Annotated in this window: 228 protein-coding genes and 1 pseudogene (2 of these 229 running past the window's edge); 52 read left to right on the plus strand and 177 right to left on the minus strand. The window is 43.9% G+C overall.

The features are described 5' to 3' along the window. Together DFO72_RS14050 and DFO72_RS30410 are read right to left on the minus strand one after the other, a co-directional pair. Nucleotides 1-223: the start of a YwqG family protein gene (locus tag DFO72_RS14050; protein WP_113882511.1), read on the minus strand. It extends 584 nt beyond the left edge of the window; the window shows 223 of its 807 coding nt (coding positions 1-223); it begins with the start codon at nt 221-223; its stop codon lies beyond the left edge, outside the window. A gap of 303 nt (nt 224-526) precedes the next feature. Beyond that, complete coding sequence (locus DFO72_RS30410) at nt 527-1,456, minus strand: methyl-accepting chemotaxis protein (RefSeq protein ID WP_113882290.1); 930 nt, start codon at nt 1,454-1,456, stop codon at nt 527-529. 285 nt (nt 1,457-1,741) lie between these two features. Between DFO72_RS30410 and DFO72_RS14060 the strand changes: the two genes are divergently transcribed. Next, nucleotides 1,742-3,268, plus strand: coding sequence for an alpha/beta hydrolase (locus DFO72_RS14060; RefSeq protein WP_113882512.1), 1,527 nt, complete (start codon nt 1,742-1,744; stop codon nt 3,266-3,268). Nucleotides 3,269-3,750: 482 nt separating this feature from the next. On the opposite strand, the gene DFO72_RS14065 is transcribed toward DFO72_RS14060, so the two are convergent. Then, nucleotides 3,751-4,962: an MFS transporter gene (locus DFO72_RS14065; RefSeq protein WP_113882291.1), complete on the minus strand. Its 1,212-nt coding sequence runs from the start codon at nt 4,960-4,962 to the stop codon at nt 3,751-3,753. A 267-nt stretch (nt 4,963-5,229) separates the two neighbouring features. On the opposite strand from DFO72_RS14065, the gene DFO72_RS14070 reads away from it, so the two are divergent. Next, on the plus strand, nt 5,230-6,849 hold the full coding sequence (locus DFO72_RS14070) for an SWIM zinc finger family protein (protein WP_113882292.1): 1,620 nt from the start codon (nt 5,230-5,232) through the stop codon (nt 6,847-6,849). Next, a complete protein-coding gene (locus DFO72_RS14075; RefSeq protein WP_113882293.1) occupies nt 6,842-9,661 on the plus strand; it encodes a DEAD/DEAH box helicase in 2,820 nt (939 codons plus the stop codon). Before DFO72_RS14070 ends, DFO72_RS14075 begins: the two co-directional genes overlap by 8 nt. A 7-nt stretch (nt 9,662-9,668) precedes the next feature. Here the strand turns inward: DFO72_RS14075 and DFO72_RS14080 are convergent, their stop codons facing one another. The 3 genes from DFO72_RS14080 to ssb form a co-directional block, all read right to left on the minus strand. Beyond that, the gene (locus DFO72_RS14080) at nt 9,669-10,055 is read right to left on the minus strand and encodes a hypothetical protein (RefSeq protein WP_113882294.1); all 387 of its coding nucleotides are present in this window, start codon (nt 10,053-10,055) and stop codon (nt 9,669-9,671) included. A 239-nt stretch (nt 10,056-10,294) separates the two neighbouring features. Continuing rightward, entirely contained in the window at nt 10,295-10,477 is a 183-nt protein-coding gene (locus DFO72_RS14085; protein ID WP_243856176.1) for a hypothetical protein, read from the minus strand. A 5-nt stretch (nt 10,478-10,482) separates the two neighbouring features. Next, a complete protein-coding gene (ssb, locus tag DFO72_RS14090; protein WP_113882296.1) occupies nt 10,483-10,851 on the minus strand; it encodes a single-stranded DNA-binding protein in 369 nt (122 codons plus the stop codon). A gap of 269 nt (nt 10,852-11,120) precedes the next feature. Between ssb and DFO72_RS14095 the strand changes: the two genes are divergently transcribed. Further along, nucleotides 11,121-11,579 (plus strand): YwpF family protein, encoded by a 459-nt coding sequence (locus tag DFO72_RS14095; protein ID WP_113882297.1) that lies wholly within the window; start codon nt 11,121-11,123, stop codon nt 11,577-11,579. Nucleotides 11,580-11,629: 50 nt separating this feature from the next. On the opposite strand, the gene DFO72_RS14100 is transcribed toward DFO72_RS14095, so the two are convergent. From DFO72_RS14100 to spoIIID, 8 genes are all read right to left on the minus strand, one after another. Further along, nucleotides 11,630-11,956 carry a hypothetical protein gene (locus DFO72_RS14100; RefSeq protein WP_243856168.1) on the minus strand — a complete coding sequence of 109 codons (327 nt, stop codon included), beginning with the start codon at nt 11,954-11,956 and terminating at the stop codon, nt 11,630-11,632. Between the two features lie 119 nt (nt 11,957-12,075). Further along, nucleotides 12,076-12,504 carry a 3-hydroxyacyl-ACP dehydratase FabZ gene (fabZ, locus tag DFO72_RS14105; protein ID WP_009332168.1) on the minus strand — a complete coding sequence of 143 codons (429 nt, stop codon included), beginning with the start codon at nt 12,502-12,504 and terminating at the stop codon, nt 12,076-12,078. Nucleotides 12,505-12,556: 52 nt separating this feature from the next. Continuing rightward, entirely contained in the window at nt 12,557-12,787 is a 231-nt protein-coding gene (locus DFO72_RS14110) for a hypothetical protein (protein WP_134177258.1), read from the minus strand. Nucleotides 12,788-12,805: 18 nt separating this feature from the next. Then, entirely contained in the window at nt 12,806-13,075 is a 270-nt protein-coding gene (locus tag DFO72_RS14115; protein ID WP_113882300.1) for a DNA-directed RNA polymerase subunit beta, read from the minus strand. A 17-nt stretch (nt 13,076-13,092) separates the two neighbouring features. Next, nucleotides 13,093-13,920, minus strand: a complete 828-nt coding sequence (locus DFO72_RS14120) for a flagellar hook-basal body protein (protein WP_113882301.1) — start codon at nt 13,918-13,920, stop codon at nt 13,093-13,095. Nucleotides 13,921-13,954: 34 nt separating this feature from the next. Then, a complete protein-coding gene (locus DFO72_RS14125; RefSeq protein WP_113882302.1) occupies nt 13,955-14,794 on the minus strand; it encodes a flagellar hook-basal body protein in 840 nt (279 codons plus the stop codon). A gap of 329 nt (nt 14,795-15,123) precedes the next feature. Beyond that, nucleotides 15,124-16,125: a rod shape-determining protein gene (locus DFO72_RS14130; RefSeq protein ID WP_113882303.1), complete on the minus strand. Its 1,002-nt coding sequence runs from the start codon at nt 16,123-16,125 to the stop codon at nt 15,124-15,126. A gap of 520 nt (nt 16,126-16,645) precedes the next feature. Then, nucleotides 16,646-16,918, minus strand: a complete 273-nt coding sequence (gene spoIIID, locus DFO72_RS14135) for a sporulation transcriptional regulator SpoIIID (protein ID WP_009332173.1) — start codon at nt 16,916-16,918, stop codon at nt 16,646-16,648. Nucleotides 16,919-17,611: 693 nt separating this feature from the next. Between spoIIID and DFO72_RS14140 the strand changes: the two genes are divergently transcribed. Further along, nucleotides 17,612-18,250: a LysM peptidoglycan-binding domain-containing protein gene (locus DFO72_RS14140; protein ID WP_113882304.1), complete on the plus strand. Its 639-nt coding sequence runs from the start codon at nt 17,612-17,614 to the stop codon at nt 18,248-18,250. An 82-nt stretch (nt 18,251-18,332) separates the two neighbouring features. Here DFO72_RS14140 and DFO72_RS14145 read toward each other — a convergent pair whose 3' ends face one another. From DFO72_RS14145 to DFO72_RS14175, 7 genes are all read right to left on the minus strand, one after another. After that, entirely contained in the window at nt 18,333-18,995 is a 663-nt protein-coding gene (locus tag DFO72_RS14145; protein ID WP_113882305.1) for a 3'-5' exonuclease, read from the minus strand. Nucleotides 18,996-19,013: 18 nt separating this feature from the next. After that, nucleotides 19,014-20,924 (minus strand): DUF294 nucleotidyltransferase-like domain-containing protein, encoded by a 1,911-nt coding sequence (locus DFO72_RS14150; protein WP_113882306.1) that lies wholly within the window; start codon nt 20,922-20,924, stop codon nt 19,014-19,016. Next, nucleotides 20,905-22,575 carry a sodium:solute symporter family protein gene (locus DFO72_RS14155; protein WP_113882307.1) on the minus strand — a complete coding sequence of 557 codons (1,671 nt, stop codon included), beginning with the start codon at nt 22,573-22,575 and terminating at the stop codon, nt 20,905-20,907. The genes DFO72_RS14150 and DFO72_RS14155 overlap by 20 nt, the downstream gene beginning before the upstream one ends. Before the next feature lie 93 nt (nt 22,576-22,668). Next, on the minus strand, nt 22,669-22,971 hold the full coding sequence (locus DFO72_RS14160) for a DUF4212 domain-containing protein (protein WP_019380636.1): 303 nt from the start codon (nt 22,969-22,971) through the stop codon (nt 22,669-22,671). A gap of 146 nt (nt 22,972-23,117) precedes the next feature. Continuing rightward, nucleotides 23,118-23,300 carry a hypothetical protein gene (locus DFO72_RS14165; protein WP_113882308.1) on the minus strand — a complete coding sequence of 61 codons (183 nt, stop codon included), beginning with the start codon at nt 23,298-23,300 and terminating at the stop codon, nt 23,118-23,120. Between the two features lie 312 nt (nt 23,301-23,612). Continuing rightward, a complete protein-coding gene (locus DFO72_RS14170) occupies nt 23,613-24,218 on the minus strand; it encodes a pyroglutamyl-peptidase I (protein WP_113882309.1) in 606 nt (201 codons plus the stop codon). Between the two features lie 229 nt (nt 24,219-24,447). Further along, on the minus strand, nt 24,448-25,413 hold the full coding sequence (locus DFO72_RS14175; protein WP_113882310.1) for a M23 family metallopeptidase: 966 nt from the start codon (nt 25,411-25,413) through the stop codon (nt 24,448-24,450). Nucleotides 25,414-25,556: 143 nt separating this feature from the next. Between DFO72_RS14175 and DFO72_RS14180 the strand changes: the two genes are divergently transcribed. After that, nucleotides 25,557-25,976 (plus strand): VanZ family protein, encoded by a 420-nt coding sequence (locus tag DFO72_RS14180; protein ID WP_113882311.1) that lies wholly within the window; start codon nt 25,557-25,559, stop codon nt 25,974-25,976. Nucleotides 25,977-26,008: 32 nt separating this feature from the next. Here the strand turns inward: DFO72_RS14180 and spoIID are convergent, their stop codons facing one another. Continuing rightward, nucleotides 26,009-27,040 carry a stage II sporulation protein D gene (gene spoIID, locus DFO72_RS14185; protein ID WP_113882312.1) on the minus strand — a complete coding sequence of 344 codons (1,032 nt, stop codon included), beginning with the start codon at nt 27,038-27,040 and terminating at the stop codon, nt 26,009-26,011. 105 nt (nt 27,041-27,145) lie between these two features. Continuing rightward, complete coding sequence (locus DFO72_RS14190; protein WP_113882313.1) at nt 27,146-28,003, minus strand: LysR family transcriptional regulator; 858 nt, start codon at nt 28,001-28,003, stop codon at nt 27,146-27,148. 123 nt (nt 28,004-28,126) lie between these two features. Between DFO72_RS14190 and tcuA the strand changes: the two genes are divergently transcribed. Beyond that, nucleotides 28,127-29,626: an FAD-dependent tricarballylate dehydrogenase TcuA gene (tcuA, locus tag DFO72_RS14195; protein ID WP_113882314.1), complete on the plus strand. Its 1,500-nt coding sequence runs from the start codon at nt 28,127-28,129 to the stop codon at nt 29,624-29,626. A gap of 75 nt (nt 29,627-29,701) precedes the next feature. Here the strand turns inward: tcuA and DFO72_RS14200 are convergent, their stop codons facing one another. The 20 genes from DFO72_RS14200 to DFO72_RS14295 form a co-directional block, all read right to left on the minus strand. Further along, nucleotides 29,702-31,069 carry an SLC13 family permease gene (locus tag DFO72_RS14200; RefSeq protein ID WP_113882315.1) on the minus strand — a complete coding sequence of 456 codons (1,368 nt, stop codon included), beginning with the start codon at nt 31,067-31,069 and terminating at the stop codon, nt 29,702-29,704. A gap of 66 nt (nt 31,070-31,135) precedes the next feature. After that, on the minus strand, nt 31,136-32,641 hold the full coding sequence (locus DFO72_RS14205) for a tripartite tricarboxylate transporter permease (RefSeq protein WP_113882316.1): 1,506 nt from the start codon (nt 32,639-32,641) through the stop codon (nt 31,136-31,138). 21 nt (nt 32,642-32,662) lie between these two features. Beyond that, nucleotides 32,663-33,112, minus strand: a complete 450-nt coding sequence (locus DFO72_RS14210) for a tripartite tricarboxylate transporter TctB family protein (protein ID WP_113882317.1) — start codon at nt 33,110-33,112, stop codon at nt 32,663-32,665. A gap of 12 nt (nt 33,113-33,124) precedes the next feature. Next, the gene (locus DFO72_RS14215) at nt 33,125-34,102 is read right to left on the minus strand and encodes a tripartite tricarboxylate transporter substrate binding protein (protein WP_113882318.1); all 978 of its coding nucleotides are present in this window, start codon (nt 34,100-34,102) and stop codon (nt 33,125-33,127) included. A 180-nt stretch (nt 34,103-34,282) separates the two neighbouring features. Beyond that, on the minus strand, nt 34,283-34,969 hold the full coding sequence (locus DFO72_RS14220; protein ID WP_113882319.1) for a response regulator: 687 nt from the start codon (nt 34,967-34,969) through the stop codon (nt 34,283-34,285). A gap of 22 nt (nt 34,970-34,991) precedes the next feature. Next, nucleotides 34,992-36,578: a sensor histidine kinase gene (locus DFO72_RS14225; RefSeq protein WP_113882320.1), complete on the minus strand. Its 1,587-nt coding sequence runs from the start codon at nt 36,576-36,578 to the stop codon at nt 34,992-34,994. A 219-nt stretch (nt 36,579-36,797) separates the two neighbouring features. Beyond that, nucleotides 36,798-38,108: a UDP-N-acetylglucosamine 1-carboxyvinyltransferase gene (gene murA, locus DFO72_RS14230; RefSeq protein ID WP_113882321.1), complete on the minus strand. Its 1,311-nt coding sequence runs from the start codon at nt 38,106-38,108 to the stop codon at nt 36,798-36,800. Between the two features lie 33 nt (nt 38,109-38,141). Beyond that, on the minus strand, nt 38,142-38,885 hold the full coding sequence (locus tag DFO72_RS14235) for a YwmB family TATA-box binding protein (protein ID WP_113882322.1): 744 nt from the start codon (nt 38,883-38,885) through the stop codon (nt 38,142-38,144). 429 nt (nt 38,886-39,314) lie between these two features. Beyond that, nucleotides 39,315-39,566, minus strand: a complete 252-nt coding sequence (locus tag DFO72_RS14240) for a DUF1146 family protein (RefSeq protein WP_113882323.1) — start codon at nt 39,564-39,566, stop codon at nt 39,315-39,317. A 450-nt stretch (nt 39,567-40,016) separates the two neighbouring features. After that, nucleotides 40,017-41,531 (minus strand): NADH-quinone oxidoreductase subunit NuoN, encoded by a 1,515-nt coding sequence (nuoN, locus tag DFO72_RS14245; protein ID WP_113882324.1) that lies wholly within the window; start codon nt 41,529-41,531, stop codon nt 40,017-40,019. A 6-nt stretch (nt 41,532-41,537) separates the two neighbouring features. Continuing rightward, nucleotides 41,538-43,055 carry an NADH-quinone oxidoreductase subunit M gene (locus DFO72_RS14250; RefSeq protein ID WP_113882325.1) on the minus strand — a complete coding sequence of 506 codons (1,518 nt, stop codon included), beginning with the start codon at nt 43,053-43,055 and terminating at the stop codon, nt 41,538-41,540. Next, a complete protein-coding gene (gene nuoL, locus DFO72_RS14255; protein ID WP_113882326.1) occupies nt 43,052-44,920 on the minus strand; it encodes an NADH-quinone oxidoreductase subunit L in 1,869 nt (622 codons plus the stop codon). The genes DFO72_RS14250 and nuoL overlap by 4 nt, the downstream gene beginning before the upstream one ends. Before the next feature lie 147 nt (nt 44,921-45,067). Further along, the gene (gene nuoK / locus DFO72_RS14260) at nt 45,068-45,382 is read right to left on the minus strand and encodes an NADH-quinone oxidoreductase subunit NuoK (protein WP_009332198.1); all 315 of its coding nucleotides are present in this window, start codon (nt 45,380-45,382) and stop codon (nt 45,068-45,070) included. Continuing rightward, entirely contained in the window at nt 45,379-45,900 is a 522-nt protein-coding gene (locus DFO72_RS14265; RefSeq protein ID WP_113882327.1) for an NADH-quinone oxidoreductase subunit J, read from the minus strand. Before DFO72_RS14265 ends, nuoK begins: the two co-directional genes overlap by 4 nt. Continuing rightward, complete coding sequence (gene nuoI / locus DFO72_RS14270; protein ID WP_009332200.1) at nt 45,897-46,316, minus strand: NADH-quinone oxidoreductase subunit NuoI; 420 nt, start codon at nt 46,314-46,316, stop codon at nt 45,897-45,899. Before nuoI ends, DFO72_RS14265 begins: the two co-directional genes overlap by 4 nt. Before the next feature lie 246 nt (nt 46,317-46,562). Then, complete coding sequence (gene nuoH, locus DFO72_RS14275; protein ID WP_113882328.1) at nt 46,563-47,570, minus strand: NADH-quinone oxidoreductase subunit NuoH; 1,008 nt, start codon at nt 47,568-47,570, stop codon at nt 46,563-46,565. Then, on the minus strand, nt 47,570-48,670 hold the full coding sequence (locus DFO72_RS14280) for an NADH-quinone oxidoreductase subunit D (protein WP_113882329.1): 1,101 nt from the start codon (nt 48,668-48,670) through the stop codon (nt 47,570-47,572). Before DFO72_RS14280 ends, nuoH begins: the two co-directional genes overlap by 1 nt. 3 nt (nt 48,671-48,673) lie before the next feature. Beyond that, a complete protein-coding gene (locus DFO72_RS14285; protein ID WP_134177260.1) occupies nt 48,674-49,933 on the minus strand; it encodes an NADH-quinone oxidoreductase subunit C in 1,260 nt (419 codons plus the stop codon). Between the two features lie 3 nt (nt 49,934-49,936). After that, nucleotides 49,937-50,449: a NuoB/complex I 20 kDa subunit family protein gene (locus DFO72_RS14290; RefSeq protein ID WP_035327895.1), complete on the minus strand. Its 513-nt coding sequence runs from the start codon at nt 50,447-50,449 to the stop codon at nt 49,937-49,939. Continuing rightward, complete coding sequence (locus DFO72_RS14295) at nt 50,440-50,814, minus strand: NADH-quinone oxidoreductase subunit A (RefSeq protein ID WP_113882330.1); 375 nt, start codon at nt 50,812-50,814, stop codon at nt 50,440-50,442. The genes DFO72_RS14290 and DFO72_RS14295 overlap by 10 nt, the downstream gene beginning before the upstream one ends. Nucleotides 50,815-51,438: 624 nt before the next feature. Between DFO72_RS14295 and DFO72_RS14300 the strand changes: the two genes are divergently transcribed. Then, complete coding sequence (locus DFO72_RS14300; protein ID WP_113882331.1) at nt 51,439-52,155, plus strand: LysM peptidoglycan-binding and 3D domain-containing protein; 717 nt, start codon at nt 51,439-51,441, stop codon at nt 52,153-52,155. Nucleotides 52,156-52,201: 46 nt separating this feature from the next. On the opposite strand, the gene DFO72_RS14305 is transcribed toward DFO72_RS14300, so the two are convergent. Continuing rightward, nucleotides 52,202-52,447, minus strand: a complete 246-nt coding sequence (locus DFO72_RS14305) for a hypothetical protein (protein ID WP_113882332.1) — start codon at nt 52,445-52,447, stop codon at nt 52,202-52,204. 449 nt (nt 52,448-52,896) lie between these two features. Here DFO72_RS14305 and DFO72_RS14310 point away from each other — a divergent pair, with 449 nt between their 5' ends. Then, complete coding sequence (locus DFO72_RS14310; RefSeq protein ID WP_009332207.1) at nt 52,897-53,085, plus strand: hypothetical protein; 189 nt, start codon at nt 52,897-52,899, stop codon at nt 53,083-53,085. Nucleotides 53,086-53,241: 156 nt separating this feature from the next. Here DFO72_RS14310 and ftsZ read toward each other — a convergent pair whose 3' ends face one another. The 31 genes from ftsZ to prfA form a co-directional block, all read right to left on the minus strand. Next, on the minus strand, nt 53,242-54,399 hold the full coding sequence (ftsZ, locus tag DFO72_RS14315) for a cell division protein FtsZ (protein WP_113882333.1): 1,158 nt from the start codon (nt 54,397-54,399) through the stop codon (nt 53,242-53,244). Nucleotides 54,400-54,608: 209 nt separating this feature from the next. After that, nucleotides 54,609-55,016, minus strand: a complete 408-nt coding sequence (locus DFO72_RS14320; RefSeq protein WP_035327916.1) for a F0F1 ATP synthase subunit epsilon — start codon at nt 55,014-55,016, stop codon at nt 54,609-54,611. Between the two features lie 22 nt (nt 55,017-55,038). Continuing rightward, on the minus strand, nt 55,039-56,460 hold the full coding sequence (atpD, locus tag DFO72_RS14325) for a F0F1 ATP synthase subunit beta (protein WP_113882334.1): 1,422 nt from the start codon (nt 56,458-56,460) through the stop codon (nt 55,039-55,041). Between the two features lie 70 nt (nt 56,461-56,530). Next, entirely contained in the window at nt 56,531-57,388 is an 858-nt protein-coding gene (locus tag DFO72_RS14330; protein WP_009332212.1) for a F0F1 ATP synthase subunit gamma, read from the minus strand. A gap of 89 nt (nt 57,389-57,477) precedes the next feature. After that, nucleotides 57,478-58,986, minus strand: coding sequence for a F0F1 ATP synthase subunit alpha (atpA, locus tag DFO72_RS14335; RefSeq protein ID WP_113882335.1), 1,509 nt, complete (start codon nt 58,984-58,986; stop codon nt 57,478-57,480). A 24-nt stretch (nt 58,987-59,010) separates the two neighbouring features. Next, nucleotides 59,011-59,547 (minus strand): F0F1 ATP synthase subunit delta, encoded by a 537-nt coding sequence (locus DFO72_RS14340; RefSeq protein ID WP_113882336.1) that lies wholly within the window; start codon nt 59,545-59,547, stop codon nt 59,011-59,013. Then, complete coding sequence (locus DFO72_RS14345; protein ID WP_113882337.1) at nt 59,544-60,065, minus strand: F0F1 ATP synthase subunit B; 522 nt, start codon at nt 60,063-60,065, stop codon at nt 59,544-59,546. Before DFO72_RS14345 ends, DFO72_RS14340 begins: the two co-directional genes overlap by 4 nt. 148 nt (nt 60,066-60,213) lie before the next feature. After that, on the minus strand, nt 60,214-60,426 hold the full coding sequence (gene atpE, locus DFO72_RS14350) for a F0F1 ATP synthase subunit C (protein ID WP_009332220.1): 213 nt from the start codon (nt 60,424-60,426) through the stop codon (nt 60,214-60,216). 75 nt (nt 60,427-60,501) lie between these two features. After that, nucleotides 60,502-61,215, minus strand: a complete 714-nt coding sequence (atpB, locus tag DFO72_RS14355; RefSeq protein WP_113882338.1) for a F0F1 ATP synthase subunit A — start codon at nt 61,213-61,215, stop codon at nt 60,502-60,504. Nucleotides 61,216-61,236: 21 nt separating this feature from the next. Next, nucleotides 61,237-61,611, minus strand: coding sequence for an ATP synthase subunit I (locus DFO72_RS14360; RefSeq protein WP_113882339.1), 375 nt, complete (start codon nt 61,609-61,611; stop codon nt 61,237-61,239). Between the two features lie 5 nt (nt 61,612-61,616). Beyond that, nucleotides 61,617-61,838 carry an AtpZ/AtpI family protein gene (locus DFO72_RS14365; protein WP_009332225.1) on the minus strand — a complete coding sequence of 74 codons (222 nt, stop codon included), beginning with the start codon at nt 61,836-61,838 and terminating at the stop codon, nt 61,617-61,619. Between the two features lie 302 nt (nt 61,839-62,140). After that, nucleotides 62,141-64,408: a S8 family serine peptidase gene (locus tag DFO72_RS14370; protein ID WP_113882340.1), complete on the minus strand. Its 2,268-nt coding sequence runs from the start codon at nt 64,406-64,408 to the stop codon at nt 62,141-62,143. A gap of 78 nt (nt 64,409-64,486) precedes the next feature. After that, nucleotides 64,487-65,776: a serine hydrolase gene (locus DFO72_RS14375; RefSeq protein ID WP_243856170.1), complete on the minus strand. Its 1,290-nt coding sequence runs from the start codon at nt 65,774-65,776 to the stop codon at nt 64,487-64,489. Between the two features lie 172 nt (nt 65,777-65,948). Then, the gene (locus tag DFO72_RS14380) at nt 65,949-66,188 is read right to left on the minus strand and encodes a hypothetical protein (RefSeq protein WP_113882341.1); all 240 of its coding nucleotides are present in this window, start codon (nt 66,186-66,188) and stop codon (nt 65,949-65,951) included. A gap of 88 nt (nt 66,189-66,276) precedes the next feature. Then, nucleotides 66,277-66,873: a hypothetical protein gene (locus tag DFO72_RS14385; RefSeq protein ID WP_113882342.1), complete on the minus strand. Its 597-nt coding sequence runs from the start codon at nt 66,871-66,873 to the stop codon at nt 66,277-66,279. A 494-nt stretch (nt 66,874-67,367) separates the two neighbouring features. Next, nucleotides 67,368-68,519 (minus strand): non-hydrolyzing UDP-N-acetylglucosamine 2-epimerase, encoded by a 1,152-nt coding sequence (gene wecB / locus DFO72_RS14390; protein WP_113882343.1) that lies wholly within the window; start codon nt 68,517-68,519, stop codon nt 67,368-67,370. Nucleotides 68,520-68,582: 63 nt separating this feature from the next. After that, on the minus strand, nt 68,583-69,212 hold the full coding sequence (gene upp / locus DFO72_RS14395; protein WP_113882344.1) for a uracil phosphoribosyltransferase: 630 nt from the start codon (nt 69,210-69,212) through the stop codon (nt 68,583-68,585). A gap of 156 nt (nt 69,213-69,368) precedes the next feature. Next, nucleotides 69,369-70,610, minus strand: coding sequence for a serine hydroxymethyltransferase (gene glyA / locus DFO72_RS14400; RefSeq protein ID WP_113882345.1), 1,242 nt, complete (start codon nt 70,608-70,610; stop codon nt 69,369-69,371). A 176-nt stretch (nt 70,611-70,786) separates the two neighbouring features. Further along, the gene (locus DFO72_RS14405) at nt 70,787-71,782 is read right to left on the minus strand and encodes an anti-sigma factor (protein ID WP_113882346.1); all 996 of its coding nucleotides are present in this window, start codon (nt 71,780-71,782) and stop codon (nt 70,787-70,789) included. Continuing rightward, nucleotides 71,775-72,308: a sigma-70 family RNA polymerase sigma factor gene (locus DFO72_RS14410; RefSeq protein ID WP_113882347.1), complete on the minus strand. Its 534-nt coding sequence runs from the start codon at nt 72,306-72,308 to the stop codon at nt 71,775-71,777. The genes DFO72_RS14405 and DFO72_RS14410 overlap by 8 nt, the downstream gene beginning before the upstream one ends. Before the next feature lie 349 nt (nt 72,309-72,657). Next, nucleotides 72,658-73,224, minus strand: coding sequence for a TIGR01440 family protein (locus tag DFO72_RS14415; RefSeq protein WP_113882348.1), 567 nt, complete (start codon nt 73,222-73,224; stop codon nt 72,658-72,660). Between the two features lie 22 nt (nt 73,225-73,246). Further along, nucleotides 73,247-73,687: a ribose 5-phosphate isomerase B gene (rpiB, locus tag DFO72_RS14420; RefSeq protein WP_009332252.1), complete on the minus strand. Its 441-nt coding sequence runs from the start codon at nt 73,685-73,687 to the stop codon at nt 73,247-73,249. A 102-nt stretch (nt 73,688-73,789) separates the two neighbouring features. Continuing rightward, on the minus strand, nt 73,790-75,085 hold the full coding sequence (locus DFO72_RS14425; RefSeq protein WP_113882349.1) for a methyl-accepting chemotaxis protein: 1,296 nt from the start codon (nt 75,083-75,085) through the stop codon (nt 73,790-73,792). A 16-nt stretch (nt 75,086-75,101) separates the two neighbouring features. Then, nucleotides 75,102-75,542, minus strand: a complete 441-nt coding sequence (locus tag DFO72_RS14430) for a low molecular weight protein arginine phosphatase (RefSeq protein ID WP_113882350.1) — start codon at nt 75,540-75,542, stop codon at nt 75,102-75,104. A 189-nt stretch (nt 75,543-75,731) separates the two neighbouring features. After that, nucleotides 75,732-76,283, minus strand: coding sequence for a manganese efflux pump MntP (locus tag DFO72_RS14435; protein ID WP_113882351.1), 552 nt, complete (start codon nt 76,281-76,283; stop codon nt 75,732-75,734). Nucleotides 76,284-76,394: 111 nt separating this feature from the next. Continuing rightward, nucleotides 76,395-77,438 (minus strand): L-threonylcarbamoyladenylate synthase, encoded by a 1,044-nt coding sequence (locus tag DFO72_RS14440; protein ID WP_113882352.1) that lies wholly within the window; start codon nt 77,436-77,438, stop codon nt 76,395-76,397. 176 nt (nt 77,439-77,614) lie between these two features. After that, nucleotides 77,615-78,061: a hypothetical protein gene (locus DFO72_RS14445; protein WP_113882353.1), complete on the minus strand. Its 447-nt coding sequence runs from the start codon at nt 78,059-78,061 to the stop codon at nt 77,615-77,617. Nucleotides 78,062-78,331: 270 nt separating this feature from the next. After that, the gene (locus DFO72_RS14450) at nt 78,332-78,712 is read right to left on the minus strand and encodes a KGG domain-containing protein (protein WP_113882354.1); all 381 of its coding nucleotides are present in this window, start codon (nt 78,710-78,712) and stop codon (nt 78,332-78,334) included. 171 nt (nt 78,713-78,883) lie between these two features. Beyond that, on the minus strand, nt 78,884-79,558 hold the full coding sequence (gene spoIIR, locus DFO72_RS14455; protein WP_243856177.1) for a stage II sporulation protein R: 675 nt from the start codon (nt 79,556-79,558) through the stop codon (nt 78,884-78,886). Nucleotides 79,559-79,695: 137 nt separating this feature from the next. Further along, a complete protein-coding gene (prmC, locus tag DFO72_RS14460) occupies nt 79,696-80,550 on the minus strand; it encodes a peptide chain release factor N(5)-glutamine methyltransferase (RefSeq protein ID WP_113882356.1) in 855 nt (284 codons plus the stop codon). 7 nt (nt 80,551-80,557) lie between these two features. After that, nucleotides 80,558-81,631: a peptide chain release factor 1 gene (gene prfA, locus DFO72_RS14465; protein WP_113882357.1), complete on the minus strand. Its 1,074-nt coding sequence runs from the start codon at nt 81,629-81,631 to the stop codon at nt 80,558-80,560. 217 nt (nt 81,632-81,848) lie between these two features. Between prfA and DFO72_RS14470 the strand changes: the two genes are divergently transcribed. Next, on the plus strand, nt 81,849-82,502 hold the full coding sequence (locus DFO72_RS14470; RefSeq protein ID WP_113882358.1) for a GntR family transcriptional regulator: 654 nt from the start codon (nt 81,849-81,851) through the stop codon (nt 82,500-82,502). An 11-nt stretch (nt 82,503-82,513) separates the two neighbouring features. Then, nucleotides 82,514-83,476 (plus strand): DMT family transporter, encoded by a 963-nt coding sequence (locus DFO72_RS14475; protein WP_113882359.1) that lies wholly within the window; start codon nt 82,514-82,516, stop codon nt 83,474-83,476. Between the two features lie 29 nt (nt 83,477-83,505). On the opposite strand, the gene DFO72_RS14480 is transcribed toward DFO72_RS14475, so the two are convergent. From DFO72_RS14480 to DFO72_RS14520, 9 genes are all read right to left on the minus strand, one after another. Further along, on the minus strand, nt 83,506-83,946 hold the full coding sequence (locus tag DFO72_RS14480; protein WP_113882360.1) for a hypothetical protein: 441 nt from the start codon (nt 83,944-83,946) through the stop codon (nt 83,506-83,508). 252 nt (nt 83,947-84,198) lie between these two features. Next, nucleotides 84,199-84,819 carry a thymidine kinase gene (locus tag DFO72_RS14485; protein WP_009332277.1) on the minus strand — a complete coding sequence of 207 codons (621 nt, stop codon included), beginning with the start codon at nt 84,817-84,819 and terminating at the stop codon, nt 84,199-84,201. A 206-nt stretch (nt 84,820-85,025) separates the two neighbouring features. Beyond that, the gene (gene rpmE / locus DFO72_RS14490) at nt 85,026-85,238 is read right to left on the minus strand and encodes a 50S ribosomal protein L31 (RefSeq protein WP_009332279.1); all 213 of its coding nucleotides are present in this window, start codon (nt 85,236-85,238) and stop codon (nt 85,026-85,028) included. A 161-nt stretch (nt 85,239-85,399) separates the two neighbouring features. Further along, nucleotides 85,400-86,668 (minus strand): transcription termination factor Rho, encoded by a 1,269-nt coding sequence (gene rho, locus DFO72_RS14495; RefSeq protein ID WP_113882361.1) that lies wholly within the window; start codon nt 86,666-86,668, stop codon nt 85,400-85,402. Between the two features lie 407 nt (nt 86,669-87,075). Then, nucleotides 87,076-88,038, minus strand: a complete 963-nt coding sequence (glpX, locus tag DFO72_RS14500) for a class II fructose-bisphosphatase (protein WP_009332282.1) — start codon at nt 88,036-88,038, stop codon at nt 87,076-87,078. A gap of 166 nt (nt 88,039-88,204) precedes the next feature. After that, nucleotides 88,205-89,491 (minus strand): UDP-N-acetylglucosamine 1-carboxyvinyltransferase, encoded by a 1,287-nt coding sequence (locus DFO72_RS14505; RefSeq protein WP_113882362.1) that lies wholly within the window; start codon nt 89,489-89,491, stop codon nt 88,205-88,207. Nucleotides 89,492-89,960: 469 nt separating this feature from the next. Then, nucleotides 89,961-90,605 carry a fructose-6-phosphate aldolase gene (fsa, locus tag DFO72_RS14510; protein WP_061794013.1) on the minus strand — a complete coding sequence of 215 codons (645 nt, stop codon included), beginning with the start codon at nt 90,603-90,605 and terminating at the stop codon, nt 89,961-89,963. A gap of 191 nt (nt 90,606-90,796) precedes the next feature. Then, nucleotides 90,797-91,654: a class II fructose-bisphosphate aldolase gene (locus tag DFO72_RS14515; RefSeq protein WP_113882363.1), complete on the minus strand. Its 858-nt coding sequence runs from the start codon at nt 91,652-91,654 to the stop codon at nt 90,797-90,799. Between the two features lie 254 nt (nt 91,655-91,908). After that, the gene (locus DFO72_RS14520) at nt 91,909-92,286 is read right to left on the minus strand and encodes a response regulator (protein ID WP_175502221.1); all 378 of its coding nucleotides are present in this window, start codon (nt 92,284-92,286) and stop codon (nt 91,909-91,911) included. Between the two features lie 217 nt (nt 92,287-92,503). Between DFO72_RS14520 and DFO72_RS14525 the strand changes: the two genes are divergently transcribed. Beyond that, entirely contained in the window at nt 92,504-93,025 is a 522-nt protein-coding gene (locus tag DFO72_RS14525; protein ID WP_113882364.1) for a DUF2529 domain-containing protein, read from the plus strand. A 44-nt stretch (nt 93,026-93,069) separates the two neighbouring features. Here the strand turns inward: DFO72_RS14525 and hxlA are convergent, their stop codons facing one another. The 22 genes from hxlA to DFO72_RS14635 all read right to left on the minus strand — a co-directional run bounded on the left by hxlA (nt 93,070) and on the right by DFO72_RS14635 (nt 118,659). Further along, on the minus strand, nt 93,070-93,696 hold the full coding sequence (hxlA, locus tag DFO72_RS14530; RefSeq protein WP_113882365.1) for a 3-hexulose-6-phosphate synthase: 627 nt from the start codon (nt 93,694-93,696) through the stop codon (nt 93,070-93,072). Between the two features lie 79 nt (nt 93,697-93,775). Next, nucleotides 93,776-94,615 (minus strand): SDR family oxidoreductase, encoded by an 840-nt coding sequence (locus DFO72_RS14535; RefSeq protein WP_113882366.1) that lies wholly within the window; start codon nt 94,613-94,615, stop codon nt 93,776-93,778. 11 nt (nt 94,616-94,626) lie between these two features. After that, on the minus strand, nt 94,627-95,688 hold the full coding sequence (gene uxuA, locus DFO72_RS14540) for a mannonate dehydratase (protein WP_113882367.1): 1,062 nt from the start codon (nt 95,686-95,688) through the stop codon (nt 94,627-94,629). Then, nucleotides 95,685-96,320 carry a bifunctional 2-keto-4-hydroxyglutarate aldolase/2-keto-3-deoxy-6-phosphogluconate aldolase gene (locus DFO72_RS14545; RefSeq protein WP_113882368.1) on the minus strand — a complete coding sequence of 212 codons (636 nt, stop codon included), beginning with the start codon at nt 96,318-96,320 and terminating at the stop codon, nt 95,685-95,687. Before DFO72_RS14545 ends, uxuA begins: the two co-directional genes overlap by 4 nt. An 11-nt stretch (nt 96,321-96,331) precedes the next feature. After that, nucleotides 96,332-97,351, minus strand: a complete 1,020-nt coding sequence (locus DFO72_RS14550) for a zinc-binding alcohol dehydrogenase family protein (protein ID WP_113882369.1) — start codon at nt 97,349-97,351, stop codon at nt 96,332-96,334. Nucleotides 97,352-97,362: 11 nt separating this feature from the next. Next, nucleotides 97,363-98,637, minus strand: coding sequence for a TRAP transporter large permease (locus tag DFO72_RS14555; RefSeq protein ID WP_113882370.1), 1,275 nt, complete (start codon nt 98,635-98,637; stop codon nt 97,363-97,365). Next, the gene (locus DFO72_RS14560) at nt 98,634-99,128 is read right to left on the minus strand and encodes a TRAP transporter small permease (RefSeq protein ID WP_113882371.1); all 495 of its coding nucleotides are present in this window, start codon (nt 99,126-99,128) and stop codon (nt 98,634-98,636) included. The genes DFO72_RS14555 and DFO72_RS14560 overlap by 4 nt, the downstream gene beginning before the upstream one ends. 78 nt (nt 99,129-99,206) lie before the next feature. Next, a complete protein-coding gene (locus tag DFO72_RS14565) occupies nt 99,207-100,211 on the minus strand; it encodes a TRAP transporter substrate-binding protein (RefSeq protein WP_113882372.1) in 1,005 nt (334 codons plus the stop codon). A 26-nt stretch (nt 100,212-100,237) separates the two neighbouring features. After that, complete coding sequence (gene allD, locus DFO72_RS14570; RefSeq protein ID WP_113882373.1) at nt 100,238-101,248, minus strand: ureidoglycolate dehydrogenase; 1,011 nt, start codon at nt 101,246-101,248, stop codon at nt 100,238-100,240. A 10-nt stretch (nt 101,249-101,258) separates the two neighbouring features. Further along, nucleotides 101,259-101,804, minus strand: coding sequence for a 6-phospho-3-hexuloisomerase (gene hxlB / locus DFO72_RS14575; RefSeq protein WP_113882374.1), 546 nt, complete (start codon nt 101,802-101,804; stop codon nt 101,259-101,261). A gap of 10 nt (nt 101,805-101,814) precedes the next feature. Then, nucleotides 101,815-102,771: a sugar kinase gene (locus tag DFO72_RS14580; RefSeq protein WP_113882375.1), complete on the minus strand. Its 957-nt coding sequence runs from the start codon at nt 102,769-102,771 to the stop codon at nt 101,815-101,817. A gap of 20 nt (nt 102,772-102,791) precedes the next feature. Then, nucleotides 102,792-103,796 (minus strand): LacI family DNA-binding transcriptional regulator, encoded by a 1,005-nt coding sequence (locus DFO72_RS14585; protein WP_113882376.1) that lies wholly within the window; start codon nt 103,794-103,796, stop codon nt 102,792-102,794. Nucleotides 103,797-103,980: 184 nt separating this feature from the next. Next, nucleotides 103,981-105,588 carry a CTP synthase gene (locus tag DFO72_RS14590; protein ID WP_113882377.1) on the minus strand — a complete coding sequence of 536 codons (1,608 nt, stop codon included), beginning with the start codon at nt 105,586-105,588 and terminating at the stop codon, nt 103,981-103,983. Between the two features lie 272 nt (nt 105,589-105,860). Continuing rightward, a complete protein-coding gene (rpoE, locus tag DFO72_RS14595; RefSeq protein ID WP_113882378.1) occupies nt 105,861-106,448 on the minus strand; it encodes a DNA-directed RNA polymerase subunit delta in 588 nt (195 codons plus the stop codon). Nucleotides 106,449-106,929: 481 nt separating this feature from the next. Further along, nucleotides 106,930-107,106: a hypothetical protein gene (locus DFO72_RS29495; protein ID WP_166672489.1), complete on the minus strand. Its 177-nt coding sequence runs from the start codon at nt 107,104-107,106 to the stop codon at nt 106,930-106,932. A 148-nt stretch (nt 107,107-107,254) separates the two neighbouring features. Further along, nucleotides 107,255-110,521, minus strand: a complete 3,267-nt coding sequence (icmF, locus tag DFO72_RS14605; protein WP_113882380.1) for a fused isobutyryl-CoA mutase/GTPase IcmF — start codon at nt 110,519-110,521, stop codon at nt 107,255-107,257. Between the two features lie 59 nt (nt 110,522-110,580). Continuing rightward, complete coding sequence (locus DFO72_RS14610; RefSeq protein ID WP_113882381.1) at nt 110,581-111,225, minus strand: TetR/AcrR family transcriptional regulator; 645 nt, start codon at nt 111,223-111,225, stop codon at nt 110,581-110,583. A gap of 319 nt (nt 111,226-111,544) precedes the next feature. Next, nucleotides 111,545-112,684, minus strand: coding sequence for an acyl-CoA dehydrogenase (locus DFO72_RS14615; protein ID WP_113882382.1), 1,140 nt, complete (start codon nt 112,682-112,684; stop codon nt 111,545-111,547). A 63-nt stretch (nt 112,685-112,747) separates the two neighbouring features. Then, complete coding sequence (locus tag DFO72_RS14620) at nt 112,748-113,878, minus strand: acyl-CoA dehydrogenase (protein WP_113882383.1); 1,131 nt, start codon at nt 113,876-113,878, stop codon at nt 112,748-112,750. Between the two features lie 52 nt (nt 113,879-113,930). Beyond that, entirely contained in the window at nt 113,931-114,782 is an 852-nt protein-coding gene (locus DFO72_RS14625) for a 3-hydroxybutyryl-CoA dehydrogenase (protein ID WP_113882384.1), read from the minus strand. 249 nt (nt 114,783-115,031) lie between these two features. After that, a complete protein-coding gene (locus tag DFO72_RS14630) occupies nt 115,032-116,219 on the minus strand; it encodes an acetyl-CoA C-acetyltransferase (protein WP_113882385.1) in 1,188 nt (395 codons plus the stop codon). 328 nt (nt 116,220-116,547) lie between these two features. Beyond that, the gene (locus DFO72_RS14635) at nt 116,548-118,659 is read right to left on the minus strand and encodes a heterodisulfide reductase-related iron-sulfur binding cluster (RefSeq protein ID WP_113882386.1); all 2,112 of its coding nucleotides are present in this window, start codon (nt 118,657-118,659) and stop codon (nt 116,548-116,550) included. Between the two features lie 277 nt (nt 118,660-118,936). Between DFO72_RS14635 and cls the strand changes: the two genes are divergently transcribed. Together cls and uvsE are read left to right on the plus strand one after the other, a co-directional pair. Then, on the plus strand, nt 118,937-120,118 hold the full coding sequence (gene cls, locus DFO72_RS14640) for a cardiolipin synthase (protein ID WP_113882514.1): 1,182 nt from the start codon (nt 118,937-118,939) through the stop codon (nt 120,116-120,118). A gap of 30 nt (nt 120,119-120,148) precedes the next feature. Continuing rightward, complete coding sequence (gene uvsE / locus DFO72_RS14645) at nt 120,149-121,105, plus strand: UV DNA damage repair endonuclease UvsE (RefSeq protein ID WP_113882387.1); 957 nt, start codon at nt 120,149-120,151, stop codon at nt 121,103-121,105. 28 nt (nt 121,106-121,133) lie between these two features. Here uvsE and DFO72_RS14650 read toward each other — a convergent pair whose 3' ends face one another. From DFO72_RS14650 to speE, 8 genes are all read right to left on the minus strand, one after another. After that, nucleotides 121,134-121,682, minus strand: coding sequence for a cysteine dioxygenase (locus DFO72_RS14650; protein WP_113882388.1), 549 nt, complete (start codon nt 121,680-121,682; stop codon nt 121,134-121,136). Nucleotides 121,683-121,707: 25 nt separating this feature from the next. Next, nucleotides 121,708-122,610: a DMT family transporter gene (locus DFO72_RS14655; RefSeq protein ID WP_113882515.1), complete on the minus strand. Its 903-nt coding sequence runs from the start codon at nt 122,608-122,610 to the stop codon at nt 121,708-121,710. 371 nt (nt 122,611-122,981) lie between these two features. Then, nucleotides 122,982-123,161 carry a XapX domain-containing protein gene (locus DFO72_RS14660; RefSeq protein ID WP_113882389.1) on the minus strand — a complete coding sequence of 60 codons (180 nt, stop codon included), beginning with the start codon at nt 123,159-123,161 and terminating at the stop codon, nt 122,982-122,984. Between the two features lie 117 nt (nt 123,162-123,278). Next, nucleotides 123,279-124,946, minus strand: a complete 1,668-nt coding sequence (argS, locus tag DFO72_RS14665; RefSeq protein ID WP_113882390.1) for an arginine--tRNA ligase — start codon at nt 124,944-124,946, stop codon at nt 123,279-123,281. Next, nucleotides 124,933-125,385: a DUF1934 domain-containing protein gene (locus DFO72_RS14670; RefSeq protein ID WP_166672490.1), complete on the minus strand. Its 453-nt coding sequence runs from the start codon at nt 125,383-125,385 to the stop codon at nt 124,933-124,935. The genes argS and DFO72_RS14670 overlap by 14 nt, the downstream gene beginning before the upstream one ends. A gap of 327 nt (nt 125,386-125,712) precedes the next feature. Continuing rightward, nucleotides 125,713-125,907 (minus strand): DUF4177 domain-containing protein, encoded by a 195-nt coding sequence (locus DFO72_RS14675; protein ID WP_113882391.1) that lies wholly within the window; start codon nt 125,905-125,907, stop codon nt 125,713-125,715. A gap of 235 nt (nt 125,908-126,142) precedes the next feature. Further along, on the minus strand, nt 126,143-127,021 hold the full coding sequence (gene speB, locus DFO72_RS14680) for an agmatinase (RefSeq protein ID WP_113882517.1): 879 nt from the start codon (nt 127,019-127,021) through the stop codon (nt 126,143-126,145). Nucleotides 127,022-127,081: 60 nt separating this feature from the next. Further along, nucleotides 127,082-127,909, minus strand: coding sequence for a spermidine synthase (gene speE, locus DFO72_RS14685; protein ID WP_113882392.1), 828 nt, complete (start codon nt 127,907-127,909; stop codon nt 127,082-127,084). 415 nt (nt 127,910-128,324) lie between these two features. Between speE and DFO72_RS14690 the strand changes: the two genes are divergently transcribed. Further along, nucleotides 128,325-130,394 (plus strand): transglycosylase domain-containing protein, encoded by a 2,070-nt coding sequence (locus DFO72_RS14690; RefSeq protein WP_113882518.1) that lies wholly within the window; start codon nt 128,325-128,327, stop codon nt 130,392-130,394. A 424-nt stretch (nt 130,395-130,818) separates the two neighbouring features. On the opposite strand, the gene DFO72_RS14695 is transcribed toward DFO72_RS14690, so the two are convergent. After that, entirely contained in the window at nt 130,819-131,331 is a 513-nt protein-coding gene (locus DFO72_RS14695) for a YwhD family protein (protein ID WP_113882393.1), read from the minus strand. A 37-nt stretch (nt 131,332-131,368) separates the two neighbouring features. Continuing rightward, nucleotides 131,369-132,028 carry a site-2 protease family protein gene (locus DFO72_RS14700; protein ID WP_113882394.1) on the minus strand — a complete coding sequence of 220 codons (660 nt, stop codon included), beginning with the start codon at nt 132,026-132,028 and terminating at the stop codon, nt 131,369-131,371. Nucleotides 132,029-132,208: 180 nt separating this feature from the next. Between DFO72_RS14700 and DFO72_RS14705 the strand changes: the two genes are divergently transcribed. Continuing rightward, complete coding sequence (locus tag DFO72_RS14705; protein WP_009332324.1) at nt 132,209-132,394, plus strand: 2-hydroxymuconate tautomerase; 186 nt, start codon at nt 132,209-132,211, stop codon at nt 132,392-132,394. Between the two features lie 146 nt (nt 132,395-132,540). Here DFO72_RS14705 and DFO72_RS14710 read toward each other — a convergent pair whose 3' ends face one another. The 3 genes from DFO72_RS14710 to DFO72_RS14720 all read right to left on the minus strand — a co-directional run bounded on the left by DFO72_RS14710 (nt 132,541) and on the right by DFO72_RS14720 (nt 134,918). Further along, nucleotides 132,541-133,050 carry a YwgA family protein gene (locus tag DFO72_RS14710; protein ID WP_113882395.1) on the minus strand — a complete coding sequence of 170 codons (510 nt, stop codon included), beginning with the start codon at nt 133,048-133,050 and terminating at the stop codon, nt 132,541-132,543. A gap of 58 nt (nt 133,051-133,108) precedes the next feature. After that, the gene (locus tag DFO72_RS14715; RefSeq protein WP_113882396.1) at nt 133,109-134,410 is read right to left on the minus strand and encodes an HD domain-containing protein; all 1,302 of its coding nucleotides are present in this window, start codon (nt 134,408-134,410) and stop codon (nt 133,109-133,111) included. Between the two features lie 283 nt (nt 134,411-134,693). After that, the gene (locus DFO72_RS14720; RefSeq protein WP_113882397.1) at nt 134,694-134,918 is read right to left on the minus strand and encodes a DUF1450 domain-containing protein; all 225 of its coding nucleotides are present in this window, start codon (nt 134,916-134,918) and stop codon (nt 134,694-134,696) included. 381 nt (nt 134,919-135,299) lie between these two features. Here DFO72_RS14720 and DFO72_RS14725 point away from each other — a divergent pair, with 381 nt between their 5' ends. After that, nucleotides 135,300-136,052, plus strand: coding sequence for an RsfA family transcriptional regulator (locus DFO72_RS14725; RefSeq protein ID WP_113882398.1), 753 nt, complete (start codon nt 135,300-135,302; stop codon nt 136,050-136,052). A 149-nt stretch (nt 136,053-136,201) separates the two neighbouring features. Here DFO72_RS14725 and DFO72_RS14730 read toward each other — a convergent pair whose 3' ends face one another. Both DFO72_RS14730 and pta read right to left on the minus strand, forming a co-directional pair. Then, nucleotides 136,202-137,044 carry a lipoate--protein ligase family protein gene (locus DFO72_RS14730; protein ID WP_113882399.1) on the minus strand — a complete coding sequence of 281 codons (843 nt, stop codon included), beginning with the start codon at nt 137,042-137,044 and terminating at the stop codon, nt 136,202-136,204. 227 nt (nt 137,045-137,271) lie between these two features. Further along, nucleotides 137,272-138,249, minus strand: coding sequence for a phosphate acetyltransferase (pta, locus tag DFO72_RS14735; RefSeq protein ID WP_113882400.1), 978 nt, complete (start codon nt 138,247-138,249; stop codon nt 137,272-137,274). Nucleotides 138,250-138,632: 383 nt separating this feature from the next. Here pta and hemQ point away from each other — a divergent pair, with 383 nt between their 5' ends. Both hemQ and gerQ read left to right on the plus strand, forming a co-directional pair. Further along, nucleotides 138,633-139,376, plus strand: a complete 744-nt coding sequence (gene hemQ / locus DFO72_RS14740) for a hydrogen peroxide-dependent heme synthase (RefSeq protein ID WP_113882401.1) — start codon at nt 138,633-138,635, stop codon at nt 139,374-139,376. Nucleotides 139,377-139,556: 180 nt separating this feature from the next. Continuing rightward, nucleotides 139,557-140,063 carry a spore coat protein GerQ gene (gene gerQ, locus DFO72_RS14745; RefSeq protein ID WP_113882402.1) on the plus strand — a complete coding sequence of 169 codons (507 nt, stop codon included), beginning with the start codon at nt 139,557-139,559 and terminating at the stop codon, nt 140,061-140,063. 233 nt (nt 140,064-140,296) lie between these two features. Here the strand turns inward: gerQ and DFO72_RS14750 are convergent, their stop codons facing one another. The 3 genes from DFO72_RS14750 to DFO72_RS14765 all read right to left on the minus strand — a co-directional run bounded on the left by DFO72_RS14750 (nt 140,297) and on the right by DFO72_RS14765 (nt 142,065). Next, on the minus strand, nt 140,297-140,668 hold the full coding sequence (locus tag DFO72_RS14750; protein ID WP_113882403.1) for a DUF423 domain-containing protein: 372 nt from the start codon (nt 140,666-140,668) through the stop codon (nt 140,297-140,299). A 26-nt stretch (nt 140,669-140,694) separates the two neighbouring features. Next, complete coding sequence (locus DFO72_RS14755; RefSeq protein WP_113882404.1) at nt 140,695-140,970, minus strand: YwdI family protein; 276 nt, start codon at nt 140,968-140,970, stop codon at nt 140,695-140,697. Between the two features lie 417 nt (nt 140,971-141,387). Further along, nucleotides 141,388-142,065, minus strand: coding sequence for a uracil-DNA glycosylase (locus tag DFO72_RS14765; protein WP_113882406.1), 678 nt, complete (start codon nt 142,063-142,065; stop codon nt 141,388-141,390). Nucleotides 142,066-142,248: 183 nt separating this feature from the next. Between DFO72_RS14765 and DFO72_RS14770 the strand changes: the two genes are divergently transcribed. Then, nucleotides 142,249-142,578 carry a general stress protein gene (locus DFO72_RS14770; protein ID WP_113882407.1) on the plus strand — a complete coding sequence of 110 codons (330 nt, stop codon included), beginning with the start codon at nt 142,249-142,251 and terminating at the stop codon, nt 142,576-142,578. A gap of 42 nt (nt 142,579-142,620) precedes the next feature. Here DFO72_RS14770 and DFO72_RS14775 read toward each other — a convergent pair whose 3' ends face one another. The 5 genes from DFO72_RS14775 to mobA form a co-directional block, all read right to left on the minus strand. After that, on the minus strand, nt 142,621-143,019 hold the full coding sequence (locus tag DFO72_RS14775; protein WP_113882408.1) for a hypothetical protein: 399 nt from the start codon (nt 143,017-143,019) through the stop codon (nt 142,621-142,623). 184 nt (nt 143,020-143,203) lie between these two features. Next, entirely contained in the window at nt 143,204-144,223 is a 1,020-nt protein-coding gene (locus DFO72_RS14780; RefSeq protein WP_113882409.1) for a thiazole biosynthesis adenylyltransferase ThiF, read from the minus strand. 28 nt (nt 144,224-144,251) lie between these two features. Then, nucleotides 144,252-144,482 (minus strand): molybdopterin converting factor subunit 1, encoded by a 231-nt coding sequence (moaD, locus tag DFO72_RS14785; RefSeq protein WP_113882410.1) that lies wholly within the window; start codon nt 144,480-144,482, stop codon nt 144,252-144,254. Further along, nucleotides 144,475-144,939, minus strand: coding sequence for a molybdenum cofactor biosynthesis protein MoaE (locus DFO72_RS14790; protein ID WP_071158255.1), 465 nt, complete (start codon nt 144,937-144,939; stop codon nt 144,475-144,477). The genes moaD and DFO72_RS14790 overlap by 8 nt, the downstream gene beginning before the upstream one ends. Before the next feature lie 62 nt (nt 144,940-145,001). After that, nucleotides 145,002-145,604, minus strand: coding sequence for a molybdenum cofactor guanylyltransferase (mobA, locus tag DFO72_RS14795; RefSeq protein ID WP_113882411.1), 603 nt, complete (start codon nt 145,602-145,604; stop codon nt 145,002-145,004). A gap of 365 nt (nt 145,605-145,969) precedes the next feature. Between mobA and pdxK the strand changes: the two genes are divergently transcribed. The 4 genes from pdxK to DFO72_RS14815 all read left to right on the plus strand — a co-directional run bounded on the left by pdxK (nt 145,970) and on the right by DFO72_RS14815 (nt 151,576). Further along, nucleotides 145,970-146,797 carry a pyridoxine/pyridoxal/pyridoxamine kinase gene (gene pdxK, locus DFO72_RS14800; protein WP_113882412.1) on the plus strand — a complete coding sequence of 276 codons (828 nt, stop codon included), beginning with the start codon at nt 145,970-145,972 and terminating at the stop codon, nt 146,795-146,797. 216 nt (nt 146,798-147,013) lie between these two features. Next, a complete protein-coding gene (locus tag DFO72_RS14805; protein WP_009332344.1) occupies nt 147,014-147,361 on the plus strand; it encodes a YojF family protein in 348 nt (115 codons plus the stop codon). Nucleotides 147,362-147,404: 43 nt separating this feature from the next. After that, nucleotides 147,405-148,070, plus strand: coding sequence for a bacillithiol biosynthesis deacetylase BshB2 (gene bshB2, locus DFO72_RS14810; protein ID WP_166672498.1), 666 nt, complete (start codon nt 147,405-147,407; stop codon nt 148,068-148,070). Between the two features lie 209 nt (nt 148,071-148,279). Then, complete coding sequence (locus DFO72_RS14815) at nt 148,280-151,576, plus strand: alpha-amylase family glycosyl hydrolase (protein ID WP_113882414.1); 3,297 nt, start codon at nt 148,280-148,282, stop codon at nt 151,574-151,576. Between the two features lie 146 nt (nt 151,577-151,722). On the opposite strand, the gene DFO72_RS14820 is transcribed toward DFO72_RS14815, so the two are convergent. Together DFO72_RS14820 and DFO72_RS14825 are read right to left on the minus strand one after the other, a co-directional pair. After that, nucleotides 151,723-152,157: an SRPBCC family protein gene (locus DFO72_RS14820; RefSeq protein ID WP_113882415.1), complete on the minus strand. Its 435-nt coding sequence runs from the start codon at nt 152,155-152,157 to the stop codon at nt 151,723-151,725. 232 nt (nt 152,158-152,389) lie between these two features. Then, nucleotides 152,390-153,112 (minus strand): Crp/Fnr family transcriptional regulator, encoded by a 723-nt coding sequence (locus tag DFO72_RS14825; RefSeq protein WP_113882416.1) that lies wholly within the window; start codon nt 153,110-153,112, stop codon nt 152,390-152,392. 206 nt (nt 153,113-153,318) lie between these two features. On the opposite strand from DFO72_RS14825, the gene DFO72_RS14830 reads away from it, so the two are divergent. The 3 genes from DFO72_RS14830 (at nt 153,319) to DFO72_RS14840 (ending at nt 155,788) form a co-directional block, all read left to right on the plus strand. After that, nucleotides 153,319-154,038, plus strand: coding sequence for an ABC transporter ATP-binding protein (locus DFO72_RS14830; protein ID WP_113882417.1), 720 nt, complete (start codon nt 153,319-153,321; stop codon nt 154,036-154,038). A gap of 2 nt (nt 154,039-154,040) precedes the next feature. After that, nucleotides 154,041-155,069 (plus strand): ABC transporter permease, encoded by a 1,029-nt coding sequence (locus tag DFO72_RS14835; RefSeq protein ID WP_113882418.1) that lies wholly within the window; start codon nt 154,041-154,043, stop codon nt 155,067-155,069. Nucleotides 155,070-155,137: 68 nt separating this feature from the next. Then, the gene (locus DFO72_RS14840) at nt 155,138-155,788 is read left to right on the plus strand and encodes a TetR/AcrR family transcriptional regulator (protein WP_113882419.1); all 651 of its coding nucleotides are present in this window, start codon (nt 155,138-155,140) and stop codon (nt 155,786-155,788) included. Nucleotides 155,789-155,812: 24 nt separating this feature from the next. On the opposite strand, the gene DFO72_RS14845 is transcribed toward DFO72_RS14840, so the two are convergent. The 4 genes from DFO72_RS14845 to DFO72_RS14860 form a co-directional block, all read right to left on the minus strand. After that, the gene (locus tag DFO72_RS14845; protein WP_113882420.1) at nt 155,813-156,898 is read right to left on the minus strand and encodes a PQQ-dependent sugar dehydrogenase; all 1,086 of its coding nucleotides are present in this window, start codon (nt 156,896-156,898) and stop codon (nt 155,813-155,815) included. 24 nt (nt 156,899-156,922) lie between these two features. Then, a complete protein-coding gene (locus tag DFO72_RS14850) occupies nt 156,923-157,780 on the minus strand; it encodes an HAD family hydrolase (RefSeq protein WP_113882421.1) in 858 nt (285 codons plus the stop codon). Nucleotides 157,781-158,047: 267 nt separating this feature from the next. After that, complete coding sequence (locus DFO72_RS14855) at nt 158,048-158,710, minus strand: DNA alkylation repair protein (protein ID WP_113882519.1); 663 nt, start codon at nt 158,708-158,710, stop codon at nt 158,048-158,050. 203 nt (nt 158,711-158,913) lie between these two features. Next, entirely contained in the window at nt 158,914-159,402 is a 489-nt protein-coding gene (locus DFO72_RS14860) for a GNAT family N-acetyltransferase (RefSeq protein ID WP_113882422.1), read from the minus strand. 141 nt (nt 159,403-159,543) lie between these two features. On the opposite strand from DFO72_RS14860, the gene DFO72_RS14865 reads away from it, so the two are divergent. Continuing rightward, nucleotides 159,544-160,863, plus strand: coding sequence for a short-chain fatty acid transporter (locus DFO72_RS14865; RefSeq protein ID WP_113882423.1), 1,320 nt, complete (start codon nt 159,544-159,546; stop codon nt 160,861-160,863). 219 nt (nt 160,864-161,082) lie between these two features. Here the strand turns inward: DFO72_RS14865 and DFO72_RS14870 are convergent, their stop codons facing one another. From DFO72_RS14870 to DFO72_RS14885, 4 genes are all read right to left on the minus strand, one after another. Beyond that, entirely contained in the window at nt 161,083-161,277 is a 195-nt protein-coding gene (locus tag DFO72_RS14870) for a hypothetical protein (protein ID WP_113882424.1), read from the minus strand. Between the two features lie 80 nt (nt 161,278-161,357). After that, the gene (locus DFO72_RS14875) at nt 161,358-162,365 is read right to left on the minus strand and encodes an ABC transporter ATP-binding protein (protein ID WP_113882425.1); all 1,008 of its coding nucleotides are present in this window, start codon (nt 162,363-162,365) and stop codon (nt 161,358-161,360) included. Between the two features lie 21 nt (nt 162,366-162,386). After that, a complete protein-coding gene (locus DFO72_RS14880) occupies nt 162,387-163,193 on the minus strand; it encodes an ABC transporter permease (RefSeq protein ID WP_113882426.1) in 807 nt (268 codons plus the stop codon). Nucleotides 163,194-163,196: 3 nt separating this feature from the next. Then, complete coding sequence (locus DFO72_RS14885; RefSeq protein ID WP_113882427.1) at nt 163,197-164,000, minus strand: ABC transporter permease; 804 nt, start codon at nt 163,998-164,000, stop codon at nt 163,197-163,199. A gap of 184 nt (nt 164,001-164,184) precedes the next feature. Between DFO72_RS14885 and DFO72_RS14890 the strand changes: the two genes are divergently transcribed. Then, nucleotides 164,185-165,549, plus strand: coding sequence for a YjiH family protein (locus tag DFO72_RS14890; RefSeq protein ID WP_113882428.1), 1,365 nt, complete (start codon nt 164,185-164,187; stop codon nt 165,547-165,549). A gap of 145 nt (nt 165,550-165,694) precedes the next feature. On the opposite strand, the gene DFO72_RS14895 is transcribed toward DFO72_RS14890, so the two are convergent. The 8 genes from DFO72_RS14895 to DFO72_RS14930 form a co-directional block, all read right to left on the minus strand. Continuing rightward, on the minus strand, nt 165,695-166,156 hold the full coding sequence (locus tag DFO72_RS14895) for a hypothetical protein (RefSeq protein WP_113882429.1): 462 nt from the start codon (nt 166,154-166,156) through the stop codon (nt 165,695-165,697). A 17-nt stretch (nt 166,157-166,173) separates the two neighbouring features. Further along, nucleotides 166,174-167,283: a PRK06851 family protein gene (locus DFO72_RS14900; protein ID WP_113882430.1), complete on the minus strand. Its 1,110-nt coding sequence runs from the start codon at nt 167,281-167,283 to the stop codon at nt 166,174-166,176. 273 nt (nt 167,284-167,556) lie between these two features. After that, entirely contained in the window at nt 167,557-168,033 is a 477-nt protein-coding gene (ybaK, locus tag DFO72_RS14905; RefSeq protein ID WP_113882432.1) for a Cys-tRNA(Pro) deacylase, read from the minus strand. Nucleotides 168,034-168,144: 111 nt separating this feature from the next. Beyond that, nucleotides 168,145-169,806 carry a glycoside hydrolase family 13 protein gene (locus DFO72_RS14910; RefSeq protein WP_113882433.1) on the minus strand — a complete coding sequence of 554 codons (1,662 nt, stop codon included), beginning with the start codon at nt 169,804-169,806 and terminating at the stop codon, nt 168,145-168,147. A 223-nt stretch (nt 169,807-170,029) separates the two neighbouring features. Beyond that, nucleotides 170,030-170,491, minus strand: coding sequence for a hypothetical protein (locus DFO72_RS14915; protein ID WP_243856171.1), 462 nt, complete (start codon nt 170,489-170,491; stop codon nt 170,030-170,032). 99 nt (nt 170,492-170,590) lie between these two features. Continuing rightward, a complete protein-coding gene (locus tag DFO72_RS14920; protein WP_113882435.1) occupies nt 170,591-171,493 on the minus strand; it encodes an NAD(P)/FAD-dependent oxidoreductase in 903 nt (300 codons plus the stop codon). A 109-nt stretch (nt 171,494-171,602) separates the two neighbouring features. Further along, on the minus strand, nt 171,603-172,205 hold the full coding sequence (locus DFO72_RS14925; RefSeq protein ID WP_113882436.1) for a hypothetical protein: 603 nt from the start codon (nt 172,203-172,205) through the stop codon (nt 171,603-171,605). 11 nt (nt 172,206-172,216) lie between these two features. Next, on the minus strand, nt 172,217-173,401 hold the full coding sequence (locus DFO72_RS14930) for a ParM/StbA family protein (RefSeq protein ID WP_113882520.1): 1,185 nt from the start codon (nt 173,399-173,401) through the stop codon (nt 172,217-172,219). A 467-nt stretch (nt 173,402-173,868) separates the two neighbouring features. Between DFO72_RS14930 and DFO72_RS14935 the strand changes: the two genes are divergently transcribed. Further along, nucleotides 173,869-175,137: a GGDEF domain-containing protein gene (locus DFO72_RS14935; RefSeq protein WP_113882437.1), complete on the plus strand. Its 1,269-nt coding sequence runs from the start codon at nt 173,869-173,871 to the stop codon at nt 175,135-175,137. Between the two features lie 235 nt (nt 175,138-175,372). Further along, entirely contained in the window at nt 175,373-176,866 is a 1,494-nt protein-coding gene (locus tag DFO72_RS14940; RefSeq protein ID WP_113882438.1) for a peptide MFS transporter, read from the plus strand. Nucleotides 176,867-177,025: 159 nt separating this feature from the next. Here DFO72_RS14940 and DFO72_RS14945 read toward each other — a convergent pair whose 3' ends face one another. The 6 genes from DFO72_RS14945 to DFO72_RS14970 all read right to left on the minus strand — a co-directional run bounded on the left by DFO72_RS14945 (nt 177,026) and on the right by DFO72_RS14970 (nt 182,572). Then, a complete protein-coding gene (locus tag DFO72_RS14945) occupies nt 177,026-177,526 on the minus strand; it encodes a cupin domain-containing protein (protein WP_113882439.1) in 501 nt (166 codons plus the stop codon). Between the two features lie 23 nt (nt 177,527-177,549). After that, complete coding sequence (ypfJ, locus tag DFO72_RS14950; protein WP_113882440.1) at nt 177,550-178,395, minus strand: KPN_02809 family neutral zinc metallopeptidase; 846 nt, start codon at nt 178,393-178,395, stop codon at nt 177,550-177,552. 127 nt (nt 178,396-178,522) lie between these two features. Continuing rightward, a complete protein-coding gene (locus DFO72_RS14955) occupies nt 178,523-179,641 on the minus strand; it encodes an NAD(P)/FAD-dependent oxidoreductase (protein ID WP_113882441.1) in 1,119 nt (372 codons plus the stop codon). A 345-nt stretch (nt 179,642-179,986) separates the two neighbouring features. Next, nucleotides 179,987-180,178, minus strand: coding sequence for a hypothetical protein (locus DFO72_RS14960; RefSeq protein WP_113882442.1), 192 nt, complete (start codon nt 180,176-180,178; stop codon nt 179,987-179,989). A 68-nt stretch (nt 180,179-180,246) separates the two neighbouring features. Next, nucleotides 180,247-181,224, minus strand: a complete 978-nt coding sequence (locus tag DFO72_RS14965) for an ornithine cyclodeaminase family protein (RefSeq protein ID WP_113882443.1) — start codon at nt 181,222-181,224, stop codon at nt 180,247-180,249. A gap of 13 nt (nt 181,225-181,237) precedes the next feature. Beyond that, a complete protein-coding gene (locus DFO72_RS14970) occupies nt 181,238-182,572 on the minus strand; it encodes an MFS transporter (RefSeq protein ID WP_113882444.1) in 1,335 nt (444 codons plus the stop codon). Between the two features lie 198 nt (nt 182,573-182,770). On the opposite strand from DFO72_RS14970, the gene DFO72_RS14975 reads away from it, so the two are divergent. Beyond that, nucleotides 182,771-183,943, plus strand: a complete 1,173-nt coding sequence (locus tag DFO72_RS14975; protein WP_113882445.1) for an MFS transporter — start codon at nt 182,771-182,773, stop codon at nt 183,941-183,943. A gap of 35 nt (nt 183,944-183,978) precedes the next feature. Here DFO72_RS14975 and DFO72_RS14980 read toward each other — a convergent pair whose 3' ends face one another. Then, nucleotides 183,979-184,575: a class I SAM-dependent methyltransferase gene (locus DFO72_RS14980; RefSeq protein WP_113882446.1), complete on the minus strand. Its 597-nt coding sequence runs from the start codon at nt 184,573-184,575 to the stop codon at nt 183,979-183,981. A 252-nt stretch (nt 184,576-184,827) separates the two neighbouring features. Between DFO72_RS14980 and DFO72_RS14985 the strand changes: the two genes are divergently transcribed. Both DFO72_RS14985 and DFO72_RS14990 read left to right on the plus strand, forming a co-directional pair. Continuing rightward, nucleotides 184,828-184,998: a thioredoxin gene (locus DFO72_RS14985; RefSeq protein ID WP_243856172.1), complete on the plus strand. Its 171-nt coding sequence runs from the start codon at nt 184,828-184,830 to the stop codon at nt 184,996-184,998. A gap of 452 nt (nt 184,999-185,450) precedes the next feature. Then, nucleotides 185,451-189,191, plus strand: a complete 3,741-nt coding sequence (locus DFO72_RS14990; protein ID WP_243856173.1) for a S8 family serine peptidase — start codon at nt 185,451-185,453, stop codon at nt 189,189-189,191. A gap of 180 nt (nt 189,192-189,371) precedes the next feature. On the opposite strand, the gene DFO72_RS14995 is transcribed toward DFO72_RS14990, so the two are convergent. Next, nucleotides 189,372-191,066: a methyl-accepting chemotaxis protein gene (locus DFO72_RS14995; protein ID WP_113882449.1), complete on the minus strand. Its 1,695-nt coding sequence runs from the start codon at nt 191,064-191,066 to the stop codon at nt 189,372-189,374. 182 nt (nt 191,067-191,248) lie between these two features. Between DFO72_RS14995 and DFO72_RS15000 the strand changes: the two genes are divergently transcribed. Then, complete coding sequence (locus DFO72_RS15000) at nt 191,249-191,734, plus strand: hypothetical protein (RefSeq protein ID WP_113882450.1); 486 nt, start codon at nt 191,249-191,251, stop codon at nt 191,732-191,734. Nucleotides 191,735-191,779: 45 nt separating this feature from the next. On the opposite strand, the gene DFO72_RS29500 is transcribed toward DFO72_RS15000, so the two are convergent. After that, the gene (locus DFO72_RS29500) at nt 191,780-191,929 is read right to left on the minus strand and encodes a hypothetical protein (RefSeq protein WP_166672491.1); all 150 of its coding nucleotides are present in this window, start codon (nt 191,927-191,929) and stop codon (nt 191,780-191,782) included. Between the two features lie 166 nt (nt 191,930-192,095). Between DFO72_RS29500 and DFO72_RS15005 the strand changes: the two genes are divergently transcribed. From DFO72_RS15005 to DFO72_RS15035, 7 genes are all read left to right on the plus strand, one after another. Beyond that, the gene (locus tag DFO72_RS15005) at nt 192,096-192,800 is read left to right on the plus strand and encodes a DUF421 domain-containing protein (protein ID WP_113882451.1); all 705 of its coding nucleotides are present in this window, start codon (nt 192,096-192,098) and stop codon (nt 192,798-192,800) included. 17 nt (nt 192,801-192,817) lie between these two features. Beyond that, the gene (locus DFO72_RS15010; protein WP_166672492.1) at nt 192,818-193,810 is read left to right on the plus strand and encodes a DUF3231 family protein; all 993 of its coding nucleotides are present in this window, start codon (nt 192,818-192,820) and stop codon (nt 193,808-193,810) included. A gap of 94 nt (nt 193,811-193,904) precedes the next feature. Continuing rightward, on the plus strand, nt 193,905-194,717 hold the full coding sequence (locus DFO72_RS15015; RefSeq protein WP_113882453.1) for a hypothetical protein: 813 nt from the start codon (nt 193,905-193,907) through the stop codon (nt 194,715-194,717). A gap of 193 nt (nt 194,718-194,910) precedes the next feature. Next, nucleotides 194,911-195,396: a sigma-70 family RNA polymerase sigma factor gene (locus DFO72_RS15020; RefSeq protein WP_113882454.1), complete on the plus strand. Its 486-nt coding sequence runs from the start codon at nt 194,911-194,913 to the stop codon at nt 195,394-195,396. Between the two features lie 287 nt (nt 195,397-195,683). After that, on the plus strand, nt 195,684-195,902 hold the full coding sequence (locus tag DFO72_RS15025) for a DUF1659 domain-containing protein (protein ID WP_113882455.1): 219 nt from the start codon (nt 195,684-195,686) through the stop codon (nt 195,900-195,902). A 37-nt stretch (nt 195,903-195,939) separates the two neighbouring features. Further along, a complete protein-coding gene (locus DFO72_RS15030; RefSeq protein WP_113882456.1) occupies nt 195,940-196,158 on the plus strand; it encodes a DUF2922 domain-containing protein in 219 nt (72 codons plus the stop codon). A 69-nt stretch (nt 196,159-196,227) separates the two neighbouring features. After that, nucleotides 196,228-196,365, plus strand: coding sequence for a YvrJ family protein (locus DFO72_RS15035; RefSeq protein WP_113882457.1), 138 nt, complete (start codon nt 196,228-196,230; stop codon nt 196,363-196,365). A gap of 165 nt (nt 196,366-196,530) precedes the next feature. Here DFO72_RS15035 and DFO72_RS15040 read toward each other — a convergent pair whose 3' ends face one another. From DFO72_RS15040 to DFO72_RS15090, 11 genes are all read right to left on the minus strand, one after another. Further along, nucleotides 196,531-197,403, minus strand: a complete 873-nt coding sequence (locus tag DFO72_RS15040; RefSeq protein WP_113882458.1) for an AraC family transcriptional regulator — start codon at nt 197,401-197,403, stop codon at nt 196,531-196,533. A gap of 84 nt (nt 197,404-197,487) precedes the next feature. Beyond that, on the minus strand, nt 197,488-197,937 hold the full coding sequence (locus tag DFO72_RS15045) for a helix-turn-helix domain-containing protein (protein WP_113882459.1): 450 nt from the start codon (nt 197,935-197,937) through the stop codon (nt 197,488-197,490). A gap of 173 nt (nt 197,938-198,110) precedes the next feature. Then, on the minus strand, nt 198,111-199,859 hold the full coding sequence (locus DFO72_RS15050) for an FTR1 family iron permease (RefSeq protein ID WP_113882460.1): 1,749 nt from the start codon (nt 199,857-199,859) through the stop codon (nt 198,111-198,113). Between the two features lie 12 nt (nt 199,860-199,871). After that, entirely contained in the window at nt 199,872-201,143 is a 1,272-nt protein-coding gene (gene efeB, locus DFO72_RS15055) for an iron uptake transporter deferrochelatase/peroxidase subunit (protein WP_113882461.1), read from the minus strand. 5 nt (nt 201,144-201,148) lie between these two features. Continuing rightward, nucleotides 201,149-202,009 carry an iron uptake system protein EfeO gene (efeO, locus tag DFO72_RS15060; protein WP_395858173.1) on the minus strand — a complete coding sequence of 287 codons (861 nt, stop codon included), beginning with the start codon at nt 202,007-202,009 and terminating at the stop codon, nt 201,149-201,151. 187 nt (nt 202,010-202,196) lie between these two features. Beyond that, on the minus strand, nt 202,197-203,708 hold the full coding sequence (locus DFO72_RS15065; protein WP_113882462.1) for a malate:quinone oxidoreductase: 1,512 nt from the start codon (nt 203,706-203,708) through the stop codon (nt 202,197-202,199). 274 nt (nt 203,709-203,982) lie between these two features. Then, complete coding sequence (locus DFO72_RS15070; protein WP_113882463.1) at nt 203,983-204,924, minus strand: aminoimidazole riboside kinase; 942 nt, start codon at nt 204,922-204,924, stop codon at nt 203,983-203,985. Between the two features lie 20 nt (nt 204,925-204,944). Further along, the gene (locus DFO72_RS15075; RefSeq protein WP_113882464.1) at nt 204,945-206,384 is read right to left on the minus strand and encodes a glycoside hydrolase family 32 protein; all 1,440 of its coding nucleotides are present in this window, start codon (nt 206,382-206,384) and stop codon (nt 204,945-204,947) included. Nucleotides 206,385-206,414: 30 nt separating this feature from the next. Further along, nucleotides 206,415-207,824, minus strand: a complete 1,410-nt coding sequence (locus DFO72_RS15080) for a sucrose-specific PTS transporter subunit IIBC (protein ID WP_113882465.1) — start codon at nt 207,822-207,824, stop codon at nt 206,415-206,417. Nucleotides 207,825-207,972: 148 nt separating this feature from the next. After that, the gene (locus tag DFO72_RS15085) at nt 207,973-208,962 is read right to left on the minus strand and encodes a LacI family DNA-binding transcriptional regulator (RefSeq protein ID WP_113882466.1); all 990 of its coding nucleotides are present in this window, start codon (nt 208,960-208,962) and stop codon (nt 207,973-207,975) included. A gap of 95 nt (nt 208,963-209,057) precedes the next feature. After that, nucleotides 209,058-209,969 carry a hypothetical protein gene (locus tag DFO72_RS15090; protein WP_113882522.1) on the minus strand — a complete coding sequence of 304 codons (912 nt, stop codon included), beginning with the start codon at nt 209,967-209,969 and terminating at the stop codon, nt 209,058-209,060. A gap of 417 nt (nt 209,970-210,386) precedes the next feature. Between DFO72_RS15090 and DFO72_RS29995 the strand changes: the two genes are divergently transcribed. The 5 genes from DFO72_RS29995 to gnd all read left to right on the plus strand — a co-directional run bounded on the left by DFO72_RS29995 (nt 210,387) and on the right by gnd (nt 216,258). Continuing rightward, the gene (locus DFO72_RS29995; RefSeq protein WP_243856174.1) at nt 210,387-210,776 is read left to right on the plus strand and encodes a nuclease-related domain-containing protein; all 390 of its coding nucleotides are present in this window, start codon (nt 210,387-210,389) and stop codon (nt 210,774-210,776) included. A gap of 371 nt (nt 210,777-211,147) precedes the next feature. Further along, nucleotides 211,148-211,879: a GntR family transcriptional regulator gene (locus DFO72_RS15100; protein ID WP_113882467.1), complete on the plus strand. Its 732-nt coding sequence runs from the start codon at nt 211,148-211,150 to the stop codon at nt 211,877-211,879. Next, nucleotides 211,872-213,413, plus strand: coding sequence for a gluconokinase (gene gntK, locus DFO72_RS15105; RefSeq protein ID WP_113882468.1), 1,542 nt, complete (start codon nt 211,872-211,874; stop codon nt 213,411-213,413). Before DFO72_RS15100 ends, gntK begins: the two co-directional genes overlap by 8 nt. A gap of 15 nt (nt 213,414-213,428) precedes the next feature. Further along, the gene (locus DFO72_RS15110) at nt 213,429-214,775 is read left to right on the plus strand and encodes a GntP family permease (protein ID WP_113882469.1); all 1,347 of its coding nucleotides are present in this window, start codon (nt 213,429-213,431) and stop codon (nt 214,773-214,775) included. A 76-nt stretch (nt 214,776-214,851) separates the two neighbouring features. After that, nucleotides 214,852-216,258, plus strand: coding sequence for a decarboxylating NADP(+)-dependent phosphogluconate dehydrogenase (gene gnd / locus DFO72_RS15115; protein WP_113882470.1), 1,407 nt, complete (start codon nt 214,852-214,854; stop codon nt 216,256-216,258). An 81-nt stretch (nt 216,259-216,339) separates the two neighbouring features. On the opposite strand, the gene aspA is transcribed toward gnd, so the two are convergent. Beyond that, nucleotides 216,340-217,770 carry an aspartate ammonia-lyase gene (gene aspA / locus DFO72_RS15120; RefSeq protein WP_113882471.1) on the minus strand — a complete coding sequence of 477 codons (1,431 nt, stop codon included), beginning with the start codon at nt 217,768-217,770 and terminating at the stop codon, nt 216,340-216,342. Nucleotides 217,771-218,139: 369 nt separating this feature from the next. Between aspA and DFO72_RS15125 the strand changes: the two genes are divergently transcribed. Next, nucleotides 218,140-219,333 carry a DUF418 domain-containing protein gene (locus DFO72_RS15125; RefSeq protein ID WP_113882472.1) on the plus strand — a complete coding sequence of 398 codons (1,194 nt, stop codon included), beginning with the start codon at nt 218,140-218,142 and terminating at the stop codon, nt 219,331-219,333. Between the two features lie 194 nt (nt 219,334-219,527). On the opposite strand, the gene DFO72_RS15135 is transcribed toward DFO72_RS15125, so the two are convergent. The 3 genes from DFO72_RS15135 to yeiL all read right to left on the minus strand — a co-directional run bounded on the left by DFO72_RS15135 (nt 219,528) and on the right by yeiL (nt 223,397). Beyond that, on the minus strand, nt 219,528-221,099 hold the full coding sequence (locus tag DFO72_RS15135; protein WP_113882473.1) for an L-lactate permease: 1,572 nt from the start codon (nt 221,097-221,099) through the stop codon (nt 219,528-219,530). 35 nt (nt 221,100-221,134) lie between these two features. Beyond that, a complete protein-coding gene (locus tag DFO72_RS15140) occupies nt 221,135-222,064 on the minus strand; it encodes an L-lactate dehydrogenase (RefSeq protein WP_113882474.1) in 930 nt (309 codons plus the stop codon). Nucleotides 222,065-222,719: 655 nt separating this feature from the next. After that, a complete protein-coding gene (yeiL, locus tag DFO72_RS15145; protein ID WP_113882475.1) occupies nt 222,720-223,397 on the minus strand; it encodes a transcriptional regulator YeiL in 678 nt (225 codons plus the stop codon). An 80-nt stretch (nt 223,398-223,477) separates the two neighbouring features. On the opposite strand from yeiL, the gene DFO72_RS15150 reads away from it, so the two are divergent. Continuing rightward, on the plus strand, nt 223,478-224,656 hold the full coding sequence (locus tag DFO72_RS15150; protein ID WP_113882476.1) for an MFS transporter: 1,179 nt from the start codon (nt 223,478-223,480) through the stop codon (nt 224,654-224,656). An 80-nt stretch (nt 224,657-224,736) separates the two neighbouring features. Here DFO72_RS15150 and DFO72_RS15155 read toward each other — a convergent pair whose 3' ends face one another. The 5 genes from DFO72_RS15155 to DFO72_RS30000 form a co-directional block, all read right to left on the minus strand. Then, nucleotides 224,737-225,906: an FtsW/RodA/SpoVE family cell cycle protein gene (locus tag DFO72_RS15155; protein ID WP_113882477.1), complete on the minus strand. Its 1,170-nt coding sequence runs from the start codon at nt 225,904-225,906 to the stop codon at nt 224,737-224,739. A gap of 28 nt (nt 225,907-225,934) precedes the next feature. After that, nucleotides 225,935-226,906, minus strand: coding sequence for an LCP family protein (locus DFO72_RS15160; protein ID WP_113882478.1), 972 nt, complete (start codon nt 226,904-226,906; stop codon nt 225,935-225,937). A 36-nt stretch (nt 226,907-226,942) separates the two neighbouring features. Then, nucleotides 226,943-227,578, minus strand: a complete 636-nt coding sequence (locus DFO72_RS15165; RefSeq protein ID WP_166672493.1) for a helix-turn-helix domain-containing protein — start codon at nt 227,576-227,578, stop codon at nt 226,943-226,945. Between the two features lie 129 nt (nt 227,579-227,707). Next, nucleotides 227,708-227,860, minus strand: coding sequence for a hypothetical protein (locus DFO72_RS29505; RefSeq protein ID WP_166672494.1), 153 nt, complete (start codon nt 227,858-227,860; stop codon nt 227,708-227,710). Between the two features lie 242 nt (nt 227,861-228,102). After that, the gene (locus DFO72_RS30000; protein WP_347876534.1) at nt 228,103-228,219 is read right to left on the minus strand and encodes a hypothetical protein; all 117 of its coding nucleotides are present in this window, start codon (nt 228,217-228,219) and stop codon (nt 228,103-228,105) included. Nucleotides 228,220-228,390: 171 nt separating this feature from the next. Here DFO72_RS30000 and DFO72_RS15175 point away from each other — a divergent pair. Then, nucleotides 228,391-228,862: pseudogene (locus DFO72_RS15175) on the plus strand (SRPBCC family protein). Nucleotides 228,863-228,924: 62 nt separating this feature from the next. Here the strand turns inward: DFO72_RS15175 and DFO72_RS15180 are convergent. After that, complete coding sequence (locus DFO72_RS15180) at nt 228,925-229,887, minus strand: helix-turn-helix transcriptional regulator (protein WP_113882481.1); 963 nt, start codon at nt 229,885-229,887, stop codon at nt 228,925-228,927. A gap of 110 nt (nt 229,888-229,997) precedes the next feature. Between DFO72_RS15180 and DFO72_RS15185 the strand changes: the two genes are divergently transcribed. Continuing rightward, nucleotides 229,998-230,477, plus strand: coding sequence for a GyrI-like domain-containing protein (locus tag DFO72_RS15185; RefSeq protein ID WP_113882482.1), 480 nt, complete (start codon nt 229,998-230,000; stop codon nt 230,475-230,477). A gap of 20 nt (nt 230,478-230,497) precedes the next feature. Continuing rightward, nucleotides 230,498-230,686: the 5' portion of a phage tail protein gene (locus DFO72_RS15190; RefSeq protein ID WP_113882483.1), read on the plus strand. It continues 276 nt past the right edge of the window; the window shows 189 of its 465 coding nt (coding positions 1-189); it begins with the start codon at nt 230,498-230,500; its stop codon lies off the right edge, out of view.

The following is a 230,686-nucleotide window of genomic DNA, read 5'->3' on the forward strand; positions in this document are numbered from 1 at the left end:
CTTTTTCAAAATTGATTTGCGCAAATAGATTCATATAATTTCCCTGCTCATCCTTTGGATGTTCGCTCGTTTTTGGAAGGTAGGGCTTTCCTCCGAACTTGCTTTCAAAAAGTGTGGTCTCCCCTCTTTCTGCATGTATGCTGACAAACGGTTTAGCTGTTTTTTCTAATTCACTCCGATATTTTTCAAATTCCTTAGGCAGCTTTAAAGTTTGATTTCCCATGCTATTTTCCTCCCGTTTCTCTTTATCGATAAATTCGTCCAAAAATACGGCTATGTATTGCTCTAAATCCGTTGTTATTTCTTGTGAGATTGATCCAGAAGCTCCCCGAACAATTTGCTTCCAGGGATTTTTTTCAATACTAAGAATCTGAGCCTTTAACTCTGAAGTGAATGTCTTATGGAGATATTTCATAAAATTATCTCCTCTCTCCAAAAATAAACAGGATATATGTAAATTCGCCAGCCTCATTCATTCTTCCTATCTGCAGAAAAAAAGAGCTGCTATAAAGCAGCCCGCATTTTTCTATAAAATACTCTTAAAACCCTTCGCCTGTTCATCCAGCTTTATTGCAGCTTCCCCGATATCTTTAAATGCGGATACAGCCTGCTCATTAAGAACCTGGTTTTCAGTTATGCCTGACTGTGATTGCAGAGTTGCGTCACTAATTTTGTTGATTTCATCTGATATTCCTTCGATGTGGGCATTGACTTCCTGGATGGAGTCCTGCACCCGGTTTGCGAGCTTTCGCACTTCTCCGGCAACGACGTTGAAGCCTCTGCCATGTTCGCCGGCACGTGCTGCTTCAATAGCTGCATTTAAGGCCAGGAGGTTCGTTTGGGCCGCTATTTCACGGATTGTTTTTACGATGCTGCCGATGGATTGTGCCTGTGATTTAAGAGAATGGAGGATTTCCAGGTTTCCTTTGGACTCGTGAACGAGCCTGGCTATTGCCTGAGCTGCCTCTTCGCTTCTTTCAATTCCAGCTTTTGCTTTTTCACTAAGGGCTTCTGACATTGCCTGAAGCTGGAATGCTACCTGCGCTGTATTCGTTTCCCTTTCTGTAATATCCGTAGCAACCTTTACAACACCTTCTACTCTGCCATCATTCCCAAATACCGGTGTGTATGTCGCCTCGAGCCAGATAAGATCTCCTTGCTTGGTCACACGCTGAATCTTTTCCTGAAAGCTTTTGCCATTGCGCAGATTACTCCAAAGCTCCTGATATTCCCTGCTGGCGGCAAATTCAGGGGTGCAAAATTGCTTATGCATCATATTTGGCATTTCTTCTGCCCGATATTTGACAGTGCGGGCAAAATTCTCATTTGCCCACAGCACTTTCCCGTTCCCATCAAATTCAATCATGGCCAGAGAATTTTCAATTGCAGCCAAGACAGCTTCTTTTTCAAGAACCTGTGTGCTTTTAAAATGACTCGGCTTATAAGTTGTAAGCATGCTCTTCCTCTTTTCAAAAAAAGTTTGTCAGAACAAATCCCTACAAGAAGACTGATCCCATGTAAGTGCTGGCCGGTTGCGCTACTAGCTTGAATTCTCATTGCTTCCAACCTGTTCCGCATATAAGACTATAGTACTAGCAGCGGTCATGCATCACAATTTTCAATGCGCGGCCTACTTTTTATACTGAAAATTCAAATAAATTAATCACTAAGACCCATGATTCCCATAATTAGTAAAAGTAGAATAGAACTGTAAGAGATTTTGCAGAAGGGATGGATTTATCTGAAAAATAAGCTAATCGCATTATTACTGGCATCTGCTTTAAGCTTTTCACTTGCTCCTGAAAGAAGTTTTGCCGAGCAAACCTATGCGGAAAACCAGGCTATAATACCCGGTGCGCATACAGTAACTGAACAATACTTTGACGGTGTGGACAACAACTGGATGACCACCAAGAATCCCCGCCAATATCAGCAGGCGACCCTTTACGGCAACATTGGTCTTGCCCCTTATCTTTGGGGAAATGCCGCGGAAGGAACTGGATGGCATCAAATGTACAAGCCTTCTTCTGTCACGGGAACACAGGTAAATGGTATTTTTGAAGATGCCCAGTTTGTCATAAGGGTTCCGGATCATTGGAATGGCCGGCTTGTTGTTTCGGGAATCCCGGCTACACGAAATGAAACTTCAACCGACCTGCTTTTCAGCGATTATGTCCTGGAAAAAGGATATGCTTTTGCAGCAATTGATAAAGGCACCCAGGGTGAGGCTGATACTGCTGATCCATTTGCAAAAGTAAAGAATGCCTTAGCCGATGAGGATGATAGTGTTGCAGAATGGCATCAGCGGTTCCGGCAGGTTACGAAAGCCGCACAGCAGTACTTAGTTAGCCACTATTCCGAAGGGCTGATTGATCCGGCTGACTCTTCCGACCCGGCGAGCGATTTAGTATCGTCAGAGCATAAGATTCCTACATATGCAATGGGAATTTCCAATGGCGGATACGTCGTTCGTTATGCACTTGAAAATGATCATCCGGAGAAAACTGGTGAACCTCGGCTTTTTGATGGAGGAGTCGATTGGGAAGGCGTGTTATGGACAGAGAAAAAGCCTAATTTAATCAGTTCGCTGACCACCGTTGTGAATCATGCGGAGGAAGCTTTGTATGGAAGCGGCAAAATACAGCAGAAAGCGATGAAAGAGCTTTACAAAGCAGGATTGCCTAAAGGATCGGAAAAGTTGTGGGCCTATCATGATCAGGTATATTGGTTTATCTCCCTGAATATCTATCGGGACCACTTTGATCCGGAAGCCCCAGGCCGTACTCAATGGAGCAATTACCTGAACTTTGTTAATGGCGTGAGAGACCGATCCTATGATTCTATCTTTGAAGATTATAAGTATGTGACCCGTCCAAAAGAAGTGAAAGAAAATATTAAGGAAGTGGCCAATACTGGAGATATAGATGTGCCGCTCATCTCTTTCACCGGTTCCCTTGATTCGCTGATATTCCCTGATATTCATGCAAAGGGATATCAAAAGCTTGTCCAGAAAGCCGGAAAGCAGGATCTGCACCGAATGTATACCATTGAAAACGGCAACCATGTTGACAGCCTTGTCTGGAACAGCTCCACCGATCCTGATAAAGAACTTCAGCCTTTGCTGCCTTACGCTCACCAGTCATTCGACTTGCTTGTCGACTGGGTGGAAAACGGAAATGCTGCTCCTGAGAGCCAAACGGTCAATGATCCGGAGAACCCGGTTAAGGTTATTGATCTGAAAACAGGGCAGGAACGGGATCCCCGTTAGGTTGAGGCAGGAGTGTTGGTCTGCAGTCTTAAAGGCGGCTATCCGCAAGTAAAAATTTCTATCCGCAAGTAAATTGTCGTCATAAGCACAGAAAAAATTTTATCCGCAAGTTAATTGAGGCTATCCGCACATAAACTGATTTTAGTGATCATGAAAGCATCCCAGTGCTGTTTTTATGGAAAAAATATGCCCCAATCGTTATGGATTGGGGCTTTTAGACTTCCTATTAATTGTTTTTTAGTAAATGAGCGGATAAATTGTTGATAAATCTACCATTCGGACTTCAATAAGGAAACTTCTGCTCTGCACAAAGCTGACAAGAGTTCGGACTCCAACTGGATTATTCCTACTCGCACTGTCCGAAGGTGACACAGGTTCGGACTCCAACTGACTAATTTCTACCCGACTTATCCCAAGATGACACGGATTCGGTCTCCAATTAAAAAATTCCCGCTCAGCCTGTCCGAAGCTCCTCTATTATATCAGCGATGCACCTTCCTGCTCCCCGCCATCAGCCACACCACAACAGGAAGCAGACCAAAGGAAACCACCGTAATCCCCGTCCAGCCCCCAGTCTGCCATACCAGGCCGGCGAGTGTTCCTCCGGTTGCGACTCCAAGGTAATAGCTTACGAGATAGATGCTCGAGGCACCGGCTTTGTGATGGGCAGCGCGCTCATTTACAATAGCCGCCATCAGTGAATGCGCCACAAAGAATCCCAGACAGGTCAGGCATAGACCTATTACAATTACTGATAAAGAGTGAACATTGGTAAGCAGGGTCCCTCCTATTAAAATGATTGTTCCAACCGAGACCAGTGTAGTTTGCCTAAAATGTGCAGACAGTCTTCCGCCCAGGATGGAGCCAACTATACCGAAGCTGTACGCCAGGTAGGTAAAAGAAATATTTTTTACAGAAAGATGAAAAGGGTCCTGTTCGAGGTAAAAAGGCAGGTACGTCCATACTCCTGTAAACGAGAACTGGAGGAGGATTCCCATCGCGAACGCAGGGAAAAGTTCCGTGTTTTTCAGATGTGAGCCCATACCTGATAAGTCTTTTTGAACAGATATTTTACTGGGCTTAAAATAATGAGATTTTGGCAGAGCCATAAAATAAATGATGAATAACAGAATGGAGAACCCCAATAGGAAGTAAACAGAAGTCTGCCAGCTGGCCATATCAGCAATATACCCGACGAAGATGCGGCCGGCCATTCCGCCAATGGCATTGGCTGCAATATACATGGTGATGCCGAGACTGACGCTTCTAGAATCCAATTCCTCGCCCAAATATGCGATGGCAGCGGCAGGCAGCCCCGCTATACAAATCCCCTGAAGGAAACGCAGTACCAGAAACGTTTCAAAATTAGGCGCAACGGGCAATAGCACTAGCGGAATAATAGTGCAGACAAGCGTAATATTCATTATCGAAACCCGCCCGATTCGATCAGATAGAAACCCGAAGAATAACAATCCGAAAATCATAGAAACCACAGCAGCAGACAGTGATAAACCGGCTGTTGCCGATGTGATGTCAAATGCTTTCACGAGCAGCGGCATAATCGGCTGCACAAAGTATAAATTAGCAAATACTAAAATGGATGCACTCGTCATCGCAATCATAATTTTTTTGAAGCCGGCATCATGCAGCGAATATTTATCAGGTTCCTGTTGTTTTGCATTTACAGCAGTCATGTTCCCACCCAGTTCCTTTAAAGCATTAAATCCATCATACCATTTTATTTCAAAGGAATCGAAAATTCCGACAATGTTTTTCCCACACGATTCCCATTAAGAACTTCCCTCAACTATATTTGAAACAGCTCGCACCTTCATTCCAACTGCCCTAAATGTTATAATATAGGAATGTACTTTGGAACGTGGGGACTGGCTGGTTGTCCCCTACGGAACGCTGGGACAAGGAACCTGTTCCTTTGTCCCACCAAACAAGGGGGTTGAAGGATGATTCCGGAGCGGTTTTTGGAGCCTTTAGAGTTTGCAGCGAATGAGCTGAAGGGATTGCTGCGGGCTGAGAATGAGGAAGATGCGCGCCTGGTGCAGAAGGGGCTGATGCTTTTTCGGCAGGGGCTTGTGTATCAGCTTCGCTTTGAAGATGATAAGGTTTTGGCAACGGTCCAGGATGTGACTCCCGCAAAGGTTGAACTTAATCTTGAGTTCATTCATTTGAGCGAGTGTTCCTGTCCGGCTGAAGGTTTTTGCCGCCATCAGACTGCTGTATTTCTGCAGCTTCTCTCTAAAGCCAGGAGTGTGTCCATGTGGATTGAAGAGTGGAGAAAGCCGATAAAGGAAAAGCAGACAGCCAAGAATTGGGGGCTTCAAAGAGCGAAGGATCTTTTGAAATCCTCCGGTCAGCTGAAGACGGGTTATGACGGCTGGGTTGCCGGATTCGAGGAAAGCTTTACCGAGCTGCTGGAAAAACAAGGAGAGCCTCGTCCCTATGTACTCCCTGAGCTTTTCCATGTTTATCTGCGCCGCATGAAAGCGGGAGCACCGGTTGAACAGGAATGGAAGCTGCTGTATCTGCTTATCGGCTATGTCTTTTCTTTTAAAAAGCTGATGGCGCTAAGCAAGAAGTACGGCCATGGCGAAGAGTTGATTGACCGTTATTACCGCCATCTCTATCAGTCCCTGATGGAAGATTCCGTTGAGATAATGAACAAACTGTCGGTGCACTCTCTTCCCTTCGCTTTCGATCAATATATTGAAAAGCTGAAAGATGATTCCGCCGGGCTGATCACCGGTTCTTTTGGCTTGGATTATGAGCGGGCCCATTTATACCGGCTGTTATGGACACATTTTTTCAAAAAGAAAGAATGGCGTGAAGCGGAGATCCAGAAGCTGGAATCCTTCATCAAAGAGGAATCGCCTATTCTTCCGTCTGTGGCAGGCTATGTGCACCTTCATATCCTTGAACGCAATGATGAACAGGCACTCAGTGTTTTAAATGTGCCAAATCACTTAATGACTCCTTACATGCTTTACTGGATCGATTATTTTTCGGCCAATAAGGACTGGAACCGGATGGGTCCTTATGCAGAAGCATTTATCCATAAATTACGCGATTATTTGAAACAATCTGATGACTATTATGCCTGCATGGATTTTACCAGGATGGCCATCAAGGCTATTTCTCCTTATTGCCTGGAATGCAGCAAAATGGATTTATACGAGAAAGCATTGATGGAAACTCTGCCGTACAGCTACAGCGACTATGAATACCTGCTTTTTGAAAAAGGCGAATTCATAAAATGGGCAGATCTGCAGGCGTTTATTGGCTTTGATATTGAATCTTTAGGCAAGGACCGGATCAGGGAAATCAGCAAAATGGAACCCTCCATCCTCCTGCCTCTCTATCATCAGGCCATCACTGCCCATATCAATATGAAAAACAGGGATCATTACCGCGAGGCTGTAAGGAAAATGAAAAAGCTTCGCACACTGTACAACAAGCTGAAACGCCAGGAAGACTGGCAGCTTTTTCTTGAATTGCTTCTTGAAAAAACGAAACGTCTCCGCGCCTTTCAGGAAGAATGCAAAAGGGGTAAGCTAATCGATGCTTAAAACGAGATTTCTCCATGTGAAAGTGAAACCAATAAACAATGACCGCTACCTGATTTTTGCCGTCAACGAAGAAGGCCGCCTCCTGTCTCCAAAAGAATGGATGCCGCTTCTTTTTAACCATCACAGAGAAAGTTTTTTTGGAACCATGCTTGATGCTGTTGATGTGGACGGGATTAAAGGGATCTCTGTAAGCGGCTGGCAGCTCGTTACCCTGTTTGCGGCTGAGCAGTTCAACCGTTTGATTGATTGGAGCTGGGATGAAACTGCCGAAATTCTGCTGGCTTCCTCTCATGCACTTTACGATTCGATCGTGGAAAAAGAATGGATGCCGGATTTTGCCGCCTGGGAACAGGATCAATTCCGCTGGGCACTGCCGGAAAGCGTGGTTGCCGAATTCGGCACAAACTTTTGGGACCAGACTGTAGAAGGCTCTCCTGTCAGGGAGTTTATCGGAGATTTATTTCACCGCTCCCTTGATGGATATATGAATCAGAATCAGGAAGCGAAAGCGCAGTTCGGTGAAAAGCTTGAAGCATTGCGGAGTGAGCACCTCTCACCAAGGGATCTTGCTGCTTATTTTGATGAAGAAAGCTGGCAGGAATGGATCGGGGTCAAAGCAAATGAAGCTCCTTTTTCGATTGGACTTAAGCTGGAAGAGCCCGGGGATATTGATTCCAGCTGGGATCTGGCGATTTTCCTCCGCGGAAAACATAATTCTGATGTCTTTGTTGACTTAAAGGACTATTCGAATTATCCCCACGACTGGCATGATTTTGAAGATTCTATTGACAAAGAGATCGAACGCTGGCTTGAGCTATTCCCATGGCTTGAAGGCAAGCCTGGGATGATCTCCACTTCACTGACTGAAGATGAAGCCTGGACTTTTCTCACTGAAGCGAGCGAAACCCTGCTTGCACTTGGCGTGGAAATCCTCCTTCCTTCGTGGTGGCAGGCTATGAAAAACGCAAGCCTAAAGGTCAAAGCGAAAGTGAAGGGAACCGGCAGCCACCGTCCTTCGTTTGTCGGCCTGCAGTCCATGCTTGATTATGATTGGCGCTTCAGCATGAACGGCGTCGATTTAACCGAGGATGAATTCCGGGGCATGGTTGAGGAAAAAAGACGGCTTGTCTACATTCGCGGCCGCTGGATCAAGCTGGATCCCCATTTTGTCCGCCATATTCAGGATTTAATGAAGAAAGCGGAAAAAGAAGGATTGCATGTCCGCGACCTGATAGAACAGGAGCTTATGGCTGACGAGAGCACGCAGGAAGACGAGCTGGATAATCCTAAGGCTTTTGCCCGCATTCAGATTGAGCTTAACCGCCAGTGGAAACAGATGGTGAAGCAGCTGCGCGATATCAAAAGTCTTCCGCTTGAAGAGGTCCCTGCAAGCTTCAAGGGTGATCTCCGCCCTTATCAGAAGCTCGGCATGAGCTGGCTGCTGTTTCTTCGCCGATATGGCTTTGGCGCCATTCTGGCAGATGATATGGGGCTTGGAAAAACGATTCAGCTGATCTCTTATCTTTTAAAGGTAAAGAAAGACGAAGACAGCGGCCCATCACTTATCGTCTGCCCTACATCTGTCCTCGGCAACTGGCAGAAGGAAATCGAGCGCTTTGCACCTGGCATGAGCGTTTATCTCCATTACGGTTCAAACCGCCTGAAGGGCGAAAGCTTTTCTGAAAAAGTAATGGAGTCTGATATTGTGCTGACCTCCTATGGATTAACCCATATGGATCTGGAGGATTTTGATACCATCGAGTGGAGCTCCATTTCGATTGATGAAGCCCAAAATATTAAAAATGCCCAGACAAAGCAATCGCGGGCTGTCCGAAAGTTAAAGGGCAAGCACCATATTGCCCTCACCGGCACGCCCATGGAAAATCGGCTAACCGAGCTCTGGTCCATTTTTGACTTTACCAACCACGGCTATCTCGGCAGTCTCGGGCAGTTTCAGAAGCGCTATGTACTGCCGATTGAGAAGGATGATGACAAGGATAAAGTCAGGCAGCTGCAGGCATATATCCGTCCCTTCCTGCTCCGCCGCACGAAGAAGGATGAGGATGTGGCCCTAAACCTGCCTGATAAGCTTGAGCAGAAGGAATATTGTCCTCTTACTGCTGAGCAGGCTTCACTATACGAGCAGCTTGTCCAGGATACATTCGCACAGATCGAAAAGCTGTCCGGGTTTGAGCGCAAAGGTCTGATTCTGCAGTTATTAAGCCGATTAAAGCAGCTGTGCAACCATCCGGCCCTTTATTTAAAAGAGGAAAAGCCTAAGAATGCCCTTGAACGTTCTGTAAAGCTTGAAAAATTAAGCGAGCTTGTCGGTGCTGTACATGAGCAGGGAGAAAGATGCCTGATTTTTACCCAGTATATTGAAATGGGGAACATGATCGCCCGCTTGCTGAAAAAACAATTCGGATTCGATGTGCCGTTTTTAAACGGCAGCGTGCCAAAACAGGAACGGGATCATATGATCAGCCGTTTTCAAAATCACGAATTCCCGGTTTTCCTGCTGTCGCTTAAAGCTGGCGGAACCGGTTTGAATCTGACGGCAGCAAACCATGTCATCCATTATGACCGCTGGTGGAATCCCGCCGTCGAAAACCAGGCAACCGACCGCGCATACCGGATTGGGCAAAAGCGCTTTGTTCATGTCCATAAAATGATTGCCACTGGGACACTCGAAGAGAAGATTGATGCCATGCTCGAAAAAAAGCAGTCCCTTAATGATCAAATTATTACGAGCGAGAATTGGATTACCGAGCTTTCAACAGATGAGCTGAGAGATCTGGTTCACCTGACATAAATTTTGTTCAGTCTTCAAGTCCTTGATATGCATAAAGGCTTGAAGGCTTTTTTTTTATTTTCGCATATTCAGGCTTGTTAGGCTTTTGCGTCAGAAAAGTTACTTTGCTGCCTTCTTTTATAATAAAACAGGATAGCAGCTGGTATGTAGGGCTCTTGTCCCCGGCGTTTATTGCCACCTGGCCGAATAAGAAGTTGAATTTGTAGTGAAGAAACATTTCCTTATCGTTGAATGTGAGTGAAGTATGGCTTCTAAGAGGAATTCTATGATAGGATTTACTACTCTGTAGCTGGATAAGCTGAAGTGCATCAAAGAAGCTTGGCTGATGATTGGTGTTTAATCTTTTATTTGCTGTTTGAAAATACAGGTACCCGGTTTCATCTCCTTTATCCACTAAATTGCACCTCCTCTTTATTATTTTCAAAAAATATATTCGACACATTCCGTGAAAATCCTCCCTGATTCTTAATGCCTAAATGCAATATTTATTTTTCACAAACAGCTTTATCACCATTTAAAGTTAGAAATAACCCGGCACACGAGTACCGGGTTTCAAATTTAGGGGAAGTACTGGGGATATGATTGATTCTCTATAGGGAAGGAAAATATGTGGACAGCTGATTGGGGGAGCCGTCAGTTCATGATGGTTAATCGTCCAGGTTTCTCCCGGGCTCCATTTTGCATAGCAGTTTCACGAATGAAGGATTCAAGCTGGAGAACCCGTTTATTCAGGTCATCGACTCTTTGGTTCGATTTACCGAGCATCTTTATGAGGCTTTCGAGCATATACTCCAATGCCTTTTCTCTTTCAGACACTTCCTTCAAAATGGCAGTTCCTCCTTGGTCACGGTCACCGGGAATTCCTCTGTCTTCTTCCGGTCAAGAAAGCGGACCGATTCCGCTACCACCTCTGTTACATAAATGCGTTTCTTTTCCTGATTATCATAATGCCTCGTCTGAATTCTCCCGGTTATCCCAATCAAGGTGCCCTTCCGGCAATACTGGGATGTATTTTCCGCCGTTTTCTTCCATAAGGTACACTGTACAAAATCCGCATCGATATCACCCTTCTGGCTGCGGTATTGGCGGCTTACTGCCAGCGTCACATTTGTCACAGGAATTCCTTCCTGTGTCCGTTTCAGCTCAGGATCCCTTGTCAGTCTTCCAACCAGGGTCACTTGATTAATCATAGGTTTTCATCTCCTCTCTTTGATATTTTCATCATATCCGGAACCTCTTCACTGTGTAAAAAAGACAAAAAGTGTTTTTTGCAGTGCTTTTTCAGCAAAAACACCCTAAAAATTCATTTCTCAGCCCTGTTTCTGCAAAAAACGGCCCCTAAAATCAAAATTTCAGCATTTATAAAAAGAAAATTCGACAAACCCTCAAATTCGCTTTCCGTTTGGCCTGTGTTATAATTTTTTTTATAGACAACTTATTTTAGAGATGGAGGTAAGCCATGAAAACATTTAAACTTGTTTCTCTGCAATTGGTGGAAGAAAATGGCCTGATTGATATTCAACTGGATGATGGATTGATTATCAATAAAGAAGACGAGAAGAGCACCTGGCTCCTGGAGGCATTTATTGATAAATCCTATCTTGAGTACTTCAAAAAGCGCGCTGATGACAAGGACGAGCTGACCATCCAAGTTGTTATTACGAAAAAAGAAAACGATCCAGCCGCATTCCAAACTAAAATTACCTCTATCAGTGAACTGGAAAACCATATCAGCATCCTTTTTGAAGGGTCACTCAAAAGAACGAAAAATGATTATGCCGAACTGCTGCTTAAGGACCTCTTGGACAAGGGCTTTATTGGAGACAGCCTGCTTGATGAATTCAAAGTTAAGATGCAAGGCAAGCCGCGCCTGGCTGCTGCAAAAAAGAAAAATAAAGAAACTCCCGCTCAATCATGACGGGAGTTTTTCTTTAGAAAAGGACAGGTTCACCCCTGTCCTTGCCTTTTTTACTTATCTTTATTATCTTTATCCTGCATATCCAGTTTATCTTCAACAGCATCTTCACCCGGCTCGTTGTTGTCTTCCATCATGTCGCCGTCATCATCTGTGTTGATGTCGTTGTCGTCCGTGTTTTCATTCAGATCATTCGTCATATCGCCGTTGTCACCGTTCATATTGCCATCATTTACATCGCCGTTATCTTCAGTGATTGTATCATCTTCCGGCGGCGGCTCCTGATTATCTGTGGCACAGCCTGCTAGAAGCATGGCAGAAAGAACGGATCCTCCGATAAGTGTTAAAAGCTTTTTATTCATCGTAAAAGCCCCTTTCATAAGGTTGTATTGTTGACCTGCTGCATTGGTCTTCCTTTATATTTCCCAAAAACCTAAACAACTTGCATATTTTTTTACAGAAAAAATCCCGTACGCTCGGTACGGGATTTCTCTTATCGTTACCTTTCTATTGCAAACATAATTTCAGCTTCCATTGCCACTTCGCCCTCTACAGTCGCAACGGCTTTTCCTTTTCCGATTCCTCTGCGGACGGAGAGCAGTTCGACTTCCATGATGAGTGTATCGCCCGGACGCACCTGGCGTTTCCAGCGGCATTTCTCCACACCGGCAAAAAAGGCAAGTTTACCTTTATATTCATCCAGTGACAGCAGGGCAACAGCACCTGTCTGTGCACAGGCCTCAAGCGTCAGGCATCCTGGAAAGACATTGTAATTTGGGAAATGTCCATTAAACACTTCCTCGTTGGCACTTACATTCTTTTTGCCGACGGCTCTTTTTCCAGGTTCAAGCTCTTCAATGGAATCCACAAACAGAAATGGGTATCGGTGAGGGATTATTTCTTTAATTTCTTCGACATTCAACTTCATATGTATCGCTCCCCTGCAGTATTTAGTACCAGATACTAATAATAGCTTATATTTATTTTACTAAAAAATTGCCCGGACGCAAAGCGGAAAGAACAAAAGCGGAAGCGCCTTGATCAGCTCCTACAGGCATAAGACGAATCATACAGGAAATTCTGATTTCTGGAATGATTTGGCTTATGACCCGAGGGGTGGCGCTGGAGCTGGATCCAGATAATTTTTCATCAAAGTTATTCTCATCGTTATATATTACAAATTCCAAGACAGCAAAAAAGAAGGGCATCATCACCCTCCTCTTCATTTTCTATTCTTTTTCAATTAATTCCACAATATGCATCCAGGTGGATTTTGTAAAAATATCTTTTACTTCCCCGCCGCCGATGACTCCATACCCGACCGCGGCTCCTGCCGTAACGCTCAGGAAAATTAAAAGCACGACAATAATAATCCGAAGCCAGATCGGAATGAGGCGAATGCGAACCCGCCCTTTACGCGGTGATTCTTCTTTGCTGTGTTCTTTTTTCAGTTGTTCACGCGTCTTGACTGCTTCTTGATTACTGTTGTTTACTGACATTTTATTTCCCCTTTTACCTAACGTATTCCGTTGATCAGCCCCATCATTTGATCAGCCATGGAGACAGATCTTGACTGAAACTGATATGCCCTCTGCAGGTTGATCAAATCTGTCATTTCCTTGGACATATCCACATTGGATTGTTCAAGGGAACCCTGGGCCATACCTATCTGGCCGCGGAGCGCACCGTTCAGCTCTGTATAGATCCCCTCGCCGTCAACTCCATCAGGAAGACCGAGAAGATTATCCCCTTTTTGCTCCAGGAACTGAGGCTTGTTAATCAGAACTATTCCAAGATTGAATTCCTGGATGGCACCATTGGCTGCTTCTGCCAAAAAGCTGCCTGTTTCGGTCACTTTAAAATTTTTAGCTTGTCCATTCATTATAATCGAATTATTATTTTCATCAAGAACAGGAAGTCCGTCACCAGTCACAAGCATGATCTCATTATCTGAAACCGGTGTTAAATAAAAGGCGCCCGATCTGGTAAAACGCACAGCTGCCCCCTCTTCGGTCTGCTCCAGCACACGGAAATACTGCCCTTCTTTTGTGAAGGCAAGATCAAGCGGCCGTTCGGTTGCCTTTAAGGCACCCTGCTTCATGACAATTTGGGACTGCGCGAGCTTTGCTCCTACTCCTTGCCTGATGCCTGCAGGTGTCAGTCTCGCTGTCTCCGCATTCGGATTCCGCTGATTATGGAACTGCTGAAAAAGCAAATCGGTAAAATTGGCTTCTCTTCTTTTATAGCCCGCTGTATCAATGTTGGCTACATTATGACTGACAATATCCATCTGCTTCTGCAGCTGGGCCAGAGTATTCGTTGCCGTGATCATGGTTCTATTCATTGTTCTTCCCCCTTAGCGGGTCTGCCGCAGGACATTAGCCGATCCGTCCGATTTCATTTGCGGCTTTCTCCATACTGCGGTCATAAGCCTGCAGGACCTTTTGGTTTGCTTCAAAAGAGCGATAGGCGGTCATCATATCAGTCATCGTCCGGGAAGCATCTACATTGGAACGCTCCAAATAGCCCTGCTGCAGCTTGAATTGGACATTCTGTGCATTATAGGCATTCTCAAGGACACTTTCTTCTGTCACTGCAAACAGTCCGTCACCCTCTTTACGCAGGCTTTCAGGGTTTTGTGCATACATAATGCCCAATCTCGCTGTTTCACCCGCTTCACCTGTTATCACACCATCTTCACTCACTGTAAAGCGGTCATTGGAGAGCTGAATCCGTTCACCCGCATCATCCAGAATATATAATCCGCTCGCTGTCGTTAAATAACCTCCGCCATCAATGGTAAAGTTTCCATTCCTTGTATAGCGCGGCTCGCCATCAATACCTGCTGCTGTATAAAAGACAGATCCTCTTAAGCCAGTATCCGGATTAACAGGCAGATTAAGATCAAGCAAGGCCAGGTCCGTATTCAGGCCTGTTTCCTTCACATCTCCCTGCATGAAGGATGGCAGCGTCTCCTGCATATAGACCCCTGTATTCAGGCTGCCCACTTCCTGATTAAAAGGAAGATTAAGGCCTTTCTCGGTCGGAACTGTCTGCTGGCCCATGCGATGCAAAAGCATCTCAGGAAAAGCCCTCAAGCTCGTCTGATCTGCTTTAAAGCCGGGCGTATTGGCATTCGCCATATTATTCGTCAGCACTTCTGTTCTCCGCTGCTGCGCAAGCATCCCGGAAGCAGCTGTGTAGAAACCTCTAAACATCTTTAATCACCTCTAAATTGCAATTCCGAACATCTATTTACCTCTATTATAAGAAACTTTCCGACAATAAACATTAAAAATCTGAAGAATTAAGTCAGATTTTGAAAAAAGCTGTACCTTTTTTTAATCGGCTGGAATAGGAGAAAGTTTACTAAAGATATTCACTTATTGATATCGGTCAGATTTCATTTTTATCGTTCACATTTTTTATATATCGGCCAATTTAGAATTTTATCGGTGAATTTCTAAATTTTTCGGTCACTTCGCTCAATAACAGCATTTGAGCTGCTCCCAAAAGAAAAACCCGCCAAAAGGCGGGTTCCTCACTATTATACAAGCTTCTTCTTTGGAAGCTTATCAATATTATCAAGCATGATACCTGTTCCAACGGCTACGCAGTCCATCGGGTTTTCTGCAATTAAAACAGGGACTTTCAGCTCTTCAGCCAGAAGCTGGTCGATTCCGTGAAGAAGGGCCCCCCCGCCTGTTAAAATAACCCCGCGATCGATGATGTCTGCAGACAGTTCAGGCGGTGTGCGTTCAAGCACGCTTTTGGCAGCCTGTACGATGATTTCAACGGATTCTGCCAGAGCACCCTGAACTTCTTCAGAGCGTACGGTAATCGTTCTTGGCAGACCCGAAACCATGTCACGGCCGCGGATTTCCATTTCCTCGCTTTTGCCGCCAGGGAATACGGTCCCGATTGATACTTTAATATTTTCCGCAGTTCTTTCGCCGATTAAAAGCTTGTACTCTTTTTTGATATATTGAAGAATTTCGTTGTCAAATTTATCTCCGGCCATCTTAATGGAAGAAGACGTTACAATGTCTCCCATTGATAAAACTGCCACATCTGTTGTACCCCCGCCGATATCGACAACCATGTTTCCGCTCGGCTGAAAGATATCCATGCCTGCTCCAATTGCAGCAACTTTTGGTTCTTCTTCAAGATATATTTTTTTGCCGCCGCTTTTTTCAGCAGCTTCCCTAATCGCCTTCTGCTCAACACCTGTTACATTTGTCGGGCAGCAGATTAAAATGCGCGGCTTTGATAAGAAGCCTTTAACATTCAGTTTGTTGATAAAGTGCTTCAGCATCGCTTCTGTCACATCAAAGTCGGCAATAACCCCGTCTTTTAGCGGACGGATTGCCACAATGTTCCCTGGTGTGCGTCCGACCATGCGTCGCGCCTCTTCCCCTACGGCCAGTACTTTGTTTGTATTTTTATCAATTGCCACTACAGATGGTTCATTCAGCACAATTCCGCGTCCTTTAACGTGGATTAGCACGTTGGCAGTTCCTAAATCAATCCCAATATCCCTAGCAAACATTTTTCTTTTTCCTCCTTGCAAAATGGCCAGCTTCTGTCCGCACCTTTGAAGGCTCTCTCTATTTAGGCATTCTTAAAGCGAACTTCGCTTATAAATTTTTAGTTAGATGTTCAAGTCATTATTCGCAATTGCAGTTTAAGCCACGCAAAAAAATCAGTTCTTTTAAAAAGAAATGATTTTGCCCGGCGTCTCTTTAGGAGTCCTAGTCTTTACGAACCAAGTTCTATCCTAATTTTATATTTTAACACATTCCTTGTGAAAGCAGTAACATTTTGACAGATTTTGTGAGACTTTTTGAGGGTTTTTGTCGAAATGAGGAAATTGATGCAGGCGACTTAGGAAGGGGCTTAAATCCATATAGCAAAGCCTTGGATCAGGCCATGGAAACAGCTTATGATCTTTTAGCCCCCGGAGCCGCATGAAGGTTCATCATGTAACAGCAAAAGAAAAATTGCCATGATACAGCTAAAAACGGCAGTCTTTAGCCTTTGACGCCTTTATCAGCGCCTTTTGAATCTTTTCATTTAACTGGCTCTTCTTCCATTTCTTCTTTTTTGTATTTCATTTTTGTGGCTTCACCGCCGCGCAGATGACGGATCGATTTATGATAATCCAGGATTTCCTTTACTTCGTTTGCCAGTTCAGGATTGATTTCAGGTAGTCTTTCCGTCAAGTCTTTATGGACTGTACTTTTGGATACGCCAAACTCCTTCGCGATTACGCGAACCGTTTTTTTCGTCTCCACGATATACTTTCCAATCTTGATAGTTCTCTCTTTGATGTAATCGTGCACACCACTCGCCCTCCCCGATTTGGATGTGAGAAGTGTGAAATGAGACTCGCTTTCTGTCTGGTTTTTAACTGTATTCCGCATGGATTCCTGATTAAATGAACTTAATCGTGCATGCGCCTGAAAGGCTTGCTTTCAGCTTGCGATAATTAAACATGTCCTCAACATATTCATTAGTTTTAGTAAAACGATCCCTCACCTCATACATTCTCTTTGTAAGGTTTGTAACAGTTTATTAGCTTGGGTGAGGTAATATGCACGAAAAACTCAATAGGGACAAGGTTTTGTGTAAATTTTTTGAAAATAGGACATCTGGAGGTCAAAAATTAGAAATGTTTTCAAAAAATTCTTTGGGGTATTTAAAAAATAAGAAGCCTAAAGTCCAGTGATAACTTTCCTAATTTCAAATGCTCAAATGATAAAATCCGGGACTTTCCCCGCAGTTTCGACAAAATCCTTCATTGCGGGGTCTTTCATTTTAAAGTGCATAAACAATTTCTTTAGAATCAGATAAATGCATAAATCTAGTAACTATAGAGCGGATTGAACTATATACATTTTCGGAAACAAGGGAAAAGAGCCAGGAACTCCTCCCTATTGTGAACCGGATATTTATACCGTACTATTTTTCTCGGAAAACAATTCATTTAATTGGTTTTAGAACCACTATATTCCAATGGATAGGATGAACATAGTATGCAAACACGCAAGGAAAGGATTCTAAACGATAAAAGAAAGAAGATAAAAGCAAGAGGAATGGCAGCAGCCAGCACTGTATTCGCTGCAGTAATTGCATCAGCCGGTTTCAGCGCGTCATCAAAAGAAGCTCAGGCATTGACAGGCACCTACAAAGTGAAGCAGGGAGATACTTTATATAAAATCTCCAGGGAACATGATATGACTGTTAAAGAATTGAAAGCGGTTAACCACCTTAAGTCTGACACGATCCATCCAGGGCAAACACTGGAGGTTCGGACGGAGCGTCATACAGAAGAACCGTTCAATAATGAGACAGCTGTATATACCGTGGTGCCGGGCGATACACTATGGGGAATCGCAAAGCGCTACCGTATGAATGTCAATGAACTGAAAAGATTGAACAAGTTAAAAAGTGATATGGTACTCATTAATCAGAAATTGACCATTAAAGGGGATATCTCCAAAATAAAAGCAGTCATCACTGGTGCGGCAGACAACTTTACGGTGGAATTTAAAAACGGGGATGATTATTTCACATTGAAGGTACCCTATGGAACTGCACAGACCTATCAAAAAATGTCAGGAAAAAAAGTCCTGGTGGTTTATAAAGACGAAGCACTAATCAATATACAGTAAAGGTATGGAAAGCCGCATTCCCCGGCTTTCCATAGGTTTAATTACATCACCCATCCGCTCACCAACATTCCAACCACAGTCATTAAAATAGGGATCTCGTTTGACTGTCGGTTGCTTTAATCAATTCCCCCCAGGTTTTATGGCCCCTTTGCTGAAACTGAAAGAGCAGTTCAACAAATAGGTATGCGGTAGTTAAAGCATCCCCTTCTGCACTATGGCGGTCATATATGCGGGTGCCGAATGCCTTGGCATATCTCTCAAGGTCGCGCATATCATAGGACGGGGCGATAAAGCCAATCAAATCCAGCGTGTCAATAGTAAGGAAATTTTTTAAAGCAAGCTTTTCGCGCTTAAATTCACTCTTGATAGCAAGTGCATCAAAGCCTACATAATGGCCAACCAGGCATACAGCTTTCCTTGATTCAACATAATCAAAAAAGCTTTGAATGGCTTCCAATGCCTGCGGGGCATCTTTGACCAGCTCATTGGAAATAGAGGTTAATTCTTTTATTTCCCGAGAAATTTGTCGTTTTGGGTTAACAAATGTCTGAAAAAGGTCCTCTTCCTGCACTTGAAATCCTTTTACCGGGACGGCACCAATCTCAATGATCCGGTCTGCAGCAGATACTTGAAATCCTGTTGTTTCAGTATCAAATATAATAAAACTCAGGTCTTCAAGCGGAGTGGATAACGGAATATTTTCATACGTTAAGGAACATGTCACATTTTTTCTGAGAAAAAACATACCAGCATCCTTTCAGATCTATAGAGAGAATCTTGCGATTGCCTGGCTCTGCAGCTCCCTTAATGTCTTTAAGCTAAGAATCAATTCTTCTTTTTCGCGGGCAGACATCCTTGTAAATGAGATAACAGAAGAGAGTGAGACACCTGTTTTCTCCTGCTGCCAGCGCTGGGTGACATACAATGTCATAATAGTGCTTACTGCTTCCTTTAAATCGTGTGCAAACTCCTTAGGTAATACCTTCTTCTCCTGCAGGAAATCTATTTTTTCCAATGGTGTGCCTGATAGTTTTCCATGTATAAGTGACAGGATCTGCAGACTATGGTGATAGGGAAATAGAATTTCTTTTTTCATATCGATGTTCTTTCTATGCAGCTTGAATAAGGATCGGATCGGCTGATCCAGGGTAGGTATGGCATGTTCCTTTTCCAGCTGTGCCAGCCGGAATAAAAAAATTCTGGACCGCTTAATCTGTTCAGCGGACAGCGCTTCAAATTTCGTATGCAGCCCTTCACTCCCCGCAATCAGCCGATAGGAGAAGAAGTTCTGCGCTAATAATAAATGGTCATTTGTTGAATGGAGCATCCATGTTCGCAGCCTCTCTTCCCATACTGTCAGTGATCCGCGCCATTTCTGTTCACTGCACATCATGAGCCCTTTGCAGCGTGCATAGCCAGCTGCTTCCATATTAGAGGTGATTCTTTTTCCCAGCTCTTCAAAAAATGCCGAGGCTTCTTCTGAATGACTCTCATAAACAAGGAAATGATCCTGATCTGTGAGCATGAACTGTTCTCCACGGCCGCTTGAGCCCATTTGATAGAAAACAAATTCGCATGGCTGCCGCAAACCTCTTTCTCTCAGTTCAGAAATAGATAGAGCTATAATCCTTGCTGCCAGACGATCGTATAGCTTTGTAATGATTTCAAGCATTTTTAATATTGGAACACGATCTCTTATTAAAGAATCAATAATGTCATAGATGCCGGTTTTGATTTGCGGAAGACTGTCCCGGTCGGCTTTTTCAATTTTTTGAACAGTCTTCATCACATTCTCGTTTTTCCTTCTCAGCAAATCTGATAGCGTCACAATCCCTACCACGTTAGTATTTTCCTTGACAGGCAGGTGTTTGACGCCCTTATACAGAATCAGTGAAAGGGCGTCATAGTAATACGCAAACCTTGATATGGTGACTGGATTCTCTGTCATAATGGTTCTTGCCTGAGCAGATAAATCAGCACCTGCAGCAGCTACCCGTTCCACTATGTCTCTTTCCGTAATAATCCCTAACAAGCAATCATTCTCTGCAACGAGGACCGAACTTATTTTCCTATTATGCATTAATTTAGCGGCCTCCTGAATGGATGCGGCCGGACTGACTGCAGCCGCCTCATTGCTCATGACATCCTGAACCCTGATCATGATTGCATCATTTTCTCCATAATCTGTTGCGAGCTTTACCTGTTCGGCAAGAGATGCGTAAACATCTTTCAATCTGATGGCTACCTGCGTCAGCATGTAATCATGAACAGCAGGGTCATCCCATCTTTTTCTCACCACTTCAAACGGAATGAACATCGCCCTTACCTCGCTTGAGGCTTTGACTTCGACCATTGACTCTGTATCGATCTGTTTGGAAACTCCCAGGAAATCGGCGAGGCTGGAAAAACCAATCAATTCCCCTGCCTGAACCACTTCAAGCACTTCTTCCCGTCCATTGTGTTCATTTTTTACCAATACCTCAGAAAGACCTTCTAAAAGGAGAAGAAGCCCTTCACGCGGTTTATCTTTTTTCAGGATAATGTCATTTTTCCCATAGCGGCGGACTTCACACAAAGATAGAAGTGAAAGGGCCGTGTCAGATTCCACCCCATGAAAAAAGGGGTGAAACCGCACAGCCTCCAAATGGTATAGGTTATACAGATTTTGATCCATCATCGTTCATCCATACTTCACCATCTTTATAGACCATTTGCTCCGGATAGCGAAGATCCATAACCTCCTCCTGAATTTTTTGCGAAGGGGCAGCTGTCATAAGAGAAACAATGATATTAGCTGCAAATGCAGCAGCGGCACCAAACACACCAGCACCTGTATCAATGATACCCAGGATGGTAAAGCCCCCATATTTGGCTGTAAAGATATAAGCCAAAGTTACACCTAATCCGACCAGCAAGCCGGCAATAACCCCCTGCGAGTTTGAACGCTTCCACCAGACACCCAGAACAAGCGCAGGGAAGAATGTTCCTGTCGCGAGTGCGAATGCCCAGGCAACAATTTGTGTAATCGCTCCTGGAGGGTTAAGTGCGATAAGGCCTGCCAAAAGAGTGGCGATTACAATGGACCAGCGGGCAACAGAAAGACGTGTCTTTTCAGTTGAGTTGGGTTTTAGCACCCGGTAAAAAATATCGTGGGCAAAAGCGGAAGATATCGCAATCATCAAACCGCCGGCTGTTGATAATGCAGCAGCCATTGCCCCAGCCGCCACAAGACCGATGACAAACAGGCCAAGATTGGCAATTTCAGGTGTCGCCATAACGACAATATCGTTCGAGATAATGAGTTCATTCCACTGCAGTACGCCATCACCATTGCCATCAGCTACTTGCAGCTTGCCTGTATCAACCCATGTCTTCGTCCAGGCAGGCAGTTCCGTAATTTTGCTGCCGGCAACCTGTGTCATTAAAATGAAACGGGAGAATGCGGCGTATGCAGGTGCAGACAGATAAAGCAAGCCGATGAACAGCAAAGCCCATGCTCCAGACCAGCGGGCGGCCTTCATCGTTGATACCGTATAGAAACGGACAATTACATGCGGAAGACCGGCTGTACCAGCCATCAGTGTAAACATAAGGGCCAGGAACTGCCACTTTGTTCCGTTTGTAAATGGTGCAAAATATTCAGAGATTCCAAGCTCCCGGTCGAGTTCACCCATTTTACCGACAAGCTCTCCATAAGAAAGCCATGGAGCCGGGTTTCCTGTAATTTGAAGGGACATGAAAACGACTGGAATGATATATGCGATAATCAAAATGACATACTGAGCAACCTGGGTCCAAGTAATCCCCTTCATGCCCCCAAATGCAGCATAAAAGGCAATAAGAACGACACCGATCATGGTTCCAAGCTTCGCATCAATTTCAAACAGGCGGCCAATAACCACTCCTGAACCGGAAAGCTGGCCAATCGAATAGGTAAAGCTGATGATAATTGTACAAAGAGCTGCAATCACACGGGCTGTGTGGCTGTCAAACCGGTCACCGATGAATTCAGGAACCGTGTAGCGGCCGTATTTCCGCAGCTGTGGTGCCAACAGGAAGGTTAAGAGCAGATATCCGCCCGTCCAGCCCATAATATAGGCAAGACCGTCATAGCCCAGGAGCATGATCGTTCCCGCCATCCCGATAAAGGAAGCGGCACTCATCCAGTCGGCGCCTATCGCCATTCCATTAAAGACTGGCGGCACCCCGCGTCCGGCAACATAGAACTCCGACGTTTCCTTTGCCTTATTATAAATGGCTATTCCAATATACAAAGCAAATGTAGCTAAAATAATGGATAATGAGACCAAAAATTGTGTATCCAAAGACATCCCCCTTTATTACGTACAGATTTATATGACACCCCTTTTATCTCTATCTATTGCGGCAGCTTAAACATCTGCTCATTATTTCATTAATTAATGATCAAGAACTTTCCCTGAGCTGATCTGTTCATTTTTGTTTTCATCAATTCCATATTTCCTGTCAATGGCATCCCCCATTTTGGCATTAACGAACAGCAGAATGATAAAGGTCAGTACAGCTCCCTGTGCGCCCATAAAGTAATGGAATGGAAATCCGTTAATCGAAATATCGCTTAATGGTTCTGCAAAAAAGACCACGCCAAAAGAGGCAAGAAATCCAATAGCAAAATAAATGATCATATTCCGAGTCTTTTCACGGAAATAACTGTCTGCTACTTTTTTATCAATTTTTTTCAAAACTCCACCCCCGGTAAAAATGATAAATGCATCACTCTTGATTCTGATTAACAGACTTTATTGTCAGGAATCACCCCTTTATTGGTTATCTGCAGCTGAACCGCTGCTATTTCACCGGATCCGTTATCCGGACCCGAACAAAACCATTACCTTAAACTGAAAATAAATTTGACTGTATCCATGAAAGGTGCGGGAACAAGAATGATTTGAACGAGGAAATAAGCAAAGATTGAGAGAAATGGAACTGCAAGGAATATTGGCCTTTTCTTTCTTAAAGCTAGAAAAAGGCAGATTCCTGTAATGATCATCATAGACACTAACGTAAGCAATTTGGTTTCCTCCTTTTCAGAAAGCGCTATCATTTTTTGCCGCTTTCCGCTTTAAGTTTCAAAATAGGCATCCGAGTTTATTTTCTGACTTCATTTAATTTTAAGAAAATTCATACTTCATTATGTACAAAAATCATTTCCAGGTCAAGTACATGCTGGAAATATATTAAATTTTTTTAAAGGAACCAGCTGCTCCCCTTGATACTTAAAGGTTTTTGTCCGAAAGCATGGATGACGGAGGCTTTAGGACATTAGAGGAAAACACTATAGTGATAATAAAAACTTCACAAAAAAAAGAGCCTGTCCGGCTCCTTAATCCAATTCTTTGATGATAAGAGTAATTGCCTCCAGCAAATCTGGATCAGACCAGCTTGCCATGCTTTTTTTGCTGGCAGCTGCCAGCTCATGGGAAGCAGGAATATGCACAAAACCCGCTGGTACTTCAATGTTTGAGGATCTTAGCAAATGAAGCACGGAATACATTACGTTATTGCATAGATAGGTCCCAGCTGAGTTCGAGATGGCAGAAGGATATCCCGCTTCTTTAAGCCTATTAACCATTCGGCGGATTGGAAGAGTTGAAAAATAGCCATCGGGACCATTTTCCTCTATCAGTTTGTCTTCAGGGGCGACACCGCTATTATCCGGCTCCCCGTCCTGGCAATTGATTGCGATTCTTTCAGGTGTGATGGCTGCGCGGCCAGCAGCCAGCCCAAGAGAAATTACTGCATCCGGTTTTTTCTCCATTACTTCCTCTGCTATTTTCTTAGGTGCGAGATTAAAATCCACCGGCAAAAGGTGCCCCATAATTTCATAGTTTCCAACAGCTTTGCCATCCAATGCATTCACAATCTTTTCTGTCGGATTGATTGGAAAATCAAGAAAAGGTTCAAATCCGGTTAATAGAAGCTTCTTCATATTTTCTCCCCCCTGTATAACTCTTCGCTTTCCGAAATATTATACAGGATAATGGCAGAATTGTCGAAAAAATGTTAAGTCGACAAAAATCGGGTGGTACCTGTCAAAAGAAAAGCGGAAGCGCCATTGCCCACCTTCGACACCTCGAGGGGTAGGCTGCTTGCGCTAACTTCAGGATTCATACATTCTGTCAAAAAAAGAGCCCGCCATTTCGGCAGACTCCCTATCATTATGCGTCAGTTGATTCAGTTGCAGTGTCTTCTTCAACTTGGTCGTCAGTTTGACCTTCGTCTTCAGAAGCTCCGGCTGGATCTTCTTCTGTATCAGCAGACTCGTCTTCTTCCGTATTTCCGGTATTTTCATCTGCAGATTCTTCAGCAGAACCTTCGTCTTCTGATTTGCCAGACTCTTCAGCTGACTTGTCCTCAGAAGGAGCAGCTTCTTCGTTTCCTTCAGTTGCACCGCTGTTTTCTTCAGCATTAGCTTTGTCAGTTGTGTCTAACTCCTGTAAAGAGCTAAGCGGCTTATTGAAGTAATCAAGTGGATTGACCGGCATTCCGTCTTTACGGATTTCAAAGTGTACGTGTACGCCTGCTTCTTCATTAAACAAGCTTTCTCCTGCCTTCGCAAGGGCGTCACCTTGTTCTACCTGGTCGCCAACCTTAACATTCATCTCTGTAACAGATTGATATTGTGTTACAATTCCTTTGTCATGCTCCACTTCAATGACATTGCCCAACAGTGAATCTTCTTCTACCTTAGTTACTTTTCCGCTTAATGCAGCAAGGACATCAAAAGTTTCTCCATCCTTTACAGCAATATCAATACCTGTGTTCGGATGGTATGTGTTATTGTAAAATACTAGAGCAGCTTCCTGTTCTTCAGCCTTGCCGTCATAATCATAGAATTGTTTTTGAATGACAGCTGAGTCTGGATCTTTGACAGGCATTACGAAGTTTTCCATTGCGCGGTTAACTTCCAATGCTGGCTCGTCGTACTTTTTGCCGGTAATATCAGTGGCTTCGTAATCGTAGCTGTCAGTGTCTGTAGCGTTGTCGCTTGTTTGATACCAAAGAACACCGGTTAGAATGATTGCTGCACTTGCAATGTAGATAGCTGGGAATGCCCACCGCTTCTTCATAAAGCGTTTAAAGCTGGAATCTTGAGAAGATCGTTTCTTTTCTTCCTCTCTCATTTATCATCACCTCAGCAATCAGTCTGAACAGATTGAGAGGATTATATACATTTCTCAAAAAAAATTTTTTGTGCTTATTTTTCGACAAAAGTTTTCGGATTATGCATGTTTTGAGTAAAAATTTTAAAAGGAGTTACTGATAGATGGTTAAATGGATAATACGGGTGCTGCCTTTCCTATATATGGCGCTTATTTGGGTCCTGTCCAGCATGCCGGCAGATGCAGTGGTGGAGCTGCCGGATCTGGCAGTGGACCGTTTTATAAAAGAATCTATGCATCTGATTGAGTTTGGTATTTTGTATGTTCTTTTTGTTTTGGCTGCTTTAACAGTATTTAAGCTAACGCCGGGAGTAAATATCTTATTGGCCGTATTGGCTTGCTTTTACGGGATTCTCGATGAAATTCATCAATCGTTTATACCTTACCGGTCTGCTGCTTTGATTGACGCTGTCAAGGATATTACCGGTGTGCTGGTGTGCTGGTATTTGATCAGCCGGGCTCTTTTTTATGGGAAGTTTAAAAAGCTTGGTAAGTTTCTTGGTTTTTTTAATAAAGCAAATTGAAAGAGCTGATTCAATGAACCAGCTCTTTTCGCTTATTTCTTAGCTGTGACCTTCGTCAGCAACTGATCGGAAGCGGCAATTTCTACGCCTTTATAATAATGGGCAACGATTTCTTTGTAGTTCTTTCCTTCGGCTGCCATGCCGTTTGCGCCGTATTGGCTCATGCCGACCCCATGGCCGTAGCCTTGGGTATTGATGATGATATTGTCTCCTTTGCGTTCCCAGGTAAAGTCTGTTGATTTTAGTCCCAGTTTCTCTCGAATGTCTTTACCGCTGACGACTTTTCCGTTAATATCCACTTTTGAGACCCGCTGGCCGGCCGTGCGCTCGGTCACGTTTCCGATCGTGCTATCATTAGGAAGCTTCACACCCAATTTCCTTTCAAAATCCTGAACGGTGAATACCTCTCTGCCGTTAAACTTGGGAGACTGGAGGTCCCATTTGCTTTCTACACTTTTTAAGTAGGGAACAGAATTTGGCCAGATGGCTTCGGAGTTTTCCGTAAAGCCATTGCTTGTTGAAAAAAAGGAAGCTGTAATCGGTGAGCCGTCGAAAGTGAGAATCTGTCCTTGCGTTTCGGTAACGGCTTCTCTTACCTTTTCGATTTTCCACTTATAATCTTGTTTCCATTGCTGCCTCAGTTCCTCATCATTTTTATATACCTGATGGGTTACTGTATCGTAAACCAATGCTCCCTCAGGAAGTTCTACGCTATCTCTATTCATTAACTGCTTTACAATGAATGTCCTTGCTGCCAATGCCTGAGCCTTCAATGCCTCTTCTTCAAACTCTGCAGGCATTTCCGATGCTACTACTCCGACGATATACTCTTCAAGCGGAACCGTCTCCAGCTTTTTCTGTGCAAGGCGGTAGACCCCTACCTCTATGGCTGGCCCTTGGGGAATTTCTGCCGCCGTCTCTGTTTTCGTCTCAGTCTTAAGCTCCTCGCCAAGCTTCCCGCTGACTTTTCCTTCTGTAAAGGGAATCACAAGCAGGGCTGGAACGATAAGCGTGATGGCAAACAACAATGCGGCTAGTACGATGAAAGGTTTGAATTTTGTCATGTTTTAGGCCTCCATAGCAAATAAATAATTCGAACTCATTTCATGTTTATGGCCATGGACAAGCTATTATGACAACTTAATGAACCGGAATGCCATTTATCCAATTTATGCTTTACTGCCGCGGATAAATTCGATAAAAGCTTTTGAGACGGAGAGATCCAGTGAACTTTCATTAAATACAAGCCATGTTTTGCGGTAAAGCTTTTCACCCTTGAAGCTCAATTCCCATGTGTTTAGATCCGTGCAGCCTTTAAGGCAAATCTCCGGCAGGATTCCATAACCCAGCCCATTCAGAACCATTTCACGGCATGTATCGATAATATCTACTTCCATTGTAATAGCAGGAGGGAGGTCGAAGTTTTCCTTCCACCAAAGATCGATAATACTTTTTAAGGATGGATCGGTGTTATAATCTATTCTCGGCAGATATGGAAGCTGTTCTAATTCGATTTTTTCGTTTGAAGCAAGGAAGATTCTCTCTTCATCTATTAAAATTTTTGGCCCCTTCCAATCGTAAGGGTCCCGGACGATGCCAATATTCGCTTCTTCTTTATGAACCATTTGGATTACCTCATAGCTGAAGCCGGTTTTTAACTTCAGGTCTACCTGTGGATATTGAATTAGAAATGCAGCCAGTATTTCAGGCAATCTATATCTGGCATATGTTTGCGAGACTCCAAGCCTTAATGCTCCTCTTACCTCACCCTCCATGCTGCTGAGAAAATCCTTCGCTTCCCTTAGCTGATGAACCATCCTATTGGCATATTCCACTAAATATTCCCCTTCTGATGTAAAATCCACTCCTCTCTTTCTTCGTGATAGGATTTTTACAGCAAATTCTTTTTCCAGCTGTTGAATCCTGTACGTTAATGAAGGCTGCGAGATATATAACTTTTCTGCTGCTTTCGTAATATTCCGTTCTTTATGGATTGTCTGAAGTATGAGCCAATCTTTTTCGTCCATTTCTGCCTCCACTGAAATAGAATTTTTTTATCATTAATAATAAAATATTGATATTTTATTTATTTTACCATTCCCCCTACAATAAAGTTATAAATAGTAAAAATTCGTCGGGGGGAACTTAAAATGGCTAAATACGATGTAGTAGTGGTGGGAGCCGGCAATGCGGCTCTATGCGCAGCAATTTCGGCAAAAGAGAATGGTGCAAGCGTCCTGGTCCTTGAAAAAGGTCCTGAACATAAGCGCGGAGGCAATTCTTATTTTACAGATGGGGCCATCCGTTTTGCTTATAACGATTTAAGCGATATCAGAAGAATCATGCCCTCATTGACAGATGAAGAAGCCGGTAAAATTGTTATGCCGGAGTACAGTGATTCTGACTATTATAATGATTTAATGAGGGTGACTGAAGGCCAGAGCCATACGGAGCTGGCAAATCAGCTTGTTTCTAAGTCTTACGAGACAATCGTTTGGATGAAGGAGCAGGGTGTCGAATTTGAACTGAATTATGATAATCAATCATTTAAAAAGGATGACAAAGTTCACTTCTGGGGCGGCCTTCCTGTTAAAACTAAGGAAAAAGGAATTGGCTTAATGAAGGCACTTTTCCAGCGCGCCAAGGAAGCAGGGATTGATATATGGTATGAGGCCCAGGCAACAAAGCTATTAACGGAAGACAGCAGAATAACCGGCGCAGTCGTTCAGCAAAAAGAAAAAGAACTTACCGTGGAAGCAACCAGCGTTGTGCTTGCCTGCGGAAGCTTTGAAGCCAATAAAGAAATGCGCTCCAGGAATTTAGGACCTGAGTGGGAAGCTGCTGCTGTCCGGGGCACAGAATTCAATACAGGTGACGGAATCAATATGGCGATTGAGGCTGGAGCCGAAACATTTGGTGAATGGTCAGGATGCCACTCCATTGGTACAGACTATAATGTTCCAAAGGCCGGTGATTTCACAAAGCCAGGCGATATCTTTAAGAAGCATTCATACCCGCTTGGAATCATGTTAAATAAAGAGGGGTACCGATTTGTGGATGAAGGGGCTGATTTCAGGAACTATACCTATGCGAAATATGGACGGGAAATTTTAAAACAGCCTGGACATGTTGCTTACCAGATCTTTGATAGCCAAGTGAGACCTCTTCTGCGCAAAGAATATAATCTGGAAGAAGCAACTGTTTTTCAAGCAGACACACTCGAGGAATTAGTGGAACAGCTCCCTGTTGAAAAAGAACAGTTTTTAAAAACCATTCACGAATATAATGATGCTGTTCAAGATGGTGATTATAATCCGTCTGTCAAAGATGGAAAATCAACATCCGGCATCACTCCTGAAAAAACGAACTGGGCACTGCGGGCTGAGAAAGGACCCTTCTATGCCTTTCCGGTTACATGTGGAATTACGTTTGCCTTTGGCGGATTACATGTGAACACCGATGGAGAAGTACTAAATAAAGAACAGATCCCAATTCCAGGGCTTTTTGCAGCAGGAGAGATGGTCGGCGGAATCTTTTATAAAAACTATCCAGGCGGATCAGGCTTAATGTCCGGTGCCGTCTATGGTAAAGTCGCTGGAACTCAAGCCGCATCATTCGCAGTGAATCAATCCAGAGCTTCAATTAAATAACTATAATGGCGTGCTCAGTTAAATGTGCACGCCATTTTTTCTTCAAAACAGAAAAAAGAGGCAGTCGTAAGCCCCTCATCCCTGCCAATAAAATGCGAACGCTCCTAAAATAACCCCGATCCAAATCAAGAAAGAAACAGCACCCGCTTTAAGCAAATCTCTCTCACTAAAATGGCCATATGAATAACTGATTAAATGGACAGGCGATTGTGTGATAAAGAAAAAGCCTGGAATACCTGCTAAAAGCACGGCCTTCACCAGGTTCAGGGCCGGAAAGCCGCTTAATACATCCCCCAGTGAAATCACTAAAGGGAGCATGATGGCCAGGAAACCTAAGACATTCACAAACATGATTCTCATCAATGAAGTTAATAGAATTAGGATCAAAACAGTCATAAATGGAGTCTTCAGGGCAAGGATTTGGGTAAGATACTTTACCAACAAATCGATTGTGCCTGTACTTAACAGCATTCCTGAGACCATGAGCGTAGAAGCAAAAAACAGAACGATATCCCAATTAATCGATTTTCTTGCCCGCTCCCATTCCCAGACTCCGATCCCCGGGAATATGGTCAGACAAGCGCCCAAAAGTCCAATAAGAGGAATTGAGTATCCATGTATACTTTGCGTGATCCAAAGAGCAAGTGTAACGCCCATAATCGCAAGCATTTTCTTTTCTCTTGCACTTATTTTTCCCAGTTCACTGATTTTGGCTTCAAGCAGATACAGCAAATGCTCTTTATTAATTTTCTCCGGCGGAAACATGATGATGAATGCCAGACCGAGCAGCACGGCAAAAATAGCGATTGGCACTCCAAAAGTAAGAGTCCATTGCAGATAATCAATATGATAGCCACTATCGGACAAAAGACTGTAAGCATAGATCGTTGAACTTGCTCCTGTAGCAACAAAAGCACCCGTAATCGGGATCAGATAGGTAATGCCGATGAACAAGGATTTCGCCAGATTGCTTGATTCGTCCATCGACTTTAAGCTTCTGATCAGACTATCAAATACGGAGGAAATAAGGCTCGCTTTGCCAACATTGGACGGTACTAGGACCAATAAAATAAAGACAAGGAAAAACGAGATGAAGACAAGCACCTTGCCCGCACCGCGGGACCCTTTCAAAATTATTAAGGAAAGCCTGTCGGCTAAGCCGGTATCGATAAAGGCTCTTGAGATGATAAATGTAGAAACCAGCAGCCAGACAACATCAGAACTAATATATGCCAGCACCTCTTCATAAGTAAAAAAATGAAAGGAAAACATCAGCATGACTAATAGTGAGCTGTAGGCCAGGGGAAATACGTTTCCGACCCATAATAGCTGGATAATCACAAGCGCGATGAGCGACTGTACTTTTATATCCCATTGCATCGGGAGGATAAAAAAGAAAAGATACAGCGCGATTGCTATAATCATTAGAAGTTTCTTATTCATAATGTTTCTCCTTCGGCGTAAACAGAAAAATCCACCATTATTCTGGTGGACTTTCCTGGATCCATATTAAGCAGAGATAGCTTCTTTATCATTATTTCTGCTTTTCTTCTTGAACTTATTGATCACAATTGGATAGAACAAAGAAAGTACAGTCAGCACGATCAGTGTAATCGATATTCCAGAAGAAAAGAATATACTAAAGCTGCCGTTAGATGAAGTCAGGGCCATCCGGAAATTCTGCTCCATATCCCCGCCCACAATAATTGCCAGCACCAGCGGGGCAATTGGGAAGTCCATTATTTTCATGAAAAGTCCAATCACGCCAAAAAGAAGCAGAAGGAAATAATCAGCGGTGCTATAGCTGAGTGTGTATGTGCCTATAAACGCCAGCATGATGATAAGCGGATATAGAACTTTAGCTGGTGTATCCAGGATTTTCACCAATAAGCCGACAAGGAGAACATTGATGATGACGAGTGCGATATTTCCAATAAACATGCTGTTGATAAGGGCCCATACAATTCCAGGATCATTTTCAAAAAGCAAGGGGCCTGGTCTCACGCCCAGCATGATGAGAGCTCCGAGCATGACCGCTGTCGTGCCTGAACCCGGAATTCCCATAGTCAAAAGCGGAATCATGGCCCCAACAGAAGCAGCGTTATTGGATGATTCCGGAGCTGCAAGTCCCTCAACAGCACCTTCACCAAACTCCTCAGGTTTCTTTGATAGCTGCTTCTCGGAGGAGTAACTCATCATGGAAGCAATTGAACCTCCCGCCCCAGGCAGGACACCAACGATAAACCCTAATGGAGCACTGCGAAGTATCGGCCACTTCGACCTTTTCCATTGTTCCTTGGTAAACCAGATTCTGCCAACCTTCTTCTTTTCCTTTTTTACTTTATCAATCGTTAAAAAGTTATAAAAAACTTCTCCCACTGCATAAACACCGATAATAACAATGAGGAATTCAATGCCTTCACTTAAATGGGGAATATCCATTGTAAAACGGTGCACACCCGTCTGGGGGTCAATTCCAATGGTACTGATCAGAAGACCCAGCGCCATCGCGATGAAGCCTTTCACCATTTTACCGATTGAAAGTGATACAATCGCCGATAATGTTAAAAGCATTAATAGGAAATATTCTGATGGGCCAAATTTTAAAGCGAAGTTTGCCAGCGGCTTTGCCAAAAAGATAAAACCAAAAACTGCCAATACACCGCCGATAAAGGAAGCCACTGCGGAAATGGCCATTGCCTCTCCTGCCTGTCCCTTTTGAGCCATCGGATATCCGTCAAAGGTGGCCGCGATTGCAGATCCATCTCCCGGTGTATTGAGGAGAATCGAACTTCTTGACCCGCCATACATGGCACCATAATAGATGGCAGCCATTAAAATAATCGCGCTTGTCGGATCCATCCCAAAGGTAATCGGGATTAAAACCGCAACAGCTGTTGCTGGCCCCAAGCCTGGGAGCATTCCGACAATCGTGCCTAAAAACCCGCCAATGACAACCCAAAAGATATTCATTGGCTGTAAAACGATCTGGAACCCTTGCAAGAAAGCATCCATGCTAACTTCTCACCTCCATATTTATGGTAAACTCACACCCAATAATTCACTAAAGCCGTACCAGGTTATGAACGAAAATGAAACCGTGACAATGATATTAGCCTTCCACTTCTTCCATCCATTCACATAGAAGAGCAGACACCCTAGGAAAATAATGGTAGAAACCAAAAATCCAAAAGGTTCGAAAATAAAAGCGTAAATCACTCCGAGGGCGATGGTCACTGCAATTAATTTCAATGTCCTCCCCTCAAAAAGCCCCTGGATTTTCCCATTATGTTCATGCAGGGTTTTTAATTCGTTAAAGAGATAGATGATGCTAAGCACCAGCATGAAAATACTTAATCCTATAGGAAAATATAAAGGTCCGTTTGGGTTTCCGAGATTTGCCTTTGGAATGGCGAATGAGCTGATTAAAAAGACACCGGCGATGATGATCATTAACAAAGGCATTCCTATTTTTACGGCTTTCATCCCATCGCTCCCTTACTTAACCAATCCAGAATCATTTACCAGATCTTTGTATAACTTCTCCTGTTCATCAAAAAACTCTTTGGTTTCTTCACTATTTTGATAGAAGTCATCCCAGTCATTATTCTCAAGCAGCTTCTTCCATTCATCCGTTTTAACCATTTCCGTTAACTTCTCATCCCAATATTTGATTTCTTCTTCAGTCATGTCAGGCGGGCCCATAATTCCTCTCCAGTGAGGAAAGACCATATCTATTCCTTCTTCCTGGAGTGTAGGCACATCTTCGAGCTCTTCCAATGTCTTATCAGAGGATACAGTCAAGATTCTAAGCTTTCCAGCCAAATGCTGATCCTTAACCTCCGATAACGATGTGGTTACAGCATCCACATGGTTCCCCATCAAAGCGGTAACCACATCTCCCCCGCCTCCATCATAAACAAGGAAATTCAAGTCTGTCGGGGTAATTCCCTTCATGTCAGCAACCTGCACAAAGGCCAGATGATCATCATTTCCTAATCCAGGGCCAACTCCGATTTTAATAGACTTTGGATCCTTCTTGATCTGGTCCATTAAGTCATTGATGGATTTATATGGAGAATCAACCGATACGGCAATTGCCTGCCATTCGGTAGCCAGAGTTGCTAACGGAGTAAAGTCTTTGTGTGTCAGCTTGCTTTGTCCCAGCAGATTATTCGTCAGGAGCAAGCTCGAATTTACTGCAAGGTTATGAGAATCTTTGCTGTGAAGGTAGTTCCAGCCCACCTCACCGCCGCCTCCCGGCTTATTAATGACATTTACATTGCTTTTGACAAGTTTGTTATCTTTTAAGATTTTCTGTACGGATCGGGCAGTCAAGTCCCATCCGCCACCCGGAGATGCAGGGGCTACAATCTCAATGTTCTTCGAAGGGTAATCTGCACTGTTAGATGCTTGACCTGATGAACATGCCGACAGCAATAATACAGATAATATTAATATTCCAAGTTTTTTCATGATATCCACTCCTTTTTAGTTACTTATTCTGAATTTATAATAAATTCTAAACACTATAGTGTAAACGTTTTCAAAAAATTGTCCATATAAACCTTTATATGCATTTTGTTCATTATGTTCATATGTTCATTGGTTCACATATTTATAGAAAAGAAAAAGCCCTGATCATTCGGACCTTCCCTATCCTTCCTTTATGTAATAATTCCGTTCTGGCCTTCCTACAATTCCATACTCCTGCTCCACATAGGCTTTATTGGCACTTACCAAATATTCCAGATACCTTCTGGCCGTAGTCCTGGATGCACCCATTTTTTCGCCAACTTTGTCAGCGGACATGCCTTTCTTTTCTTTCTTTAGTATTTGGCTTACTTTGTTTAAGGTAAGGTAGTCAATTCCCGCAGGCAAATCAGGTTTATCTTCTTTCACCTTGCGGCCTCCAAATAAACGGTCAATGGCATCCTGATTCACTTCCGCTAATGAATCCAGAATCTGCTTGTCATGCCTATATTTCTCAAGTGTTCCGACAAATGTCTCCATTGTTACCGGCTTAATCAAATAGTTATGGACGCCAAACATTAGGGCTTTTTTCAAATATTCTTTTTCTCTGGCAGCTGATATCAAAATAACATCCAGCGTGGGGAACTTTTCACGGATTTCCAGCAGCAAGTCTGTTCCCAATTTATCCGGCATATATATGTCCAGCAGCAGCAAATCCACTTGATGGACGTTCAATAAATCCATGGTTTCCCTAGCATTTAAGGCCTTCCCGGCTAACTTCATACCCCTAACCCTTGATAAAAATTCTTCATGGATTTGCGCAATCCGGAAATCATCCTCAGCAATTACAACATTGATTACCCCACTCAAATTCCCCCTTTATAAGAGATTATCATTTTGGCAAGTAGACAGTGAACACCGTGCCATTTTCTTCATTACTGTCAAATTCAATCATTCCGCCTAATGACCGTGCTTCATCGTTTACATTCCCAAGACCATATCCTCTATGTTTTCCCTTAGAAGAAAAACCAATTTGAAAAATAAATGGCTTGTCCTCATCCTTAATCCCCTTGCCATTGTCATTGATTTCAAAAATTATGTCATTTCCGATATCTGTCACAAAGAAATGAACCATCTTTTCTTCTTTTTCTGCAACGGCATCAAATGCATTATTAATGAGATTTCCCAAAATAATGATCAGGGAAGATAGCTTGAATTTTTCCGGAAGGCATTCCAGCGAGCTTTCTGGATCAATAACAAAATTTACTTTCTTTTCCGACGCCTGCGCCATTTTCCCTAATAGAATAGCCTGGACTTTTTCATCCTGAATTTTCGATAGTAATAAATCTTCCTCAATCGAATGGATATGGGCCTCATTTTTAATAAACTCAATCGCTTCCTCCTTCTTATTCAGCTGAAGAAGACCGAGAACGGCATAAAGCTTATTGGTGAATTCATGAGCTTGAGCTCTCAGGTCATCGGAATACTGCCTAACCTCTGATAGGGCATCAATCATGTGCTTGATTTCTGTCCGATCACGGAAGCTTCCGACCATCCCTTTCTTTTGTTCTTTTTCAATAATTGGCTCAGTGCTGACGATCATAATTTTATCTTTGTATTGTATTTCAACATTCATTTGCTTTTCATTGTTTAAAAGGAATTTTAACATTTCTGAGGAACCAATTACTTCAGTTAAGGGCCGCCCTTCTGCCTGTGCCTCAATATCCAGCATATGCTGTGCAGACGAGTTCATCATGGTGATAACTCCTTGTTCATCCACAGCAATGATTCCCTCTCGCACCGATTGCAGGATTGCATTTCTTTCTCTGAACAAAGCGGCAATTTCATATGGCTCCAGATTGAGGGTATCTTTGCGAATGCTGTTGGCCAAAAGAAAGCTTCCAAAAATCCCTATGATTAAGATCAATACGGAGGCCTTTAGAATCTTAGCGATGTCATCCCAAATAGAAAGATATATCGCATTCATTTCATATAAAACAACCACTGTACCCTCGACTTTTTTATATGGTCCGTAATCCACCATAACTGGGGCAATCGCTTTAAGCACCTTTCTGCCGTTTTCCGTTGTTTGGAGCACGTAATAGCTCCCATAAGTAAGCGCTTTATCGGCATTGTCATTATTCAGCATTTTATATAAACCCTGTTCATCTGTTGAAGCAATCAGCCTCCCATCACGGCCCTGAAAAAATACAGTCATGGGCTTGGATTGATATTTAATCTGGTCCATCAATATATTGATATTTTCATGTTCGCCGCCATGCCGAAAGAAATCTTGAAGGGCAGGCATATAAGACAGGGTCTTGGCCGTTTCCAAGGAAATATCCCTCGCCTTTACCACATCATCAGCCTGCTTCATATAAATAAATAAGCCTGATAAAGACGTGATGATAAATATAATCAGCATGAGGACCAATCCCAGAATTTTCACCTTCAATGAAACCTTTAGGAATTTTTTCATGATATCTTCATTAGCTGTTCACTATATCCCATCTTTTTCTTTTATATTAGTATAAATATTCATAATTATCCATGAATCCTTCTTACTAGTCGGCCAAAATTAAAAACCGCAGAATCGATTTGTCAGTCCTCTGACAGCTCGATTCTGCGGTTTCAGCTTGAAATGCGCGCAAGGCGACTATTTTGACGACTTACAGGTGGCCGCCTTGATTGGCATTACTTATGCGTTCATGTCAGAAACAATGCTGTTATTAACAGGTGCTTCTTCCACTTCTGTCACACGTTCGATATCTGCACCCAGTGCAGCAAGCTTTTCGTGGAAATTCACGTATCCGCGGTCAAGATGCTTCAGCTCTGTTACCCGTGTTACGCCATCTGCCACCAATCCAGTCAGGATCAACGCAGCGGCTGCACGAAGATCTGTAGCAGCTACTTCTGCACCCTGCAGATTGCTTGGTCCGTTCATAATGACAGAACGGCCTTCAATTTTAATATCAGCGTTCATGCGGCGGAATTCCTCCACATGCATAAATCGGTTTTCGAATACAGTTTCCGTGATCACACTTGTACCCTGAGCGTGAAGCAATAGGGCCATCATCTGTGATTGCATGTCTGTCGGGAAGCCAGGGTGAGGCATTGTTTTAATATCAGCTGCCTTCAATTTATCTGGACCCAATACACGGATTCCTTCAGCTTCTTCGATGAAGGTAACACCCATTTCTTCCATCTTGGCGATCAAAGAAGCGGAATGCTCAGGAACAGCACCCTTTACAAGAACGTCTCCGCCTGTAATGGCAGCTGCTACCATGAATGTACCTGCTTCAATGCGGTCAGGAATGATGTTGTGCTCTGCACCAAACAGTACGTCCACACCTTCAATGCGGATCGTGCCAGTTCCTGCCCCTTTAACCTTTGCACCCATTTTATTCAGGAAGTTAGCTAAGTCAACAATTTCCGGTTCCTTTGCCACGTTTTCCAAAATCGTTGTGCCTTTGGCTAATGTTGCAGCCATCATAATGTTTTCCGTAGCACCAACACTAGGGAAATCGAGATATATTTTTGCTCCATGCAAGCGGCCATCTGGTGCTTCCGCTTCAATAAAGCCATTACCAACCTTTACTTTCGCACCCATCGCTTCAAAGCCTTTTAAATGCTGATCGATCGGGCGGGAACCGATTGCGCAGCCCCCTGGCAATGCCACACGGGCACGGCCATTTCTTGCTAATAAAGATCCCATGACTAAAACTGAAGCACGCATTTTGCGTACATATTCAAAAGGTGCTTCTACCTTCAACTCTCGAGATGCATTTACTGTTACTGTATTATTTTCAAACTCCACTTCGGCGTTTAAATAGCGTAATACTTCATTAATAGTATATACATCGGAGAGTGTTGGGACATCACGAATTACGCTTTTGCCATCACTTGCTAACAGTGTTGCGGCGATAACCGGTAAGACAGCGTTTTTTGCTCCTTCTACTTTGACAGTACCGCTTAACCTTTTCCCGCCGCGGACGATGATTTTATCCAAAGTGTATTCCCCTCCGCGTCCAATTTCTCTATATTAATATTCAATCGTTATGATGGGTGTGCCAATAACTATGTTTGTCTTGGCGCCCATTCCTTGTGTCCGTAATCCAAGCTGCATGTTCATTTTATTGCCATTTGTCTCAATGGATTCACCAAAAAGCGGTGAATTTGCTGATGCTGAAATAAATTGGTCTTCTTTTAGTGCTTCTATTTCTGTTGCGTTAAAAGCTGCAAGCAATTGAGTTGCAGTATCAGGCAAAGACTTATTCATCTTATCATTGAATTCACCCTGGATACAAGAGAAAATTGTGGCATTTCCTCGAAAAATGTCAGAAATCTTACTATTCAGTTCTGCAGCCAGTTCGCTCTGTTCTTTCTTCCACCCCTGACCCTTGGCCTCATAAATCACATACGTCTGAACTTGACCATTTGTGGGGGTCGATAAGACTTTTACTGCTTCTGACTGAGTATCTGTTTTCATAATAATTGCTTGTGCTTCCCAAGACTTTTCTGATCTTTTAAAGCTCCATTCCCAATCAGGATATTTCGCCTGCAATTCATTGGTGAATGCTTTCACTTCCTGAAGGGTTTGAAGGTTTTCCATTTTTTCTCTCGCATGCAAAGTCCAATTCTTGATTAAAATATTCTCGCCCTGTAAAACCGAGGCCATCGTTAACAGGTCAAGCTCCCCTTTGGCTACAGTCGTCTTATTCCCAATGTTTATCATCATGAAACCAATAATGGCAATAATGGATAATGTCATGAATAAATTTTTCATCTGTAAACTCCTCCCCTTAGTACCATTGTTACCAAGGATAGAGAGAGCATACTTGGGAATTGTCGTCACTTTTTGACAAACTGAAAAGGCAGCAAAATCACTGTTACCTCGATGCTATTCCTGCCCTTTTTTGCATACCTTGAAAAACATTTCACAAACTAGTATGTATGCAGGAAAACAAGCAATAAAAAGATTTTACTCAATAATTATCAAATTGAAAACATGTATGAAGACCTATATTTATAAGAAAAGCGGAAGTGCCTTGCCCATCCCCGACAAGCATAAGACAAGCCTCACGGGAAGGCGTTCTTTGCCTTGCTGGGAGGATTGGCTTATGACCTCGAGGGGATAGGTACTGGAGCTAGACAGTTATCAAAGTTCCAAGAAATAGCTCTAGATATTATAAATATAGCCATCAAAATGCAGCACCTAAAGAAAGGTAATGTTCTGCAGAATAAGCGGCAGCTGCTGGGACCATAGAAGATAATCGAGAAAGAAATTGCTTACGGCTGATCCAATCACAATGGAAAGCAGAATATACAGTACTCTTGCCTGAAAAACATGATTCGGACGCAATAACGTTTCGAACCGCAGTGCCTGAAGCGCCCACCAGGCCAGCGCAATAAACACCAGATGAGACATAATGCTGATAAGTGCCTGTTGCCCAAATCCTGATACCATCTTCTTCCCTCCCTTAAAAATTAGCCACGTCGCTTACCTGTTTTGTACGCTACAATACCATTTGACGTTTATCTTACCAGGTAAGTTTCATAACTGGATATTTTTTGAAAATTAAGTTTCTTTCTTTTTCGCAGTTTGTATGTCCATTATATCGAATTGTCGAAAAAACACGAAGTATAAACAGGGGCAAACAAAAAGAAGGGGAAAATTCCCCCTCCCTATTAATACCCCTTTTTAGCTTTAGCATTTTAAAACTCCCATTTTAAAAAGCGATTTCACTTAAAAATTCTGTCCGCTGATTTCAGCACGGGACAATTGCTCTCCGCGAATCAGCACCGCACGAAGAATATACGGATGCATTTTCGAGGAGCAAGCGCCAACAGCGAAGATCAACTCAGTGGCTAAACTTATATTTGGTTAGAAAACAACAAATTACTTTATGAAACATGCTTATTGAAAGAAATCAGTAAACTGGTTGAAATTGCCCTGCAGGAAGTCAAACGCGATATTCGGTGCAACTCCAAACAGGATTGTTGCTGCCAGGCTGATGCCGATAACAGCTGTTAATGCAGCTGGGATCTTAACCTTCCCTGTATCACCTGCTGGCCTGAAAAACATTTGCACCATTACACCGAAGTAATAGAAGTATGAAACAACTGTTGTTGCAATCATAATCGATACTAATACATAATGTCCTTCACTCGGCACTAATGCACCCATAAAGATATTCAATTTGCCTATAAAACCTGCTGTTCCCGGAATTCCTGCAAGCGAGAGCAGGAAGATGGCCATGGCAATGGCCAGGAACGGCGCGCGGCGATATAGGCCGGCAAATTGGCTGATATCTTCAGAGCCCGATTTATGTGTTACATGCTGGATGATGGCAAAAGCACCCAGGTTCATGAATAAGTAGGCTCCCAGATAGAACCAGAGTGTATCAAACATGAATAGTGACATGCTCGCAATGACGACCAGCAGATAACCAGCCTGCGCGATACTGGAATAGGCAAACAAACGCTTGATATTCCGCTGTCTTAACGCAATCAAGTTCCCAATAATCATCGTGGCTCCTGCCAGGAAGGCCACGTAATCCTGGAGAGCGAGAATCATCGGCAGCCCCTGGGCATCACCGGATGGTGCATTGGCAAAGATTGAGAACAGGATGCGGATCATAATGATGAATCCGGCTGTTTTAGAAACTACACTTAGAAAAGCTGTTACAGGTGTAGGTGCTCCCTGGTACACATCAGGCGCCCACATATGGAACGGTGCTGCTGCCAATTTGAAGGATAGCCCCACCACAATCATAAAGAACGCAAGGCCAAGGAGGTAAATATGCTGCTCGTTATAGACGGATGTCAAAAATCCGGCCATTTCCTTTAAGTTCGTAGTTCCCGTTAAACCATATACATAACTCATTCCAAACAAAGTGATCGCTGTGGCGATACTGCCATTTATCACATATTTCATGGCAGATTCATTTGAATGAAGATTTCTTTTTCTCATGCCTGCAAGAATATAGGACGAGATGGAAAGAAGCTCAAGTCCCACAAACAGGGTAATTAAGTCTCCACTTGAAGACATGATCATCGCTCCAAGCAATGCAGCCATGAATAGATAGAAAAATTCCCCCCTAAATTCTTCCAATCCTTCATTTGGCTCATAGCCCGTGGCAATCAGCAGTACCATTGCCGATCCGATCAAAAGCAGCAGCTTAAAAGCTTTTGCAAATGAATCAAGCCTGAATGTATCAAGCAAAATGGATTCCGGGCCGTGTCCGATAAGGCCCAGTAAGGAAACAAGTGCTGCCAGAACTCCGGCAAAGCCAACCCAGCCGAGAATTTTCCGGCTTTGTGATTTCGGCATAAACAAATCCATTAGTGAAAGAGCGGTCGCAACACCAAGGATGATGAACTCCGGCGTCATAATGCCCCATTCATATGATAATAATGTTTCGAGATCCATCCTTCATCACCCTCCTATCCCCAGCATGATCGTTTCAAGTGTTGATGTCAGCGGTTCGCTCAGTACACTTGGATAAACACCAATCAGGACAATTAAGCCGACTAAGACCAGGACAGGCACAAACTCAAACTTCCTCATATCCGTTACGCCGGCAAAGTCTCTAAGCGCTTTGCCGTATGTGATGCCCAGTACCGCGCGAAGCAGGTAAACAGCTGTCATAATAATTCCGATCGCACCGACTGCAGCAAGAATCGGCATTTCTTTAAAAAGGCCAAGGAAGGCCATAAATTCACTTACAAACCCTGACATGCCAGGCAGGCCAAGTGAGGCCATAGCCCCTGCAAGCAGGAAGCCTGCTGTAATCGGCATCCCTTTTGCCAAACCGCCGAGATTTTGAATATTGGATGTTTGAACGCGTTCATAAAAAACACTGACAAGGAAGAATAAAAGTGCTGCGATTAAGCCGTGAGAAACAACCTGGAAAATCGCCCCCTGGATTCCTGCCTCATTTAATGCGCCTAACCCGATTAAAACGATTCCCATGTGGGAAATAGAGGAGTAGGCCAGCACCATTTTAAAATCGGTCTGAACAAACGCCAGAAATGCTCCGTACAGTAAATTCACGACTCCGAGCACAGCCAGCCATACAGCAAGGCTTTGGAATTGCTCAGGAAATATTCCCATGCCGAAGCGGATTAAACCGAATGCCCCTATTTTCAAAAGCACTCCTGCGTGCAGCATGACGATTGATGGCGGAGCTTGTACGTGAACCTTTACCATCCAGCTATGCAGCGGGAATATAGGAAGCTTCACACCAAATGCAATTAAAAGCGCAATCAGCAGGCCCATTTTCATATTTTCAGAGATTGGCGCAACCAGCTGCGGATTATCCGCGTTCATTGCAGCCATCAAAGCATCAATATTAGCTGTGCCAGTTCGGGCAAACAGCACCATAATGACAATCAGCAGAACAGCAGATCCAAGTCCGTTATAGATCAGGAAGCTGTATGCTGCATTTTCCTTTTCAAAGTAACCCCATTTCCCGATCAGGAAGAAGGTCGGAATCAAGGTGATTTCAAAGAAAATAAAGAAGAGAATCAGGTTTTCAGCCGCAAATACACCAAGCATGCCGACTTCAAGCAGCAGGAACAGCATGAAGTAGCCCTTCCATTCTTTTTTAATATGAATAGAGGCAATAGCCGCCAGTGTAGAAATCACGGCTGTGAGCACAACCATGATTAATGAAAATCCATCCAGGCCCAGTTCATAATCAATGGAAAAAAGGTTGCCCATCTGGCCGGAATCTCCAAACTGAATCCAGCTGACTTTTTCATTAAGCTGTTCCAGGCCTGCACCTGCCCGGTATTGAAAATAGGCTATCAGTGCCAATACCAGTGCCGGAATGGTAGCCAAAAACCCAACGGTCTTGATCAATGATTCCTGTGTTTTTGGCAGGAATGATAATACTAAAATACCAAGGAGCGGGGAGAAAACTAAAATGGATAGAAAATAAGTTAAGTTCATTTTAAGTACCCCCCTGTAAACGCATAGATGACAACTAAAATAGCAAGCCCGACGAAAGCCACTGTTCCGTATGTCTGAATCTGGCCATTTTGAAATTTAGAACCCAGTCTTCCGAGCGAAGACGTGATTCCAGTCACGCTCTTCACAAGCCCTTCAACCAGGAACACTTCCAGGAAGCGCAGGAATGAGCTAATGAATTTCGCACCATTCACCACTGTCAGCGAATAAAATTCATCAATATAATATTTATTGTACAGAACGTTGTATGAAAGCGGCATTCTGCTTGTAAGCCAGTCGCGGGCAAGCGAACGTTTGCCGTACATTAGCCATGCAAGGAAAATTCCAAGCAGGGATACAGCAGTGGCGACAATCATTATCCATGCAGGTCCCTCAATATGGCCATGGCCCAATGCATGGTTATCTTCCACGAGCCAATCACCAAGAAACGTACCAAACCATGGCGTATTCACATATCCAGCCACTACAGCCAGCACCCCTAGGACCACCATTGGCAGCGTCATCACACTAGGCGACTCGTGAACATTTTTCATATCGGTTCTTGCTTCACCAGCGAAAACCATAAAAAACAGACGGAACATATAAAATGCCGTAAAGAATGCCGCAATCACCGCCAGCCAGAATAGCACTGTATTCCCATGCGCCCAGGCAGCAATTAAAATTTCATCTTTACTGAAGAATCCTGAAAATAATGGAACCCCGCTGATCGCCAGTGTCCCAATCAGGAATAGAGGGCCAGTTACGCGCAGCTTTTTCCATAATCCGCCCATATGTTCAATATTCTGTGTATGAACCGCGTGAATGACACTTCCGGCTGCAAGAAACAGCAAGGCCTTGAAAAAGGCATGTGTCATTAAATGGAATACACCGGCTACATATCCGGCAGAACCCAGTGCCAGCATCATATAGCCAAGCTGGCTGACGGTTGAATAAGCGAGCACCCGTTTAATATCCTTTTGGACCAGGCCGATGCTTGCCGCAAAAATGGCTGTGAACGCCCCAATTACAGCAACTGTCATCAATGCTGTTTCACTTGCTGTAAACAGCGGGAACAGAGCTGCCACTAAATACACACCTGCCGCTACCATTGTCGCAGCATGGATTAATGCGGATACCGGCGTCGGTCCTTCCATTGCGTCCGGAAGCCAGGTATGCAGCGGGAACTGGCCCGATTTACCAACAGCCCCTACAAAAATAAGAATGGCTGTTAACGTAATCATTGTGCTCGAAATAGCACCAGCTTCAACAGCTGCAAAAATTTCATCATACTCGAAGCTGCCAGCCTGCCAGAATAATAGAATCATTCCGATCAAAAGGCCGACGTCTCCAATACGGGTCATGATAAATGCTTTTTTAGCAGCAGCCTTTGCTTCCTCTTTGTAAAAATAGAAACCGATCAGCAGGAAGGAACCAAGTCCGACAAGCTCCCAGAAGAAGTACGTCTGAAGCAGATTAGGCGAGATGACAAGGCCCAGCATGGCAAATGTAAATAACCCTAAATATGCATAGAAAACAGGGAAGCGGTCATCACCCTGCATATAGCCTTTCGAATACGTATGTACCAGGAAACTGACAAGTGATACAATCACCAGCATCAGTGCATTTAACTGATTAACTTCAAAACCCGCTGTTAACTGAACATCCCCTATAGTCAGCCAAACGCCTTCTGCTTTAAAAGTTGGTGCCGAAAACCGGTCAAATAGCACCAATATTGAATAGACAAGCGATGCCAGGGTAAACAGAATTCCTATATAAGCACTCGCTTCTTTTAGCCGTTTGCCGAATAAAATAAGGAACAAAAACGATAAAAGCGGGAAAAGCGGTATGATCCATGCATTCTCCATCATTATCACAATCCCCTTTTTTGAACACGCCATAATGCTTGGCGTGTCAGATTGGGACCTTTTTTTCAGGTCCATAAAGGCGGCGCCATTTATGGCAGCCTTCACTACTCTCTATTCTCAGCCAGTCCGGCTGCATTTTTCAAGGTCTCTTTAGTGTTTCATTGCATCCATTTCATCAATGTTAACGCTCTTTTTATTACGGTACAGGGCAATTAATATCGCCAGGCCAACTGCTGCTTCTGCTGCTGCAACTGTGATTGTAAACAAAGCAAATATCTGACCTGTTATGGATGGCATAATGCCGTATTTGCTGAATGCCACCAGATTAATATTGACCGCATTCAGCATCAGTTCGATCGAGATCAGGACAATTACGGTATTGCGCTTTGTCAAGGCACCATACAGCCCGATGCAGAAGAGAATTAAAGCCAATGCCAGGTAGGCTTGAACGGGAACTGTACTCATTCCTTTTCCGCCTCCTTCTCATCATCCTTTTTGGCCAAAACAATAGAACCAATTAAAGCGACCAATAATAGAACAGATGTTACTTCAAATGGAATGATGAATTTTGAGTAAAGCTCAATTCCGATTTGCTCTGTATTATTGACATGAAGGTCATTCGGCGCTGCCGGCAAATCGAGGTTGTATATCCCGATGTACACTGCGAAAGCAAAGCCAAGCACACCCAGGAATAATAACAGCTTTCGCCAGCGGCCTGTTTTCGGCTCGCTTGTATCATTATGGCGGGTCAGCATGATTCCGAACAGCATGATGATGGTGATGGCACCAGAGTAAATTAAGATCTGAACTGCAGCCAGGAATTCAGCTGAAAGCAGCACGTAAATACCGGCAATGCTTACAAATGTAAATACCAGAGCGACAACCATATGCACGACTTTGGTTAAGTTTAATAAAAGCACGCCGCCGATGACCGCAACTAAAGCTAGAGACATAAACGCTAAAAACTCACCTGATAACGTCATGCTTTATTCACCTTCCGTATATTTTCATCATTTTCATCAAGCCATTCAAGGTTTTTAAACAGCTCATCCCGGCTATATTCCGCCAGTTCAAAATTATTGGTCATGATAATCGCTTCGGTTGGGCAGACCTCTGTGCACAAGTCGCAAAGGATGCAAATTTCGAAATTGATATCATAGGTATCAATGATTTTTCCCTTTTTGGCCGGGTCCGGATGCTTTTTGCCTGTCAGCTGGATACAATCGGTTGGACAAATATTTGCACACTGATTGCACACGATGCATTTTTCAGGATAAAACTTTTGAATTCCCCTGAACCGGTCCGGTAGAGGAAGCGGTTCATTCGGATAGTCATAGGTTACCTTTTTGCGTGTCAGGTTTTTTAGGGTATACGATAATCCTTTCGCTAAACCAAGCATGTTTTTTCACCCCTTGTTAAGAAATGCGTAAAGCGCGCGCTTATCGGCGACAAGCATAAGACGAGCCGATGGCGCCTGGAGCTGGACAATTTTAGAAATGCGGAAGTGCCTTGCCCACCCCCGACACCTCGAGGGGGCAGGCGCTCCTCCTAAAAGCTAACGCTTTTAGTCCTGCGATGAGGATGCTCTCGAACCGTTCCTTGTGGAGCTGGACAGTTCCCGAAGTTTTATGATGCCGGTTCTCAATTAAAATATATTCAGCCATTCTTTCAGCAAAGCTGTTAAGAAGATATTCGCAAGCGCTACCGGCAGCAGAACCTTCCAGCCAAATTCCATGAGCTGGTCTGCACGAAGGCGCGGGAATGTGACACGAAACCAAACCAGGATAAAGATTACAGCCGTAAACTTAAGCGCAAACCAAACGGCACCTGGAATGAAATCCAGGAATGGAAGCGGCAGCCACCCGCCAAGGAATAATACGGTTGTCAACGAAGCCATTGCAAAGAAATATACATATTCCGCAAGCATGAAGAACGCCCAGCGGAAGCCGGAATATTCAACATGGAAACCTGCGACCAGCTCTGATTCCGCTTCAGGCAAGTCAAATGGAACACGGTTCAGCTCTGCTGTCGAAGCAATCAGGAATACGGTGAAAGCAATTGGCTGCCAAATGATGAACCAGCCATTTTTTTGCGCTTCTACGATCTCATTGAGGTTTAAGCTGCCTGTTAAAAGGATAATGCCTAATACAGACATAACGAGCGGAATCTCATAAGAAATCATCTGGGCCGCAGCACGCATCCCTCCAAGCAGGGCATATTTATTATTGGAAGCCCATGCTCCGGTGACAATACCGACTGTTGTCAGCCCGGAAATGGCAATGTAATACAGCAATCCAACTCCAATATCAGCAAACTGAAGTTTATCTGTAAAAGGAATCGTTGCCAGCACCATGAATGCCGGTGCAAACGCAATGACCGGTGCAAGAATGAACAGCGGCCTGTCTGCAAGTTTAGGAATGGTGTCTTCTTTTAATAAAAGCTTCAATACATCAGCAACGGTCTGAAGCAGCCCCCAGCGTCCGCCGACCTGATTCGGGCCATGGCGCAGCTGCATAAACCCCATGACTTTACGTTCTGCCAGGATGGCGTAAGTAACAAATCCCAAAACGACTAAAAGCAAAACGGTGGCAAGCAAGAAGAAAATACCGAAATTAAGCAGACCTGCTTCGGAATAAAGAAGTTCTTCTACCATTATCCGTCCACCTCCCCAAGGACAATATCAATTGCCCCTAAAATAGCAATCAAGTTCGCAATGTTTTCGCCTTCAAGCAATTTTGGGAGAATTTGAAGATTATAGAATGATGGCCTCCGGAATTTTAACCGGTATGGCTCTTTCTTTCCATCACTCGCAATATAGCAGCCGATCTCTCCCCGCGGAGACTCGATTCTTACAAACGCTTCCCCTTTCGGCGCTTTAATGATTTTTGGCACTTTTGCCAGAATATCGCCTTCTGAAGGGAATTGTTCAACAGCCTGTTCAAGGATCTTTAATGATTCTTCAATTTCCTTCATGCGCACATGATAGCGGGCCCATGCGTCCCCTCCGTCCTGCACGGCAACATCGAAATCGAAGCGGTCATAGATGGAATATGGCTCATCTTTCCGGAGGTCCCATTTCACGCCTGTGCAGCGAAGATTTGCACCGCTGAGCGAGTAGTTTAAAGCTTCCTCTTTCGTATACTTTCCTACCCCTTTGACACGGTTCATGAAAATTTCATTTCCTGTTACAAGCTGATGATAGCCTTTCAGCTGTTCACGCATATAGGGAACAAACTCTCTTACTTTATCAATCCAGCCTTCAGGAGCATCCCATTTTACACCGCCGACACGCATATAGTTAAACGTTAAGCGGCCCCCGGATATCTCATTCAGCATATTGATAATCATTTCACGTTCTCTGAAAGCATACAGGAATGGGCTTGTCGCTCCAATATCCAGCAAATAGGTACCCCACCATACGAGATGACTGGCAATCCGGCCAAGTTCCATGGTAATTACCCGCAGATATTCGGCCCGATCCGGAATTTTAAGATCCATCATCGTTTCAACGGCATGGACAAGGATATAGTTATTCGTCATGGCGGCAAGATAATCCATTCTGTCTGTATAAGGAATAATTTGCGTATACTGCAGGTCTTCAGCCAATTTCTCCGTTCCACGGTGCAGATAGCCGATGACCGGTTTCGCCTCTTTGATGATCTCACCATCAATTTTCAGAACAAGGCGGAAAACACCGTGCGTACTTGGATGCTGAGGTCCAACATTCAAAAGCATTTCTTCGGTTCGCAGCACTGGTTACACCTCCACATCGTACGGTTCATAGTCTTTGCGCAGCGGATGCCCGATCCAGTCTTCCCCAAGCATAATCCGATATAAATTAGGGTGGCCCTTAAACTGAATGCCCAGCAAATCATATGTTTCACATTCCGGCCAATCCGCTCCCGCCCATAACGGCTGCAGAGAATCGATTTCCGGCTTATCACGGTCAATTTTAACCTTAAGCGCAACAGATTGGCGCTTTTTGTATGAGTATAAGTGTGCATACACTTCCATATGCGTCTCAAAATCAGTGCCATGAAGTTCTGATAGATAATCAAAACCAAGCTGTTCATTATATTTCAGAAATTCTGCTAATTTAAAATATGATTCAGCCTTGGCAACCAAAGTCGGCACATCCTTGGAAAGGTCATTAATATAGTACTCTTCAAGAACGTCAGCACCAAGATTCTCTTCAATTACCTTCACATATTTATCAAGATAAGGCTGATTAACGGATGGCGCTTTTTCTGCAGCTGGTTCGGTGTCTGCCTTGCTTCCGGCAGCTTTTGCCTTTGCGGCTGCAGCTGCGGCGGCCTTTGCTTTTGCGGCTGCGATTGCCTTGGCCTTTTCATCATCTCCAGACCCGCCAGCTTTACCTGAAGCAGCTAATTTTGCTTTTGCGGCGGCTTTCGCCTTTGCGGCTGCAATGGCTTTTGCTTTTTCGTCATCCCCGCCAGCTTGTTTTGCTTGAGCAGCGGCTTTCGCCTTAGCTGCTGCGGCGGCCTTTGCCTTCGCGGCTGCGGCGGCTTTTTGCTTGGCAATGTCCATATCTTCTGCAGGTGATTCTTCCTTCGCTTCGCCCTGCTCTTTCGCCTTCATTTTAGCCAGTGCTGCAGCCTTTGCCTTCGCGGCTGCGGCGGCTTTTTGCTTGGCAATGTCCATATCTTCTGCAGGTGATTCTTCCTTCGCTTCGCTCTGCTCTTTCGCTTTCATCTTTGCTAGTGCTGCAGCCTTTGCCTTCGCGGCTGCGGCGGCTTTTTGCTTGGCAATGTCCATATCTTCTGCAGGTGATTCTTCCTTCGCTTCGTTCTGCTCTTTCGCTTTCATCTTTGCTAGTGCTGCAGCCTTTGCCTTCGCGGCTGCGGCAGCTTTTTGCTTGGCAATGTCCATATCTTCTGCAGGTGATTCTTCCTTCGCTTCGCCCTGCTCTTTCGCCTTCATTTTAGCCAGTGCTGCAGCCTTCGCTTTAGCTGCCGCTTCTTTTTTCAGCTGTTCAAGATCTTTTTCTCCGCTCATAGGTTAGATCACCTTCTTTCCAGTCTTAGCCTCATAACGGATTTTTTCTTTTAGCTTATTAATTCCATAAATCAATGCTGCCGGGTTCGGCGGGCATCCTGGTATGTATACATCAACAGGGACAATCTGGTCGACCCCTTTTACAACTGAATAAGATTTAACATATGGCCCTCCCGCTGTTGCACAGGAACCCATTGCAATTACCCATTTTGGTTCAGGCATCTGATCGTAAAGACGGCGGACAATTGGCGCCATTTTCTTTGTTACTGTACCTGAAACAATCATGACATCAGACTGACGGGGAGATGTACGGAAAAAAGATCCGAAACGGTCCAAATCGTAATGCGATGAACCAACACCCATCATTTCAATGGCACAACAAGCAAGCCCGAAGGTCATTGGCCACAATGAATTACTCCGCGCCCACGCTTTAATCTGTTCCAAAGTTGCCATAAACACATTACGCTGCAGTTCTTCCATTTCTTCTGGTGTAATATTATCCAGCTTTAAATCCATTTCAGCACCTTCTTTTTCCATGCATAAACAAGACCAATTACTAGCATAAATACAAAAATCAGCATCTCAATCAATGCAAAAATACCAAGTTTCTCATAGGCCACAGCCCATGGATACAAAAATACCGTCTCTACATCAAAAATGACAAACATCAGGGCAAAAATATAATAGCGGACATTGAACTGCACCCTCGAATCATGGAATGGCTCAATCCCGCTCTCATATGTGGTATACTTCGTATCATATGGCTTATAGGGCCGCAAAAGCTTTCCCAAAAACAAAGCCACCACAGGCAGTATAACTCCCAGGCACAAAAACACAAAAACTATCAAATAGTTATTCTGATATAAATTCCAAAGCTCCATGCCCATCCCCTCCAATGCTGAAAATTTTCACAACATTTAAACATGTAACCGTAACCATTATACACCCTACTCCCCCATGTGTCGACACAACCTCAGACTATTATTGGAAATTCTATCTATGCCCAAAATCGGATACCAGAAAGAGAATTTCCATACGCAGTTCCCAGCTGGTTTAACACCTTCTCCAGATTATATGAGCTTGCCCCCAGTCAATATCCATTAATTCTTCTTTTATATTCTTCTACCATTAAAAGTTAAACTTCCTGCTTTGTCAGTGAGATATCTAACACCTTAAAAGGGTTTTTCATTTTAAGCCTAAGTTTTTTGTATTCATGGTTCCTTGAGTTTTTCGGTCATTTCCCGTTCTACCAGAATACAGCACTGACATATTGGAATATAAACTACTTACAAAAGTTTCTATTTAAACCATCTTAAGGATTAAATGTATCAAATATGACTATTTCTGATGCTTTTTATTCATCTATTATGAACATTATTATAGTTTGCCAATTCTTCGTTAATTTCCTGAAATGTGCGTAATTAAACTATAACTCCCCTGTTCTTTTTCTCAGAATTTTCTGTGCTAGCATAGAAATTGTCAACCAAGCTATTAGGAGGCTTAATATGAAAAAGTATTTTTATTATCTGCTCGCAGCTATAACCATCTGGAGTACAGCAGGTGCGAGCGCATATGCAGAAGAAGTAACTGTAAACAAAGGGGATACCCTGTGGTCCATAGCACAAAAACATGAAGTATCCGTTCAGGATATTAAAAATTGGAATGGTCTAACCGGGGATTTGATTCATCCAAATGATAAACTCGATGTTTCACCTGAAGAAATATACATAGTAAAATCCGGAGATACTCTATGGAATATTGCCAAAACATACGGTATAAATGTACATAATCTCAAAAAATGGAATCAGCTGAACTCAGACGTTATTAATCCTGGTTTAGAGCTTATCATCTATAAAAATGGCTCTGTGAAGGAAACAAAATCTAAAACAGTTGTAAAAGCCGCTAACACAGAACAGCCTGCAGCTGAAGCAGGCAAAAGTCTGACTGTCACTGCAACTGCCTATACAGCCAGCTGTGAAGGATGCATCGGCATTACTAAAACAGGAGTAAATCTTATTGATAACCCTGATGCAAAAGTTATTGCGGTGGATCCGGACGTAATTCCTTTGGGTTCTAAAGTATTTGTAGATGGATATGGCTATGCTACTGCCGAGGATATTGGCGGGGGAATTAAAGGAAATGAAATTGATGTGTTTATTCCTGCCACACCAGATGCCATGCAATGGGGAAGAAAAGAGGTAAAAGTTACGATTCTGAATTAAATGCTATTAACGAAGAGGTCTCTCACACAGGGACCTCTTAATTATGTTATTCATTATATGGCAGCTTTTTAACCAAGTATGTTTCAGACACCCGGCAAAATGCTTTTAATAGATTTTGCATACATTTTATCCGAATCGCTTCGTCAAATAAAAATACATTAAAAATCTCCGCTTCAAGCATGATGAATATTTTCATGGTTGCATCATCCTTATTGCTTATATGATTATGTGTAAAATAGCTGATTAACTCTCTTTCATAATATTCTATCGTTCCAAATAATACAGTCGACAAGGATATCACCCCCTGGTTTTCTTAAACCTTGTCTTTTATAAAAAACAAAATATATAATTTTCAATGTCGCTACCTGTCTAGCTCCAAAAGGAACGCTTCGACAGCATCATCATCGCGGAACTAAAATTAGGAGGAGCGCCTGCCCCCTCGAAGTCAAAGCTTGTCTAGCTGCGGCTCCCAGGGGCTAGGGGTCATGCAGAAGTTGCCACAGGACGTGGCCGTTCCCAGTCTGCGTTCCTTCGTGGGCAAGGCGCTTGTGCTTTTCTTAGCACATGTTGATAATATATGATTCTATTCTACGGGTTTCAACAAAATCTGACACATTTAACAAAATAGTTAAATTAGTTAAAAAGACCATTTGTTTTTAATATAAATGAAACATGGCTGTTTCCTATGAAATTATATTTTGTGATAAAGTTATCTTAAGAGCTAAATTAGGAGAAATACATATGACTAAAAACAACTGCCCAGTTATTCAAAAATTCGATGAGCTCGTTAAAAAAAGCAATGAGCTAAAAAAAGAACTAGACGTCACTCCTTTTGAAGATAAACAAAAGTTCATGAGCCTTCTCAAAAAGCTTATGACCGTGCATAAGAATTTGGATCAGTTAACCCTATATGACCAGACAAAGTATTGAAATAATACAAGGACAGGCTATGCCTGTCCTTTCTTCATGTATAAAATCTGGATTGTGGCTATCAGCCACTCACCCACCAACATATCAACCATTAATTCTATTCGATTAAGTTCACCTAAAAACAGGCTGCCATCAAAAGGCAGCCTGTTTTTAGTATTAGCGTCTTCTTCGGTTTCTAAGGAACGCCGGGGTATCAAGTGACTCTTCTTGCGGGTCAGCATGCACCCGGTAATCTTCCTGAACCGGTTCCCGATGTTCTCTAGCCGGCCGGCGATTGCTTGGTTCTTCTGCATACTGATATGTATGAACATATTCTCTTTCTGCTGTTGGTCTTGAACTAGGTTTGGCACGTAATTCCTCTTGCTCATTAAAGCCGGTCGCAATAACCGTAACAAGTATTTCTTCCTTTAGGGAATCATTAATGACCGAGCCAAAAATCATATTCACTTCCTCATCAGAAGCGGAGGCGACGATGTCTGCAGCCTCTTGCACTTCATATAAGCTGATATTAGCACCGCCTGTAATATTCATGATGACGCCGCGGGCTCCATTAATGGACGTTTCTAATAAAGGACTTGATATTGCTTTACGGGCTGCTTCAGCCGCGCGGTCTTCCCCAGTAGCAATTCCAATCCCCATCAATGCTGTTCCTTTATGGGACATAACTGTTTTAACATCGGCAAAATCGAGATTGATTAAACCAGGAACGGCAATCAAGTCAGAAATGCCCTGAACACCCTGGCGGAGGACATTGTCTGCTTCCATAAACGCTTCAAGCATAGGTGTTTTCTTATCAATAATCTCTAATAAGCGATCATTTGGAATAATAATTAGCGTATCGACTGCTTTTTTCATTGCCTCAATGCCTGCATCTGCATTGGCTGCACGCTTGCGGCCTTCGAACTTGAAGGGGCGGGTTACCACACCAATTGTCAGAGCGCCTACTTCACGGGCAATACGTGCAATGGCAGGAGCAGCACCAGTTCCAGTTCCGCCGCCCATTCCGGCAGTAACGAATACCATGTCAGCACCCTTCAATACTTCACGAAGCTGACTTTCACTTTCTTCAGCCGCCTTCCTGCCTACATCAGGATTTGCCCCTGCTCCCAGGCCCCTCGTTAAGGTAGCACCGATTTGCATGGTTACTTCTGCCTTTGATTGATTTAGAGCTTGTCCATCTGTATTAACAGCAATAAACTCTACTCCCTCAACTCCATGTTCAATCATCCTGTTTACAGCGTTGTTTCCCCCGCCTCCGACTCCGATGACTTTGATCGTAGCATATTGGTCTATATTTGTATCAAACTCCAGCATTGCGGCTCCTCCTTTAGTTCAAATAGAATTGCATGATTGCTTTAAAAAAGAGAGTAACCCTTTAAAGGTTTACTCTCTTCTATTGTAAAGGCCTATATGAAAGAATTCGAGTGATATATCTATTTTTTGGGGCAATTTTCTTAAAATTCCTGTGGTAAATATTACTATAAAAAACACCCCCAGCTTAGCCAGGGGTGCTGATGTTTTTATTAGAACTTTCTTTCCGAAACTTCGATCCGATTGATTGCACGCTGAAGTGCAAGCTCTGCACGGCGAAAATCAATGTTTTCACGCTTCTGCTCATTCAAGCGCTGTTCAGCACGCTGTTTCGCACGAACGGCACGCTCTACATCAATCTCATCTGCCTGCTCAGCAGATTGCGCTAAAATCGTTACCTGCTCCGGACGAACTTCCAGGAATCCGCCGCTTACTGCGACGAAATCAGTTTTTCCGCCGTTTTTTAAACGAACGGCTCCAATTTGTAACGGTGCAACCATTGGAATGTGTCCAGGTAAAATTCCAAGCTCACCGCTTTGAGCTTTTGTGCTTACCATTTCCACATCTGATTCATACACCGGGCCATCGGGAGTAACAACACTGACTTTAATCGTCTTCATTTTTTACCCTCCTGGTCCAGAATTAGACCTCTACGCCCATTTTCTTAGCACTCTCGATAACTTCTTCGATTCGGCCGACAAGTCGGAATGCATCTTCTGGCAGGTGGTCATACTTTCCTTCAAGAATATCTTTGAAGCCTTTAACTGTTTCTTTAACCGGTACGTATGATCCTGGCTGGCCAGTAAACTGCTCAGCAACGTGGAAGTTTTGTGACAAGAAGAACTGGATACGGCGTGCACGTGCTACGATTAGCTTATCTTCATCAGAAAGCTCGTCCATACCAAGAATCGCGATGATATCCTGAAGTTCTCTGTAACGCTGTAATGTCTGCTGCACCTGGCGTGCAACTGAGTAGTGCTCTTCGCCAACGATTTCCGGTGACAATGCACGGGAAGTGGAAGCGAGCGGATCCACCGCTGGGTAGATACCCATCTCAGAAAGCTTACGCTCAAGGTTAGTTGTTGCATCTAAGTGGGCGAAAGTTGTAGCCGGAGCCGGATCCGTATAGTCATCGGCCGGTACGTAAATCGCCTGGATGGAGGTAACAGAACCTACGTTAGTAGATGTGATACGTTCCTGTAATTTACCCATTTCAGTAGCTAGTGTCGGCTGGTAACCAACGGCAGATGGCATACGGCCTAATAGGGCTGATACCTCTGAACCTGCCTGTGTGAAACGGAAGATGTTATCCATGAAGAAAAGAACGTCCTGTCCCTGGTCATCACGGAAGAATTCTGCCATTGTCAAACCAGTCAGGGCAACACGCATACGCGCTCCTGGCGGCTCGTTCATCTGACCGAATACCATCGCTGTTTTCTTGATAACGCCTGAATCTGTCATTTCATGATAAAGGTCATTACCTTCACGAGTACGCTCACCTACACCGGCAAATACGGAAATACCGCCGTGCTCCTGAGCGATGTTATTGATCAATTCCTGGATTAATACGGTTTTACCTACACCGGCACCACCGAATAGACCGATCTTACCACCTTTAATGTATGGAGCAAGAAGGTCTACTACCTTAATTCCAGTTTCAAGAATTTCTACTTCAGTAGAAAGCTGCTCAAACTTAGGAGCCTCTCTGTGGATAGAATCACGACGGGCATCTGCAGGGATTGCAGGATCTAAGTCGATTGATTCACCAAGTACGTTGAATACACGTCCAAGTGTTAGATCACCTACTGGTACAGAGATTGAAGCACCCGTGTCAACAACTTCACTTCCGCGCTGTAAGCCGTCAGTAGAAGACATTGCAATGGTACGGACTGTATCATCACCTAAATGAAGGGCAACTTCAAGGGTTAAGTTGATGTCAACTTCAGATTCGTTACGCGCTGGATTTGTAACAGTCAATGCATTATAGATCTCAGGTAGCTGGCCGCTTTCGAACTTTACGTCAACAACCGGACCCATAACTTGAAGAACGCGTCCTTTGTTCATCTTTTTCCCTCCGTTCATTTTACATAATGGAGAGCAGGCAACAACTCACCTGCTAACTCCGCTTTTCGTTTTATTCTAACGCGGCTGCTCCGCCGACGATTTCGGTAATTTCCTGCGTGATGGCTGCCTGACGTGCACGGTTGTAGCTTAAGCTTAATGAATTGATAAGATCTTTAGCATTATCCGTTGCATTCTGCATCGCTGTCATCCTTGCAGCATGCTCACTTGCCTTACTGTCTAATAGCGCACCGTAGATTAAGCTCTCAGCGTATTGAGGCAGCAATACTTTTAAAATTTCTTCAGCGGAAGGTTCAAACTCATATGATGTAAGCTTTTTAGAGCTGGAGATATCCGTAAGCGGAAGAAGCTTCTTCTCTGTTACATCCTGTTGAATCGCGCTGACATAATGGCTGTAGTACATATATAATTCATCAAATGTCTCATCAGCAAACATGCCAACTGTTTTGCTGGCAATATCTTTGATTTCAGCAAATGCTGGCTGGTCTGCAACCGCAACGATATCCAGAATGACGTTCATATTGCGTTTTTTGAAAAAGTCGCGGCCAACACGTCCGATCGCAATGATTGCATACTCATCCGGTGATTTATGGCGCTTTTGAATTGTCTGGTAGACATTTCGCAATACGTTACTGTTATAAGCTCCCGCAAGTCCGCGGTCAGACGTGATTACAAGATAACCAGTTTTCTTGACAGGGCGGCTGGTCAGCATTGGATGTGATACATCTTTGCTTCCCAAAGCGATGGATGCCGTAACTTCCTGGATTTTCTCCATGTAAGGCACGAATGACTTTGCATTCATTTCTGCCTTATTCATTTTCGCAGCTGATACCATCTGCATTGCTTTTGTAATTTGACTCGTTTTCTTCGTAGAAGTAATACGATTTTTTATATCGCGTAATGATGCCACAGGTTCTCACCACCCTTATACAAGTTTGTCAGAACCGAACTAAGATGCCAGGGTGGGAACCAAATATCCCACCTTAAAGGCAATCTTCATTATTCGGATACTGCGAAAGTTTTCTTAAAGTCGTTAATCGCAGATGCCATATCGTCATCAGAAGGAAGTTCTTTAGTAGCCACGATATGGTCTAACAAATCTTTGCGGTTATGGTCTAACCATGAAAGGAATTCAGATTCGAAACGACGAATATCCTGTACAGGAATGTCATCTAAGAAGCCGCGAGTTAGAGCGTAAAGGATTGCAACCTGCTTCTCAACTTTTAACGGCTTGTTAAGATCCTGCTTTAGAACCTCTACTGTACGGGCACCACGGTTAAGTTTAGCCTGTGTTGCTTTATCAAGATCAGAACCGAACTGGGCAAATGATTCAAGTTCACGGTATGAAGCAAGGTCAAGACGCAGTGTACCTGCAACCTTTTTCATTGCTTTGATCTGTGCAGATCCACCTACACGTGATACAGAAAGACCTGCGTTGATCGCCGGACGTACACCGGAGAAGAATAGGTCTGACTGAAGGAAAATTTGTCCGTCAGTGATTGAGATAACGTTTGTTGGAATATAAGCAGAAACGTCGCCTGCTTGTGTTTCGATAAATGGAAGCGCAGTGATTGAACCTGCACCTTTCGCATCGCTTAGCTTCGCAGCGCGCTCAAGCAAGCGGCTGTGCAAGTAGAATACGTCCCCTGGATATGCTTCACGGCCTGGAGGACGGCGCAATAGCAATGAAAGCTCACGGTAAGCAGAAGCTTGCTTTGTTAAGTCATCATACACAACAAGAACGTGCTTGCCGTTGTACATGAACTCTTCACCCATTGTTACACCAGCGTAAGGAGCTAAGTATAGCATTGGAGCAGGCTGTGATGCAGATGCTGTTACAACGATCGTGTAATCTAGGGCACCTTGCTTACGAAGTGTCTCTACTGCATTACGAACAGTAGATTCTTTTTGTCCGATTGCCACATAGATACATACCATATCCTGATCTTTTTGGTTCAGGATAGTATCAATTGCAACGGATGTTTTACCCGTTTGACGGTCACCGATGATTAACTCACGCTGTCCGCGTCCGATTGGCACAAGCGCGTCAATCGCCTTGATCCCTGTCTGAAGCGGCTCGTGTACAGATTTACGATCCATAACACCTGGTGCCGGGCTTTCAATTGGACGTGATTTTGTTGTGTTGATTGGTCCCATTCCATCTACTGGCTGTCCAAGAGGGTTTACTACGCGGCCGATCAGTTCTTCACCAACCGGTACCTCCATGATGCGGCCCGTACGGCGTACTTCATCGCCTTCACGGATTTCTGTAAATGGTCCTAAAATAATAATACCGACGTTGTTTTCTTCAAGGTTTTGTGCCATACCCATAACGCCGTTTGAAAATTCAACAAGTTCTCCAGCCATGACATTGTCGAGGCCATGAGCACGAGCGATACCGTCACCAACAGAGATAACCGTACCTACATCACTCACTTGAATTTCCGACTGATAGTTTTCGATTTGCTTTTTTATCAGCGCACTGATTTCTTCAGCATTGATGCTCATGAGTTTCACCCCTATCTACGAATCTTAGCCTAATAATTGACGTTCAAGACGCTCAAGCTTCCCGCGCAAGCTGCCGTCGAAAATCCGGTTTCCGATTCGAAGCTTGATGCCGCCGAGCAAGTTAGTATCAACTATATTGTCAATACGAAGTGATTTTTTTCCAACCTTAGCTGCAAATGACACAGATAATGCTTCCTTCTCTGCATCGGTCAGCGGACGAACAGTGTATACTTTTGCATCCGCAATCCCTTTTTTATCATTCGCAAGGCTTATAAAATGATCTGCCACATCAGAGATATGATCTTCACGGTGGCGTTCAATTAATATCATTAACGTATTTAGTACAAACGTGTTCACAGATGCAAATGCGTCTTTTAAAATCTCTTTTTTCTTCTCAATTGAAAGCTTTGGAGATTTCAATACAGACTTTAAATCTGAGTTATTAGTTACTACTTCTTTCACTGCACGAAGCTCTTCTTCCATTTGGTCAAGAAGCTGGTGTTCATTCGCAAGCTGGAAAAGAGCCAACGCGTAGCGCTTTGCTACTGTGGAGCCCGTCATCGCTTTTCTCCTGCCTCTTGAATGTATTCATTGATCAGCTTTTCTTGATCAGCTGCGCTTAATTCCTTCTCAATAACCTTGGAAGCAATTAGGACAGACAATGAAGCGACCTGCTCGCGGATAGCGGCAACCGCCTGTTCTTTCTGCTGCCCGATTTCAAGCTTAGCAGATTCCTTAATGCGTTCAGACTCAGTGCGGGCAGCCGCAATGATCTCCTCACGCTGCACGTCGCCTTGTTTCTTCGCATTTTCGATAAGGCCCTGTGCTTCTGTACGTGCTTCTTTTAAAAGATTTCTTTGCTCTTCTAAAAGTTTTTTTGCTTCTGTACGGCTTTCTTCTGCCGCTTGGATTTCACTGGCAATGTGCTCTTCACGCTGCTGCATAATGCCCATTAAAGGACCCCACGCGAATTTTTTCAGCAATGCCAACAAGATGATGAACATGATCAGCTGGTACAAAATGTCCCCGCCGTTAAAACCGCCGCCTGCAGCGCCTAAAACTAGACTGTTTGTTAACACCCTCGATTCACTCCCTTCAAGAGTTGTTCCACTTATGAAACGGAGTCATATGCATGATTCCGATTTAGTTTTACGGTAAAAAACATAAAGGAATGGCGAAGGTTCATGGAATGATCTTCGCCATTTAGAACGATTGGTACAGTATTAATTAACCGCCGATAACCATGAACGCGATAACAACGCCAATGATCGGAACAGCCTCTACTAACGCAACCCCGATGAACATTGTAGTTTGAAGCATACCGCGAGCTTCTGGCTGGCGAGCCATACCTTCAACTGTTTTTGATACGATAAGACCGTTACCGATACCGGCACCTAGTGCTGCTAAACCGATTGCAATTGCTGCTGCTAAAAGACCCATTATTGAGTTCCTCCTTAAATTGTATGAAAATTTATTTGTTTAAAATGTTTTGTCCATGAAATGAACAGGTATATATTAATGGTCATGGCTCACTTTGTGTGCCATATAAACCATTGTTAACATACAGAAAATGAATGCCTGGATAGATCCGACAAAGATTGAGAATCCTTGCCATACAAGTGTCGGCAGGATTGCCGCAAGCATTCCGCCTACACCGGCGTGAGCCAGTCCTCCGACAAGCAATGTCAGCAGGATTTCACCTGCATAGATATTACCGTAAAGACGAAGTCCCAACGTCAGAGTGTTTGCAAACTCTTCAATGATTTTCAATGGGAACAAGAAAGGCATTGGCCTGATAAAATCACGGCCGTATTCTCCTACTCCTTTAAGCTTTACGCCATAATAATGCGAAAGCCCAACAACCATTGCCGCTAATGTTAATGTGATAACAGGATCGGCTGTCGGCGATTTCCACCATAAAGTGTGATCATAAGTGATTGCGAACGGAAGTCCGAGCATGTTTGAAACAAAGATATACATGATCAGGGTTAATCCAAGAATATGGAATCTTCCGCCTGTCTTCCAGTCCATCGTGCTGTTAATGATATTCTTAACAAAATCCATAATCCATTCGAAGAAATTTTGCATCCCCGTTGGTTTCATGGCCAATCGACGGGTTGAAAGCAAAGCAATAATGAAAACAACAGCACTTGCCACTGTAATCATCAGTACATTTGATAAGTTAAAATTCAATCCTAAAAAGTCCACTATAGGAGCTTCATGATGCAATAGTGTTCACCTCTCTTCCCGCTATTTACGTAATTGAAAAGATTGAAGAAAATAATCTATCATAATGACAATATAGGATGTCATTAATCCAAATACCACACTGATCAGATGCAGCTTATCGGGATATTCCAGAGCGATCATCACAGCAAAAACTGCTGTAGCCATTCTGGATACCGTTCCAAGTGAACGCACCTTCTCGCCTCTCTCGACTGCCTCTCCAAACTGCAGCGCCTTTCGTGAAATCAGCCACAAATTGAACAGGCTTAAGCTTGTACCAAAGATCAAGCCCAGAAAAATAGATTGATAAGGTGTAAACCCCCAGCCGAGAACGTATGCAGACAACAAAAGGAATATGTATTTTCGCTGTCTTTGAAAAGTTACTTTGATTTCCGGCATGATGTTTATTCTCCTGTGAAGAAATGTTGGATTAAGCGAAGCATGGCGTAAATCCCGGCGCCCAGTCCAATGAACAAGCCGACCAATAGGAATAACGGCTCTGTTCCTGCCTTGCTGTCAAGCCACCTTCCGGCGAAAATGCCAATGAGCGTGGAACCTACTAACTGAGAAAGAATGGCGGACATTAAGGCCATCGCCTTAAATGGGTTGCGGTCTTTTTGACGCATAAAAACGCATCCTCCCTTAAGAGAATGGTAAGTGGGTTTTGAGGCCATAATTAATCACATTAACATCATGCAGAAGTGGGAAATATGTCTGCACAAATATTTTGAAAACCCTATCATCTTTTACCCTTTGTAAGCATACAATAGGGCTTTGTCAATGTCAATGCGTTTGGAGTGAAAAAGTTCACAAACAAAAAGGTAAAAATATGGTATGTTCACATATTTATCACATTTAATTTTCGGATATCTATTGAAAAAGGAGCGAGTTTCTGCATCGCTCCTGAAAACGCTTTATTTTGGCATGATCACTTACTTCGAGTGGTCCGATTGTTTGCAGAAGGATCCGGGTCCCCAAGCTGCCCATCCGGCCTCACAAAGAGATAGGTTTCAATCCAATCTTCCTTGCCTGCTTTTTTGGCAAATACCTTTGCAAGGTACAGCCCAGGCCCAGGAAGCTTATCTGCAGGAATTTCCTGCAGCAGCTGTCCCTTGCCTGCATTTCTTTTCCAATCCAGAAACCCCATGAAGCGGAGGCTTTCCGAATCAAACATGGCAATTCCGAACTCTTCTGCACCGCCAGGGAGATACACTTCATAGCGGTACGTGCCCGGCTTATCTCCCTTACCCAGTCCGAACCCCATCACCCTTGGATAATCCGGCTCTTCAAGCACATAAAGATAGGGAATTCTAATGCTTTCGGCACCAGCCTTCATCAGCAGGTACCCATCATGGATTTTTTTCTTTAAAAGAGTAGGATCTGCCGACATTTTGATTTCCACCTTTTTCTTATCACCGGGGTTTAGTTGAAACGCCATAGGTATTTCCCAATTGATGCCCTGTTCCTTATATGGTGCAGAAAAGGAATAGGTCTGCGTTTTCTCACTTATATTTTCAATCGTAATAAAACTGCTGTGTTCATGCAGCCTGTCCGCGATCTGAAATTTCCCAAACTGCAGAGATGCCGGGAGGACAAGTGTTTCTGCTCTCAGTGCTTTATCAAGCTGAATTCTGCCTGCTCCCTGCTCATAAGTTCTATATGTTTCTCCATCTGTATTCCTAAGAAGCTTAGCGGTATTCATAAGTGCAGCCTTAATCTGTTCAGGCCCCCATTCGGGATGAGCCTGTTTCAAGATGGCACAGGCCCCTGCGACATGCGGAGCGGCCATGCTTGTCCCCTGCAGCGGGAGGTAACCGCCAGGAATGGTACTATTTATGGCGACTCCGGGTGCCACAACATCCGGTTTGATTTCCCATGTAGATGTAACCGGACCGCGGGAACTGAAGTCAGCCAGGATGTCCCTTTCTTCTATTATATTTGTCCGGGCAAGGTGTCTTCCTTCATTAATATCTCTCTTGAGCTCCTCTCCTTCTTCCTTTGATAACGCCGCTGCCGGAATTGGAACACCACTGTCCAGATTGCCAAAAAACCTGCCTTGCGTATTATTAAAAATAATGATTCCCTCTGCTCCTGCTTCCATTGCATGGACTGCCTTATCAGTAAACGTTAGTTCACCTCTTTCCACTAATACCATTTTCCCTTCGGCATTCTTCAATTCTTCAGGATGACCTAGTCCTCCATCGATCAGTTCATAGGATCGGTCAAACTCCCAATCCTTTGAACCCTGCAGCAAATCAAGACGAATTTCCCGCCCGCCTATGTTCAAAAAAGGCACCTTCATCGTTGGTGTAGAGGCTCCTACAGAAATAGCCTTCGACGCTGTGCCCGGTGATCCGACTGTCCAAATATTCGGCCCGGAATTGCCCGATGAAGTGACAGCCGTTATTCCCTTTTCAACTGCTTTATTCAGGGCCATGCTTATTGGGAGGTCAGGTCCGTTTACGTTATTTCCCAAGGAAAGGTTTAACACATCAACTTTATCCTTTATCGCCTGTTCGATGGCCGCTATCACCTGTTCTGTTGTTCCGCTTCCTCCTGGTCCAAGAGCCCTGTAGGCGATAATGGTTGCTTCTGGTGCGACCCCTTGAATCCTGCCATTTGCCGCGATGATTCCGGCGACGTGAGTGCCGTGCAGCGTGCCTTGTCCCCTGGCAGCCTTTGTTTCCATTGGATCCTTATCATTATCCACCAGATCATGTCCGCCGCCATAGCTCCTTCGCAAGTCGGGATGATTATAATCAATGCCGGTATCGATTACGCCTACTTTCACACCCTTGCCTGTGAGGCGCTGATTATCTCTGTCATAATAGCCTCTGGCCTTAATGCCGCCAATCAGCTTGATATTGTCATCGGAATGTACATGATAGGTATTAACCGGTGAAACAGAAGATACTGACTCTATCTTTTGCAGGCTTTGCAATGCAGATTGCTTTCCTATAACTGAAAAGCCATTAAACGCCTGATTGAATGTATGCCTAATTTGCAGATCAGGATTTTGATCTATCATTTTCTTAATCCTCTGTTCATTCCTCGCATCTTTCAGTACTACGATAGCCACTTTTTCTATACCAGGTGTCTCTTCCGGAATAGGAGGGTGTGAAAGTGTCCGGGCCGAAACAGGACTTTGACTCCAAAACAAGGATATGACTGTTATGACCAGCAAGAATTTTTTCATATGAAAACCCACCCTCTTTTTGTTTTAGGGTGGGCTGAATAGGTACCTTGTATGCGTAAATCGATATAAAATAAACGGCTAGTTCAAGGATTCATAAACAATATTAGCTACTTCTTTAGAAAGAGCGCCAGTGCTGCGGTATGATCCGCTTGGTAAAGGGCCATTGTTTTGTTTGTTCGTCAGCAGGATAACCTGAAGGTTTTCCTTTGGATCTATAATAACCTGGGTTCCAGTAAAACCTGTATGGCCAAAGGCTATGTCAGAATAGTGATCTCCCATATACCAGCTTTTATCCAGCTCCCAGCCATATCCCTGGCCAAAGCGCTGAGGAGAGGTAAAGATATCAATCACTTCTTTATCATACATTTTGGTTTTTCCATATGTTCCGCCATTTAACATGGTCTGGCCCAATACGGCAAGGTCCCTTGCTGTCGAAAATAAACCGGCATGGCCTGCAATACCTTTATTGCCATAAAAGCTATTTCCATCATTAACTTCTCCAATTAAGGTGTAATTTCTCCAGTATTTAAACATATCTGGGCTTTCTTCTACATAGTACCCGAAATTAGGGTCATCAATCATTTTATACTCATAAGGATTTCCCCAGGAAGTAGCCGCAATTTTTTTCTTGAGGTGTTCAGGTGGAGTAAACATCGTATCATGCATGTTTAAGGGTTTATAAATATTTTCCTCTAAGTATTTATCCAATTTTTGTCCACTTATCTCTTCAATTAAAAAACCGAGCATCATAAAGCTAAAATCGCTATATCTTCTGTCGGTGCCTGTCGGATATTCAAGGTGCAGCTGATTTATATAACTCAGTACCTCTTCCGAATTGTCAGCATATAGGTATGTCGGTTTCCAAGGAGTCAATCCTGAGGTGTGTGTCAGCAAGTCGGCCACTGTAATATCTTCTTTTCCATTCTGAGCAAACTCAGGTATATATTCAGATACCTTGTCATTGACTGAAAGTTCACCGTTGCTAACAAGTTTCATAATACCCTGAGTTGTTCCCATCACCTTCGTAACTGAAGCAAGATCGAAGATTGTTCTCTTTTTCATTTTTCGGGGATTACTGAGCAATTCCCCCATATCGAATTTTTGTGCATATCCATACGCTTCCTCTTTGACAATCTTTCCATCCTTGGCCACAAGAACTACTGCACCCGGTGTAACACCATCCTCAATAGCCTCCGTAATGGCTTTATCAATACCCTTCAATTTCTCAGGATCAAAGCCAGCCTTTTTCGGATGGGCTTGACTTAATTTCTGCCCGTACCTTTCTTTGGCATTCACCATATTTCCAGAAAAAGCTCCAGAACTCAAGACTAATGCCAATACTATTAACAAAAACTTTAATCTTTTCAAATCTTCATCTCCTTTCCAGATTAACCAATATACAATATTTTGTATAATTAATACTATCTATCTTTCAATTGATTATCAATATAGTTTTTAGTATTTTCAGAAAATAGTACTTTTAGATTATGAGGAAGATAAAAAAGCCATCAAATTAATGATGGCTTTCTACCTTTATGTATTAGAACAGCTGATTCGGTTCAAGCTTTCCCTTTTGAATTAAACGGTCACGCCTCTTATCTCTCCACATATCCGTTAGGGTCGCGGCTATTAATAATACTGTGAGGAGGATTCCTTTTCCTTCTGCCAGTTTAAATACCATGGCGATAAAACCTTCGGACATGAAGGTACCCATTAATGAACCCAGCAGCATGATGATCCAGACAATTAATGCTCCTTCTAAAATGGCTATTGCTCTCATTTATTCAACCTCCAGGTATTTAAAATCATTATGCCAATACCCTGAAGACAGCAGTCTAAACGTAAATCTTGCAATTTGGGGCATACCTTTACTTTCCAAATATCTTCTGCCAGATGCTTTTGCTTTTTTCAGCCTCTAATGCACCGGCTACTTCTTCTACAGACTTTTGTGTCGCCATCAGTTTTTCATAGAGGGAAGTGACTTTTTCGCTCTCTTTTTCATAGCCTTGTGCATGGGCATTTCTTAAATCTTCAATTGTAAGTTTGAGCTCATGCACCTCATGAATCAGCTGCTTGTTTTGCTCTCTGATTTTATTCTGGGTAAGGCGGGACTGTTCATTTTGCTGAACGAGAAAGCTGACCAGCTTTTTCATATCTGTTAGTTCAGAATTCACATTCACCAGTGAGGTGGTGCTGCTTTCTTCGTCATCCTCCACTGTAATGATCACCGGGATGCCTGCATCCTCAAGCTTTGCTGTGACTTCCTCTTTCTTTAACCCATCTGAATACAATTTTCTGATGAATTTAAGCTTTTCGATTTCGGAAACCTGGATTTTATAGCGGTTGTGCTCTTTCCGATAATTTATGTACTCTGCATGCTCCTGCAAATAACGCTTCAAGCTATTCTCAGGTATGTCCGGAAGTGCCTCTTTAAGCTCCTTCATTGTCAAATACTGATTTGCCAACGTCCTCAGCACCTTTCTTGGTATCTTGCCGATTCACCCAGCCGCTGCTGGGCATTACCCATGACCAACCACCTAACCGCCAACTAAACCACCATCGATATTTTTGCGGTGAGTTCCCCATCAATGAAGCCATTTCAGCCGCCATTTTTCCAACCATGACCAGGTCAATTAATCACATTAAAAAACTTAAAACAACTAATATATCAACATTATTCAGGCAACCATCCAACCATCAACATGTTAACCGCTTACTATTTCAGTATGAATTCAACTTCCATTTCTCCTATACTCTATCATAACTTTTCTAGCTTTGCGGGGAAAGAGACTTTTAACATAAATATTGATTGATATTACATAAATCCCCTATACTATTTATCAACCACCCAACCACCAACATATCAACCATGTTATTTCTAGTTTTCAAACACACTTTTCCCCTCCCCTTTCTGAAAAGAACAAAAAAATGCACCTCCTTTTAAGAGAGGTGCATTTTTTTAGTTTTGCGGTTTATATTCTTCTGGACGATCATTCGTCTGTTGAAAATAATAGCGGATCGCTTCGCAAATTCTGCTGGAGGCATTACCGTCTCCATATGGATTTACGGCTTTCGCCATTCTTTCAAAAGCTGCCTGGTCAGTCAGAAGTTCAGTTGCCAGTTCGTAAATTGGCTGTTCCTCAATGCCGGCAAGCTTAAGGGTGCCTGCTTCAATACCTTCAGGCCTTTCCGTTGTATCTCGAAGGACAAGTACAGGTACACCAAGGGATGGCGCTTCTTCCTGAACTCCACCCGAATCTGTCAAAATCAAATGAGCTCTTGAAGCAAAGTTATGGAAATCAATGACGTCAAGCGGTTCAATCAGATGAATACGGCTATCGCTGCCGAGGATCTCTGACGCAATTTCCCGTACAGCCGGATTCAGATGAACTGGATATACGACTTGTATATCTTTCTGTTCTTCTACGAGCCTTTTAATAGCTTTGAACATGTTCCTCATCGGCTCTCCCAGGTTTTCACGGCGGTGTGCAGTCAGAAGCACAAGGCGGTCATTTCCAATTTTCTCAAGGACTTCATGGTGATACGTGTCTTTAACAGTTGTTTTAAGCGCATCAATTGCCGTGTTTCCAGTAATGAAAATACTGTCGTTCTTTTTATTTTCATTTAAGAGGTTTTCCGCTGACTTTGATGTTGGCGAGAAATGAAGATCTGCCATTACGCCTGTAAGCTGGCGGTTCATTTCCTCAGGGAATGGAGAGTATTTATTCCATGTGCGCAATCCCGCTTCCACATGGCCGACTACAATCTGGTTATAGAATGCGGCAAGGCTGGAAATAAACGTTGTAGTAGTATCTCCATGAACAAGCACGATATCCGGCTTTACTTCCTTCATGATCTTATCAAGGCCTTCAAGTCCGCGTGTTGTCACATCCACCAAGGTCTGGCGGTCTTTCATGATATTCAGGTCATAATCAGGTGTGACCTGAAAAATGTTTAATACCTGATCTAGCATTTCGCGATGCTGTGCCGTAACGGTGACAATCGATTCAAACTGATCAGGGCGTTTTTCCAATTCAAGAACAAGGGGTGCCATTTTAATAGCTTCCGGCCTTGTTCCGAAAATCGTCATCACTTTAATTGGACCATTCATTCGGAGCACCTTCCTTTTTTAAATGATATTTTCAATCTTTTTGTCCCTTCGCTGCTGCTGAGATTATTTCGTTCCGAATAAACGGTCGCCTGCATCGCCGAGACCAGGAACAATATAGCCTTTTTCGTTCAATTTTTCGTCCAATGCTGCGATATAGATGTCAACATCAGGGTGAGCTTCCTGTACAGCTTCTACCCCTTCAGGAGCAGCAATCAGGCACATGAATTTAATGTTTTTGCCTCCGCGTTTTTTAAGAGAATGGATGGCTTCAATTGCGGAACCGCCAGTTGCAAGCATTGGGTCAACCACGATGAAATCTCTTTCTTCCACATCACTGGGAAGCTTAACATAGTATTCCACCGGCTGCAGTGTTTCCGGGTCACGGTATAGACCGATATGGCCCACTTTTGCAGCTGGGATAAGTTTTAGGATGCCGTCTACCATTCCGATTCCCGCACGCAGAATTGGAATGATTCCAAGCTTTTTACCTGCCAATACATTGGATTTCATCGTGCTGACAGGTGTTTCAATTTCTATTTCTTCTAAAGGCATATCACGAGTGATTTCGAATGCCATCAATGTTGCCACTTCGTCAACAAGCTCGCGGAATTCCTTGGTTCCCGTACTTTTTTCACGAATGTATGTAAGCTTATGCTGAATTAATGGATGGTCAAAAACGTAAACCTTTGCCATGAGTATCTCTCCTTTTCAATATGCAGAATTAGTCGAACCACACTTCGTCTAATTTTACAGAAAAACGATTCCATCGGCAACTATGATTCGCTTTTGTAAAAGAAAAGTCATTTTTGCATGGAAAAAGCCGGCCTCTTGCTGAGACCGGCTGATTGATTAATATTCAGGGTATAAAGTGAAGCTGCCTGTTAAGGCTTCGACGCGCTGAGCCGCTTCTTGAAGCTTCCCTTCATCTTCATGATTTTTTAGTGTGAAGGCAATAATGGATGCAATTTCCTGCATTTCTTTATCGCCAAATCCGCGGGAGGTAACGGCTGCTGTACCGATACGGATACCGCTTGTCACGAATGGGCTTTCCGGATCGAAAGGAATTGTATTTTTGTTGACTGTAATGCCGACCTCATCAAGTACTTTCTCAGCAACTTTCCCCGTTAAGCCAAGGGAACGGAGGTCAACTAACAGCAAGTGGTTGTCTGTGCCTGCAGATACAAGGTCAATTCCTTCAGCCTGCAATGCTTCAGCCAGCTTTTTGGCATTAGAAATAATATTGCCTGCATATGTTTTGAATTCTTCCTGAAGCGCTTCGCCGAAGGCAACCGCTTTTGCCGCAATAACGTGCATTAAAGGACCGCCCTGGATTCCAGGGAAAATGGATTTATCAATTTTCTTCGCATATTCTTCTTTGCAGAGAATCATGCCGCCGCGCGGTCCGCGCAATGTCTTGTGCGTAGTAGTTGTAACAAAGTCCGCGAACGGAACCGGATTCTGATGAAGCCCAGCAGCTACAAGGCCTGCAATATGAGCCATATCAACCATCAGCATAGCACCGACTTCATCGGCAATTTCACGGAAACGTTTGAAGTCAATTTCACGCGGATAGGCACTTGCACCCGCTACAATTAGTTTCGGTTTATGCTGACGGGCCTTTTCAAGCACATCATCATAATTGATGCGATGTGTTTCTTTATCCACCCCATATTCGACGAAATTGTACTGCACGCCGCTGAAGTTAACAGGGCTGCCATGAGTTAAATGTCCGCCATGTGATAGATTCATGCCAAGAACTGTATCTCCCTGCTCCAGGACAGTGAAGTATACAGCCATATTTGCCTGTGCGCCTGAGTGCGGCTGCACATTCACATGCTCTGCTCCGAAAATTTCTTTCGCACGGTCACGTGCTAAATCTTCGACCACATCTACATGTTCACACCCGCCATAATAGCGTCGGCCTGGATAGCCTTCAGCATACTTGTTTGTTAAAACAGAACCCTGTGCTTCCATTACCGCTTCACTGACAAAGTTTTCAGAAGCGATTAATTCAATCTTTGATCTCTGGCGTCCTAATTCTTCCTGAATTGACTTGAAAACCTGCTCATCCTGCTGTGCTAAATGCTTCATAAGAATCCTCCCTTTTCTCCAACACACTTTTAATTAAGGAAAGCTTTGTGAAGGCTCTCCATTTTTATGTATCGATCTTTTTGTGAAAATTCTTTTATATTTTAGCATGTTTTCCGAAAAAGGGACAGGCACCTATCCGAGTTTGATGAAGTGGTATAGGTGCCGTCGCCATCCTTTTATTCCCAGTTCCAATAATCCACTTCGCCAAGGTATGGAGCACGTATTTGCTTTTCTTCTTTTAGCTTTAATAGTTCTTTTACCGGACCGGTAACGACTGCTCCATAGACAGTGAAGCCATTTTTTTGCAGATATTGATGACGTTCTTTCAGATGATCTAGCCCTAAAAAGTTTTCATAATAGCTTTGAGATTCATTTTTTAACAGGGTTTCCATCTGTTTCAGCATCAACTTTTTATTTTCGTTCATAAATTCCTCATTAAGGGCCAATTTCGACTCTGACATATAATCTTCTCCTGCTTCCCTTCCCCCAGTCAGACCATAAATGGATGTTAATTCAATTGAGTTGCCTCCACTGCCATACCCCGTCTGAAATTCCTTCAGTTCCCCTGTATAGAGCGGCATCCAAAGGACTTCCAGATCATAGGGCTTTAACAGGTTCAGAAGCTCTTCGGGTTCCATAAATGACTGTGTGGAAAACGCCATTTCCGCCACGGTCCCCTCGTGTATTTTTTCAAGTGAAGCCCAGACACCAGGTTTCCCTTCAGCTGATAGCCTTTTTCCGCTATTCGGATTTTGAGGCAGGGAGAAACGGTAAATGTTTTCGTTTTGCGGCTCATATTTCTGGATTTTTAAGGTTGAATACGAATTTAGCATTCTTTTCTCAATGTGAACCTCTCCGATGGTTTGAGAATCACGGCCAATCTGGCGGGAAATCGGGTAGGATATTTTCTGTGTCAGAAAGGGAGTTAGTTCTTTATTAACAAAACCGCCAAAATCCTCATATAGATTGGGATGCTTCCAATCAAGTGCTACCTTGCTGTAAAATACATGCTTCTTTTCACTATTGGCGGCATCGGATAATATATTGGCGGCCATCATATAAACCCAGAACAAAAGCAGACAGGCAGCGATGATCCTCATTACTCTGAATGTTAAGGTAAATCGGTATCTGGCCATGATTTTATTTTCGCGGTCTTTGTTCCAGTCAGTCATGTTTTTCCCTCCATTGTTCATCGGCGAGCTGTGCAAGCTTTTTCCGGGCCCGATGCAGTGTCACCTTTACTTGATTTTCCGAAAGATCCAGCGCCTCCTGGATCTCACTATAGCTAAAAGACTCAAATTCTCTTAAATATAGGATGGACCGATACTGTTCCGGCAGGCAGCTCATAAGATCTGCCACTTTTTCCTTCGATTCTTTATTTAATGCTTCATCTTCCGGCAGTCCATATGGACTTATCATTTCATCTCTGGAAAATAAATAGCCGGCAAAAGGAATCTTATTTCTCCTCTGCCGTTTCCGCCATTCATCCAAATAGGCGTTCCTTGCCACTTTGAATAGCCATGCCCTTACATCTTCCTGCTTATAGAAAGAGAGAGAAACCGTTGCCTTAATGAATGTTTCCTGAGTTAAATCTTCCGCTGTTTCTTTGGAGCCGGACATCTTATATAAATAATAATAAAGCGGTCTGGCATAATGCCGGTATAAATCATCCAGCCTATCCCGCCTGCTCTCCTTCAACGGTCTCTCCCCCCATTCTCCATAAAAGCTGCACTATATACACGTTCTTCCTTCCTGAATGTTACACGTTCCATAAAAAAAGTGGCAGGCACCTAAACCATTTTTAATTAAAGTGTGGTAGGCGCCTGTCACTATAAATTAGTATGATAGCATGAGTGATTCGGACTGGTTCTCTTGGATTTCCGCTTTTCCTGTCCGAATAGGTGGCTGGTGTGGCGAAACTGGACAAGAAATTGAGTATTTAAAAGGAATAAATTAAGCCCCAATCGCTAGGCAATTGGGACAGCTAATTAACAGGTTATTATCTAAGTTTTTTCTTCAAAACAGATTCGCTTTACTTGACCTTTCATTACCTGCACGATGCATTATCAGAGTTTCGATCATAGATCGCCCGTGCCCCGCCGATTAGCTTCGGCCTTGTTTTGGCCATGGTGACGTGGGCCTCGCCGACTGATTTTTGTGAGGTCCTGATCGGAACGGCTACATGCTTCAGATGCATGCCGATCAGTGTGTCGCCGATATCAATTCCGGCATCTGCCTTGATAAATTCCACCATGACGGGATCTTTGAATTGTTCATAGGCATATGCAGCCATCGCGCCGCCGGCCGTGCGGTGAGGGACGACGGTCACTTCATCCAGGCTTTTTGCCTCAGCAACAGCCCTCTCAACCACGAGTGCCCTGTTCAAATGTTCGCAGCATTGAAAGGCGAGAGCTGCCCCCGTATCCTTGCGGAGCTTGTCCAGACGTTCAAAAATCATTTCAGCTACTTGTTCTGTTCCGGCTGTGCCGATTCTTTTCCCGGCTACTTCACTGGTGCTGCAGCCCACTACAAGAATATGCTTTTCACTTAGAGGAACTTGTTCGCAAAATTCACAAATGATTGTCTCCAGTTCTTTTTTCCATTGTTCAATCAAAATGCTCACCCTTTCGGAAGATTTACTTCGTTTCGTAAGCAGTAATCTTTCCTACACGGTTTTCATGTCGGCCGCCCTCAAATTCCGTTGAAAGCCATACTTTTGCAATTTCACGGGCCAGGCCAGGGCCAATCACTCGTTCACCCATAGCGAGGATGTTGCTGTCATTATGTTCACGGGTAGCTTTGGCACTGAATACATCATGCACAAGCGCACAGCGGATTCCCTTCACTTTGTTGGCAGAGATGCTCATGCCAATTCCCGTCCCGCAGATCAGAATACCTTTATCGAATTCCCCACCCGCTACCTTTTCAGCAACAGGCAACGCATAATCCGGATAATCTACTGAAGTTTCGCATTCACAGCCGAAATCCTCATACTCAATGTTCATTTCATCCATTAGGCTTTTGATTTCTTCGCGGAGATTAAGTCCGCCGTGGTCTGATGCAATTGCAATTTTCATTATGAACCCTCCTGTTTCAAGCCCGCTTAATTTTAACTTTATGCTTTTATTTTGACACAAAACATTGAAAATATAAAGAAAGGGAGCTGCATTTGGGCTCCCTTAAAGTTTAAATTTAGTAATTGTGCTATTTAATTTTTCTGCTTGTTCTTTAAGCTCGATGGCCAGTCTTTCTACATTTCCAATCACAGCAGTCTGCTGCTGAGTAGCTGCTGAAACCTCCTGTGCGCCTGCTGATGTTTCTTCAGCAATTGCCGCAACTTCCTGGGATTGTGTGGATGTAAGCTGTATTCCCTCCATCTGGTTATCAACCAAGCCTGTAATGGCAGACACAGATGCAGCCATTTCATTGACCACTTTCGCCATTTCCTCAATCACTTCGTTTGTTTTCGTCCCTTTCTTCACTTCATTATTAGCAGTCTCCACTTGATAAGAGATTTGCGTGACAACATTGCGGACCTCTTCCTGAATGTTTTTTATCAATTCTGAGATGCCCTGCACTGCCTGTGCACTTTCATCTGCAAGCTTACGCACTTCTTCAGCGACTACGGCGAACCCTTTGCCATGGTCCCCCGCACGGGCTGCTTCAATGGAAGCATTTAAAGCAAGAAGGTTGGTCTGCGCTGCAATATCACCGACAAGCTGAATAATCTGCTCCACTTTCACGGCATTTTGTTCAAGGCGCTTCACTGTCTGCAGTGATTCCTCATTATCGTGGGCCAGTTTTTCTATACCTGAAATAAGTGAATGGATCACTTTTTTTGATTCCATCAAGTCCTGAACCATTTCGCCGGAAACATTTTGTGATGTTTTTGCTGTATCCTGGACCTCCTGAGCAATTCGCAGGACATCCTCCATTGATTCAGCTGTTGTTTGAATGGAAACCGCAGAACTATCTGCTCCATGGGAAATTTCGCTAATGGTTCTGGCAATCGCATCTGCCTGCTCAGCAGCTGCTGAAGACTCGGAAGACATCGCAATAACCTTTTCATTCGTTTCTTTAAAGTTCTCGTCAATTTTATGGACCATATCCCTTAAATTGAAAAGCATATGATTGAATGCAATGCCTAATGAACGGATTTCATCATCCGACTTGGAAAGCTCGGCGTCCTGGCCGATATCGCCATTGGCAGCCATGAGTGCCGTTTTTTCAAGTTTCTGTAAAGGTTTGATAATGAAACCTGCAGCAAAAAAAGCAAGAACACCTGACCAAAAAATGCCCATTCCTAAGGTTAAAATAGTAAAAACAGCCTCTCCAAATGGAAGCATTTCTTCAATGCCAGGAAATAAAAAGTAAAGAAATATAGCACTTGTGGTGTATGTAATGATGGCCAGCGACGTGATAAATAATACGAGCTTTTTCCTAAGGCCAAACTTATAGCCCTTTTTCTCCCCCATTATGTTGTCCCCCTGATTAATCTGGTCTCTTTACGCGATCTAAAATTTGTTCAATCGCTTCTGTCAGATCTTTGAATGTATTTCTATATATCTCAACCGGCCCCCCATATGGATCGATAATATCTCCCCCGGCTCCGGCAAACTCTTTTAGTGTGAAGGTTTTGCCCTCCGTGTCAGGAAACATGGACAGAACGGTATTTTTGTGGCCGGCCGTCATTGTTAAAATATAGGTCGCCCAGTCAATTAGCTCTTCACTCATACTGGAGGATTGATGCTGCAGCGGAATCCCATGCTCCTCCAGTACACTTTTTGTATGCGCGGACGCCTCGCTGCCATTTGCTGCAAAGACTCCAGCCGATTTCACTTCTACACCCGGGAGCGATTTGCTTTTTAAAATGGCTTCTGCCATCGGGCTTCTGCAAGTATTTCCTGTACATACAAATAATATTTTTGTCACAGAGATACTCCCTCCTTATATATCGGTCTATAACCATAAAACTTTATCCAATATTTTGGTTTGTACTTTTCTTACATTATAAGACAAATTTCCCACAACACCTATAGCTCCCTTACAAAAAAAGAAAAAGGGCGACCCGCCCCCTTTTCGTTTTTCACAAAATATTAACATTTAAACACAGGATCAAGTCTATAAAAATAAGAGTTTTACCCCAAAAGCAAAGAGGATGGCACCGCCGAGCGCCTCACTGTAGGAGCCGATCCAGCTTTGGACTTTCCTGCCGGTGAGGAGGCCAGCCCATGTAAGGATGGTCGCCCCCGCTCCGAAGAACACAAGCACAAGCAATGTCTTGGCACCGTAGATTCCGAGGCTGAGGCCAACTGAAAAACTATCAAGGCTGACACTCAAGGCAAAAATCAGCAGCCCTAAGCCCACTGGGGTGATTAAGCTGTCTTCATCATCCCTGAAGCTTGACCAAATCATCTGCACACCTAATAAAAGGAGCAATCCCCCGCCTGCATAACCGGCAATGGCTCCGAATGTATTTGATAGAAATCGGCCTGCTATCATTCCCAATAAAGGCATCCATACATGGAAAAGTCCAATGGTGATGCCGATTTTTGCTATTTGTCTGAGGCGGAGTTTGTACATCCCCATGCCAAGACCTACCGAAAAGGCATCCATCCCCAATGCGAATGCCATTAGAGCCAGTGTTAAAATTTCCCCGATCATTGCAGACATATTTCCGCCTCCTTGGACTTGCTAATTCAGCATATGCACGTCCAGAAGGTTTTAGAATGCCAATCGTTTTCCAAAACAAAAAACCGCCTCATGACGAAACGGTTTCTTGATCTATCTGCTAATGACCCTGTGTCCTGCTGCTTTCATGAGGCGGTTCATGATTGCATGCCCGACGCCTTCACCCGGGAACATCTCACAAAAAATAATGTCAGCATCGGTTGTGTTAAAGTATCTTAATGCTTCATAGAGCGAGCTGGCCACTGTTTCAAGCTTATCCCGCTGTCCGCAGGCATAGATAAAATCAGCGCGATAAAATTCCAGGTTTTCTGATGTTGTCAGAACCCCCACAGAAAGTCCTTCCTTCTTTTTATCCTCAACAAAATGCTGGATGTCTTCTTTTGTTCCTTCTACTAGATAAAGCGGAGCATCCGGCGCATAGTGACGGTATTTCATGCCGGGAGATTTTGGCGCCTGGCTTTCATCCGCTAATGCAGGGTCCACTCTGATCTCGCCTACTGCCTCTTCAAGCTGTTCTCTCGTAATGCCGCCCGGCCGTAAGATGACAGGCACATCACCTGTACAATCCACTACGGTGGATTCCACGCCAACGCCTGTCGGACCTCCGTCCACTAATCCTGCTATTCTTCCATTCAAGTCTTCCCAAACATGGTCAGCTGTTGTCGGACTTGGCCTTCCGGAGCGATTCGCACTTGGAGCTGCAATTGGCAATCCTGTTTTATTTAGCAGCGCCAGGGCTACTGGATGATCAGGCATTCTCACAGCAACTGTGGATAAATCTGCCGTTGCATAATGGGAAAGAACACCTTCCTTCAGATTAAAAATGAGTGTTAGCGGTCCCGGCCAAAATCGATCCATGAGCGCCTGCGCATTTTGCGGAATTTCGGTTACAAAGGCATCAAGCTGGCCTTTGTCAGCAATATGAATAATCAGGGGGTTATCACTCGGACGCCCTTTTGCCTCAAATATTTTTCTGACGGCTTCATCATTTTCCGCATTCCCGCCTAATCCATAAACGGTTTCTGTGGGAAAAGCGACCACTTCATTATTTTTTAACAGATCGGCAGCTTGTGAAAACTGTGAATAACTATCTTCTTTATCCACACTGTTATCCACCGACCATCTTTTTGTAATCATCGTTATCCACCTTCACAAAAAATGTTTTTTTGCTGTCAAAATTCCTATGTTTTCGACATTTTTTTGAACATTCCTTTGGAAAGTATAGTAGAAGAAGCTGGATAACTCAAGTCTTATCCACAAATTGTGTATAAATAAGAGAGAATTGTGTATAACTTTAGCAAGATACCCACAATTCACATGGATAATTTCAAAAAGAAAGAGTTATCCACAGTCATGATGTGCTTAACATGCTCCGACTCGAATAAGGCTTCCGGCAAATGCGCTGTTTCTTCCTGTTTAAAGCCAAGCAGGCTGAAAAATGCCAACGAGTTTCTTTTATTTGATGCAAGATATAAGGACTCCATGCCTCGATCCCTTGCCAGCAATAATATTTGCTCAAACAAAATAAATAGATCTTTTTCAGATGCTGTTGCTGTCATCACAAGCGATCTCAAAAGACCAATTTTTCCATGGGGCTCAATTCCCAGGGTAGCCTTAATATCCCCGGAATCACTCTCCATAATCAAAAAATATTCGATTGCTTCCCTTATTCCATCCGTACTTAAGTTTGCCGATTCCAGAAAAGATGCCAGATTCTCCACATCTGAAGCATCAGCACATCTCACTACACCTGTCTCCATTTCTTCACCCCATTTTCTTATTGTCACTCTATGAATATGAAAAAATAGAAAAAGTAGAACTAGATTTTTAGAAAAGCGGAAGCCCCTTTCCCGCCCCCGACACCTCGTGGGGGGTAGGCCGCTTGCGCTAGACAGTTATCGGCGTACAATAATTCATACTTATTTATAAATAAAATCTCTCGAATGTAATTTAAACAATAAAACACGGCAGCTGTCTGAATCTGCTGCCGTGTTTATATTACTATCATATGCAATTTTTCTGCGGCAGGTTTAGTCGTTCGAGTTGCCGCCTTTTCTTCCAATTTCTTCATAGAAATCGCGGTCATGGTTTTCACTTGTTGCTTCTCCGCCTTTGCGTCCAATTTCCTGATAGAAGTCCTTGTCATGATTTTCAGCTGTTGCTTCTCCGCCTTTTTGGCCAATCTCCTGATAGAATTCACTATCATGATTTTCCGCTGTCGCTTCTCCGCCTTTTTGGCCTATTTCCTGATAGAAGTCCTTGTCATGGTTCTCGCTTGTTGCTTCTCCGCCCTTTTGGCCTATTTCCTGATAGAAGTCCTTATCATGGTTGCGGCTTGTTGCTTCTCCGCCCATGCGCCCTCTTTCCTCACGAGACATTTTATCGTTGTTATTATTGTTGTTTTTAGCCATTATCTTTCATCTCCTTTTTGTTTATGTTTTGTTGTTACACTACTTTAAATATCCGTTTTTAGTAGAATCAAACGCATGAAAAGAAGATGTTAAACACTTGTCTTAAATGTAATTTGATTTCCAGGTTTTATAATGATTCTAAAAAAGAAAAACCTTGCTCTGCCGCAAGGTCTAACCGAAAATTTTCTCCCATATTTCAGCTAAAAAGAATTTTACTTCCACTGGTTCTTCATCTTCTTCTGTATAAACAGGGGCTGTTTCTTTTTTGGAATCTGTATCAGCAGCGAGTTCTTCTGCTTTTACTTCCCCCTTCTTTTCTCCTTCTTCAAAGCCTTCGCTTACAGCCACACCATTTGAGAAATCAAGGAAGCAAAGAGGAGGGAAAAGCACACACCACCAGTTGGCTCCTTCTCCTTCACCAAGAGTGATTAGAATCGCTTCGTATTCGCCTGCCGGGTATAAAAACTGACCGTATAATTTCGTCGGGAAGCTGACTTTTCCAAAGTCGGCATTTACTTTCTGATCAGATCCTTCATCAGCTACCACTTCTTCCGCAATCTTTTGAATCTCAGGCAATCTGGACTGGATCAGTTCACGGGCATCTTCGATTGAAGTTAATTCCGCCACCCACTCCGTGATCTCTGCATTTATTGCGTCCCTTACTTTCCTTTTAATCGCCTGGTCTTCTTCATTATCGCTGTTAGCCAGAATGCGCAGCCTGATTGCCTCGTTTGGTATTACCATCGGTTCATCAGCCGTCACTTCTGTTTGGGGTATATATAAACTTAAAATGGTTCCTAAGGATAAAATCAGTACATATAATTTCACAATCGTTTTTGTATTCATCATTTCCGGCACCATCCCTTCACTATCCACAGTGTGGACAGGATGCCAGAATCTTAAACTATTAAAATTAAATTTTTTTATAGTATTCTGATGCAGTGCTTCTTACCTAATAAAAAACCGCCATGACGGCGGCTGTGTTACTCTATTTCCGCAAAAACCATCCGGTCTTTGCCGTTAATATCATAGACTGTTTCCACATTTGCCTGCGGGAAAGTCTGCTTTAGGAGTGCAAATACTGCTTCACTTTGGCCGGCACCCACCTCGAAGCCGATGATGGCATGGTCTTTGATGACAGCTGGCAGTTCTTCCATGAAGCGCCTGTATAAATCCAGTCCGTCTTCACCCGCAAAGAGTGCACGGTGCGGTTCGTGCTCGGTGACTATATCTGACATCCACTCGATATCCCTTTCCGGTATATATGGAGGATTGGATAGAATGATATCAAATTTCTTCCCTTTTGAAATAAGGGGCTCGAGAAGGTCTCCCTGAATAAAATCGATTTCCGCGCCATTCTGTTCTGCATTTTTCTCAGCCAGTTCAAGGGTTGGCCCGTAGATATCTGTAGCCGTGACATTTAATTCCGGTTTCTCAAGCTTCATCGTAACAGCAATCGCCCCGCTGCCTGTGCCGATGTCTGCCATTTCAAGTCCATTCATAGAGCCGAACAGCTTATTTATCTTCTTCAGAGCGTTATAAACCAGTTCTTCCGTTTCTGGCCTTGGAATAAGAACATCTTCATTCACCTGGAAGGTGCGCCCGTAGAATTCTTCAAAGCCGATGATATATTGAACAGGCTGGCCCGCTGCGTGTGCGTGCACCGCCTTCTTGAACTCCTCCAGCACTTCCGGATTCAAGTCTTCGCGTAAATTAGCCAAAAAGCTGGCCCTGCCCATCTTCATAATATGCTGCAATAACAGCTCACCTGAATTCTCATCGCGGTTTGACTCTATCAAAAAAGAAGAAGCCCAGTTGAGGGCTTCATATACTTTCATAGTTGGATTACTCATTTGATGCACTGTCCAGCTTCGCAGATTGCTCTTCAACGATAAGCGAGTCAATAACCTCATCGAGCTTGCCTTGAAGGATTTGATCAAGCTTTTGGATCGTCAGGCCGATACGGTGATCCGTTACACGGTTTTGCGGAAAGTTGTACGTACGGATACGCTCAGAGCGGTCTCCTGTACCAACTGCTGATTTTCGCTGCTGGTCATACTCCGCCTGTGCTTCCTGCTGGAATTTATCATAAACACGTGCACGAAGAACCTTCATCGCTTTTTCTTTATTTTTGATCTGTGATTTTTCATCCTGGCAGGATACAACCGTACCTGTCGGCAAGTGAGTTAGACGAACAGCTGACATCGTCGTGTTAACACTCTGTCCGCCCGGTCCGCTTGATGCAAATGTATCCACACGGATATCTTTTTCATGAATGTCAATTTCCACTTCTTCTGCTTCAGGAAGAACCGCAACTGTTGCAGTTGAAGTGTGGATGCGACCGCCGGATTCAGTTTCCGGTACACGCTGAACACGGTGTGCGCCATTTTCAAACTTAAGCTTGGAATAAGCGCCATTTCCGTTGATCATAAAGATGATTTCCTTATAGCCGCCAACGCCCGTAGAGCTTACCTCAATGACATCGATCTTCCAGCCCTGCGTCTCGGCATAGCGGCTGTACATGCGGTATAAGTCACCTGCAAATAATGCAGCTTCATCACCGCCGGCTGCACCTCGGATTTCCATAATAACGTTTTTATCATCATTAGGATCTTTAGGAATAAGGAGGATTTTCAGACGTGCTTCCAGATCCTCTTTTCTTTCCTCAAGCTCAGCCAATTCTTCTTTGACCATTTCGCGCATTTCGGCATCAAGCTTCTCTTCAAGCATGGCACGCGCATCCTGATACTGCTCTTTTACTTCTTTATATTCGCGGTAAGTGTCAACAGTTTCCTGAATACCAGACTGTTCTTTTGAATATTCGCGAAGCTTTTTCGGATCATTGACAATTTCCGGATCGCTCAAAAGCTCATTTAATCTTTCATAACGGTCCTCGACAGATTGAAGACGATCAAACACAGCCATTCACCTCAATTTTTTATCCAATTAACCGCCGGATATTGTCCCAGCGGGGTATAGTTTCATTTTATTTAAAGCGCAACTCCATAACATTCTAATTATAGTATAGGTGATTGTTGCAGTCAAAACCATTCGGGAATAAGGATGACTTCTTCCCTGTTAATAAATTTTCTGAAAAATCATTGCGGGTTTTTGTAATATCCGATATATTGGTTTTATGAAAAACAAAAACATTACACCCATCAAACGTTTGTCCCTTAGAGATGAAGTATACGAAACACTTAAGAAAAATATTATCCAGCTTGATTTTGAACCTGGTTCGCGCCTTCATGACAAGGAACTGGCAGAAGATTTTGGGATCAGCCGCACTCCTGTCAGGGAAGCCTTAAAGCGGCTGGAAGATGAAGGGCTCGTTGTATCGACGCCCGGATCATCTACCCGAGTCACCCCTCTGAATGAAGAAGGTGCCAGCCACGCCTTTCCTGTGGCAGCTTCCCTGCATGCTTTAGGTGCCAGGCTTGGCGTTCCCTGCTTAGTGCCAAGTGATTTTGAAAGGCTTGCGGCTGCCAATAAGAAGCTTGCGGCTGCCATGGAAAAACAGGATATTCTTAGTGCAGTAAAAGCAGATGAAGCCTTCCACGAGGTTTATCTTTCTGCTGCAAATAATCCCGAAATTATCTCAGCATTAAAGAGAATTATGCCCAAAATTCAGCGTCTGGAAATTGCTCAATTCGGATCTATGAATGGGCTGAAGTCTGTTGAACAGCACAAAAAAATTATGGAAGCGAGCCGGCAAGGCCAGGAGCAGCTGGCATCCAGACTAGTGGAGGAAAACTGGCTGAGCCTTGGCGGGCTTTTAACAGGGAAATGAGGTGAACTCGCATGAAGGCTATTCTATTAGGCGTTTGCTCCGCCTTCTTTTTTGCTTTTACATTTGTTTTGAACCGGGCAATGGAAATGGATGGCGGGAGCTGGCTATGGAGTGCATCGCTCCGCTATTTTTTCATGATTCCCCTCTTGGGTGCCATTGTGGTATTCAGAGGGAATTTACGGCCATTATTTAATGAAATGAAAAAGGCTCCCGGGCAATGGCTGTTATGGAGCTTTGTCGGCTTCGGGTTATTTTATGCCCCATTATGCTTTGCAGCAGCCTATGGACCCGGCTGGCTGATTGCCGGGACCTGGCAGATTACGATAATCTCAGGCTCCCTGCTTGCACCGCTATTTTTCGTTACATATCAGACTGGAAATGGACTAGCAAAGGTCAGAGGAAAAATTCCTTTTCGCGGTCTGATGATGAGCTTGATTATTCTTCTTGGAGTTGCTGTCATGCAAGTGGAGCACGCATCCTCCATTTCATGGCGGGAAACGATGCTTGTGATCATTCCTTTGGTTATCGCATCTTTCGCCTATCCGTTAGGCAACCGCAAAATGATGGATGTGTGCGAAAATCGGCTGGATGCCTATCAGCGTGTCCTCGGGATGACGATTGCCAGTCTTCCGCTCTGGATTATCCTTTCTGCAGCTGCCCTGGCTACAAAAGGTGCTCCCAGCTTTGGCCAGGTCACTCAGTCCGCTTTAGTCGCCCTATTTTCCGGCGTCTTTGCCACGGTACTTTTCTTTGCAGCTACTGACCTTGTCCGCGGCAATATGCAAAAACTAGGGACGGTGGAAGCAACCCAATCCCTCGAGGTCCTTTTTGCTGTTCTTGGCGAAGTACTGCTGCTGTCAAGCCGGCTGCCATCTGGAATCTCTTTGACAGGGATGGCACTTGTGATTACTGGTATGGTGCTGCACAGTTATGTAACTTCAAACAAAGTCAGTTTAAAAAGAAAGGCTGCGTAAAAAAAGGCCCTGGGTAGGCAGGGCCTTTTTTACGTACGGTCTTCCTGAACCTTTACTTCAATGTGATAAGCCGGAAGAGCTTTAATGAGATCTTTATGCAATTGAGCCTGTGAATCCATTTTTTCCTGGTGGGTCATATTGCCTTGCCGGTATGCAGTCACCCACATATCCTCACCATTTATCCAAACAGCTCCTGGGCGATACCCCTTGTGATCAGCAATCACCTTTCGGGCCTGGTCGATATCATCCTGATTATCCAGACGTTTGCCGTCAAAATTAATAAAGTTCGGGTTCTGATCTCCGCTCATCGTCCGGTCCAATGTATTATTGTCCTCTGTGCGGTCCAGATTATTATTTATAAATGAAACTCCATCCTGGGTCTCATGGTCATACTCACTCTCAGTTGCCTGATTGTTGGCACAGCCAGCCATAAATGCGAGCATCAAAAGGAAAACACTAAGTTTTTTCATTACTGCACCTCCTTTTTATAGCATGTCCGCTATCAGGAGGAATGTACAGTCCAATATAAGGCAGAGCTGGAGTGGTGAAGGAGTAAAGTTAGCGACTTGAACGTACATGGCGGTCTTTTCCTGGCTTCCCTTTCGTTTTTCGGCTTCATGAGCTAAATTTTTATTTCGTCTTCCGTTTTCTGCGCCATAAAAACCCCAAATTAAAAAAACTGCCCGGAACATACCAGGGCAGAGAGAGCGTTTAGTATAAAATTATGATAAAAACTCAGTTGTTTTATGTTTGTCTAGAACATTTGGCGACTTTGGAACTTCATGGTGATGGCGGCAGCGCGGTTCATATGCTTCTGAGGCGCCGACTAAAATAACCGGGTCATCATATGAAGCCGGCTTTCCATTGATCAGTCGCTGTGTACGGCTTGCAGGTGAACCGCAGACGGCACAGACGGCTTGAAGCTTTGTAACCAATTCTGCAATCGACATGATGGCAGGCATTTGGCCAAACGGCTCCCCGCGGAAGTCCTGGTCAAGTCCGGCAGCGATGACACGATGCCCGCTGTCAGCCAGGTGCTGTATGACTTTTACAATTTCATCATCAAAAAATTGCACTTCATCAATCGCTATCAAATCAATGTCAGCTGTAATGTATTTAAAAATATCGGTAGACTGGGAAATGGGTCTAGCTATCACCGAAGTTCCATTATGTGAAACCACAGCTTCATCACTGTATCGGTTATCGATCTGCGGCTTAAAGACAGCGATTTGCTGTTTGGCGAATTGAGCTCTGCGCACACGGCGAATCAGTTCTTCTGATTTGCCGGAGAACATGCTGCCGCAAATGACTTCCACCCATCCGTGATGATTCATAACGTACATGAACGGCCTCTCCTTCCTCGTTCTAACTAATAGAATGGCTTGTTATCATTATTTTATGAAGAAAGGGTCGAGCTGCTGATTTTATTATACTCAAGCTTTTTTCAAAGCAAAAAAAGGTCCACTCAAAACAGTTCTTCATATACAATAAGGCTAATTTCGCAATAAAAAACAGGCAAGATAGTTAACTTGCCTGTTTTTGTTGTTTATTATTTTTGTTCTGACTTAATGCCGTATTTCTTATTGAAACGGTCAACACGTCCGCCAGCTTCAGCGAATTTTTGACGTCCAGTATAGAATGGATGGCACTCAGAGCAAGTTTCAACGCGGATCTCTTCTTGAACAGAACCGGTTTCGAACTCGTTACCGCAAGCACATTTCACCATTGCTTTTTTATAGTTAGGATGAATTCCTGATTTCATTCTTTTCATCTCCTTCCGCCCTGAATCATTCGAAACAGAGTTATATATTACGGGCAATCATGATTGCCGTAAACTTCAAAAACACACTGTCATCATTATAACAAGTCAAAGTATTTTTTGCAATAAGCGAATTCGGCATCCTGAATTTTCCAAATGAAGCCTTATTGCGAGCGCTTAGCCTTCATTTCTTCTGCCAAGTTAGCAAAAAACTCTTCGTTCGATTTTGTCTGTCTTAGCTTGCGAAGCAGCTTTTCAGCAAAATCCGGTGAATCGGACATGGATTTGCGGATTGCCCACAGCTTGTCAAGATGATCTTTCTGGATAAGAAGTTCTTCTTTACGCGTCCCGGAGCGGCGGATGTCGATGGCCGGGAAGATTCTTCTTTCAGCCAAGGAGCGGTCAAGGTGCAGCTCCATATTGCCTGTCCCCTTGAATTCTTCGTAAATGACGTCATCCATGCGTGAACCTGTGTCAACGAGTGCAGTTGCCAAAATTGTTAAACTTCCGCCCTCTTCAATGTTACGCGCTGCACCGAAGAAACGCTTCGGACGGTGGAATGCAGCCGGGTCAATACCTCCGGAAAGTGTTCTTCCGCTTGGAGGAATAACCAGGTTATACGCTCTTGCCAGTCTTGTGATGCTGTCCATCAAAATAACAACATCACGCTTGTGCTCAACCAGGCGCATAGCGCGTTCAAGAACAAGCTCGGCCACTTTAATGTGGTTTTCAGGCACTTCATCAAACGTAGAGCTGACCACATCGCCTGCAACTGAACGCTCGATGTCTGTTACCTCTTCCGGGCGCTCGTCAATTAATAGCACAATCAGTTCCGCTTCCGGGTGGTTGGTTGTAATGCTATTGGCAATTTCCTTTAAAAGCATGGTCTTACCTGCTTTTGGCGGCGCGACTATCAGACCGCGCTGCCCGAATCCAACAGGTGCAAGCAGGTCCATAATTCTTGTAGACAGTTGTCTTGTACCTGTTTCCAGTTTCATATGGCGGTTTGGATATAAAGGAGTCAGACCAGGGAAGTGAACACGCTCTTTTGCTGATTCCGGATCATCGCCATTTACGGCTTCAACCTGCAGAAGGCCGAAATAACGCTCATTTTCTTTTGGAGGACGGACTTTTCCTGAAACCTTATCTCCGTTTCTCAAATCGAAACGGCGAATCTGGGAAGCGGAAATATAAATATCCTCAGAGCTTGGTGAATAGTTGATTGGACGAAGGAAGCCGAATCCTTCTGACTGAATGATCTCCAGAACACCTTCCATGAAAAAGTAGCCTTCCTGCTCTGCTCTTGCTTTCAGGATGGCAAAAATCAATTCTTTTTTCGATAACTTGCTGTAATAAGAAACTTTATATTCACGGGCAAGTTCATAAAGCTCTTTCAGCTTCATATTTTCTAAACTTGAAATGTTTAAACCCATTTTTACACCACACTTTTGAAATTTTCAATTATTTCCTCCATATGCAGCTGTACAAATAATGGACTTTATATGAAAGGAAAGGGAAAGATACTTGACTTGAGGCACTGAAAATAGCTGAAGAATCTATCATTATGTTCTTAATTAAAGGTTTCGAGGAATGGAACGGTTTATTGTCCGTTTTTTCAGTTGATATTGGAGGCATCCTCTTCTTCCAAATGCGCAAGCACCTTGCCTTATCCTCGGGGGAGGCGCAGGAGCCAGTTTAAAAAACAATCTCTATTTTACCCCTTAATATGAAAATTAATCAATAATTAAATTTGATATGGAAAATATAGCAGGAAGGAAATGAAAATGAGCAGGCTGGCGCAGATGGCCAGCTCTCATTTTCTATCTATCTTTTATGAAAATTATTTAATAACAAGATTTGGCTTTTTCTTTAGACTATGGCGTCCCTCAACAAAGCGGACCGTACCTGATTTGGCACGCATGACAAGCGAATGGGTCGAACCATATGAACCTTTAAACTGTACACCTTTTAGAAGCTCTCCGTCTGTTACGCCTGTAGCAGCAAAAATGGCATCATCGCCTTTTACCAGATCTTCCATAAGAAGGACTTTGTTAATATCGAGGCCCATCTTCAAGCAGCGCTCAGCCTCTGCATCATTTTGCGGAAGAAGTTTTCCTTGAATTTCTCCGCCAAGGCACTTAAGGGCAACAGCTGCCAAAACGCCTTCAGGTGCTCCCCCAGATCCGAACAGAATATCGACGCCAGTCTCATCAAAAGCGGTATTTATGGCACCAGCCACGTCCCCATCATTGATTAATTTAATTCTGGCGCCAGCTTCGCGAAGCTGGCTGATGATGTGTTCATGTCGCTCACGGTTAAGCACTGTAGCCACGACATCCTGGATATCTTTGTTTTTTGCTCTTGCGACCGCTTTCAAATTATCCAAGACAGAAGCGTTAATATCAATTTGCCCAACCGCTTCAGGACCGACTGCGATTTTGTCCATGTACATATCCGGAGCATGCAGAAGGTTTCCGTGGTCAGCTACCGCAAGAACAGCTAATGCATTCCAGCCCCCAGATGCTACGATATTGGTGCCTTCCAGCGGATCGACAGCAACATCCACACGCGGACCATAGCCTGTTCCAAGCTTTTCCCCGATATAAAGCATCGGCGCTTCATCCATTTCGCCCTCTCCGATAACGACTGTTCCCTTCATTGGCACAGTATCGAATACATCTCTCATTGCAGAAGTAGCAGCATCATCCGCTTCATCTTTTAATCCGCGGCCCATCCAGCGTGCTGATGCTAAAGCGGCACCTTCCGTTACGCGAACTAATTCCATTGACAAACTTCTTTCCATCGATTTTTCCTCCCCGGATTCTAAGGCTGGCAGCATGGCGAATGCGGACCAGCTCTTTACCGCCGGCACCGCAAAAGCCCGCCTTAATTTATATTTGTCTGCTGATGTCACTTAGGCTTTAGCCCAAGCAATATTCAGTCAGCTGTCCATATTCCAAGATGTGTCTCTATGCGTTCTTCATTTGTTCCATTTCTTCTTTGCTCATTTCTTCGCGCCAGATTGTGGCACCAAGTCCATTCAGCTTTTCAACAAGGTGGCTATAGCCTCTGTCGATATGCTCTAAGCCAGTGACTTCGGTAACTCCCTCAGCCATCAAGCCGGCAATTACCAGTGCTGCGCCTGCACGCAAATCGCTCGCCTTAACTTTAGCTCCCTGAAGCTGAATTGGCCCATTGATGATCGCCGAGCGTCCTTCAACTTTAATGTTAGCATTCATTCTGCGCAGCTCATCAATATGCTTAAAACGGGCACTATAAATGGTATCCGTAACCATGCTTGTCCCTTCTGCACCTGTTAACAGAGAAGTCAGCGGCTGCTGAAGGTCTGTTGGAAAGCCAGGATAAACAAGTGTTTTAATATCCACTGCTTTCATTTTTTCAGCTCGCCCTACAAATACCTGGTCGTCGTTCGTTTCAATCTGAACGCCCATTTCGCGCAGTTTTGCTATTAGGGACTCAAGGTGATGGGGGATGACATTGTCAATCAGCACCCCTTCTCCAGCCGCTGCACCAACGATCATATAGGTCCCCGCTTCAATCCGGTCTGGGATAATCGTATGCTGGCAGCCATGCAGCTGGTCTACGCCATCGATGCGGATTACATCTGTGCCGGCACCTTTTATTTTCGCACCCATATTGGTTAAAAGGGTAGCAACATCAATGATTTCAGGCTCTTTTGCAGCATTTTCAATTATTGTTCTGCCTTTTGCTCTGACAGCGGCAAGCATGATATTGATGGTTGCCCCAACGCTGACAACATCGAGATAGATACGGGCTCCGCGAAGCTCATCGGCACGAAGGTAAATGGCTCCCTGCTCATTGGTCACACGCGCGCCAAGAGCTTCAAAACCTTTAATATGCTGGTCAATCGGCCTTGGTCCCAGATGACATCCGCCAGGAAGTCCAATAACCGCTTTTTTAAATCGGCCGAGCATCGCTCCCATTAAATAATAGGAAGCGCGTAATTTTTTCACTTTTCCGTTCGGCAAAGGCATGGAAATCATGGAAGAGGGATCAACTGTCATATCATTTTCAGAGAATTCGACAGTGCCCCCTATTTCTTCAAGCAAATCTTTTAGAATTTGTACATCCGAAATATCCGGCAAACCTTCAATTGTCACAGGCGATTCCGCTAAAATGGTAGCTGGAATTAATGCAACTGCACTATTCTTCGCTCCGCTGATCCGGACTGTTCCTTTTAATGGATATCCGCCTGCAATCATTAGCTTTTCCATTTGTAACTCCCTTCTTAGCCGTTGTTAAACACACATGCTGACATTTGACTTCAATATTTAAAGAATTGATAGCCCTTACAGCAAAAGCTACACACTACTTTTCTAACCAATTCCGCCAGAAAATAGCCCCAGCTTCTATAAGAAACCAAATAGGCTTGTCATTATTTTTAATATCGGAAAAATTGTCTTTGGGAAAATCTGCACTTTCATATTATCATGTATCTGCATTTTGCAACATCGCAAGATGAATAAGGAACAATTTTCCATGTGTTTTTTACAGATTCCGACATTATCTTTATCCTATAGTTTACACGAAAAATCAAATCTCATGTATTGTATTCAAAAAAAGTTAAAATTAAGAAAGAAGCACTAAAAGCCGGGGTACAAGTGTGAAGGGGCTGGCTTTGCTCCAACTTTTTCAGCAACGAAACAAAGCCAGTTTCCTAGAGTTATTTTTCCGAAGAATCCATTATCCTCTTGAGTTCCAGTCTGCCAGGAACGCTTCGATTCCCTTATCTGTCAGAGGATGGCTGAATAATTGCTGGATGACTTTATAAGGAACTGTCGCAATATGGGCTCCTCTTAATGCTGCATCCGTCACATGCTGAGGATGTCTGATGGATGCTGCTATGATTTCTGTATCAATGTCATGAATCGCAAAGATTTCTGCGATGGTGGAAATGAGATCCAGACCGTTATGGCCTATATCGTCTAAACGACCAAGGAACGGAGAAACGTATGTAGCACCTGCTCTTGCAGCAAGCAGCGCCTGGTTTGCACTGAAGATCAAAGTCACATTTGTTTTAATGCCTTCTTTTGAAAAAGCACTTACTGCTTTTAGTCCATCGGGTGTCATTGGCACCTTGATTGTGATGTTCGGTGCAATCGCTGCCAGCTCTCTTCCTTCTTTTATCATACCTTCAGCATCAAGGGCGATGACCTCGGCGCTTACTGAGCCAGGCACCAAATCCGTGATTTCGCGAAGACGGTCAGGGAAGGATACATTCTTTTCCTTTGCCACCAATGATGGATTGGTTGTTACCCCTGCTACTACCCCAAGGGCATATGCTTCTTTAATTTCGTCCATGTTTGCTGTATCGATGAAAAACTTCATAATAATCCCACCTTGTTTAATTTTTTGATAATTTATGCTGCGGATATCTATGTATTATTAAATAAAGTTTCTATTCTGTAAAGCCTTACATTTGGAGGCAGAATTTCCGCATCAGACCCTAAGCGCCCGCCGGATAAAATACAGGGAAACCGCCCCTAATCCAGAAGCGGTTTCTTATCCAATGATATTAATTATGCTTTGTTTGAAGAACCGAATTCGCGCATTTTGCCGATTACAGTTTCTTTAATTGCTTCGCGTGCTGGTCCTAAGTATTTGCGCGGATCGTATACTTCTGTATCTGCTGCCAATACTTCGCGAACGCGTTTTGCAGAAGCAATTTGGTTTTCAGTGTTTACATTGATTTTTGCAGTTCCTAAAGAGATAGACTTTTGGATATCCTTTGTTGGGATTCCAGTTCCGCCATGAAGAACTAAAGGAACACCAGTAAGGCTTCCGATCTCTTCCATTTCAGCAAAGCCAAGGTTTGGCTCACCTTTATATGGGCCATGAACAGAACCTAGTGCTGGAGCAAGGCAGTCGATGCCTGTGCGTTTTACCAGTTCATCACATTCTTTAGCATCCGCATAAATAACGCCATCAGCAACAACATCGTCTTCCTGTCCGCCGACAGTTCCTAACTCCGCTTCCACTGAAACGCCTTTTGAATGTGCATATTCAACTACTTTAGAAGTAGTCTCAACGTTTTGTTCGAATGGATCATGAGACGCATCGATCATAACGGATGTGAATCCTGCATCGATCGCTTCTTTACATTTATCAAAACTTGAACCGTGGTCTAGGTGGATAGCCACCGGAACGGTAATTTTGTAATCTTCCAGCAGTCCTTCAACCATCTTTACAACCGTTTTGAAACCGCCCATGTAGCGTGCAGCACCTTCGGAAACACCAAGGATAACCGGTGATTTTTCTTCTTCTGCCGCCTGCAGGATAGCTTGAGTAAACTCAAGGTTGTTTAAGTTAAATTGACCTACTGCATAGCCTTCTGATTTTGCTTTATTAAGCATTTCAGCCATAGAAACTAAAGGCATTTTTCTTCCTCCTTATTGATAATCGTTTAAGTTCGTCAGACTAAATACTGTTAAAGTTTTCCCCTTAACACTATCGAATATGTACCCTTAAAATAGTCTGCTAAACGAAGACGATCCTTTGGAATTCATCTGTTATCATACCAAAAAGGACTTAGAAAAGCCATTATTCCAAAGCGTTTTTGTTAATTGTCATAAAGCAAACGCTATCATTTTTATAGCGATGGAATTTCAGGTTAAAAACGGTTAATTTTGGTTTATTTCGAGTTAGGCACAGGCAAATATTTCTTTACCGCTGCCCTGATGTCATCAATATCGAATGGCTTTGCAAAGTGAGTAAGAGCTCCCAGATCCTTGGCCTCCTGAATCATATCGAGTTCGCCATAGGCAGTCATGATAATGACACGGATATCTTTATCCACCACTCTCATTCTTTTTAAAATCTCAATCCCATCCATTCCCGGTATTTTCATGTCGAGAAGAACAAGATCAGGCGAATGCTTGGAAACAATGTCGAGAGCCTGGACTCCATTGGCAGCCTGGTATGTGTCGTACCCTTCTTTCTGTAGTACCTCATTAAGCAAAATTCGGATTCCGAACTGATCATCTACAATTAATATTTTCCCTTTCATCAAGCCACCTCTTCCTGTCGTATTAAAAGCACTTAGGTTTAAAACCATACTGAATTATGACTGCAGGTCACTTAACTATACATTCTCCTACAGCTAATTTCTCTGTGAAACATGATTATTCCTGCTGGTATTTGCAATTTCAATTGTGAATATTTTACCTTTTCCTCCCTTTTCACTATAATAGAACCGCTAAGTGCAGTGACCGAAGGAGTGAAATAGTTTGCTTAAGATGTTTTCTACCCAGCTGACAGGCTTGTTTAAACGACTTCAGGAAAAAGAAGAGTTTTCCATCGAGGACAGTGCACGCCTATTGGCTCAGGCTGCCGCCGGTGATGGGAAAATATATATTTACGGTACAAAAGAAATGGCTGCAATTGGCTATGAAGCCGTTCAAAGCCAGGAACCGCTTAGAGATGCAGCGATTTTGGAAAGTGATGAGGAAGTCTCAGAAACAGACAGAGTAATCATCTTCTCAAGACATTCAGATGACGAAGACGCGGTCGCTCTGGCAAAATCTTTGTCCGAAAAAGGAATTCCCTTTGTGGCAGTGAGCACCATCAAAACCGAATGCAGTGACAATCTCGCTGATTTGGCTGATGTCCATATTGATTTAAAGCTTGCTAAAGGGCTTCTGCCTGATGAAGAAGGCAACCGCTTCGGCTATCCGGCTTCCATGGCTGCTTTATTCGTTTATTATGGAATCAAGTTTACGATTGAAGAGATTTTGGCGGAGTATGAATAATAGATGGGCCGAATCAGCCTCCATTCCGGGGGCTGATTCGGCTGTCATTTTTGCAGTTGGCTTCTTATTGCTGAGCTAGCTTCTTTTGGTGCTTGATTACCTGTAATGGCACTTCCAACTATGACTACATCTGCAATACTATCCTTCAATTCTCCGATCGTTTTTTCTGAAATCCCGCCTGCAATAGCAACTTCGATATCATTTAACCCTTTTACCAGGCTAAATAAAGCGGGATCCGCTATAGAACCCTCTTTCTGCATATCCTTTCCTATATGGAGACAAAATAAGTCCGCCCCCAAATCATATAGACTCTTAACTCTTTCTGCGTCCTGAATTCCCAGCAAATCAATCATAATTCTTTTATCGGCGGCATTTGCAATCTCTAATGCCTGCTTTATCGTGCTGATATGCGAAAAGCCCATCACAGTCATAACGTCCGCCCCTGCTCTAAAGGCCTGTTCTGCTTCATATTTTCCTGCATCACAAGTTTTCATATCCGCCACAATTGTTTTTTCTGGATAGGCAGCCTTCATTTCCCGAATTATCTTCATACCATATTCTTTAATCACGCCCGTCCCGATCTCAATCCAATCGATATTTTCACAAGTTTCATCTGCGATACAGAAGCATTCCTGCTCGGTTAAGCGGTCAAGTGCAAGCTGAATTTTCACTTCTATTCTCCTTCTTTTAGAAATGTAATTTATAAGGGAAAAAACCACAGGAATACTTCCTGTGGCCCTATTTTTTATATTAAACTCCTGAGTAGGCCATAAAGCCGCCATCGACAGGCACTGTTACACCAGTGACAAAGCCGGAGTATTCTTCATCAGCAAGCCACAGCAGTACACCGAGCAAATCTTTCGGCTGGCCAAATCTTTTCATTGGTGTATGAGCAATAATTTTTTCTGACCTGGCCGTATGGGAACCATCTTGATTTAATAATAAATTGCGGTTCTGAGTTGTTAAGAAAAATCCCGGTGCAATTGCATTTACCCGCAAACCTGTTTCTGCGAAATGTACAGCCATCCACATTGTAAAATTATTAATGGCTGATTTGGCTGCACTATAGGCAGGCACTTTTGTCATTGGCGAATAAGCACTCATTGATGAGACATTAATAATGATAGGTGATTCCTGCTTTAGCAGTTCTTTGCCAAAAACCTGGCTGGCTAAAAAAGTTCCGGTAAAGTTGCTGGCAAAAACCTGGGAGAAGCCTTTCTCATCCATATCAAAGAAGGACTTTTCAGAAGAAGACTCCACATTATGGGTTTCTACAGAAGTAATGGCATCCGGGTGATTCCCCCCTGCTCCATTAATTAGTATGTCTACACTGCCAAAGTGGCTGATCACTTCTTCCCTTGCCTTTTCCATGGATTCACGATCTAAGACGTCTGCTGCAACAGCAATCGCTGTTCCCCCTGCTTTTTCAATTTCGGCTGATACCGCAGCTCCCTTTTCTGCTGTACGATTAAGAATGGCCACTTTCACCCCGTGTCTTGCGAGCTCCCTGGCCATTTCCGAGCAAAGCACACCGCTTCCTCCAGTAATTACCGCTGTTTTTCCATTTAAATTTTCATGTATTGGAAACATTAGCATTCTCCTTATTTCTCAGATTGATAGGCATCCCATAATCCGTGAAGATACATGATTCCAAGAGCCCGGTCATATAATCCGTAACCCGGTCTGCATTCTTCACCCCAAAGATGCCTTCCGTGGTCAGGTCGCACGTAACCCTCAAATTGAATCTCAGATAACTCTTTAACCACACCTTTTATATTGATGGATCCATCTGCTGTTAAATGAGAAGTTTCAATAAAATCGCCGTTTTCGAATATCTTTACATTTCGGATATGTGCAAATGGTGACCTTTCGGCAAATTTCCTTGCGAGTTCAACCATATCGTTTTGCGGATTGGCTCCCAGCGATCCTGTGCAAAAGGTAATGCCGTTCGATGGTGAATCAGAGATAGAAAGGAGCTTCTGCAGACTTTCATCTCCCGTCATGATTCGCGGGAGGCCAAAAATAGACCAAGGCGGGTCATCCGGGTGGATAGCCATCTTGATGCCTGCTTCTTCTGCCACCGGCAAAATTTCCCGTAAGAAATAGCTCAGATTGCCCCATAAGTCCTCTGCAGTTACATCCTGATAAGCCGCAAATAATTCTTTAATCCGGGACATTTTCTCTGGCTCCCAGCCTGGAAGAGTCAAATCGGAAGCCTCAGAAACCGTTTTAATTAAATCATGCGGATCCAGATTTTCCACTTTGTTCTTTTCATAAAATAACGCTGTTGAGCCATCTGGAAGGGCGCGGTATAAGTCAGTCCGCGTCCAATCAAAGACAGGCATAAAGTTATAGCAAATAACTTTAACCCCAGATTGAGACAGATTTCGAATGGTTTTCTTATAATTTTCTATATATAAGTCCCTTTCATTGTTTCCCAGCTTAATAGATTCATGTATATTAACACTTTCCACCACATCTGCATGAAACCCAAAGGACTCTATATACTCAACTTCAGATTTAATCTCTTCTGTCTCCCAAACTTCCCCGACAGGCTTTCTATGTAGGGCCCAAACGATTCCTTTCACATTGGGAATCTGTTTCACTTGTTCAAGAGTTACGGTATCATTATCCCTTCCATACCAGCGAAAGGTCATATTCATTTTCCGCCGCCTCCATTAATCGTTTCGACATATTTTCCACAAAGTGCTTTTACTGATTCTTTACCGCCAGCTCTGTATGCCTTGTTTAAGTCACTTCCAATGCCGGCTGCGACAGCGCCAGCCTCAAGCCACGCACCGACATTATCTAAATTCACCCCGCCAGTTGGCATGATGCGCACCTGTGGCAGGGGACCATTGACTGCACCGATAAATGATGGATCAAAACGATTGGCCGGGAACAGCTTTACAATGTCACAGCCATATTCGAGAGCGGTCATGATTTCAGTTATGGTCATGCATCCAGGAAGATATGGAATGCTGTATCGATTGCAAAGCAAGGCTATATTCTTATCAAAATGCGGACTAACAACAAATTCCGCCCCATTTAAAATGGCATGGCGGGCTGTTTCCGAATCCAGAACTGTCCCAGCCCCGATTACACCGTCTGAACCTCTTAGTGCCTGAAACACTTTTTCCGCTTCAGGTGTAGTATAAGTCACTTCAATAGCACGAAATCCGCCTTCAATGGCAGCTTCAGAAATATCAATCGCTTCTTCTGGTGTTTTTCCACGCACAACTGAGACCACTTTCGATTCTGATAGCTGATTTAGTTTCTCTATTTTTAAGTTCATCTAATCTCCCCTTAATCGAAAACAATAACTGCTTTTCGAACCTGGTCAGGATTGTTCTCTACATATTGGAATGCTTCCTGCACTTCACTTATCGGAAAATGGTGGGTAATAAAACCGTTTGATTGAAGTTTTTCTGCATTCAGCAGAGAAACAACCTTTTCAAATTGGTTTGTCTGAAGCCTCGAACCGACAATGGTTACTTCTTTTTTCGTTATTGGCAATTGTGGAATAGAGGATGGCCGATCATCAAACCCCAGAACAACTACCGTGCCGGCAGGCGATACAAGATTTACGCCAAGCTCAAAGGTAGAATGCAGACATACTGCATCAATCACTACATTTGGTCCTTCACCATCTGTCAATTCCAATACCCGCTCTTCTACAGACTCTTCCGATGCATGAATGATTTCATCTGCCCCATTTTCTTTTGCAAATGCTAGTCGTTCCTGCTTCAAATCACTGATAATGACCCTAGCACCCTGCAGCTTTGCCATTTTTAAAATGCATATGCCTATCGGGCCGCTTCCCTGGATGAATACAGTATCTCCTTCTTCAACGGCCCCGCGCCATACAGCCTGAGCTCCAATGGTGTAAGGTTCAGCCAATACGACTTCATCCCATTCTAAAGATGAATTCACAACATGAAGCTGTTTTTCAGGCAATACAAAGAACTCCCGCAAGCCTCCATCTTCATGAACACCAAAAACAGATAAAGACTGACATACATTCGGACGTCCTTTTCGGCATGCGTAGCACTCTCCGCAATAGCGGATTGGCTCCACTACAACATGGTCACCAGGCTTCATTCCTGAAACATTTGACCCGACTTCAACGACTTCTCCTGCCACTTCATGGCCAACAATTCTCGGGTAGGTCGCAAGCGGGTTTGTCCCATGGTAAATATGCATATCAGACCCGCATATTCCAACTCTTTTAACTTTCACTAGAACCTCATCAGGATTGCTGATGACCGGTTTTTCTAATTCAATAACTTCCATTTCCATTGTGTTTGGAATTTGAACTGCTTCCATTTTTTTACCCCCTATTCAAATAAACTCGGAAGGAACATTGAGATTTGCGGCACGAAAGCCACAAGCATTAAGACAGCCAGGCTGACACCTAAGAATGGCAGTAATTCTTTTGCTGTTTTTCCAATTGAGACTTTGCCAATCTGGGATGCTACGAATAGACATACACCAACTGGCGGTGTTACAAGGCCAATAACAAGGTTCAATACCATCATGACGCCAAATTGAACCGGATCCATACCGATGGATGCAGCTACAGGCAATAACACCGGGAATAATATAACCAGAGCAGCAATCGTCTCCATGAACGTTCCAACAAACAACAGCAGCAAATTAATCAATAAAATAACAACAATTGGGTTTGTTGAAATCCCCAGAATGGCATCTGCAACCATTTGAGGAATTTGCTCACTTATCATAATCCAGCCAAACAGGTTGGCAAAGCCTACAAGAAGCATGATCGAAGCGGTACCTGTCATGGAAGAGAGCATAATTTCCGGTATTTTTTTAATAGGAAGTTCTTTATAAACGAAAATCCCAATGACAAAGGCATACAATACCGCAATGACTGAAGCTTCAGTCGGTGTGAAGTAGCCTCCTAGAATTCCATATAAAATAATAACTGTCATAAACAACGCCCAGAATGCACCAGTAAAGCTTTTCCATATTACCTTTAATGACTTTCTTTCACCTTTGGGATAATTTCTCTTAACAGAGATAATATAGGTGGGGATCATTAGACCAACGCCAAGTAATAAACCAGGAAGAGCACCGGCCAAAAACAGGTCACCGATTGATACCGACGCAAGTGTACCCACGATAATCATTGGAAGTGACGGCGGTATAATAGGTCCAACTGTTGAAGACGATGCTGTTACAGCAGCAGAAAAGCCTGCTCCGTACCCTTCTTTTTTCATTGCAGGAATAAGAATAGCTCCTATACTCGCTGTGTCTGCCAAGGCTGTACCTGAAATACCTGCAAATCCCATTGAGGATCCAACATTCGCTAAGCCAAGCCCCCCGCGGATATGGCCGAAGCAATTATTCGCAAACTGAATGATGCGATCTGTAATACCGCCAGCATTCATTAAGTTTCCTGCCAGAATAAACCCGGGAATACAGAGCAAAACAAAGGAGTTTAATCCTCCAAACATTTTTTGCGGAATGATGCTTAATGGGATATCAGCCAGTATTAAATAAAAAAGTGAAGATAGGCCAAGGCTGAATGCTACTGGCACGCCTAAGAATATCAGGATTATGAACGAGAAAAACAAAATGGCTGCCATCATAGTTCCCCACCACCCATTTGTGAATTAAAGTCTTCTTCATTTCGAATTAGCCTAATGATTTTGACAATGGAATACAGTATTAAAAACGAACTCATGATAAATATTGCAGCATGGATTACCGACATCTGAAAAGGCATTGTGGCTGAAGTCTGGTTTCCCCCTAGCTGTGTAAAGAACCATCCTTCTTTAACAAGAACCCCGCTTAACCATATAATCAGCAAATAAATTCCAATTTCATAATACCGGCGAAAAGCATGTGACATTTTCGTGAGAATCAGATCCACATTAATAAATTCGCCTCGAAGCAAAGCTAGCGGTGCCCCAAAGCAAATGGAGTATATAAACAAATATCGCGTAAGTTCTTCAGTCCAAATGGCTGTGTAGGGAAGATAGCGCGACATGATTTGGATGGTAACCACGATAATAACCCCTGAAAAACTTATAACAGTCAAAAAGGCTAATATTCGGTCAAGCCAAGTTCGAATCTTCATTTTTCCATTCCTTCCTTTAATTAAAGGCACTGCTGGCAAAAAAGTCAGCGGTGCCTTTAACTTGTTCCAATAAGACTATTATTCTGCCTCTAGAATTTTTTCATAAAGCTCATACTGTTTTGGCTTAAGGCTATCTTTGATCGCAGGCTGCATTTTTTCACGGAAGGCATCCTGATCAACATCAACAAACTCCATTCCTTCACTTTCTAGCTCAGACTCTATCTTTGAAATCTCTTCATCATAAAGTTTTTCTCCAAATGCCTGCGCTTCTGCAGCTGCTTCTGTCACAGCCTTTTTCTGTTCATCATTCAAAGCCTCAAACTGCTTGTTGCCAATTAGGATATAAATCCATGAATATACATGCTCTGTACGATTCACATACTTTTGAACCTCATACAATCCGCCGCTCTGAATTAAGTCAACCGGATTTTCCTGTCCTTTAATAACTCCTTGCTGGAGGCCGGTAAATACTTCATTGAAGTCCATAACCTGCGGCTTAGCACCTGCGGCTTCCCAGACTTTTAGGAACAACGGAACATTTGGCACTCGCATGGAAAAGCCCTTTAAATCAGATGGTGACTCAATAGGTTCACTTGAAGTCAAGTTACGTGGAGCACGTGTATGATAATACAAAGGAGTCAAGCCAACCTTTTCAGTGATTTCCTTTTCAATTTCTTCACCGATTTCCCCTTCTACAACCGTTTTTACATGGTCAAGATCACGGAAGGCATACGGTACTGCCATTAAAGCAGCTTTAGGTGCCCAGTTTTGCATGGTTTCACCAGAAATGACCAAGTCAGCTGTACCCGCCTGGATAGCATTGATTGTATCTGTTTCTCCGCCAAGAGAGTTATTCGGGAAAATTTGAATTTCAATTTGTCCGTCTGTTTTTTCATTAACCAGATCTGCAAATTCCTCAGCCGTTTTATGCCAAATATGATTTTCGTCTGCCAAGTGGCCAAACTTCCACTTAATTACTTCTCCATCCTGTTTCTCGCTGCTTGCACCATTGGAACCGCCGGAACCGCAGGCACTAAGCATCATTGCAGCTGCTAAAACACCAGATAACCACTTCAATTTCATTATCATTCTCCCCTTTTTCTATAGGTTTAGTTTGTTAAAAACTGATGGACAGTTGAAGCAATTGTTATCCCTTTTTCAAGGTTTCTTTCTTCATTCATTTGTTCAATTTCACCCGGAACAAGAACACTTTTAAAGCCCGGAGCCGGAGGTGCCTGGCGGATTTCTGCCATCATTTGATCCATATTCTCAAGGAATGCTTCTGCATCCGTAAAGAATGCCGGATTAATTGCACAGAAATAATGGCCAAGTTTCCGTTTCTTATCCAGGTCTCCATACATCTTGGCTACATGCGGCCCAAAAGCGGCACCTGCAAGCAAACCTGAGAAGATGTCGACAATCATTGATAGCCCATAGCCCTTAGGCCCGCCAAACGGAGAAAGTGAAACGACTTGGGAAGGATCTGTTACGGTTTTCCCATTCTCGTCCACACCCCACCCTTCTGGAATTTCTTTCCCTTCCTCCTTATATTGAAGGATCTTCCCCAGTGCTACATTCGATGTTGCCATGTCCAGGATGAATGGTTTATGTGATTTTGCCGGTACGCCATAGGCGACTGGATTGGTTCCAAGGAAAGCATCTTTGCCTCCAAAAGGCACGACAATTTTATCAGTATGGGTCATCGCTACCCCAATCAGGTTTTCCTCTGCCGCATTTTGAACGAAATAGCTCAGTGCCCCGCAATGGCTGCTATTAATTGCTGTTACCATTCCCACACCATTTTCCTTTGCCATATGGATGGCATGATTCATGGCTTCATCTGCAATGACGTGTCCAAATCCGTCATCCCCATCGACTACGCCTGTCACAGGGCCGGTTTTATTGAATGTAATCTCCGCTTTAGGATTAATTCCTCCAGCATTAAGACGATTCACATAATGCTCAGTACGTAAAACACCATGTGAATTAACATTTCTTAAATCCGCATGAACCAGTATTTCCGCAACTTTTTCTGCATGTTCTTGCATTAAGCCGGCATCTGTTAATTTCTGCACTACTAGTTTCATAGCTTCTTTATGATGAATTGTCACAGTAGACATAATGATCCCCCTACTCCAGGTTCGTATGTTTCTTGACCATTTCTTCGTTTGAATTTCTTTCTGATAAACTATCAATAATTGCAGCATCTAAGATAAGATGTGCGGCCTGATCAAACTGATTTCCAAGCGGCTGAATCGTATTCGGTTCTCCTGAATGACGGTATTTTGTCGCTGCAGAAATCTGCATTCCCCCGGTAAAGCATGGCTTATGTACCGCCTCTTTATTAGTGGTTATTAAAAATACTTTTGCCCCCGCCCTGAAGGCGTTTTCAGAAAAACTTATTGTCTGTCCTGTTTTGGCTGAGCCAGATAAAACGATTAATATATCGTTCTCCTGAATGGCCGGTGTTGTCGTTTCCCCCAAAACATAGACTGTCTTTCCGCTATGCATAAGACGCATGGCAATCGCCTTTGCCACTAAGCCTGAACGGCCTTCCCCAGTAAAGAAAAAACGAGCGTCACTCTTTAAAAGTGCTACGAAAGAGTCGTATTCATTCTTATCGACATGTGTGCATACTGCTCTCATTTCTTTGAGAATGGTATGAATCGTATCCATTGTCCACCTCTTATCTTTCAACGATAAGGTCATTATTGATAAAAGCGTTTACTTCATTAAGATAAGGAAGGCCTTCATTATCGCCCGAGACGGTTGTAACCAGGGCGCCTACGCCATTAGCAAATTGAAGCAGCCTTTCCTTGCTGAAGCCGTTCAGCCAGCCATAAATGTATCCCGCATCAAATCCATCCCCAGCTCCGACAGTATCAACGGGAGTCACATGAAAGCTTTCTGCCCGTGTCCAATCGCCATTCCGGAGTAGCTTTGATCCGTTAGCGCCATCCTTTAAGACCAAATCCCTGATGCCATATTCTCTGGCAAATAGCGCAAGTTCATCTTCTTCTTCCATTCCGCTTATTAACCTGATCTCTTCTAATCCCGTAAGCAGGATGTCAACATGCGGAAGAATTTCTTTATACGCTTTTCTCGCTTCTTCAATCGACCAAAGCTTCAGTCTTATGTTTGGATCAAAGGAGATAGGAATCTTTTTTTGTTTTGCAGCTTCAATCACTTTTGCGGCAATTTCGATGTTCTTTGGGTCAATAGCAAGGAAAACACCTGTAAGATGGACAAGATCTATATTTTCAAACAGTTCTTCCTGAATCATATCCGGTGTCAAGGTTAAAATAGGCGAGTTATATCGGTAATAGAATGTCTTGCCTGATCCATCCTCATTAATTTCCTTAAAGTTAAGTGATGTTGGGCGGCCGCTTACAAAATCTACACCCGATACATCAACGCCCTCTCCACGAGCGAAGTTATATATGACTCTGCCAAACTCATCTTCCCCCAGCCGGCTAATCCACTTGCTGCCTAACCCGAGCCTTGCACATCCAATGGCAAAGTTAAGTTCTGCACCGCCCACCTTGCGTTCAAACTGGGTGACATATCTAAGTGGTCCTTTTACAGCTGGGTTCAGTGTTATCATGGCATCTCCGATTGTTAACACTTTGAATGGTGATGACATTATTTTTCTCTCCTAACACTCTATAAAGATTCCCGCTCAACTAAAGCAGGAGCGTATCTTTTAATCTCGTACACTTCCTCAAATCGAGGATCTCTAATTAAATCTAATAAAACAGAAGCGGCATCATTGCCAATTTCAAAGGTCGGCTGTTTGATGGCTGTTATCGGCGTTGCCGAGATTTCCAGAAAATCAGAGTCATCTACCGCGATAACGCTTACATCTTCAGGAACCTTTAAATTCTTTTTTCTTAAAAATTTCAAAAGTTCAATGAGCGATAGATCGTTTGTAGCAAAAAATGCCTCTGGCGTTTCTTTGTTCAGCCACATTTTTTCCAGTTCAGGGATAATGTCTTTTCTTTCTGCCGCAATAATCCACTCATCCTTTACAGGCAAATCATTTTGTTTCAGCGTTTTCTTGTATCCATTTATCCGTTCAATCCGGGGTGTCACTTTTTGGCTTAAGGACATGGATATCAGCCCTATTTTCCTATGGCCTTTTTGGACGATTTCCTGAACGGCAATCTCAGCTGCTCTCTCGTTATCCAAAAGCAGTGTTGGATAAATCGTTTTTTCAAGCTTTCTATCTACAAAAACAATGGGGAAATTTGAAAGCTTAAGCCGTTTATATTGATCTTCATTTCCGATAGTTGGAAAGATAATTAGACCATCAACTTGTTTAGCTAAGAGCATATCAATGTATGCACGTTCTTTTTCCGGATTATCGTCTGCGTTACAGACAAACAAATGAAATTCATTTTTTTCGCAGACATCTTCAATAGCCCTGATAATTTCTGTCGAAAACGTATGCAGTATATTGGCAACAATCACCCCAATGGTTGATGACTTCTTTTGCTTCAAACTTTTAGCTACGAAATTCGGGATATATCCCAGCTCGCGAATGGCCTCTTCAATTCGCATTTTAGTAGCATCTGCCATATACTCGTAGCGATTATTGATATACTGTGAAACTGTGCTCTTTGATACATTTGCTTTTTGCGCAACATCTAACATCGTTATTTTTTTCATGTTGTACTATCCTCTCGCAAAACCGATTTAGTAAATCGGTTTAGTAAACCGGTTTAGTGAAAGTATAAATGAAAACCTTTTCAAAATCAATACTAAAATTTCTGAATTTTATTTTTTGCAGAAATCATTCAAAAACGATTCAGACAAAAAAATCCCTCCGCATTCCGGAGGGATTTTTCACACTTTATAATTTCTCGCTAAATTTCAATGACGCCCCGACAAATTCACGGAATAATGGCTGAGGGCGAGTTGGTCTTGAGATAAATTCAGGATGGAACTGGGAAGCAACGAACCAAGGGTGATCCTTCACCTCAATGATTTCCACTAAACGGCCATCCGGGCTTGTACCAGAGAAGACGAAGCCTGCTTTCTCCATATCCTGGCGATAGTGGTTGTTGAACTCATAGCGATGACGATGACGCTCATATACCACTTCATCCTGGTACGCCTCAAAGGCTTTTGTATCCTCATTCAATTTACAAGCTTGTAAACCAAGTCTTAGCGTTCCGCCTAAATCCTCAATATCCTTTTGCTCAGGCAGAAGGTCGATAATTGGATGCGGAGTTTCAGGAGCAATTTCTGCAGAATGCGCCCCTTCAAGTCCCAGTACATTTCTTGCAAACTCAATTGAAGCGAGCTGCATGCCAAGGCAAATGCCAAGGAATGGCCTTTTGTTCTCACGCGCATATTGAATTGCAAGGATTTTCCCTTCAATGCCGCGGTCGCCAAATCCGCCTGGAACCAGAATGCCGTCAGCATCCTGAAGCAGCTCATTGACATTACTGCTGTCCACTTCTTCAGAGTTGATCCATTTGATTTCTATATCAGAATCAAAAGCATAACCCGCATGCTTTAAGGCTTCGACAACTGAAATGTAAGCATCCTGCAATTCAACATATTTACCGACAAGAGCAATCTTGGTTTTTTTGGAAAGGTTCAGAACCTTGTCGACCAGCTGCTTCCACTCGGCCATGTCCGCTTCTCCGCAATTCAGCTTTAAATGCTTGCAGACGATTTCATCAAGCTTCTGATCTTGAAGGGATAGTGGTATAGAATATAATGTATCCGCATCTGTTGCTTCAATAACTGCTTCTTTATCGATATCACAGAATAGCGCAATTTTATCCTTCATATCCTGGGAAATTGGCATTTCTGTACGAAGAACGATTACGTTTGGCTGAATGCCAAGGCTTCTCAGTTCTTTAACACTGTGCTGTGTAGGCTTTGTTTTCATTTCGCCTGCTGCCTTGATATAAGGAACCAATGTACAGTGAATGTACATCACATTATCGCGGCCGATATCGCTCTTAATCTGGCGGATCGCTTCAAGGAATGGAAGTGACTCAATATCCCCTACTGTTCCGCCGATTTCTGTGATGACCACATCAGAATTCGTTTCATGGCCTGCACGGAAAACTTTATCCTTGATTTCATTTGTGATATGCGGAATAACCTGTACCGTTCCGCCGTTATAGTCTCCGCGGCGCTCTTTTCTAAGAACAGTTGAGTAGATTTTGCCAGTTGTTACACTGCTGTACTTAGTCAGGTTAATATCAACAAAACGCTCATAGTGACCTAAGTCCAGGTCAGTCTCCGCGCCATCACCTGTTACAAACACCTCACCATGCTGGTACGGGCTCATTGTTCCCGGATCCACATTTATGTAAGGGTCGAATTTCTGAATTGTAACCGTTAACCCTCTGTTTTTCAATAAGCGGCCAAGTGATGCTGCCGTGATTCCTTTTCCTAGTGACGAAACAACTCCGCCCGTAACAAAAATATACTTAGTCATGAAAAATTCCCCCTTGATATCAGTTTGTGCATAATGATGCTGGTTTAAAGACTTGATGATAAAAATTCTATTGTTCAGCCTCCGATTTTCTCAGCGGAAGCTTATCGCAAAGGGATGGTTTAGCTCTTTTAAAAAGGCACATGGCCTATAAAAAAATAAAAAGCGCCCCTCTTACTTAAGTAAGTAAGGGAGCGCTATTAGCGTCTAAACGAATCGTCCTTTTTTAAGGAGCCCAAAAAGTATTCTACAAGCCCTGAAACGAAAAGTCAAGATTATAAATCTTCTTCGTCTTCCTCAGTGTCGAGGTCATCTTCCTCAAGCTCTTCGTCCTCATCGCCAAGGTCGTATTCTTCATCTTTATCGATTATTTCAGCATCGTCTTCGAACTCATCGTCATCATCATCATCAAGATCATCGTCATCGTCAAGAAGGTCGTCATCATCGTCTTCTGTCAGATCATCATCGTCGAATCCGTCGATATCGTCGTAATCGATATCTTCTTCATCAAGCTCATCATAATCTTCAAGATCGAGATCCTCGTCGTCCTTTTTCTTCGCCTTTTTCTTCTTAGGCTTGATTACGGTAACGATTTCTTCTTCATATTGGTCAACCGGATACCATGAACGAAGGCCCCAGCGGTTATCGCCTAATCCGATAAAATGGCCATCTATATTTAAATCTGTATAGAATTGTGCAATTTTTCCCCTGACTTGTTCCTCTGAAAGGTTCATAAGTTTAGCCACTTCATTCATAATGTCATTAAAGGCCATTGGTTCCTTTTTGCCTGTTAGAAGTTCATAAGCCACTTCGATCAATGACATTTCTTGTAATTCTTCTTTTGAGAACTGTTCCAAACTCAATATCAGCACTTCCTTTCCCTATGTAAACGCTCATTCTGCAGCGCAAATCAAACTATTAAAGCTGAAGTTCCGCAGCTGTATGCAAATGCGTGCGGACAGCCTCCAAGAAGGCATATTCTTCATTATAAACAAATTTTTACGGTTTATGCCAGTTATATCTGCTGTTCTTCGTATTTTTATGCGATTTATTCTTGAATTTAAATTATCTTAATAGGGCTTTGAATGATGTCCGTTAATTTTAGCACGGGGCGCTTGCTTTCCGCGGGGAGGAACGGGAGCCTCCTCGGCTGCGCCTGCGAGGTCTCCCGCTCCCTCTTCTGACGCAGGACATTGAATAAGCTTCCTCGAATGAACACCGTACGAAGGAAATGCGCAAGCATTTTCGAGAATCAAGTGCCCTCCGCTCCAATTAACTCAGCATAAAAACTCTGTCTGCATTCACAAGACAATTTACTTTTTAAGGTCTTCCGTTAAAAAGCAGCTAATCGGCCCTCCTTCTTTTCCTCCCCCTTAACGGCCGATCCCATTTTTTATAGGCGAGCCAGGTGAAGCAGAAGGAAAGCACAAAGAATGCAATAGCTCCCAGCTGTTTTCCATATAAGAAGTAAACTCCTGCAGCAGCTGCAAGTATGGCTGCGTAGAGCAAGACTTTTTTCATTTTTTCACATCCTCAGGGTCCCCGAAGTACACTGCTATGTATTGATTCCATTATATAGGATATGGATGTATTTTATATTAATTCTATGTTAAATAATAGTGCAGAAAACAAGGGCCTGCAGCTGCAGGCCCTGTGGATCCATTTGGTTTTACATATTCCGTCGGTACTGTCCGCCCACTTCGTATAGTGCACGGGTGATTTGGCCGAGGCTTGCCACTTTGACGGTTTCCATCAGTTCGGCAAAAATGTTGCCGCCGCTGACTGCTGCTTCCTTCAAATGTTTCAGTGCCTCTTCCGATTTATCTTTGTTGCGTTCCTGGAAGCTGCGCAGATTGCGGATTTGCGTTTCTTTTTCTTCCTTTGTTGCCCTTGCAAGCTCCATGTTGTTCATTTCATCCTCTGATGGAGGATTTGGGTTCAAGTAAGTGTTGACCCCGATAATTGGAAGCTCGCCAGTGTGCTTCTTCATTTCATAGTACATGGATTCATCCTGGATTTTGCCGCGCTGGTATTGCGTCTCCATGGCGCCAAGCACGCCGCCGCGGTCATTGATGCGCTCGAACTCTCTCAGCACCTGCTCTTCCACAAGGTCTGTCAGCTCATCTACAATAAATGCACCCTGAAGCGGATTTTCATTTTTCGATAATCCGTGCTCTTTAGTAATGATCATCTGGATGGCCATCGCACGGCGCACAGATTCTTCTGTCGGTGTCGTGATGGCTTCATCATAAGCATTAGTATGAAGGGAATTACAGTTATCCTGAAGCGCCATTAATGCCTGCAGCGTTGTGCGGATATCGTTAAAATCAATTTCCTGTGCATGCAGAGAGCGCCCTGAAGTCTGGATATGGTACTTCAGTTTCTGGCTTCTTTCATTTGCGCCATACTTATCTCTCATAACCGTTGCCCAGATGCGGCGTGCCACACGGCCAAGCACCGTATACTCCGGATCAAGCCCATTGGAGAAGAAGAATGAAAGGTTTGGTGCAAAATCATTGATGTTCATGCCTCTGCTCAAATAATACTCGACATAGGTGAAGCCATTTGCCAATGTAAAAGCAAGCTGAGAAATCGGATTTGCACCCGCTTCTGCGATATGGTAACCCGAAATCGAAACAGAGTAATAATTGCGGACTTTATGGTCGATAAAGTACTGCTGGATATCCCCCATCATCCTCAAAGCAAATTCCGTCGAGAAGATACAAGTATTCTGTCCCTGATCTTCTTTTAAGATGTCAGCCTGAACCGTACCGCGGACAGTCTGCAGCGTTTTCGCCCTTACTTCTGTGAATTCTTCAGGTGTCAGCATGCGGCCAAGCTCCTGCTCTTTTGCTTCAATCTGCTGTTCGATGGCCGTATTCATGAACATCGCCAATATAATCGGTGCCGGTCCATTAATCGTCATCGATACAGATGTAGATGGGTGGCACAAATCGAATCCTGCATACAATTTCTTCATATCATCCAGCGTACAGATGCTGACTCCGCTTTCCCCGACTTTTCCGTAAATGTCCGGGCGGTAGTCAGGATCTTCCCCGTATAGGGTTACAGAATCAAATGCTGTGCTCAGACGCTTCGCAGCATCATCTTTGGAAAGATAATGGAAGCGGCGGTTTGTCCGTTCAGGTGTACCTTCACCGGCAAACTGTCTTTTCGGATCTTCCCCCTCGCGTTTGAATGGGAAAACACCGGCTGTATAAGGGAATGAACCCGGCACGTTCTCTCTGTATACCCAGCGGATGATTTCTCCGTAATCCTTGTATTTAGGCAGTGCGACTTTTGGAATGGACAGTCCGGATAAGCTTTTTGTTTTTAAAACCGTCACGATTTCTTTATCGCGGATTTTTGTCACAAATTGCTCGCCTGAGTATTTTTCCTTTAGATCATCCCAGCCAGCAAGGATTTTCTTTGTTTCAGCAGACAGCTTCTCTTCTGCTGCTGATTTAATGGCGTCAAGAGAAGCAATGACTTCTTCATTACCTTCTTGTTCTTTCACAGCAAGCAGAGCCCCCTCCAACTGGAACAGTTTGCGGGCAAGATCGGCCTGCTCCTCGGCTTTCTTGTGGTAGCCGCGGACTGTTTCCGAAACTTCGCGCAGATAATAGCGCTGTTCATTCGGGATAATCACATTCTGCTTTTCAACTTTTGCGTTTTTTGTAAAACTTGTCTCCCAGTCTGTTCCTGCTTTTTCATTAATCGTTTCCACAAGTGCCGCAAACACCGCATTTGTGCCAGGATCATTGAACTGGCTGGCAATGGTTCCGTAGACAGGCATATCTTCAAGCTCTTTTTCAAACAGCATCCGGCTGCGCTGGTATTGCTTTTGCACCTGACGCATGGCATCTTCAGAACCTTTGCGCTCAAATTTATTAATGACGATCAAGTCTGCATAATCGATCATATCAATTTTTTCAAGCTGGGAAGGCGCGCCGAATTCACTTGTCATGACATACATGGAAGCATCACAAATTTCCGTAATGCCGGCATCTCCCTGCCCGATTCCGCTTGTTTCCACAATAATCAGGTCAAAGCCGGCTGCTTTGACAACAGATATCGCATCCTGAATCGCAAGCGACAGCTCGCTGCGGGAATTTCTTGTTGCCAGGCTACGCATATAGACTCGCGGATTAAAGATCGCGTTCATGCGGATACGGTCGCCAAGAAGCGCACCGCCCGTTTTTTGCTTTGTCGGATCAACAGAAAGAATCGCAACTTTTTTCTCCGGAATTTCATTAATGAAACGGCGGATCAATTCGTCAGTCAGCGAGCTTTTTCCAGCACCTCCTGTACCCGTAATACCCACTACAGGCACCTGCTTTTCCAGTGACTTCACTTTCTCCATGACCGGCTCAAGCGATGCTGCCGCTTCTTTGCCTACGGTTACCTGATGCTCAGCCAGCGTAATCAGCTTGGCAATGGCATTGGTTTCCCCATCCTGAAGCTTTTCAATCTGCTCGGATGCTTCAGCTGTGAACGTAGGGAAATCACACTCCTTGATCATTTGATCAATCATCCCCTGGAGGCCGTATTGGCGGCCATCTTCCGGAGAGAAAATCCTCGCGATCCCATAGTCATGCAATTCTTTGATTTCCATCGGGATAATGACACCGCCCCCTCCGCCATAAATGCGGATGTGGGATGCGCCTCGCTCCTTCAAAAGATCATACATATATTTGAAGTACTCGACATGTCCTCCCTGATAAGAGGAAATGGCGATGCCCTGCACATCTTCCTGGATCGCAGCATTTACGACTTCCTCCACAGAACGGTTATGCCCGAGGTGGATGACCTCTGCACCGCTTGCCTGAATGATGCGGCGCATAATATTAATGGAAGCATCATGTCCGTCATATAGACTGGAAGCCGTAACAAAGCGAATATGATTTTCCGGCTTATAGACTTCTGGATTGCTCATCGTTCTCCCCCTTGTCCGTAAGCGCAGGCACCAGTGCTGCTGATGCCTGCGCGTTATTATTAAGCGTTTTCCGAGACTCTTCCCGAATCCTTTATTCCTTGAAAAAGGAGATTGGTCTGCAGCTGGATATATTCATCGATGCTGTACATTTTCTGCAGTGACCAGCGGCGGAATGCCCACATTTGCCCCTGGACAAAAATGTTATGGGCAATCATTTTGATTTTTTCCTCCGGCAGGTCCAATTCCCCGTTCTCGACACAAAGTGTAATGACATGCTCGAACATGCCGACCATTTCAATTTCTTTTTTCAGAACATATGGAAGCGCGTCTTTTGTCAGCGCCTTTACTTCCTGGTACATGACAAGCACTTCATCCTGCATTTCATCGACCACCTTGAAATAGTCGGCGATGCCCTGCTTCAGGCTTTCAAGTGTTCCCTGCTTTGTATCAAGGCCTTTTTGAAGCCGCTCAGCGACCTGGTCATAAATGCTGTCACAAACCAGATATAAGACGTCTTCCTTCGTCCGGATGTATTCATAAAGCGTTCCAATGCTAAAACCAGATGCCTTTGCGATCTCTCTAGTTGTTGTACGATGGAACCCTTTTTGGATAAAAAGGGTGACGGCACCTTTAATCATCTGATCACGCCTTTTTTTGACAAGGCGCTCATCTTTAACAGAAGCCTGCACTTCCCGTTTTTTCATTGTTTACCTACCGCCTCCCGCGAATCATATGCCTGTTTTATCAATGTGTTTTAGCTTATGAATTCTGCCCGTTGATTTCCGCTCCAGGATGCTCGCTTTCCGCGGGCGGTGAGTCTCCTGACACTACGCGTTTGTGGGGTCTCACCTGTCCCGCTACTCCCGAAGGACGCTGAATAAGCTTCCCCGGAAAAACACCGCCCGAAAGAAAATGCGGTAGCATTTTCGGGGATCTCACCTTCCGCTGAAATCAACTCATTGCTTAACCTAGTCAGCAGCTCTTTGGCACGAATTTTACCAAAACAGCCCGTTTTAAGAACATTTATTTCGTTACCATACGAGAGATTACGAGACGCTGAATTTCCTGCGTGCCTTCGTAGATTTGCGTAATTTTGGCGTCGCGCATGAAGCGTTCTACCGGATAATCCTTTGTATATCCGTAACCCCCAAAGATTTGGACGGCATCCGTTGTTACTTTCATGGCCGTATCACCAGCAAGAAGTTTGGACATGGCAGATTCTTTTCCGTATGGAAGCCCTTCTGATTCCAGCCATGCTGCCTGATAAGTCAATAGTCTTGAAGCTTCAATGCTTGTGGCCATGTCCGCCAGCTTAAATCCGATTCCCTGCTGGGCAGCAATAGGCTTGCCGAACTGCTGGCGTTCTTTTGCATATTCAACAGAAGCATCCAGTGCGCCCTGCGCGATCCCGACTGCCTGGGCAGCGATGCCGTTGCGGCCGCCGTCAAGTGTCATCATGGCAATTTTAAAGCCTTCGCCCACGTTTCCTAGAACGTTTTCAACTGGAACCTTGCACTCTTCGAAAATGATTTCAGTTGTAGGCGAGGAACGAATACCCAATTTCTTTTCCTTCTTGCCGACTGAGAAGCCTTCAAAGCCGGATTCCACGATAAACGCTGTTGTTCCTTTATGTTTGGAAGCTGGGTCTGTCAGGGCAAATACAACATAGATATCTGCGATTCCGCCGTTTGTGATGAAAATTTTGCTGCCGTTTAAGACGTAATGATCACCCTCAAGACGTGCCGTCGTTCTCATTCCGCCGGCATCTGAACCGCTGCCTGGCTCAGTAAGGCCATACGCTCCAATTTTTTCACCCTGTGCCATAGGCTTTAGATATTTTTGCTTTTGCTCTTCGCTTCCGAATTTGAAAACCGGCCAGCCTGCCAGAGATGTATGCGCTGAAAGAGTTACGCCTGTTGAGGCACATACTCTGGAAAGCTCTTCAACTGCGATGCAGTAAGCAAGGTAATCGCTGCCGATTCCGCCGTACTCTTCAGGCCAAGGAATCCCTGTTAAGCCAAGCTCCGCCATTTTGTCGAAAATCTCTCTGTCAAAGCGTTCTTCTTCGTCACGCTCAGCAGCAGTGGGCGCCACTTCATTCCTGGCAAAATCCCGCACCATTTTTCTGATCATTTCATGCTCTTCACTCAATTGGAAATTCATTGTCTTTCCCTCGCTTTATATGGATTCGTTGATATATGGTGAATTCATTATTGGTCTGCTTCTTTACAGCTGTTTGCTGATGACAATCCTCTGAATTTCGCTTGTGCCTTCATAGATTTCGGTAATTTTGGCATCACGGAAGTAGCGCTCAACCGGATAGTCCTCCGTGTAGCCGTAGCCGCCGAATACCTGTATGGCTTCTGTTGTCACGTCTACTGCTGTTTTGGATGCAAACAGCTTTGCCATTGAGGCTTCTAGTCCGCATTTAATGCCGCGCTGGCGCATGTCTGCTGCGCGATAGATTAATAGTTTTGATGCTTCAACGCTTGTCGCCATGTCTGCAAGCTTGAATCCGACACCCTGCTGAGCAGCAATCGGCTTGCCGAACTGTACACGTTCCTTCGCATAGCTTGCGGCTGCTTCAAAGGCTGCTTCTGCAATTCCAAGCGCCTGTGAAGCAATCCCGATCCGTCCTGCGTCCAGATTGGCCATTGCAATCCTGAAGCCTTCTCCTTCATTGCCGAGAAGATTTTCAGAAGGAACACGCATATCTTCAAATGTCAGCTGAAGGGTTCTTGAGCCGTGCAAGCCCATTTTGTGCTCATCCTTCCCAAATACAAGGCCTGGCGTATCTTTCTCTACAATAAATGCGGAGATGCCTTTGCTGCCAAGTTCCGGATTTGTGGATGCAAATACAATATATACGTCTGCTTCTCCAGCATTCGTGATGAACACTTTTGAGCCATTAATGACATAATCGTCTCCATCTTTTACTGCACGGGACTTCAGGCTTCCCGCATCTGAGCCTGCGCTCGGTTCAGTGAGGCAAAAAGCTCCGAGATACTCGCCTGAAGCAAGCTTCGGAATATATTTCTGCTTTTGCTCTTCTGTACCGAAGTAAAGGATTGGGTTTGTTCCAACCGATGTGTGGACCGATAAAATAACGCCAACTGTCGCACTTACTCGGGACAGTTCATGGATGGCGATAATGTAAGAGGTAAAGTCCATTTCGGATCCGCCGTATCTTTCAGGAATCGGTATTCCCATCAGGCCAAGCTCACCCATTTTGCGAAGAATCTCCCTTGGAAACTCTCCCTGCTCCATCTTTTCCACAAAAGGGGCGATTTCCGTTTGGGCAAAATCGCGCACCATTTTTCTCATCATTTCCTGCTCTTCTGTAAATCTCAGGTTCATTTGTATACCCTCCGATGCTGCCGGGCTCTTTTTAGCCGGGCTCCTGTGATTATTATTCGTAAACGTAGAAGCCTCTGCCTGTCTTCTTGCCAAGCCAGCCAGCTTTTACATACTTTCTTAACAGCGGGCATGGACGGTATTTATCATCGCCAAAGCCTTCATGCAGGGTTTCCATAATATACAGGCATGTGTCCAGGCCAATGAAGTCAGCCAAAGTCAGCGGTCCCATTGGATGGTTCATGCCAAGCTTCATCACTTCATCAACGGCCTCTTTTGTCGCAACCCCTTCATAAAGCGTGAAGATTGCTTCATTGATCATCGGCATCAGGATGCGGTTGGATACGAATCCAGGAAAATCATTCACTTCTACAGGCACTTTTTTAAGCGTCTTTGTGATGTCTTCGATGGTTTGATACACTTCGTCGGCAGTCGCAAGGCCGCGGATGATTTCTACTAGCTTCATCACTGGCACCGGGTTCATAAAGTGCATACCGATGACTTTTTCCGGACGTTTTGTGGCAGCTGCGATTTCTGTGATGGGAAGGGATGATGTATTGCTTGCCAGAATCGCATGATCTGGAGCGATTTCATCCAGCTGGCTGAAGATCTTTGTTTTAATCTCCATATTTTCAACGGCTGCTTCGATGACGAGCTCAACCTTTTTTGCGTCCTGCAGATCAGTTGAAGCGGTTACATTTTTAAGCACTGTTTCCATTTCTTCCGCTGTCATGCGCTCTTTTTCCACCTGGCGGGAAAGATTCTTTTTAATCACACCAAGGCCGCGTTCAACAAAATCCTGCTTTAGATCGTTTAAGATGACGCTGTAGCCTGCCTGCGCACAAACCTGCGTGATTCCTGAACCCATTTGTCCAGCACCGATTACCATAATGTTTTTTACGTTCATTTTTGTATCCTCCGTTCTTGGGCTTTGGCCTGTATTTCTGTCGACTTGGCCGGTAATTATATGAAATTAGTCGTTAAATAGCCAAATTTGGCAGGTAAGATGTTCATTCGGAACTTCATTGTTCATTTGGACGATAAACTGTCTGGTTCGGCCGTAAAAATTCTAATTTCGGCCGATAAATGATCAGTTGCTTCTCATTTAGGCAATAAGACGGTGTTTTTCCAGGTGCAGTCACCGTCCCAAAACAGATTACTGCTTCGGAACCTCAATCATTACCGCATCTCCCTGGCCTCCGCCGCTGCAGATGGCCGCAATGCCGATTCCGCCTCCGCGGCGCTTCAGTTCATGCATCAGTGTTAGGATGATTCTCGCTCCACTCGCGCCGATTGGGTGGCCAAGGGCGACAGCACCGCCGTTAACATTCACTTTCTCTTCATCAAGACCGGCAATTTTTCCGCTTGTTAAAGCAACGGCCGCAAATGCTTCGTTAATTTCAAATAGCTCAATTTCTTCCAGGGTTTTTCCAGTCTTTTTCAATAAAGCATTAATGACCAGCCCAGGGGTTTGCGGGAAGTCCTTGGCTTCCACTGCTAGAGCTGTATGGCCAAGAATATAAGCTTCCGGCTTTTTGCCTTCGCGTTCTGCCCGCTCTTCGCTCATCAATACTAATGCAGCTGCTCCGTCGTTAACGCCAGGCGCATTCCCCGCAGTGATCGTTCCATCAGAGTTAAAAACCGATCCCAGCCTAGCCAGCTTTTCTAAGGAAGTATCTTTGCGCGGCGATTCATCCTGGGAAACAATTATTGGCTCACCTTTTCGCTGCGGCACTTCCACCGGCACGATTTCCTCTGCCAATCTACCCGATTCCATTGCTGCAATGGAACGTTCATGGCTTCTTAGCGCCCAGTTGTCCTGTGCTTCACGGCTGATTTCAAACTCTTTAGCTGTCGAGTTTCCGTACGTTCCCATATGGACGCCTGTGAAGCTGCAGCTTAATCCGTCATGAACCATTAAGTCCTTAATCGTTGAATCACCCATGCGCAGCCCCCAGCGCGCTTTCGGCAAAATATAAGGAGCATTGCTCATGGATTCCATGCCCCCGGCTACGATGACTTCCTCGTCACCCGCCCGGATAATCTGATCCCCTAGTGTGACGCTTCGCATGCCGGATGCACAGACTTTATTGATCGTTTCCGTTTTCACTTCCCATGGCAAGCCTGCTTTTCTGGCAGCCTGACGTGAAGGGATCTGGCCCTGGCCACCCTGGAGAACGGTTCCGAGAATCACTTCATCTACATCCTCTGGATTGACGCCGGCACGGTTCAGTGCTTCTTTTACTGCAAATCCGCCAAGATCAGAAGCTGTAAAGCTGCTAAGCGCTCCGGCAAATTTTCCAAAAGGTGTTCTTACCCCGCTAAGAATTACGGTTTTCCCCATAAAGAATCGCTCCCTTGTACTATTAATTTAAAATGTTCTAATAATTAATTTGAAAAAAAAACCGGGTCTATGAAGCAGTTCTGGTTGAAGTTAAATATGAGTGAAGGTGCGTTTGCTGACTGAACGCTCGCTCGAAAAAACCGCGAAATCAAAGGATTTTCTTCCTCATCAGCAAACAAGCAAAATTGTAAGCGCTTTATCACTTTCTATTTTACTAGAAAAATAGCAGAAATTGAAACACTTTACACAAAATTCTGGTAAAAACATTTTTCGTCAAAATGCTTTAGCTGAAAGTTGCTTCAGTGCTTCAATTTCCACTTTCAATATGTTAGGATGCTAAATTCTGGCTTTCACCTATAACAGATTTTTCGAGAATTTCGGCAACATCGTACGTATGAACCTGTTCTTCCACTTCTTTTGCTTTCGTGCCATCTGAAAGCATCGTTAAGCAGTATGGGCATCCGGAGCTGATCACGGATGGATTCACTGCCAATGCCTGCTCTGTGCGTGAGACGTTGATGCGGTGTCCTGTTTCTTCTTCCATCCACATTAAGCCGCCGCCCGCTCCGCAGCACATGCCGGTTTCACGGTTTCTTTCCATTTCCACAAGCTTAACGCCCGGAATGCTCTTAAGGATTTCACGCGGAGGATCGTACACTTCGTTGTAGCGTCCAAGATAGCAGGAATCATGGAATGTGATCGTTTCCTCCACAGCATATTGCGGCTTCAGCTTGCCTTCTTCTACAAGCTGGGCAAGAACTTCAGTATGGTGATAAACCTCTGCTTCTAATCCGAAATCCGGATACTCATTTTTGAAAATGTTGTAGGCATGAGGATCGATCGTTACGATCTTCTTCACTTCATTTTTCTCAAACTCTTCAATATTCTTTGTGGCAAGCTCCTGGAATAAGAATTCGTTTCCAAGACGTCTTGGTGTGTCACCAGAGTTCTTTTCCTTGTTTCCAAGAATTGCGAATTTAACGCCTGCCTCATTCATTAGTTTTGCAAAGGAAAGAGCGATTTTTTGGCTGCGGTTATCGTAAGATCCCATGGAGCCAACCCAGAATAAGTATTCAAACTCTTCTCCTGCCTTTTTCATTTCCTTCACAGTAGGCACATGAACATCTTCTCGTGCTTCTCTCCAGTCTTCGCGCTCCTTGCGGTTGAGTCCCCAAGGATTTCCCTGGCGTTCGATATTGGTCATGGCACGCTGTGCATCGGCATCCATTTTACCCTCTGTTAAAACAAGGTAGCGGCGCAGATCTATAATCTTATCAACATGTTCATTCATAACCGGGCATTGGTCTTCACAGTTTCGGCAAGTCGTACAAGCCCAGATTTCTTCTTCTGTAATGACTTCGCCAATTAGGCTTGGGCTGTATGCAAGGCCTGCAGCAGCTTCTTCTGCACCCTGGCCCGCAGCTGCAAGGGCCAGCTGATTGCCTTTCGTATTTGAAAAAGCGAAAGTCGGCACCCAAGGCTGCTTTGATGTGACAACAGCACCGTGATTGGTTAAATGGTCACGCAATTTCAGGATTAAATCCATTGGCGAAAGCATTTTACCCGTGCCGGTTGCCGGACACATATTAGTACAGCGACCACATTCCACACATGCATAGAAATCGATCATCTGATGCTGTGTAAAATCTTCAATCTTTCCGACACCAAAGCTTTCCTGTGACTCATCTTCAAAGTCGATTGCTTTTAATTTCCCCGGATTATCCAGACGGTTGAAATATACGTTGGCCGGTCCGGCGATTAAGTGAGCGTGCTTGGATTGCGGCACGTACACAAGGAAAGCGAGCAGGAATACTAAGTGAATCCACCATGAGATGTAAAACACAACTATTGAAGCCGTTTCACCCATCCATGCGAATGCACCGGCAATCAGAGAAGCAACCGGTTCTGTCCAGGTTCCTTCATGGCCATGCCAGATCATGCCCATTCCATTGCCAAGCAGTACGGAAAGCATGAGCCCTCCGATAAAAATAAGAACGAGACCTGATTTGAATCCGCGTTTTAAACGGACAAGCTTTTCCACATAACGTCGGTAAAAAGCCCAGATTACTGCTACAAGGATCATCAGGGTCACAATTTCCTGGAAAAAGGTGAAGCCAGGATATAATGGTCCAAGCGGCAAATGCGCACCTGGCTTAATTCCCTTGATAATAAAGTCGATTGCTCCAAATTGGACAAGAATGAAGCCGTAAAAAAACATCACATGGATGATTCCGCTTTTCTTATCTTTTAAAAGCTTTTTCTGGCCAAATACGTTGATCCAGATCTTCTCAAGGCGTTCTTTCACCTTGCCGTCAAAATCCACTTTTTTGCCAAGCTTGATATATTCAATCCGTGTCTTCACAACATAGACAAACAGGCTGACAGCGTAAGCGGTTACAAGAAGAAATGCAATTAAGTTGATCCATAATAAACCGTTCATAGGCATGGTGCTCCTTTCTTTATCTTAGAAAATTTTAAAAACAGTATAATTTTCTGAATTTACTCTTACTCCCATTATATTATGAATGAGCATTCAGTCAACCATTTTTCATTAAACTTGTTCGAAAAATTTCATTATTTTCATTTATTAAATTCTTTTTAAAGGTGAAAAGTCCTCCCCTTTTGAGAAGATTCCATGATAGAAAAAGCGCTGCAGGAAATACTAATAGGAAAATCCTGTCGAGAGGAAGATTGCATTGACTGTCTGGAATATCATTATGGCCGTTTTACTCGTTATCTTCTTATGGCTCTATATCGATTTTACATGGGGCCGGAAAAGCCATATGAAAAAGCTTGAGCGGACCGCCTTACCCATCCGGCAGTCTGATATGGAATTGTTTGCAGACGGACCTTCTTTGTTTGATGATTTATTCTCCGAGCTTAAAAAAGCGCAAAAGCACATTCATGTTTTATTTTATATTGTGAAGGATGATAAAATCAGCAAGGAGTTTTTAACCATTTTAAAGGGTAAAGCAAAAGAAGGAGTGGAAGTCCGCCTTTTGCTCGACTGGGCCGGAAGCTTTCCGGTTAAACGAAAAACCGTTAAGGATCTTAAAAGCAGTGGCATTAAGTTTTCTTTTGCACATGTGCCAAAGCCTCCCTTTCTCTTCTATTCTTTCCAGGCCAGGAACCATCGGAAAATCACCGTTATTGACGGAAAGATCGGTTACAGCGGAGGCTTTAATATTGGAAAAGAATACATCAACCAGGATAAAAAGCTGAGTCCCTGGCGTGACTATCATTTGAAATTCCGTGGTGAAGGGGTAGAGGACCTGCAAAGAGAGTTTCTAATCGATTGGTATAAAGCAACAAAGACTGACCTGCTCGCAAACAAAGTCTATTTTCCTGAGCAGCCTGCAGGAGATTATCGCCATCAGTTCGCATCTTATAAAGGAGCATTTTTAGAAGAAAGCTTCTCCTCCTTAATTAGGAATGCGAAAAAGAGCATTACGATTGGGACTCCCTATTTTATTCCTGGCAAAAGGCTATTTCAGGATTTAATTCATGCCCTGGAACGCGGGGTATCAGTCAAAATACTTGTCCCATGCATTACTGATCATATTCTTGTAAAAGAAGCTTCCTATCTTTACTTAAGAACCTTGATTAAACAAGGAGCTTATGTGCATGAATACAAAAATGGTTTTTACCATGCGAAGGCGATCATCATCGATGATGAAATCAGCGATATTGGGACAGCCAATTTTGATAAGCGGAGCCTGTTTTTAAATTATGAAATCAATTGCTTTATTTATGACAAAGAGTTCATAAAGCAGATCAGGTCTGTTATGGACAAAGACATAGACAATGCAAAGAGATTGACGCTAAAAGAATTAAACCGGCTGGACCCTTTACGGACATTCAAAGAAATGCTTGCCCGGTCTGTGGCAAGCTTCCTTTAAAGAAGGCCAGCATAAAGAAGGTGCTGTAAATTGAAAATCAGACTGGGCTATGTTTCCCATGCCATCAGCCTGTGGGAGGCTTCTCCTGCGAGAACGTTGACTTTTACCCGCTATCAGCAATTGCCTGAAGAAGAAAGGCTGGAAAAGCTGAAGGCCGTCACAGCAGTGAATTTGCAAAACACGTTAAGAATGCTTTATTTTAATATCGCCCATGAAATTCAGCTATATCGGCTCTCAAGCTCCATCGTACCTCTGGCCACGCATCCGGAGGTATTATGGGATTTTGTCACACCCTTTAAGGAAAATTGGCTTGAAATTGGTGAATTGATTAAAAAACACGGGCTCCGCGTCAGCTTTCATCCTAACCAATTCACCCTGTTCACATCTCCTCGTGACGATGTGACCCGAAATGCAGTTAAAGATATGGAATACCATTACCGGATGTTCGAGGCCATGGGGGTTGAAAACGAGAGCCTCATTAATATCCATATTGGCGGGGCTTACGGAGACAAACTCACGACCCTCCGCCGTTTCCATGAAAATCTCAAGATGCTGCCTTCTCATATTAAAGAGCAAATGACACTCGAGAATGATGACAAAACCTATAACACGGATGAGACTCTCCTGGCCTGCCAGAAAGAAAACATCCCCCTTGTGTTCGATTATCACCACCATATGGCGAACCTCGGCACCCGCCCGCTGGATGAGCTTCTCCCTGAGATTTTTCAGACGTGGGAAAAAACAGACCTCAAGCCAAAAATCCACATCTCCTCGCCCAAATCAGAAAAAGCCTTCCGGTCCCATGCCGACTATGTTGACATTGATTTCATCAGGCCGCTTCTCGATCTGCTGAAAACCTTTAACCGGGATATTGATTTTATGATTGAAGCTAAAGCAAAAGACAAGGCTGCGCTTAAGCTGACGGAGGATATCAGCAGCATCCGCGGGGTGAAGAGGATTGGCGGGGCGGGGGTAGAATGGAAATGAGGAAGGCGTTCCACATCGGAACGCCCCTTTATTTTAACTGAATTTCCTTAACCTTCTGTCTCAGCTCCTCAGGCCACCAGGCCCCACAGTCTTCAGAGACTACACAGGCAGCGCACCTTTGAAGGTCGTACACCTTCATACCCGTAATCGGAGGTGAATACAGATGCAGTGTGACAAGGTGTTCCCTGCCAGCACTCTTCATTTTGTGCACACCTTTTTTGGGAGCAAAAAAGAAGGAGTCTTTGGACTTTATCTCTGTAAAGAGCTCAACGGGGACGTCTTCCTTCACTTCAAAAACAGTGTTTTCCGAATCTCCATTTAACACTTGAATCCATCCCTTTGAATTTCCATGATCATGCGGGGCGCATTCGACCTCCGACCAGTTCATGAGGAGCAGCTCCACTTCATCATTTTGATAAAGCAGCTTGCGGTAATAGGGTTTTCCATCTGCCGGCTGTAAGTGAGGAAGCAAATCCCCAAGTTTGATATCAAGTGATGCCAAAGCCTTTCTAAGTTCTTCTGCAGAAGGTGATTTCAATGAATCCAAACTGTTTTTAAACCTTTCCTTCAATGCCACTAAACGACTCCCCCTTTAATGTGGATTATCGTTTCCTCCATGAAAAATATTTCAGCTGACCATTCACCATGATCACTCCTATAATAATTATGATTCCGCCCATGATGCTTATGAAGAAAATTTTTTCACCAAGCAATAGAATGGCCGCAATAAAGGTAAATAGCGGCTCCATATAGATAAACATTGATACTTTGGAAGCTTCCAAAACCTCGAGTGCCTTGGACCAGTACCAGTAGCCAATCCCTGACACAAATATGCCCAGAAACAATATATGAGACCATTCAGAATCGGATAAAAGATGGAACTTCTCCCATCCACTATCTCTCATTAAAAAGGGAATGGTCAACAAGCATCCCAGCAAACTCATATAAAAAGTGACCACAAGGGAAGGAAGCTTAATTTGCAGTTTCCTCACTAAAATCGAATATACAGCCCAATTCAGTGTACTTAGGATCATAAGGAAATACCCTATATTTAAAGCAAATCCCAGCGTCTGTCCGCTTCTCGCTCCCGTTACCATGAGGACCCCCGAAACCGCCGTTATAATGCCCAGTGTCTTAAGGATTGTCAATTTTTCATGGAGGAAGATCATGGAGAGAAGTACGGTAAAAACAGGTGAAAAAGAAATGATCCACCCCGCAGATGAGGCGTCTATCGTCTTTAGAGCTGTTACCTGGATGACCTGATGAATAAAAACGCCGAGTACACCGAGAACAATTAAATGGGGAGTATATTTGAGCGGAATCTGGAGCTGATATCTTTTCAAGAGAAGCACAAGGAACAGAAAAGCTGCCCCGATGGCAAACCGGAGCATGATTAATGTATAAGGATCCAGCTTATCCAAAACAGCTTTTGTGGAGACAAAAGAGACGCCCCAAAAACTGATTGAAATGGTTGCGTAAAAAGAGGCTGCCAATTGTGGCTTCATGGGCGGGCATGTCCTTTCCGGAAGGGTTTCTACCATGATATGCTCGTCCCGATGTAAAATGCGGAGTTTAGTTTGATTTACTTGCGGGTTCGGACAGCTTATTTGCTAAATTTATCAATTTGTTGTGATTTGCCGGGTCTGCTGACTAATTTTTGGGGGTCTGCTCATAAGTTTTCCTGTTTTGCTGCCTGGTTTTCGGTTTATTTGCTGATGTACCAGGTTTTTTTGCATTTTTCCTTATTTGTTTGTTAGTTTCATCTATTGTTTGCTGATTTCCAAGGTTTATTTGCTAAAATTCAGATTTTATTTGCAGAGTTCACATTTAGACAAAAAGGATGCCCAAAACCAACGTGGACACCCTTTTTCTCAATCTATCTCAATATCCCCTGCAGCCAGGGCAGAACCACTTCATATGCTTTAAACCCGAGGTAAATGCCGACAATCCCCATAATGCCAGGCAGTGCGGGCGGTGCGGGAATCGGCAGCTTCATGAAGGCAAAGACAAATCCGACTGCGAATCCTGTAAGAATAGATAATAGAACGATTTTCATGAGATCCTCCTAATATGGCTTACCATGTTTTACAACCTTAATCATATGCCTTTAGCTTCCCCTTTTTTCGTCTAAAACATGAAAAAAGCCGGCACCAATAAGTGCCAGCCTTGAGTTTTACATTTTTTCCGGAGCAGATACGCCGATTAATTTCAGTGCGTTCTTCAAAGTAGTCTGAACTGCTTTGATCAATGCCAGACGGGCTTTGGTTCTTTCCGGATTTTCCGCATCCAATACTTTTTCAGCATTATAGAAGCTGTGGAAAGAAGATGCCAGTTCATAAATATAGTTCGTAATTCTGTGCGGCATGCGCTTTTGCGCAGCTTCACCGACAGCCTGCGGAAATTCGCCGATTTTCTTCAGAACGTCGATTTCCTTTTCCGCCTGAATCAGGGAGTAATCTGCAGCTTCGGCAGACATGCCCTGCTCTTCACCCTGGCGCAGGATGCTGGAAATGCGCGCGTGTGCGTACTGGGCATAGTAAACAGGGTTTTCATTGGATTGTGATACAGCCAAATCAAGGTCAAAATCAAGATGCGTATCTGCGCTTCTCATCGCGAAGAAATAGCGTGTTGCGTCCAGTCCTACTTCTTCCACTAGGTCACGCATTGTTACCGCTTTTCCGGTACGTTTGCTCATCTTCATTTTTTCGCCGTTTTTGTACAGGTGGACAAGCTGGATGATTTCGACTTCGAGCGCCTCACGATCATAGCCAAGCGCCTGGATGGCCGCTTTCATGCGCGGAATGTAGCCGTGATGGTCAGCACCCCAAATGTTGATCAGCTTTTCAAAGCCTCTTTCAAGCTTGTCTTTATGGTAAGCGATGTCTGGAGTCAGATAGGTGTATGAGCCGTCATTTTTAATAAGAACACGGTCTTTGTCATCACCGAAAACAGTTGAGCGGAACCAGGTTGCACCCTCTTCTTCGTAAATGTGGCCGTTATCCTTTAATGCCTGAAGGGCTGTGTCGATTTTGCCATTATGATAAAGGGATGTTTCAGAATACCATACATCAAATGGCACGCGGAAATCTTCCAGATCCTGCTTCAGCTTTGCCATTTCATATTTCAGTCCATATTCACGGAAAAAGTCAAAACGCTCTTTTTCGTCCGCATTTACATACTTATCGCCATACTCATCAGCCAGCTTTTTGCCGATGCCGACGATGTCTTCGCCATGGTAGCCGTCAGCCGGCATTTCTTTTTCCAGGCCAAGAGCCTGGAAATATCGCGCTTCAACCGATAGAGCCAGATTGTTAATCTGGTTGCCGGCATCATTGATATAGTACTCACGGGAAACATCATAGCCAGCTTTATCTAAAATATTGCATAGGGAGTCGCCGACAGCTGCGCCGCGGGCATGTCCAAGATGCAAGTCCCCTGTTGGGTTAGCTGAAACAAACTCGACCTGAATCTTCTGGCTGTTTCCAACTGTTGTTTCTCCGTACTGATCCCCTGATTCCAGAACGGCTGGAATCAGGTCAGTCAAATATGAATTATTCATGTAAAAATTGATGAAGCCAGGTCCTGCGATTTCAATTTTTTCAATAGAAGCCTTTGTGCTGTCAAAATGAGCAATAAGCTCCTCTGCAATCATTCTTGGCGCTTTTTTTGCCACACGTGCTAATTGCATTGCCATATTCGTGGAATAGTCTCCATGAGCCTTTTCCTTCGGGATTTCCAGAATCACATCAGGAATCTGCTCTTCCGCTGCCAAGCCAGCCTTAACAACGGCATCCTGAATTTCCTGCTTTAATTTGCCTTGCACCTGTTCAACTATGTTCATTGTTCTCCTCCTCAAACGTAATCGCCAAATGATATGTACCTGCCTGGGATCCCTGCATTTTCAGATCGTATAAAATATCAATCGAACCTTCACCAGATTTGTCATCATATTGATGGACCATCCGCTTGGTCACCGTACCCATCTCAAACACTCCGTATGGCGTCTCGTAGCTGCCGCGGAGCTTTTTATTCATTCTGAAAGGGAGCCTCATTTTCACGGCGCCGCTTCGTAAAATCAGTCCGTCTGCATTGGACATTTTTATGATCGTCTTTACTGTTCCCTCTTCCATCACTTCATCATACTGAAGGAACCGGGCAGAATCTTTTATATAGTATCGGCCAAAAGCAGTCAATTCAAAAGTCTCTTTGCTGCCTCCACTGCGAATATCTGTCTTCACATTAATCTTCACAGGCATTTGTTCCGCTGAGCGACTGGACAACGGCAACACATCCTTTTCATCTTATATAACTATATAAGTATAAATACTCGCTGGGGAAAGTGCAAGGAGGTGACGGTAAGAAAAGCGGAAGCACCTTGCTCACCCCCTAACAAGCACAAGACGGGCCTCACGAATGGCGTCCTTTGCCTTTTTGGAAGGATTGGCTTGTGACCTCGAGGGGGTATGCGCTGGAGCTAGACAGGCACCGCACGATTTTTGTCGAATAAAAAAGGATGAAACATTCAGTTTCACCCTCTTTACATTGATATATGAATGATTATGCTTTTTTAATCGCTTTCCCTCTCTCCGGGATTTGTGTTCCAGTAATTAAAACCCAGAAGTCTGCCGTTTAAAAATCAGCTCATAGAAAGATGGATTTCCGTATCCCCTTAAGCCTGGTGCAAAAATTTGCACCAGCTCCCAGCCTTCTTTTTCGTGCTCCCTGACAATTTCGTGATAATCCTCTGAAGGCGTCAGCTTAAATGATGATAATTCCACTTTAACAAATTTATGTTCATACATAACAAAAGCCTCCTTTCCTTTCATACGGAAAAATGGAGGGAAAAGTTTCATGCACAAAAAAACGGAGACCGAGGTCCCCGTTTATCGCAGTCTAACAGACTGTAAGCCTCCCTCCCCATTCAAGACTCAGAAAAATGAATGGAGTATAGTGAGGTCGAACTGCCCGTAAAGGCCCGATTGGTTCAACTAACAATCAGTTTGGGATAAAGAACTCCCCACTGATTGAAGTTTCACTTTATTTTTTATTCACCCATCCAAGAATCATTTCCCGGATCAGTTTGCTGGCTGTGTTGGCCGTTTGTTCAGATGGATCATAGATGGGCGCAACCTCGACAAGGTCAGCTCCAACGACTTTAACATCTGAATGGGCAATTTCATGAATAGAAGCAAGAAGCTCTCTTGATGTGATGCCGCCTGCATCGACTGTGCCTGTTCCCGGCGCGTGGGCAGGGTCCAGAACATCAATATCAATCGTTACATAGACCGGACGTCCTGCAAGCTTAGGAAGGATATCTTTCAATGGCTTGTGCACTTCGAATTTTGAAATGTGCATGCCGGCTTCCTTTGCCCACTGGAATTCTTCTTTCATGCCGGAACGGATGCCAAAAGAATAGACATTGCCAGGACCAATCAAATCAGCTGCTTTGCGGATTGGCGTTGAATGAGATAATGGCTCCCCTTCATAATCCACACGAAGATCCGTATGGGCGTCCATGTGGATAATCGCCAAGTCCGGATATTTTTTGTACATCGCTTTGATGACAGGCCAGGAAACCAAATGTTCTCCGCCCATGCCAAGCGGAAATTTATCCTCCGCCAGAAGCTGATCGATAAACTCCTCAATCATATCGATGCTTTTCTGCGGATTTCCGAATGGCAGCGGAATATCGCCGGCATCATAATATTTTACCTCTTCAAGCTCACGATCCAGGTATGGGCTGTACTCTTCAAGCCCAATTGACACTTCCCGGATGCGGGCAGGGCCGAAACGGGATCCCGGACGATAGCTGACTGTCCAGTCCATCGGCATTCCATAAATGACCGCTTCACTTTCCTCATAATTAGGATGGCTTTTAATAAACACATTGCCTGAATAGGCTTCATCAAAACGCACCAAGGTCATCCCTCACTTTTTATGTATTCAAGAAGGCTGCTCTGAAAAGCAGCCTGTCCATTACTTCACTAAATCTGCAACAAATTTAGGCAATACAAATGCCGCTTTATGCAATTCTTTTGTATAGTATTTTGTTTCGATCTCATGGAAGCGGCCTTCGCTTACTTCTAATGGATCGTATTTTTTAGATCCGATTGTGAACGCCCACATGCCGCTTGGGTAAGTAGGAATATTCGCAGTGTAAAGACGAGTGATTGGAAAAATTTCTTTCACATCGCGCTGTACGTTGCGGATAAGGTCCGCTTTGAACCAAGGGTTGTCAGACTGGGCCACAAAGATGCCGTCTTCTTTTAAGGCTTTAGAGATCCCAGCATAGAAGCCTTTTGTGAATAGATTTACCGCAGGTCCTACCGGCTCAGTTGAGTCAACCATGATCACGTCATATTCATTTTCGCTTTCGGCAATGTGCATGAAGCCGTCGCCCACCTGTACATCTACGCGGGGGTCATCAAGCTTGCCTGCAATCTCAGGAAGGAATTTTTTTGAGTACTCAATAACCTTTCCATCGATATCCACTAGAGTCGCCTTTTTCACGCTTGGGTGCTTAAGGACTTCACGGATGACACCGCCGTCACCGCCGCCAACAACAAGAACGTTTTCAGGGTTTGGATGCGTGAACAAAGGAATGTGTGCAACCATCTCATGGTAAACAAACTCATCCTTGATTGAAGTCATAACCATGTCATCAAGAAGAAGCATATTGCCCCACTCTTCTGTTTCCACCATATCAAGCTTCTGGAATTCTGTCTGTTCTGTATGTAAAGTACGCTTCACCTTCATCGTAATGCCAAAGTTCTCCGTTTGTTTCTCTGTAAACCAAAGTCCCATTCTTTAATCATTCCTTCCATAAAAAAATGAATTATCACTAAAGAGCAGCAAAAAGCATTTTCATCTTTTATACTTCCCTAACATGCAAATAACAAACACAGAAAAAGTATAGATGAATCTAGCAAAATTGCAAGAAAAATTTCGCTAATTAGTAGAGAAAGATGTTTAAAATCGCCCTGTTTTTTCAATACTGAATACATAGAGCACTTATTAGGAAAATTATTTGGATACTTCGCTGTACTTATCGGTCAACTTTAATTTTATCGGCCACTTGGGAATCTTCATCGGTCAGATTTTTAGCTTATCGGTGAATTTGGACAGTTTATCGGTCAGTTTTTATCTTTTCGTTCACTTGGCGCTGTATCAACTTTTCACTATAAAAATGTTTGAAACAGATAAATGGGGGGTGCTTGATATGGAATTAATGACGGATCAGCGTTTTCGGAAAACGATGAAATATTTGCGTGCCGTTCTCATTATTAGCTTAATAGGAATGGCTTTAGCCGCCGTGATGATCGGAGGCATTCTGGTATATGCCAAAATCTTGGGGCCGCCGCCGCTCGCCGTTCCGCAATCGACTTTATTTTTCTCGGATGATGGCACGGTTATCGGTGAAAGCAACAACGGCCAAAAACGCTATTGGGCACCACTCGATGACATCAGCCCGCATTTAATAGATGCGACGGTCTCGATAGAGGATAAGAATTTTTTCGAGCACAACGGATTTGATTATAAAAGGATCGCAGGTGCCGCCCTCGCTGATATAAAGGCAATGGCCAAAGTTCAGGGCGCCAGCACCATCAGCCAGCAATATGCCCGCAACCTGTTTCTTGAACATGAAAAAACCTGGAAGCGGAAATTGCTTGAGGCCTTTTATACCATCAGGCTTGAGATGAATTATACGAAAAAGGAAATCCTTGAAGGCTATTTAAATACGATTTATTACGGCAATGGAGCTTATGGCGCACAGGCAGCAAGCCAGTTCTATTTTGGGAAGGATGCAAGTGAGCTGTCATTGGCTGAGGCTTCGATTTTATCCGGCATCCCTAAGGGTCCTGGCATCTACTCGCCATTTGCATCAGCAGAAAAAGCAGATCAGCGTCAGAAAGTGATACTGCAGACGATGGTGAAGAACGGGCTCATCAGCCAAAAAGAAGCAGATCTTGCGGCGGCAGAAGAGCTTGAGCTTGTTGGGGAGCACATGCATCCAAGATCGAAAACAGCCCCGTATTTTCAGGACGCTGTCCGCAATGCCCTTAAGACACAGCTGAAGCTGGATGACCGAACGATTGAACTGGGCGGATTGAAGGTTTATACCACTTTGAATCTGAAGGAACAGGAAATCGCGGAAGAAACAATAGATAAGCTTATTTCAAAAGACTCGGAGATTCAGGTCGGAGTTGTTGCCATGAACCCGAAAAACGGGTATGTGAAAGCAATGATTGGCGGACGTGATTATGAGGCAAGTCCCTTTAACCGTGCAGTCCAGGCAGTCAGGCAGCCCGGATCGACGATAAAGCCTCTACTCTATTACGCTGCACTGGAGCAGGGCTTCACCCCCTCCACTCCAATCCGGAGCGAGCAGACTACTTTTCGGTTTGAAGACGGTACGCTAGACTACACACCGCATAACTTCAACAGCAAGTATGCGGATGACGATATCACAATGGCCCAGGCCCTTGCTCTATCTGACAATGTCTATGCGGTGAAGACTCATTTATTTTTAGGAGAAGAGACACTTGTCAATACAGCCAAGAAATTTGGCATTACCTCCAAGATGGCAAAGGTGCCGTCCCTTGCACTCGGCACATCCGGCATAAGAGTCATTGAGCTTGCGAACGCCTATAGCATGTTTGCCAATGGAGGGAAAAAGATCTCGCCGGTACTGATTAAGCGTGTAGAGAACCATAAAGGCGAAGTCATCTATGAGCAGGAGCCATTCCAGATGAAGGTTCTGAAGCCTGACCTTGCTTTCGTTATGACCCATATGATGACAGGGATTTTTGACCGGAAGCTGAACGGCTATGCCCAGGTAACGGGAAGCACAGTCATCAACGACATGACCCGCCCTTATGCCGGCAAGTCCGGTTCAACAGAAACAGACAGCTGGATGGCCGGCTTTACACCACAGCTTGTCACAGCGGTATGGACCGGCTATGACAAAGGCCAGGTTATTACAAAAACCGTTGACAAAACCTATGCCAAAAACATTTGGATCCGGTTCATGGAGGAAGCCCATAAAGGAAAGCCGGCCAAGGAATTCAAAGCGCCCAAAGACACAGTCGGCGTCTACATTGACCCAGCCAACGGGAAAATTGCTGGGGAAAACTGCCCGGTCAAGCGCCTAACCTACTTCGCAGAAGGCACAGAGCCTGTGGAATACTGTACAGACCACTTGAGCCATAAAGAAGAGAATAAAACTGAGCAGCCGGAAAAGAAGCCCGACACACCTTGGTATAAGAAACTGTTTCGGTGGGCTTCCTGATCCAGAGCAACCCGCGGTGCCTGATCTTTGAAAAAGATCAGGTGCTTTATTTTTAGGGGATCCTGTGGGCTTATATTTCTGACACTATAAGCTTGATTAGTTCCTTTCGGACGGATTCCGGTCTGTTCAAAGGCACAGATGGCTCCCGTCTGCCCAAAGACACTATTTCCCCGGTCAGTTCCTTTCAGATGGCTCCGTTCCGTTCTGTGGCACATTAACCCTGCTAACTTACCTCTAAGTACAACTCCAGCTTATAAAAAAGTGAAAAACCCCGGGGTCCGAATCCCGGGGTTTTTCGTGTCCTAGTGCTATATTGTGCCTTCACACTGTTAAATAGTTTACTTTTTTTATGGGAATTGTACAAGTAGTTAGAAAATCAAGTCAAAAAAATGTCACAATTTCGTCACAAAATTAAACTTTTTTTCTAAATGGCTTGTAAATCTTTTTTTAGCTGTTCCGCCGATCTTTCCCACATGCCTGCGTCATGATTTTTCAGGAAATCTGCCAGTACTTTTTTGGATTTCTCATCCATATGATCCACAATGATGTGTCTTTTAATCGATTTATCCATGCGGTTCACATGCTCTGGCAGGGATTTATAGCCCCGGCGGATTTCTCTGTCGACCGTCATTTCACAGGCAGTTACACCTGCATAATAAGCACCGCCCTCTTTGCGGTCAATGGTGACCCAAATCAGCCAATACGGCTTCCCGTTTGGCACTTCCTCTTTGCTTTTCAAAAACTTGATGCCTTTTTCAACAGGACTGCGAGCATGCATGGCGCCCACTTCAATAGACGCCTCCCCGGCATCCACATCAATCATAACCGGTGTCACATTATCAAGGCTCAGAGTCCCGACCCCAAAACCGCCATGTCCCTCAGTCGGGTCGTTCTTGATTATATTAAAATCGACTTTCTTTTTCTTTTTTTCTTCCATTTTCAAGTCCTCCTAAGCAAAAATTAGGCTCTTATTATTATGTCATAAATATTTCATAGAAAAAATCATTTAGGCCGCTTGCCAGCACCGGCAATACGGTGTTAAAAATTGGCTGGATGGTGTATTGATCCAGCGGTGTAATGACCAGGATAAGGAAAATAACGGAGCCATATGCCTCAAACTGAGTCATTTTCGGGCGAATATGGGCAGGCGCCAAATCCTCAATAATTCTGTAGCCATCAAGAGGCGGAAACGGCAGCAGGTTGAATACAAAAAGCACTAAATTCAGCTGAATAAAGATGTTCAGGAAATCTGCCACAAAAGCAGGAAATGAAGCGGCAAGTCCAGTTCCGGCAAGAGCATACCAGATGAAAAAACCCAGGACAGCCATTACCAGATTGGATATCGGTCCCGCAATTGAGACAGATATCCCGGCAAGCTTCGGATTTTTGAAAAAGAAGCGGTTAACCGGTACAGGCCTGGCCCATCCGAAACCTGCAATAAAAATCAGGATTGTTCCAATCGGGTCCAGATGCTGCATAGGATTTAGGGTTAATCTACCCTGATCTTTTGCAGTGGGATCTCCAAATTTATAAGCCACATAGGCATGGGCAAATTCATGGACCGTAAAGGCGATCATCAACGTTACCGCGACATAGGGAATCTCCCTGAGAGAAAACGCCAAAAATTGTTCCAAATGCCAAAACTCCCTCTCCTGCCGGCTGAAAAGCCAGGCTTTATTTATACATACTATGTAGGAAAAGCCGATGCTATTTACCTAAAAGTATACATGAACGCCTGTTCAAAGGGAATCAGGCTTGCACATTGCAAGAAAAAGTGGAAAAATACAAGCATAAATAGTGAGGAGGTAAAGAAAATGCCATACGTAACCGTTAAAATGCTTGAAGGCCGCACTGAAGAACAGAAAAAAGCGCTCGCTGAAAAAGTAACAGCTGCAGTAAGCGAAACGACTGGAGCCCCTGAAGATAAAATCGTTGTATTTATCGAAGAAATGTCCAAAAATCACTATGCTGTCGGCGGAAAACGCTTAAGCGATCAGTAGAATTACTTATAAAGGGCAGTTTTCCATGCGGAAACTGCTTTTTTTATGGATTTTTCTAATTCAGAAGCTTTTTATGTGCGGATAGCTCAGATTTATGTGCAGATAGACTACCTTCCAGGAATTCAGCAAAAAGAAAAGCCAGGCGCTTAATGCAGCCCGGCTTTTTCTCTTAAGCTTCCAATATATTGATACGCCTGTTCCACTTCTTCATCCGTGTAGCGCTGTTTGCTTTTTAGGGTAAAGACTTTTTCTTTCACTTCTTCTTTTGGGAGGTCGTTAAAATAAAGGACTGTTGAGACGAGTTCAAGGAATCTTGCATTCTGGCCGTTCATATCAAGCAGGCAGTCCTGCAGGCTGGGCATTTCGACTGAATTAATGTCCAGAAATTCCTTGCCGGTTTCAGTAAGGGTGTACCGATACTGGTAATAGCCGCCCTTTTTTTCCTTTACTTCGTTTAAAAATCCCATGTTGCAGAGTTCTTCGACCCTTAGTGTCAATTCTTCCGAATATGGCCCGTAAAAGTGAAATTGAAATCTTTCCTGAAAGGGAAATGCGATGTTTTTGGCGATATAAATCATTTTCTGCAGCTTTTTCCGTCCCACGATTTCTTCAGAGACTGCAATGGCATGCATTAGTTTGGCGTGATCCTTTAACAAAGCTCTTCATCTCCTACTCCGTTTTTTCCCGTATCTATAGAAAACCAATTATGTAGTCTTAATCGATTTCCAGCAGCGTTCTAATCTGTTTTTTAATGTTTGGCTTTTTGCTGTCGTCTGCAATAAAATCAGCCGGATAGTACAGCTTATGATCAGTGCGTCGCTTCCCGGAAATGGCATCCACGATCTCCGATTCACGGGAAAGCTCGCGGATATCCCCGTTTTTCAGCAGCAAATGGATCGGCAATCTTTCTTCTTCCTCGCCCGGACGGTAAAAATCATAAGGCAAATCAGATGAAGAATCGACGACCAGGTAATATTCCGGATCGATGCCTGCCTTTTTGAACAAAGCCGACAGCTCCGTTAGCTTCTTGTACTCCTTCGCCGGGTCGAATTCCACATATTTATATAAATTCCGGTCCATAAATCGGCAGCAGAGATCTTTCAGTATCGGATCTTCTTCCTCCTGCCACATCTGAAAATAATAAAGAATAATAGCTTCATCGAGCTTTATATAATCTTCAAGAGTGATTTCACCATTGAATAAAGAATAAAAATGGATTGGATCATATTTAAACCTGTATTTCTGTTCATGCAGATCTTTCGCGCGATGAAGGATTTTGGTCAGAATCACCTCGGCACTGCGTGTAACCGGGTGGAAATATACCTGCCAATACATCTGATACCGGCTCATAATGTAATCCTCAACGGCATGCATCCCGCTCTGCTTGATCACGACCTGGTCTTCCCGCGGCCTCATGACACGAAGGATCCGCTCCATGTCAAAGTGGCCATAGCTGACACCTGTAAAATAAGCATCCCGCTGCAGATAATCCATCCGGTCCGCATCAATCTGGCTGGAAATCAGGCTGACGACCAGTTTATTTTTAGAAGTTTTGGCAATCACATCTGCCACTTTCTGAGGAAAATCGGCACTTACCCTTGTGAGCACCTGATGGACCTCGGTATCGCCGAGAATGATTGCCCTCGTATAATGTTCATGATCGAGGTCGAATACTTTTTCGAAGGAGTGTGAGAACGGGCCGTGCCCCAAATCGTGGAGAAGTGCCGCGCATAAGGTCAGGATGCGGTCTTCTTCATCCCATTCCGGTCTGCCCAAAAAGACGTCATCGGAAATGCGCCGTACAATCTCGTAAACACCGAGTGAGTGGTTAAAGCGGCTATGCTCAGCACCATGGAAGGTTAAATAAGTTGTCCCGAGCTGCTTAATTCTTCTAAGACGCTGAAACTCTTTTGTCCCGATTAAATCCCAGATTACTCTGTCCCTTACGTGTATGTAACGATGAACGGGATCTTTAAATACTTTTTCCTCACTTAACTTTTCCGCTGAATATGCCATTCCGTACCCTCCGCTTTTCCTGTGTCCACACTTTTCGAACCTGCTGTTCCCAATTTTTGGCGTATACCTATTATATCCCGATTACGGTGTCAATTCATCACAAAATTCTCTGTTTTTCATGGCTGTTCGACAGAAACCGCGATACAGCAATCATCTGCCCTGGAAATATTTTTCGACTTTTCTAAAAACGAATATTGCCTCCTAAGTCTATTTACCAATCGGAGCTCAATCATAAACTCAGGCAAAAAATAAAATCACCTCAGGACAGGAGTCAGGGTGATCTTTATTTTTTCAGCTTTTTATTAATTTTCTCCATCAATTCCTCTTCCGTCAGTGCGGCAAGGGGACGGTTATTGACAAATGCAAATGTTTTTTTGCGGCCTGGCCCGCAATAGGACTGGCAGCCGACATCAATTTTTGCTTCAGGATCTATTTCTTTTAATTGCGGTATCAATGTCTTCAGATTTACAGCCTGACAATCGTCGCAAACACGAAATTCGTTTGCCATTTTATTACAACCCTTTCTGCGGTCAATCTTTTATATTATGCGCTCCCCATTCCAGGAGCTTTAACAGCGCATTTCGCGCCTCGTCATCTTCTTCGTTAAAGCATGTCCGCTGCAAAGCATTCCTATTCAGATAAAAAGGACTGCCCTGCCAACTGCTACAGGCTATTTTAAAACTTATCCAGCTCTATTGCAAGCTGTAATCATTAACTTCGGTGGTGAATCTTAGTAATCTTCACAAAACCGCCATACGTATCTAGCGAAAAATAAAATTTTTAAAAAATCTACTATCCTTTTAATCACCTTTGTATAAAATCTGCCAAGTTTGTCCATCCTTTAACTAAGGCAACAGCAAAAAGTAATAATTTAGGGAGCTGAGGTTATATGAAAGTACGTCAGGACGCTTGGACAGATGAAAACGATTTATTGCTGGCAGAAACCGTTTTGCGGCATGTGAGGGAAGGCAGCACTCAGTTAAACGCTTTTGAGGAAGTCGGGGACAAGCTAAACCGCACATCTGCGGCATGCGGATTCCGCTGGAACGCTGTGGTGAGGCACCAGTATGAAAAAGCACTTCAGTTAGCCAAGAAACAGCGCAAGCAGAGACAAAGAATGCTAGGAAAGGATCAGGGCGGCAAAAAGAAACTCTTATACTCTCCGCCAGTTCCAACTATGCAGGAGGTTGAAGCAGCGCCAATTAAGACAAATGCGATTGTACCGCCGTCACCGGCAGATTTTTACGAAGAGCGTACAGAGGATGAATCGCATGCCCAAACAGAGACGGTCTCATCCTACACCTATTCAGAGCCGGTTTATACTGCGCCTGCACAGCTGGATATGGATACCGTTATCACATACTTGCAAACATTAAATCATTCAGGCATTCAGCTTGATATACTAAAGAGTGAGAATGAAAGATTGAAGCGCGAAAATGCGGATCTAAGAAGCCGGAATGAAGAGCTTGAAAGCAAAATCGGCGAATTGGAGCAGAATACGGTAACCATTCAGGAAGATTACGAGACACTGATGAAAATCATGAACAGAGCCCGCAATTTTGTTCTGTTTGATGAAGAAGAAAGGCCGGCATCCAAGTTTAAAATGGACCGCAACGGCAATTTGGAGAGAGTAGCTGAATAGAAAAGCTAAAAGCGCCTTGCCCGCCAAAGGGTGCAGGCGCTGAAAGTTCCAACAAAAAGGGTGTTCCCGGCAGCGGGAGCAGGAGAAAATGGCAGCAATTCCTTTCAAGGAGGGCCGCAGATCGTTTATGACTGCGGCTCTTCTTTTATTTATTCGCTGCCAAGTATTTTCTCATTTCGCTCCATCACACGGCGGTAATAGGCTTCAAACAAACCAGCTTCCACATTTGTCAGCTGCCCTGCATAAAGGCGGCCCGCTTTCTTTTTCAATGACTGCAAAAAGCGGAGCATCACATCCTGTACTTTCAGCTCTGTACCCAGTAATTCCGATAGTGATGCCATCACAGCCGGCTGAATTTCAGGGTACTGGAACTTTGTCTGTTCTTCTTTTTTTGCAAGGGAATAGAATTTGCCAATCAAATCGGCCCGCCCACTTCCTCTGCCATCCACGCACAGATAGATCTGGACCGCCACGCCATTGCGGAGGCGCCTTTGCGAGATGCCGGCAAACTTTTGTCCCCCTATGCTTAAATCATAGCTTCCCGGGCAATAGGAGCCGACAATTTCACGCGCTTCTATTTCTATATTAAAATCGGAAAACATCTCCTGGATGAGCATCCACATCGCATCATATCCGCGGTTTATGTCTATTCCTTTTTCACTTTCAGGAAATATCAGCGAAATATTCAGGACCCCTTGATCCAGGACAACTGCCAGACCGCCGGAATTTCGTACGATCACATCATATCCCTGGCTTTTTAAAAAATGGATGCCTTCAGTTAAAAAAGGAAGCTTCGTATCCTGGATTCCAAGCACAATTGTATTATGGTGAACCCATGTCCTCGCAGTCGCAGGCGCCTCACCCGATCCTACAGAAGCACAAAGTGTATCGTCCATCCCGAAAGAGTGCAGGGCATTTAAGTGGATGCCTGCAGCAGATTGATCAATGACCCTCCATTCTTCCTGAAACAGCAAGTCTTGTAGCGAATTCATCTTCATTTGATCCCCTTTTGCCGTTATTTCGAGTTAATCGGCAGAATTTATCTATTTGGTGGCAATTTAACGGCCAAATCAGCTAGTTTATCAGCCTAAGTTATAGGTTTATCGGCCAAATATGACACTTTAACGGCCAAACTTGAGCCTTTATCGGCCAATGGCCCATAACAGATACATTATAGCAAAAAAGCCAGTCACAAGGGACCGGCTTCTCAGCTGCTGTATTATTGATGTAAAGCTTGAGCTGCAGTAATTAAAGCAAGCTTGTAAACGTCTTCCTCGTTGCAGCCGCGGGACAGGTCATTAACCGGGCGGTTCAAGCCTTGAAGGATTGGTCCCACTGCTTCGAAGTTTCCTAGGCGCTGGGCAATTTTGTAGCCGATGTTTCCGGCTTCCAGGCTAGGGAAAACAAATACATTCGCATCACCCTGGATTGGCGAATCCGGAGCTTTTTTCTCAGCTACCGATGGAACGAATGCTGCATCAAACTGGAATTCCCCATCGATGATCAATAGCGGATCACGAATCTTAGCCGCTTCAAGTGCCGCCGAAACTTTTTCCGTTTCAGGAGACTTGGCAGAGCCCTTTGTTGAAAAGCTCAGCATGGCCACACGCGGTTCGATATCGAACATTCTGGCTGTCTTCGAGCTTTCAATCGCGATTTCCGCCAGGTCCTGGCTGTCAGGTGAGATGTTGATGGCACAATCGGCAAAAACATATTTCTCATCGTCACGGACCATGATGAATACACCAGATGTTTTGCGTACGCCTTCTTTTGTTTTAATGATTTGAAGAGCCGGTCTCACTGTGTCAGCTGTCGAATGAGCTGCCCCGCTCACAAGGCCGTCTGCTTTGTTCGCATAAACAAGCATGGTTCCGAAATAGTTTTCATCAAGAAGGATTTTGCGCGCATCTTCTTCTGTCGCTTTGCCTTTGCGTCTTTCAACAAATGCAGCCACAAGCTCATCCATCATCAGGAAGTTATTTGGATCATAAATTTCAGCTGATTCCAGGCTGATATCCATGTCCTTTGCTTTCGCTTCAATTTCTGCAATGTTTCCAATAAGGATCGGAGTGATGATTTTTTCCGCAGCCAATCTGCCCGCAGCCGCTAAAATGCGCTCATCCTGTCCTTCAGGAAATACGATTCTTAGATTCTGCCCTGTTACTTTTTCTTTCAATACTGTGAATAAGTCACTCATGATAATTCCTCCTACGGCACTATATTTCCGTTCAACTCAATAGAAATTCTTCTATATACTCCCTTAGAATACTCTTCATCCTAAGAATTTCAAGGAGTTCCCATACTGTTAGCGTTTACAAATAAAAAGTTTTTGTTTTCGGTATATTCCCAATAATAAATACCCCTTCTGCTGCATATCTTCATACCTTTTTTAAGATATCCATAATCCCCTCTTTGTAAACGGGATTTTGCGGTGACAGACACCTGTACTAGTTCCGCAAATTGGTATAGGTGCCTGTCATCCTGCTGAATTCCAACATTTCAAGTTTTGTACACATGTTAATTGGAGAAACTATGTTATAGTAATGATGAGAATTTTAGTACATATTAGGAGTGATTATAATGAGTGAAGCAGCAGTAACGCTTGATGGCTGGTATTGTTTACATGACTTCCGCACAGTTGACTGGACAACTTGGAAAATGGCTCCCAGCGAAGAGCGCCAGGCAGCGATCCACGAATTTATGGCCCTAGTGGACAAGTGGAATACAACACAAAGCGAGAAAAACGGCAGCCATGCCCTTTATACAATTGTCGGCCAAAAAGCTGATTTTATGATGATGATCTTAAGGCCTACAATGGAAGAGCTAAATGAAATTGAAAACGAATTCAACAAAACTAAGTTAGCTGAATTCACGATTCCGGCTCATTCATATGTTTCTGTTGTCGAGCTGAGCAACTACCTGCCGGCCGGAGAAGATCCATACCAGAATCCGCAGATCCTGGCACGCCTTTACCCGGAACTTCCGAAAGCGAAGCATGTCTGCTTCTATCCGATGGACAAGCGCCGCCAGGGCAAAGACAACTGGTACATGCTTCCGATGGAAGATCGCCGCAATATGATGCGCAGCCACGGCATGATCGGGCGCCAGTATGCAGGAAAGGTAAAGCAGATCATCACAGGTTCAGTCGGCTTCGACGATTATGAATGGGGAGTTACCCTCTTCTCTGATGATGTTCTTCAGTTTAAAAAGCTTGTTTATGAAATGCGCTTCGATGAAGTAAGTGCCCGCTACGGTGAATTCGGCTCCTTCTTCGTCGGAAACATCCTTGAAGAGGATAAAGTTGAAAAGTTTCTTCACGTTTAATCACCAAAACTCCCACTCTGCTGGGAGTTTTTCTTTTTTCTCAGGTCATAAATAAACATGCCCCTTCATAGTAATGAAATAGTGAGTTTCTATTTTAAAATTCAACCCGCAGGACTTTCTGACAGTCCATGGCAAAAATGCGGATAGAAATGGCTATTATAATTTTTAGGAGGGAAAACATTGAGTCAATCAAATTATGGTCAATACCCTTATTACGATTACAGGCAGCAACCTTACACTGGAAGCGGACAAATGGGACAGAACAATCAGGGACAGCCGCAATATCAAACAATGCCAACAGGCGGAACGTTTCCAGGTGCAAGCTCGGGCGGGATGTTTCCAGGTGCCGGCGCCGGCGCCGGTATGGGTGCCCCTTCAGCTGCTCCTTCTATTCCAGGCATGCTTCCGCTTGAACAATCCTACATCGAAAATATTCTTCGCCTGAACAGAGGAAAGCTCGCGACTGTTTATGCAACATTCGAAAACAATACAGAATGGAACGCCAAAATATTCAAAGGCATCATTGAAGCGGCCGGACGAGATCACTTGATTCTGAGCGATCCGCAAACAGGAACCCGCATTCTCCTTCCAATGATTTACTTAGACTATGTGACGTTTGATGAAGAAATAGAATATGAATATCCGTTTGGCGGAGGACAGGGAATGTCGCAATATTCGCCAAGGTAATAAGAAAAGCGGAGGCGCCCTTGCCCATCGACGGAGCGTGGTGAACTGAGCCGAGTGAGATAGTGATTCGATGTTGACTTATAACGGTACGCGCACATCCTGTACGTCGCCGTAGACAGGTGAGGGAATCACACCGAGTCGATAGGGTGCCGGAGCTAGACAGTTATCGAAATTCAAATTTGTATTCACCTATATAAAAAAGGAGCTTTGACCCCGTCAAAGCTCCTTTCCTATTATAAATATTTTACCGCCGCAATGATCAAGAGCACCCAAGCCGCAAGGAAAGAAACTCCGCCAAGCGGGGTAATGGCACCGAGCACGCTGATTTTTGTTAATGTTAAAACATATAAGCTTCCTGAGAAAAGGATAATGCCGATCAGCATCAGCCAGCCTGACCAGGATAATAAAGATGACGCCGGCAATTTGCCTAGCAGGACGCCAATAATCAAAAGGCCTGTTGCGTGGAACATCTGGTAGGTTACACCTGTTTTCCATATCTCCAAATACTTCGGCTCCACTTTTCCCTCAAGCCCATGCGCCCCGAACGCACCTAATGCAACTGCTAAAAAAGCATTAATGGCTCCAATTATAATGAATAGCTTCATAATCCCCTGCACCTCTTATCGTTTTATTAAAAATCGAACAATGAATCGCCGTTTGCCTCATCATCCATCTGCATTTTCTTTGACTGCAGACTCGCTGGCTGAGCCGGAGGCGGTGCATTGTATGTATGGCTAATAGAAGCGGCAGCAGACACACTTCCTGTATCCGACTCTTCCAAAACCAGCTCGCATAATGACTTGATCGCCTGCACTCTTTCTCTTATTCTGGCGTCTGAAGAGCTGCTTTTCGCTTCCAGCAATTCCTTTTCCATCTTCCCTAAAAGCTTCTGAACAGAGATATTCATTCTCTACACCTCTTTCTGTAAGAAAAGCGCAAGCGCCTTGCCCCACCCCTATTTTCAAGGGGCAGGCTGCTTCCGCTAAACAAATCCCGAAGTTCAAAAAAAGTATACATTCTTTTTAAAAAACCGCCAATGGTACCGGCCATATAAAGTTTATCAGGTTTTCTTTTCAAAACGCAAACAAGGATGGCCAGATGCCCGAAAAACTTCGAGAGAGGGCATTTGCCTGGATTTAAACTGAAAAGCCCTGCAGCCTTTTGGATGGCTCCGGTCCCATGTAACATAGAAATATTTGCATTTAAAACAATCCATTTTCTGTGAACTCATTTGTCTTCCCCTTCTCGAACATGCATATTTCGAGCACTTCTCTTATTCTCTTACACGAAACGGTATGTTTCACGTGAAACATGACGAAAAAAATCAGAGATCATGAATCTGCCAGTCAATGGGCTCCTCTCCAAGCTCCTGTAATATCTCATTCGTCCTTGAAAATGGCCTGCTGCCAAAGAACCCTTTTCTTGCCGAAAATGGACTTGGATGCGGCGATTTTATTATATAGTGTTTAGAAGGATCAATCAGCGCTTCTTTTTCCTGAGCCGGTTTGCCCCATAATATAAAAACCACTGGCTTTTCCCTCTCATTCAGTTTTTGTATGACGGTGTCGGTGAAAGTTTCCCATCCTTTCCCCTTATGCGAATGTGCCTGCCCTTTGCGGACGGTCAGAACGGTATTTAAGAGTAGCACTCCTTCTCGGACCCATTTTAATAGATAGCCATTGTTTGGCACCTCGAAGCCCAGGTCATCCTGTATTTCCTTGAATATATTTTTCAATGAAGGTGGCAGCTTTACATCAGGCTGAACCGAAAAGCTTAATCCATGTGCCTGCCCCGGTCCATGATAAGGATCCTGCCCCAATATCACTGCCTTTACGTCTTTATAAGCTGTATATTGAAGAGCATTGAAAATATCCTCCTGCTTTGGATAAATGGTTTGCTCCTCATATTCTTTTTTTAAAAATTCACGAAGATGGAGATAATAGGGTTTCTCGAATTCCTCTTCCAAAATCTCCTGCCAGTCATTTCTTAAGACACGCTTCATCTGCCAACTCTCCCTCCTCTTATTTGAAAAGTCCTATTCTTAATACCCATTGGCTATCATTGCATAATCTTTCATTCTTGCATACATGTTTAAATATTTTCAGAACGGATATGTAATAAATATAACGGCAGGACATGCTGCCATTTAAATAAATCTGCAAATCTTTTAAGGAGGATGTTATATATGTATAAAATTGAAGTTGTTGAAAATGGTGTACAGGCTACTGATACGATTGGAATGCTGCAAAACCAGGGATTCAATAAGGAAAACATCTATATTTTCGCACATGACAAGGATCGCTCAGATCACCTTTCTGACGCGACGGATACAGGCGAAGTCGGCATGAAGGAGCAGGGCCTATTCGATTCTGTCGGCAACGTGTTCAAAAAACGCGGAGATGAGCTTCGTTCAAAATTTGAATCTGTTGGTTTAACGACCGTAGAAGCAGAACAATATGAAAAAGTATTGGATGAAGGCAAGTTAGTTATTGTCGGAACAGACGAAGTAAAATAAGCAAAAAAGCGATGAAAAATTTTTCATCGCTTTTTTTATGCCCTAGAACATCCAAACCCATAGCCCAATCAACAGAACGGGGTACAGTACATACCACCAGACTCTGGATATATTGACTTTTGACAGGATGAAAAAAACCAGTTCAGGCAGCACAATCAGACCAGCCTGAAGCCATATGAAGGTGCTAAAATGCTCCGGCGCTGTAATGCCGGCCCCTGTCGCCCAGTCTCCGCTATTGAATAAAAAGTAGAAAAAGTTCAGGAATGGGAGAATGATAGCGAAAAGAATCCGGCTTATATGGACGATTAGATCTGCAGGACGCTTGGTTTTATACATAGGGGTAACCGGAATGATAAAGCTGTAAAGGATCAGCACCAGCCCTATAAAATTGACCAGCAGCTGGTCAAACAAATACCCGAAAAAATACATGAATGTAATCATTGTTAACCTCTTCTGTCTTTTTGTCTTTATTTTACAAAAAGGGAAGGGGCTTATATATAATGAAAAAGCACTAGTTTTTCTACCGGACTCTTATTGACCGTAAAGGCCCGACAGAGTGAAAATGACTAAAACGCCACTTCCTGTAGGCCCCAACTTACAAAACCCCACTGATTGAAGTTTCACTTTAACCCATAATCCGCTGATAAATGGACTTCGCCTGCGCTAAATCCTTTGTGCCATGAATAAGGGCGCGTCCGTCTTTAAAGAGGACCAGGCGCTGCTCCTCCATTTCGACGGAAAGCAGATACGGATTGCCTTTCACCTGGTAGCCTAATGCTTTCAGCTGCCGTGCGATTTCAGCGAATTCGATTTCATGCTCCTTTGGCGGGCGGATCTGAACAGTGTCCCTTCCGCAGAGAACAGTGGATTTCATCATGTTTTCCGGCTGCAGGTAAGGATATGTTCTTTCTGTTCCGCAAGATAAGCAGCCTTCATCTTTTGCTTTTGACACCTTCATGCTTGTGTACTGGTTTCGCCATAAATCAAAGCTGACCATAGCGGTACGCACGGCTTCCCAGTCCTCAGCCAGAATTTTCAGTGCTTCAGCTGCCTGATGGGCGACGACCATTTGCACAGCTGGGGCAATGATTCCTCCTGTGTCACAGGTCATCCCCTGGATCGGAATCTTTTTCAGCAGGCAATTCATGCATGGCGTTTTCCCGGGAATGATCGTCATGCTCATGCCAAAGCTGCCGACACAGGCTCCATAAATCCAGGGAATATTAAATTTTTGGGAGATATCATTAATGGCCATCCTGGTTTCAAAGTTATCGGTCGAGTCCAGGATCAGATCCACCCCTTCAGCAAGCTCTTCCAGCTTTTCCGGAGTAGCATCGCCAATAATCGAGCGGGTTTCGACCTCGCTATTAATCTGTTTTAGCCGTTTTTCTGCTGCGGCCGCTTTTGGCATTTTTTCTAAGGCATCGCTTTCTGCAAAAAGCTGCTGGCGCTGCAGGTTGCTTTCCTCGACATAATCCCGGTCAATGATAGTCAGTTTGCCGGCACCTGAACGCGCCATCAATTCCGCATTCCCCGAGCCAAGAGCGCCGGCACCGACAATCAGCACATGCTTGGAGCGGATTTTTTCCTGCCCCACTTTTCCAATAGGCGGAAACAAAGCCTGGCGTGAATACCTTTCAGACAATGCGCCACCTCCTCTCTTGAAGCTGCCATTACCCCCCGCTGACTGGAGGGATAAAGGCAATTGTATCTCCGGCCTGAATGACTTCATCATCTGAAGCAAATTCTTCATTCACGGCTGCCATGACTGAATCAAGCTTCAGCCCGTATTTTTCCTCAAGCATTTGTTTCAGTTCAGAGATTGTTTTGCCGCTGACATCATTTATAACAGACTCTTCTCCAACACGGTCCCGCAAATGGGCAAAAAACATAATTTTATTCATGTAAATCCTTCGCCTCCGGTTTTCCTTTTGGGTATGCTACTGTTTCCAGCTGGTTGCCAATCCATTCTTCGCCATCTTCCCAATGTTCCTTTTTCCAAATCGGCACAATTTCTTTAATTCTTTCAATCGCATAGCGGTTTGCTTCATAAGCATCTGCACGGTGTGGAGTGGAAACGGCAATGACAACCGCTACATCGGTGATATCCAGTTTGCCGGTCCGGTGGGTAATTGCCACTTCTGCCCCGTTCCAGCGCTCTTTTATCTCGGTTCCGATCTGCTCCAGTTTTTTCACAGCCATTGATTCATATGCTTCATATATTAAGTAAAGAGTTTTTTTGCCATGTGTCAGCTCGCGGACTGTTCCGATAAAGGTCGTAATCGCTCCCGCTTCCCGCTGCACCACTTTATCGATTACACTTTGGATATCAATCGGGTCTTTAGAAATCTCAAAATTCATGGAATCACCTCGTTTTATTTGATTTTGACATAGACAGGGACGGAATGGAAATGAATGCATTCTTATTTTGATGCATCTTCTGCCATTTTCAGCGCCTGCCGGTATTCGTCAGGACGGTTCATGTTAAAAAAGTGCGCATCCCTATATAAAAATCCCAAATTCTTAAGCTCTTCATCTTTTATGATTCTGCTATCGATTTCCTGCAGAAATTGGCGGATCCGCAGTTTATTTTCCCTCAATGCCAGCTCTGCTGCATCTTTTGCATCCTTTCGGTAAGCGGCAAAAAGCGGGTGAAGCTGCCCTCCGATTTCAGGCACGGACGCCTGATGATGATCCAGCTGTTCAAGAAGAAGCCTGGCAAGCTCCCCGGATATGAATGGCATATCACATGCCACAATCAGATTGTTTTGAGTCATGGATTCAGACAGGCCGGCATGAATTCCAGCCAGTGGCCCTTTTTCTTTCCAGCGGTCGCTTACAAGAGGAAGGCCGAGAAACTGATAATCTTCCTGTTTATTGGCTACGATGATGACATTGGGCAATATAGAAGACAGCTGATTGGCGATTCGCTCAATAACTGTTTTGCCGCCTATTTTCAGCAGGGCTTTATTCTCCCCCATCCGGCTTGAATGTCCTCCTGCCAAAATGATGCCTGTACTGCTCATTTCCCTCACCGTCTTTCGATGTATCTATCGTTATCCTTTTATTTTACCATCTATTCCGGCCTGTTTCTTTTAAGAAGTCCGCCGGAGTTGGCAATATTGTGACGTTCAGCAGGATTTATTTTGCTGAGGTTAATTTATTTGCAGATAGTCGAGGTTTATGTGCGGATAAGCGTGATTTATGTGCGGATAAGCGTGATTTATGTGCGCATAGCCATTTTTATGTACGTTCATGTGTTCATCGTATTTTTGCCTAAAGGAGCGGTTAACTTAATGCTATCTGCAGTCCTTAATAGTTTTTACCTTTTTCAATTATTGTTATAATTAGAAAAAGATATCCAGCAGCACTTCAAGGAGGAATTATGCATATGACGATGAAAAAAGTAATGACCATTGCCGGTTCAGATACGAGCGGCGGCGCGGGAATCCAGGCAGACCTTAAGACATTCCAGGAGCTTGGCGTTTACGGGATGACTGCGCTGACTACCATCGTGACGATGGATCCTAAAAATAACTGGAGCCACAACGTGTTTCCGATTTCGACAGACATTCTGGAAACACAGATCGAAACAATTATGTCTACAGGAATCGACGCGATGAAAACTGGCATGTTAGGTTCTGAAGACGTGATTAAAATTGCGGCAAAGACCATTAAAGAAAACAGCCTGGATCATGTTGTCATCGATCCGGTCATGGTCTGCAAAGGTGAGGATGAGCCGATTCATCCTGAATTAAACGAAGCATTAAGAGATTTGCTTGTGCCGCTTGCAACAGTGGTAACACCAAATTTATTCGAAGCATGGCAGCTGGCTAAAACAGGTCCGATCAAGACTGTGGAGGACATGAAGGAAGCGGCTGTTAAAATTCATGAGCTTGGTGCGAAGTATGTATTAATCAAGGGCGGCAGCAAGCTTCAGCACGAAAAAGCAGTTGATCTTCTATATGATGGACAAGAGTTCACTCTTTATGAAAGCGAGCGCGTTGAAACGACTTACACTCATGGCGCAGGCTGCACCTACTCTTCTGCAATCACAGCAGAAATCGCGAAAGGCAAACCTGTCAAAGAAGCGGTTCAAACAGCGAAGGATTTCATCACTGCCGCCATCAACCATGGCTTTAAGCTAAATGAATATGTTGGCCCTACAATGCCTGGTGCTTACCGCAAATTTGGTGCAGGCCGTCTTGAATCAGAATAAGCATGATGAAACAGAGTCCGACGGGGCTCTGTTTTTTCCATGGCGGTTAAGCAGATATATTGATTTTTCGCGGACAATTTAAAAATTTCGCGGTTATATCTTTTTAGCACCCTCGCTGAGATTACTTTTTCGCTTTTCATTTCTTTTTTTAGTAAGATAAACATATAAATGCCGTCTCAAACGAATATGAAGATAAAACGGAAGGGGGACTATAGAGTGGAACCAGCAGTGAAAGAACATGTACAAAAAGAGATTGACCGCCTTGCCAATAAAGAGGTCTTTATTCATCTGGAAACAACAAACGGAGCGTATGCTTCCCATTTTGATGAAAGCTTCTTTTCTTCAGGTGCCTATATCCGCAATGCCAAATTGGTTTATGAACATGGAAAAATCACCGGAAAAGGCCCTTACCGGGTTGGATTGAAAATGAATTTTGGCTGGGTGTATGCTGAAGGAATTACCCACTTTGAAGTCGATGAAGAAGACAGGCTCCTTTTAGCCGGCCATGATTTCAGCGGCAAGCTTGCAGTCGCCCTGCAAATTAGTGAAACACCTTTTGAATAATTAGGGGCTCAGAGGACACCAAATGGAAAGGAGCACGACCATGATGGAAAAGGAAAGACATGTACTCGTCATCTTCCCTCATCCGGACGATGAAGCATTTGGCGTTTCAGGAACGATTTCCTTACATATCGATAACGGCACACCTGTCACCTACGCATGCCTGACGCTTGGAGAAATGGGGCGCAATATGGGAAATCCCCCTTTTGCCACCAGGGAAACTCTGCCGAAAATCCGTAAAGAAGAGCTGGAGGAAGCAGCCAGGGTTTTGGGCATCCAGGACTTAAGAATGCTGGGGTTTCGCGATAAAACAGTAGAGTTTGAGGATGAAGAAAAGCTCGCGAACAGACTGGGAGTCATCATCGGTGAGACAAACCCTTCCCTCATCATCACGTTTTATCCGGGATACGCTGTGCACCCGGATCATGACGCAACAGGCGCCGCTGTGATCCGTGCGGTAAAAGAGCTGCCTGCTGACAAGCGTCCGAAGGTTCACTGTGTCGCATTCTCCAATAACTGTGAGGAAGAAATCGGCCAGGCTGATGTTGTCAATGACGTCAGTGCGGTTGCAGACCGAAAGATTGCAGCGATCAAGGCACATGCCTCACAGACACAGCTGATGGCAGCGAATATGGAAGAAAGCATTAAAAAGCAAGAGCCTGAAGTATTGGCCAGAATGTATAAAGAGCGTTTTTGGACCTATAATTTCTAAAGATAGAACATGCCGCCCCTGATTTCAGAGCGGCTTTTTTTATGGTTTTAGTTTTCTGAATATTAACTACTTTTTACCCATGAGCTGCCTCCGTTATGATGTTAGAATTTCCTTAAGTAGTTCGCAAACGGTTTCATTCGCCTTTTGATGCAATCGGTTGCACTATACTTATTACCCACTTTAACTCATCTAATTAGGGAGGGAAAATTATGGACAAATATAGGAAAGCTGGCATCTTGATCATGCTCCTAAGCTTGATTCTCAGTTTATTCACGGGAATTCATCCTCACTTATCCTCTGCCAGCACAGTCGAAAGCCCTGTAGTGGACGGGAATCAAGTTACTTTCTCCTATCAGGGAGAAGCTCAGCAGGTCCGGGTTGCCGGCAGTTTTACCGGCTGGCAAGATGGAGCATTGGCAATGACGAAGGGCGAAAACAATATATGGTCAAAGACTATTCTTTTATCACCTGGAGTCTATGAATATAAATTTATTCTGGATGACAGCAATTGGATTACTGATCCGGCAAATAGCAAGACTGCTAATGGAAACAGCTTACTGGCTATTAGCGGATTAACGACTGAAATGCCTGCTGATGCTGTAAAAGACACCATGATTCCTCTTTCGGCTAAATTAGTACATAGCAGCGGCACTATCGAAGATGTGCAGCCAGCCTGGAGATTAAAAACGGAAGCAAATGGCGTTGAGGTGAAAAATAATCAGCTGGCAATCTCCAATTCTGCTGAAGCAGGAAGCGTAACTATCATTGGCGAATTCAATGGCTATACACTAGAGCATAGCTTCAGCATTATCAGTCAGATGAATAGCTACAAAATAAACTACTGGCGCGATGACGGGAAGCAATTCAATTGGGATTTATGGGCATGGGAGGACGGAAAAAACGGCAAGGCTTACCCATTTACAAACCGTATAGAAGGTTTTGCCCAAGCTAAGATTTCTGTTCCTTCGAGTAAAATCCATGTCATTCCCCGTCCTGGAAACTGGGATACTCAGGATATTTCCAGAACCATTACCATGCCTGATGGCCAAAATGAAGCAGAGGTATGGCTCGCTGAGGGCGACCAAACCGTTTATTACTCAAAAGAGGAATTTGACGATCGGAATGCAGAAGATAACCGTCGTTTTATTGAGTTTACGTATTTAAGAGACAAGCACGATTATGAAGGCTGGAACATTTGGACCTGGCAGACTGGCATAAAAGATGGGCAGGCAGATTTTACCGAAGTCAATGACAAGGGGGCTGTTGCATTGATTGAAATTGGCCAGCAGACTGAGCAAATGGGATTTGTGCTTCGCAAAGGAACAGGCTGGGACCAAAAGGATCCTTATGGTGCCGACCGCTATATTAAAACAGGGAATGACAATTTCACCAAGGTTATAGTCAAAAGCGGCCAGAGTGAATTCTATCAGGTCCCTTCTATTACGGGGCCTCTCCTGAACAATAGCAGTCTTACTCTTTATTTTAGAGATCCGGAGCTGTTCAAACAGGGAGAAATGGATTCGATTGAAAAGGTGCAGGCAAAGTTGAATGGTCAGATTTACGATATGCAGTACTCCCTTAAGGAAGAACGTTTCTTTGTGAAGATTGATCAATTGGAAGAAGGAACATACGAGTACTCTTTCCTTGTTACTAGAGATGGAGAACCTTCTGAAATGAAAGATCCTTATAATGAGAAGTCATCCCTCACCTATAAAAACCCAACAGCAAAAATCAGAACTGACGTGAGTCCAAATAAAGTTTCATACAATGAAAATGCTGTTTTATCCATTGAAACAGTACTTTCCGATCCTGAGGTATCTATTAAAGAAGCTTACGCTGACCTATCCGCTATCGGCGGAAGCAGCAAAGTCAGTATTGACCCGGCATTAAATGCACACACCATATCCATTGATCAAGCTGTAACGGCAGGCATTAAGAAGCTGCCGATCACGGTAATTGATGAATATGGGAATTTCCATACTGGAGAAGCTTCCGTTGAAGTCAAAACCCGTACCTTCAGCGGCAAAAAGGATGATTTTGATTGGGATGAGGCACGCATTTACTTTATGCTGACAGATCGATTTAACAATGGAGATTCTTCCAACGATGATCCAAACCATTCAAATTATGATACGTCCCATCTGGAAACCTATCATGGCGGAGATTTCCGGGGAGTGATTGAAAGACTGGATTATCTCGAGGACCTTGGCATTAACACGATTTGGATCACACCGATCGTCGACAACATCAATTGGGACCTGCGCCATGATAAAGATGGAAACCAATATGGCTATCATGGCTACTGGGCAAAGGATTTTACAAAATTGGATGAGCATCTTGGGGACATCAAGACATTCCAGGAACTTTTGGAAAAAGCACATGACCGCGGCATAAAAGTGATGGTGGATGTGGTACTGAACCATACCGGATATGGATTAAAGGAAAACGATCATTCCATTGGACTTGGAATTCCCAACTTCCCTTCTGATGCTGACCGCGAGCGCTTTACGGGCATGCTGCGGGATGGAGGAAATGATACCATCCGCGGCGAGCTGGCCGGATTGCCTGATTTTAAAACGGAGGAAGAAGAGGTCCGCAGACAAATTATTGACTGGCAGACAGACTGGCTTGAAAAAGCAAAAACGGACCGCGGAGATACGATTGATTACTTCCGTGTGGATACCGTTAAACACGTGGAGCACACAACATGGAAAGCATTTAAAAATGCCCTGACTGAAATCAGGCCTGACTTTAAAATCATAGGCGAATATTACGGCGGCCACATCGATGAACATGGAGGCTTTCTGAACAGCGGCGAAATGGACTCCATCCTCGATTTTGATTTTAAACATACCGCTGCTGATTTCATTAACGGCAAAATCGACGCAGCTGAAGCAAAATTACAGGCTCGAAATGATAAGCTCTCAAATACGGCAGCTCTTGGCCAATTTTTAAGCAGTCATGATGAAGACGGCTTCCTGATCACAAGTGCGGGCAATGATTGGGGCAAAATGAAAATTGCCTCTGCCCTCCAAATAACGTCAAAGGGACAGCCAGTTATCTATTATGGGGAAGAAATCGGCCTTTCCGGCAAACATGCAGGAGATATGGATAAAGGAGAGTTTAATGAAAACCGCTATGACTTTGACTGGTCCCTAATCGAAAATGACATGCACAAGCACTACCGGAAGCTCCTTAACATCCGGAAGGATTACTCAGCAGTGTTTTCAAAAGGTACACGCGAAAAGCTGGCAGGCAGTGACGCTAATGGGTATCTAGTTTTTAACCGCTCCTATAACGGCATAAATGCTGTTGTAGGCATAAACACTATGACGGATAAAATGAAAGTAACAGTAAAAGTCCCATTTGCCGCCGGAAGCAAGGTCATTGATCAATATTCCGGAAAGAAATATTCAGTGGACAAAAATCGGCAGATTAAAGTCAAACTGCCCGGCAGAAATGAGGGCGGTACGGTCATTCTAGTTTTGGATGAAAAAAGGAATTAATAAAAACAGGGAGCCTCTCTAATGGAGAGGCTCCCTGTTTTCCTGTTCCATGTACGCATAGCAAGCCTCCTCATCACACGACGAAAACCGTTAAGAACCTGCTCCCATGAGGTGTCCGGGGGTAGTCAAGGCGCCTTGCGCTTTTCTTATTTCTCCATCATTTCCTTCAAATACTGAAGCTGGCTTCCGTCTTCCCGCTTCACAATATTCACGATGAAACGCTTCGTTAATTTGGCGACAAGACCGCTGGTTTTGACGTTTGCTTCCATCTCCACCTGCGTTCCTTCTTCTATTTCATGAAAATCATATTTAAATTCTGTTATAAGTCCATTGGCATTGCTGCGGGTGGTATAGGTTCTGTCTTGTTTGAAATCAATGATTTCAATATCTGCACTGATTTTTTTCCCTCTGACCATGCGGGTTTCAATGAACTTTGTACCTTTTCCGATCTCGCCCTCGGTCTGTTTTTCCACTTTCACAACAAACGGCATGAGTTCAGGGACATTTTCCATCTTAATCATATAATCGAATACTTCATGTAAAGGTTTATTGATAATTTCACTGGAACGAAAGTCAGCCATGCTTTGCACCTCAGAGTCATAGAGTCTATGACTCTATTATATATCAAAAAAGCCGGGCTGACTAAGGAAAGCGGAAGCGCCTTGCTACGAAGGAACACAGACTAAGAACGCCACATCCTCCCAAAGGCTGGCACTTTAATCGTGCGATGATAAAGCTGTCGAAGCATTCTTTGTGGAGCAAGACATTTCTATCATTTTAAATTTGTCTTTCTCACCTTAAAAGCACCTGCCCTTACAGCCCCTGATGGTAAAGGGAGCAGAATTTACACCAGTCCACAATAACGATTTTTCTGCCTGTAATTTCGATGATTCCTTCTTTTTTCAGTCTGGAAAAAACCCGGCTGACACTTTCCCGGGATGTTCCGACAAGGGTGGAGAATTCCTGGACGGTTATGGGAAGTTCAAGATGCATTCGGTTACAGTGGTTGGCGCCGAATTTTTCCGCGAGCCTTTCCAATGTCCGGACGGTTTTTGAGTACACATCAAGCAGGGCGATGTCCCTCAGAATGGAGGTCATATCACGCAGCGATTCACTCATATAGCGGATAATCTGAACAGCCATTTCCGGTGAATACAGAAGCTCCTGTTCCAGATCATCCGTGTTCAGAAAGTAGATTTCACCATCCTGCACCATTGTACCCGTCGCAGGATAGGTTTGACCCGTCTGGTTAAAAAGGTTGGCTTCTGCAAAAATCTCGCCTTTTTTCTTAATGCAAACAATCAGTTCGTTGCCATGTTCATCCTGTTTCGTCAGCTTCACAATGCCGGAATGAACAAAGTAAACTCCTTTGGCGACTTCATATTCAGACATAATTCTTTCGCCTTTCAAATAAGCTTTCTTAATAATCCGTTTATCGATCAGCTGTATGGATTCACTGGGGAGTTCTTTAAAAATTTCAATCTTGCCTAAAAATTCATCGATTAACGGCCTATGATCGTGCTTTTCATTTTCCATTCCCATCCCCCGCTTTTACAATTCTATTAGAAATATTTTAGCTAAGATGCGTTTAGGAAGAAGTGACTTAACTCACAAAAGCCTGATCATGCTTGAAATTCATTTGTCGAAAATAATGAGTGATTACTCACTTTACAAACAGGTTGCTTTTCCTTTATGATTTATATGAGTGATTACTCACTTTTTAGCGAAAAAGGAGTGAACCAATGAAAAATTCAATTGTTTCCATCCAAAATGTATCCAAGACTTATGGAAAGCACCAGGTTTTAAAAGATATTAATCTTGAAATTTACGAGGGGGAAATTTTTGGCCTGCTCGGCCCATCTGGAGCCGGCAAGACGACGCTTGTTAAACAGCTGGCGGGACTGGAGGTGCCAACACAGGGGGAAAACCATATTTTCAGCGAAAAAATGCCCCAGCTGGATTTGATCAAACGAATTGGCTATATGGCGCAATCCGACGCCCTATATACCGAATTAACAGCAAAGGAAAATCTTGATTTTTTCGCAGCGCTGTATGGATTAAAAGGAAAAGAAAAAAAGCAGCGGATGAATGAGGTAATGGAAATTGTTTCATTAACTGACCATCTCGGCAAGCTGGTTTCCGATTATTCAGGAGGTATGAAAAGAAGACTTTCTCTTGCCATTTCCCTTTTGCATAGTCCTGGTCTCCTCATCCTGGATGAACCTACTGTAGGAATTGATCCTGTCCTCAGAAAAAGCATCTGGGAATCTTTTAAAAGTCTGAAGGAAAACGGAACAACCATCCTGGTAACGACTCATGTCATGGATGAAGCTGGAAAGTGTGACAGGCTGGGCATGATTAGAGACGGACAGCTCATTGCAGCTGGCACACCGGAAGAATTAATGCAGCAAACCAGCTCTGCCAATATTGAAGATGCCTTCCTGGCATATGGAGGTGCGTAATTATGAGAATTATGGCCCTGGTTATACGGATACTCCGCCAGATTATAAGAGATAAACGGACGATGGCTCTATTGATCTTCGCTCCTATCCTGGTCCTGACTATGCTTCACCTAGTGTTTAGCGGAGATGAATATACGCCTGAAATTGGCCTCGTTGATATCCCTGGAAAATTGGAAACTCAGCTTAACCTGGAAGATGCCAAACTCAAACACTATGAAACAGAGAAGCTGGCAGAAAATGACCTATCAGACAAGAAGCTGGATGCGTATCTGGTGTTTGATCAAATGCCGCCATCAGTGGTTCTGGAAGGAAGCGATCCGAGTATAAACGGAGCGGTGATGAAATGGATTCAGGATGCACTGAAGCCTATACAGCAAAATGGCGGGAATCAGGAGATACAGATCGATTATTTATTCGGCTCGGACGACATGGGGCAATTTGATTATTTCGGGCCGGTGCTGCTGGGATTCTTTGTCTTTTTCTTTGTATTCCTGATTGCCGGTGTATCCTTTTTGAGAGAAAGAACAACCGGTACCCTTGAGCGGCTTTTGACCAGTCCTCTCCGGAAATGGGAAATCGTTGCGGGATATATCATGGGATTTGGGTTATTCACCATGATCCAGGCAGCCATCATCGCCTGGTATGCGATCTATGTGCTTGGCATGCTGATGGAAGGGTCTTTTGGCTATGTCCTGCTCATTACACTGCTTCTCTCGCTGACAGCATTGACTCTGGGAATCCTGCTGTCTTCGTTTGCCAATAATGAGCTGCAGATGATTCAATTTATACCGCTTATTGTGGTTCCCCAGATCTTTTTCTCGGGGTTATTCAATCTGGAGACCATATCAGAGTGGCTCAGCTGGATCGGCCCTTTTACGCCTTTATATTACGCGGCTGAAGCATTAAGAAATGTAATGGTGAGAGGCTTTGGATGGGAAATGATTTATAAAGATCTGCTTATGCTGCTCGCTTTCTCCCTGCTCTTTATGATTTTGAATATCGCAGCTCTAAGACGGTACAGGAAAATTTAAAATTTCTTTTTGCATTTTCATTCCTTTATAATAAAGGCATAGATTTTGTACGTATAAAGGAGTTAACCATGCCAGAGCAGGATTCCATTTTAGAAGGATTATTTCAGGAAGAAGAAAGACTTACGGAGAAGCAGAAGAAAATTATCATGGCTGCGATTGAATCATTTTCCGAAAAAGGCTATGCAGCCACTTCAACAAGCGAAATCGCCAAGAAGGCAGGAGTAGCCGAAGGAACCATCTTCAGACACTATAAAACAAAAAAGGATTTGCTGATGGGGATTGTTTCCCCGATGATGGCGAAGCTGATTGCTCCCTTTGTCATCAAGGATCTATACAAAGTAATTGATCATAAATACGAGCGCTTTGAAGATTTTTTAAGAGCCATGATGGAAAACCGGATAGCATTTCTGAAAAACAATATGCCTCTTATTAGGATCCTGATTCAGGAAATTCCGTTTCACCCTGAACTCAAGGAACAATTTAAAGAGCATATTGCGATTAAAGTATTCGAACGCTTTGTTAATTTGGCTGAATTTTATCAGAAAAAAGGCCAGATTATTGATATCCCAGCCTATAGTGTAGTCAGAATGACCTTTACATCGATATTTGGCTTTTTAATCGCAAGGTATTTAATATTGCCTGAAGCCGATTGGGATGATGAAAAGGAAATCGAGCTGACCATTCAATTCATCATGCATGGACTTTCAGCTAAAGACTAAAGCCTGGCACTGCTGCCAGGCTTTTTATATTTCCGAAAGCTGAATGTAATAGAGTTTGTCATCCTTATCAAGCGGATTGCCGCGTCCGTCCGTATTATTGCTGATAAAATATAGCACATCCCCTTCAATAAAAACGTCCCGGATTCTTCCTAAGTTAGAAACAATTTTCCTGACATTCTTTGTTTCCAGATCAAACTCAAGAACGGCACTTCCTCTTAAGGCGGCAGTGTAAAGCTTGCCTTTATAATAGGCCGTCCCGGACGGAGCCCAGGTTTCATCATCACCGGAGGTAAACAGCGGTGATTCCATGCCTTCCTTCTTTTCGGTCCCTTTTATAATGGGCCATCCGTAATTTTTCCCGGGAAGGATCTTATTGATTTCATCATTGGCCGATGGGCCGTGCTCACTTTCATATAAAGTCCCATCCTCAGCCCATGCCAGCCCCTGCGGATTGCGGTGGCCGTAACTATAAACATAGGATCCGCTGAAAGGATTATCCCCCGGCACGGTCCCATCGAGATTTATTCTTAGGATTTTTCCTCCCAGAGAATTCACATCCTGAGCAATTTCAGGATCAGTGGCAGCATCGCCTGCAGTAGCATACAGCTTCCCATCAGGGCCAATTTCAAGCCGGCCGCCGTGGTGGAACTGCCCGCTAGGGATTTTATCGAGTAAAAGCCTCTCCTCTTTCCACGTTCCATCTTGAAGCCCAAGGGTCACTATACGATTAAACTGTCCTGAGGTGTTTTCATAGGTGTAATAGGCATATGCTTCGTTTGATTGTGAAAAATCAGGTGCCAGCACAAATCCAAGCAAGCCAGCTTCGGAAGCAGTTGAAAGTTTTTTCGCAAGTTCTACCTTTTGACGTTCTTTCTTGCCATCCTCTACTTTTACAATGCTGCCCTGTCTTTCCGTCATGTAAAAGATTTCGCCTGTTTTGGCAATGGACCAGGGGATATCAAGCTCATCAGCCAGTATTTCCGGCTCTTCACCGGCAGGAAGGCTTGCCTCCTGATCCTCGACTTGTTTCCCGCTATTATTCTCGCCGGTACCGTAACATCCAGCCAGCAGACCAAAAACCAGCAAACCTGCACCAAACACCTTTTTCATCCAGCTTTCTTCCCCCTTGAAATTTTACTTCAGGACTTCCCGGATTGCCTTGGCTACACCGCTGTCTTCATTTGCAGATGTCACCGCATCACATTGTGCTTTAATGATGTCATCGGCATTTCCCATGGCAACGGATCTTCCTGCACGTTTGAACATAGACAAATCATTATAATTATCGCCAATTGCCATTGTTTCCAGAAGTGAAATGCCTTTTTCCTTTACAAAAGCTTCAAGCGCAATCCCCTTTTGGGCGTTCACACTTGTCAGCTCCAGGTTCTCATCCCCAGATGAACTTACGGCCATGCCTTCAAGCTTAAGCAAGTCTTCTTTGGCGGATACGAGAAAATCCGGTTCGAATGAGAAGGCCAGCAGCTTGTATATTTGGTGCTCGTCACTGTTGAAAAGCTCGTCATAGCTGTTCACTTTTCGCACAAGCCCTTTTGTAAAGCGTTCTTCGGCAGCTTTTGTCACTTCATCAATATCCGCTTCAGGATTTCCGCTTAAAAAGATGTCGACAATGATGGAGACGCCGCGGTCTTCATCAATGGTATATGTACCCTGGTTTGTGTATACCTCGAAATAAACGTTGTTCTCCACAAGGATATAGGCGGCCTTTTTAGCCAGGTCCTTTTCGAGCGGATTGGAGGATACGACTTTTCCATCTGCAGCCCTTACTTCTGCCCCATTGGCGCAAATAATTGGGCAGGAAATACCAGCTTCATCGAGGACGAAGCTTGCTTCGAAGTAGGAGCGCCCAGTCGCGATGACTACTTCGACTCCTTTTTCCTGTGCTGTTTTAATGGCTTCGATATTTTCAGGCGTGACTTTCTGTGTGGCGGTTAAAAGCGTGCCGTCCATATCACTTGCAATGCATTTGATCATTATAATTTCACCTTCTGGCTGTAGTATTTTTACTGAAAAACTTATTTGCCATTCTATCATGTTCCTAGGGTTATTTTAAATAATTGCACTTCCCAGGAAAAAACTTTCTTTCTTTTTTTGGGTTATGTATACTGCCCGTTGAATTCCGCTGCGGGCACTCAGCTAACCCTCGGGGAGGAACGAGAGAGCCCCGCTTTTTCGGGGATCAAGTGTGCTCCGGTGATATCTACTCAGTGCTCCTAATATATATGATCAAAACCTAAGAATCTAATCAATATACTTACTCCCCTCCCTAATGCTCAGCCTGGCAAGTGTGTTTGATTCAATAAACCTTTTAACTGAATCAGGATTTGTTTTGGAATATTCCCTGAGCGCCCAGCCTATGGCTTTTTGGATGAAGAATTCTTTGCTGTCATTGTTTTGGAGAATATAGCGGTATAGTAAGTCTTCATCTGTGCGGATTTTGTATTTTAGCTGAAATAGGATGGCGGTCCTGCAGAGCCACATGTTTTCGCTGGTTGCCCAGCCCTCTATTTTTTCGGGTATCACTTCTGGATTATTGGCCGCGATGGCGCCTACTGCATGGGCGGCAAGCATGTCGACGGTATCCCACCAGGATTTCGTTGTGATCAGCTTTTCAACTAATAAGAGATGACTTTTGTCCAGTTTCCTTGTGAATTTCCCGATGTAGTCGAGGGCGGCAGCCTGGTATTCACGCTCTTTCAGATCCCATAAGGCTTCCACAAAATCCGGATTAAAATCCTGCTTCAGAAGGCCTGTCTCATTAAAAAATTCTTTTAAAAGAGCTCTTCGTTCAGGTGCCTTAATTCCCAGGAAAGGAAATTGGTCCTTAAGATAGCTTTGCATGGGGATTGCTTTTTCTATATCTCTATTTTCCTCAAAAAGCTTTATTAATAATCGAATATCCATCTGAACACTCCTTTTTGCATCAATTTGGGGGTTATGTTCTCCTATCCGAGTGCCGGGTTCGGACTCGCTCTCTCCGTTTTCTCCTTTTCCTGTCCGAAGAAGCCCTGAGTTCGGACTCACTCTCCTCATTTTCTCCTTTTTCTGTCCGAATAGCTCCGGGTTCAGACTCGGACTCCAGAAAAGCACCGGGTTCAGTTAATTTATCATTCCAATTTCACCAACTGCCCTACACATTCTTCTCCATCTTCCATTCTCGAGATCTCGTCAACATCAAGCTGATAATAGCGATACACCTTTTTCCAAAAGCGGACAGCAGGTTCATTTCGTTTTAACTGCTCTATATAGTAGGTTCCCTTATATTCAGTAAACAATAGATCAATAGCAGTTTGCCCCACGTTTTTCCCTCTAAACGAGTTATACAGGAAAAAGTCATTGATGCAGTAATCTGCATTTTTTAAGAAGGGAGCACGCAAAAGCAGCAGGAATCCTGCCAGTTTGCCATCAGCTTTAATGAGGTAAGGTTCTATGCCTTCTTTGTCCCAGATTAATGAAAAGGCGTCAAATTCAAATGTGCCTTCTTCATTTACTACCATTGCGTCAGTGTATTTTGATAAATCGTGCAGATAGAAAGCATACATGTTTCTTACGATATCCCGGTCTTTCCATTCAGCTTTCACTATATTAACGTCCATATCTCCAATCTCCTTTCGATGTTTACTCTCCTAATTTAAGTAGCAGAAGCATTTTAGACAATAATTATGTCAGAAAAGAAGGAATAGAATGAATTTTACAGAAAATATAATAGGTTAATAATTAAAATTGGGGGTTGCATCATGAAAGTACTGGTATCATTCTTTAACCGCATCATGCAGCGGTATTTGCCTGATCCATTTTTATTTGTCATTATCCTAACCTTCGTTGTTTTTGGATTAGGTTTGATTTTCACAGATAATGGACCTTACCAAATGGTTCAGCATTGGGGAAATGGCTTTTGGGGCCTGCTGACTTTTTCTATGCAGATGGTGCTGGTTTTAGTCACTGGTCATGTGCTGGCCAGCAGCACGATCTTTAAAAAAGGGTTAGGTGCACTGGCATCATTAGCCAAGTCACCCGGCCAGGCCATCCTTATTGTTTCATTCGTATCAATGATTGCAAGCTTAATTAACTGGGGATTTGGCCTCGTAATCGGCGCCTTATTTGCTAAAGAGCTTGCCAAGAAAGTTCAAAATGTGGATTATCGCCTGTTGATTGCAAGCGCTTACTCCGGCTTCGTTGTCTGGCACGGGGGGATTTCCGGCTCGATTCCACTGACGATCGCTACTCCGGGCCACTTCTCCGAAGATATGATTGGCGTCATTTCCACTGATCAGACCATCTTTGCAGGATTCAATATTTTCATTGTCGTCGCACTATTATTGGTTTTGCCTTTTGTAAACCGCTTTATGATGCCGTCGAAAGAGGAGACCATTGTGGTCGACCCTGCTCTTCTTCAAGAAGACATCCAGGCAGCTTCACTTGAAAATGGGGCGATGACACCTGCTGAACGCCTGGAAAACAGCCGTCTGATTTCCTTGCTTGCCGGAATTTTCGGTCTTGTGTTCTTATTTTATTATTTCGCTACAAAGGGGTTTAACCTGAACCTTGATATCGTAAATTTCTTATTCCTGTTCCTCGGCATCCTTTTCCATGGAACACCTAAAAGGTTTCTCGAAGCTGTCCTCAATGCAGTGAAAGGGGCTAGCGGAATCATTATTCAGTTCCCGTTTTATGCGGGAATCATGGGCATGATGACTGCCTCAGGGCTGGCGGCAGTTATGTCAGAAGCGTTTGTCAGCATTTCAAATGATTACACATTCCATTTCTTCGCGTTCTTAAGCGCAGGGCTTGTGAACTTCTTTGTTCCTTCAGGAGGAGGCCAATGGGCTGTTCAGGCTCCGATTATGCTTGAAGCGGCTCAGTCAATGGGGGCTTCCATCCCTAAGACAGCCATGGCGGTGGCATGGGGTGATGCCTGGACCAACCTAATCCAGCCTTTCTGGGCGCTGCCGGCTCTGGCCATTGCCGGCCTCAAAGCAAAGGACATCATGGGATTCTGTGTCCTGACTCTGCTGGTCAGCGGTGCGATTATTTCTATAGGGTTTTTATTTTTCTAAGGCAAAGAGCATGGCATCCGCCATGCTCTTCTATTATGAGATAATGTGTATTTCCTGAATTTAGATAACTGTTTAGTTCCATAAGGAACGCTTCGACAGCATTTTCATCGCACGACCGAAAGCGGCAGCTTTCGGGAGGATGCAGGTCATGCAGATGCTGCCACAGGACGTGGCGATCTTAGCCTGTGTTCCTTCGTGGGCAAGGCGCTTCCGCTTTTCTTATGACATTCCATTATGATGATCATTTTTCATGTTATGCATATAAGACTCGATATAGGCTCTCTCTGACTCAGATACATGCTTCTCATTTTCCTCAGGGTTAAAATCATCAATTCCATGCTTTTTATGCCACCAGTCCACAAACACTCCCGCTCCCAGCAAAACTGCACAAAAGCCCAGCAGATATAGAATCAATTTGATCACCTCTCTATAGTATATCAATTTTTCAGAAAATATTGATATATTAACCGAGCCTATTTTTCCCGGAACCGCACTTATATTTTGACCGTTTCAGTCAGTTCCTGATAGCCCTCCTGATAAATGCGGCTGATGATGGATTCAATTGCAGGCTCTTCCACGGTTAAATCTTTGATATTATGTGTTTCGGTAATTTGGGAAATTAATTCCGAAGCGGACACTTCATCCCGGTTAAATCGGATCCAGAAGCGGCTTGCTTCTTCTTTAAACACCTCACCGCCCTTAAGCTGGAGGCTGTGAGATGATTCCTCCAGGTCAACGATGAGTGTCCTCGTTTTTCCAAAACGCTCTTTTACCACTGCGATTTCCCCGTCGTAAACCTTTTGCCCATGGTCAATGAGAATCATCCGCTCACAGAGTTTTTCAATATCCTCCATATCATGTGTGGTTAAAATGACGGTGATTTTGCGCTCATTATTAATCCCTTTAATAAAAGTCCTCATCTTCTCCTTGGCGATGACATCCAGGCCAATCGTCGGTTCATCCAGAAATAGGATCGGCGGGTCATGCAGCAGGGATGCGGCAATATCAGCCCTCATCCTTTGTCCAAGCGACAGCTGGCGGACCGGTGTATTCAGGAATTCATCCAGCCCCAATATCTCTGTAAAGGTGTCCATGTTTTCCTTATACCGTTTACCCGAAACCTGATAGATTTCCTTCAGCAGCTCAAACGATTCGATGGTATGAAGATCCCACCAAAGCTGTGTTCTCTGGCCGAATACCACTCCGATATTCTTGGCATTTTCCTGCCTGTTTTCATAGGGAATGATGCCATTTACCGTCACACTTCCTGAGCTTGGGACAAGAATGCCTGTCAGCATTTTGATGGTGGTGGATTTTCCGGCGCCATTCGGTCCGATATAGCCGACCATTTCCCCTTCTCCGATCGAAAAGCTGATATCCTTTACTGCTTCCTTTTTAATATGTTCTCTTTTCACCAGGCTCTTCACAGCGCCAAGAAAGCCCGTCTCCCTCTTGGCAATCATAAAGTCCTTCATTAAATGTTCAACCTCTATAATCGGCAATTCCAGCCCTCCTAAACTATGTCATGAACCTGTACTCTTATATCTCTTTAAACCGAGCATCCAAATATAATAGGCTATGGCAAAAAAGATGATGCCGACAAGCGGCGAAAAATACCCCATATTCTCAGGAAAAAAGGGCGTTTCCTTTTCCAGGAGCACAGCCGCGGGAAAATAATTCACAAAACCGAATGGAACGACAAAAGCGGTAAACCATTGGACTGCTTTCGGATAAATGACCAGAGGATAATTGGTTAGATTTCGGGCCGGATACATGGCCACCCAGTAAAATTGCTCCGATTTTGTCGTCCAGAAAGCGAGGGCAGATATCATGACTAGCAGACCTCCCTGGATGAGGATTCCCCCAACCACGGATAACAGCAGAAACAAACTTTTCCCGAAGGTCCAATCCAGATGCAGCTCAAAGCTGACCCAAATAAAAATGCCGATGCTGAAGATGAACTGTCCAAAAGAAGCGACGTCAAACTTCATCGCCATGAAATGAAAAAATGGATTGATCGGCCTGACAAGGAAGCGGTCAAACGTGCCATTTAAAATGTAGGTGTCCAAACCCCTGAAATGAAAAAAGAGAATGATGCAGAATCCCCACGATAAAACAGCGACAGCAAATAGAAACAGCATCTCGTAAAAGGTCCATGAGCCCAGTTCCTGAAACTGATAAAGCATGATCCACATTGTGACAGCAGTGCCTGTATAAGATGTGATCAGCCCGACAATCCTCATGACAAAGGCAAACCGGTACTGCAGCTGGGCCCTAACACCTGCGGAGATGAGCTTGAAATACAAATCCAAATATTTTAAAACACTCACACTCTATCCCCCCTGCACCACTACTTTTTGGGATGCGCATTTCCAGACAAACCTTAAAAGCAGATAACTGGCGGCAGCCCAAAATAATTGGACACTCAGGGAAAGCAGGATCTCAATTCCAGAGATTCTGCCTATGAAAACCGCATTTGGTATGTAATAGATCCCCTGAAACGGCAAGTAAAGCGCCATCCTTTCCAGCCAGCCCGGAAAAAACCACAGCGGAATGACTGATCCTGAAAGAAGGGACATGGCAAAGTAAAAGACATCAACAATCCCGCCTGTTTCAACGAGAAAAAAGGAAAGCAGCCCAAAAGACATTTCAATGCAATAGCGAATCAGGAATCCAGTAAAAGCGGATACAATGAACAAAGCCCAAGTCTCCCAGCTAGAGGGCAATGTCAAATCCATAAAAATGAACATGACTGTATATAAAGGGAGCAGCGCTGTCAGTATGTAAAAGGCCACACTGCCAAAATCGGCAAAAAGATAACGGAGCGGCACATCAAACGGCCTCATTAATTTCAGGGAAATATCTCCTGTCCGGACCTTCTCCTGGATTTCCCACAGCGGGGTGCCCGCCCCATTTACTCCAGATAAAAATTGGCTGACTACAATATATGTCAGCATGGACTCAAAGCTGACACCGCCAGCTTCTTCCCTCCCGGCAAATAAAGCAGTCCAAATCGAACCCCACATCAGCAGAAAAATAAGATTTGAGCCAAGCCGCGACCATACATCAAATCGATAAACAGCTGATCGAAGAAAGGCCTTCTTTGTGAAGGTCCAATATAACCGAAACCTGAACATCCGAACACCCGCTTTTTGATTTTTTTGATTATTTCATATTTTAACATAATATGGGAGCTTAAAAATATGTTTGTTTTAGAAGTTTAAAAAGAAGGGAAACAGTGGAATTTAAGAGAAAGGGTTGGCTTTTTCAGGGGTTATGAATTAAAATAACATTTGGTTTATAAATATAAGAAAAAGGTGAATGATATTGATTAATGCATCCAGAAAGAAGCATTCTTCTTCAGATCTAATAAAATTTCTCATACCTTCTTTAATTGGAATCAGCTTATTTATGGTTCCAATCAAATATCAGGGGGATATTACGATCCCCATCGCCATTTTTTCAGGCTGGATTCAAGACCTGCTGGCAGACTATCTTCCTGAAATTATGACCTTTATTATTGCCATCACTCTTTTGGGTACATTGCTGGCCAAATTCGCTAAGCCTGCTTTTATCGAAAAAAGCCCTTTTTTCAAAAACTTATTTGACGTTCCCTACATCTGGGCAGCAGCGAGATTTATAGGCGCTGTTTTTGCGGTTATTACCCTTTTTCAAATCGGTCCTGAACAGATCTGGTCTGAAAACACAGGCGGACTTCTCCTAAATGACCTTCTGCCGATCCTGTTTTCGGTCTTTTTATTTGCAGGGCTGTTCCTGCCTTTGCTATTGAACTTCGGATTGCTTGAGTTCTTTGGAGCGCTTTTAACGAAGATTATGCGTCCGGTATTTAAGCTTCCTGGAAGGTCATCAATTGACTGTGTGGCATCCTGGCTTGGCGACGGCACCATTGGTGTTCTTCTAACCAGCAAGCAGTATGAAGAAGGCTATTATACGAAAAGGGAAGCGGCCATAATTGGCACAACGTTTTCCGTCGTATCCATTACCTTCAGCCTTGTCGTTATTTCACAGGTGAATCTTGGGCATATGTTTGTGCCTTTTTACCTGACCATTACAGCAGCGGGATTCATTTGTGCCATTATCAGCCCTAGAATCTGGCCCCTGTCCAGAAAGCCTGATACGTATTATAACGGCCAGGAATCCGAACTTGATGAAAGCATCCCTGAAGGACACACACCAGCAAGCTGGGGACTGCAGCAGGGTGTTGCTAAAGCAAGCACAAATATGAGCTTGAAATCCTTCTTTCAGGATGGCGCGAAAAACATTCTGGATATGTGGATGGGTGTAGCCCCAATTGTCATGGCATTGGGAACATTGGCTTTGATTATTGCTGAATATACCCCTGTTTTCACCTATCTGGGAATGCCGTTCATTCCATTGCTTGAATTGATGCAGGTGCCGGAAGCAAAAGCCGCTTCAGAGACACTTGTTGTCGGATTTGCCGATATGTTCCTGCCATCCGTTATCGGGGCAAGCATCGAAAGCGAAATGACACGATTTGTTGTGGCTGCCGTATCTGTTACCCAGCTGATTTATATGTCAGAGGTGGGCGGACTTCTGCTTGGCTCTAAAATACCTGTAACCTTATGGGACCTGATCATTATCTTTATACAAAGAACACTGATTACCCTGCCGGTGATTGTGCTGGCTGCTCATATTCTTTTTTAAAAGGCTTTTTATCATGCCAATGCTGAAAGCTGATATGTTCTGGCCGATTAACAAGCAAAGCTGCATTTGGCTAAATCCGGGTAAATAGCGCTGACCCACAGATAAAAGAGGTATCCTTCATCGGGATACCTCTTTTTATTTATATTTAAAAACATTGGAAAGAACGAATTCTTCTCAAGTCTGTTCCATAATACGTCCAGCGCCAGTTTCTCCAGCGCCAGCCGGCTACAGACGTTCTGCCGACAAAGGTCGGATAGAACCAGAAGCTGTTTCCATTTTGCAGCCATACAAACGTATTGCGGAATAAGCAGCCTCTTATAGCACCAGGATCAACCGCAAACGTGCTTACCTGCTGCATCTGTGGTGTGAAGCCTGGCGGCGGCCCTGATGGCGGCCCATCCTGCCCTCCGGGGCCGCCGCCTCCTGGAGGTCCAAATCCTCCGCCGCCTCCTGGAGGCGGTCCTGGCGGGAATCCCGGAATATTAAACCCTCCGCCTGGAAATCCTGGAATGCTGAATCCTCCGCCTGATCCTCCGCCAGGAAAAATGCGTCCATGTTCATTCTGGTCATACATATATGGATAAAACGGATAATTTGTATAATCCATTGTGTGTGGTCTCCCTTCTATTCCCTTATTGAAACTTTCTCTGAAATCAGCAGCAGCTCACAACGGACCTTCTCTTTGATCCGATCAACCACTGTAAAGTCCATGGAGCTTACATAGATGTTTTCCAGCGTGTCCCGTTGGGTTTTTGCCCGTGCCAGATAGGATATGGCTTCGGTCATTTTATTTTTATAACGGGTGCTGATATCCTTTAGCTGTTCAGCGTAAATTTCATCTGTGCCTGAATTGATCGTAATTTCATACATGTCGACGATTTCATCCCCATCACGATCCGGAAAATATTCATGCGGTGCTGTGCTGTCAAAAATAGCGAGGCCCAGCTCGCGAACGATGATCATATCCAAGCTGTGCGGATCAAACCCGCAATGATAGATTTCAATATCAAATCCGCGGCTTTCAGCTTCTGCTGCCAGCTTCTTAAGCATCGTTGACTTGCCGGAACCCGGACGCCCTTTAATGAAGTACCTTTTTTGAATATCCTCCGTCAGATTCGGCACAAAATCCACCGCTCCAATCGGAGTTGCTGCCCCTAAATAACGATGTTTCACAGATGGGGTCTTATTCAATTTTGTATTTCCATAGAAAGAGGAGATCAGCTTCTTCGTCAATTCATCCGCCTTCTGGAAATTCATATTTTCTATATAGATCGTTTCCCATTCATCATGTATTCTCAGTGCTTCGGCAAATGTGTCATAGGCCGCTGCAAAGGAATTGCTGATCTGACCAGACAGTAAAGTGATTTCTTCTCTTTTCGCAGCCAACGCCCTTGAATCCCAAGCCTCTCCGAGATTAATATATTCCTCAACCGCACCGGGTGCTTTCGGCTCAATCACATGCGGCGCTGTTCCGTCGACAATGCCTGCCTTTAAAGAAGGAATGATTACGCCATCGATTGATTGACTGTCAGAAGAGCAATAAATGTATTCAAGGTCATAGCCCTTTTCGGACAGTTCCGCTCCGATTGCTTTCATCAGGGATGATTTGCCTGTACCTGGGCCGCCCTTTAAAATGAATAAGCGATCAAGTCCCTGCAGGTTCGACTCGAATAAATTGTGGAACCCCCGGGCCGTATTCCCGCCGGCGAAGTATTTTAATATTTTCCCAGCCACTCTCACACTTCCTTTCGAAATGCATTTTCACCTTACAGTATGCAAAGGGAGCAGAATGGGTGAAAGCCTATTTAGAAAAGTGGAGGCGCCTTGCCCACCCCCGACAAGCACAAGACGAGCCTCACGGAAAGGCGTTCTTTGCCTTTATGGGAGGATTGGCTTGTGACCTCGAGGGGGTAGGCGCTGGAGCTAGACAAATATCGACGCTCAAAATTTTATACTTTTTTCTTAAAAAAGAATGCCGAATCATGGTGATTCAGCACTCTACTTAAATTATTTAATTAAATCCGCAAGTTTAGCTCCGATTGCCTTCTGCAATTCTTCCGCTTTGAGCTCCATCTGCATGCCAATTTTGCCTCCGCTGACAATTATCAGATCTAGTTCCGCTGCCTTTGCATCAACGAAAGAGGGATACTGCTTTTTCATTCCGACCGGGGAGCAGCCGCCGCGGATATAGCCGGTCAGCTTCTGGATATCTTTGACCGGAATCATTTCCACTTTCTTTTCGCCGGCTGCTTTAGCGGCTTTTTTCAAATCAAGCTCTTCTGCCACAGGAATGATAAAAACATAGACCTGCTTGCTGTGGCCTTGAGCAACTAAAGTTTTATAGACAGCTTCAGGGTCTTTTTCAATCTTCGCTGCAACCGAAACCCCATCGATTTTGCCGTCCTGGTTGTCATATGTAATCAGTTCGTAATCCACTTTCTGAGCATCCAGCATACGCATCGCATTTGTTTTACTCTTTGCCATTGCCTGCGCCTCCATTGGTTATTTTTCTCATTTTAGCATTTTAGGATGATTTCAAAAAGGATCAGACATATTAAAAAACAGGACCCCTAAAAGGAATCCTGCCAACAAAGCTTATTTCAATCGATAAACACGGGCTTCATAAGGCTTAAGCGTAATTGAGTCCGTATCTTCATGCGTTTTAACCGGATAGTTATTCAATAAAAGCTGATCATTAGAAAGCTTAAATTCGGCTTCAAAAGATGCTTCCTCTGTTGAAAGATTCGTAATGACGACTACCTTGTCATCACCTGATGTGCGGGTATAGGCATAGATTTGCTTATCTTTTTCAAGAAGCAGATCGTATTGGCCATAGGTGAAGACTTCATTTTCTTTTTTCAATCGAATCATTCTTTTATAGAAAGAAAGGATGGATTCCTGGTCCTGCGATTGGACTTCCACATTGATTTCCTTATAGTTCGGGTTGACCTTCATCCATGGCTGTCCTGTTGAGAATCCTGCGTTGTCCCTGGATGACCACTGCATAGGCGTACGGCTGTTATCGCGGGAAGAGGCCCAGATAATATCCATGATTTCCTGATGGGACATGCCTTCCTCTTTTTTTAGGCGGTACAGGTTTTTCACGGCTACGTCATCATAATCGTCAATGGATGGGAATTGGACATTGGTCATGCCGATTTCCTGTCCCTGATAAATAAATGGCGTTCCCTGCATCAGGAAGTACATGGCACCCATGGATGTCGCGCTCTGGTGCCAGTATTCCTCATCATTTCCCCATGTTGAAACGACACGAGGCTTATCATGATTTTCGATAAATAAAGCGTTCCAGCCATCCGCTTCCAGGCCTTTCTGCCAGCGGGTAAGAACTTTTTTCAGTTCGACAATATCAACCTCAGGATTAGTTTCTGCATCCCAAAGGCCAAGGTGTTCAAATTGAAAAATCATATCCATTTTACCCTGTTCCTCACCGACCCAAAGATTGGCTTCATCCACGGTAACACCGTTTGCTTCGCCCACTGTCATCACATCATAGTTCGCATATGTGCGATCTTTAAATTCCTTTAAAAACTCGTGAATGCCTTCCTGGTTCATATGCATATCGAAAGAGGAAACATACTTTTGTTTCTTCGGGTTCGGCATATCAGGCAGGCCGGCACGCTTTTTGATATGGCTGATGGCATCAATCCGGAAACCGTCGATTCCCTTATCCAGCCACCAGTTCACCGTATCATATAAAGCATCACGGACTTCTTTGTTTTCCCAGTTTAAATCAGGCTGCTTGGTAGAAAAAACGTGCAGGAAATACTGTTCAGTTTTCTCATCATATTCCCATGCCGGCCCGCCGAAAATGCTTTCCCAGTTATTCGGTTCCTTGCCATTCTTTCCGTCTCTCCAAATGTACCAGTCCCTCTTGGGGTTCTCCTTGGATGAACGGGATTCGATGAACCATTGATGTTCGTCACTTGTATGGTTCAAGACAAGATCAAGAATCAGCTTCATATCGCGCTTATGGACTTCATCCATCAGCTGATTGAAATCCTCCATGGAGCCGAAATCTTCCATGATATCCTGGTAATCTGAAATATCATAGCCATTATCGTCATTAGGGGACTTGTACATTGGGCAAATCCAGACGACATCGATCCCCAGCCCTTTAATATAATCAAGCCGCTGAATGATTCCCTGAAGATCGCCAATTCCATCTCCGTTTGAATCCTGGAAACTGCGCGGATAAATTTGATATCCTACGGCTTCTTTCCACCAAACCTTCTTCATATTAACACCCTCAATTTATATAAATTTCTTTTTCAATCATCGTGGTGCGCAAACGTTTGCATTAAGCGGTATAAAAAAAAGCTGCCTGCTATTTAGCATTTGCATACTACTACAGTAAGTGTAACGCTTACAATTGGATTTTTCAATACCCTTTTTCATGACAAAATCCCACTAACTACATTTAGAAGCCGCAGCATTTTGGACTGCGGCTTCTCCTATATTGTCAGGCTGGCTCCACTTGAAGCTGATCCCGGTATGGTTTTAACGAATGATAGATGATTTTCTGCATGAAGGCTTTATCCATATCCGGAAGCAGTTTTTCTGCAAATCCCCATGCATTCTCTTCAATTTTTAATGCTGTAAGGCATCGTTCCTGCTCTGTTATGCAGGAATCAAGATAATTGGCCAATTCCTCCAGCTCTGTATCTTCAGCATGACCAAGCTCATGAGCAAACACAACAGTGAAATAATCCAAAAAGCGATCAGCAGAAGAAAAGAGCTGCTGGCATTGTCTCATAATCTCTTCCTTATAAAGCGTTACGGTATGTGTTCCCATGCTGTACTTTCCGCCAGCTATACGATTTCCCGGAAAATGACTCTCTAATTTAATCTCTGCCAGACTCCCCGATCTCTCCAGTAACTCCCGAACAACTAGATCCAAGCTTTCTTTCTTCAATGCATACACCTTTCTCTATTTAATAGCTTATAGGCTATTATATGAGAAAAGAGTACAGAAATAAACCAAATATTTACCCATTAAATTTTATATTCAAACCAATTCAGGTTAATTTTTGTCCTGCATCAGCGATTTATGAATCCAAATGGCAGCCTGAGAACCCTCCCCCATTGCGATGGTCACTTGTTCCGAATGGGCTGCCACATCGCCTGCTGCCCAAACATTTTTGACACTTGTCATTTTTGAGCGGGGATCTGTCAGGATATGCTTATTTTCAAGGAGCTCTGCTCCGAGCTGCTTCGCCAGGTCGGATTTTACTTCGTTTCCTCCAAAGGCGATAAAACCTCTATCACCTGTGATTTTTTTACCGTTTTCAAGCTGTACACCGCTGAATTTTTCGTCCTCTGCGAGTACCTTACATATAGATTCTTCAAGGTATTCAATCTTTTTTTCTTTTAATTTCCCCAATAATTTCTGATCTGCCGGCTTTTTTTCATGGTTGATAAAAACAAGATCATTTGTCCAATAAGACAATGTTAATGCCATATTGGCGCCGGCATTTCCAGAGCCGAGCACAATGGTGCGTTTATCTTTCACCTCATATCCGTCGCAGTCAGGACAGACATAGACAGAAATGCCGAGACAAGGCATTAATTCGGGGAAGGGCGGTATCCGGTCCATAATACCAGTTGCAAGTAAAATTCGTTTGCCCATATATTTATTGCCTTTTTGGGATGAAACCTCAAATCCTCCATCTCTTTTTTCTGCCCTTTCCACTTTTTCATAAATAAACTCCACTCCAAGGCTTTCTGCGTGCTGTTTTCCAATTTCCCGGAGTTCAGGGCCGCTCACGCCATCCGGATAGCCTAAGATATTATGATAGCTTTTGCATATCGTGGAGCGCCCATCATTGGAATCAAGCACCAGCACCTTATGTTTATATCTCCCCAGCTGAATGGCAGCCTGCAGTCCCGCCATTCCTCCTCCAACAATCAGGCAATCATAATTCAATTGAAATTCCTCCTTTTCGTTCCAAGATACGCTATAGATGTAAATTACCCAGAAAACCCTTTTCTAAATACAAAAAAGGAGAGTTTCATCACTGAAACTCTCCCCAATCTCATTTATTCATATGTGCAAGAAAGCCGCCAAGAAGAGTATCCAGGTCTTCTTCACTTTCCTCTTCAGTTTCACCTTCTGCATTTTCTTGCTCTTCCTGTTTGGCTTTTTCCCAATCAAAGTCAAGCAAATCATCTTCAATATCGGTCATATCAGCTTCAGAAAGATCGTCTTCTTCTAAAGCTGCAGCTGCCGAATCATACTGACCCACTGAATGTCCCGGCTCCTCCTGCAGATAAAGAGCTTCATCAATATCAGAAGATCGGCTGTTCAAAGAAGCCAGCAGAGATGTTGCCCGCACGGGATCCGTAATCAGCTGGTAAAGGATGCTGCCGAGCAATGCTTCTGAGTGCTCATGCTTTAGCCAGTCGCGCTGGATTTTGCTTAACCCCTTGGGAAGGGGAATGGTAATGGTTTCCCGGTCTTTTGATTGAGAGCTGCTGACTCCCTGCATCACAAACTCTGCAATTTTACTCGAAAAATTCCTTTTTTCGGTTTCCTTGAGCTTTTGCAGATGCTTCAAAATATGATCAGGTGTGTCAGATGGCACCCGAAAGGATACGGATTGTCCTCTCTTAATTTCAGAAGAGGAAGCTTTACTCATGAAAAATCACCCTAGTTGGCTTTAACAGGTTTTTTATCCTGGTCTGCCTTATCTTTATTCGTTGTTCTTCTAGAAAAATCTGATATCAGCTTGTAATAAGCATTGGCCATCATCCAGATGCTTTCTTTTTCATCCTCGAAGAAGTCAATGTTATAGCCATCCAGATTGTTATTTAATGTTTTCAGATAATCTTTTAGAACAATAGATCCGCCGCCGACAAAGTAGCAGATTTCCGTCTGGGAGTTTTTCTGCCAAACATTGCGGAGAAGGCGGTACTGCTTCTTAGCCAGATCTAGCAGAATTCGGTCTGTAATATCATGTACGCTTGTCCGGCTTCCTTTTACCATAATATGATTGCGATCATTCTTTTTCGTGATGATTTCGACGACATCCCTGCGGCTGTCGAGCTCAACGCCATGTTTCGAACGAATCTCCTCACGGATGGATTCTAGAGCTTCAGATACCCCAAGGTTGAAACCCTGCGCTTTATCATCATCAACATTGCGGTTTTTAATGACAGCAATATCCGTTGATAATCCGCCAATATCCTGGATTAAAATACGCTTATCAATTAAATCTTTATTAATGATGTTTAAGTTGTTATCCATTACAAGGTTGATATAAGCAGCAAATCCTTCAGGATAGACCTTCACTTCATCAAACTTGATATTTACTTTTTGCCCCTGGTATTTCGGAGTCACAAGGAACTCAACCTGATGGACAGAGCCCAGCAATTTGGAACGGTAGCCCGCATCCTTGCCTTCCTTTACTTCACGGAGAGGAAGTCCTGTTCCCAGTGTGTAGTTGGCATCAATTACATTCCCGGACTTTTTAAAGCCTGTGGAGCCGTCTTTCTGCATAGCATCCAATGCCAAAGCAGAGAATAGCATGACTAATGTCTGGTCTTCTTCGGATTTGCTGCTGCCTGGATCCAATTCAGTAGCGTTATCGCTTTTGGTTGCCAGGTGTCCCACACGATAAATCGCATTGTTTTCTTTCAGGGCAGGGGAGTGGACTCTGATATGTATGCCTTCAAGCGGATTTTTGCTGTCAAGTTCTTCAATCCCGATAACAGGTCGGTCCTCAACATCTCTCGCAATCACATTCGGTATATTTAATTCTGAATCCAGTTTTCCAAAGATTGCTTTAATAGAATCGTTTCCTACGTCAACTGCTGCAATTCTTGAATTCGTCAAATCATTCAATCCTTTCATTCTCCATAATATAGAGCTGTTGTTTTAAGAGTAATTCAGATTGAGAGATTAATCAATGTAAGGAAATAAAAAGTAATCAAAGCGTAAAGACGTAAACAAATTGTAAACTTATACCTACATTGTATACACTTTCCGTATACATGTAAACATTATCGCACACATCCTTATATACCAACATGTACACTTATTTGTATACTTGTTTACATTTTTGAATACATTCGTAAACAAATTTGCATACATGTATTCATTTTTGTTTACAATCAAATTCATTTGGTGTTTTTCATGAAATTTGATAGGTTAAGAGATAAAGTAATATCCTGTTTGTCTCTAGCAAAAATGAAGTGAAATAAATAATATTAAAAAATTTAGAAAATATATTAAATTTGTCTACTTTCTAGAAAAAAGTTCCTTTAAAATAGAGGTATAACAAGGCAAAGGAGTACAGAAAGATGCAAGGCTCCAGAATATTTATGGTTTCGCTTTTTATTGTTTCACTTTTCACAGCATTGATCTCGGACGGGATCATCGTCGAGAGCTCTTCATATATACAAGCACTCTTCATATACTTGCTGTTTTCCTGCTTGTATCACCATTTGCGGATTATCAGCAGAAACGGGAATACGTCCATTGATTATGGAATTAATTACAGTCTCTCCATTGGGCTTTTCACAGGGCCTCTAGGTTTATTAATATTTGAAGTCATCTATCGTTTTAGCGTTTATTTTTATAAGAAACAAACAAAAACAGATGATCCTGATGAATTTTTCCATACGTTTTATAACATTGGCTCCTTTGTGATGAGCAACTCTATCGCGTTCTATTTATTCAATCTGCTGTATCCCCTCTTTCAGGATGCGGCATTCGGCTTTTGGATAGTGATGCTGATGCTCATTACCGTAACATCCATGCTTTCAGACATTTTCCTGATTACCGTGTTTAAACTGACAGGAGACATTAAATCAAAGCAGGAAGCGATTGATTTTATCAAAACAAGAAGCGTACTGGATATGGGGAAGATTGCCTTTACTAATGGTCTTTTGCTGTTATTTCTTAATGAAGGAAAATGGGAGATGCTTATAAGTCTGTTTATACTTAATTATCTTGTCAGCCGTTCCTTTCTGTCGAAATCACAGATGCTGCAGAATAAACTCGAACGCGACAAATTTGAACAGATGGCTTATACCGATTTCCTTACTGGTGTTTTTAACCGTGCCTATATGGATAAAAAAATGACGGAACTTAATCATTCGATGGAATACATCGGGATTGTAGTGGCAGATATCGACAAGTTCAAAAGGATAAATGACAGCTATAACCACGCCGTGGGCGATCAGGCAATCAGGCACTTTGCTGATTCATTGAAGAGCTATCTCTCCAAAGATGATTACTTGTTCAGAAGCGGCGGAGAGGAATTTACAATAATCATGAGATTCAAGTCATATGAAGAATGCGTAAATTTAACTCAGAAAATACGCAAAGGCATTGAAAACAGCACGTTTCATGCCGATTTTAAAGAGCAGCCCATTTCGCTTTCCTACACGGCATCCTTTGGACTTTTTTATTATAAAGTGAACGAGCTCCTTTCTATCGAAAAAGCTTATGTTTACGCAGACCAGCTCCTTCTGCAGTCCAAGGACATGGGAAAAAACAGGCTATCCTGCAGGGAAGAATCAATTCATCGGCATAGTCCTAAAGAAGTAGTACTTTCAAACGCATAAGAATATTTGCAGCCGCCGCCGGTTTGAGCGGCTTTTTTTATGGGAATAACACCTTTGTTATTCAGATAAGTTTCAATAATTTCATTATTCTGAAAAAATGTTCTTTTGTTTAAATGTCAGGAAAAATCTATTTATTCAGCCTAAAAAGTCAATAATAACCATCGTTACATAAAATTTTTTTTGACAATTAGGAACTATGAAAGATATTATAGAATAGCTAAAAGGAGGATGAAACATGTCAGATTTTAATAGGCAGAAAATTGTTGAAAGTGTGCCTCAAAAAGGTTTCTTTGGACATCCTAAAGGCTTGTTCACACTTTTCTTCACTGAATTTTGGGAGCGCTTTTCTTATTATGGAATGAGAGCGATCCTTGTATTCTATATGTATTATGAAGTTTCAAAAGGCGGTTTAGGCCTGGATGAGCCGACAGCTTTAGCAATCATGTCCATTTATGGATCTTTGGTGTATATGTCAGGAATCATCGGCGGATGGATGGCCGACAGATTGCTCGGAACCTCCAGAGCTGTATTCTATGGCGGAATTTTAATCATGCTCGGCCATATTGCCCTTTCTATTCCTGGCAGCCTGGCTATGTTCTTTGTTTCCATGGTGCTGATTGTATTAGGTACTGGATTATTGAAGCCAAATGTATCAAGTGTGGTTGGGGATATTTACAGCCCTGAAGATAACCGCCGTGATGCCGGTTTCAGTATTTTCTATATGGGTATCAACCTTGGCGGATTCCTTGCGCCTTTAATTGTCGGAACAGTTGGAATGGATTATAATTTCCACCTGGGATTCGCTATCGCTGCCGTTGGTATGTTCTTTGGCTTACTAGTGTTTGTTTTTACGAAAAAGAAAAACCTTGGATTAGCAGGAACTTATGTATCTAATCCATTATCAGCAAATGAAAAAAGTAAGGTTTATACAAGAATTGGCCTTGGTGCTGCTGTTGTTGCCATTTTAGTGGCAGTCGGCATCCCAACTGGTCTTTTAACATTTGATTCGTTTATTGCCCTTGTTGGTGTTCTTGGTATTGGTCTTCCGATCATTTACTTTACTGTGATGTATCGCAGCCCGAAAACAACAGAAGTGGAACGCTCACGCATTATTGCTTATATTCCATTGTTCATTGCATCTGTTATGTTCTGGGCTATACAGGAGCAGGGTTCAACGATTCTTGCGAATTATGCCGACAAGCGTACCCAGCTTGACTTTATGGGACTTGATATTTCACCGGCATGGTTCCAGTCTCTTAACCCATTGTTCATCATTTTCTTTGCGCCAGTATTTGCCTGGCTATGGGTGAAGCTTGGCGACCGCCAGCCTTCAGTGCCCCAGAAGTTCTCCCTGGGTCTATTATTCGCCGGTTTATCTTTCCTTGTGATTCTGCTGCCGGCATACCTTGGCGGAACAGATTCTCTTGTAAGTCCATTATGGCTGGTTCTTAGCTACTTTATTGTTGTTCTTGGTGAGCTTTGCTTATCTCCAGTCGGACTTTCAGCCACTACAAAACTAGCGCCTGCTGCTTTCTCCGCGCAAACGATGAGCCTTTGGTTCCTATCTAACGCGGCCGCTCAGGCAATCAATGCACAGATTGTTAAGTTCTATTCACCAGAAACAGAAATGACTTATTTCGGTGTAATTGGTGCAGCAGCGATCTTGCTATCCATTATCCTATTCATGTTGAGTCCTAAGATTCAAGGATATATGAAGGGTGTACGTTAATAGAAAAGCGAAAGCCAGAAGAGTGTATGCTCTTCTGGCTTTTTTTGTGCAGCTTACTTCATGGATTAGTATCTCCTTGGCCGGTAAATTTGTCAGTTTGGCCGGTATTTCTGCGGTCATGGCTGGTATCTCTTTAATATCAGCCGGTAACAGCAGTCTTCATTCTTTCCACTCCGTAAGCATCGGCCCTTTATCACCATAGACAGGATCAGTCTGCGGAACAGGGACATTTTTTATTTCTGCCAGCGCTTGTACACGGTCTGATGGGTCCTTTTTCTTCATATTCGGGCTTGTTCCGCCGGGATAGGCACCCACTACTTTGAAGTCCGGACTGCTTTCTGCATTCTTATGTCCTGTTCCTGCCGGGAGGAGAATGACATCACCCTGATGGAGCTCAAGGCGCTCGCCCTGGTCACCGCCGATGAGGACGGTGGCATATCCTGCTTTGACACCCAGTACTTCATGAGTATTGCTGTGATAATGGTGGTAATCATACACCCCGCCCGTCCAGCTGCCGGTCCATTGATGTCTGTTAAAAGCCGCCTCTATTTCATCAGGCCGCTCCTTAAAAACAGCCTTGTAGATGATAACAGAAAGGTCCGGATTGTTGGGTATTTGTCCATTATCCGCCAGCTGGATTGTTTGAATTTGGCTTTCCATGTGAACCGCTCCTTTCGAATTGATCATTTACTCTGTTTAAACGTGTCTCCGCCTTTGATGGTCCCGTTTTGGAATCCTTTGTAGAACCATGAATTTCTTTGTTCTGACGTTCCATGAGTAAAGCTTTCAGGCACCACATAGCCCTGCGCCCGTTTTTGAAGGGTGTCGTCCCCTACTGCCGTTGCAGCATTCAGGGCTTCTTCCAGATCACCTTCCTCTAAATATCCCATTCCCTGGGCATGGTGGGCCCAAACGCCTGAATAATAGTCGGCCTGCAACTCAAATCGGACCAGATACTGATTAAACTTTTCTTCGCTCATTCTCTGGCGGAGCGGCATGATTTCCTCAGTCGTTCCAAGCAGTGTCTGCACATGGTGCCCCACCTCATGGGCTATAACATAGGCCATGGCAAAATCGCCAGGAGCCTGGAACTTCCTTTGCAGTTCTTCGTAAAAGCTTAAATCAATATACAATTTTTGGTCACCCGGACAATAGAAAGGCCCGACAGACGAGGACGCTGCCCCGCATGCAGACTGTACGCTGCCTGAGTATAAAACAAGGGTCGGCTCCTTATATTGCAATCCCTGTTCTTCGAATATATCCGTCCAGACTTCTTCTGTATCCGCCAGCACAACTGATACAAAATCAGCAAGCTCTTTTTCCTGTTCTGATTCTTCATATGGCACAGCTGTACCAGAGTCCGTTCCGGCCATATTGCCTAAAAGCTCGCCGGGATCACCACCGAGGAAGGTAAATAACAATACAATAATAATTCCGCCGAGGCCGCCGCCGATCAGGGTTTTCCCCCCTCCGCCCATGCCTCTCCGGTCTTCAACATTTGAACTCGCTCTTCTGCCTTTCCACTTCATGTTTCAGCCTCCTAATGAAACGCCTTTTATCATTCATTTGATTAGTGTATACCCGAAATGAATGGATTTATTAACTTAGCAGAAGTAAAAATAGGTGCCTGCTTCAAACAGGCACCTTTAACTCTTATTATTTTTGTATCGCGCCAGCCGGATCATAGAGACTCAGGTCAATATCCACCTCTTGCCCGAGAGCAAGCTTGGCCAGCTGGGCACCCAGAAACGGCCCTGCAGTCAGTCCAGAGGCTCCAAGTCCATTTGATATGTATAGACCCTCTATGCCCGGAATTCGGCCGATGATAGGCAAGAAACCGGGTGTATAGGGACGGTAGCCCACACGTGCTTCTGTGAACGTTCCATCCGACAATCCAGGGGCTATTGCTAAAGCTTTCTCAAAAATTTCATTCAGGCCGCCAGCTGTCACTCTTAAATCGTAGCCCTTATCATCTTCATGGGTGGCACCAACGACGATGCGGCCGCCTTCAAAAGCCAGAATGTATTGATTGTTTGGCGGTATAACAACCGGCCATTTGCCCGTATCCTCCCCTTCAAGCTGAAGATGGACAATCTGCGCTTTTTGCGGCTTCACATCCAATTGAATACCAAGCGGCTTTAAAAGCTCACCAGCCCACGCTCCAGCTGCTGCAATGACACTAACTGCTTCATATTGGTTTCCGTCGGCCTTTACGGCCGTGACCCTATCTCCTTGGCACAAAAGTTCAGCAGAGCCATGAACCAATACAGCACCATGTTTTTCAGCCGCCCGCAGCAGGGCGTCCCTTAGTTCCCGCCCGTTAACGCGCGCCGCACCGCTTACATGAACCGAGGCATATTCCTTCGATAGTGGCGGGAAAAGCTCCAATGTCTGATCTGGGGATAATGGTGTAATCTCTCCCATTTCAGGTGCATCGCCACGCCTTTTTACCGCACGTTCTTCTATTTTTTCAAGCTTTCCAGGATCGGTATGAAGGCTGACGGCTCCTACTTTTTGATAGCCGGTCCTCGTCTCTCCGTCCTTTTCAAGCTCCCGTATAAGTGCTTGATAGTAGGCCGCTCCCCCTTTGGCCAGCGCGTACCAAGCCTTATTTCGCCGCTGTGACAGCCAGGGGCAGATAATTCCTGCCGCTGCGTCTGTTGCCTGCCCCGGGTCTTTGCGGTCGATAACGGTGACATATGCACCTGCCTTAGCCAAATGGTAGGCTGCAGAGGCCCCCAGTATTCCTGCACCGATGATGATATGACTTTTCATAATGACTCCTTTTTGCGAACATGTTTGCCACTTATTTTACAAGAGATGAGGAAAGGGTTCAATTTTGCTCCTTGTCAGCTAGTTTGACTTATTTTCACGGTAATGGTGCAGGAAAGCTGGTATGGCGCAAAGTGACCGATAAAATGAAAATCTGACCGATATCCTTGACTTAGTGACCGATAAAATGAAAATCCGACCGATATCCTTGACTTAGTGACCGATAAAATGAAAATCCGGCTGATATCCCCCTCGCAGCAGCCTTATGCAGCCGCTTTTCCTGGCCCAACACCCCAATGCATACAAAAAAAACTGCATGACAGGCACAAAACCCATCATGCAGCTTCATTAAAATGGCTTATTCGGTTCATAGGTCGGCTGCTGGTTTTGTGCCTGATACTGCTGGCTTTTGGCTGCCGCATCCTGGACGTTTTCTTCAAGAGCAAATTCAGTGTCCATTCCTTTTTTGAATTGGTCCGCCTGGTTTTGGGCGGCTACGATCTGCTGTTCTTCTGTTACTTTATTCGGCTGCTTTGGCATCCATATCTCTCCTTTATTTTAGAAGTATAGCTATAGATTTTCCAAAGCTCCAGGCACTATTCACCTTTTTACAGGTCCACCTTAGTTCCGACGCCTTCAAGAATTGCTTTTTCATAAACGGCTGCAGCTACAGCGAGGTCAAAGTAGGCAATGCCGACTGATTTAAAAAGGGTAATCTCTTCATCGTTTTCTCTGCCTGCGATCACTCCGGCTGATAATTGTCCGAGTTCGCCGTGAAGGTCCGAGAAGCTCCAGATGCCTTCTCTGGCAGGAATAATAAAATCACCCGCTTCATCTTTGACCCCTTCCAAGGTATCTGCGACGATTTTAGAGCTTCGCAGCAGTGTTTCTGCGTCGACTTCCTGCATATGCGGAAGATAGGAGCCTACCCCGTTAATATGCGTACCCGGCCGGATGGCCTTGCCTGAGAACACAGGCTTTTCCGAGCGGGTGCTGCAGATAACAATATCCGCCCGGGAAACAGCTTCATCTGCATTTTCCAAGATGGTCACCGGACCGTTGAATTCATGAAATTTCCCAGAAAACTCTTGTGCCTTTGCAGCCGTCCGGTTGTACAGTAAAATTTCCTCTATTTCACGGACCTCCAAAACGGCCTGCAGCTGCTCTTCAGCCATTGCCCCGCACCCGATCACGGCCACAGACCTTGACGATTTTTTTGCCAGATGCTTAGTGGCAATGCCGCTCACGGCCCCGGTCCGGAGCCTTGTCAGGTAAGAGGCATTCATGCATGCGAGGTGTTCTCCATTATCCGTATCGCTCAGCAAAATGACTCCTTGAGTCGTTTTTTTGCCGAGCGCGGGGTTCTCCGGAAAAATGGTGACCACCTTCACAGCCGTTTTGCCAATTGGCGTCATGGCACTCGGCATATAAAGGGCAGATGCCTGTTTCTCCGGAAAGTCCAGGACGGTTCTATGGGGATTCTGGATTTTCCCCTCCAGATGATGTATCAGGGCATTTTCCAGATCTTTAATGGCTGATCCCATCGTATAGATGGATTTGATTTCTTTTTCAGATAATAAAAGCATAAAATCTACCTTTCTAAGCTTTTTGGCCGGTTTGTCCGAAGCCTGTATGGAGTGAATCATCTCCTGGCAGATCAGAATCAAGGTCCTGATTGCTTCGGTCACGGACGGATGCAATCGCAATTAAAGAGATGGCGGCTGCAAGCATGATATATAACGCTACAGGAACATAGGAATTGTCATACGCATTCAGCAGGGCAGTTGCAACGAGAGGAGCGGTTCCTCCTGCCAGAGCAGCCCCTATTTGATAGCCCAGTGTGATGCCGGTATAGCGGACATTCGACTTAAATATTTCAGAAAACATCGTCCCGAGGACAGCGGTGATTGGAGCCCAAATGATGCCAAGCCCCAATATGGTAGCCACAACCAGCAGAACCGCCGAACCCTGATGAAGCAGCCAGAAGTATGGAAAGGCGTAAAGCATCATAAGGACCGTTCCGCCTACATATAGCTTTTTCCGGCCAATTTTGTCAGACAGTCTTCCCATGATCGGGATTAGTATTGTAGTAATAATCGTTGCAATCGTAACGGCGCTCAGGGTAACGGTGCGCGAGAACCCGAGCTGTGTTGTCGCATAGGAAACAATAAAGGTTCCGAAAATATAAAATGGCGCTGTCTCCACCACTTTTGCGCCGACCGCAATCAATACTTCCTTCCAATGGCTGCGCATCGTTTCCACAAACGGAATCTTGGCAATTTCACCTTTCTCCTTGGCCTTTTTAAAGGATGGTGTTTCATCAATCCCTTTGCGGATCCATAAGCCAAAAAAGACAAGCAGGGAACTTAGAATGAACGGCACACGCCATCCCCATGATAAAAAGGCTTCCTCAGGCAATAAAGTCATGATGGATAAGGCAAGCGTTCCAAGGAGCATTCCGATAGTGACACCCATTTGCGGAATGCTACCAAAAAAGCCGCGCCGATTCTTTGGGGCATACTCAACAGCAAGCAGAAGCGCTCCGCCCCATTCTCCTCCGAGGCCAATACCTTGTATTAAGCGTAAAATTATCAGCAGGATCGGTGCAGCCGCACCAATATTGTCGTAGGTAGGCAAAAAGCCCATGAGGACTGTTGCACCGCCCATAAGGGACAGTGTGAGGACAAGGGTCTTCTTTCTGCCGATTTTATCGCCAATGTGGCTGAAAATAACCCCGCCAAGCGGGCGGATGAAGAAAGCAAGTGCGAAAGATGCATATGCCAGCATTAAACCGACAGCCGGGTCATCACTATGAAAAAACATTTGATTAAATACAAGTGCAGCAACCGTCCCATACAAAAAGTAATCAAACCATTCGATGGAACTTCCGATCAGGCTTGCGATCAGCACTTTCTTTTCTAATTTCTTTTCCATTTCATTTCCCCCTCTCTTGACTGTAAAAATGTACAAGTTCATCATAGTTTATATTATTTTGATATTTCAATATATTTTTAAAATTGGCTAATAAATAGAACTTATTTACCTGCCTAGTCCCTAAGGTGAAAGTATGGGAATGTTTTTGTTATAATCATAATACTTAGATGGAATTTGATCTTAACTGGAGTGAACACGTTGAATACAAAAAAAGCACTGCCTCTTTTATTCGCAGTTATGTTTCTTGTTATGGTGGGGTTTGGAATCATCATACCTGTCATCCCCTTTTATGCGGAAGAATTAGGGGCCTCACCCACTGAACTGGGCCTATTAATGGCCGTTTATTCGTTGATGCAGCTGCTGTTTGCGCCTATGTGGGGGCGCATTTCCGATAAAATCGGACGCAAACCGATCATAATGATCGGCATCTTTGGCCTTGGCCTGTCTTTTTTCATGATGGCCTTATCCACTGAGCTTTGGATGCTGTTTGCTGCCAGAATCATCGGCGGCTTCCTGTCATCTGCCAATATGCCGACTGTCATGGCCTATGTAGCGGATATTACATCTGAAGAAGACCGCGGAAAAGGGATGGGGATCATTGGAGCTGCAGTTGGCTTAGGATTTATTTTTGGGCCGGCAATCGGGGGCATCTTTTCCCGGGAAAGTTTGAACATTCCTTTCTACGCGGCAGGAACATCTTCGTTTATCACATTTTTCCTTGTCATGCTTGTGCTGAAGGAATCCCTTTCACCAGAGCAGCGCAGCCAGGGAACTGCTAAGCGTCCAGGACTTTTAACAGCTTTAAGCGGAAACACTGGAATTTTGTTTATCCTTCAGCTGTTTGTTTCGCTGTCGCTGGCAGGTCTGGAAGCAACCTTCGCGTATTTTGCTGCTGAAAAAGCTGGCCTTGGGACCGTGGAGCTTGGCTATATCTTTATGATCATGGGGTTTGGAGGCGCCCTTGTACAGGGCGGTTTAGTAGGAAGAATGACGAAAAAGTACGGAGAAGGGGCTGTGATTCAGCTGGGGGTCATCATATCTGCCATTGGCTTTGGACTTATCCTCCTGGTTGACAGTTTTACCACAGCAGCGATTTTCTTAACAGTTTTCGGCATCGGAAACGGGTTTATCCGCCCGAGCGTATCTTCCCTGCTGACAAAGACATCTCAGACAGGACACGGCAGCACGACTGGCCTGCTGTCATCATTTGACTCTCTTGGACGTATTATCGGGCCCCCGCTTGGCGGTTGGCTTTTTACGATGAGTATAGGCGCCCCGTACATCTCGGGAATCCTGCTTTCCGGATTGGCATTCGTGTTGTATCGTGTTTATTCTGCCAAGGTAAACAGAACTCAATCAATTACATCTTAAAAATAGGGAAAGGAGGCCGCTTATGCCTCCTTTTTCTATTTCTGTAATATAGCCTGAATCACATGTCCCGTACCTGTATGGCCTTTTCCTTCCACTCTCTCCTGTTCGCCATAAAAGAAATGAAGGACTTTATAACTCTTAATCCATTGGAGAAGATCTGCGGGATCATAAACCATATCAACACTTTTAGGCCCGCCTGTTCCATAGCGGAGCTGATCCTCTGAATAGACTTCAAGCATGACGATTCCACCCGGCTTTACAACGGAAACCAGCTTATCAAAAACAGTCTTTTGGTCTTTTTTCAGAAAATGGCCGAAAACCATAATCGAAGCATCATACTCCCCTGATGGCACAGGATCATGAATAAGATCCTTCTGTCCTGTTTCTATTCTGACATGATGGCGTTCAGCCAGCTGCTGTGTTTTAATTAAGCCGCTTTGTGTATAATCCCATGCAGTTACCTCATGCCCCTTTCTTGCAAGGAAAACAGCATTCCGGCCCTCACCCTCAGCCAAAGCAGCAACTCGCGTGTGCCCTTCAAGCCGCCACGCCTGCTCTCTGATAAATTCATTGGGCTCATCGCCATATAAATATCCTTCTGCGGAGAACTTTTCCTCCCATAGATTTGCCAATATAACCACTCCTTCCTGATAAGGTATTCTAGAAGTGGTTATGGAAATCCTATTGTATAATGGAAAAAATGCCGGCAGGAGAGGAGGATGACGATGAAAGAGCTGACGAAGATGGAAGAGGTGCACCAGTTTATTCAGAGCGCTGAGCTAGGCCTGATATATGTGCTGACTGACGGCTGAAGCGTCTGTCATGGTCTGCTTCCTCAGGTTGAGGAAGTGTTGGAAGATTATCCCCATATAGAAGCACGATTTGTGAATGCAGGAAAGGTCACTGAGATAGCCGGGTTCCTCATGGCTTTTACAGTGCCCGTGATTGCTTTATATCTGGATGGAAGAGAAGTTCTGAGGGAGGCTCGGTTCATACCGGTCGAGAAGCTTCGTGATGATTTGAAGAAGATTTATGAGGGTGTTTTTGATGTATAAAACAAGGACTGACGGTGCTTTTCCGCCAGTCCTTTTTGACTAATCAGCTGATTGTTTAAAAAATCAGCCTTGCATAAGCACAAGAATTCGAATGTTAAAATTAATAGATTTGCAGTAAATTAGAATATTATTTTCTTTCCCTATTAAATAACCCCAAATTTTATTGTCATAAATACCTACAAACACTCCCAATCATCCATCATTTTATTAAAACCTAATTCTTTTTACCCGGTTTTAACACTTAAACCGCCTTTGAATTTCCCCAATTAACAGAATGTTCTTTCTTCTCTATACTTTTCATTAGAAGGTCCTTACAAACTATGAATCAAGTATTTAAGGAGGTTGGTCCTTGATTAATTAAAGCAGTTAATAGGGGTGATTTCCCAGCTGCTTTAAAAGTGAATTACTATACTGATTTGAAGAGGAGAATGGGCACGATGGGAGATTTCAGGTTGAAAAAGTATTTAACAGCTGCCATGGCTGCTGCTATGCTGGCCGTTCCGCCCCTGCAGGCTTCGGCTGATGATTCAGGAAAAGGAATTCTAAAAGGGGCAGATGGCAAAGCGGCCATAACCAATCTGCAAGGGATGAATGCAAAAGCCAGTAAAGGCAAGCATGTCATCACCCTTATTACAGGTGATGTCGTAACCGTAACTGAATTTGCAGATGGAAAGAATATCATTCATGTTGAACCAGCGGATCCTTCCGCAAGTGGAGCACGTATTTTGACAGCCAACAAGGAAACGTATGTCATTCCTGATCAGGCTATCTCATATCTGGCTTCCGGATTTTTAGACCAGGACCTGTTCAATATTACGGCTTTAATTAAAGATGGCTATGATGACGAGAATCAAAAGGAATTACCGGTCATCATTCAATATTCCGAATCCAAAGGCCGTTCAGCTGATGCTCATCCAGCCCCAAAAGGCTCAAAGAAAACCCATGTGCTTGAAAGCATAGATAGTGTAGCAGTCTCAGCTGATAAGAAAGAAACAAAGGAATTCTGGAAAGAAGTGACTAAAGCAAACAAAACTTCTAAGAAGTCTAAAGCTGTACTGGCTCCAGGCATTGAAAAAATCTGGCTGGATGGCCGTGTCGAAGCTTCTCTTGAACAAAGTGTCCCTCAGATCGGAGCCCCTTCAGCTTGGGAATCCGGCTATGATGGAACAGGCGTAAAGGTGGCTGTTCTTGATACCGGAATTGATTCAGAGCATCCGGACATTGCAGGCCAATTGGATGAGGCAGTGAGCTTCGTTCCAGGTGAAGAAGTGACCGATATGCATGCACATGGGACACATGTGGCTTCTACAGTGCTTGGCACAGGTGAAGCCTCCGAAGGACGGAATCAGGGTGTGGCTCCCGGCTCACGCCTCCTTGTAGGAAAAGTCCTGAGTAATGAAGGTTTTGGCCAGGATTCATGGATTATAGATGGAATGGAGTGGGCTGCTGAAAACGCCAAAATCGTCAATATGAGCCTGGGCAGTTCTGAACCAAGCGATGGAACGGACCCAATGGCTCAAGCGGTGAACAATCTTAGTAAAGAAACCGGCTCCTTGTTTGTTATTGCTGCCGGGAACACTGGCAGTGAAGGAATCGGATCACCAGGAGCTGCTGACGAAGCTCTTACTGTTGGCGCCGTGGACAAGTCCGACAATCTTGCCTGGTTCTCGTCTAAAGGGCCTAGCTTTGGAAGCTCAGGATTAAAGCCTGACCTTACTGCTCCTGGAGTTGGAATCATGGCTGCGCGTTCTCAATATACGAACCAGGGAAGCGGCTCTTACATGAGCATGGATGGCACATCAATGGCAACACCTCATGTTGCTGGAGCTGCAGCCCTTCTCTCCCAGCGCCACCCTGACTGGACCGGAGGACAGCTTAAAGAAGCTCTGATGAGCACCACAAAGAAGCTGGAGGACATTAAGCCTTTTGAAGGCGGAACTGGTCGTCTTGATGCTGAAGCTGCAGTGCTTGGCAATATAAGGGCAACTGGGTCCCTCGATTTTGGCTTCTATGACTGGCCTCATGAGAATGATGTTCCGGCTGAGAAGGCCATTACGTATACAAACGATAGCAGCCAGGATGTGACATTGGATCTGTCAGTATCGATAAAGGATGGCCATGACACCGATGCTCCTGCCGGAATGGTAAAACTTTCATCAGAAAAAGTGACTATCCCAGCTAATGGAAGTGCCGAGGTTACAGTTACACTCGACCCAAATAACAGTGACTTTGGTACCCGTTATCAGGGCCATATCAGTGCTGCAGCAGAGGGTCAAAAAATTGTCCATACTGCATTAGGCATGATTAAAGAAGATGAAAGGTATCCCCTTACCATAAAGGCAGTTGATCGGGATGGGGAAGCTGCCTCAGCATACTTTTACCTGTTGGGCCCAACTGGCGATCCTCAGTTCATGTCAGTGGAAGGTACGAAGGAGCTGCGGCTGCCGAAAGGAACGTATTCCGTTATGTCCATGATGGACGTTGATGCGGATACAGATCATGCAGGTGTCGCGCTTGTCGGCGACCCGGAAATTAACATGGATGGCCCTCAGACTGTTATGCTGGATGCCCGCAAGGCAAACGAAATTACTGTGGATGTTCCAAAAGAGACAGAAGCAAATTACCGGAAACTGGAGTATTACCGAAGCATTAATGGAAACCAGGTGAATGACATTTACATTATGCCTGCAGTCGTGGATAAAATGTATGCTGCGCCAACAGAGAAAGTAAAAGATGGCGAATTCACACAAGCTACGCGCTGGCGCCTGGCAGAGCCAATGCTGACAATCAGTTACAAAGGAAAGGAATTGGATGATATCCCACAGGCTGGAAGCACTCTCCTGAATGGGAAGTATAATTTGAATGCTGTCTATGCCGGAAATGGATCTCCAGCGGATTATGAAAAGCTGGATGTAAAGGGAAAAGCCGCAATTGTGCAGCGCAGTGATGCATTAACAGGATCAGAACGTGCTGCAGCAGCGTTAGCAGCAGGAGCACAACTATTGATTACCGTTAATGATGGACCTCAGGAGCTTAGTGAATGGGTAGGAATAGAAAATGAAGATTTTTCACTTTCCAACAGCCCTCTACCGGTTGCTGGTGTCAGCAGCACTGAAGGCAAAGAGCTGATCGCAGCTGCCAAGTCTGGAAAATTGACTTTAAAAGTCGAGGGTACACCTGACTCGGATTACTTATATGACCTGGTGGACATGCATCATCAGGCAGTGCCTAAAGAGGTAAACTATTCTCCGAAAACGAAGGACCTTGTTAAAATCAACTCTGAATATAAATCAGACCGTCCTGCTCCGGGTGCTGAGTTCCGGTATGATATTTTGGCGCACAGCTTTGCCGGAGTAGGCTTCCTGCAGACCCTGTCACTTCCGTCTGTCAGAACAGAGTGGGTATCGGCACAAAAAGGCACATCATGGTACCACCAGGCTGGTGTTCTTGATGCCCAGTGGGAAGTAAGACAGCCAAAAGTGGATTACAAACCGGGTCAAACGTTGAATGAAGAGTGGTTTTCACCAGTCGTCCGTCCTCGTTTTGGTGATGGTTTCTGGGCTCCATACCGTTCAGGCAATAATTTGATATTAAATGTTCCTGCCTGGGCTGACTCAGGACCTGGACATACGGGAGCTGAGATGAATTACCCTGGCGATCAAACATTAAAGCTATATCAAGGGAATAAGCTGGTTAAAGAAGGAAAGGGCCAGGCACTCTACTTATTTAATGAATTTCCGCAAGAGAAAACCCAGTACAAACTAGTAAGTGATGCTGCCCGTGATGCAGATCGCTGGAACACATCAATCCGTACACATACGGAGTGGACATTCTGGTCACAGAAGCAAGCAGAATTCCAGACTGCTCTTCCGCTGATTTCTCTTGATTATAAAGTGGATACTGACATGTCAGGCACCTCCACAGCCGGAAAAAAGATTAAGCTTGATTTATCAGCTGTTCAAATAGCCGATGCTCCGGAAAACGGCAGAATAAAAGGAGCCAGCCTGCAAGTGTCTTTTGATGAAGGAAAGACATGGGAAGCTGCAAAGTTAGTTTCCATGGGCAATGGCTGGTCTGCTGAAATCAAGCATCCAAATAAGAAGGGAAGCTCTGTCTCCCTGCGTGCCAGTGCATGGGATGATGCTGGCAATCGTGTAAATCAGGAGATTATCAAGGCTTATGGATTAAAATAATAAAAAAATGATGAAGCTTTGTTAAGCAGCGGATTGCGTACAGAGAAGGTGTGAACCAGGCATCCAATGCCTGGTTCACTTTTTTAATAGATTAATTAACCGTCTAACTTCCCAACACTCTAGAGCAGCTTTTGGGGAGTTCGGCGGCCTTTTTAGCCTCGCCTTGCGCTTTTCTAATTGCTATGCCCTATAATGGCTTGTCAGTTCAGATAATGACCCTGACAGAGAGTTGAGTTTCATCCCAATTTTATCCGTTTTCTCCATTTGTCCTGTTTGAATAACACTGGCAGCAAGCATCTCTTCTGCACTGGCCAATGTTTCCTGTGAAACAGATGAGAACTGTTCAGCTCCCTGTTCAAGCTGCGGCAGCGTTTTTTCCAGGCCTTTCAGCTCCGTTTGCATGGTTTGGAGCTTTCCGCTTACATTAGAAATCTCATTCATCAGCTCGTCCAATGATATTTTAGATTGGCCTGCCATCTCAAGATTGCCTTTTATCTCCGTATGGAGCTGGTCAAATTCCTCTGAAGCCCTGAGAGTTATATTCTCCATATTTCTTATTCCCTGAGTGATATCTTCTGCAGCACCCGCAGATTGCTCAGCCAGTTTCCGGACTTCTCCTGCGACCACGGCAAAGCCTTTCCCTGCCTCTCCTGCCCGGGCAGCCTCGATGGAAGCATTTAAGGATAACAGCCTTGTTTGTTCAGCAATCCCTTTTACCATTCCGACAAGATTTGTAATCGCTAAGGAATGGTCTTTGACCTCTTTTATTGTCAGGGTCAATTTTCCAAACTCCGAGCCAAAGGAATGAATGGCAGCGATCAGATCACTGATGCTGTTCCCGCCGCGCCTGGCAGAATCATTCATCACCTCCGAGCTGCGGTTTACACTTTGCATATGCAGAAACATGTCTTCAAACTTATCTTTCATTTCTTTGAAACTGGCCGCACTATTTTCAGAACTGGCTGCGGTTTGCTCTGCCCCTAACTTCACGAGGTGAATGGCTGATACCAGCTGCTGCCCGCTTTCAAGAGCACTGAAGGATGAACCTTTCAGCTCATTGCCCGTACTCTCCAGCTCCTTCGTTGTGCCGGTCAGCTCCCGCAGCAGGCTCCTCATTTGTTCAATCATGCTGTTATAACTTTTCTGCAGAGAAACAATTTCGGGAATTTCTGTATGAATCTCAAGCGGGTTTTGCAGGTTTCCTTCCCGGACCTCCCGCATGGTGTTTCTTAATAAGTTCAAAGGCTTCGTAATTTTTCTGACAAAAAGACTGATAATGGCTGAAGCCGCAGATAAACTGACCACAATCGCTGCAATCATAAAATACCCGATTGCATGCACATCAGACATATAGGCTTTTGCCGGGATGAGGACTACATAGACGCCGCTAATTTCCTTCATCTCCTGAAAGGCCGCAGTATAATCTATCCCGTTCATCTCAATGTGTATGACGCCATTTTTCATTGTGGTGATCTCATTGATCGTATCCCTTGAAAAAGTGGCATCCGTTTTGCTGCTGACCTTAAAAGGCGTAATCTTGTTATCTGCAAGATAGAAAAAATCAGAGTCAATCCCATCCGACTGCAGCTTTTTCTGCTGAGAACGGACACTGGCCTCGAGCTGCTGCTTAAAGTACGCTTCATCACTGACATACACAAACTTTAAGTTTTCCGCTATGTATCCCATTAATTCCGCTTCTCTTGCCAATCTATCCTCAATGGTTTTGATTGCCATGTCCTTTGTTTTAAGATAGGAACTAAATCCGACTGCCGCTATCGATAGCAGCAGCAGGGTAAAAAACAGTGCCAATAATCTTGTGCCCAGGTTCAGCTTATGGCTGAAGGCTTCCGCAAAGTTTTCCAGCCGCTTCTTCATTTATCCAAAACCCCCAAACTATCATACTAATGACCTATAAGGAAATTATACAGAGCGAATGTAAATTTCATGTAAAGATTGGGTGAAAAGTAATGTTTTGTAAATTTACAAAGGAACGTAAAGTAGGCTGTTTTAATATATTGGTTAAATCCGAGGCATTATTTTAAGAACGGGGGAAGAACATGACCAATTTTCAATATTTCACGGGGACGGTTACGCAGATTTCGGATTTTAACAATGAAGGCTGCCAAAAAATCATTTCCGCTGCTAATGGAATGGGGGGAACTGTCAATTTCATCGTATCCCCGTCCACTTACGTTTTAGATCAATCCAAGCTGTCAGCGGGAGACATCATTACTGGATATTATGACGGCAATGCTCCTGTTCCGCTGATATATCCTCCTCAATACCGTGGGCTTGTGGTCGTAAAACATACTTCTCACCAAAATGTGAAAACAGATTATTTTAATAGCCAGCTAATCAGCGGTGATGGCCAACTGCAATTAAACGTCTCGCCGTATACCCAGATGGTGCTGACAAATGGGCAGGCCTTTACCGGCAGCCCTGCAAACAGAGACTTAGTTGTCATCTATGGTCCGTCTACCAAAAGCATCCCTGCCCAGACCACACCTTATAAGATCGTTGTTTTGTGTTTATCCTCCACATGAAAAGGAGTGCCCGGGATGGGCACTCCTTTTTTTCAAGGCTAGCATTTACTCATCATCCACTTCGCCGTCGCCAATTTCATCCTCTTCTTCCACATCTTCAACCTGTTCGTCTTCTTCAGGCTTTTCATCGTTTCCGCAGCCCGTTAACGTTAAGATAGATAGAGATAGAAAAAGCATCAATAAGTATTTTTTCATTTATCTAACCTCCTTTCGCTTAGTTTTTCAAAAAGGCAAACTTTATATGTACTGTTAACTACTGACAAACCTTCCTTTTGAATAATTGCAACTGGATAGGAAAACACTTTTATAAAGCTGTAATATGTATGCTTACTTTTTATGCTGACAAAAGGATGTGCCATAGATGGATTTTATTCAGAGCCAGCATTCACTTTCTGTCATGGAGTGGGGACTTAGGGCTGTCATCGCTTATTTCTTCTTAGTCATTGTCGTCAGAGTGCTGGGGCAGCGTGCCATTTCCCAATTAAGGCTCCTTGATTTAGTAATGGCTTTCGTCATAGGCAACATTATTGCCCATCCCTTATCAGATGAGGAGCTTGGATTAAAAGGTTCAATTGTTACAACCATTGTGCTGGTATTGCTTTACCTGATCAGTCTATTTAGTATTCTGAAATGGCCAGCAGTCAGAAGACTGGTAAACAGCAAGCCCATCATCATTGTGCAGAATGGCGAAATCATATACAAAGGCTTAAACAAAGCAAGGATTTCTATTGATGTGCTGCTGGAGGAACTACGGGAGAAAAAAGTGGATGATGTAAAAAAGGTAGCGCTGGCTCTATGGGAAGCAAGCGGGAGCATATCCTTTTTTTTAGATCCTAAATATGAACCCATTACACCCGCTTACCTGCAAAGGAATGCAGAACCATTCGATATGCCAAGAACCATTATTAAAGAAGGCAAAGTGGATAAAACGGTGCTGCAAACCATACAAAAGGACGAAAGATGGCTAATCGCCCATTTAGAACGTTTCTATCAGACAGAAATTAATAATGTTCTGTTAGCTACCATGGACAGCAAGGGCACCTTGAAGGTATTTTTATATCATTAATTTGGCTAAAAGGAGTGATGGCAGTGCTTTCTAAAGAGCCGACGGTCTCTGAAATCTCAAATATTTGGTCATCGTATTTAAAAAACAGCATGGAGCAGCAATTTTTCACTTATTTTTTTCAAACTGCAGAGGACCGGAAAATTAAAAAGATTGCCGGAAGATTGCTGCATCAATCCGAGAAAAATCTTAAGCAGCTCCAGGATTTTTTCAGTAAAGTGAATCTCTCCGTTCCCCGCGGCTTTACTGAAAAAGATGTAAGGCTCAATGGACAGAAATTATTTTCAGATCATTTCATTTTATTTTTTTGCCATGATATCACCCAGCTTTCATTGAGCACATACCCAAGTGCCCTATCAGAAAGCACCCGTAAAGATATTCGGGATTATTTTGAGATCACTCTTAAATTCACGTTAAAAATACAGAATGAAATCGTAGATTTAATGTTATCTAAAGGCATTTACCAAGAGCATCCGCAATTAAAGATGGAGGATCGGATCGAGTTTGCCCGCAGTCTTAAATACTTAAATGGGTTCATGGGCGGGTCCAGACCGCTGAATGCTCCTGAAATAGCGAATATATCGAGAATTATTCACAGAGCGCAATTCTCAAAAATGATCTTTGTGACCTTCAGTACTATTGCTGAAAGCAATGAAATGAAGGACCATTTCAGCAAAGGAAGGGATTTAACCGAGAAAGTATTATCTTCCCTTCGAGATATTATGAAAAATGAACAGATTCCCCTGTCCTCATCAGGAGATTATCAAATTTTTGACGTGGACATTCCTCCATTCTCCGAGAAGATCATGCTATTTTTTGTAAACACTTGTCTCGGCATCTTCTGCTTCACCATGATCAGCCAGGCCCTGACCTCCAGTCTCAGATCCGATATTGTTATAAAACTGCTGAGCATTTCCAAAGACATGTCCCTCTTTTACGGAAAAGGCCTGCTGATTGCCATAAAGCAAAAATGGCTCGAACAGCCGCCACAGGCGGCAGGGAGACGCGTATAAGAGTTTTCACCATTCTGTCACATCTTTCTCCAATCACCCTGTCTTTTTCCCCCTTTCATTTCGATTATCAGAGATGAAAGGGCGGTGCAAAGATATGAATCTTAAATCAGGGAGTGTGGACCAATTTGGACAGTTTTCGAAGTTTAAAGATCTGCAGGAATTTAATGCCCATCTTGAAATGTGGCTTACCGTACATAAGAGTGAGTTCTCAAAGGGAGAACTTGTTGGGCTGAAACAGATCGTTCGTTTTGCCGCGAAGGTACCCGGTGTTTCCAATACCAAGATCGGGACCGTTTTAAAGGCCATTCATATGGAATACAGCGGCAATGGCATTTCCCGCTCAACTTTTAAAAGAATGGCAGCCAAGGCCGCAAGCCTCGGTCTCTTTAGTGTTCTTGAAACGGAAAGAAAAAATGGCTCCCAATCCAGCAACTTATATGTATTTAATCGTTTTCCCAAGAGTGAGCCACCCAAAAAGGAAAAAATGGACCACCCTAATAAAACTAGCAATCATTCTAAAACTAATAACATTCAAAAGAATACTAAACGTACCGAAACCGAACTTGATTACAGCTTTACCAGCGATCGTGTTCCAAAAGCATTTACAGAACTTGCCCGTTACTTTTTTCCGGAAGCAAAGCAGATCGAGGAGTATTGGAGAATGACGGCCATTGCTGCATACAAACACAATTGTGAACAAAAAGTGAACGTTGTGCAGGAGATAGCTATCGATGCTTTTAAACAGCTGATCCGGAAAATGAAAACCTGCACAATCGCCCGTCCTATCGCGTATTTCTATGGAATTTTAACGAGAAAATTTGAAGAGAAGTACTATGAAGAATTATTCGAAATGGGCTTTTCAGCGCGTAAAGAGGATTTTTTTGCTGAATTTTTTTATAAAAAATAAAAAAACTTCGTTACTGTCCGTAACTCTTAAGTTAGACCCCCTAAGTCCGGACTTAGACCCCCTAACTCCCGAGTTAAGGGGGCTTAACTGCCAATTTACGACTTTTTACCAATTCGCAAAAAAATGATAAAAAAGCTATGTTTGAGCTACCCGGGAATACTTAGAGAGCGCGCTTTCCTGAAGGGAATCCAGTATGGAGAGCTTTGAGCAAGTGGCAGCACAATTTGAACCGATGATTCACCAGATTATCCGATCTTTAAACATCTATCAAAATCAGGAAGACTATTTTCAGATTGGCCTGATCCGGCTTTGGGAGGCATGGAATCTATTTGATCATACAAAGGGAAAGTTTCTGACCTTCGCCTATACCATCGTTAAACAGAAGCTGATTGATGAATTGAGAAAAACCAGGATGCAGAAAAACAGCACTGTCACCCGGAGTGAAGAATTCTGGTCATCAGCGGAATCTTCCTATACACATCAGCCACTTGAAGAAGAGCAGCTGCTTTCTTACTGCAGCAGCCTCACCAAAAATCAGACCATCTGGGTTCTATCGGCTTTCCTCTATGATTTGACAATCAACCAGATCGCCGAACAGCATGGAGTAACCGTTTCAGCGGTAAAAGCCTGGAAAAAAGGGGCCCTGACAAAACTTAGGACCACACTTCAGCAAGATTAATTAGAAAAGCAGAAACGCCTTGCCTGCAAAGGAACGCAGACTAGGAACGCCACGTCCTGCGGCAGCGTCTGCATGATCCCCATCCTGGGGACTCCTCAAGGGGGTAGGCGCTCCTCCTAAAAGCTGACGCTTTTAGTCATGCGGTGATTAGACTGTCGATGCATTGAAGCTAGACAGTTATCGGCATCAAAATTTTATCCCTTTCTTATTTGTTAAAAATTTTTCCCGCACCCTGTCTTTTTACACCCTTCATTTCGATTATATAGGTGAAAGGGAGGTGAGCAGGAATGGCAAAGGCAATCATCATTGATTCAAAGCTTCGCCTGGTTTTTGAAACAGGATTGAATGGACAGGGCAAGCCTGTCTACAAATCAAAAACCTACAACAGCGTGAAGCAATCCGCTACAGCGGACCAGCTTTTCACAGTGGGACAGGCAATCGCAGGATTATCAAGCTACCCGCTGGCTGAGCTGAACAGAAATGACAGCTTCGACATTTTAGGCTAATGCTTGTCGAAAATATCTAAAGCAGGAGGTGAAAGGAATGGCGAAGACACTTGAAATGACATTTGAAACGGAACTGGGCAAGGAAACCAAATTATCGGTTGACAGCCCAAAGGAGCCTATTGATCCGGCAGCTGTGAAGGCAGTGATGGAACAGATCATTGCAGTGAATGCATTTGACGGCAATGGCGGTGACCTTGTTACTGCCAAAGGGGCTAGATTAGTAGAACGAAATGTAACAGATTATGAATTAGTGTAAGGGAATGAGGCCGGATTCTTTGGAACCCGGCCATTTTTATAGCTTGTAAAAAAGAAAGGAGCATGCATGATGGAACAGATGGTCACCCTGATCAGCGAACTCGGCTTCCCGATTGTGGTCACGCTTTTTCTGCTGAACCGAATCGAAGCCAAGCTTGATGTGGTCGTGTCCTCAATCCAGGGATTGCCGGATCAGCTGAAAGAATAGAAATGTGAAAAGTTTAGCGTCCTGCCCACCCCCGACGGGTAGGCGTTCCTCCTAAAAGCTGGCGCTTTTAGTCGTGCAGTGATTAGACGGCCGATGCTTTCCTATTGGAGCTAGACAGGAGTTTAATACTTATTTTAAAAAGGGTGGACTCCATAGTAAGGAGTCCTATTTTTTTAAAACCGGAATCCAGATTTCACTGCGGAAAGTGGGCGAAGCCGTATCTTTGCTTTCATTCCAGAGGATTTCTGGTCCTTCTATTTGCTGATAAGATGATGAAGGGAACCATTCTGAGTAAATCCGTCCCCACACATTCTGAAGCGTCTCCGGAAACTGGCCCACTGCTTCAAATACCGCCCATGAACAGGCCGGAACCTCAAGAGATGCCATCCCCTCCGGGCATTCCTTTGCAGTGGCAGCTCCGATGTAATGGTCCAGCTCACCCTTTTCTTCCATTCTGCCTTCAGAAAAATTGGCTGAAGCACTGATCAGGCCAAACGGCTCTGTATCCGATACACTCTTGAGCCTAAGAATCATTTTTTCATCTAAACTCTTCCACATGGCTGCTATTTCCGGATTCACTCCGTTAAAAATGATCGGCACCCGCTTCTTTAAGCCCACAATTCGAAAGGCATCTTTTTCTTCTATACGATAGTTCATTTCATTTCCTCCCTTAATAGATAAATGAAAGGTCATCGGCGGATAAGCCTTAAGAGCGTGGCCATTGCTCCTGGCTTCTGAAGGAGTGATGCCATGAAGCTGCTGGAATGCCCTCGTAAACGAATCAGGCGAGCTATACCCATATTTGAACGCTACATCAATGACCCTGGCATTCTTATCCTTCAAGTCGAAGGCAGCCAATGTCAGCCGTCTCCTGCGGATATACTCGGAAAGTGATACACCGGCTAGAAAGGAAAACATTCGTTTAAAATGGTATTCCGAGCAAAATGCAATCTTTGCCAGTTCTTTGAAGTCAATTTCATCCGTTAAATGTTCTTCAACATACCTCATCGCCCGATTTATATTTTGCAGCAAATCCATATTGATGACCTCCTTGTATCTACAGAATAACAGGAGCTGCATGGTGTGCGCCCGACAATCCATGCACAAGAATGCAGGGTTGCGTTACTCATTTTTATATTTCTTTTTTAATGTGTCAGAGAAAATTGCACCGCCCAGCATTAAGAATAAAGGACCGAAATTCCAGAAAAATGATCCGCGAAGAGGGAACTCTAATTCAGTAAAATGATTAAGGCCTAAAATGCTTAGTTTAATGATTAACATAGCGGATCCTATCAGAAATAAACAATCAAAAAATACTTTCAATCTTGGATAAGCTAATTGCCTGCTGTCCTTTATCACTTTCTCCGTCAAATCCTCATCACTCCTTAATAATTCATCAATCGTAACCCCAAACAGATCACTCAGTTTAATAATAATTTCAATGCTGGGATAGTTCTGCCCATTTTCCCATTTAGAAACAGACTGGCGGCTCACAAACAGCTTTTCAGCCAGTTCCTCCTGGGACCATCCTCTCTCTTTCCTCTCCTTTTTAAGCTTCTCGGCAAAAATCATATTTACAATCACCTTTCTGCAAATCGATACTCCCATTATGGTGAATTTTTTGGCCAAAAGTAAAGATAGGAATGGTTGCAGGGGGCCGCACGCAAAGGTTGCTAAGGTTTTACACGTGCTTTTACAGCAAAAAACCCCAACCACCAAGGTTAGGGTTAAAGTAAGACCGAATGTTAAGCTTTTGACAGGCTGCCTCTCATATCGGGCTTATTGCTCTGCTTTTTTAGAATGACACTCGTAAAGACAAAAATGGAAACGAGCACAAGCTGTGGTATGGCAGATTCCCAGGTTGGATAAAAGCCCATCCAGTTAATGATCGGCAAGCTGCTGATCTGGGTGGTTCCCAGCTTATTGGTGATTTGCAGGGCATGTATGCTTACCCCCAGGATCTTAAAGGCCAGGAAGTAAATCAGAGCCGTCGCAATCTTAAAGTAAATACCAAACGCGATCTTTTTACTGTAGCGGATAAATAAGAAGGCAAATAAGCTTAATATCACAACAGCGACGCCTATGCCCGTTAGCAGGTTTCCTTTGCTGATTGAAGGGGCCATTCCGCCATAAAAGATGATCGTCTCCGCTCCTTCCCTAAAAATAGACAGGAAGCTGACGAGAGACATGGAAATAATGCTCCCTTTTGATAGAGCAGAGCCAAGCTGCTTTTCAATATATTGGTTCCATGCTTTCATATTAGATTTTTGGTGCAGCCAAACGCCGACACCCATCATCATAATCACGGCAATGATGCCTGTTACGCCTTCGATTACTTCCCGGTTTGCTCCCGCTGTGGCAGCCGAAAACACCTGGCTAATGAAAACGGCCGCAGCGATGCTCATGATGAATCCTCCTGCCGCTCCAGCCCAGATCCACTTTTGCTGGTCCCGGGCGTTCGCTTTGTTTAAGAAGGCGATGAGCGCCGATACGATCAGCAATGCCTCCATGCCTTCGCGAAGCATGATTAAGGCAGCATCCCAGAATGTATAATTTTGTTTCTCCTGCAGCAGTTCGATTGCCTGTTTATGCTGCAGAATTTTCTTTTGAATGGCATCCAAATCAGCAGAGGAAGAAGACAACTTTCCAGCTATGACAGGAATTTCACTTTCAAGCTTTGTATATAGGGACCCGTTCCTTGTCCGCACATCTCCTTCTACAGATGGCCAGACTGTCAGAAACTGCTGCAATCCTTCAACAGCTTCGTCTTTTCTTCCGCTTTCAACTGCCTGTGAAACTTCTTCTAAAATGTCAGCTAAAGTCTGCAGGGTAAAATTGTTTTCTTCTGTTTTAATTTCTTTTCCAGATACAAATTCGCGGAAAGCAGAGGATAAGGAATCACTGATGCCCCTCATTTGGGCAAAATCCTTTTCATCCTGTGTTAAGGAGATCCGCAAAAAGCCCATTTGTGTTTCGATTTTTCCGTAATGAGGAATGCTTTGGTCACGGACCATTTTTTCCTTTCGATTCCACATCGCTAAAAGATTCCTATATTGATTGCTGACTTCTTCTGCATTTTCTTCTGTTATGGCTGCAGATAAGTCCTCCAGAATGGGGTTAAAGGCATTTTTCACTTCTTCCCTTTGTTTCTCTTTGTCTACAGGGTTTTGTTCCTTTTCAAAACCAACCAGAGCATGGGATACGTTCGTTAATGCCTGAAGCGTCTCCTCCTTCTGATGATCTTCGAGAACACTCGTTAACTTTGAAATCGCCTGGCCGACCTTTTTTGCTTCATTGCTGTCCGTTTTCTCCACTTGCTGCCAGGACTGATCCAGCTCTGCAGCAAGCTTTTCAGCTGTTTCCCAGTCATCAGCCTTTACTTTCATAATGGCATCTCCGACTAAAATAAACAGGTCGCTGTAATCCTCTTCGGCGTCAGCGATTGGCGGAAAAAAAATATATAAGCATAATACCAGTAAAACCAGTTTTTTCATTTCAGCATCTCCCTAATCAAACAGCTCGGCGCCAAGATAGCTTCCTTTTTTCACACCAGGAAAGCAAGCAAATAGCGCGCTGCCGCGATGGGTTATATATTCATTTAACTTATCCATACGTCCAAAACTATTCTGGATGTTGATGAATTGCTGCGGGTTCTTCTGGAACGAGATAAACAGCAATCCGGCATCAAAAGAGCCAGTGTCAGAGTTAATTCCATCCGAGTAGGAAAAAGAGCGCCTCAGCATGCGGTCTTTCACCTGTCTTGCCAAGAATACATGCGAATTTTCAGGAACCACTGACTTTCCATTTTCTTTCCGCTCGATTTCCATTTCTGAAAACTCATCGCTCTTCCCAATAGGCGCCCCTGTGTCGCGATGCCGGCCAAAGGTCGCTTCCTGTTCACGCAAAGCGGTCCGATCCCAGGTTTCAAGATGCATTTGAATCCGTCTGAATGCCAAATAAGATCCTCCGGTCATCCAGCTTTTTGATTCACCCGGCTGCACCCATACGACATCATCCATTTCTTTCGGGTCATCCACATTTGGGTTGCCTGTGCCGTCTTTAAAGGCAAACAGGTTTCGGGGCGTCATTTTTTCTTTGTCTTTCATTCCATAAGAATTGAAGCCGGTCTGTGACCATCTCATCGTTACAAGTCCTCTCGCCGCACGGATTAAATTCCGCACCGCATGGAAAGCAACCTGCGGGTCGTCGGCACATGCCTGAATGCAGATATCTCCGCCGACATACCGCGGATCGAGCTGATCCTTTGGGAAATGAGGCAAATCATTTAGTTCCTCCGGCTTCATATGTTCCAGTCCAAGCTCCTTTTTCTCAAATAAACTCGGACCCACGCCAAAGGTTAAGGTCAAATGTGAGGCATCAAGCCCGACAGCCTCTCCTGTATCCGGAGCGGGCAGCAGCTTGTTCGCTGAATCGGGTTCAACTATCTGCCCATTCATGAGCTTTACACTATAACGGGTCCAAAGCTGGAACATTTCTTTTAATTCAGCTTTCGATTTGGCTGTACAATTCAGGGACACAAAGTAAGCATGTTCAGGATTTTTCGTCAGGATGCCTGATTGATGCTTGCCGTAGAAATTCACTTTGTTCCTGGATTCCTGGTTATCATCAACAAATGGAGTTTCTCCAAAGGAGGTCAAGATTCCCGAGAATCCTGTAGCCCCCAGAATCATGCCCGCGCTCCCAATCCCGGCTGTTTTCAGCATCTCACGGCGGGAAAACTCTTTTTCAAAAAAAGATTTTTCCTTTTTCGTACTCATATTGATCACTCCACAACTATGGCCATTTGACTTAAAGGTTCTCCTAAATTATCAACTGCTGCTGACAATGCCTTGGTATCTTCCTGTGTCAGTTTTTCATAGGATACATATCCGCCGTTTCCATCCTCGTATTTAGCGAGCAGCTCATCCAATACTGTAAAGTTTTCATCCAGCTCCTTCACAAGGCCGGCGTCTTTTTCCGTCAGCTTCTCTTTGAAGATTTCAAAGATCTTCTCTGCGCCTTCCACATTGGCTTTAAAGTCATACAAGTCGGTATGAGAGTAAATTTCTTCTTCACCAGTAATTTTGGATGTGGATACTTCGTTTAAAAGATCAACAGCCCCTGTAATCATTAAATCAGGAGTTACTTCAACTGTTTCCACCTTCGCACGCAGTTCTTTTACATCCTTCAACAGCTGGTCAGCTGCCTCTTCATATCCCTCTGTTGTACCTTCTTCCCAAAGTCCATATTCAATTTTATGATAGCCGGACCATTCTTCTTCTCCCTGTCCTTCTGCCTGGATGTCAGCCAAACGGGCATCAATTCGCGGGTCAAGGTCGCCAAAGCTCTCTGCAATCGGCTCTGAACGCTCGAAATACATCCGTGCTGGTGCATATAGCTCCTTTGCCTTTTCCACGTCTCCGGCCTTCACTGCTTCTGTAAATCCTTCAGTAGCCTTCACGAATTCATCCAGCTGCTCTATGGCAAACTGCTTGTATGCACTAACTTCCTTTTCTGTATTGCTTGCCTCCGTCCCGGCACTCGTTTCTTTTTCTGGTGTTTCATGTGAAACATCCTCACCGCAGCCAGCTAAAATGCTGCCTGACAGCATCAAGATGCCTGTTACTTTCATAAACCTGTTCATATGTAAGCCTCCAATAATATCAATCTATTAGTCCTGTTAACAATGATAATCATTATCATCTGTGTAGTCAATACAATTTCTGTCAGATGCAAAATTAATCTAATGCCAGGACTGGAAGCGGTTTCCTAATTGTTTTTACAAAAAAAGAACCCCCAAACCGAATTCGGCCCGAGGGTTCCTATCTTAATCAGTTATAAGCAAGCTCCTGCTTTTTTTCCTTTTCGCTGAGACCAAGCACCTGGGCTGTAGATTCGTGAATCTCACGGAACAGCTCAGGGTTTTCAAATAGTGACATGCCGTAGGACGGAATCATTTTCTTAATTTTAAAATGCCATTCGTCCATTTGCTCAGGGAAACACTTCTGCAATACTTCGAGCATGACATTAACGGCTGTTGAAGCACCCGGTGAAGCTCCGAGCAGGGCAGCAACCGTGCCGTCAGACGCACTGACTACTTCTGTGCCGAATTGCAGGGTTCCTTTTCCGGCAGGTGTATCCTTGATGACCTGCACACGCTGGCCGGCCACTACGACACTCCAGTCTTCGCTCTTTGCGTTTGGAATGAACTCACGCAGTTCTTCAACGCGCTGTTCATGGGATAGCATAACCTGCTGAATCAGATATTTTGTCAGTGCAATTTCCTTTGCACCTGCAGCCAGCATGGTGATGACATTGTTCGGCTTAACGGATTTGATCAGGTCCATATTGGAGCCTGTTTTCAAGAACTTCGGCGAAAAGCCGGCAAACGGGCCAAACAGCAAGGATTTCTTGTTATCAATAAATCTTGTATCCAGATGGGGCACGGACATTGGAGGAGCACCTACTTTGGCTTTTCCGTACACCTTCGCATGATGCTTCTCAACGATTTCCGGATTGTTGCAGACAAGGAACAGTCCGCTTACCGGGAATCCGCCAATATGCCTGGATTCAGGGATGCCCGTCTTCTGCAGCAGATGCAGGCTTCCGCCGCCGCCGCCGATAAAGACAAATTTCGCCTGATGGTTTTCGATTGTGCCGCTTTCCATATTCCGCACTTTTACATTCCATGATCCATCGCCGGCACGCTTCAAATCCTCCACGCTGTGCTGATAATGAACATCGACATTTTTGCTCTTTAAATGGTCAAACAGCATGCGCGTTAACGCACCGAAGTTGACATCCGTTCCAGAGTCAATTTTTGTGGCTGCAATCGGCTCATCCGATGTACGGCCTTCCATCATCACCGGAATCCATTCCTTCAGCTTTTCAGGATCATCGGAAAATTCCATGCCCTGAAACAGCGGATTAGCTGACAGCGCTTCCAAACGTTTTTTCAGAAACGACACATTTTTTTCCCCCTGAACAAAGCTCATATGAGGGATTGGCATAATAAATTCCTGCGGATTGCGAATCAGGTTGTTTTCTACAAGATAAGCCCAAAATTGTCTGGAAAGCTGAAATTGTTCATTGACATTAATCGCTTTAGCGATATCTATTGATCCATCGGATTTTTCGGATGTATAGTTAAGCTCGCACAATGCAGCATGTCCCGTCCCTGCATTATTCCATTCGTTAGAGCTTTCTTCTCCTGCGCTAGCGAGCTTTTCAAACACTTTGATTTCCCATTCAGGTGCTAACTCTTTCAGTAAAGACCCCAAAGTCGCGCTCATGATTCCGGCACCAATTAAGATAACGTCTGTTTTATTCTGTACGCTGCTCATTATAAACCCTTCCTTATCCCAGAAATTTGCCAAAAACTGTAGGCGCTTTGCTCAGGCTTCACCACTAGAAAGGCATCACCCAAGGACGCACCTTTTCCGTCACACAAAATACACATTCTATTCTATTATAATGATTGATAGGGTAAGATAGCTAGCATTATCTGATAATTATATACTATTTTAGACAAATTAGAAAGAGGGCGGGGGTTTTGGGAACCAAAACAGCAGACAAAACTTTTCCAGTATTGGAAGGTTTGTCTGCTGTTTGGTAAATTTATTTCTTTTTAAGGATTTCCTGCACTTCCTCCAGGCAGGGAAGGCCGGTCATAGCGCCTTTCCTGGTGACAGCCAGACCTCCTGACACATTTGCGAAGCGAATCATCGAGGCCATCTCGTCATGCGTATGCTCCTCCAAGGTTTTAGGTGATTCATTTATGCAATAAAGGAGTCCGGAAACGAATGCATCTCCAGCACCGGTGGTATCCACCACCTTGTATGGCAATGCAGGAATTTTCCCGATCTCATCTTTATAGCGGAAGATGCAGCCATCACCGCCCAATGTAACGATTGTCAGCTTATTTTCAGGCAGCCGGGCTATTCCTTCTTCCATATCACGGGATCCGGTTAAAAAGGTGAGCTCCTCCTCCGAAATTTTTACAATATCGGCATAGGGGAGAGCCGCAAAAATCTCTGCCTTTGCCCTTTTCTCGGAATCCCACAATCCCAAGCGGAGATTTGGATCATAGGAAATAAGCATATCCTTTTCCCGGGCCCTCTTCACTGCTTGAAGGGCTGCAGTTCTCGAAGGCTCATGAATCAGTGAAATTGAGCCAAAGTGAAATATCTTGTATTCTTCAAAAATGGACCAGTCTATCTCATCTTTATTCAGGAAACGATCTGCACTTGGACTAATGTAAAAACTAAAATCCCGTTCACCAGAGGGCTCTAACGTCACAAACGTAATACCTGTCCGCGCTTCATCCGTCAGTTTTATATATTGTGTATGAACCCCGTATCCCTCCAAGGTATCCTTCAGAAAATGTCCGAGCACATCGTTGCCGACTTTCCCAATAAAGGCGGCCTTCCCTCCAAGCTGGGAGACTCCAACCGAAACATTAGCCGGTGCCCCGCCCGGAGCCTTTTGATAGGTAGTATTATCAGAATCCAGGGGAATAAAATCTATCAGAGCTTCCCCTAAACATAGAACTCCTTTCATAGTACACCTCCTTAAAAAAGTTATTTATCCTCAAGATTCCACATGGATACCGAAAAGCCTGCATCCCCGCTAAAAAGGATCGTCTCATCCTCAGGATCAGGGAAATATCGTGCAGTGAACACTTCCTCTCCGCCATTTATGAAAATTTCCAGTGAAGACTGATCCATAAACACATGCAGTTTGGATAGACTTGAAATTTTGCAGATTCTTGACTCCTGCATTCCTGTCTTTACATTTCTTCTTTGAAGCTGGATTTCCTTTTGATCTGGATTATAAGTAAGAGAAGCCTCATTCCGGAAATCCATTTTGAATATTCCCTTTCCATTCTTAAAGGATTCCAGCATCAGTTCGGCCGTTTTTCCACTTAATCCGTCCAGCTGCAGGTTTGCTCCATTTATCTCCACATCATTGATCTCCGTTTTACCTTTGCGGAGGTTTTTGAATTCTTCCACAGGAATCTGTATAAGCCTTCCGTTTTTCATATCAAGCACTCTTGGCATGGTCAATGCGTGGATCCAGCGATAAGGGACAGTCGGCTGGCTGGATTCGGCTTCATCTGTAATGCCCATCCACCCATAAAGAATCCGCCTGCCTGAATCGTCTTTAAACGTTTGCGGTGCATAAAAATCAAAACCGCGGTCAAGCTCTGCAAAGGAACCATGTTTAAACTTCGCTTTTTCATAATCAAGCTTTCCGGCAAAATACCCTGATTGAAAAAGATTATGGTATTCATACCCGCTCGGCTCAAGCCCCTGCGGTGAAACAAGTAATATCTCCTGGCCATCCAGCTCAAATAGATCCGGACATTCCCACATATAGCCGAAGTCTTCCAGACCATTCATCCATGCACCGGCAATCTTCCCTTTTTCCTCCCAATGGTATAAATCCTTCGAAGCAAACAGGACAGCAGCCCCCTCCTGATTGAGTGTCTGAGCGCCAACAATCATATAGAAGCTCCCGTTCTTTCCCCAGACCTTCGGATCCCTGAAATGAGCGGTATACCCTTTCGGCAGCTCCAGGACAGGGCCCTTTTTGTCAAAATGGATTCCATCCTCTGATATGGCAAGGCATTGATAAGTCTCACGCCTCCCATCTTCATTTTTCACGTTTCCTGTATAAAAGAGATAAAGCTTTCCTTCAAACTCTATCGCACTGCCGGAATAACATCCATTCCGGTCATACCACTGATCAGGAGCAAGCGCGATTGGCTCCTCCTTCCAATGGACGAGATCCCTGGATGAATAATGGCCCCAATACTTGGCACCATGAGCAGTATCAAACGGATTCCATTGATAAAAGACATGGTAAATACCCTTAAATTGGATTAAGCCATTAGGATCATTCAGCAAGCCGACAGGCGGCATGAGATGATACTTCAGGCGGTTAGGATCCTGCCTAACCAAATGCCTGTTTCTTTCTGCTTCCTCGCTGGCCTTCTTGAAAAAATCGATTTCAGTCATATTAGAACATCCTTGCTGTTGAAGTTTCTGTTACTGTACCTGTTCCACTTCTTTCTTTGCCTTATCGGAGAAGCCAAACATCCAGGTCAGGGCAAAGGCCACTGCGATGGCAATTACATTGACTAAAATATACTGCAGAACCTGGCCATTTAAATAAAGAAGGGTGCCTGGAATAACAGTAACGGCCATTCCTGTCGCTTTCAGCTGAAGCAGGGAGGCAGCGAACCCGCCGGCAGCTCCGCCAATCAGTCCCATGACAAACGGCTTGCCGTAGCGCAGATTGACACCGAACAAAGCCGGCTCGGTTATTCCCAAAAACGCAGATAAAGCAGATGGGAAAGCCAAAGCCTTTAATTTGGCTGATTTTGTTTTTAAAGCAACTGCTAAGGTTGCACCGCCCTGTGCTGCAACGGCACATGTAACAATTGCGTTGTAAGGATTGCTTTTATACTGAGCCAACAGCTGAATCTCCAGCATATTGAAAATATGATGAACACCAGTGATAACAATAAGCTGATTAAGACCCCCGATAAGAATGCCGCTGATGCCGAACGGCCATGAGAGCACAGTTGTGGTAACATCCAGGATGCCTTGCTCGACCATATGAAATAGCGGTCCAATGACAAGAAGCGATAATCCAATCATGATCAGAAGGGTTAAGAACGGGGTAATAATTAAATCCAATGCATCCGGCACCCGTTTTCGAATGACCCTCTCCAATTTTGCCCCAATAATCCCGGCAATAAAGGCTGGAAGGACAGAAGCCTGATAGCCTACAACAGGAATGAATCCAAAAAAGTAAATCGGTTCAACATTTCCGCCTGCCACATCCCACGCATTTGGCAGGGAGGGACTCACAAGCATCAACCCTAGAATTAAACCGATGATTGGAGTCCCGCCAAACACTCTAAAGGTTGACCAGGCAACAAGTGCCGGCAGGAAGATAAATGCTGTATCCGTCAGTACCTGCGTAAATAAAATGAAATTTTCTGACACATCCGATGCCGTCATGCCGAATAAAGCGAGAATTTCCTCCTGCATTACCATGCCGCGCAATCCCATAAAGAGTCCTGTCGCGACAAGGACTGGAATGATCGGCACAAATACATCCCCGAATTTCCGGATCGCCCTCTGGAAAGCAGAACCGCTTTTAACAGCTTCTTTTTTCTGCTCTGATGCTGACATGGATTCAATGTCCAGGCCGGATACTTCCTCATAGACTTTATTAACTGTTCCCGTGCCAAAAATAATCTGATATTGGCCAGAGTTGAAGAAAGCCCCTTTTACCTTATTGATGCTTTCAATCTTTTCCTGATCAATTTTTTCCTTATCATTCACCATGATCCGCAGCCTGGTCGCACAGTGGGCTACTGAGTGAACATTCTCTCTGCCCCCGACAGCGTCAATTAATTCTTCCGCAATTTTACGATACTCCGTCATCCTCTTCACCCCTATTTTCATATGTTTGTGGAATCGATTCCACATTGGATAAAAAATAATGGAATATTCCGTTGTGAAATCGATTCCATACCAGCAAAAATAAAAGTGTAATCGATTAAACTTACTTATGAAATCGATTACACACCCATTATATACTTTCTCTTTCAACAAGTCTATATCTAACTTTTCTGTTTATTCCCGTCCCGTGTTCACCCTTAATTTTCTGAAGAATTAATAAGGCTGCCTCCCGGCCTGCATCTTCAAAGGAAAAATCGATGGTTGTCAATCCCGGGGTGATATATTTGGAAAGCTCCGATCCGCCCATTCCGGCTATCGCAACATCATCGGGAACGGAATATCCATTTTGTCTGAGGTATTGTAAAGCGCCAATCGCCAGACGGTCCGTCACCGCAAGAACCGCTTGGGGTTTACTATCAGCAGATTCCATGATCCTCTTCATACACTCAGACCCTGAATCTATATCGAAAATTCCTTTTTGGAGCCAGCTTTCTTCGACTGGTAGCTGATGCTCCTTCATTGCGTCCAGGTATCCCTTTTTCCGGAGATAACCCACCGCACGGTCAGCTTCATCCACGCCTATAAAGGCAATTTTCTCATATCCCTTCTTGATTAGCAGGCCAGCCATGTCCCTCGCAGCCTGATATTCATCAAAAATCACACTCGTCAATTCTTCTGCCTGCTGACCCACCATAATAAAAGGGATTTTCAGCTGACAGATCTCCTGAATCAATTCCGGCTGCACGTTTGTAGCTGACAGAATCATGCCGTCCACATTCCTGCTTTTGAGAAGCCGTATATATTCTATCTCTTTTTCAGCATGAAGATTTGTATTAGCAAGAAGAATCTGATAGCCTTCCCTGGCCAATACGTCGTCAATGCCATTAACCAGACGGCTGGACGTTTCGGTGCTGATCTTCGGCAGAATAACCCCAATAACCTTTGTTTTTTTCGTGCGGAGTGACTTCGCATGGGCACTTGGAACATAACCGGTCTCCTCAATTACGTGCAGGACCCTTTTCCTTGCATCCTCACTCACATAACCGGAATTATTTAAAACCCTTGAAACAGTCGTCCTAGAAACATTCGCCCTTTCTGCTATTTCCTTTATGGTAATCATCTAAATCCTCCCGCGCAAAAATAGTCTATTATCATTTTACACAAATGAAGGGAAAAGGAAATAGCTTGTGTATGGCCGGACGAATAGATCACCCATTACCCCCGCCTGATTAGCGCTCGCCGCCGGTCGTGAAGAACCAGGAGAAGTATCATCCCCATCATAACGCCCAATACAATACCGGCCTCCGTGCTCAGCATCCGTGCCAGCGGGTACTCCGGGCTGGACTGAAAATCTGGGCGAATGATGGAAAAGAGGTTATAAGAAAACAGCATGCCCGACGAAATCCATGCCGCTGCCATGGGCGGCAGAAACTTCCTCGATCCGCGGCGGGTGATCAGCACTAATAGTCCCCACGCCCCCACTAATGCCCAGCCGCCTGTACTTAGCGTCAAGAGACGCCACCACAAATCACGGGAATCCAGCATGCTTGGATCTATGCCAAGGGTTCCTCCTGCCGCCCAGAACACCTTTATGGCACCGAGGAGAATGCACCCCGCTGCAGCGAGTCTGCCTAACGTGATTTGCAGCTGCCTGGTGTGTCCCGGCACCTCCACGCAGTCGATTGGACCACCTAGCGCCTCCGGCCACCGCGCCTTGGCATATCCTGCTAAAGCCAATGGCAGGCAAATACCGGCCCCAACGAGAGAAACCATAACAAAGACCTGCTCGTAAACCCAGAAGTCAGCAGCACCTGCTTCCTGATCCAGAGCCATTGCAGCCGGGCCAAGGACAGGAGCCAGCAGCAGCATGGGAACGAGAAGACCGGTACCCAGCCAAACGGGCAGAGCCACCAGCCAAGCAGGCAGCCGTTCACCCCACGGCCTGCAGAACGCCATCGCCAGCAGGATGCCAACCGCAGCGACAACCCCGGTAGCTGCGTTAATCCCCCGCCAGCTGGCATCGCCCATTTGCTCTGTCGGAAGAAAGAGGCCAAACGTCCAGGCGATTTTAATCAGCAGATAAGGAGTCACGGCTATGGCGGCGCCATAACCAAAGATTCGGCGCATTTTTATCAGACTTGAGGATGTCTGGTCTGCATTTTTCAAATTAATCCCTCCTGTTTATTGGCTAAATGGATTATTCAATTTCTTCACCCTTTACGTGCAGTAACATTGGAATTGTATTCCATTCAGTAACCTTTAATGTATTAATACTTCTTTAAAATTGGTAAATAGTAAATAAGCTGATCTTCGATTTTAAGAAGAGGATTTAAAAAAGGACTCTTTTATTTTATTTGTTATTTTTGAAATTGCTTATAAAATAAGCCTTAAGGACAAGAAAGGAAGTGGAAGATGTTAGTTAAAAGAAGATCGGAACCGGATGAATTAATATCTATGAGATATTTGAACACCCGAATGTGTTAACCAAAAAGGAAAAGCTGCAGTATTCAAACCTTGAAAAAGGCTATGAAGGAGAGGTGAAATTTGACCATCTCGCAGAAAGCATGCAGCAAGAGAGATTTCATTAATGATTTGCTATTGGAGGTAAACAACTCCTACTTTCAAACTGATACCCTGATTATTTCAGAAACTATGATCCATCTATTAGAAATAAAGAATTTCCAGGGAGACTGGCACTTGGATTCTGACAAGCTTTATACCGTGACCTCCGGCAGAGAATATAAAAATCCCATTTACCAATTAAAAAGAAGTGCAGCCCTGCTCCAAACCCTCAAGCAAAATTATCCCGTTGAAGCCTCCGTTGTTTTCATTAACCCTGAATTCACCTTATATCAAGCTCCGATGGAACAGCCTATTGTTCTTCCAACCCAAGTTAACCGCTTTATGAAAGATTTGAATACTATGAACAGCTAAAAAAAGGGTGCATTGCAAAACATGTCCATCTTTACTGCAAACTATAAAAAACAAGGACCTCGTATGCGAAAAGTGCGGAGGGCATAAAAAGATTGAGCATCAACTTCGGACTACCACTCTCCGGTTTCTGCTCCCACTGTCCGAATATGCGCCTACTTCGGACTCTTCCTCTCCGGTTTCTACCCCTATTGTCCGAATAAGCACCTGCTTCAGACTAGCTTCCCGTTTTGAGCTGCCAGCATCAGCGCGCACTTGCGAGGACAAAATTCGACACCAACAAATAAAGCGTTTGCATTTTCACCAATTTCATTTATAATACTTGTATACAAGTATACACGTATACTTAATGTCATTTTAAAAAGGTGATTTTTATGAACGAATCCAATGACTTCCTATATCCCCAAAAGTGGCTTTCTAAAGCTTCCACTGGTGATCGCGTAGCCTATGAGCTTAGAATGCGCATTATTGCCGGCTTGTTTGAAAGCGGTACCATACTTTCAGAAAATAAACTGGCCGGAGATTTTGCAGTAAGCCGTTCACCCGTTCGTGAAGCATTAAGAACACTGGCATCTGAAAATATCATCCGATTAGAAAGAACGGGTGCTGTCGTTGCCGGATTAACAGAAAAAGAAATAGAAGAGATTTATGATGTTCGTCTAATGATCGAAACGTTCGTATTTGAACGTCTCATAAGTATGGATACAAATGAATTAGCAATGGAACTTAGCAAAGTATTGGAAATGATGAAGGTCGCTGTAAAGTATCAGGATGCTGATGAATTTTCATATCAGGACATCCTGTTCCACGACATCATCATTCGATCTATTGGCCATTCCTATGTCTTATTGATCTGGAATAATTTAAAACCCGTAATGGAAAGCTTTATTCTTTTGTCCATGCGCGTGCGATTCAAGGAAAATTACGAAGACCTTACTCGGATTTTAAAAAACCATGAACTATATATTGATGCTATCAAAACAAAAGACAGAGACCTCATGATTAAGTCTTTACACGAAAATTTTGATGATGTTCAAGGGAAAGTAGACGACTTATGGAGATCACAACAAATGCTATCCAAAGGGGTTAAACAACAAGATGACTAGCTATATGTTAGGGATTGATATTGGAACCACCAGTACAAAAGCCGTGTTATTCAGTGAACAAGGTGAAGTTATTCAGCATGAGAATATTGGATATCCGCTGTACACACCGGATATTTCGACAGCTGAACAAAACCCTGAAGAGATTTTTTCAGCTGTACTGCAGTCCATAGCGAATATTATGAAAAACCATTCAGATAAAAGCCTGTCCTTTGTCTCTTTTAGCAGTGCGATGCATAGTGTTATCGCAATGGATAAAGATCACCTGCCGCTTACGCCAGTCATCACCTGGGCAGATAATCGCAGCGAAGCATGGGCGCGCAAAATTAAAGATGAATTGAATGGACATGAGGTATATAAACGGACTGGAACACCGATTCATCCTATGTCACCATTAAGCAAAATCGCCTGGATTGTGAACGAACGCCCTGAAATCGCCCGCAAAACAAAAAAATATATTGGCATTAAAGAATATATCTTTAAGAAGCTCTTTGATGAATATGTTGTCGATTATTCACTGGCTTCATGCATGGGAATGATGAATCTTAAAACATTGGATTGGGACGAGGAGGCGCTGGCGATTGCAGGGGTCACTCCGGCACAATTATCCAAACTTGTGCCGACTACAAAGATGTTCAAGAACTGCAATCCTAAATTAGCCAAACAAATGGGCATCGATCCCCAGACACCTTTTGTCATCGGCGCAAGTGATGGAGTGCTTTCAAATCTGGGTGTTAATGCAATTAGAAAAGGTGAGATTGCCATCACCATTGGGACAAGCGGTGCCATACGGACCATTATTGACAAGCCCCAGACGGATGAGAAAGGGAGAATCTTCTGTTATGCCTTAACGGAAAATCATTGGGTGATTGGCGGACCGGTAAACAATGGAGGGATGGTTCTTCGCTGGATCCGGGATGAATTTGCCTCTTCAGAAATCGAAACAGCCAAAAGACTAGGCATTGATCCGTACGAAGTATTAACAAAAATTGCAGAACGCGTAAGACCAGGTGCAGACGGCTTGCTATTCCATCCGTACCTGGCAGGTGAACGTGCTCCTTTATGGAACCCGGACGTGCGCGGATCATTCTTCGGATTAACCATGTCACATAAGAAAGAACATATGATTCGGGCAGCGCTAGAAGGCGTTATTTATAATCTATACACTGTGTACTTGGCATTAGTAGAATGCATGGACGGGCCCGTAACCCGGATTCAAGCAACGGGAGGATTCGCAAGATCTGAGATTTGGCGGCAGATGATGTCCGATATTTTTGAATCGGAAGTTGTCATACCTGAAAGCTATGAAAGTTCATGTCTCGGTGCCTGTATTTTAGGATTATATGCCACAGGAAAAATCAGCTCCTTTGAAGCCGTTTCTGAAATGGTGGGCGATACCTTTAAACATACCCCGCAAGAAACGGCAGTAAAAGAATATCGACAATTGCTGCCGATTTTCATTCATTTATCAAGAACGTTAGAAGATGATTACACATCGATTGCAAATTATCAGCGAAGATTAGTACAGCGTAACTAACAGGAGGAGTTTACAATGCCATTAGTAATAGTTGGAATTGGAATCATTGCCTTATTAATACTAATAATGGGTTTAAAATTAAATACCTTTATTTCATTAATCATTGTATCATTTGGTGTTGCTTTAGCACTCGGAATGCCGCTGGATCAAATTGTCAAGACCATTGAAGCAGGATTAGGGGGAACGCTGGGTCACTTGGCACTCATATTTGGACTTGGCGCCATGTTAGGCAAGCTGATCGCCGACTCTGGAGGCGCACAGCGAATAGCTATGACCCTTGTGAACAAATTCGGTGAAAAGAATATTCAATGGGCCGTAGTGGCAGCATCATTTATTATTGGTGTAGCATTATTCTTTGAAGTAGGACTTGTATTATTAATTCCGATCGTATTTGCCATTTCAAGAGAATTGAAGATATCAATCTTGTATCTTGGGATTCCAATGACAGCAGCTCTATCTGTCACACATGGATTCCTGCCTCCTCACCCAGGGCCAACTGTAATAGCGGGTGAATTTGGCGCAAACATTGGTGAAGTGCTGCTTTATGGTCTTATCATCGCTCTTCCTACGGTGATTTTAGCAGGACCGGTATTTACAAAAATTGCAAAAAGGCTAGTACCTGAATCATTTACAAAAAGCGGGAGTATCGCCTCTTTAGGTGAGCAGAAAACATTTAAGCTTGAAGAAACTCCTGGTTTTGGAATCAGTGTATTTACAGCTTTACTTCCTGTTATTTTAATGTCGATCGCAACGATTATTACATTGCTTCAAAAAACATTGGGATTTGAAGATAATAGTATTCTAGCCGCAATCCGTTTTATTGGTGACGCCGGCACTTCGATGCTGATCTCCTTATTGGTTGCCATCTATACAATGGGACTGGCGAGGAAGATTCCAATCAAAAATGTGATGGAATCCTGTACAACAGCTATCACCCATATCGGGATGATGCTCTTGATTATTGGCGGAGGCGGTGCCTTTAAACAAGTATTAATTGATGGCGGTGTTGGTGACTATGTAGCAGAGCTATTCAAAGGAACAAACTTATCACCGATTTTGCTTGCATGGATTATCGCTGCCATCCTGCGGATTTCATTAGGGTCTGCCACAGTGGCAGCATTAACAACAGCCGGTTTAGTCATTCCGATGCTGGGCCAATCGGATGTTAATCTTGCATTAGTGGTACTTGCAACAGGTGCAGGGAGCTTAATTGCTTCACATGTTAACGATGCCGGCTTCTGGATGTTTAAAGAATACTTTGGATTAAGCATGAAGGAAACGTTTGCAACATGGACCTTGCTTGAAACCATTATATCTGTTGCTGGATTAGGATTTATTTTATTGATAAGCTTATTTGTATAAACTATATAAGGCAATGGAACCCTACTTCCTATAGAGGGTTCCATTGCCTATTAATCTGAAAAAGGGAGCAAGAAATATGTTAAATACAATTGGTGTTATTGGTTTAGGTGTAATGGGCAGCAATATCGCTCTAAACATGGCCAATAACGGAGAGCAAGTGGCAGTATATAATTACACAAGGGACTTAACCGATAAACTGGTACAAAAACTTGATGGGCAACCCATTAACCCTTATTACGAAATCGAGGATTTTGTAAATTCCTTGGAAACACCAAGAAAAATCTTTTTAATGGTTACCGCAGGGAAAGCGATTGATTCTGTTATCTCCAGCTTGATCCCCTTCCTTGAAGAAGGTGATGTCATCATGGACGGCGGAAACTCCCATTATGAAGATACAGGAAGAAGATATGATGAACTGAAATCAAAAGGAATTGGTTATTTAGGAATTGGAATCTCAGGCGGTGAAGTCGGTGCCTTAACAGGACCTTCCATCATGCCTGGCGGAGACAAAGAAGTCTATGATAAAGCCGCTCCTATTCTTACAAAGATAGCTGCACAGGTTGACGGTGTTCCTTGCTGTGTCTATATTGGACCAAAAGGGGCAGGCCATTTCGTTAAGATGGTACATAACGGAATTGAGTATGCAGATATGCAGCTGATTGCCGAAGCCTACACCTTTTTAAGAGATAAATTAGGATTATCAGTTGAGGAAATAGCTGATATTTTTGAAGCCTGGAATCAAGGCGAGCTGAAGAGCTATTTAATCGAAATCACGGCAGACATTTTAAGGAAAAAGGATGAGCGTACAGGGCTGCCGCAAATCGATGTCATTCTGGATAAAGCAGGGCAAAAAGGAACCGGAAAATGGACCAGCCTGCAAGCCATCGATAATGGAATTCCAACCTCGATCATCACAGAATCCTTATTCGCCCGTTATATTTCTGCTTTAAAAGAAGAACGTGTGACAGCAGAAACACTCTTAACAGGTCCAGAGAAGAATCAGACAGCCCTCGAAAAAGAGGAATGGATTGAATACATCAGACAAGCTTTATATATGGGAAAAGTATGCGCCTATGCGCAAGGATTTACGCAATATAAAATGTCATCCGAACTGTATGGCTGGAATTTGCCTCTGAAGGATATCGCCCTGATTTTCCGCGACGGCTGCATCATTCGTGCGGAATTCTTAAATGTCATAAGCGAGGCCTACCAAGAGCAGCCGAATCTGGCCAATTTGTTAGTTTCTTCTTACTTTGCAGAAAGAATCAGGGATTATCAAAACGGGCTGCGTAAAATTGTCTGCGAAGGCATTCAATCCGGCATCGCTTTACCATGTTTGAGCTCATCTCTTTCCTATTACGATAGCTATCGTACAGGAACATCCAATGCGAGCATGCTGCAGGCACAGCGTGATTACTTCGGTGCCCATACGTATGAACGGACAGATTTAGAAGGAACCTTCCACACAAATTGGAATGAATAAAGCGGCGCCTGCGCTAAATCAATAGAGAAGAAAAAACGCTTGCCCCCGCCAGCTGCTGCATAGGGGGCAAGCGTTTTTAGTTTAGTCTCTTTCCAGCAGAGCAGCACCTGCGATGCCAGGATCTGTCATCTCATATGGATCGAGAATTAAATCCAGTTCTTCTTCTGTCAGCACATCATATTTCAGGCATAGCTCCCTGATTGGAGAGCCTGTTAAAATGGCTTCCCTCGCAATTCTTGATACGACTTCATAGCCGAGGTGAGGGTTTACTGCTGTGATGATGCCCACACTTTTCTCAACGTATTCCCTTAATCTCTCTTCATTGGCTTCGATTCCTTTTACACAATGCTCAGTAAACGTATTGAAAGCATTATTCATAATGCTGATCGATTGCAGAAGATTAAAGATCAGGACTGGCTCCATGACATTCAGTTCAAGCTGTCCTGCTTCTGAAGCAAGAGAGATGGTATGGTCGTTTCCGATGACCTGGAATGCCACCTGGTTAATCAGCTCCGGAAGAACAGGGTTAACTTTCCCCGGCATAATGGAAGATCCCGGCTGTCTTGCTGGAAGCGATATTTCCCCAAGGCCGGCTCTTGGGCCAGACGCCATTAGACGCAAGTCATTCGCGATTTTGGACATATTGATCATGCAAATTTTCAATGCTCCGGAAACTTCCGTGTAAGAATCCGTATTCTGCGTGGCATCTACAAGATGTTCAGCCCCTGTAAATGGCAGGCCGCTGATGTCAGCAATGTGCTTCACCACTAAATCAATGTATTTTGGGATGGCATTCAATCCCGTTCCGACTGCCGTTGCTCCCATGTTCAACTCATATAAGTGCTGTTTGGATTGCTGAATGCGCTTAATATCACGCGCAATGACACGGCTGTATGCTTCGAATTCCTGGCCTAGCCTGATTGGAACGGCATCCTGCAGATGAGTCCGTCCCATTTTAATTACATGGTTGAATTCCTTTGATTTTTCAAGAAAAACGGAATGCATATGTTCCATTGTCGGGATTAATTGATCCAGCAGATTTAATACAGAGATATGCATCGCTGTCGGGAAGGCATCATTTGTCGATTGTGACATATTGACATGGGTATTTGGGCTGCAATGAGAATAATCTCCCTTTTCATAGCCCATGATTTCAATCGCACGATTTGCAAGGATTTCATTAATATTCATATTAATGGACGTCCCGGCACCGCCCTGGATCGGGTCAACAATGACCTGATCATGCCATAGTCCTTCAATCATTTCATCGGCTGCCTGTACGATCGGGTCTCCAATGCCTGAATAAAGGCGCTTAACCTCCATATTCGCCAAGGCCGCAGCCTTTTTCACCATTGCCATTGCCTTGATTAACTCCGGATGGATCCGATAGCCTGTAATCGGAAAGTTCTCAACCGCACGAAGCGTCTGAACACCGTAATAGGCATCAACCGGAACTTCCTTAGAACCTAGAAAGTCTTTTTCAATTCTGAAGCTGTTCGTTGCTGCTAACATATACTCTTCTCCTTTATATAAACCTTTCAGATATATATAGGTTTTGTAATGACTTATCCTTCGTATTCACTATAATCCGGAAAAGAGGAATAAGCAATGGTTATGAAACAATAATAAATTGGCTATTTGGAGTGCCAACTTCACCCTTATTATTTAACTGAACTTTGCTAACTATCTCATGCAATTGACATAAACTTAAATACGACCTAATATTTAATTGCCTTAATTGAAATTGGCTTTAATGCTCGGACGCCTTTATAGGATTCTAATGGAAGGCAAGCAATTGGCTGAATTAATCATCCCTTTACACTGGAAATAGCTGCTTCCCTGATTTTAAGGGATTTATGAAGAACAAAGGAGAAAAGCAGCATGCCTAATCAATCGAGTATGAAAACAGCTGGTCCAAAAAAACGTGCTGTTTCACTGGACCTAGCCCGGGGTACGATGCTTCTGCTGATTGCACTGGCCCATGCCCCGCTCTATTTGTATACCTCTGAACCCGGGATTATGCAAAGAGTAGAGGCTATTACCTTCCTTGACCAAATAGTTAACTTTTTTGGCCAATTTTTTATTGATAATAGAGCAAGAGCGATGTTTGCCGTTTTATTCGGATATGGACTTGTTCTTGCATTTGAAAGTCGAATCTCTAAAGGAATAAGAGAAAAAGAGGCCATAAAGACGATAAGAAGGCGTTCCTGGTATTTGATTCTATTTGGGATTGTTTTGGCTGTCATCATTGGAGGCCAGGATATTCTTATGGCCTACGGGACAGCAGGGCTGCTCGTCAGCTGGCTTTTAGAACGTGAAATCAAGACACTGATTCGAACCTTTATTTTTATCACCTTATTCTATATAATTTTTGGTCCTATAATGTGGGGCTTCAACATGCTGGAAATCGGAGGCTATGGCTTCCCACCAGAGGTTTCAGCCACAGACACCTACTTTGGCACAGCTTTGATAAGCCTATTTACTTTTCCTTCTATCCCTATTCTCATTCATTTAATGTTCCCGGTACTCCCTTCCGTTCTGCTCGGCATGTGGATCGCCAGATATCAGTTATTAATCAAGCCAGAGCAGCATTTAAAAATCATTAAATTGATAACCATTTTAGGATTAACCATCTCTTTATTAGGAGCAATGCCTTTATCGCTGCTGGGGACCCTATGGCACCCCAGTCCATTTACAGCTGGATTAATGAATGGATTTCACATTTTAACAGGAATTGCAGGAGGATTGGCTTATGCTGTGATTTTCGGGATCATTGGGACCAAGGTACAAAAGCCAGGGAGTCTTACCCTTTCTTTAATGGCTTTAGGGAAGCGGTCATTAACTTTCTATGTTTGGAACGAGACAACGCTTGTCCTATTCCTGTCACCGGTGGCTCTTGATTTAGGAGGACGTGTGAGCAATGGGACTGCAGCGGTGATTGCTGTGGGCATATGGTGTCTTTCTCTACTATTGGCGTGGGGATTGGAAAAAAAGGATTTAAATGGACCATTGGAAGTTTTATTGAGGAGATTGGTGTATAGGAATAAGCAAATCCCAGGCGTTTCCCAGGAATAAAAGTTCATTTGAAAAATGCAGCTCATTAAATATCTGGATATTGTTCATTATTATCTCCTCCTAAAGTTATTGGACTCATTTTAACAAGAGAACGATATTCATTTCGTCCTCATTCTTGCTCTTATGGTCTGGATTTAAGAGGACAAAAAAGTGGAGCTGAATGCTCCACTTTTTTATCCTAATATATTGGCTAATTAGAAGAATAATGACAATATCAATGTCCAAATACAAACAAATATCAGTAATCCAAAGCTATATTTCAATGTCATTTTCGTCAAATCGGCTTCTTTTCCTGTCTCGCCAACCGCTGCTGTGGCGATGGCGATGGACTGAGGAGAGATGAGCTTTGCCATCACACCTCCAGCCGTATTGGCAGAAAGCAATAAGGAGGAGTTGGTTCCGATCACATGGCCAGCTGTCGCCTGGATCGGAGCAAATAGAGTGTTATTGTTCACGACAGATCCTGTCATGAACACCCCAATCCAGCCTAAGAGCGGGGACAGCAGCGGAAATAGGTTTCCGGTTGTCGCAACTGCCTCCCCCAGAGTGACAGTCATTCCACCGTACGTCATGAGCTTTGAAATTCCGATAATGGCACAAATCATGATAATCGGAATCCAGAACTCTGAAACAGTCTTTTTGAGAAGCTTGAATCCCTCACCCATTCTGATGCCTTTAGTGGTTGCTATTGTCGTTAGGCCGGCCATTAAGATCGCTGTTCCTGTAGCACCTATTAAACTGATGCTGACACTAAGAGAAGATCCGGGTAAACCGAAATTGATGACTGTGAATTCGAGCAAGCCACCCTCAGCGAAAAGCCCTTTAAATGCAGGGAAGCTCCATATTAAAATAAATAGGGTCAATAGATAAAATGGTGACCATGCTTTAACAATTTCACTTAATGAATGCTCTTCAAATTGACACTCTTTCCCATTGAGCAAAAAGATATTCTTTGGTTTCCACTTTTTCAGAAATAACGCTAATACACCCATTGCTAATAAGGAAGGAATAATATCAGCAAGCTCCGGGCCTATAAATATCGTAATGATTGCCTGTGTAACGGTATAAACCCCAGCTGTGATCAGGATAGCCGGGAATATTTCCTTAATTCCTTTAAACCCGTCAATGAGCCATATTAATAAAAAGGGAATGGTAAAGTTAATAATCGGCAGTGTCAGAGCTGTCATGATTGAGACATCCATGGAAGTAACCCCTGGGATTCCAAACGTATCGACAATGCCGACCGGTATTCCAATCGCACCAAAGGCACCTGAAGCACCGTTTGCTATGAGACAGAGCATCGCTGCCTGCAATGGCTTGAAGCCCAGTGACGCTAACAGTACGGCACAAATAGCAATCGGTACACCAAACCCGGCTGCCCCTTCGAGAAAGGCATTAAAACAAAATCCGATCAGTAGAAATTGAATGCGCTGGTCCTGGGAAATCCCTGCGATGCTTCCGCGCAAAATATCAAACTTGCCTGATGCCACCGAAATTTTATATAGCCACACAGCCATGACAATAATCCAGCCAATTGGCCAAATCCCTGATGCAGCACCTTGAATAACACTTCCAGCCGCTTCTCCGAATGGCAATTCAAAGATGATAAGGGCGATGAAAAAAGTGACAGCTAAGTTTATTAGCGCCGCATGAATACCCTTCATTTTTAATACCGTCAAGCAAATCAGAAATAACAGAATCGGTATGGCTGCCACCAGGGAGGAAATAGCCAGGTTATGAAAAGGATTGAACGTTTCCACTAACATATGATCTGCCCCTTTGAAACTAAGATGTCAACTCGTCATAATGCTGAAATTTGGATGTCTTTTAAGGTTTGAACAGATTTAGCAAGCTTCCTTTTTTCATCCTCGGTCAATGACAGTTCAACAATATTCTTCACACCGTTTCTTGTGATTAGAGACGGAATCCCAACAAAGACATCACGATGGCCATATTCTCCTTCTAACAACGCTCCAACCGGCAATACCACATTCTCATTTCGCAAGATGGCTTTTGTTATTCTGACTAGCCCCATCGCAATTCCATAGTAGGTTGCACCCTTTGCGTTAATAATTTCATATGCAGCATCCCGGACCTGGACAGCAATTTCTTCTTTTCTTTCCTCTGTTAATCTCTCGGCTACAGGGGTTCCAGCAATATTGGCGAAGCTCCATACCGGGAATTGAGAGTCGCCATGTTCACCGATAATATACCCATGAACACTAACGGCTGCTGTATCAAATTCTTTGCCCAATAAATATCGGAATCTGGCAGAATCAAGAATAGTTCCGGACCCAATAACTCTTTCTTTAGGCAGGCCGGAGAATTTCCAGGTTACATAAGATAAGATATCGACTGGATTTGCTGCAACTAAGAAAATCCCATTAAATCCAGAGTCCATAATGCTCTCTACAATGGATTTGAAGATTTTAACGTTTTTATTCACGAGATCCAGCCGTGTTTCTCCCGGTTTTTGTGCTGCGCCTGCACAGATCACCACTAGAGCGGCATCCTTACAATCCTTATAAGAACCATATCTAATCGTCATAGCGGTTGGTGCATAGGCAATGCCGTGGTTTAAATCCATAACATCTCCTTTTGCTTTCTCCTCATTTACATCAATAATGATTAACTCATCACATAGGCCCTGATTTAATAAGGCATACGCATAGCTGGATCCAACAGCGCCATTTCCTACTAAAACAATTTTGTTTCCTAATGTTAAATTCATAATGAGTTCCCCCAATAAGTATTTGTGAAATTATTCACATGATTTCCTAAAAAAAATCCTATTCATTCCATCTAATTTAGGTAATTGCACTTATGTGAATAAATTCACATAAACTCATAAAAAATATTGATATAATTATTTGTGAAGTTATTCACATTTAAAATATATCAGTGCTTTTGTTTTTGTGCAAGTCTTTCCTCAAAAGTTTTTTTAAAATAAAGGAGTGCCAACTCCAGGTAAGCTGCAGTATAGCGGGGGCTGGCGCGACTCCAAAATGCCAAACAGGCTGTTGCCTCCTCTAGATTGAGGACTGGTAAATACGGCTCTTCCTGCTGAGAAACGGGGTTGTGCCGGATTCACGGATATAGCCTTCTGCCTGGCCACAGCCGGCAACGGAGCAAGCTTTAGCCTGCCTATTGGAAAATCCAGGAGAAACAATTCCTCGATACGAAAATACCGGGGAAAAGCATGCCCATCTTTGCCTAAAATGAAGCGTTTGATGATAAACTCGTACCCGGAGCATATCCGTGAAGGGGAAAAAGTTCAGAATGGCTTTATGCTTCCTGTGTTCGAACCCGAGCACTGGAATCGGACTCTTTCTCCCGGTTTTCCGCCTCTTCTGTCCGAAGTTTCGCCAGGTTCGGTTTTTTTCCTTTTAAAATGAATCATTCTTCAGCACATCAGCAAGCCGGTGCAGTTCATCTGTCTGCTGAATGCGATAAATGCGCCCCTCCTTCTGTAAATAGCCTTTATCGCAAAACTGCACAAGAACATGCAGTAAATGGCGATAGGACACCCCTAGAAAATCACAGACGGACACATGTTTTTCCTTATAGACCTCCCCATCAGCGGTTTGCAGGATAAAGTCCGCCAGACGGTTTTCAAGCGGAAAGGAAAGGCTCTGGGAGTACTTTTCAGCCATTTTCGTTGCTTTCATACTTAAAAACCTGGTGAGCTCACGGAGAAAAGTCGTATCTTCAAGGAGCCTTTTGCGGCATTGATGCAAAGGAATCGCAAAACAGATTGTCTTCGTGGAGGCTTGAATCCCCTTTGTATAGTACACTTCATGCAGTAACTCCATTTCCCCGATATAATCATGGGCATTAATAAAATTAATCAAAGAAATCTTGCCATTTTGATACGTTACATAGATCTTGGCTTTACCCTCGATGACATAATACAAATAATCCGGCCTCATGCCTTCGCGAATAATCCATTCATCCCGCTTATATTCGCGTACTTCCATAAACTCCTCAATCGGAAAAGAAAATAAATGCGAAATGGAATGCTGCTCAAGGTAATGCTGCCTTTTTTCTTGTTTATAAATTTCCATTTCCCACCCCCGAAATATGAGATATCTCATATTATTGTACGAATCTTCCTGATATCATGCAAATATCGGAGGGATATTTAATGAATACACAGAGCTGGATGGGCAGACAGTTTTTCAGTTTCTTTATGACCTGGGGTGTTTTTCTGCCCTATTGGACAGGGTGGCTGATCCATATAAAAGAAATGACCGTTTCACAGGCGAGTTTGATCATGAGTCTGGGTTTGGCTGTACGGGGCCTTTCCACACTCTTTGCCTTTCCCTATTTATCAGGAAAACTCAGCAGTAAAACCCTGCTTAACGGGATGGGAATCGGCACACTGATTGCCATTCTCTGCTATATACCGGCCAATTCTTTTACAAGTCTGCTGGTAGCAACGCTGTTTTTACATTTCTTTTACCCTGCTCTGATGCCAGCATTGGATAGTGCTGCAGGCATTCTTGTACAGAGTAAGCAATTAAGAGATTACGGAAAGAGCCGCTCCTGGGGGTCAATTGGATTCGTTGTATCCGGCATGATCCTGACTTTCTTCACAGGGGCATTTGGGGATGATGCCATATTCTGGGCTCTGCTGCTCGGCATGATCGTATTCCTGTGCCTCGGCTTTATGAATACGCCGGACGTTTTATCGGAAAAACCAAAAAGCGTCCAGACAAAAGGCGCCATAAAGAAATTATTCAGCATCCAGCACTTCGGCCTGGTGCTCGTCATAGTCATTTTACTGCAGGCAGCACATGCTTCTTATTACAACTATGGCTATATTTATTTGCAGGAAATTCAGGCTCCCAAATATTTAATCGGCCTGATCATTAACATTGCCGTGATTGCAGAAATCCTATTCTTTTTCATTGCCGACCGGACTTTCCGCAAATTTTCAATCGGCTCGTTACTGGCATTGGCAGCATTGGGCTCTACCGCACGCTGGATACTCGTTTTTGCCTTTCCGCATGTGATTATGTTTACGATTGCCCAAACACTGCATGCCTTTTCATTTGCTATGGCACACTACGCTTTTATGAAATACTTAATCAAATACGTTCCCCATGAACAGGTCCCGATTACACAAGGGGTATACTCTGCACTCGCTCTTAGCTGGAGTACAGCCCTCTTCACCATTTTTGGCGGGTATTTATATGAAATGGAACCAAGATACGCGTTTATCGGGATGGTGGTTTGCACGGTACCAGCATTGGCCCTGGCGGTTATTTACAGGAAACTTGTGCATGAGAAAGAAAATAGTGCAGGGAGTTTGGCAGGTTAGCGGAGCATGCCCTTTTCGGGAATGCTCTTTTTTCGTGTTATTTAAGTGAAAAAACAGCAAGCTCCTAAGAAGCTTGCCGGCTATTTTGCCTCGAATATATATTTCCGGTATGGCTTTCGTATCGATAATATGATACCCATGAATATCATATTGGACAGCAATGAGCTTCCCCCATATGACAATAAGGGCAGTGAAATCCCCTTGACTGGCATGACCCCGATCGTCATTCCGATGTTTTGGAAGATTTGCAGGGCATACATCGCCATCGCGCCGGAGCAAAGATATAAACCAAAGGGCGATTCCGCGTGATCGCCTATTACAGCCATCCGGTACAATAGGACGAAGAATAAACTGAGAACAGCAGCAGCAGCTATAAACCCGCCTTCTTCCGCAATGGTGGCAAAGATGAAATCTGTATGCTTTTCAGGAATATAGACGGTTCCGCTGCCAAATCCATTTCCCTTTAATTCCCCGCTTCCGACTGCCAGCATGGCTTTATTCGTCTGATACGCGTGATCTGCATACTCATTTGGTGAAAGCCAGCCCAGTATCCGCTCCTGCTGGTGGGGCTTTAATAATGGAATCAGCTGATCATAGAAAACCGATGGATACTGAAAGTAGACATACAATAGGATGGCTGCGCCTGCTGCCGGGATAATGGCCGCGGCAGCAAGAATCTTCCTTTGGATGCCAGACAGAAAGAGAACGGTGGCGCTGCCGGCCAAATATAGAACGACCATGCCGGTATCTGGCTGCTGGTAGACAAATAAGGATGGGATTACCGTGGCCAAAATAACTTTGCCAATCAGCAGAAAATCAGTCCAGACCGTTCTCTCTTGATATACTAAATTATGCTGATGAGCTAACCTGGAGGTTAACAAAAGCAAAGCAATTTTAAAAAATTCCGATGGCTGTATTGAGCCAAGCAAAGGGAGGCTATACCACCTTTTCGCCCCTAAAATAGACGGTGCCACTGCTGGTGGCATAAGCGGCAAAAGAACGATGGACGTAAAACAAACAAGAAAGAAAGGCCAGGCAATTCTTTCAATCTGGTCTGCATCAAGATAAGCAACAGCCATCAGCAGACTGAACCCGATCATATAGCTGACCCCCTGCTTAAGCGCAAAGTTCTGTTCTCCGTATTGGCCGGTCCCCTGGCTGCTGTAAATAAAAAGGATGCTCAGGATGCTAAATGTACAAATAATGGACAAGACCGATTTATCGAGTCGTTTCAAAAATGTATATCCCATGTTGTAGTTCTCCTGTTAAGATCAGCCGTTATCCATTTTCTTCACTCACTGATAGGGGATCTGGTTCCTGATTCGCGGAATTCCCTTCTAAAAAGGATTGAATCGCCTCTTTATTTTTCTCAAAATCAATATCCAGCGCCAGCCCCACTCCCTCATACCTAACATCTGTATAAGAATTCTGGATTGGGACGGTCATTGTTTCAATCGTTTCGGGCCGGTGCAAAGCAACACTCTTCATAATGGCGAGAAGTTCTGCGGCTTGAAGATTTGTCTGTATATATGGCTGGGCAGTTCCAAGCAGCTTTGGCAGCTTTACCACACCATTTGCACTAAGAAGCTCGTCCTGTAACGCATTAATGACCTGCTGCTGGCGCCTTACCCGCCCAAAATCGGCCTCTGCATCCTTCCGAAAGCGGGCATACCCCAATAGTTCCTTCCCATTAAGCCTTTGCAATCCAGGCTCCAGAGAAACCCCGATGTTGGCTGACATCTTTTTCTCAACATCGATTTCAATGCCATCAGGGACAAGAGCATCCACCATTTTTTCAAAGCCTGTAAAATCGATCAAAGCATAATATTCTATATCCAAGTCAAAATCGTCTTTCAAGGTTTCACGCAGCAATTCCGGTCCGCCCAGATAGAAGGCTGTATTGATTTTGTAGTTCTTATATCCGGGTATTTCCGTGTAAATGTCCCGCATGATGGAGATGATCTTAGCCGATCCCTCCTTCGGATCATATTGTGCAACCATAATGGAGTCAGTCCGGGATTTTCCCTCATCCGGCCGGGCATCAACTCCCAGCAGCAGTACATTGACCTTGTTATCGAGACTTTTTTCCCCATTGAATTCATATTCCTGCTGCTCCGCAGATTCTGCCGTACTCACACCCGCCTGGTATTGATAGACAAAATATCCGATTGCAGCCACACACACTGCCAACAATGCTCCAGCTACTTTAAGAACTCTGCTTTTTCTTTTAAAGCGTTTTTGTCTGTTCATTTTTTCTCCATTCTTTTTTATTTGCCCCGTTTACATTTATTTTTTCAGCCCCAGTCCATTCATGACCCAATTGATCACCAGCGCATCGTCTATATAACCGACCGGAAAGACATAATCCGGAATACAGTCAACGGCCGCGATAAAGTAGAGGAGGGCACCGCCCATCAGGGCAAGCTCCAACTTCGTCCCCCTTTTAAGAGAAAACTTCTCGTATATTTCCTTTAAATAAAGAATAAAGGGGCCGATGCTTCCGACTTTTTCTACCTTCCCCTCAAACTTGTTCCTGATGATTTCCGCCCCTTCCTCAGTTTGCGAGAGTTGTTCGTATTTATCTAATTCCCGCTTCACATCTTCCAGCCGAAACTCTTTATCTACTAATTGAGTGGATTCAAGGATTACTTGAATCTCACTAATCGACTCATTCAACTCCGTCTGCTTAGGATCAACCAAATACCCTGCTGCCTCATATAATCGTGAGATCGGAACTCCAAGATTTTCCGCGAACCGCTCCAAGTGCTCCGGGGTAGCTTTTCGTTTACCATTGATAATTTTTGAGATGATCGCCGTATCGATTTCAGTCATCTGGCTGAATTTCCTCATGGATAAAGACCGTTCCTTCAGCATGTTCTTCAGCAGCTGGCCTATTTCATTGCTTTTTTCTTCCATACTCATTTTCCTTTCCAACTGAATCAAGCTTCTACCAATATACAAATAGTGTTGACAATTTGTCAACACTACTGAACTTTATCATAAAACTTTCGAGATTAAAGGAACACATTAATTCATCTATCCTCCATCTACTTAAAATATATCAGCTAGCTTCGATTGAATTGATGCTGGCAATAGTTGAAAGAACAGCCCTTCATACTTAATATCGAGCATAACGGCAATGAGTAAAATAATCATAATGAAAAGTACAATCAATGCCTTATTCTTTTTAAATATCCGTTTCAAATTGGACCGCCTCCATTGAAATAAATCCTGCAATAATTTATCTTGAATCAGAGCTTCCTCATAGGAACTCTTTGTCATTATCCTATCAATTTTCCTGAAATTCCAGCTGTCGATCGTTCTATTAATATGTTAGTTTATATACAAATTCCCCTTCGATCACCCGGCCATCAGCTTCAAAGCCGAGTTTTTCATACAATTCCTTCGCCTGATTTTTTTCAGGCTCAAAGCTTAAATAGATCGCCCTATACTCCAATCCGCTCAATCAGCTTTACCATGACCGCTTTTCCATACCCTTTTAACTGATGTATTACATCAATAATCAAGCGGTAAATCCAATATTCCTTTTCATCGTAATCCATACAATACATCGTAAAGCCCACTAACATATCATCATGATAACTCGCTAAACAAACACATTCAGTGCCACAAACGACTTCTGTTCTTCTGCAACACGCAAATCAATGACATTGAAAAAATTATGCAGGACTCTATTAGCAAATGTAATAATATAGTGAGTGGAGGGGATAGACTTGAACCAAAACAACTCAACAAACAAAATGAAAACACAAATAGGGGACGTGAAATTACAGTCACCCGCGTATTTGATGCGCCTGTTGAACTTGTGTTTGATTCTTGGACGAAAGAAGATCATCTGTCAAAATGGTGGGGACCTCAAGGTTTTACGTTAACTTTTCAAACATTCGATATGAAACCTGGCGGTACATGGCAGTTTATCATGCACGGTCCTGATGGCGTTGATTTTCCCAATACCAACGTCTTTGTTGAGGTCGTCAAACTCGAGCAAATCGTCTTCAAACATGATGTATATCCCCATTTTCTCGCCACAGCAGCCTTTGAGGATCTGGATGGCAAAACGAAACTCACTTATACCACAATTTTTGAAGAAACTTCCGCTGTATTTAAAAGGTGAAAACATATGCTGCCCCAGGTGCCGAACAGACAATGGAGCGCCTTGAGGAGCATCTGGCCTGTATGTATTAAAAATTTAGGAGTTATTTTGGGTTCTGCGAACCTGGCAAGTGCCAGGTTTTAACTAGCTCTGCTTATGGGCAGAATAAGCCTAATCTCTCTTGTAAACCTTCTAAGATTTCTTCCGGCATCTCCCTGACCTTGATATCCCCTCCGAGGAAAAGCAGCCAATTGGTCATTTCGGTCAGCTCTACTGAATTATTGACATTGATAAATGTCTTTAGAACGGCTGTCGTTTGGTAAGGATTTGTATAAGAAATGGATACTTTTAAAGGATGGTATTTTTTGAACTGGGCAATAGCCTGTGGGCCGAGTTCAAGGACAAGATTGATTACTTCCTCCTGCTTGCTTATTTTTTCTAATATGTTTTTTCTGCTTACTCTTTTGTTCACTGGATATGGTTCGACGCTGGTGAGATTGTCCACGGGGAAAATTTGTTTCTTTTCTTCCTTTAAGTCAAAGCCTTCAATCAGCCATATGCTTTTTTCACGATAAAGGTGCAAGAGATAAATGGGATAAGATCTGTTTTCCTTCTCTTCGTTGATGGTAATCAATAAATAGCTATCCAAAAGAAGGGTTTGGATGAGTTTCTCCAGCATCGGATGGGGGAGGTCCGATAGTTCAAGCAGGTCGGGATTATTGGGGTTGGTCCCTTCAAACAGCAAGATTTGATTTAAAAGAACAATGTCTTCCTGCTGGGCTTCTGAGATGAGGCCGATTAATTTTTCAGCTAAAGATTGACGGCTCTTTAGATAGGGGAGCTGAAGGTTTCTTGTAGCCATAAAGGCAATAAACAAAGCTTTGATCTCATTATCGGTAAAGCGAACAGTGGGCAAGACAGAGTTGTTCATGACAAAATAACCCCCATCTCTGCCAACTTCAGCGACAAGCGGCATTCCCATAGCTTCAATTTCCCGAATATCTCTAATAGCTGTTGAACGGGAGATGTTAAATTCCCGCATGATTTCAGAAATAGTAAAGTGGGCGCGGTTATTGATATACCGCATCATCACATTGATCCGTTCAACTTTTTTCATGGGAACCCCCTAAACAGTATCATTTTTTGACATGATTTAAAGTTATTATAAACTCATCAAGTGAAAAGATAAATCATTTGATCAATTTTTAGAGAAGGAAGGTTTTGATTATGGCAGATTATACTCTGGAAGAAAAAGAAGGCTTTACGGTATTAGGCATTGGAACTGAACTGAAGAGCGATTACACAGACTACGCCGGCATCAATAAGGAAAAGGCGGACTTTTGGCAGGCAGTTAAACAGGATGGAAGGCTTGATAAATTAAAAGCCATTTCCACAAATGAATACATTTTTACCGTTAATGAAGCGGTAAATAACAAGATGATGCATTATGCCGGCGTCATGACAGAGGAGTCGCTGCCAGAAGCATCCAGACTGATCCAATTCCCTAAAGGGGAATACCTCATTGTTAAAGGGGAAGCCGAGACAGCTGAAATGTTGAGCAATATGCTTACTGGTATGGCCTTTGGTCAAGTCTTGCCGGAGGCAACAAATGTTGCCTATGTTGGCGGGCCCAATGCAGCGGTTGAGATGGGCCAGCGAAACGGGCTAGTCTTTGGTGAAATGTGGATTCCTGTTGTTAGGAAATAAGAAATAAAGGCGGGATAGCAATGTCCTATATGGTTGATTTTAAAAATATTTCTGCTGCTGGTTTAGAGTCTTCACCAATAGCGGAAGCCCTTGCTGGTTTACGTGCGAATGAAGCCCGTTATTTCATGACTAAATATAAGCATGAATTTACTGTTGTACCAGCCAGCGAAAGCCAGGAAACCCTTGATTATGTAAACCATATCTTGAAA

The organism is Cytobacillus oceanisediminis, assembly GCF_004366035.1.
In the GTDB taxonomy this organism is placed as follows: Bacteria; Bacillota; Bacilli; order Bacillales; family Cytobacillaceae; genus Cytobacillus; species Cytobacillus oceanisediminis_C.

Coding starts and splice junctions, on each gene's coding strand:
- DFO72_RS30410 (WP_113882290.1), bottom strand. CDS start 1,456: ATGCTTACAACTTATAAGCCGAGTCATTTTAAAAGCACACAGGTTCTT.
- DFO72_RS14065 (WP_113882291.1), bottom strand. CDS start 4,962: ATGACTGCTGTAAATGCAAAACAACAGGAACCTGATAAATATTCGCTG.
- DFO72_RS14070 (WP_113882292.1), top strand. CDS start 5,230: ATGATTCCGGAGCGGTTTTTGGAGCCTTTAGAGTTTGCAGCGAATGAG.
- DFO72_RS14075 (WP_113882293.1), top strand. CDS start 6,842: ATGCTTAAAACGAGATTTCTCCATGTGAAAGTGAAACCAATAAACAAT.
- ssb (WP_113882296.1), bottom strand. CDS start 10,851: ATGATTAATCAAGTGACCCTGGTTGGAAGACTGACAAGGGATCCTGAG.
- DFO72_RS14095 (WP_113882297.1), top strand. CDS start 11,121: ATGAAAACATTTAAACTTGTTTCTCTGCAATTGGTGGAAGAAAATGGC.
- DFO72_RS14100 (WP_243856168.1), bottom strand. CDS start 11,956: ATGAAAGGGGCTTTTACGATGAATAAAAAGCTTTTAACACTTATCGGA.
- fabZ (WP_009332168.1), bottom strand. CDS start 12,504: ATGAAGTTGAATGTCGAAGAAATTAAAGAAATAATCCCTCACCGATAC.
- DFO72_RS14110 (WP_134177258.1), bottom strand. CDS start 12,787: ATGATGCCCTTCTTTTTTGCTGTCTTGGAATTTGTAATATATAACGAT.
- DFO72_RS14115 (WP_113882300.1), bottom strand. CDS start 13,075: ATGTCAGTAAACAACAGTAATCAAGAAGCAGTCAAGACGCGTGAACAA.
- DFO72_RS14120 (WP_113882301.1), bottom strand. CDS start 13,920: ATGAATAGAACCATGATCACGGCAACGAATACTCTGGCCCAGCTGCAG.
- DFO72_RS14125 (WP_113882302.1), bottom strand. CDS start 14,794: ATGTTTAGAGGTTTCTACACAGCTGCTTCCGGGATGCTTGCGCAGCAG.
- DFO72_RS14130 (WP_113882303.1), bottom strand. CDS start 16,125: ATGTTTGCTAGGGATATTGGGATTGATTTAGGAACTGCCAACGTGCTA.
- DFO72_RS14140 (WP_113882304.1), top strand. CDS start 17,612: ATGCAAACACGCAAGGAAAGGATTCTAAACGATAAAAGAAAGAAGATA.
- DFO72_RS14145 (WP_113882305.1), bottom strand. CDS start 18,995: ATGTTTTTTCTCAGAAAAAATGTGACATGTTCCTTAACGTATGAAAAT.
- DFO72_RS14150 (WP_113882306.1), bottom strand. CDS start 20,924: ATGGATCAAAATCTGTATAACCTATACCATTTGGAGGCTGTGCGGTTT.
- DFO72_RS14170 (WP_113882309.1), bottom strand. CDS start 24,218: ATGAAGAAGCTTCTATTAACCGGATTTGAACCTTTTCTTGATTTTCCA.
- DFO72_RS14175 (WP_113882310.1), bottom strand. CDS start 25,413: ATGAGAGAGGAAGAAAAGAAACGATCTTCTCAAGATTCCAGCTTTAAA.
- DFO72_RS14180 (WP_113882311.1), top strand. CDS start 25,557: ATGGTTAAATGGATAATACGGGTGCTGCCTTTCCTATATATGGCGCTT.
- spoIID (WP_113882312.1), bottom strand. CDS start 27,040: ATGACAAAATTCAAACCTTTCATCGTACTAGCCGCATTGTTGTTTGCC.
- DFO72_RS14190 (WP_113882313.1), bottom strand. CDS start 28,003: ATGGACGAAAAAGATTGGCTCATACTTCAGACAATCCATAAAGAACGG.
- tcuA (WP_113882314.1), top strand. CDS start 28,127: ATGGCTAAATACGATGTAGTAGTGGTGGGAGCCGGCAATGCGGCTCTA.
- DFO72_RS14200 (WP_113882315.1), bottom strand. CDS start 31,069: ATGAATAAGAAACTTCTAATGATTATAGCAATCGCGCTGTATCTTTTC.
- DFO72_RS14205 (WP_113882316.1), bottom strand. CDS start 32,641: ATGGATGCTTTCTTGCAAGGGTTCCAGATCGTTTTACAGCCAATGAAT.
- DFO72_RS14210 (WP_113882317.1), bottom strand. CDS start 33,112: ATGAAAGCCGTAAAAATAGGAATGCCTTTGTTAATGATCATCATCGCC.
- DFO72_RS14215 (WP_113882318.1), bottom strand. CDS start 34,102: ATGAAAAAACTTGGAATATTAATATTATCTGTATTATTGCTGTCGGCA.
- DFO72_RS14225 (WP_113882320.1), bottom strand. CDS start 36,578: ATGAAAAAATTCCTAAAGGTTTCATTGAAGGTGAAAATTCTGGGATTG.
- DFO72_RS14235 (WP_113882322.1), bottom strand. CDS start 38,885: ATGAAAAATTTATTCATGACATTATCCATTATTGCCATTATTGGTTTC.
- DFO72_RS14240 (WP_113882323.1), bottom strand. CDS start 39,566: ATGGTATCAGGATTTGGGCAACAGGCACTTATCAGCATTATGTCTCAT.
- nuoN (WP_113882324.1), bottom strand. CDS start 41,531: ATGGATCTCGAAACATTATTATCATATGAATGGGGCATTATGACGCCG.
- DFO72_RS14250 (WP_113882325.1), bottom strand. CDS start 43,055: ATGAACTTAACTTATTTTCTATCCATTTTAGTTTTCTCCCCGCTCCTT.
- nuoL (WP_113882326.1), bottom strand. CDS start 44,920: ATGATGGAGAATGCATGGATCATACCGCTTTTCCCGCTTTTATCGTTT.
- nuoK (WP_009332198.1), bottom strand. CDS start 45,382: ATGAGTACAGTTCCCGTTCAAGCCTACCTGGCATTGGCTTTAATTCTC.
- DFO72_RS14265 (WP_113882327.1), bottom strand. CDS start 45,900: ATGACGTTATCAGGTGAGTTTTTAGCGTTTATGTCTCTAGCTTTAGTT.
- nuoI (WP_009332200.1), bottom strand. CDS start 46,316: ATGCTTGGTTTAGCGAAAGGATTATCGTATACCCTAAAAAACCTGACA.
- nuoH (WP_113882328.1), bottom strand. CDS start 47,570: ATGGTAGAAGAACTTCTTTATTCCGAAGCAGGTCTGCTTAATTTCGGT.
- DFO72_RS14285 (WP_134177260.1), bottom strand. CDS start 49,933: ATGAGCGGAGAAAAAGATCTTGAACAGCTGAAAAAAGAAGCGGCAGCT.
- DFO72_RS14290 (WP_035327895.1), bottom strand. CDS start 50,449: ATGGATTTAAAGCTGGATAATATTACACCAGAAGAAATGGAAGAACTG.
- DFO72_RS14295 (WP_113882330.1), bottom strand. CDS start 50,814: ATGGAGCTTTGGAATTTATATCAGAATAACTATTTGATAGTTTTTGTG.
- DFO72_RS14300 (WP_113882331.1), top strand. CDS start 51,439: ATGAAAAAGTATTTTTATTATCTGCTCGCAGCTATAACCATCTGGAGT.
- DFO72_RS14310 (WP_009332207.1), top strand. CDS start 52,897: ATGACTAAAAACAACTGCCCAGTTATTCAAAAATTCGATGAGCTCGTT.
- ftsZ (WP_113882333.1), bottom strand. CDS start 54,399: ATGCTGGAGTTTGATACAAATATAGACCAATATGCTACGATCAAAGTC.
- DFO72_RS14320 (WP_035327916.1), bottom strand. CDS start 55,016: ATGAAGACGATTAAAGTCAGTGTTGTTACTCCCGATGGCCCGGTGTAT.
- atpD (WP_113882334.1), bottom strand. CDS start 56,460: ATGAACAAAGGACGCGTTCTTCAAGTTATGGGTCCGGTTGTTGACGTA.
- atpA (WP_113882335.1), bottom strand. CDS start 58,986: ATGAGCATCAATGCTGAAGAAATCAGTGCGCTGATAAAAAAGCAAATC.
- DFO72_RS14340 (WP_113882336.1), bottom strand. CDS start 59,547: ATGACGGGCTCCACAGTAGCAAAGCGCTACGCGTTGGCTCTTTTCCAG.
- atpE (WP_009332220.1), bottom strand. CDS start 60,426: ATGGGTCTTTTAGCAGCAGCAATTGCAATCGGTTTAGCAGCACTAGGT.
- DFO72_RS14360 (WP_113882339.1), bottom strand. CDS start 61,611: ATGCCGGAAATCAAAGTAACTTTTCAAAGACAGCGAAAATACATATTC.
- DFO72_RS14365 (WP_009332225.1), bottom strand. CDS start 61,838: ATGCGTCAAAAAGACCGCAACCCATTTAAGGCGATGGCCTTAATGTCC.
- DFO72_RS14370 (WP_113882340.1), bottom strand. CDS start 64,408: ATGAAAAAATTCTTGCTGGTCATAACAGTCATATCCTTGTTTTGGAGT.
- DFO72_RS14380 (WP_113882341.1), bottom strand. CDS start 66,188: ATGAGAGCAATAGCCATTTTAGAAGGAGCATTAATTGTCTGGATCATC.
- wecB (WP_113882343.1), bottom strand. CDS start 68,519: ATGAATGGTCCAATTAAAGTGATGACGATTTTCGGAACAAGGCCGGAA.
- upp (WP_113882344.1), bottom strand. CDS start 69,212: ATGGCAAAGGTTTACGTTTTTGACCATCCATTAATTCAGCATAAGCTT.
- glyA (WP_113882345.1), bottom strand. CDS start 70,610: ATGAAGCATTTAGCACAGCAGGATGAGCAGGTTTTCAAGTCAATTCAG.
- DFO72_RS14405 (WP_113882346.1), bottom strand. CDS start 71,782: ATGACTGACTGGAACAAAGACCGCGAAAATAAAATCATGGCCAGATAC.
- rpiB (WP_009332252.1), bottom strand. CDS start 73,687: ATGAAAATTGCAATTGCATCAGACCACGGCGGACTTAATCTCCGCGAA.
- DFO72_RS14425 (WP_113882349.1), bottom strand. CDS start 75,085: ATGGGGGAGAAAAAGGGCTATAAGTTTGGCCTTAGGAAAAAGCTCGTA.
- DFO72_RS14435 (WP_113882351.1), bottom strand. CDS start 76,283: ATGTCTGCAATGATCGGGGAAATTTTAACACTGGCTCTAATGGCATTC.
- DFO72_RS14440 (WP_113882352.1), bottom strand. CDS start 77,438: ATGATTACAAAAAGATGGTCGGTGGATAACAGTGTGGATAAAGAAGAT.
- DFO72_RS14445 (WP_113882353.1), bottom strand. CDS start 78,061: ATGGAGACAGGTGTAGTGAGATGTGCTGATGCTTCAGATGTGGAGAAT.
- DFO72_RS14450 (WP_113882354.1), bottom strand. CDS start 78,712: ATGGCTAAAAACAACAATAATAACAACGATAAAATGTCTCGTGAGGAA.
- spoIIR (WP_243856177.1), bottom strand. CDS start 79,558: ATGAATACAAAAACGATTGTGAAATTATATGTACTGATTTTATCCTTA.
- prmC (WP_113882356.1), bottom strand. CDS start 80,550: ATGAAAGTATATGAAGCCCTCAACTGGGCTTCTTCTTTTTTGATAGAG.
- DFO72_RS14470 (WP_113882358.1), top strand. CDS start 81,849: ATGAAAAACAAAAACATTACACCCATCAAACGTTTGTCCCTTAGAGAT.
- DFO72_RS14475 (WP_113882359.1), top strand. CDS start 82,514: ATGAAGGCTATTCTATTAGGCGTTTGCTCCGCCTTCTTTTTTGCTTTT.
- DFO72_RS14480 (WP_113882360.1), bottom strand. CDS start 83,946: ATGAAAAAACTTAGTGTTTTCCTTTTGATGCTCGCATTTATGGCTGGC.
- DFO72_RS14485 (WP_009332277.1), bottom strand. CDS start 84,819: ATGTACGTTATGAATCATCACGGATGGGTGGAAGTCATTTGCGGCAGC.
- rpmE (WP_009332279.1), bottom strand. CDS start 85,238: ATGAAATCAGGAATTCATCCTAACTATAAAAAAGCAATGGTGAAATGT.
- rho (WP_113882361.1), bottom strand. CDS start 86,668: ATGGGTTTAAACATTTCAAGTTTAGAAAATATGAAGCTGAAAGAGCTT.
- glpX (WP_009332282.1), bottom strand. CDS start 88,038: ATGGAAAGAAGTTTGTCAATGGAATTAGTTCGCGTAACGGAAGGTGCC.
- DFO72_RS14505 (WP_113882362.1), bottom strand. CDS start 89,491: ATGGAAAAGCTAATGATTGCAGGCGGATATCCATTAAAAGGAACAGTC.
- fsa (WP_061794013.1), bottom strand. CDS start 90,605: ATGAAGTTTTTCATCGATACAGCAAACATGGACGAAATTAAAGAAGCA.
- DFO72_RS14515 (WP_113882363.1), bottom strand. CDS start 91,654: ATGCCTTTAGTTTCTATGGCTGAAATGCTTAATAAAGCAAAATCAGAA.
- DFO72_RS14535 (WP_113882366.1), bottom strand. CDS start 94,615: ATGTTTCCAATACATGAAAATTTAAATGGAAAAACAGCGGTAATTACT.
- uxuA (WP_113882367.1), bottom strand. CDS start 95,688: ATGAATATGACCTTTCGCTGGTATGGAAGGGATAATGATACCGTAACT.
- DFO72_RS14545 (WP_113882368.1), bottom strand. CDS start 96,320: ATGAACTTAAAAATAGAGAAACTAAATCAGCTATCAGAATCGAAAGTG.
- DFO72_RS14550 (WP_113882369.1), bottom strand. CDS start 97,351: ATGGAAGCAGTTCAAATTCCAAACACAATGGAAATGGAAGTTATTGAA.
- DFO72_RS14555 (WP_113882370.1), bottom strand. CDS start 98,637: ATGATGGCAGCCATTTTGTTTTTCTCGTTCATAATCCTGATATTCTTA.
- DFO72_RS14560 (WP_113882371.1), bottom strand. CDS start 99,128: ATGAAGATTCGAACTTGGCTTGACCGAATATTAGCCTTTTTGACTGTT.
- DFO72_RS14565 (WP_113882372.1), bottom strand. CDS start 100,211: ATGAAATTGAAGTGGTTATCTGGTGTTTTAGCAGCTGCAATGATGCTT.
- allD (WP_113882373.1), bottom strand. CDS start 101,248: ATGTCTACTGTGACAATTCATCATAAAGAAGCTATGAAACTAGTAGTG.
- hxlB (WP_113882374.1), bottom strand. CDS start 101,804: ATGGATACGATTCATACCATTCTCAAAGAAATGAGAGCAGTATGCACA.
- DFO72_RS14580 (WP_113882375.1), bottom strand. CDS start 102,771: ATGTCATCACCATTCAAAGTGTTAACAATCGGAGATGCCATGATAACA.
- DFO72_RS14585 (WP_113882376.1), bottom strand. CDS start 103,796: ATGAAAAAAATAACGATGTTAGATGTTGCGCAAAAAGCAAATGTATCA.
- DFO72_RS14590 (WP_113882377.1), bottom strand. CDS start 105,588: ATGACTAAGTATATTTTTGTTACGGGCGGAGTTGTTTCGTCACTAGGA.
- DFO72_RS29495 (WP_166672489.1), bottom strand. CDS start 107,106: ATGAAAAAAGTCTTGCTCTACGCAGCCATACTTGCAGCTGCTGCAGGA.
- icmF (WP_113882380.1), bottom strand. CDS start 110,521: ATGAGCAATCCAGAAGTCTATAAGCCGGAAAATCATATTCGCTTTGTT.
- DFO72_RS14610 (WP_113882381.1), bottom strand. CDS start 111,225: ATGAAAAAACGGGAAGTGCAGGCTTCTGTTAAAGATGAGCGCCTTGTC.
- DFO72_RS14615 (WP_113882382.1), bottom strand. CDS start 112,684: ATGAATTTCCAATTGAGTGAAGAGCATGAAATGATCAGAAAAATGGTG.
- DFO72_RS14620 (WP_113882383.1), bottom strand. CDS start 113,878: ATGAACCTGAGATTTACAGAAGAGCAGGAAATGATGAGAAAAATGGTG.
- DFO72_RS14625 (WP_113882384.1), bottom strand. CDS start 114,782: ATGAACGTAAAAAACATTATGGTAATCGGTGCTGGACAAATGGGTTCA.
- DFO72_RS14630 (WP_113882385.1), bottom strand. CDS start 116,219: ATGGGGAAAACCGTAATTCTTAGCGGGGTAAGAACACCTTTTGGAAAA.
- DFO72_RS14635 (WP_113882386.1), bottom strand. CDS start 118,659: ATGAACGGTTTATTATGGATCAACTTAATTGCATTTCTTCTTGTAACC.
- cls (WP_113882514.1), top strand. CDS start 118,937: ATGGCCGTTTTACTCGTTATCTTCTTATGGCTCTATATCGATTTTACA.
- DFO72_RS14655 (WP_113882515.1), bottom strand. CDS start 122,610: ATGAAGCCACAATTGGCAGCCTCTTTTTACGCAACCATTTCAATCAGT.
- DFO72_RS14660 (WP_113882389.1), bottom strand. CDS start 123,161: ATGAAAATCGTTCTATTATCTATTCTTACAGGATTCGCAGTCGGATTT.
- argS (WP_113882390.1), bottom strand. CDS start 124,946: ATGAACATAGTTGAACAGGTGCAAGGCAAATTAAAGCAGGAAATTCAG.
- DFO72_RS14675 (WP_113882391.1), bottom strand. CDS start 125,907: ATGTATGAACATAAATTTGTTAAAGTGGAATTATCATCATTTAAGCTG.
- speE (WP_113882392.1), bottom strand. CDS start 127,909: ATGGGACTTTGGTTTACAGAGAAACAAACGGAGAACTTTGGCATTACG.
- DFO72_RS14690 (WP_113882518.1), top strand. CDS start 128,325: ATGGAATTAATGACGGATCAGCGTTTTCGGAAAACGATGAAATATTTG.
- DFO72_RS14695 (WP_113882393.1), bottom strand. CDS start 131,331: ATGGAAGAAAAAAAGAAAAAGAAAGTCGATTTTAATATAATCAAGAAC.
- DFO72_RS14705 (WP_009332324.1), top strand. CDS start 132,209: ATGCCATACGTAACCGTTAAAATGCTTGAAGGCCGCACTGAAGAACAG.
- DFO72_RS14715 (WP_113882396.1), bottom strand. CDS start 134,410: ATGGCATATTCAGCGGAAAAGTTAAGTGAGGAAAAAGTATTTAAAGAT.
- DFO72_RS14720 (WP_113882397.1), bottom strand. CDS start 134,918: ATGGCAAACGAATTTCGTGTTTGCGACGATTGTCAGGCTGTAAATCTG.
- DFO72_RS14725 (WP_113882398.1), top strand. CDS start 135,300: ATGAAAGTACGTCAGGACGCTTGGACAGATGAAAACGATTTATTGCTG.
- DFO72_RS14730 (WP_113882399.1), bottom strand. CDS start 137,044: ATGAATTCGCTACAAGACTTGCTGTTTCAGGAAGAATGGAGGGTCATT.
- pta (WP_113882400.1), bottom strand. CDS start 138,249: ATGAGTGACTTATTCACAGTATTGAAAGAAAAAGTAACAGGGCAGAAT.
- hemQ (WP_113882401.1), top strand. CDS start 138,633: ATGAGTGAAGCAGCAGTAACGCTTGATGGCTGGTATTGTTTACATGAC.
- DFO72_RS14750 (WP_113882403.1), bottom strand. CDS start 140,668: ATGAAGCTATTCATTATAATTGGAGCCATTAATGCTTTTTTAGCAGTT.
- DFO72_RS14755 (WP_113882404.1), bottom strand. CDS start 140,970: ATGAATATCTCTGTTCAGAAGCTTTTAGGGAAGATGGAAAAGGAATTG.
- DFO72_RS14765 (WP_113882406.1), bottom strand. CDS start 142,065: ATGAAGCGTGTCTTAAGAAATGACTGGCAGGAGATTTTGGAAGAGGAA.
- DFO72_RS14770 (WP_113882407.1), top strand. CDS start 142,249: ATGTATAAAATTGAAGTTGTTGAAAATGGTGTACAGGCTACTGATACG.
- DFO72_RS14775 (WP_113882408.1), bottom strand. CDS start 143,019: ATGATTACATTCATGTATTTTTTCGGGTATTTGTTTGACCAGCTGCTG.
- moaD (WP_113882410.1), bottom strand. CDS start 144,482: ATGAATAAAATTATGTTTTTTGCCCATTTGCGGGACCGTGTTGGAGAA.
- DFO72_RS14790 (WP_071158255.1), bottom strand. CDS start 144,939: ATGAATTTTGAGATTTCTAAAGACCCGATTGATATCCAAAGTGTAATC.
- mobA (WP_113882411.1), bottom strand. CDS start 145,604: ATGAGCAGTACAGGCATCATTTTGGCAGGAGGACATTCAAGCCGGATG.
- pdxK (WP_113882412.1), top strand. CDS start 145,970: ATGACGATGAAAAAAGTAATGACCATTGCCGGTTCAGATACGAGCGGC.
- bshB2 (WP_166672498.1), top strand. CDS start 147,405: ATGGAAAAGGAAAGACATGTACTCGTCATCTTCCCTCATCCGGACGAT.
- DFO72_RS14815 (WP_113882414.1), top strand. CDS start 148,280: ATGGACAAATATAGGAAAGCTGGCATCTTGATCATGCTCCTAAGCTTG.
- DFO72_RS14820 (WP_113882415.1), bottom strand. CDS start 152,157: ATGGCTGACTTTCGTTCCAGTGAAATTATCAATAAACCTTTACATGAA.
- DFO72_RS14825 (WP_113882416.1), bottom strand. CDS start 153,112: ATGGAAAATGAAAAGCACGATCATAGGCCGTTAATCGATGAATTTTTA.
- DFO72_RS14830 (WP_113882417.1), top strand. CDS start 153,319: ATGAAAAATTCAATTGTTTCCATCCAAAATGTATCCAAGACTTATGGA.
- DFO72_RS14835 (WP_113882418.1), top strand. CDS start 154,041: ATGAGAATTATGGCCCTGGTTATACGGATACTCCGCCAGATTATAAGA.
- DFO72_RS14840 (WP_113882419.1), top strand. CDS start 155,138: ATGCCAGAGCAGGATTCCATTTTAGAAGGATTATTTCAGGAAGAAGAA.
- DFO72_RS14845 (WP_113882420.1), bottom strand. CDS start 156,898: ATGAAAAAGGTGTTTGGTGCAGGTTTGCTGGTTTTTGGTCTGCTGGCT.
- DFO72_RS14850 (WP_113882421.1), bottom strand. CDS start 157,780: ATGATCAAATGCATTGCAAGTGATATGGACGGCACGCTTTTAACCGCC.
- DFO72_RS14855 (WP_113882519.1), bottom strand. CDS start 158,710: ATGGATATTCGATTATTAATAAAGCTTTTTGAGGAAAATAGAGATATA.
- DFO72_RS14860 (WP_113882422.1), bottom strand. CDS start 159,402: ATGGACGTTAATATAGTGAAAGCTGAATGGAAAGACCGGGATATCGTA.
- DFO72_RS14865 (WP_113882423.1), top strand. CDS start 159,544: ATGAAAGTACTGGTATCATTCTTTAACCGCATCATGCAGCGGTATTTG.
- DFO72_RS14885 (WP_113882427.1), bottom strand. CDS start 164,000: ATGTTCAGGTTTCGGTTATATTGGACCTTCACAAAGAAGGCCTTTCTT.
- DFO72_RS14890 (WP_113882428.1), top strand. CDS start 164,185: ATGATATTGATTAATGCATCCAGAAAGAAGCATTCTTCTTCAGATCTA.
- DFO72_RS14895 (WP_113882429.1), bottom strand. CDS start 166,156: ATGGATTATACAAATTATCCGTTTTATCCATATATGTATGACCAGAAT.
- ybaK (WP_113882432.1), bottom strand. CDS start 168,033: ATGGCAAAGAGTAAAACAAATGCGATGCGTATGCTGGATGCTCAGAAA.
- DFO72_RS14910 (WP_113882433.1), bottom strand. CDS start 169,806: ATGAAGAAGGTTTGGTGGAAAGAAGCCGTAGGATATCAAATTTATCCG.
- DFO72_RS14925 (WP_113882436.1), bottom strand. CDS start 172,205: ATGAGTAAAGCTTCCTCTTCTGAAATTAAGAGAGGACAATCCGTATCC.
- DFO72_RS14935 (WP_113882437.1), top strand. CDS start 173,869: ATGCAAGGCTCCAGAATATTTATGGTTTCGCTTTTTATTGTTTCACTT.
- DFO72_RS14940 (WP_113882438.1), top strand. CDS start 175,373: ATGTCAGATTTTAATAGGCAGAAAATTGTTGAAAGTGTGCCTCAAAAA.
- DFO72_RS14945 (WP_113882439.1), bottom strand. CDS start 177,526: ATGGAAAGCCAAATTCAAACAATCCAGCTGGCGGATAATGGACAAATA.
- ypfJ (WP_113882440.1), bottom strand. CDS start 178,395: ATGAAGTGGAAAGGCAGAAGAGCGAGTTCAAATGTTGAAGACCGGAGA.
- DFO72_RS14955 (WP_113882441.1), bottom strand. CDS start 179,641: ATGAAAAGTCATATCATCATCGGTGCAGGAATACTGGGGGCCTCTGCA.
- DFO72_RS14960 (WP_113882442.1), bottom strand. CDS start 180,178: ATGCCAAAGCAGCCGAATAAAGTAACAGAAGAACAGCAGATCGTAGCC.
- DFO72_RS14965 (WP_113882443.1), bottom strand. CDS start 181,224: ATGCTTTTATTATCTGAAAAAGAAATCAAATCCATCTATACGATGGGA.
- DFO72_RS14970 (WP_113882444.1), bottom strand. CDS start 182,572: ATGGAAAAGAAATTAGAAAAGAAAGTGCTGATCGCAAGCCTGATCGGA.
- DFO72_RS14995 (WP_113882449.1), bottom strand. CDS start 191,066: ATGAAGAAGCGGCTGGAAAACTTTGCGGAAGCCTTCAGCCATAAGCTG.
- DFO72_RS15000 (WP_113882450.1), top strand. CDS start 191,249: ATGACCAATTTTCAATATTTCACGGGGACGGTTACGCAGATTTCGGAT.
- DFO72_RS29500 (WP_166672491.1), bottom strand. CDS start 191,929: ATGAAAAAATACTTATTGATGCTTTTTCTATCTCTATCTATCTTAACG.
- DFO72_RS15005 (WP_113882451.1), top strand. CDS start 192,096: ATGGATTTTATTCAGAGCCAGCATTCACTTTCTGTCATGGAGTGGGGA.
- DFO72_RS15010 (WP_166672492.1), top strand. CDS start 192,818: ATGGCAGTGCTTTCTAAAGAGCCGACGGTCTCTGAAATCTCAAATATT.
- DFO72_RS15015 (WP_113882453.1), top strand. CDS start 193,905: ATGAATCTTAAATCAGGGAGTGTGGACCAATTTGGACAGTTTTCGAAG.
- DFO72_RS15020 (WP_113882454.1), top strand. CDS start 194,911: ATGGAGAGCTTTGAGCAAGTGGCAGCACAATTTGAACCGATGATTCAC.
- DFO72_RS15025 (WP_113882455.1), top strand. CDS start 195,684: ATGGCAAAGGCAATCATCATTGATTCAAAGCTTCGCCTGGTTTTTGAA.
- DFO72_RS15030 (WP_113882456.1), top strand. CDS start 195,940: ATGGCGAAGACACTTGAAATGACATTTGAAACGGAACTGGGCAAGGAA.
- DFO72_RS15035 (WP_113882457.1), top strand. CDS start 196,228: ATGGAACAGATGGTCACCCTGATCAGCGAACTCGGCTTCCCGATTGTG.
- DFO72_RS15040 (WP_113882458.1), bottom strand. CDS start 197,403: ATGGATTTGCTGCAAAATATAAATCGGGCGATGAGGTATGTTGAAGAA.
- DFO72_RS15045 (WP_113882459.1), bottom strand. CDS start 197,937: ATGATTTTTGCCGAGAAGCTTAAAAAGGAGAGGAAAGAGAGAGGATGG.
- DFO72_RS15050 (WP_113882460.1), bottom strand. CDS start 199,859: ATGAAAAAACTGGTTTTACTGGTATTATGCTTATATATTTTTTTTCCG.
- efeB (WP_113882461.1), bottom strand. CDS start 201,143: ATGAGTACGAAAAAGGAAAAATCTTTTTTTGAAAAAGAGTTTTCCCGC.
- efeO (WP_395858173.1), bottom strand. CDS start 202,009: ATGAACAGGTTTATGAAAGTAACAGGCATCTTGATGCTGTCAGGCAGC.
- DFO72_RS15065 (WP_113882462.1), bottom strand. CDS start 203,708: ATGAGCAGCGTACAGAATAAAACAGACGTTATCTTAATTGGTGCCGGA.
- DFO72_RS15070 (WP_113882463.1), bottom strand. CDS start 204,924: ATGAAAGGAGTTCTATGTTTAGGGGAAGCTCTGATAGATTTTATTCCC.
- DFO72_RS15075 (WP_113882464.1), bottom strand. CDS start 206,384: ATGACTGAAATCGATTTTTTCAAGAAGGCCAGCGAGGAAGCAGAAAGA.
- DFO72_RS15080 (WP_113882465.1), bottom strand. CDS start 207,824: ATGACGGAGTATCGTAAAATTGCGGAAGAATTAATTGACGCTGTCGGG.
- DFO72_RS15085 (WP_113882466.1), bottom strand. CDS start 208,962: ATGATTACCATAAAGGAAATAGCAGAAAGGGCGAATGTTTCTAGGACG.
- DFO72_RS15090 (WP_113882522.1), bottom strand. CDS start 209,969: ATGCGCCGAATCTTTGGTTATGGCGCCGCCATAGCCGTGACTCCTTAT.
- DFO72_RS15100 (WP_113882467.1), top strand. CDS start 211,148: ATGAACGAATCCAATGACTTCCTATATCCCCAAAAGTGGCTTTCTAAA.
- gntK (WP_113882468.1), top strand. CDS start 211,872: ATGACTAGCTATATGTTAGGGATTGATATTGGAACCACCAGTACAAAA.
- DFO72_RS15110 (WP_113882469.1), top strand. CDS start 213,429: ATGCCATTAGTAATAGTTGGAATTGGAATCATTGCCTTATTAATACTA.
- gnd (WP_113882470.1), top strand. CDS start 214,852: ATGTTAAATACAATTGGTGTTATTGGTTTAGGTGTAATGGGCAGCAAT.
- aspA (WP_113882471.1), bottom strand. CDS start 217,770: ATGTTAGCAGCAACGAACAGCTTCAGAATTGAAAAAGACTTTCTAGGT.
- DFO72_RS15125 (WP_113882472.1), top strand. CDS start 218,140: ATGCCTAATCAATCGAGTATGAAAACAGCTGGTCCAAAAAAACGTGCT.
- DFO72_RS15135 (WP_113882473.1), bottom strand. CDS start 221,099: ATGTTAGTGGAAACGTTCAATCCTTTTCATAACCTGGCTATTTCCTCC.
- DFO72_RS15140 (WP_113882474.1), bottom strand. CDS start 222,064: ATGAATTTAACATTAGGAAACAAAATTGTTTTAGTAGGAAATGGCGCT.
- yeiL (WP_113882475.1), bottom strand. CDS start 223,397: ATGGAAATTTATAAACAAGAAAAAAGGCAGCATTACCTTGAGCAGCAT.
- DFO72_RS15150 (WP_113882476.1), top strand. CDS start 223,478: ATGAATACACAGAGCTGGATGGGCAGACAGTTTTTCAGTTTCTTTATG.
- DFO72_RS15155 (WP_113882477.1), bottom strand. CDS start 225,906: ATGGGATATACATTTTTGAAACGACTCGATAAATCGGTCTTGTCCATT.
- DFO72_RS15160 (WP_113882478.1), bottom strand. CDS start 226,906: ATGAACAGACAAAAACGCTTTAAAAGAAAAAGCAGAGTTCTTAAAGTA.
- DFO72_RS15165 (WP_166672493.1), bottom strand. CDS start 227,578: ATGAGTATGGAAGAAAAAAGCAATGAAATAGGCCAGCTGCTGAAGAAC.
- DFO72_RS30000 (WP_347876534.1), bottom strand. CDS start 228,219: ATGGATTACGATGAAAAGGAATATTGGATTTACCGCTTGATTATTGAT.
- DFO72_RS15180 (WP_113882481.1), bottom strand. CDS start 229,887: ATGAAAAAAGTTGAACGGATCAATGTGATGATGCGGTATATCAATAAC.
- DFO72_RS15185 (WP_113882482.1), top strand. CDS start 229,998: ATGGCAGATTATACTCTGGAAGAAAAAGAAGGCTTTACGGTATTAGGC.